Origin of the sequence: Streptosporangium sp. NPDC002544 (genome assembly GCF_040295965.1) — a bacterium.
In the GTDB taxonomy this organism is placed as follows: Bacteria; Actinomycetota; Actinomycetes; order Streptosporangiales; family Streptosporangiaceae; genus Streptosporangium.
In genome coordinates this window covers 1-196,260 of sequence record NZ_JBEOWJ010000017.1, presented here as the reverse complement: position 1 = coordinate 196,260, position 196,260 = coordinate 1, and the positions used below count along the sequence as shown (strand labels likewise).

General features: G+C 68.9%; 203 protein-coding genes, 7 pseudogenes and 3 riboswitches. Of the genes and pseudogenes, 112 read left to right on the top strand and 98 right to left on the bottom strand.

What is annotated here, in order from left to right; translation table 11 throughout:
• Positions 1–230, top strand: a pseudogene (locus ABT061_RS25925) (MFS transporter); the annotation flags it as partial.
• 200 nt (positions 231–430) lie between these two features.
• Here the strand turns inward: ABT061_RS25925 and ABT061_RS25920 are convergent.
• The 3 genes from ABT061_RS25920 to ABT061_RS25910 form a co-directional block, all read right to left on the bottom strand.
• The gene (locus tag ABT061_RS25920) at positions 431–1,582 is read right to left on the bottom strand and encodes an aminotransferase class V-fold PLP-dependent enzyme (protein WP_350922485.1); all 1,152 of its coding nucleotides are present in this window, start codon (positions 1,580–1,582) and stop codon (positions 431–433) included.
• Between the two features lie 481 nt (positions 1,583–2,063).
• A complete protein-coding gene (locus tag ABT061_RS25915) occupies positions 2,064–3,077 on the bottom strand; it encodes a cation diffusion facilitator family transporter (protein ID WP_350922483.1) in 1,014 nt (337 codons plus the stop codon).
• 49 nt (positions 3,078–3,126) lie between these two features.
• The gene (locus tag ABT061_RS25910; RefSeq protein ID WP_350922480.1) at positions 3,127–3,321 is read right to left on the bottom strand and encodes a hypothetical protein; all 195 of its coding nucleotides are present in this window, start codon (positions 3,319–3,321) and stop codon (positions 3,127–3,129) included.
• A 431-nt stretch (positions 3,322–3,752) separates the two neighbouring features.
• On the opposite strand from ABT061_RS25910, the gene ABT061_RS25905 reads away from it, so the two are divergent.
• The 5 genes from ABT061_RS25905 (at position 3,753) to ABT061_RS25885 (ending at position 8,342) form a co-directional block, all read left to right on the top strand.
• A complete protein-coding gene (locus tag ABT061_RS25905) occupies positions 3,753–4,580 on the top strand; it encodes an SH3 domain-containing protein (protein ID WP_350922478.1) in 828 nt (275 codons plus the stop codon).
• 115 nt (positions 4,581–4,695) lie between these two features.
• Positions 4,696–5,463, top strand: a complete 768-nt coding sequence (locus ABT061_RS25900) for a glycerophosphodiester phosphodiesterase (RefSeq protein ID WP_350922477.1) — start codon at positions 4,696–4,698, stop codon at positions 5,461–5,463.
• A gap of 182 nt (positions 5,464–5,645) precedes the next feature.
• Complete coding sequence (locus tag ABT061_RS25895) at positions 5,646–6,344, top strand: DivIVA domain-containing protein (RefSeq protein ID WP_350922474.1); 699 nt, start codon at positions 5,646–5,648, stop codon at positions 6,342–6,344.
• 64 nt (positions 6,345–6,408) lie between these two features.
• Positions 6,409–7,587 carry a hypothetical protein gene (locus ABT061_RS25890; protein WP_350922472.1) on the top strand — a complete coding sequence of 393 codons (1,179 nt, stop codon included), beginning with the start codon at positions 6,409–6,411 and terminating at the stop codon, positions 7,585–7,587.
• Between the two features lie 275 nt (positions 7,588–7,862).
• The gene (locus ABT061_RS25885) at positions 7,863–8,342 is read left to right on the top strand and encodes an arginase family protein (RefSeq protein WP_350922469.1); all 480 of its coding nucleotides are present in this window, start codon (positions 7,863–7,865) and stop codon (positions 8,340–8,342) included.
• A 176-nt stretch (positions 8,343–8,518) separates the two neighbouring features.
• Here the strand turns inward: ABT061_RS25885 and ABT061_RS25880 are convergent.
• The 4 genes and pseudogenes from ABT061_RS25880 to ABT061_RS25865 all read right to left on the bottom strand — a co-directional run.
• Positions 8,519–8,827, bottom strand: a pseudogene (locus ABT061_RS25880) (recombinase family protein); the annotation flags it as partial.
• A 93-nt stretch (positions 8,828–8,920) separates the two neighbouring features.
• Positions 8,921–9,874 (bottom strand): methyltransferase domain-containing protein, encoded by a 954-nt coding sequence (locus tag ABT061_RS25875; RefSeq protein WP_350922467.1) that lies wholly within the window; start codon positions 9,872–9,874, stop codon positions 8,921–8,923.
• Between the two features lie 471 nt (positions 9,875–10,345).
• Positions 10,346–11,128, bottom strand: coding sequence for an IS21-like element helper ATPase IstB (gene istB / locus ABT061_RS25870; RefSeq protein ID WP_350922464.1), 783 nt, complete (start codon positions 11,126–11,128; stop codon positions 10,346–10,348).
• On the bottom strand, positions 11,125–12,165 hold the full coding sequence (locus tag ABT061_RS25865; protein WP_350922462.1) for a Mu transposase domain-containing protein: 1,041 nt from the start codon (positions 12,163–12,165) through the stop codon (positions 11,125–11,127). The genes istB and ABT061_RS25865 overlap by 4 nt, the downstream gene beginning before the upstream one ends.
• 160 nt (positions 12,166–12,325) lie before the next feature.
• Between ABT061_RS25865 and ABT061_RS25860 the strand changes: the two genes are divergently transcribed.
• Positions 12,326–12,607: a hypothetical protein gene (locus tag ABT061_RS25860; RefSeq protein ID WP_350922460.1), complete on the top strand. Its 282-nt coding sequence runs from the start codon at positions 12,326–12,328 to the stop codon at positions 12,605–12,607.
• A gap of 106 nt (positions 12,608–12,713) precedes the next feature.
• On the opposite strand, the gene ABT061_RS25855 is transcribed toward ABT061_RS25860, so the two are convergent.
• The 3 genes from ABT061_RS25855 to ABT061_RS25845 form a co-directional block, all read right to left on the bottom strand.
• Positions 12,714–14,078: a tyrosine-type recombinase/integrase gene (locus tag ABT061_RS25855; RefSeq protein WP_350922457.1), complete on the bottom strand. Its 1,365-nt coding sequence runs from the start codon at positions 14,076–14,078 to the stop codon at positions 12,714–12,716.
• Positions 14,079–14,165: 87 nt separating this feature from the next.
• Positions 14,166–14,537 (bottom strand): hypothetical protein, encoded by a 372-nt coding sequence (locus ABT061_RS25850; protein ID WP_350922455.1) that lies wholly within the window; start codon positions 14,535–14,537, stop codon positions 14,166–14,168.
• On the bottom strand, positions 14,537–15,559 hold the full coding sequence (locus ABT061_RS25845; RefSeq protein WP_350922452.1) for a tyrosine-type recombinase/integrase: 1,023 nt from the start codon (positions 15,557–15,559) through the stop codon (positions 14,537–14,539). Before ABT061_RS25845 ends, ABT061_RS25850 begins: the two co-directional genes overlap by 1 nt.
• A gap of 372 nt (positions 15,560–15,931) precedes the next feature.
• On the opposite strand from ABT061_RS25845, the gene ABT061_RS25840 reads away from it, so the two are divergent.
• Positions 15,932–16,570 carry a nucleotidyltransferase domain-containing protein gene (locus tag ABT061_RS25840; protein ID WP_350922450.1) on the top strand — a complete coding sequence of 213 codons (639 nt, stop codon included), beginning with the start codon at positions 15,932–15,934 and terminating at the stop codon, positions 16,568–16,570.
• A 112-nt stretch (positions 16,571–16,682) separates the two neighbouring features.
• On the opposite strand, the gene ABT061_RS25835 is transcribed toward ABT061_RS25840, so the two are convergent.
• Positions 16,683–17,432, bottom strand: a complete 750-nt coding sequence (locus tag ABT061_RS25835; RefSeq protein ID WP_350922448.1) for a site-specific integrase — start codon at positions 17,430–17,432, stop codon at positions 16,683–16,685.
• A 337-nt stretch (positions 17,433–17,769) separates the two neighbouring features.
• On the opposite strand from ABT061_RS25835, the gene ABT061_RS25830 reads away from it, so the two are divergent.
• Entirely contained in the window at positions 17,770–18,081 is a 312-nt protein-coding gene (locus ABT061_RS25830) for an arginase family protein (RefSeq protein WP_350922445.1), read from the top strand.
• A 587-nt stretch (positions 18,082–18,668) separates the two neighbouring features.
• Here the strand turns inward: ABT061_RS25830 and ABT061_RS48410 are convergent.
• Together ABT061_RS48410 and ABT061_RS25820 are read right to left on the bottom strand one after the other, a co-directional pair.
• Positions 18,669–18,821, bottom strand: a pseudogene (locus ABT061_RS48410) (IS701 family transposase); the annotation flags it as partial.
• 49 nt (positions 18,822–18,870) lie between these two features.
• A complete protein-coding gene (locus tag ABT061_RS25820; protein ID WP_350922441.1) occupies positions 18,871–19,740 on the bottom strand; it encodes a LysR family transcriptional regulator in 870 nt (289 codons plus the stop codon).
• A 69-nt stretch (positions 19,741–19,809) separates the two neighbouring features.
• On the opposite strand from ABT061_RS25820, the gene ABT061_RS25815 reads away from it, so the two are divergent.
• The 4 genes from ABT061_RS25815 (at position 19,810) to ABT061_RS25800 (ending at position 22,702) form a co-directional block, all read left to right on the top strand.
• Complete coding sequence (locus tag ABT061_RS25815; RefSeq protein WP_350922439.1) at positions 19,810–20,484, top strand: type 1 glutamine amidotransferase domain-containing protein; 675 nt, start codon at positions 19,810–19,812, stop codon at positions 20,482–20,484.
• On the top strand, positions 20,471–20,665 hold the full coding sequence (locus ABT061_RS25810; protein WP_350922495.1) for a dienelactone hydrolase family protein: 195 nt from the start codon (positions 20,471–20,473) through the stop codon (positions 20,663–20,665). Before ABT061_RS25815 ends, ABT061_RS25810 begins: the two co-directional genes overlap by 14 nt.
• A gap of 83 nt (positions 20,666–20,748) precedes the next feature.
• Entirely contained in the window at positions 20,749–21,480 is a 732-nt protein-coding gene (locus tag ABT061_RS25805; protein ID WP_350922437.1) for an HAD family hydrolase, read from the top strand.
• A 511-nt stretch (positions 21,481–21,991) separates the two neighbouring features.
• The gene (locus ABT061_RS25800; protein WP_350922434.1) at positions 21,992–22,702 is read left to right on the top strand and encodes a VOC family protein; all 711 of its coding nucleotides are present in this window, start codon (positions 21,992–21,994) and stop codon (positions 22,700–22,702) included.
• Here ABT061_RS25800 and ABT061_RS25795 read toward each other — a convergent pair.
• Both ABT061_RS25795 and ABT061_RS25790 read right to left on the bottom strand, forming a co-directional pair.
• A complete protein-coding gene (locus ABT061_RS25795) occupies positions 22,689–22,937 on the bottom strand; it encodes a glycine cleavage T C-terminal barrel domain-containing protein (protein WP_350922431.1) in 249 nt (82 codons plus the stop codon). The two genes, ABT061_RS25800 and ABT061_RS25795, sit on opposite strands and share 14 nt — an antisense overlap.
• Before the next feature lie 61 nt (positions 22,938–22,998).
• Positions 22,999–23,625, bottom strand: coding sequence for a TetR/AcrR family transcriptional regulator (locus ABT061_RS25790; protein WP_350922428.1), 627 nt, complete (start codon positions 23,623–23,625; stop codon positions 22,999–23,001).
• 107 nt (positions 23,626–23,732) lie between these two features.
• Here ABT061_RS25790 and ABT061_RS25785 point away from each other — a divergent pair, with 107 nt between their 5' ends.
• Positions 23,733–24,473: a CPBP family glutamic-type intramembrane protease gene (locus tag ABT061_RS25785; protein WP_350922425.1), complete on the top strand. Its 741-nt coding sequence runs from the start codon at positions 23,733–23,735 to the stop codon at positions 24,471–24,473.
• A gap of 633 nt (positions 24,474–25,106) precedes the next feature.
• On the opposite strand, the gene ABT061_RS25780 is transcribed toward ABT061_RS25785, so the two are convergent.
• The gene (locus ABT061_RS25780) at positions 25,107–26,321 is read right to left on the bottom strand and encodes an RNA polymerase sigma factor (RefSeq protein ID WP_350922423.1); all 1,215 of its coding nucleotides are present in this window, start codon (positions 26,319–26,321) and stop codon (positions 25,107–25,109) included.
• Positions 26,321–26,707 (bottom strand): YciI family protein, encoded by a 387-nt coding sequence (locus ABT061_RS25775; RefSeq protein WP_350922420.1) that lies wholly within the window; start codon positions 26,705–26,707, stop codon positions 26,321–26,323. Before ABT061_RS25775 ends, ABT061_RS25780 begins: the two co-directional genes overlap by 1 nt.
• A gap of 571 nt (positions 26,708–27,278) precedes the next feature.
• Here ABT061_RS25775 and ABT061_RS25770 point away from each other — a divergent pair.
• Positions 27,279–27,488: a hypothetical protein gene (locus ABT061_RS25770; RefSeq protein ID WP_350922418.1), complete on the top strand. Its 210-nt coding sequence runs from the start codon at positions 27,279–27,281 to the stop codon at positions 27,486–27,488.
• Here the strand turns inward: ABT061_RS25770 and ABT061_RS25765 are convergent.
• From ABT061_RS25765 to ABT061_RS25730, 7 genes are all read right to left on the bottom strand, one after another.
• Positions 27,469–27,714, bottom strand: coding sequence for a hypothetical protein (locus tag ABT061_RS25765; RefSeq protein ID WP_350922416.1), 246 nt, complete (start codon positions 27,712–27,714; stop codon positions 27,469–27,471). The two genes, ABT061_RS25770 and ABT061_RS25765, sit on opposite strands and share 20 nt — an antisense overlap.
• A gap of 48 nt (positions 27,715–27,762) precedes the next feature.
• A complete protein-coding gene (locus ABT061_RS25760) occupies positions 27,763–28,296 on the bottom strand; it encodes a cupin domain-containing protein (RefSeq protein WP_350922413.1) in 534 nt (177 codons plus the stop codon).
• 195 nt (positions 28,297–28,491) lie between these two features.
• Entirely contained in the window at positions 28,492–29,991 is a 1,500-nt protein-coding gene (locus ABT061_RS25755) for a carboxylesterase/lipase family protein (RefSeq protein WP_350922411.1), read from the bottom strand.
• 257 nt (positions 29,992–30,248) lie between these two features.
• Positions 30,249–31,010 (bottom strand): FadR/GntR family transcriptional regulator, encoded by a 762-nt coding sequence (locus tag ABT061_RS25750; RefSeq protein ID WP_350922409.1) that lies wholly within the window; start codon positions 31,008–31,010, stop codon positions 30,249–30,251.
• Positions 31,011–31,356: 346 nt separating this feature from the next.
• Positions 31,357–31,971, bottom strand: coding sequence for a TetR/AcrR family transcriptional regulator (locus ABT061_RS25745; protein WP_350922406.1), 615 nt, complete (start codon positions 31,969–31,971; stop codon positions 31,357–31,359).
• 464 nt (positions 31,972–32,435) lie between these two features.
• Complete coding sequence (locus ABT061_RS25735) at positions 32,436–33,155, bottom strand: GNAT family N-acetyltransferase (protein WP_350922404.1); 720 nt, start codon at positions 33,153–33,155, stop codon at positions 32,436–32,438.
• An 83-nt stretch (positions 33,156–33,238) separates the two neighbouring features.
• Entirely contained in the window at positions 33,239–34,036 is a 798-nt protein-coding gene (locus tag ABT061_RS25730) for a Tn3 family transposase (RefSeq protein ID WP_350922402.1), read from the bottom strand.
• Positions 34,037–34,317: 281 nt separating this feature from the next.
• Between ABT061_RS25730 and ABT061_RS25725 the strand changes: the two genes are divergently transcribed.
• Positions 34,318–34,782: a hypothetical protein gene (locus ABT061_RS25725; RefSeq protein WP_350922399.1), complete on the top strand. Its 465-nt coding sequence runs from the start codon at positions 34,318–34,320 to the stop codon at positions 34,780–34,782.
• Positions 34,783–35,213: 431 nt separating this feature from the next.
• A complete protein-coding gene (locus ABT061_RS25720) occupies positions 35,214–37,559 on the top strand; it encodes a HelD family protein (RefSeq protein WP_350922397.1) in 2,346 nt (781 codons plus the stop codon).
• 673 nt (positions 37,560–38,232) lie between these two features.
• Here ABT061_RS25720 and ABT061_RS25715 read toward each other — a convergent pair.
• Positions 38,233–39,417, bottom strand: coding sequence for an FAD-dependent oxidoreductase (locus ABT061_RS25715; protein WP_350922395.1), 1,185 nt, complete (start codon positions 39,415–39,417; stop codon positions 38,233–38,235).
• A 54-nt stretch (positions 39,418–39,471) separates the two neighbouring features.
• Between ABT061_RS25715 and ABT061_RS25710 the strand changes: the two genes are divergently transcribed.
• A complete protein-coding gene (locus ABT061_RS25710) occupies positions 39,472–40,164 on the top strand; it encodes a TetR/AcrR family transcriptional regulator (protein ID WP_350922392.1) in 693 nt (230 codons plus the stop codon).
• Between the two features lie 57 nt (positions 40,165–40,221).
• Here the strand turns inward: ABT061_RS25710 and ABT061_RS25705 are convergent, their stop codons facing one another.
• The 7 genes and pseudogenes from ABT061_RS25705 to ABT061_RS25675 all read right to left on the bottom strand — a co-directional run bounded on the left by ABT061_RS25705 (position 40,222) and on the right by ABT061_RS25675 (position 43,796).
• A complete protein-coding gene (locus ABT061_RS25705) occupies positions 40,222–40,488 on the bottom strand; it encodes a hypothetical protein (RefSeq protein WP_350922390.1) in 267 nt (88 codons plus the stop codon).
• 32 nt (positions 40,489–40,520) lie between these two features.
• Positions 40,521–40,847 (bottom strand): DUF1048 domain-containing protein, encoded by a 327-nt coding sequence (locus ABT061_RS25700; protein ID WP_350922388.1) that lies wholly within the window; start codon positions 40,845–40,847, stop codon positions 40,521–40,523.
• 1 nt (position 40,848) lies between these two features.
• Positions 40,849–41,205, bottom strand: coding sequence for a DUF1048 domain-containing protein (locus ABT061_RS25695; protein ID WP_350922385.1), 357 nt, complete (start codon positions 41,203–41,205; stop codon positions 40,849–40,851).
• A complete protein-coding gene (locus ABT061_RS25690) occupies positions 41,202–41,528 on the bottom strand; it encodes a PadR family transcriptional regulator (protein ID WP_155350237.1) in 327 nt (108 codons plus the stop codon). Before ABT061_RS25690 ends, ABT061_RS25695 begins: the two co-directional genes overlap by 4 nt.
• 155 nt (positions 41,529–41,683) lie before the next feature.
• Positions 41,684–41,779: pseudogene (locus tag ABT061_RS48405) on the bottom strand (transposase); the annotation flags it as partial.
• A gap of 122 nt (positions 41,780–41,901) precedes the next feature.
• Positions 41,902–42,525, bottom strand: a complete 624-nt coding sequence (locus tag ABT061_RS25680) for a hypothetical protein (protein ID WP_350922383.1) — start codon at positions 42,523–42,525, stop codon at positions 41,902–41,904.
• The gene (locus ABT061_RS25675) at positions 42,522–43,796 is read right to left on the bottom strand and encodes a molybdopterin-dependent oxidoreductase (RefSeq protein ID WP_350922380.1); all 1,275 of its coding nucleotides are present in this window, start codon (positions 43,794–43,796) and stop codon (positions 42,522–42,524) included. The genes ABT061_RS25680 and ABT061_RS25675 overlap by 4 nt, the downstream gene beginning before the upstream one ends.
• A gap of 468 nt (positions 43,797–44,264) precedes the next feature.
• On the opposite strand from ABT061_RS25675, the gene ABT061_RS25670 reads away from it, so the two are divergent.
• Positions 44,265–45,269: an NAD-dependent epimerase/dehydratase family protein gene (locus ABT061_RS25670; protein ID WP_350922378.1), complete on the top strand. Its 1,005-nt coding sequence runs from the start codon at positions 44,265–44,267 to the stop codon at positions 45,267–45,269.
• 115 nt (positions 45,270–45,384) lie between these two features.
• Here ABT061_RS25670 and ABT061_RS25665 read toward each other — a convergent pair whose 3' ends face one another.
• Positions 45,385–46,731, bottom strand: a complete 1,347-nt coding sequence (locus tag ABT061_RS25665; protein WP_350922376.1) for a hypothetical protein — start codon at positions 46,729–46,731, stop codon at positions 45,385–45,387.
• A gap of 91 nt (positions 46,732–46,822) precedes the next feature.
• Between ABT061_RS25665 and ABT061_RS25660 the strand changes: the two genes are divergently transcribed.
• The 5 genes from ABT061_RS25660 (at position 46,823) to ABT061_RS25640 (ending at position 50,292) form a co-directional block, all read left to right on the top strand.
• Positions 46,823–47,488: a glycosyltransferase family 2 protein gene (locus ABT061_RS25660; RefSeq protein ID WP_350922373.1), complete on the top strand. Its 666-nt coding sequence runs from the start codon at positions 46,823–46,825 to the stop codon at positions 47,486–47,488.
• On the top strand, positions 47,485–48,255 hold the full coding sequence (locus tag ABT061_RS25655; protein WP_350922371.1) for a TIGR04282 family arsenosugar biosynthesis glycosyltransferase: 771 nt from the start codon (positions 47,485–47,487) through the stop codon (positions 48,253–48,255). Before ABT061_RS25660 ends, ABT061_RS25655 begins: the two co-directional genes overlap by 4 nt.
• Positions 48,256–48,341: 86 nt before the next feature.
• A complete protein-coding gene (locus ABT061_RS25650) occupies positions 48,342–48,713 on the top strand; it encodes a GNAT family N-acetyltransferase (protein ID WP_350922369.1) in 372 nt (123 codons plus the stop codon).
• Complete coding sequence (locus tag ABT061_RS25645) at positions 48,710–49,666, top strand: RNA polymerase subunit sigma-70 (RefSeq protein WP_350922367.1); 957 nt, start codon at positions 48,710–48,712, stop codon at positions 49,664–49,666. Before ABT061_RS25650 ends, ABT061_RS25645 begins: the two co-directional genes overlap by 4 nt.
• Positions 49,667–49,728: 62 nt before the next feature.
• Entirely contained in the window at positions 49,729–50,292 is a 564-nt protein-coding gene (locus tag ABT061_RS25640) for a dihydrofolate reductase family protein (protein ID WP_350922365.1), read from the top strand.
• Here the strand turns inward: ABT061_RS25640 and ABT061_RS25635 are convergent.
• The 3 genes from ABT061_RS25635 to ABT061_RS25625 all read right to left on the bottom strand — a co-directional run bounded on the left by ABT061_RS25635 (position 50,282) and on the right by ABT061_RS25625 (position 53,043).
• Positions 50,282–50,521, bottom strand: coding sequence for a hypothetical protein (locus ABT061_RS25635; RefSeq protein WP_350922363.1), 240 nt, complete (start codon positions 50,519–50,521; stop codon positions 50,282–50,284). The genes ABT061_RS25640 and ABT061_RS25635 overlap by 11 nt on opposite strands.
• Positions 50,522–50,628: 107 nt before the next feature.
• Entirely contained in the window at positions 50,629–50,757 is a 129-nt protein-coding gene (locus tag ABT061_RS25630) for a hypothetical protein (protein WP_350922360.1), read from the bottom strand.
• A gap of 162 nt (positions 50,758–50,919) precedes the next feature.
• Positions 50,920–53,043 (bottom strand): pectate lyase-like domain-containing protein, encoded by a 2,124-nt coding sequence (locus ABT061_RS25625; protein WP_350922358.1) that lies wholly within the window; start codon positions 53,041–53,043, stop codon positions 50,920–50,922.
• Between the two features lie 457 nt (positions 53,044–53,500).
• On the opposite strand from ABT061_RS25625, the gene ABT061_RS25620 reads away from it, so the two are divergent.
• Entirely contained in the window at positions 53,501–54,124 is a 624-nt protein-coding gene (locus ABT061_RS25620; RefSeq protein ID WP_350922355.1) for a TetR/AcrR family transcriptional regulator, read from the top strand.
• Positions 54,121–55,605 carry an FAD-dependent monooxygenase gene (locus tag ABT061_RS25615; protein WP_350922353.1) on the top strand — a complete coding sequence of 495 codons (1,485 nt, stop codon included), beginning with the start codon at positions 54,121–54,123 and terminating at the stop codon, positions 55,603–55,605. The genes ABT061_RS25620 and ABT061_RS25615 overlap by 4 nt, the downstream gene beginning before the upstream one ends.
• 484 nt (positions 55,606–56,089) lie before the next feature.
• Here ABT061_RS25615 and ABT061_RS25610 read toward each other — a convergent pair whose 3' ends face one another.
• On the bottom strand, positions 56,090–58,069 hold the full coding sequence (locus ABT061_RS25610; protein ID WP_350922351.1) for an AfsR/SARP family transcriptional regulator: 1,980 nt from the start codon (positions 58,067–58,069) through the stop codon (positions 56,090–56,092).
• 94 nt (positions 58,070–58,163) lie between these two features.
• Here ABT061_RS25610 and ABT061_RS25605 point away from each other — a divergent pair, with 94 nt between their 5' ends.
• The gene (locus ABT061_RS25605) at positions 58,164–59,042 is read left to right on the top strand and encodes an alpha/beta fold hydrolase (protein ID WP_350922349.1); all 879 of its coding nucleotides are present in this window, start codon (positions 58,164–58,166) and stop codon (positions 59,040–59,042) included.
• Between the two features lie 368 nt (positions 59,043–59,410).
• Here the strand turns inward: ABT061_RS25605 and ABT061_RS25600 are convergent, their stop codons facing one another.
• Positions 59,411–59,851 carry a hypothetical protein gene (locus ABT061_RS25600; protein WP_350922346.1) on the bottom strand — a complete coding sequence of 147 codons (441 nt, stop codon included), beginning with the start codon at positions 59,849–59,851 and terminating at the stop codon, positions 59,411–59,413.
• A 118-nt stretch (positions 59,852–59,969) separates the two neighbouring features.
• On the opposite strand from ABT061_RS25600, the gene ABT061_RS25595 reads away from it, so the two are divergent.
• The gene (locus ABT061_RS25595; protein WP_350922344.1) at positions 59,970–60,197 is read left to right on the top strand and encodes a hypothetical protein; all 228 of its coding nucleotides are present in this window, start codon (positions 59,970–59,972) and stop codon (positions 60,195–60,197) included.
• A gap of 198 nt (positions 60,198–60,395) precedes the next feature.
• Here ABT061_RS25595 and ABT061_RS25590 read toward each other — a convergent pair whose 3' ends face one another.
• The gene (locus ABT061_RS25590) at positions 60,396–61,403 is read right to left on the bottom strand and encodes a saccharopine dehydrogenase family protein (protein ID WP_350922341.1); all 1,008 of its coding nucleotides are present in this window, start codon (positions 61,401–61,403) and stop codon (positions 60,396–60,398) included.
• Between the two features lie 78 nt (positions 61,404–61,481).
• On the opposite strand from ABT061_RS25590, the gene ABT061_RS25585 reads away from it, so the two are divergent.
• Positions 61,482–62,072: a TetR/AcrR family transcriptional regulator gene (locus ABT061_RS25585; RefSeq protein WP_350922339.1), complete on the top strand. Its 591-nt coding sequence runs from the start codon at positions 61,482–61,484 to the stop codon at positions 62,070–62,072.
• Positions 62,073–62,132: 60 nt separating this feature from the next.
• On the opposite strand, the gene ABT061_RS25580 is transcribed toward ABT061_RS25585, so the two are convergent.
• Positions 62,133–62,675 carry a hypothetical protein gene (locus tag ABT061_RS25580; protein ID WP_350922337.1) on the bottom strand — a complete coding sequence of 181 codons (543 nt, stop codon included), beginning with the start codon at positions 62,673–62,675 and terminating at the stop codon, positions 62,133–62,135.
• A gap of 90 nt (positions 62,676–62,765) precedes the next feature.
• Here ABT061_RS25580 and ABT061_RS25575 point away from each other — a divergent pair, with 90 nt between their 5' ends.
• The 6 genes from ABT061_RS25575 to ABT061_RS25550 all read left to right on the top strand — a co-directional run bounded on the left by ABT061_RS25575 (position 62,766) and on the right by ABT061_RS25550 (position 66,962).
• Positions 62,766–62,948: a hypothetical protein gene (locus tag ABT061_RS25575; protein WP_350922334.1), complete on the top strand. Its 183-nt coding sequence runs from the start codon at positions 62,766–62,768 to the stop codon at positions 62,946–62,948.
• Positions 62,949–63,312: 364 nt separating this feature from the next.
• Positions 63,313–63,888 carry an ABC transporter ATP-binding protein gene (locus tag ABT061_RS25570; protein ID WP_350922332.1) on the top strand — a complete coding sequence of 192 codons (576 nt, stop codon included), beginning with the start codon at positions 63,313–63,315 and terminating at the stop codon, positions 63,886–63,888.
• Positions 63,889–64,163: 275 nt separating this feature from the next.
• Complete coding sequence (locus ABT061_RS25565; protein WP_350922330.1) at positions 64,164–64,514, top strand: ArsR/SmtB family transcription factor; 351 nt, start codon at positions 64,164–64,166, stop codon at positions 64,512–64,514.
• Positions 64,514–64,972 (top strand): SRPBCC family protein, encoded by a 459-nt coding sequence (locus ABT061_RS25560; protein WP_350922327.1) that lies wholly within the window; start codon positions 64,514–64,516, stop codon positions 64,970–64,972. Before ABT061_RS25565 ends, ABT061_RS25560 begins: the two co-directional genes overlap by 1 nt.
• Positions 64,969–66,426 (top strand): MFS transporter, encoded by a 1,458-nt coding sequence (locus tag ABT061_RS25555; protein ID WP_350922325.1) that lies wholly within the window; start codon positions 64,969–64,971, stop codon positions 66,424–66,426. The genes ABT061_RS25560 and ABT061_RS25555 overlap by 4 nt, the downstream gene beginning before the upstream one ends.
• A gap of 17 nt (positions 66,427–66,443) precedes the next feature.
• Complete coding sequence (locus tag ABT061_RS25550) at positions 66,444–66,962, top strand: pyridoxamine 5'-phosphate oxidase family protein (protein WP_350922323.1); 519 nt, start codon at positions 66,444–66,446, stop codon at positions 66,960–66,962.
• Positions 66,963–67,904: 942 nt separating this feature from the next.
• Here ABT061_RS25550 and ABT061_RS25545 read toward each other — a convergent pair.
• The 6 genes from ABT061_RS25545 to ABT061_RS25520 form a co-directional block, all read right to left on the bottom strand.
• Positions 67,905–68,225, bottom strand: coding sequence for an SCO4225 family membrane protein (locus ABT061_RS25545; RefSeq protein ID WP_350922320.1), 321 nt, complete (start codon positions 68,223–68,225; stop codon positions 67,905–67,907).
• A complete protein-coding gene (locus ABT061_RS25540) occupies positions 68,201–68,545 on the bottom strand; it encodes a DUF4158 domain-containing protein (protein ID WP_350922318.1) in 345 nt (114 codons plus the stop codon). Before ABT061_RS25540 ends, ABT061_RS25545 begins: the two co-directional genes overlap by 25 nt.
• Before the next feature lie 312 nt (positions 68,546–68,857).
• Positions 68,858–69,514 (bottom strand): hypothetical protein, encoded by a 657-nt coding sequence (locus tag ABT061_RS25535; RefSeq protein ID WP_350922316.1) that lies wholly within the window; start codon positions 69,512–69,514, stop codon positions 68,858–68,860.
• A 526-nt stretch (positions 69,515–70,040) separates the two neighbouring features.
• Entirely contained in the window at positions 70,041–70,439 is a 399-nt protein-coding gene (locus tag ABT061_RS25530) for a hypothetical protein (protein ID WP_350922313.1), read from the bottom strand.
• Positions 70,436–71,179 (bottom strand): SDR family oxidoreductase, encoded by a 744-nt coding sequence (locus tag ABT061_RS25525; RefSeq protein ID WP_350922311.1) that lies wholly within the window; start codon positions 71,177–71,179, stop codon positions 70,436–70,438. The genes ABT061_RS25530 and ABT061_RS25525 overlap by 4 nt, the downstream gene beginning before the upstream one ends.
• 100 nt (positions 71,180–71,279) lie before the next feature.
• Positions 71,280–72,170 (bottom strand): RNA polymerase sigma-70 factor, encoded by an 891-nt coding sequence (locus ABT061_RS25520; RefSeq protein ID WP_350922309.1) that lies wholly within the window; start codon positions 72,168–72,170, stop codon positions 71,280–71,282.
• A gap of 288 nt (positions 72,171–72,458) precedes the next feature.
• On the opposite strand from ABT061_RS25520, the gene ABT061_RS25515 reads away from it, so the two are divergent.
• Positions 72,459–72,713 carry a hypothetical protein gene (locus ABT061_RS25515; protein ID WP_350922306.1) on the top strand — a complete coding sequence of 85 codons (255 nt, stop codon included), beginning with the start codon at positions 72,459–72,461 and terminating at the stop codon, positions 72,711–72,713.
• A gap of 319 nt (positions 72,714–73,032) precedes the next feature.
• Here the strand turns inward: ABT061_RS25515 and ABT061_RS25510 are convergent, their stop codons facing one another.
• The gene (locus ABT061_RS25510; protein WP_350922304.1) at positions 73,033–74,220 is read right to left on the bottom strand and encodes a WD40 repeat domain-containing protein; all 1,188 of its coding nucleotides are present in this window, start codon (positions 74,218–74,220) and stop codon (positions 73,033–73,035) included.
• A 798-nt stretch (positions 74,221–75,018) separates the two neighbouring features.
• Between ABT061_RS25510 and ABT061_RS25505 the strand changes: the two genes are divergently transcribed.
• Complete coding sequence (locus tag ABT061_RS25505) at positions 75,019–75,279, top strand: acyl-CoA-like ligand-binding transcription factor (RefSeq protein ID WP_350922301.1); 261 nt, start codon at positions 75,019–75,021, stop codon at positions 75,277–75,279.
• 167 nt (positions 75,280–75,446) lie between these two features.
• On the opposite strand, the gene ABT061_RS25500 is transcribed toward ABT061_RS25505, so the two are convergent.
• Complete coding sequence (locus ABT061_RS25500; RefSeq protein WP_350922299.1) at positions 75,447–76,442, bottom strand: helix-turn-helix transcriptional regulator; 996 nt, start codon at positions 76,440–76,442, stop codon at positions 75,447–75,449.
• Between the two features lie 274 nt (positions 76,443–76,716).
• Here ABT061_RS25500 and ABT061_RS25495 point away from each other — a divergent pair, with 274 nt between their 5' ends.
• The 3 genes from ABT061_RS25495 (at position 76,717) to ABT061_RS25485 (ending at position 79,152) form a co-directional block, all read left to right on the top strand.
• The gene (locus tag ABT061_RS25495) at positions 76,717–77,178 is read left to right on the top strand and encodes a VOC family protein (protein WP_350922297.1); all 462 of its coding nucleotides are present in this window, start codon (positions 76,717–76,719) and stop codon (positions 77,176–77,178) included.
• An 84-nt stretch (positions 77,179–77,262) separates the two neighbouring features.
• Positions 77,263–78,300 carry an aldo/keto reductase gene (locus ABT061_RS25490; RefSeq protein ID WP_350922294.1) on the top strand — a complete coding sequence of 346 codons (1,038 nt, stop codon included), beginning with the start codon at positions 77,263–77,265 and terminating at the stop codon, positions 78,298–78,300.
• Between the two features lie 516 nt (positions 78,301–78,816).
• A complete protein-coding gene (locus ABT061_RS25485) occupies positions 78,817–79,152 on the top strand; it encodes a hypothetical protein (protein ID WP_350922292.1) in 336 nt (111 codons plus the stop codon).
• Here the strand turns inward: ABT061_RS25485 and ABT061_RS25480 are convergent.
• Both ABT061_RS25480 and ABT061_RS25475 read right to left on the bottom strand, forming a co-directional pair.
• A complete protein-coding gene (locus ABT061_RS25480) occupies positions 79,101–80,549 on the bottom strand; it encodes an aldehyde dehydrogenase (RefSeq protein ID WP_350922290.1) in 1,449 nt (482 codons plus the stop codon). The genes ABT061_RS25485 and ABT061_RS25480 overlap by 52 nt on opposite strands.
• Before the next feature lie 27 nt (positions 80,550–80,576).
• Positions 80,577–81,605 carry an ABC transporter substrate-binding protein gene (locus tag ABT061_RS25475; protein ID WP_350922287.1) on the bottom strand — a complete coding sequence of 343 codons (1,029 nt, stop codon included), beginning with the start codon at positions 81,603–81,605 and terminating at the stop codon, positions 80,577–80,579.
• A gap of 104 nt (positions 81,606–81,709) precedes the next feature.
• Between ABT061_RS25475 and ABT061_RS25470 the strand changes: the two genes are divergently transcribed.
• From ABT061_RS25470 to ABT061_RS25460, 3 genes are all read left to right on the top strand, one after another.
• Positions 81,710–82,510 carry an SDR family NAD(P)-dependent oxidoreductase gene (locus tag ABT061_RS25470; RefSeq protein ID WP_350922285.1) on the top strand — a complete coding sequence of 267 codons (801 nt, stop codon included), beginning with the start codon at positions 81,710–81,712 and terminating at the stop codon, positions 82,508–82,510.
• A 182-nt stretch (positions 82,511–82,692) separates the two neighbouring features.
• Entirely contained in the window at positions 82,693–82,986 is a 294-nt protein-coding gene (locus ABT061_RS25465; protein WP_350922283.1) for a tyrosine-type recombinase/integrase, read from the top strand.
• Positions 82,987–83,121: 135 nt separating this feature from the next.
• On the top strand, positions 83,122–83,574 hold the full coding sequence (locus tag ABT061_RS25460) for a hypothetical protein (RefSeq protein WP_350922280.1): 453 nt from the start codon (positions 83,122–83,124) through the stop codon (positions 83,572–83,574).
• A gap of 597 nt (positions 83,575–84,171) precedes the next feature.
• On the opposite strand, the gene ABT061_RS25455 is transcribed toward ABT061_RS25460, so the two are convergent.
• Together ABT061_RS25455 and ABT061_RS25450 are read right to left on the bottom strand one after the other, a co-directional pair.
• On the bottom strand, positions 84,172–85,011 hold the full coding sequence (locus ABT061_RS25455) for an aldo/keto reductase (protein WP_350922278.1): 840 nt from the start codon (positions 85,009–85,011) through the stop codon (positions 84,172–84,174).
• A 369-nt stretch (positions 85,012–85,380) separates the two neighbouring features.
• Positions 85,381–86,280 carry an MBL fold metallo-hydrolase gene (locus ABT061_RS25450; RefSeq protein ID WP_350922276.1) on the bottom strand — a complete coding sequence of 300 codons (900 nt, stop codon included), beginning with the start codon at positions 86,278–86,280 and terminating at the stop codon, positions 85,381–85,383.
• Between the two features lie 125 nt (positions 86,281–86,405).
• Here ABT061_RS25450 and ABT061_RS25445 point away from each other — a divergent pair, with 125 nt between their 5' ends.
• The 7 genes from ABT061_RS25445 to ABT061_RS25415 all read left to right on the top strand — a co-directional run bounded on the left by ABT061_RS25445 (position 86,406) and on the right by ABT061_RS25415 (position 91,012).
• Entirely contained in the window at positions 86,406–87,083 is a 678-nt protein-coding gene (locus tag ABT061_RS25445; protein ID WP_350922273.1) for an ArsR/SmtB family transcription factor, read from the top strand.
• Positions 87,080–87,664 carry an aminotransferase class V-fold PLP-dependent enzyme gene (locus ABT061_RS25440; protein ID WP_350922271.1) on the top strand — a complete coding sequence of 195 codons (585 nt, stop codon included), beginning with the start codon at positions 87,080–87,082 and terminating at the stop codon, positions 87,662–87,664. The genes ABT061_RS25445 and ABT061_RS25440 overlap by 4 nt, the downstream gene beginning before the upstream one ends.
• Positions 87,550–87,948 carry a PLP-dependent transferase gene (locus ABT061_RS25435; protein WP_350922268.1) on the top strand — a complete coding sequence of 133 codons (399 nt, stop codon included), beginning with the start codon at positions 87,550–87,552 and terminating at the stop codon, positions 87,946–87,948. Before ABT061_RS25440 ends, ABT061_RS25435 begins: the two co-directional genes overlap by 115 nt.
• 91 nt (positions 87,949–88,039) lie before the next feature.
• Positions 88,040–89,302, top strand: coding sequence for an MFS transporter (locus tag ABT061_RS25430; protein ID WP_350922266.1), 1,263 nt, complete (start codon positions 88,040–88,042; stop codon positions 89,300–89,302).
• Positions 89,299–89,595 carry a sulfurtransferase TusA family protein gene (locus ABT061_RS25425; RefSeq protein ID WP_350922264.1) on the top strand — a complete coding sequence of 99 codons (297 nt, stop codon included), beginning with the start codon at positions 89,299–89,301 and terminating at the stop codon, positions 89,593–89,595. Before ABT061_RS25430 ends, ABT061_RS25425 begins: the two co-directional genes overlap by 4 nt.
• 235 nt (positions 89,596–89,830) lie before the next feature.
• Positions 89,831–89,980: a hypothetical protein gene (locus ABT061_RS25420; RefSeq protein WP_350922261.1), complete on the top strand. Its 150-nt coding sequence runs from the start codon at positions 89,831–89,833 to the stop codon at positions 89,978–89,980.
• 417 nt (positions 89,981–90,397) lie between these two features.
• Complete coding sequence (locus ABT061_RS25415) at positions 90,398–91,012, top strand: hypothetical protein (protein ID WP_350922259.1); 615 nt, start codon at positions 90,398–90,400, stop codon at positions 91,010–91,012.
• Here ABT061_RS25415 and ABT061_RS25410 read toward each other — a convergent pair.
• From ABT061_RS25410 to ABT061_RS25385, 6 genes are all read right to left on the bottom strand, one after another.
• Entirely contained in the window at positions 91,002–92,570 is a 1,569-nt protein-coding gene (locus tag ABT061_RS25410; protein WP_350922257.1) for an FAD-dependent monooxygenase, read from the bottom strand. The genes ABT061_RS25415 and ABT061_RS25410 overlap by 11 nt on opposite strands.
• A 62-nt stretch (positions 92,571–92,632) precedes the next feature.
• Positions 92,633–93,421 carry a metal ABC transporter solute-binding protein, Zn/Mn family gene (locus ABT061_RS25405; RefSeq protein WP_350922254.1) on the bottom strand — a complete coding sequence of 263 codons (789 nt, stop codon included), beginning with the start codon at positions 93,419–93,421 and terminating at the stop codon, positions 92,633–92,635.
• Positions 93,422–93,652: 231 nt separating this feature from the next.
• Positions 93,653–94,321, bottom strand: coding sequence for a metal ABC transporter ATP-binding protein (locus ABT061_RS25400; protein ID WP_350922252.1), 669 nt, complete (start codon positions 94,319–94,321; stop codon positions 93,653–93,655).
• A 118-nt stretch (positions 94,322–94,439) separates the two neighbouring features.
• A complete protein-coding gene (locus ABT061_RS25395; protein ID WP_350922250.1) occupies positions 94,440–94,997 on the bottom strand; it encodes an MFS transporter in 558 nt (185 codons plus the stop codon).
• Between the two features lie 10 nt (positions 94,998–95,007).
• Positions 95,008–95,628: a copper resistance CopC family protein gene (locus ABT061_RS25390; RefSeq protein WP_350922248.1), complete on the bottom strand. Its 621-nt coding sequence runs from the start codon at positions 95,626–95,628 to the stop codon at positions 95,008–95,010.
• A 133-nt stretch (positions 95,629–95,761) separates the two neighbouring features.
• Positions 95,762–96,319: a hypothetical protein gene (locus tag ABT061_RS25385; protein ID WP_350922246.1), complete on the bottom strand. Its 558-nt coding sequence runs from the start codon at positions 96,317–96,319 to the stop codon at positions 95,762–95,764.
• A gap of 290 nt (positions 96,320–96,609) precedes the next feature.
• Positions 96,610–96,796, top strand: a riboswitch (cobalamin riboswitch).
• Positions 96,797–96,974: 178 nt separating this feature from the next.
• A riboswitch (cobalamin riboswitch) is annotated at positions 96,975–97,188 on the top strand.
• A 118-nt stretch (positions 97,189–97,306) separates the two neighbouring features.
• On the opposite strand from ABT061_RS25385, the gene metE reads away from it, so the two are divergent.
• From metE to ABT061_RS25360, 5 genes are all read left to right on the top strand, one after another.
• Positions 97,307–99,541 (top strand): 5-methyltetrahydropteroyltriglutamate--homocysteine S-methyltransferase, encoded by a 2,235-nt coding sequence (metE, locus tag ABT061_RS25380; RefSeq protein ID WP_350922243.1) that lies wholly within the window; start codon positions 97,307–97,309, stop codon positions 99,539–99,541.
• A 130-nt stretch (positions 99,542–99,671) separates the two neighbouring features.
• Positions 99,672–99,871: riboswitch (cobalamin riboswitch) on the top strand.
• Between the two features lie 131 nt (positions 99,872–100,002).
• Positions 100,003–100,998, top strand: a complete 996-nt coding sequence (locus tag ABT061_RS25375; protein WP_350922241.1) for an ABC transporter substrate-binding protein — start codon at positions 100,003–100,005, stop codon at positions 100,996–100,998.
• The gene (locus ABT061_RS25370) at positions 100,995–102,056 is read left to right on the top strand and encodes a FecCD family ABC transporter permease (protein WP_350922240.1); all 1,062 of its coding nucleotides are present in this window, start codon (positions 100,995–100,997) and stop codon (positions 102,054–102,056) included. The genes ABT061_RS25375 and ABT061_RS25370 overlap by 4 nt, the downstream gene beginning before the upstream one ends.
• Positions 102,053–102,835, top strand: a complete 783-nt coding sequence (locus ABT061_RS25365; RefSeq protein ID WP_350922238.1) for an ABC transporter ATP-binding protein — start codon at positions 102,053–102,055, stop codon at positions 102,833–102,835. The genes ABT061_RS25370 and ABT061_RS25365 overlap by 4 nt, the downstream gene beginning before the upstream one ends.
• 78 nt (positions 102,836–102,913) lie before the next feature.
• On the top strand, positions 102,914–103,585 hold the full coding sequence (locus tag ABT061_RS25360) for a (2Fe-2S)-binding protein (protein ID WP_350922235.1): 672 nt from the start codon (positions 102,914–102,916) through the stop codon (positions 103,583–103,585).
• A 280-nt stretch (positions 103,586–103,865) separates the two neighbouring features.
• Here ABT061_RS25360 and ABT061_RS25355 read toward each other — a convergent pair whose 3' ends face one another.
• The 8 genes from ABT061_RS25355 to rpmG form a co-directional block, all read right to left on the bottom strand.
• Positions 103,866–104,048: a hypothetical protein gene (locus ABT061_RS25355; protein WP_350922234.1), complete on the bottom strand. Its 183-nt coding sequence runs from the start codon at positions 104,046–104,048 to the stop codon at positions 103,866–103,868.
• A 256-nt stretch (positions 104,049–104,304) separates the two neighbouring features.
• The gene (rpsR, locus tag ABT061_RS25350; RefSeq protein WP_350922232.1) at positions 104,305–104,535 is read right to left on the bottom strand and encodes a 30S ribosomal protein S18; all 231 of its coding nucleotides are present in this window, start codon (positions 104,533–104,535) and stop codon (positions 104,305–104,307) included.
• Positions 104,532–105,689, bottom strand: a complete 1,158-nt coding sequence (locus ABT061_RS25345) for a CobW family GTP-binding protein (RefSeq protein WP_350922229.1) — start codon at positions 105,687–105,689, stop codon at positions 104,532–104,534. The genes rpsR and ABT061_RS25345 overlap by 4 nt, the downstream gene beginning before the upstream one ends.
• A 70-nt stretch (positions 105,690–105,759) precedes the next feature.
• Positions 105,760–105,924, bottom strand: coding sequence for a 50S ribosomal protein L32 (gene rpmF / locus ABT061_RS25340; protein WP_350922227.1), 165 nt, complete (start codon positions 105,922–105,924; stop codon positions 105,760–105,762).
• Positions 105,925–105,936: 12 nt separating this feature from the next.
• The gene (rpsN, locus tag ABT061_RS25335) at positions 105,937–106,236 is read right to left on the bottom strand and encodes a 30S ribosomal protein S14 (RefSeq protein ID WP_350922225.1); all 300 of its coding nucleotides are present in this window, start codon (positions 106,234–106,236) and stop codon (positions 105,937–105,939) included.
• Positions 106,236–106,472 (bottom strand): 50S ribosomal protein L28, encoded by a 237-nt coding sequence (gene rpmB, locus ABT061_RS25330; RefSeq protein WP_326639958.1) that lies wholly within the window; start codon positions 106,470–106,472, stop codon positions 106,236–106,238. Before rpmB ends, rpsN begins: the two co-directional genes overlap by 1 nt.
• A gap of 27 nt (positions 106,473–106,499) precedes the next feature.
• Positions 106,500–106,745, bottom strand: a complete 246-nt coding sequence (locus ABT061_RS25325; protein ID WP_326639960.1) for a type B 50S ribosomal protein L31 — start codon at positions 106,743–106,745, stop codon at positions 106,500–106,502.
• 4 nt (positions 106,746–106,749) lie between these two features.
• Positions 106,750–106,914, bottom strand: coding sequence for a 50S ribosomal protein L33 (gene rpmG / locus ABT061_RS25320; RefSeq protein ID WP_350922222.1), 165 nt, complete (start codon positions 106,912–106,914; stop codon positions 106,750–106,752).
• Positions 106,915–107,101: 187 nt separating this feature from the next.
• Between rpmG and ABT061_RS25315 the strand changes: the two genes are divergently transcribed.
• A complete protein-coding gene (locus ABT061_RS25315) occupies positions 107,102–107,410 on the top strand; it encodes a hypothetical protein (RefSeq protein ID WP_350922220.1) in 309 nt (102 codons plus the stop codon).
• 556 nt (positions 107,411–107,966) lie between these two features.
• Here ABT061_RS25315 and ABT061_RS25310 read toward each other — a convergent pair.
• From ABT061_RS25310 to ABT061_RS25280, 6 genes are all read right to left on the bottom strand, one after another.
• On the bottom strand, positions 107,967–109,355 hold the full coding sequence (locus tag ABT061_RS25310; protein ID WP_350922218.1) for an MFS transporter: 1,389 nt from the start codon (positions 109,353–109,355) through the stop codon (positions 107,967–107,969).
• Between the two features lie 135 nt (positions 109,356–109,490).
• Positions 109,491–110,126, bottom strand: coding sequence for a TetR/AcrR family transcriptional regulator (locus ABT061_RS25305; RefSeq protein WP_350922215.1), 636 nt, complete (start codon positions 110,124–110,126; stop codon positions 109,491–109,493).
• A gap of 55 nt (positions 110,127–110,181) precedes the next feature.
• Entirely contained in the window at positions 110,182–110,328 is a 147-nt protein-coding gene (locus tag ABT061_RS25300) for a hypothetical protein (protein WP_350922213.1), read from the bottom strand.
• Between the two features lie 746 nt (positions 110,329–111,074).
• Complete coding sequence (locus tag ABT061_RS25295) at positions 111,075–111,368, bottom strand: IclR family transcriptional regulator domain-containing protein (RefSeq protein WP_350922212.1); 294 nt, start codon at positions 111,366–111,368, stop codon at positions 111,075–111,077.
• 363 nt (positions 111,369–111,731) lie between these two features.
• Complete coding sequence (gene trxA / locus ABT061_RS25285; protein ID WP_350922209.1) at positions 111,732–112,070, bottom strand: thioredoxin; 339 nt, start codon at positions 112,068–112,070, stop codon at positions 111,732–111,734.
• A 69-nt stretch (positions 112,071–112,139) separates the two neighbouring features.
• A complete protein-coding gene (locus ABT061_RS25280) occupies positions 112,140–113,150 on the bottom strand; it encodes an NAD(P)/FAD-dependent oxidoreductase (RefSeq protein WP_350922207.1) in 1,011 nt (336 codons plus the stop codon).
• A gap of 91 nt (positions 113,151–113,241) precedes the next feature.
• Here ABT061_RS25280 and ABT061_RS25275 point away from each other — a divergent pair, with 91 nt between their 5' ends.
• The 9 genes from ABT061_RS25275 (at position 113,242) to ABT061_RS25235 (ending at position 122,622) form a co-directional block, all read left to right on the top strand.
• Positions 113,242–113,841 carry a helix-turn-helix domain-containing protein gene (locus ABT061_RS25275; protein ID WP_350922205.1) on the top strand — a complete coding sequence of 200 codons (600 nt, stop codon included), beginning with the start codon at positions 113,242–113,244 and terminating at the stop codon, positions 113,839–113,841.
• A gap of 105 nt (positions 113,842–113,946) precedes the next feature.
• On the top strand, positions 113,947–114,294 hold the full coding sequence (locus ABT061_RS48400) for an IS3 family transposase (RefSeq protein ID WP_502991474.1): 348 nt from the start codon (positions 113,947–113,949) through the stop codon (positions 114,292–114,294).
• A gap of 58 nt (positions 114,295–114,352) precedes the next feature.
• A complete protein-coding gene (locus ABT061_RS25265; protein ID WP_350922202.1) occupies positions 114,353–115,564 on the top strand; it encodes an MFS transporter in 1,212 nt (403 codons plus the stop codon).
• Between the two features lie 231 nt (positions 115,565–115,795).
• A complete protein-coding gene (locus tag ABT061_RS25260; protein ID WP_350922201.1) occupies positions 115,796–116,896 on the top strand; it encodes a GNAT family N-acetyltransferase in 1,101 nt (366 codons plus the stop codon).
• Positions 116,848–118,206 carry a Tn3 family transposase gene (locus ABT061_RS25255; protein WP_350922199.1) on the top strand — a complete coding sequence of 453 codons (1,359 nt, stop codon included), beginning with the start codon at positions 116,848–116,850 and terminating at the stop codon, positions 118,204–118,206. The genes ABT061_RS25260 and ABT061_RS25255 overlap by 49 nt, the downstream gene beginning before the upstream one ends.
• Before the next feature lie 267 nt (positions 118,207–118,473).
• Positions 118,474–119,382: a MerR family transcriptional regulator gene (locus tag ABT061_RS25250; RefSeq protein ID WP_350922196.1), complete on the top strand. Its 909-nt coding sequence runs from the start codon at positions 118,474–118,476 to the stop codon at positions 119,380–119,382.
• Positions 119,383–119,439: 57 nt separating this feature from the next.
• A complete protein-coding gene (locus tag ABT061_RS25245) occupies positions 119,440–120,081 on the top strand; it encodes an FMN-dependent NADH-azoreductase (RefSeq protein ID WP_350922194.1) in 642 nt (213 codons plus the stop codon).
• A gap of 276 nt (positions 120,082–120,357) precedes the next feature.
• A complete protein-coding gene (locus tag ABT061_RS25240; protein WP_350922192.1) occupies positions 120,358–121,251 on the top strand; it encodes a recombinase family protein in 894 nt (297 codons plus the stop codon).
• 315 nt (positions 121,252–121,566) lie between these two features.
• Positions 121,567–122,622 (top strand): WD40 repeat domain-containing protein, encoded by a 1,056-nt coding sequence (locus tag ABT061_RS25235; protein WP_350922189.1) that lies wholly within the window; start codon positions 121,567–121,569, stop codon positions 122,620–122,622.
• 175 nt (positions 122,623–122,797) lie between these two features.
• Here the strand turns inward: ABT061_RS25235 and ABT061_RS25230 are convergent, their stop codons facing one another.
• Complete coding sequence (locus ABT061_RS25230; protein WP_350922188.1) at positions 122,798–123,118, bottom strand: hypothetical protein; 321 nt, start codon at positions 123,116–123,118, stop codon at positions 122,798–122,800.
• Between the two features lie 35 nt (positions 123,119–123,153).
• Here ABT061_RS25230 and ABT061_RS25225 point away from each other — a divergent pair, with 35 nt between their 5' ends.
• Positions 123,154–123,492 (top strand): hypothetical protein, encoded by a 339-nt coding sequence (locus ABT061_RS25225; protein ID WP_350922185.1) that lies wholly within the window; start codon positions 123,154–123,156, stop codon positions 123,490–123,492.
• A gap of 69 nt (positions 123,493–123,561) precedes the next feature.
• Here the strand turns inward: ABT061_RS25225 and ABT061_RS25220 are convergent, their stop codons facing one another.
• Positions 123,562–124,092, bottom strand: coding sequence for a hypothetical protein (locus ABT061_RS25220; protein WP_350922182.1), 531 nt, complete (start codon positions 124,090–124,092; stop codon positions 123,562–123,564).
• Between the two features lie 476 nt (positions 124,093–124,568).
• On the opposite strand from ABT061_RS25220, the gene ABT061_RS25215 reads away from it, so the two are divergent.
• Complete coding sequence (locus tag ABT061_RS25215; RefSeq protein ID WP_350922179.1) at positions 124,569–125,822, top strand: IS110 family RNA-guided transposase; 1,254 nt, start codon at positions 124,569–124,571, stop codon at positions 125,820–125,822.
• On the opposite strand, the gene ABT061_RS25210 is transcribed toward ABT061_RS25215, so the two are convergent.
• Positions 125,786–126,217, bottom strand: coding sequence for an NUDIX hydrolase (locus tag ABT061_RS25210; RefSeq protein WP_350922176.1), 432 nt, complete (start codon positions 126,215–126,217; stop codon positions 125,786–125,788). The two genes, ABT061_RS25215 and ABT061_RS25210, sit on opposite strands and share 37 nt — an antisense overlap.
• 679 nt (positions 126,218–126,896) lie before the next feature.
• On the opposite strand from ABT061_RS25210, the gene ABT061_RS25205 reads away from it, so the two are divergent.
• The 4 genes from ABT061_RS25205 (at position 126,897) to ABT061_RS25190 (ending at position 129,890) form a co-directional block, all read left to right on the top strand.
• On the top strand, positions 126,897–127,475 hold the full coding sequence (locus ABT061_RS25205; protein ID WP_350922174.1) for a GntR family transcriptional regulator: 579 nt from the start codon (positions 126,897–126,899) through the stop codon (positions 127,473–127,475).
• Between the two features lie 281 nt (positions 127,476–127,756).
• Positions 127,757–128,086 carry a hypothetical protein gene (locus tag ABT061_RS25200; RefSeq protein WP_350922172.1) on the top strand — a complete coding sequence of 110 codons (330 nt, stop codon included), beginning with the start codon at positions 127,757–127,759 and terminating at the stop codon, positions 128,084–128,086.
• Positions 128,087–128,321: 235 nt separating this feature from the next.
• Positions 128,322–128,891 carry a dihydrofolate reductase family protein gene (locus tag ABT061_RS25195; RefSeq protein ID WP_350922169.1) on the top strand — a complete coding sequence of 190 codons (570 nt, stop codon included), beginning with the start codon at positions 128,322–128,324 and terminating at the stop codon, positions 128,889–128,891.
• Positions 128,892–129,542: 651 nt separating this feature from the next.
• Entirely contained in the window at positions 129,543–129,890 is a 348-nt protein-coding gene (locus ABT061_RS25190) for a hypothetical protein (RefSeq protein WP_350922168.1), read from the top strand.
• Positions 129,891–130,288: 398 nt separating this feature from the next.
• Here the strand turns inward: ABT061_RS25190 and ABT061_RS25185 are convergent, their stop codons facing one another.
• Positions 130,289–130,807: an RAD23 family protein gene (locus ABT061_RS25185; RefSeq protein WP_350922166.1), complete on the bottom strand. Its 519-nt coding sequence runs from the start codon at positions 130,805–130,807 to the stop codon at positions 130,289–130,291.
• 916 nt (positions 130,808–131,723) lie between these two features.
• Between ABT061_RS25185 and ABT061_RS25180 the strand changes: the two genes are divergently transcribed.
• The 8 genes and pseudogenes from ABT061_RS25180 to ABT061_RS25145 all read left to right on the top strand — a co-directional run.
• Entirely contained in the window at positions 131,724–132,029 is a 306-nt protein-coding gene (locus ABT061_RS25180; RefSeq protein ID WP_350922163.1) for a WD40 repeat domain-containing protein, read from the top strand.
• 204 nt (positions 132,030–132,233) lie between these two features.
• A complete protein-coding gene (locus tag ABT061_RS25175; RefSeq protein ID WP_350922161.1) occupies positions 132,234–132,599 on the top strand; it encodes a DUF6245 family protein in 366 nt (121 codons plus the stop codon).
• Positions 132,506–132,928, top strand: a pseudogene (locus tag ABT061_RS25170) (amidohydrolase family protein); the annotation flags it as partial. The gene ABT061_RS25175 and the pseudogene ABT061_RS25170, both read left to right, overlap by 94 nt.
• A gap of 268 nt (positions 132,929–133,196) precedes the next feature.
• Positions 133,197–134,165 carry a PucR family transcriptional regulator gene (locus tag ABT061_RS25165; protein WP_350922160.1) on the top strand — a complete coding sequence of 323 codons (969 nt, stop codon included), beginning with the start codon at positions 133,197–133,199 and terminating at the stop codon, positions 134,163–134,165.
• Positions 134,149–134,937 carry a GNAT family N-acetyltransferase gene (locus ABT061_RS25160; protein WP_350922157.1) on the top strand — a complete coding sequence of 263 codons (789 nt, stop codon included), beginning with the start codon at positions 134,149–134,151 and terminating at the stop codon, positions 134,935–134,937. The genes ABT061_RS25165 and ABT061_RS25160 overlap by 17 nt, the downstream gene beginning before the upstream one ends.
• Positions 134,934–136,040 carry an o-succinylbenzoate synthase gene (gene menC / locus ABT061_RS25155; protein ID WP_350922155.1) on the top strand — a complete coding sequence of 369 codons (1,107 nt, stop codon included), beginning with the start codon at positions 134,934–134,936 and terminating at the stop codon, positions 136,038–136,040. The genes ABT061_RS25160 and menC overlap by 4 nt, the downstream gene beginning before the upstream one ends.
• A 211-nt stretch (positions 136,041–136,251) precedes the next feature.
• The gene (locus tag ABT061_RS25150) at positions 136,252–137,325 is read left to right on the top strand and encodes a serine hydrolase domain-containing protein (RefSeq protein ID WP_350922152.1); all 1,074 of its coding nucleotides are present in this window, start codon (positions 136,252–136,254) and stop codon (positions 137,323–137,325) included.
• 143 nt (positions 137,326–137,468) lie between these two features.
• A pseudogene (locus tag ABT061_RS25145) lies at positions 137,469–137,651 on the top strand (hypothetical protein); the annotation flags it as partial.
• An 82-nt stretch (positions 137,652–137,733) separates the two neighbouring features.
• On the opposite strand, the gene ABT061_RS25140 reads toward ABT061_RS25145, so the two are convergent.
• The gene (locus ABT061_RS25140) at positions 137,734–139,320 is read right to left on the bottom strand and encodes an MFS transporter (RefSeq protein WP_350922150.1); all 1,587 of its coding nucleotides are present in this window, start codon (positions 139,318–139,320) and stop codon (positions 137,734–137,736) included.
• Positions 139,321–139,527: 207 nt separating this feature from the next.
• Here ABT061_RS25140 and ABT061_RS25135 point away from each other — a divergent pair, with 207 nt between their 5' ends.
• From ABT061_RS25135 to ABT061_RS25120, 4 genes are all read left to right on the top strand, one after another.
• Entirely contained in the window at positions 139,528–140,364 is an 837-nt protein-coding gene (locus ABT061_RS25135) for a TetR/AcrR family transcriptional regulator (RefSeq protein ID WP_350922148.1), read from the top strand.
• A 55-nt stretch (positions 140,365–140,419) separates the two neighbouring features.
• Complete coding sequence (locus ABT061_RS25130) at positions 140,420–140,596, top strand: integrase core domain-containing protein (RefSeq protein ID WP_350922145.1); 177 nt, start codon at positions 140,420–140,422, stop codon at positions 140,594–140,596.
• 170 nt (positions 140,597–140,766) lie between these two features.
• Positions 140,767–141,696, top strand: a complete 930-nt coding sequence (gene lipP1, locus ABT061_RS25125) for a LipP1 family hormone-sensitive lipase (RefSeq protein WP_350922143.1) — start codon at positions 140,767–140,769, stop codon at positions 141,694–141,696.
• Positions 141,689–142,471, top strand: coding sequence for an SDR family NAD(P)-dependent oxidoreductase (locus ABT061_RS25120; RefSeq protein ID WP_350922141.1), 783 nt, complete (start codon positions 141,689–141,691; stop codon positions 142,469–142,471). Before lipP1 ends, ABT061_RS25120 begins: the two co-directional genes overlap by 8 nt.
• A gap of 3 nt (positions 142,472–142,474) precedes the next feature.
• Here ABT061_RS25120 and ABT061_RS25115 read toward each other — a convergent pair whose 3' ends face one another.
• Positions 142,475–143,206 (bottom strand): FadR/GntR family transcriptional regulator, encoded by a 732-nt coding sequence (locus tag ABT061_RS25115; RefSeq protein WP_350922138.1) that lies wholly within the window; start codon positions 143,204–143,206, stop codon positions 142,475–142,477.
• 157 nt (positions 143,207–143,363) lie between these two features.
• On the opposite strand from ABT061_RS25115, the gene ABT061_RS25110 reads away from it, so the two are divergent.
• From ABT061_RS25110 to ABT061_RS25065, 10 genes are all read left to right on the top strand, one after another.
• On the top strand, positions 143,364–144,881 hold the full coding sequence (locus ABT061_RS25110) for an AMP-binding protein (protein WP_350922136.1): 1,518 nt from the start codon (positions 143,364–143,366) through the stop codon (positions 144,879–144,881).
• 125 nt (positions 144,882–145,006) lie between these two features.
• Positions 145,007–145,738 carry an SDR family NAD(P)-dependent oxidoreductase gene (locus ABT061_RS25105; protein ID WP_350922134.1) on the top strand — a complete coding sequence of 244 codons (732 nt, stop codon included), beginning with the start codon at positions 145,007–145,009 and terminating at the stop codon, positions 145,736–145,738.
• Positions 145,732–147,006 carry a YlbE family protein gene (locus tag ABT061_RS25100; protein WP_350922131.1) on the top strand — a complete coding sequence of 425 codons (1,275 nt, stop codon included), beginning with the start codon at positions 145,732–145,734 and terminating at the stop codon, positions 147,004–147,006. Before ABT061_RS25105 ends, ABT061_RS25100 begins: the two co-directional genes overlap by 7 nt.
• A 49-nt stretch (positions 147,007–147,055) precedes the next feature.
• A complete protein-coding gene (locus ABT061_RS25095; RefSeq protein ID WP_350922130.1) occupies positions 147,056–148,543 on the top strand; it encodes a flavin-containing monooxygenase in 1,488 nt (495 codons plus the stop codon).
• The gene (locus tag ABT061_RS25090; protein WP_350922128.1) at positions 148,540–149,289 is read left to right on the top strand and encodes an SDR family oxidoreductase; all 750 of its coding nucleotides are present in this window, start codon (positions 148,540–148,542) and stop codon (positions 149,287–149,289) included. Before ABT061_RS25095 ends, ABT061_RS25090 begins: the two co-directional genes overlap by 4 nt.
• A gap of 194 nt (positions 149,290–149,483) precedes the next feature.
• The gene (locus ABT061_RS25085) at positions 149,484–150,971 is read left to right on the top strand and encodes an APC family permease (RefSeq protein ID WP_350922125.1); all 1,488 of its coding nucleotides are present in this window, start codon (positions 149,484–149,486) and stop codon (positions 150,969–150,971) included.
• A gap of 184 nt (positions 150,972–151,155) precedes the next feature.
• A complete protein-coding gene (locus tag ABT061_RS25080) occupies positions 151,156–151,911 on the top strand; it encodes an SDR family NAD(P)-dependent oxidoreductase (RefSeq protein WP_350922123.1) in 756 nt (251 codons plus the stop codon).
• Between the two features lie 68 nt (positions 151,912–151,979).
• Entirely contained in the window at positions 151,980–154,199 is a 2,220-nt protein-coding gene (locus ABT061_RS25075; RefSeq protein WP_350922121.1) for a N,N-dimethylformamidase beta subunit family domain-containing protein, read from the top strand.
• 73 nt (positions 154,200–154,272) lie between these two features.
• Entirely contained in the window at positions 154,273–155,643 is a 1,371-nt protein-coding gene (locus ABT061_RS25070; protein WP_350922119.1) for a glutamine synthetase family protein, read from the top strand.
• A 2-nt stretch (positions 155,644–155,645) separates the two neighbouring features.
• Positions 155,646–156,665, top strand: a complete 1,020-nt coding sequence (locus tag ABT061_RS25065; protein WP_350922117.1) for a hypothetical protein — start codon at positions 155,646–155,648, stop codon at positions 156,663–156,665.
• Here the strand turns inward: ABT061_RS25065 and ABT061_RS25060 are convergent.
• Positions 156,643–157,428, bottom strand: a complete 786-nt coding sequence (locus ABT061_RS25060; protein WP_350922115.1) for a gamma-glutamyl-gamma-aminobutyrate hydrolase family protein — start codon at positions 157,426–157,428, stop codon at positions 156,643–156,645. The two genes, ABT061_RS25065 and ABT061_RS25060, sit on opposite strands and share 23 nt — an antisense overlap.
• A 62-nt stretch (positions 157,429–157,490) precedes the next feature.
• Here ABT061_RS25060 and ABT061_RS25055 point away from each other — a divergent pair, with 62 nt between their 5' ends.
• The 3 genes from ABT061_RS25055 to ABT061_RS25045 all read left to right on the top strand — a co-directional run bounded on the left by ABT061_RS25055 (position 157,491) and on the right by ABT061_RS25045 (position 161,419).
• Complete coding sequence (locus tag ABT061_RS25055; RefSeq protein WP_350922112.1) at positions 157,491–158,561, top strand: NADP-dependent oxidoreductase; 1,071 nt, start codon at positions 157,491–157,493, stop codon at positions 158,559–158,561.
• Between the two features lie 324 nt (positions 158,562–158,885).
• Positions 158,886–160,772, top strand: coding sequence for a sensor histidine kinase (locus ABT061_RS25050; protein ID WP_350922110.1), 1,887 nt, complete (start codon positions 158,886–158,888; stop codon positions 160,770–160,772).
• Positions 160,769–161,419, top strand: a complete 651-nt coding sequence (locus ABT061_RS25045; RefSeq protein ID WP_350922108.1) for a response regulator — start codon at positions 160,769–160,771, stop codon at positions 161,417–161,419. Before ABT061_RS25050 ends, ABT061_RS25045 begins: the two co-directional genes overlap by 4 nt.
• On the opposite strand, the gene ABT061_RS25040 is transcribed toward ABT061_RS25045, so the two are convergent.
• From ABT061_RS25040 to ABT061_RS25015, 6 genes are all read right to left on the bottom strand, one after another.
• Complete coding sequence (locus ABT061_RS25040; protein ID WP_350922105.1) at positions 161,416–162,519, bottom strand: alpha/beta hydrolase family protein; 1,104 nt, start codon at positions 162,517–162,519, stop codon at positions 161,416–161,418. The two genes, ABT061_RS25045 and ABT061_RS25040, sit on opposite strands and share 4 nt — an antisense overlap.
• Before the next feature lie 286 nt (positions 162,520–162,805).
• Complete coding sequence (locus ABT061_RS25035) at positions 162,806–163,042, bottom strand: hypothetical protein (RefSeq protein ID WP_350922103.1); 237 nt, start codon at positions 163,040–163,042, stop codon at positions 162,806–162,808.
• Between the two features lie 283 nt (positions 163,043–163,325).
• Positions 163,326–164,597 (bottom strand): YibE/F family protein, encoded by a 1,272-nt coding sequence (locus ABT061_RS25030; RefSeq protein WP_350922102.1) that lies wholly within the window; start codon positions 164,595–164,597, stop codon positions 163,326–163,328.
• A 416-nt stretch (positions 164,598–165,013) separates the two neighbouring features.
• Positions 165,014–165,967, bottom strand: coding sequence for an NAD(P)-dependent alcohol dehydrogenase (locus ABT061_RS25025; protein ID WP_350922099.1), 954 nt, complete (start codon positions 165,965–165,967; stop codon positions 165,014–165,016).
• Positions 165,964–166,197, bottom strand: a complete 234-nt coding sequence (locus ABT061_RS25020) for a helix-turn-helix transcriptional regulator (RefSeq protein ID WP_433381358.1) — start codon at positions 166,195–166,197, stop codon at positions 165,964–165,966. Before ABT061_RS25020 ends, ABT061_RS25025 begins: the two co-directional genes overlap by 4 nt.
• A complete protein-coding gene (locus ABT061_RS25015) occupies positions 166,191–166,622 on the bottom strand; it encodes a hypothetical protein (RefSeq protein ID WP_350922097.1) in 432 nt (143 codons plus the stop codon). The genes ABT061_RS25020 and ABT061_RS25015 overlap by 7 nt, the downstream gene beginning before the upstream one ends.
• A gap of 645 nt (positions 166,623–167,267) precedes the next feature.
• Here ABT061_RS25015 and ABT061_RS25010 point away from each other — a divergent pair.
• Positions 167,268–170,039 (top strand): AAA family ATPase, encoded by a 2,772-nt coding sequence (locus ABT061_RS25010; protein ID WP_350922095.1) that lies wholly within the window; start codon positions 167,268–167,270, stop codon positions 170,037–170,039.
• On the opposite strand, the gene ABT061_RS25005 is transcribed toward ABT061_RS25010, so the two are convergent.
• The gene (locus ABT061_RS25005; protein WP_350922092.1) at positions 169,987–170,559 is read right to left on the bottom strand and encodes a ferritin-like domain-containing protein; all 573 of its coding nucleotides are present in this window, start codon (positions 170,557–170,559) and stop codon (positions 169,987–169,989) included. The genes ABT061_RS25010 and ABT061_RS25005 overlap by 53 nt on opposite strands.
• Positions 170,560–170,799: 240 nt before the next feature.
• On the opposite strand from ABT061_RS25005, the gene ABT061_RS25000 reads away from it, so the two are divergent.
• The 5 genes from ABT061_RS25000 to ABT061_RS24980 all read left to right on the top strand — a co-directional run bounded on the left by ABT061_RS25000 (position 170,800) and on the right by ABT061_RS24980 (position 176,303).
• Positions 170,800–171,105 (top strand): putative quinol monooxygenase, encoded by a 306-nt coding sequence (locus tag ABT061_RS25000; protein ID WP_350922090.1) that lies wholly within the window; start codon positions 170,800–170,802, stop codon positions 171,103–171,105.
• A gap of 334 nt (positions 171,106–171,439) precedes the next feature.
• On the top strand, positions 171,440–172,696 hold the full coding sequence (locus ABT061_RS24995) for a low temperature requirement protein A (RefSeq protein WP_350922087.1): 1,257 nt from the start codon (positions 171,440–171,442) through the stop codon (positions 172,694–172,696).
• A complete protein-coding gene (locus tag ABT061_RS24990) occupies positions 172,693–173,217 on the top strand; it encodes a (2Fe-2S)-binding protein (RefSeq protein ID WP_350922085.1) in 525 nt (174 codons plus the stop codon). The genes ABT061_RS24995 and ABT061_RS24990 overlap by 4 nt, the downstream gene beginning before the upstream one ends.
• Positions 173,214–174,203, top strand: a complete 990-nt coding sequence (locus ABT061_RS24985; protein WP_350922083.1) for an FAD binding domain-containing protein — start codon at positions 173,214–173,216, stop codon at positions 174,201–174,203. Before ABT061_RS24990 ends, ABT061_RS24985 begins: the two co-directional genes overlap by 4 nt.
• Positions 174,204–174,215: 12 nt before the next feature.
• Entirely contained in the window at positions 174,216–176,303 is a 2,088-nt protein-coding gene (locus ABT061_RS24980; RefSeq protein ID WP_350922080.1) for a xanthine dehydrogenase family protein molybdopterin-binding subunit, read from the top strand.
• 12 nt (positions 176,304–176,315) lie between these two features.
• Here the strand turns inward: ABT061_RS24980 and ABT061_RS24975 are convergent, their stop codons facing one another.
• Together ABT061_RS24975 and ABT061_RS24970 are read right to left on the bottom strand one after the other, a co-directional pair.
• Entirely contained in the window at positions 176,316–177,197 is an 882-nt protein-coding gene (locus ABT061_RS24975; protein ID WP_350922078.1) for an AraC family transcriptional regulator, read from the bottom strand.
• A 265-nt stretch (positions 177,198–177,462) separates the two neighbouring features.
• Positions 177,463–178,485 (bottom strand): tyrosine-type recombinase/integrase, encoded by a 1,023-nt coding sequence (locus ABT061_RS24970; RefSeq protein WP_350922076.1) that lies wholly within the window; start codon positions 178,483–178,485, stop codon positions 177,463–177,465.
• Positions 178,486–178,695: 210 nt separating this feature from the next.
• Here ABT061_RS24970 and ABT061_RS24965 point away from each other — a divergent pair, with 210 nt between their 5' ends.
• From ABT061_RS24965 to ABT061_RS24950, 4 genes are all read left to right on the top strand, one after another.
• A complete protein-coding gene (locus tag ABT061_RS24965) occupies positions 178,696–179,349 on the top strand; it encodes a hypothetical protein (RefSeq protein WP_350922073.1) in 654 nt (217 codons plus the stop codon).
• 237 nt (positions 179,350–179,586) lie between these two features.
• Complete coding sequence (locus ABT061_RS24960; RefSeq protein WP_350922071.1) at positions 179,587–180,492, top strand: DnaB-like helicase C-terminal domain-containing protein; 906 nt, start codon at positions 179,587–179,589, stop codon at positions 180,490–180,492.
• Positions 180,493–181,197: 705 nt separating this feature from the next.
• A complete protein-coding gene (locus tag ABT061_RS24955; protein ID WP_350922069.1) occupies positions 181,198–181,764 on the top strand; it encodes an I66 family serine proteinase inhibitor in 567 nt (188 codons plus the stop codon).
• A 110-nt stretch (positions 181,765–181,874) separates the two neighbouring features.
• Entirely contained in the window at positions 181,875–182,624 is a 750-nt protein-coding gene (locus ABT061_RS24950; RefSeq protein ID WP_350922066.1) for a DUF6245 family protein, read from the top strand.
• A gap of 387 nt (positions 182,625–183,011) precedes the next feature.
• On the opposite strand, the gene ABT061_RS24945 is transcribed toward ABT061_RS24950, so the two are convergent.
• The 4 genes from ABT061_RS24945 to ABT061_RS24930 all read right to left on the bottom strand — a co-directional run bounded on the left by ABT061_RS24945 (position 183,012) and on the right by ABT061_RS24930 (position 187,106).
• A complete protein-coding gene (locus ABT061_RS24945) occupies positions 183,012–184,967 on the bottom strand; it encodes an aconitate hydratase (protein ID WP_350922064.1) in 1,956 nt (651 codons plus the stop codon).
• An 85-nt stretch (positions 184,968–185,052) separates the two neighbouring features.
• Complete coding sequence (locus tag ABT061_RS24940; RefSeq protein WP_350922062.1) at positions 185,053–185,217, bottom strand: hypothetical protein; 165 nt, start codon at positions 185,215–185,217, stop codon at positions 185,053–185,055.
• A gap of 398 nt (positions 185,218–185,615) precedes the next feature.
• Positions 185,616–186,449, bottom strand: a complete 834-nt coding sequence (locus ABT061_RS24935) for a hypothetical protein (RefSeq protein WP_350922059.1) — start codon at positions 186,447–186,449, stop codon at positions 185,616–185,618.
• A 36-nt stretch (positions 186,450–186,485) separates the two neighbouring features.
• Entirely contained in the window at positions 186,486–187,106 is a 621-nt protein-coding gene (locus tag ABT061_RS24930) for a tyrosine-type recombinase/integrase (protein ID WP_350922490.1), read from the bottom strand.
• Positions 187,107–187,154: 48 nt separating this feature from the next.
• Here ABT061_RS24930 and ABT061_RS24925 point away from each other — a divergent pair, with 48 nt between their 5' ends.
• The 3 genes from ABT061_RS24925 to ABT061_RS24915 all read left to right on the top strand — a co-directional run bounded on the left by ABT061_RS24925 (position 187,155) and on the right by ABT061_RS24915 (position 188,231).
• Positions 187,155–187,562, top strand: coding sequence for a DUF6313 family protein (locus ABT061_RS24925; RefSeq protein ID WP_350922057.1), 408 nt, complete (start codon positions 187,155–187,157; stop codon positions 187,560–187,562).
• On the top strand, positions 187,559–187,813 hold the full coding sequence (locus ABT061_RS24920; RefSeq protein WP_350922055.1) for a DUF6313 family protein: 255 nt from the start codon (positions 187,559–187,561) through the stop codon (positions 187,811–187,813). The genes ABT061_RS24925 and ABT061_RS24920 overlap by 4 nt, the downstream gene beginning before the upstream one ends.
• A 208-nt stretch (positions 187,814–188,021) precedes the next feature.
• Positions 188,022–188,231, top strand: a complete 210-nt coding sequence (locus tag ABT061_RS24915; protein ID WP_350922487.1) for a helix-turn-helix domain-containing protein — start codon at positions 188,022–188,024, stop codon at positions 188,229–188,231.
• 330 nt (positions 188,232–188,561) lie between these two features.
• Here the strand turns inward: ABT061_RS24915 and ABT061_RS24910 are convergent, their stop codons facing one another.
• The 4 genes and pseudogenes from ABT061_RS24910 to ABT061_RS24895 form a co-directional block, all read right to left on the bottom strand.
• The gene (locus ABT061_RS24910; RefSeq protein ID WP_350922052.1) at positions 188,562–188,717 is read right to left on the bottom strand and encodes a hypothetical protein; all 156 of its coding nucleotides are present in this window, start codon (positions 188,715–188,717) and stop codon (positions 188,562–188,564) included.
• Positions 188,718–189,241: 524 nt separating this feature from the next.
• Positions 189,242–189,448: pseudogene (locus ABT061_RS24905) on the bottom strand (sigma factor-like helix-turn-helix DNA-binding protein); the annotation flags it as partial.
• Between the two features lie 74 nt (positions 189,449–189,522).
• The gene (locus ABT061_RS24900; RefSeq protein ID WP_350922050.1) at positions 189,523–189,933 is read right to left on the bottom strand and encodes a hypothetical protein; all 411 of its coding nucleotides are present in this window, start codon (positions 189,931–189,933) and stop codon (positions 189,523–189,525) included.
• 602 nt (positions 189,934–190,535) lie between these two features.
• Entirely contained in the window at positions 190,536–191,369 is an 834-nt protein-coding gene (locus ABT061_RS24895; RefSeq protein ID WP_350922048.1) for a DUF6551 family protein, read from the bottom strand.
• Positions 191,370–192,131: 762 nt separating this feature from the next.
• On the opposite strand from ABT061_RS24895, the gene ABT061_RS24890 reads away from it, so the two are divergent.
• The 3 genes from ABT061_RS24890 to ABT061_RS24880 all read left to right on the top strand — a co-directional run bounded on the left by ABT061_RS24890 (position 192,132) and on the right by ABT061_RS24880 (position 194,474).
• Positions 192,132–192,971: a WD40 repeat domain-containing protein gene (locus ABT061_RS24890; RefSeq protein ID WP_350922045.1), complete on the top strand. Its 840-nt coding sequence runs from the start codon at positions 192,132–192,134 to the stop codon at positions 192,969–192,971.
• 90 nt (positions 192,972–193,061) lie between these two features.
• A complete protein-coding gene (locus tag ABT061_RS24885) occupies positions 193,062–193,922 on the top strand; it encodes an IS701 family transposase (protein ID WP_350922043.1) in 861 nt (286 codons plus the stop codon).
• 207 nt (positions 193,923–194,129) lie between these two features.
• The gene (locus tag ABT061_RS24880) at positions 194,130–194,474 is read left to right on the top strand and encodes a hypothetical protein (protein WP_350922041.1); all 345 of its coding nucleotides are present in this window, start codon (positions 194,130–194,132) and stop codon (positions 194,472–194,474) included.
• On the opposite strand, the gene ABT061_RS24875 is transcribed toward ABT061_RS24880, so the two are convergent.
• Positions 194,475–195,356, bottom strand: coding sequence for an IS5 family transposase (locus ABT061_RS24875; RefSeq protein ID WP_350922038.1), 882 nt, complete (start codon positions 195,354–195,356; stop codon positions 194,475–194,477).
• A gap of 217 nt (positions 195,357–195,573) precedes the next feature.
• Entirely contained in the window at positions 195,574–196,143 is a 570-nt protein-coding gene (locus ABT061_RS24870; RefSeq protein WP_350922036.1) for a dihydrofolate reductase family protein, read from the bottom strand.
• Between the last annotated feature and the right edge of the window lie 117 nt (positions 196,144–196,260).

Genomic DNA, 196,260 nt, shown 5'->3' with positions numbered 1-196,260 from the left:
ACATGGTGGGTACCTACTACGGGCTCTACAGCACCCTGGCCGGCCTCGGCATCGCCGCGGGCAACCTGCTCACCGGATGGGCGCTGGATCTGGGCACCCGGCTGGGCCTGCCGAGCCTGCCCTGGCTGGCCCTGACACTGATCGGCCTCGGCAGCGCCGCCGCCGTGGCCACCCTGGATCGATCAGGACACCTGACGGCATCACCACAGACCACCCCGGCGACGGCATAAAACAGGCGCGGGGTTCCCGGTCACGGCTCAGCCGGACCCCGTGTGAGGTGCTGAGCGCGCCGAAGGACGCCAAGCAGGCGTGTTCGAGCGCGTAGCGGGCCCGCCCGAGGGCGGGCCCGCTACGCGAGGCATCCGTGATCACGACAAGGTGCCGCTGGACCCACTGCGGACCGCCGAGCACTACGCCGACCGGCATGTTTTCAGCGGCGCATCCGCGAGGCCAGTTCGCGCACCGCCACGGCGAGCAGGTCGACCTGGTCGCGGGAGGTGAACAGCGCCGGCGTCACCCGGACGCAGTCGCCTCGCACCGGCCCGCCGCGGCGCACCGTGAAGATCCGATGCCTGTCCATCAGATCCTTGGTGATCGCGACGTTGTCGGCTTCGGAGGTACGTCCGGTGATCCGGAACGCGGTCATGGTCCCGTACATGGCGGGCTCCTCGGGAGTGAGGATCTCCAGGTTGGGAATGTCGATCACCTGGTGCACCCAGCGGTCGCGCAGAAAGCGCAGCCGCGCCTGCTTGACCGCGGCACCCAGGGTGTCGTGGAAGTCCAGGGCGGTGCCCACGGTGAGGATCGGGGCGACGTCCATGGTGCCGGAGTGGACCCGCGAGCGGATGTCGCGGCCGGAGTAGGTCTCGTCGGCGAAAGCAGGGTCGATGTCGGCCAGGCGGTTCTTGCGAATGTAGAGGAACCCCGACCCCAGCGGCGCCCCCATCCACTTGTGCAAGGAGAACACCGCGAAATCCGCTTTGAGGTCACCGATGGTGAAGTCGAGCTGCCCCCAGGAGTGGGCTGCGTCGACGATCACGTCGACGCCTTTGTCACGGGCCATCGAGACGATCTCTGCCACCGGCAGGACGAGTCCGGTGCGGTTGTTCATATGACTCAGCAGCAGCAACTTGACCCGTGGATGGTCGCGTAGCGCCTGGGCGTAGGTGTCCAGTGCGGCCTGGTGGGTCGCCGGCTCGGGGATGGCCATCCGCTCGACGCTCACCCCGCGCCGACCGCGCAGCCAGTTCATGGCGTACCGCGCGCTGTGGTAGTCGAGGTCGGCGTACATCACCGCGTCGCCCGGCCGCAGCCGGTTGTAGCCGCCGATCAGGTTCTGCAGGGCTTCGGTGCCACCACGGGTCAGGGCGATCTCCTCATGGGAGGCACCCAGGACGGTCGCGATGCGTTTCCTGACCTGGGTGGCCCGATCGGTGTAGGAGGTGCGCAGCAGGTGGGAGTTCAGCTCGTTCAGCTGGTCCACGTTGCGGTGATATGCCTGACGCACCGGCTCAGGCATGATCCCGTAGTAGCCGTTCTCCAGGTTGATGAAGTCCGGGCTGACCCGGTACTGCCGTGCCACAGTGCCCCAGAAGCTCTCATCCCTGGCGAGTTGGTCAGGCCTACGATCGGCCGGAACGATCAGCGGCTCGGCCTCCGGCAACCGCGGCGCCGGTGATGGCGGAATCACCGGTGGTGAAACAGCGGAGACGGCCACCGCCCCCAGTCCAGCGACCATCTCACGCCTCGACAAACTCATCGAACCACCCCACATCGATCAGCCAAAGCTCACCGAATAGTGGCTCTGACCTGCTCTAACAGTGAAATTCCAGTGTGTGGCTAATGCGCTTTGCGGGGTGGTTATCCCAGCTTTTCGGGCGTGGCGTGGTGAAGATCGGGCATTGGACGCGACCGGAGATCCTCACCCGGGGAGCGTTCGCCGGGCAGATCCTACCTGCCCTTGACGCAGCGCGCGGGCCGATGAATCCGCCGGGGTCCTGTGGCTCGTCGGGAGAGCGCGAAAACTCGCCTTCGATGATCGCCGCGAAGGTGGACGCCGTGATCTACTCCGGGCTCTGTGACAGGTGGGCCGCATCGCTTTGATCGCCGGGATCGGTGTGGCCGGCCGGGGGTGTGGCGGGGATGGTGCTGTTTTCGTGAGGGGGGCTACGGTGGGTGGGGCCGTGGGGTGCGGCGCAGTGGGTGTCGGTGCCGCCGATGGTCAGCAGTTGCGGTGGGGCGTGGTCGACCTGCAAGGTGGTGTGCTCGATGCCGTAGGTGTCGTGGAATATCCGCTCGGCGGCCAGGCGTACGGTGTGACAGTCGGCGCCGGAGGCGACCAGGATGTGCGCCGACAGCGCGGCGTAGCCGGAGGTGACCTCCCAGATGTGCAGGTCATGCACTTCGACGACGTGTTCCAAAGCGGCGGTTCTGGCGCCGATCTCGGCGGGATTCATGTTCGCGGGAGCGGCTTCCATGAAGACCCGGCTCGCGTCGCGGACCAGTCCCCAGCCCGCCGTGAGCATCAATACGGCGACGACGAGGGCGGCGATCGCGTCGGCACGGGCCCAGCCGGTGAGCCAGATGACGGCTCCGGCGATCGTGGTGGCGATGAAGGCGAACAGGTCATTGAGGATGTGCTGGTAGGCGCCTTCGACGTTGAGACTGGAGCGGTTGGCCCGAGACAGCAGCCAGGTGGCGGCCAGGTTGACGACGATTCCGGCCAGGCCGGTCACCACCACGTACCGGCCTTCAACCTCGGGAGGCACGATCAGGCGGCGGACGCCTTCGTAGGTGAAGTAGGCGGCCAGCAGTAGCAGGGTGATGCCGTTGATCTGCGCGGAGATGATCTCGGCGCGCTTGAGCCCGTAGGTGAAGCCGCCCTGCGGTGGCCGGGCGGCGATCCGCATGGCGATCAGCGCGAAGACGATGGCGACGGCGTCGGTGAGCATATGACCGGCATCGGAGATCAGGGCCAGAGACCGGGCGATGAAGCCGACGACGACCTCGACCGCCATGAATCCGACGATCAGCGCCAGTGCCCCGGTCAGGTAGCGGCGATCGGCCTCAGCGCTCACCGCATGCCCATGCCCGTGTCCGGAGCCATGCCCGCCTCCATGTCCACGCTCAGCCATCGCTTCGCTCCCCTTGGTGGTGGGTTTCTGTGTCGTGCCCGATATGGGTGATCGCCAGGGCGAACAGCGTCCGCATGTGGGAGTCGGCGAGCCGGTAGTGCGCCGGCCGCCCGGCTCGGCGGACCTGCACCACGCGGTGCGCGCGCAGCAGCCGCAGCGCACATGAGGTCGCAGCCAGGTCGCACACACCTCTCTCCCGCCTGCAGCAGCGCGGCCGTCAGCCTCAGCCTCCCGGGATCGGCCGACAGTCCGAAGACCTGCGCAAGCTCCTGCACCGTGTGTCCGGTCGGCAGCGCCCGTCGGACGCCTCTGCACCCGCCCGGCGTCCGCGAGCGAGGAGGAGTGGGCGTCGGGATGCGCAGTCACCCTCGCATGCGAATGGCTGTTCAGGTGCACAGGTGCACAGAGCGTGGTTCGGGGGGCACAGCGTCTACCTCTTTTCCTCGTCGGGGTGCGGGCTGTTCATCGCAATGAATACCTGTTCAGTTGGTCATATGTTTAAGCATTTGGTAATGAGGAAATTACCCTTCGTGAGCATCGCAGGTCAAGTACCCCTAGCTTGACCAGGCTGCCGACCCCGCGCCGGTGAACAGATGCCGATCAAAGGGAGACATCGCAATGATCGCGAAGCGAACCACCACCCTGACCGCGTGCGCCACACTGAGCGGACTCATCCTGGCCGCCCTGCCCGCCCACGCGGCCGCCCGCCTCGCCGGCACGGCCGGCAGTCCTGCCCTGGCCTGCACCTACCAGGTCACCGACGTGCGCTCCGGCGCCGTGCTGAACATCCGCTCCGGTGCCGGCAAGGCCTTCGGCCCGGTCGGCACGCTACGGACGGGCGAGGCGCCGGTCGCCGGTACCTGCACGAGCGTCAACGGCTGGGTGCGGGTCAAAACCGCCACCGGCGTGACCGGCTGGGTTCCGTCCGGCAACCTCCGCAAGCTCGCCTCCCCTCTCGCCGTGACCGGCCAGCCGGCGCTGGCCTGCACCTACCGGGTTAACCGCGTCGACCGCGACCAGTACGTCAACCTCCGCTCCGGCACGGACAAGACCTTCCGCCCGGTCGGCAAGCTACGGGTGGCCGATGGCCGGCTCGCCGGCGCCTGCACGAGCGTCAACGGCTGGGTGCGGATCAAGAGCGCCAGCGGCGTGATCGGCTGGGCCTCGGCGAGTCACCTGCGCAAGGTGCGCAACGCCGGTCCGGTCGGCGTGACCGGCCGGCCGACGCTGGCTTGCACCTATCAGGTCACCCACGTGCGGCGCGTCAGCTTCCTCAACGTCCGCTCCGGCGCCGGGCTGCGCTTTCGCCCGGTCGCCAGGCTGCGGGTGGCCGACGGCCGGTTCGCCGGCGCCTGCAAGCCGACCAGGGGCTGGGTCAAGGTCATGGCCGCCAACGGCAGGCGCGGCTGGGCCTCGGCCGGCTACCTGCGCAAGGTCACCAAGTAGCGGCCGCAGGTAGCCGCTCATGGCTCACACCCCCCGTCCCCGGCGACGTTCGTCGGCCGGGGACGGGAAACCTCAGACGCACGGTGCGCCCCGGATCCTGCGGGGAGAGGCGTTGATGATCTTGTTGCTGACGGTCCTCACCCTTGCCGAGATCACCCGCACGTCCAGCGCCGCGGCGGCAACGAGGTGTTCGGTACCGAGCGTGGTCTCCCACCGAGGGGATCGGAGTGCCGGGTTGGAGAACACCCTCACCGCGTTCGGTCGCACGCTGGATGCGGGCTCGGCCGGTGTTGAATTCGACGTCCGTTTCACCAAGGACCACCATCCAGTGCTGATGCACGACGCCACAGTGGATCGAACCACCACCGGCAGCGGCCGCGTCGCGGCCATGACGCTGACCCGGTTCCGCGCGCTGCGTACCGGCGACGGGCAGCACCCGCCGACGCTAGGCCAGGCATTGGCGCTGCTGCGCGGCCGAGTCAGCGAGGCGCTGGTCGAGCTCAAGCAGATTCCCGACGCCGCGGACCTGCGTGCCCTGCACGACGCCTACCGACGCCAGGACGCCTTTCGGTGGGCGAACCTGACCTCGTTTTCTCCCATGGCGCTACGGGCGGTGGATTCCATCCCGGCCCGCAAGGGCCTGGTGACCAGGTCCGCACCATCGGTCGCGCTGGCCCGCACGTACGCCTTCGTCGCGGTGCGCTACGACCGGCTGACCCGTGCCCGGGTCCGCGCCTACCGCAATGCGGGCGCGGCCGTCTACGCCTGGACCCCCAACAACCGTGACGCCTGGCGACGCCTGGCCGGCTACGGCGTCACCCGCATCCTCACCGACCAGAGCACCGACTACCTGGCCTGGGCCCGAGGAACATGCCGGTCGTGAGACACCCACCCTCACTCAACACCACGCGGCCAGGCCAGGCGCGATGAGCTGACCTTGGCGTGTGCCGCATGGCCAGGCATCTCCCACAGCCCGGGACCGCAACGGTCAGACGACACCAGTTCCCGATCTCGTCAGTCCCGGTCACGCTTCGAAAACCATGGTGAAAGGTTACGTGAAAGGCCATGCACGACGAGCCCGGGCACGCACCCGCCCCCATCGACGAGATCGACCACACCCCTACCTCCCCGCTCGGCACCGGCCTTCCCGCCAGCGTGAGCCGACTGAGCCCCGCCGCCGTGCGCAACCAGGTGTTCACCGTGGTCCGGCTGCGCGAAGGCTACGACCTGGCCGAGGTGGACACCTTCCTCGGCCACATCGAAACCACCTTCACCACGCTCGTGCAAGAAAACGCGGAGCTATACGCCCGAGCGGCCGCCGCTGAGCGCGCCGCCAGGCATGATGGACCGGCGGAGGAGCGCGTGACGCGGATCATGGCGATGGCCCAGGACAGTGCCGACCGGATGCTGGCTGCCGCCGAACAGCAGGTCGAGGTGATCCTGGCGCAAGCCCGCGACCGTGCCGCCGTCCTGCGGCAAGAGGTGCATGCCTCCTGCGGACAGGAGCTGGAACGCCGGACCGAGGAGTTCAACGCTTTCGCCGCCGACTACGGCGACCGCCTCAAGCGCAGCCTGCAAGCGCAGGTCGACCAATTACAGAGCCTGCTCGGTGAACTCGCCGATTTTGGCGAGCTGGGGCTGACACCGCCGCCGTCACCGACAGCCACCGGCCGGCAGCCGGCGTCAAGGCAATCGGCATCGCGCCCGGCCGGCGACACGCCGGCGGGCACGCCTGCAGGTGGCCCCGCCGCCGAAGAGCGCTGAACGACCCGCCGGCCGGTTCGAAAAAACTCTTCTGCGATCCAATCCCGATAAGAGGTGGTGAGACATGTTGATGGCCGAAGGGACGCCGGCGCTGGGACCGGCGCTGCAGGGAGCATCTCCCGGTGCCGGCGCGTGGGTTGCGGTGCTGCTGATGTCGCTGTCCACGCTCGCCGGGGCGTGGCTGGCCCGGCGTAACTCCGCGAAGGTGACGGTGTGGCTGGCGATCGCCTCAGCGATGATGCTGATCACCGCCCTGGTCGACCTGCTGCCCGACGCCTGGCGAGATGCGGCTGAGACGGGAGTACCCCTGTGGGCCGTCGGGCTGTCCATCGTGTTCGGCTTCCTGGTGATCACCCACTTCACCCGCAAAGGCTGCGGGCACGGGCACGGGGGATCCAGGCCGGTCGGTGGCAGGCACGCGCCCGGCCTGCACCGCCGCGTCAAGGAAGCCGTCGACGCCGCCTTGTTCGGCGGCATGGGCACCGCGGCCGCCCTCACCCTGCACCGGGCGATCGAAGGCGCGACGCTGGCACTGACCGCCTCCGCCGTGGTCGTCATCGCCCTCATGGTCCACTCGGCCGGCGAAGGACTGGCCCTGGCCGCCCTGCTGGACATGGCCAGGCAGCGCCTGGCTCCGTGGCTGGTGGTCTCCTGCCTCAGCCCGGCCGCCGGCATTCTGATCGCCACCATCGCCCCGCTGCCCGGCCAGATCGTGCCGCTTCTACTCGGCATGGTCACCGGTGTGCTGCTGCGCACCGCAATCGTCGGCCTCAGACTTGCCGCCGCCGGCCAAGAGGGCGGTCGACTGTCCAAACGCCACCTGACCGTCGCCGCAGGCGTCGCCGTCACCGGGGGCGCCCTCCTGATCGCCACGCACGGCGTACTGGGTGAAGACCACCCGCAAACCGGGCACCGACCCCACGTCGCCGGCCATACGGCACCCGCCTCACCCGCCCCCACGCCTTCTGCCCGGCCGCCGACCCCGCAGGCGCCGACTCCGTTGACCCAGGCTCAGTTGCGCGAAGCGGTGATCACCGGGCGGATGACCCTGACCGAGGTGTTGGCCCGCACCGACGACGCCGTCAAAAACGCCTGGGTCGGATGGCTCCTGTCCATCCTGCCCGGCCACAGCCCTGTCGAGATCGCCAAGCTCCTGACGGTAGGTGGAATCGACGCCAATCGCCGTATCGGTGACCTGACCGAGCAGCAACGCCGCTACCTGCTCGACGCCATCACCAAGTAACCGCCGACACCGGCCTCCCCAAAGACCATGCCGCCGAAGCCTCCGCCCAGGGCGCGTTTCCTGATCCGCCCGGCGATTGAGCCACCACCACCGAGCCGGGAGCACAGGGCGCTTCCAGTTGCCGGCGGATCGGTCCTGCCAGGTCGTCGCAGGCGAGACCAGCGTGGTCGACGGTCCCATGGGTGCCATGGTGGGTTCGCGCCAGCGGTCCATCCCGCGATGAAAGCATGAGAACGACCTGGACCTTTAATCCTGGCGTCTCATACTGTCGCCGCATGACGACCGTGCTGTGCGTACCACAGTGGCAAGGTTCGGCGTCGAGCAAGGCGCCGCGGCTGATGACCGGTGCTCGCCGCGCCGCCGAACTCGTTCCGGCCGACGCCGTGGTGACCGTGCCGGTGCTTGATACCGGTGGGGAAAAAATCGCCGGGATCCGCGCGTTCGACGCGCTCGTGGAGAACCAGCGGCGGACGCAGAAGGCACTGGCCGGTATCGACGACCGGGTGATCACCATCGGCGGCGACTGCGCAGTCGACATCCCGCCTATCGCCGCTGCCCACGCTCGCTACGGGGACGCTTTGACGGTGCTGTGGATCGACGCACATCCGGACGTCTACAGCCCGCAGTCCCCGCCATCGGGTGCCTTCCACGGGATGGTGGTGCGCGCGCTGCTCGGAGACGGGCCGGCAGGCCTCACGCCGGAGCGGCCGCTGGCACCACAACAAGTGATCATCGCCGGAGAGCGGGCGGGATGATTTTGTTCGTGGGAACTGACCGCACCTGCTCGTGAGTTTTGACCGCGCTTGGTCGCCGTAAGCATGATCGATGTTCGCGAGAAGTGACCGCACTTTGGCTGGCGGGCGAACAGCAGCCGGTCGGCCAGCCCAGCGCCGTCGGGGCGGTGCACGCTGGCGCACACCCCGGTTAGGATCTCCAGCACGATGCCGCGGGCGTGCAGCTCGTCCTCGACGAAGACCAGCAGCTCCTTCATCGATCGAGCCACCCGATCCGGTTTGTAGATCACCAACGTGTCGCCGGGCTGCAGCCGGTCCAGGGCGGCGCGCAGCTTCGGCTGCTCGCCGCGGGTGCTCGCCGTCTCCACCACCACCTCGCGGCAGTGCGCTCCGGCGAGGGCGTCGAGCTGGGACTGGTGGTCTTGGCCGCGGGTGGATACCCGGGCGTACCCGACCGGTGTGTCGGCACCGGGGTTGCGGGACGTTTCCGAGACGATGCTCGGCATGACGACCGCCCCCGTAAGGGGCTACTCCTGCGGCCCGAAAATCTCCTCGACGAACAGCGCTGTGGGCAGGTCGGACAACGCCTGGATCCGCACCTAACCGAGTGCCGGCGGGTGCTCGGCTGGACGGCGTCCCCAGGCCGAGATCAGCGGCGCGAGTGTCAGGTCGAGTTCGCCCGCGTGGATGGCGGCCAAGTGCGCGTCGATCTCGGCGTCGTCGGCCAAGCCGGCCGCGAGCAGCTCGCCGCGCACGTGCCGGATGGTCGCCGCCTCCAGCCGGTCGCAGGCCAGCCCGCCGACCGGGAAAGAGCCCGCCGCGGCGACATCTACCAAGCCGGCCTCACGCAATGCCCGCGGCAGTGTCCGGCCATAGCGCAGGTCCGCGCCGCGGCGCGTCAGCAGCTCCCGGACCGCGTCGCGCAGCCGGTTGGCCCGCCGCTGCGCCGGGCCGCTGTCGTCCAGGCATGCCAGTGGCTGCAGAGCGGTATCGGCGTCCTCGACCAGCAGCCAGCCGCCGGGCCGCAGCGCCGCCGCCATCGTGGCCAACGCCCGAGCCCGGTCAGGTACATGGACCAGCACGAGCCGGGCGTGCACCAGATCGAACGTCCCCGGCTCCGGGGGCGGATCAGCGGCGACGTCGTGCCGGCGCACCTCGTACCCGCCTCCTGCCTTCAGCCACGACGGGTCGATGTCCGTGGCCAGCACGTGCCCGGTCGGACCGACGGCCGCCGCGAGCGCCTCCGGGATACTGCGGCCACCGGCCCCCACCTCCCAGCAGCGCGAGCCAACCCTGACCCCCAGTCGATCGAAGTGCCCCCGCGTCACACCGTCGAACAGCTCGGCCAGCCAAACGAATCGCTCGCCCGCCTCGGCGCGCGCGTTGTCCAGCAGGTACCCGCGGGCGGGAGCGGGCTCTCCACCGAGCGCGGTAGTCCCGCCTATCGGATCCAGTCGGCCACCGACGTGCGGCGGGCGGGGCGAGGAGGTCATCACTACATGGTCACCTCCCCAGACCACCAGCGCCACGACGACGGGAGAGGGATATCTCACACAGCCAGCGAACCCCGCACGTCCTACAGCACGGTTCTGCACCGTGACGCGCCGGAAGGGGTACATGCATTCGGCCCCCACAGCCAGCGCACCAGGCGCGGGACAGCGAGCTGACCGGACTGTCGGCTACGGCCGGTTCGACCTCGTACCGGACGCCTTCGATCACGACGTAAAGTCGGGGCCAGCGGATCCAGCAGATGCACGTCCCCGTTCATGACGGGTGGTACCTCTTCTCCAGTTCGGGATCCGGGGCGCGCCACTCGCAGGGCTTGGCGCCGGTGGCGACGTCGCGGTGCTGTTACGCGACGCGCACACCGGTCGATGGGCCTTAGCGTTGTTTTTTCGCTGGAAGCTACGGGTGGCCCCGTAGGCGGGGTGGCCGACGTAGGCCAGGAGCGATGGCGACAGCCTGGCGGGGTCTGTGGCGAGCCGGTCGGCGGTGTCGAGGCTGATGGCGGGCATGGCCGCTGGTCAGGGGTGCTGGGTTGCGCGGGTCTGGGCGAGGCGGTAGGAGTCGGTTCCGGTTTCGATGATGTTGCCGCCGAAGGTGAGGCGGTCGACGATGGCGGCGCAGAGGCGGGGGTCGGTGAAGGTCTTGGTCCAGCCGCCGAAGGACTCGTTGGAGGCGATCGCGACGCTGGCCTTTTCTTCCCTTTCGGTGAGGACCTGGAACAGCAGCTCGGCGCCGCGGCGGTCGAGTTCCATGTAGCCGAGCTCGTCGACGCAGAGCAGGTCGACGCGGCCGTAGCGGGCGATTGTCTTGGTCAGCTGCTTGTCGTCGGCGGCCTCGACGAGCTCGTTGACGAGCTTGGTCGCCAGGGTGTAGCGGACGTGGTAGCCGGCCATCGCGGCCTCGGTGCCGAGCGCGATGAGCAGGTGGGACTTGCCGGTGCCGGAGTCGCCGATCAGGCAGAGCGGCAGGCCCTTTTTGACCCAGTCGCAGGTGGCGAGGGTGTTGATGACGGCGGGGTCGATGCTCGGGTTGGCGTCGAAGTCGAAGGAGCGCAGCGATTTCTCCCGGGGGAACCCGGCGGCCTTGATGCGCCGCTCGGAGCGGCGGCGAGCGCGGTCGTCGCACTCGGCCATGAGCAGTTCGGCGAGGAAGCCACGGTAGGACATCTGCTCGCGGGCGGCGGCCTCGGCCAGCTCGGGGAACTGGGCGCGGATGGTGGGCAGGCGCAGCATCCGGCAGGCCTGGTCGACGGCGGCGTCGGCGGCCTGCTCGGTCAGTCCGCGGCGGGGCTCGGCGGTCATGGGCTGGCGGTTCCTTCCCGTGGGGTGCGGTTGCGGCGGAGCAACTGGTCGTAGGCGGCGACCGATGGCAGCGGGCGGGTGTCGGGCGGCAGCTTCTCCAGGCGGCGGGCGGTCAGGGACGCGACCGCGGACGGGACGGACGGCGTGTCGTCTGCGGCTGGTTGGCCGTCGGCCTCGTCGGCGGCCTTGCGGGCCTCCAGCGCGACGGCGTCGGCGGTCAGCGCACCGGCCTGCAGCACGGCTGCCAGCCCCGCGACGACATGCTCGCTGTCCATGTGGCGGTGCAGCAGCAGCACCTCCACCAGCGCCCTGGTGCCAGCGGCGTCACCGTGGGCCTTGCGGGCGGCGGCCCACCAGGCGTCATGGACTGGCGTGAACTTCCCGGCTGCGCGGGCCTGTTCCAGAGCGGTCGACCCGGGCAGCGCCCCGGGCTTGCGGACCAGCGCCTCCAGGTAGTGGTCCAGGTCGAGGCGGGCCCCGGACTTGCCGGGCAGCCGCTCATGGCGGGCAGCCTCCGCGCGCCCGTCGTAAATAACCAGGTCCGAGGCGTGCAGCAGTACCCGTACCCGGCGTCCGATCAGCCGGACCGGCACCGAGTACTTGTTGGTCCGGACCGTGACCTGGGCGAACCTGTCCACCCGAGGCGTGAGCCAGCGGCCGGTCTCAAAGGGCTCGGTCGGCAGCGGCCGCAACAGCGGCCTCTCAATCTCAAGGAACTCTCCGACGGTCCGCGCCCAGCCGCCGATCCGCCGGGCCTCATCGGCGGCATCCCACTCATCGATCATCGCGTTGAGAGCCTGGAGGGACAGCACGTCCGGGACGGGGACCAGGTGATTGCGGCGGAACCAGCCGATCTGCCCTTCCACCCCGCCTTTCTCAGGGGCGCCCTCGATGCCGGGCCGGCAGTAGCAGGCGTCAAGGCCCCAGTGTGAGCGAAACGCGGTCCACCGGTCGGTCTCCACCCGGGAACGGCTGAACCCGATCACCTGCGCGACCGCGGACTTTAGGTTGTCATAGCGGATCTTCCCAGTCGGCACCCCTCTAATATGCGGGTCTCAATGTCAAGGCCTCGCCTGCTGAAAGGGGCCAGCAGCCATGCACTCATGGACGCCATCGGGCTGACCCTGGATCCGTAACTTCGAAGGCAGTTCCCGTCCGTATCCTGAGCAGGAACTCCTCCCCACTGACTAGTAGATCATGATCGTTCTCGACCAGACATTGGAGCCGAGGAAGGACGGCTTCCAAGACCTCGAACAGGTCGCGCGTTCTGGAGTATTCGATCTCGACAAGGAACGGATCGGACCCGAGCGCCGCGGTGATGTGGTGGAGCTGTTCGGCCTCGAACTCCGGCAAGACATCGGGTGCGGCGCGGATGAAAACATGCCAGTCCCCGACCTCGACGCAGTAGCGGGCCGGAAAACCAGTGTCGGTGATGCTCTTTGCGACCGGACGGCAGGCAACGAGCACATCGGTCAATGATGTGGGAGGAGGAAGCAGGAGAAAGACGCTGTCCACGTCGCCACCTATCGTCGAGCAAGAGAAAAACATGTCTCGATCACTGCATCACATGTCCCGCATCCCAATGTCAGGACGCCTGCCCGTCCAGCCTGCTCAAGAGGCCATCGAAGATCTGCTGGCGGGCGATCTGGCCCTTGGTTGCGGCGTCGGCGCGTTGACGTTCCAGGGTGGGCCGGAACTCGATGGTGGTCACGAAGAAGGTGCAGGACTCGCAGATTGACTCGAAGTGGCAGTCCATTTCCACCGGACGGGCGCAGTAGCCGTTGCCGAGCATCCGGCGGTGCATTTCCCGGCGGAGCTTGGCCATCTCGCTGCCCTCGGCGTCGGCCGGGAGCTGACGCGGGGCGTCGTAGAGAGCTTCGACTTTCTCGGTGACCGCGAAATATTCATCGGCGACGGTCCGGTCGGCGATGCGGGCATAGACGTAGGTCATGGACAGGGATCGGTGTCCGAGTAGCGCGGCGATGGCCTCCAGTGACATGCCCCGGTTGATCGCCTGGGTGGCGAGCGTGTGCCTGAGCTGGTGCGGGGTGACCCGGCCCAGGCCGGCGCGGTCGGCGGCGTTGCGGACGGCGGCTTCGATGCGGGAGGCGTTGACCGGGCGGCCGTGGTCGGTGAACAGCAGGTTCGAGCGCAACCCTTCGGGCCGGTGCTGCAGCCAGTCGTCCAGCAGCGCCTTGAGCTGAGGATGCAGGGGGACGTAGCGGTCGGTGTGCATCTTGCCCACCGGAACCCGCAGCCAGTAAGCCGAGCCGATCTGCACCACGGCGTCGATGGTGAGGCCGAGCATCTCGCTGCGCCGCATCCCGGTGCGGGCCAGGATCTCAATGGCCAGCCGCGCGAACGGGTCGGGATCTTGCCGGGCGGCGGCCAGCAGCTTGGCGGCCGCGGCGTCGTCGAGGAACCGCGGAAGTGGCTCATCAGCGATCGGCATGTCGCTGTCGAACACCAGCTGTCGAGCGGGGCGATCGTCGGCATCCCACTCATCCAGGCGCCGCAGGAAGGTCCGCAGTGTGCCCAGCCGATCGCGGACCGTGTGCCGGTGCAAGGGTCCGCCGCGCGCGACCGGTCGCTCCAGCAGCCAGCCCTTGTAGCGTTCAACGTGTCGACGCTGCAGCCCGGCCACGCAGCTCACCGCTGGGTCCTCGGCCGTGATCAGCAGCGCGAACTCGCGCAGGGTCAGCTCAGCGTTCTTCACGGTGGTCGGCCGCAGGGTCCCGCTGATCTGTCCCAGGTAGTGTTGCATCGTTGCTGCCATCGTGGCCGGGACGGTCGACCACTGCCGCGCCCGGACATCGCCACGGTTGGGCGAGCGCCGACGTGGCAGATCGTCGGTCAGCCCGCAGTGGAAGAGCGTGGCCTCCAGGTTGAACAACGACGTCGACAGCGCCTTCACCCCACGGTTGGGGATGCGGCGTGCGGCTTCCAGCAACAGCCGCCGACCATCGTCCCAGTCAGCCTGCCGGAGCTGATCAGTCGGCTTGCCGGCCAGCGACGCCAGGTGGGCGAGCAGATTGAACTAGGTCATCGCCAGCGGCTCGCGAAAGCCGAGAACCCGAGCGGTCTCCATGAACCGCAGGTGCAGCTCCGGGTCCGTGCGGGCCAGCACGATGCCCAGCCGTGGCCGCCGGGCCACCAGGTAGTCCGCACCGGGCTGCAGGTGCCCGGTGACGGCCAGCCAGCTGATGAACCGGTGACTCTCGTGATGAAAGGCCATCTGCCGCTCCAGCGGCAGGAGACGAAACACCGCCAAGTCGGGGACGGCGGCGAGCAGGGCGCGTGCTCCCCAGCGAACCTTGTGGTCGTTGTTCATGCCCTGCGCGGCCCGGTGAGCAAGGTAGTACTCCACCAGGTCGGGGCGGATGATCGGCAAGGCCGTGGCCCGGGGCATCAGAAGTTGGTCCTGTCGGCGTCGATGGCGGCGCTCGCGTCCAGGTACTGCTTCACCAACCACGCGTTGGCCAGGTGGAGATAGATCCGGGTGGACTCGATGGAGCGATGTCCAGCCTGAGCTTGCACCGCTTCCAAGGCCATCCCGGCCTCCCGCAGCCGGGTCAGGCAGGTGTGACGAAGCTGATGGCAGGTCAGCCGGGGCAGCCCGGTGCGCTTGCGGACGCCGTCGAGGATCTCATCCAGCCCGTCGGCCGACAGCGGCCGGCCCCGCGTCGGGCCGCGCAGCACGACGAACACATGGTCGTGGTCGACGGCAGGCCGCTCCTGGTCCAGGTAGTCGCCAACGGCGGTGAAGAACGTCGCGGAGATGGGGATCAGCCGCTGGTGCCCGCCCTTGCCTTCGCTGATGAACACCCGGTGCTCTCCTGGTGACAGGTCACCCAGCCGCAGGCCCAGGACCTCGCAGCGGCGCAGCCCGCCCAGCAGCATGGCCAACACCATGGCCCGGTCTCGCCTGGTGTTCAGCGCGTCGAGGACCGCTTCGACCTCAGCGGACCCCAGGACACGCGGGAGGGTGCGCGGGGTGCGCAGCAGCGGCGATCCGCGCCGCTCTCCGCGACGGCGGTTGGCCAGGCCGGTGGGCACCGGGTTGCGCTCGATCGTCAGGTCATCCCGGGTGGCGAAGTACCCGAATAGCCCGGAGATGCTGGCCAGCCGGCGCTTGATGGTCCGCGCCGACAGCCCTGCTTCGCCGTCTTCCAGGCGGATCACCTTCGGTCCGCGGCGCGGCGCCTTTTGTGCGGTGATGAACGCGAAGATGTCCGCCGTGACGACGTCGGCCGGTTCCTTAGGTATCGACGAGAAGAAGACCTTCAGGTCGTAGGCGGTGGCGAGCAGGGTGTTAGGGCGACAGCGCGCGGCCACGAACGCCAGATAGTCGTCCACCAGAGTGTGCCCCAATGACAGCACGGGATTGCCCGCAGCGTCGACACTCCGTATCAACTGTGGTTGCCAGGCCATGGCCGCTCCTTGATGGGAACGACCATCTTGGCCCGACCCACGAGATCGTGGAGGTGATGTCACCCACATAACCGCCCAGGACGCGGAACGCATGCTCGTGGCCCTCGAAGAACGCCTCCTGCCCGTTCCCCGTGGGTTCACGATTACTGACGGGTGCATGGCCGGGAACTCGCTGGTCGTCGGAAGCTGGGGCCAGTATGGCGACTTGGGTTCACGAACTGGCGCTTGGGTCCCGCAAATCGGGATGGGCGCGGCTCTTCCAGAGTGACCAAGGCGATCAAGCAATGAAGTCGTATCCGTCCTGGTAGCGGGCCTGCTCCGGTGCCTACAGACAGCCGTACCCGGGTCGGGTTGCGGCAGTAAGCTGTGCCGATGACCGAGTCCCTGCCGCCCGGCGGCGCTGTGCTCGAGGCGGACGAACTGGAAGCCCGCTGGGCGGACGCCTGGCGCCCGAAACAAGTCGCGGAGCGGTTGGATGGGGTCGGTGCGCCCTGGTGCATCGCGGCAGGGTGGGCGCTGGATCTGTTCCGCGGGGAACAGTCGCGGCCGCACGGCGATCTGGAGATCGCGGTGCCCGCGGCGGGATTCCCGGAGATTCGTCACCGCTTCCCCGAGTGCCTGTTTGACGCGGTGGGTTCGGGGCGGGTCTGGCCGGAGGCGGGAGCTGAGGCGCTGGCGGCCACGCACCAGACCTGGCTGCGGGATCCGGCGAGCGGTCAGTTCCTATTTGACGTCTTCCGCGAGCCGCACGAGGGCAGGACGTGGATCTGCCGACGAGACGAGAGGCTGCGGCTGCCGTACGACGCGATCATTGAGCGAACGGCGGACGGGGTCCCATACCTGGTGCCGGAGTTGGTGCTGCTGTTTAAAGCGAAGGCGGCACGGCCCAAGGATCAGGCGGACTTCGACGGGGTGCTGCCGTTGCTGGGCCGAGCGCGGCGGGATGTCCTTAATGGGTGGCTGGAGCTCGTGCACCCCGGGCATCCATGGCTGGCGGAGCTGGCGGGGTGAGTGGCGCGGGCCGCGCCAGTGAATGGCCAACGACCATCCAGCTGGCGAGGACCGGGTGGCCGAGCACGTCCTGATCGTGCTGCGGGGCCGGTCGATCGACGTGGCCGCGCCGTCACAAGTCAGGCCGATGCGTGCGGGCCGGATACGACCTCGCTTGATCGCCTTGGTCACTCTGGAAGAGCCGCACCCAATCGGGATGGTGGAGGGCGTCGATGTAGCGCTGGGCGGCACCGACAGTGAGGCCGAACAAGTCGCAGATGCGGCGAATGTCTCCGTCGCTGGCGTGAGCTTCGTCCAAGATGCGGTCTTCGCGGAGGTCCTGAGCACGGAAGCCGAGGGTGGTGTTCACCCACTTGCGACGGACCTCTGTGGTCTTTCGGGCGGTGACCACGGTGATGAACAGGTAGGGGTTAGCGGTGTTCGGCCATCGTTCGGCGCGATAGCGCAGGTAGGCGGCGAGGCGGGCGCTGACTTGTGGGGCGAGCAGGATGACCTGGTCGTCGATGTACAGACGGCCGTCGCGCAGATCAGTGAGAAGCATCTGGCGGAGCTGCCGGGGCCGAAGTCCATGGAAGATAAGGAGCCCGGCGAGAGCGGATCTGGTGGGGTCGCTGGATTCGAGGGCTTCCCGCAGGTCAGCGGCCCGCTGTTGTACCGGGATCGTAGCTTCTGGCATGCCGGAGAAGATCCGGCTGGTGGGGTCAGTGAAGACCTGCTTGCGGGCCTTGAGGATACGGAAGATCGCCCGGAGTCCTCTCAGGACACTGATGCGCTGGGCTCCGGCCTCAGTCAGAGCGGCCTGAACTTCGGCGCGGGTGATCTCCCTGAGAGAGTCATGCGTCTGGGCCCACTGCCTGAGCACGGGAAACGCGTAGGTGAAGTGGTTACGGATCGTTTTTTCCGAGGCTCAGGCCACGCAGATGACAGGGCCTTGACGATCGTCCGCCGTCCGCCCCGGTACTTCTTCTCGATCGCACGGCCCGACATCCCCGCGCGGGCATCCCGGCGGATCGCGGCGTAGAGCTCGACCTTCGAAGGGGGCATGGGGACGCTCCTTCATCACGAAGCGCATCCAGCAGCTCACCGTAAGCCACACTGTGCGGTCAAAGCTCATGAACAACGACTTCACCGGAACAGGGCCGCGGTCACACCCGGCGAGCAACCGCGGTCAACTCTCGCGAGCAGAACCAGCGGGAGACGTGTCCGAGCACGAGTATCTCGCGAAGACTGGTCTGCGCAAGTACGGCGTCGATGACCTGGAGCGTGTGCTGGACGGTCTGCGCGGTCCCGTGTACGTACACATCGACCTAGACGTCCTGGAGCCCACTGCTTTCGGCGCGACCTGCTACCCGGAGCCGAACGGCGTGCAGCCGCAGCGACTGATCGACCTCGTCTCCCAGGTAAACGACATCGTCGGGGCAGCCATCACAGAGCATGCGCCATCCAGTGACGACGTCAACCCCGGCGAGGCCGAGGTGATCCGGCGGCTGGGGGCTGTGCTGACGCGCTGATGGTCGCGACAGAGCCGAAACGTACAGTCCCGCCCTGATATTGAGGACGGCTGCACGCCACTGCGCCGAGCCGCTCGGCCACGCCGGCGGCGAACGCCTCCTCAAAGCGGCGCACCGCCGAGGCGGCCACCCGCGCCAGCTGACCCGCGGTCGGCGGCTCCACGCCCTCACCGCGGTATCGCTGCCGTACCGCATCAGCAGGCCGGCCGCGATCGATCTCCACCGAGCACACCTCATCGGCCTCACTGGCCGGCCGCGTCCCGTACGTCTTGCGGATCTGCGCTCGGTGGTACTCGATCGTGCTGCCGACCAACGGCGTCGACCTTCACCTGGCCGGCCATGAACTCCACCGTGGCCCTGGGCATGTCCTCGCGCCGGGGGAGGCGCACCTCCAGCTCGAAGAACTTCAGCAGCAGCGCGAACCCGAGCCGAGTCGCCCCGGTCTTGTTGCCCGTCAGCTTCAGCTCGACCTCATCCGGCGTCCAGCACTCGATGAGGTCCTCCAACTCCCGCTCACGCCGCACAAGCTCACCGGCGGCGTCGATCGGCGTGTGCGCCTCATCCACCGGAGCCCAGGAGCCCTGGTACGTCCTGTTCCGATCGCGCGGCAGCAATAGCCCGGCCAGATATTCACGGAACCGTCGGCGCTGCGCGAGCGAGCACCACAGATCATCGAACCGGGTCGCGTAGTCCTCCAACGGACCCGGCGCCGGTGGACACGGACGTCGCGCGGTCGCCATCACGACCACCCCCGAACAGCCACCGGCTCACTGCGATATCAGCCATCCTCTAGGACCAGGTGCGGCCCTGCAGCAGCAGGTGCCCGTGTACGGCTTGCGCCGCCGGATGGCGGGTCCCGGCACGAGAGGCGAGGAAGAGTGTGTTGATGGGCGGCAGTTCCGGCTCCAGGAGGGCCAGGAGCCGCCCATCGGCCAATTCGGCCGCGCACAGGTAGCGCGGCAGCACCGTGACCCCCGCTCCTGCCGCGACGGCGGCCAGCACCCCGCGCAGGTCGGGAACGACCAGCGCGGGGTTTCGCGTGAGCCGGGTGTCGAAGACGGTGCGCCAGTAGCGGCGCAGGATCGGCAGGTTCTCCGCGTAGGCGACGAGCGGGGCGCCGTCCAGCTGCCCGAAACTCCAGCCGGGAGCGGCGACGAGCACGAACTCCTCGTCGCACAGCGGCTCGACCCGCAGGCCGGCCTTGCGCGGCCGCACGCTGGAGATGACCAGATCGAGGCTGCCGTCGGCGAGGGCGGCGAGCAACTGCTCAGGCAGGCCGAGCGTGACGCGCAGCCGCAGGCCCTCGCGCACCATCGCGGCCAGCGACGGCAGCACCCTGGCGCAGACCAGCTCGGCAGGGCCGCCCAGGTGGACGGTGCGGCCGAACACCTCGGCAGGCTCGCCGAGATCGCCCATCACCAGCTCGTCGAGAGCGTCGAGCGGCCCTGCGAGCCGTGCGGCCAGCTCGTCAGCAGCGGGCGTGGGTGCCATGCCGCGCGCCACCCGTTCGAACAGCGGCCTGCGCACAGCCCGCTCCAGCGACCTGATCTGGGCGGTGACAGCGGGCTGGGAGAGCTGGAGCAGCTCGGCGGCGCGGGTCACCGACCTGGCCCGGTAGACGGCCAGGAACGTGCGGAGCAGGTCGTACGACAAACTCATCAGAAAGCTGATGGTACCCAGCGTCTGTGCTATTGGTGGGTGATGGGTCGCCGGAGGCATGCTCGGGGCATGAGAATTCTGATCGTTCTGACCAGCCACGACACCCTGGGCGACACCGGACGCAAGACCGGCTTCTATGTGTCGGAGGCCGCGCATCCGTGGGAGGTCTTCACCGCCGGAGGCCACGAGGTGGACGTGGCGAGCGTCAGAGGCGGAGTGCCGCCGCGCGACGGCGACGACCCTGCCGACCCCGCGCAGCGCCGGTTCCTGTCCGGTCTGGGGGAGACTCCTGCCGTGGACACCCTTGACCCTTTGGCGTACGACGCGGTCTTCTTCGCAGGAGGCCACGGCACAATGTGGGACTTTCCCGACAACCGTGCTCTGTCGCGGCTGACTCGGGAGATCTTCGAGAGCGGCGGAGTGGTGGCGGCCGTCTGCCATGGGCCGTCGGCGCTGGCCGGGGTCACCCTCTCCGACGGCTCGCCCCTGGTGTCCGGAAGGCGGGTGGCCGCCTTCACCAACGAGGAGGAGGAAGCCGTCGGGCTGACGTCCGTGGTGCCGTTCCTACTGGCCGACCGGCTCACCGCAGAAGGCGCCACCCACGTGCCAGGCCCCGGCTTCGCCGCCCAGGTGGTGGTGGACGGCCGCCTGGTCACCGGCCAGAACCCAGCCTCGGCCCGCGACGCCGCCGAGGCGGTCGTCGGGCTGCTGTCCGAGGTCAGGCTGGGCGATATGCGCGCCTAAGTGGCCAGGCCGCGCACGCCTGGCTCGCATCCTGGCGCACCAGCTGTTCGGGGTCACCGCCGACATCCGCGAGGTGGCCGATCGCATCGCGGCGCTCGGCTACGTGGCGGTCGCGTCGGACTTCCCCGGGGCGCGTTCATCAGACGAACACCTCGACACCCCGCGCCGTCAATGTCGCTGAGCACTTCAGGTGGCGTGGTCCGCCAGACCGGGCGCCAAGAACCCCTCTGGCGTCAGGGACAAGCGCCACGAGATGATCATCCTATGGCGGATGTGATTTTCTTCGATCTGGACGGCACCCTGGTCGATCATCGAAGCGCGGTCTTGGAAACGATCGGCCAGATCGTCCAGGCCGCGCCGAACGCGACGGCTCCACCGGAGGAGCTGGTGACCTTGTGGTGGACGCTGGAGGGGCGCCACATGCGGGAATATCTGGCCGGTCAGTGCTCCTTCGCTGAGCACCACCGACGCAGGCTCCGTTCCTTCCTGCCAATGCTCGGCGAGCCGATTCCTGAAAGTCCCGGCCTTCTGGACGCCTGGATCGCCGACCGCTACCTCACCGTGTTCGAGGAGTCCTGGCGGAGCTATCCCGATGTCCAGCCATGCCTGGAGACCCTGAAACGGCTTCCCCGAGGACCGCGTCTGGCCGTTCTCACCAACGGAGACCTCGAGCAGCAGCGCGCCAAGCTCGCCCGCTTCGGCCTCCTCGAATACTTCGAAGCTGTCCTGACCCCGACCGAGCTCGGTGCGGCCAAGCCCGTCGCCTACGCCACCGCCTGCCGGTGGATGCGGACGGACCCCGCGCAGGCGGTCAACGTGGGCGACATGCTGGAAAGCGACGTGAACGCAGCCGCCCTCGCCGGGCTCACCGGCATCTGGCTGGACCGCGGCATCGACTTCATCACCGGTGGGCCATCGCCGACGGCAGACGAGACGGTGCTCCGTATCGAACGCCTCACCGACCTCCCCGACCACCTATCACGCACGAACGCCTGACCGGCTCTCACGAACCTCACCGCTACTTTGGGGCCTGGGTCAGCTTTGGTGGTGTGGCCGTACCGGTGGATCGCCGTCCACCATGGCCCCTCAGCCGGTGGCAACAACCCCTGGCGGTCAACCTGGTGCGCGAGGACTGTAGCCTCGCCGCGCCCGGCCGGGACCGGATCGCCAGTCCTACCGCGAGGACCAGCCGGCCGTGCTCGGCCTGGTCGTCAACGCCGTCGCGCTGTGGAGCACCCGCTACCTGTCAGCGGCCGTCGACCGGCTCCGCGCCGAGGGTGTCCCGGTCAAGAACGAGGATGTCGGCCCGCCTCAGTCCGCTCGGCCACGCCCACATCAACTTCCTGGGCCGCTACGCCATCACCGCCTCCGCACCCGCCCAAGGCCTTCGGCAGCCCGGCGAAGTCCCCGACCTGCCCGCTACCGCCGGTTGAGCCGAACGCGTGCGGTTCCTCATCCACGCGGGCATAGAATCGGCGGAATGGCGACGCGGCTTGTTCAAATTGCGATGAATGCTCGGGATGACTCCGCACTCGGCCGGTTCTGGGCCGAGGCGCTCGGCTGGACCATTTCCAGCGAGGAACCCGGCGTGACCAACCTCGAACCCGAGGGCTTCACCTATCCTGACCCCATCGCCGTCTGCCTGGACATCATCGCCGTCCCGGAACCCAAGACGGTGAAGAACCGCGTGCACATCGACCTCGCCACCACCTCAGCGGCCCATCAGGCGGACCTGATCGCGCGCCTTCAGGCTCTCGGTGCGACGCCCGCCGACGTCGGCCAGGGCGACGTGCCGTGGACGGTCCTCGCCGACCCGGAGGGCAACGAGTTCTGTGTGTTGGAGCCTCGATCGATCTACCGGGACACCGGGCTGATGGCCGTGGTGGTGGTCGACTGCACGGATCCACGGGCCATGGCCCGGTTCTGGGGCGAGGCGATGGACTGGACCCTGCACGAGGTGACCGACGATCATGCGGTGTTGCGCTCCGCCAAAGGTGTCGGCCCGTATCTCGAGTTCCTCCGTACGCCCTACGTGAAGACTGTCAAGAACCGCGTCCATCTCGATCTCCGGCCGTACCCCGGTGACGATCAAGCGGCGGAGGTGGCCCGGCTGCGGGCTCTCGGCGCCACCGACATCGACCTCGGCCAGGGCGACGTCCCGTGGACGTGCCTCGTCGACCCAGAGGGCAACGAGTTCTGCGTCCTCACCCCGCTCTGACGCGGAGCCTCTTCAACCGCGGGTCGTACAACGGCTCCTCGGCGACGACGGCGGCAAGTCGTTCGCCAAAGTACTCGATCTCCAGGCGCTGAGAGGCTACGGCCGGCGCCGGCGGCAACCAGGCGTAGGCGATGGCGGTGCCGATCGTGAAGCCGTAGTCGGCGCTGGTGACGTAGCCGACCGGGGCGCCGTGGGCGAACACCGGTTCCTTCCCCGCCATCACCGGGCGGTCCATCGTCAGGCAGGGGGCCCACCGGAATACGGTAGAAACGGGCCGCAGTCGTTGGGTCGGCTACTCAGTGTCTTTCGGGTTGGCAGGGCTCAGCCAGGGCTTGCTGCCAGAGGCGGATCACCGCGTGCACGTGGTCGGTGGCGTCGCGGTCGGCCGGGGGGTCGAGTAGGGCGCCGTGCAGTTGCGCCTCGATGCCCTGGACGGCCAGCAGGGCGTTCAGTTCGGGATTGGGGCCGCCGGCTCCCAGGCGGCGCAGTTCGCCCGCCAGCGCGTGGGCGATCTGCTGTTCGGCTTGCCGGAAGCGGGTGACCAGGCCGGGGGTACGGGGGGCTTGGTCGAACAGCAGCCGGTGTAGATCAGGCCGGTCGGTATGCAAAGCGGCCACGCACCCCACCAGGTCGGCGAGGAGGTCAGGCAGGGGCGGGCGATGCTCGGCGGCACGGGCGAACACCTGGATGACCTGTTCGGCGCTCTGCGTCAGGTAGTGCTCGGCCAGCGCGACCAGCAGCGCGTCCTTGTTCGGGAAGTACTGATACAGCGATCCGATGGACACCCCGGCGCGTTCGGCGATCTTGTTGGTGGTGGTGTCGGCGTAGCCGTGGCGCTGGAAAAGCTGAGCCGCTGCCTCCAGGATCGCCGCGACCGTCTCACGGGAGCGCTGCTGGCGAGGGTGTTTACGGGGCGTGAGCACGTGCCTCCAATGCGAGTACCGAAAACTGAGAATAGCTCGCATTATTGAACGGCGGGCTGGTCGCCCCACCTGCTCCCTGTTTTCCCTCTCTGAACGGAGACGTCTTCGTGCTGCCCGACCTCCTGGCCTACGGCGCCCGGATCCTGCCCGGCCTGTTGCTGATCGGCGCCTGCTTCGCGCTGGCGCGCGGCGAGCGCGACCCGCTGCTGCGCATCATGGTGCTCATCTTCGGCTTCGTCCTGATCAGGGACGCGATGACACCGCTGGGGTTCTGGCGGTTGGGCGCCGCGGGGGCGATTCCGTGGCTGCGCTTCACCGACCAGGCGGGGATCCTGCTGCTGTTCGGCCTCGGCACGCTGGCACTGACCGCGGGGGTGCTGCGCCTGGACGGCGGGCTTCGCTCTTTGGTGCGCTGGGGCCGGTTCACTCCGGTCACGGTCAGCTGGGGCGTCGGCGGCGGCGTGCTGGCCGCCGGCCCGGTCCTGCTGCTGTCGCTACTGACGCCGATGGCGGAGCGGGGCGGAGCGGTCGCCGTCACGTTGCTGCCGGTGCTGCTGGCCTTCAGCCTGGTGGGCAACCTCGCCGAGGAGGTGCTGTTTCGCGGGTTCCTTCAGGGACGGCTGGAACAGCACACCAGCGCCATCCGCGCGGCGCTGCTGTCGGCTCTGTTGTTCGCCGCCTGCCACGTCTTCCTGGCCTCGACGGTCACTGACGTCGGCTGGCCGCTGCTGGCCTTCACCCTGTACGAGGGGCTGATCTGCGCTTTCCTGCGACTACGCAGTGGCGTGATCGCCGCCGCCCTCGCGCACGGAATCGCGATCTTCCTGCTGGCCGGCGCGCTGGTCTGAGCCGCCGAAGACGCCGAGCCGGGCCCAGGCGGTGAGCGTTCTCAGAAATGAGCGATTGTGTGAGGCCAGGGACGCCCTCGTTCGACGAGGCGTTCGGGGGTCCCGGTAGTATCGGCGAAATTTTCACCGGACATGCAGGTCGGAGCTCCCTTAAGGACCTTCGGGCACAGCTTGGAAGGTGGGCCGCTGACCTGCATATCCGTTGTTTCCTGCGTCGTTACCACTGGGACCCCGGGAGAGTCGAGTCAGGCCACCGCAGCACGCACTGGCCGTCGGCGAATCTGGTCGTTCCAGGCCACCGCAGCCGAGCTGAAAGTGATCGACGAGCTCTGGGACCAGGCAGGGGCTCGATCTCGTAGCGAGCTGCTCTCGTGTGTGCTGGAGGAGCATCTGACGCCTCTCCGCCGCCGTGGCAGAGCGCGGTGAACGTCAAGCCTCTTGAATACAGCGGGGCCCGCCCAGCGGAGATGGGCGGGCCCCGTGTCTGTGAGGTGAAGCGTCAGTGCAGGCCCCCCTTTATGTCGATGACGATCACAGTGATGTTGTCGGGGCCACCGTGGCCGATGGCCAGCGGTTGTCAGGCATGTTCGCATCCGGGCCGCGCTCGAATCCGGGTCGGCCGCGCTGGGGAAGTCAGTCCAGCGCGGCCGCCTTGCGCAGCAGCACTGAGCGTTCGCGCTGGTTGGCGCACAGCCGGGCGGCCAGCTCCAGCTCGGCGCGCGCCTCCGGTCGCCGGCCGAGGCGGGCCAGCAGCTCCCCGCGTACGGTCGGAACCAGATGCGAACCGGGGAGCCGGTCCGAGGCGATCAGCTCGTCCACGATGGCCAGGGCCTGCGCCGGACCCGAGGCCATGGCCACGGCAACGGCCCGGTTGAGCTCGACCACCGGCGAGGGCGCGACCCGGCCGAGCGCCTCGTAGAGCAGCACGATCCGGTCCCAGTCGGTCGCCTCGACCGAGGGTGCCGACGCGTGGGTGGCGGCGATCGCGGCCTGCAGGCCGTAGGGGCCGAGGCCGCGGGCCGATGCCCTGGCCAGCGCGGCCAGCCCCCGGCGGATCGCCGAGAAGTCCCACAGCCGCCGGTCCTGGTCCTCGAGCAGGATCGGCGTGCCGTCCGGGCCGGTCCGGGCCGGGAAGCGCGCGGACGTCAGCTCGCACAACGCGAGCAGGCCGTGCACCTCCGGCTCGTCGGGCTGCAGCGCGGCCAGCGTGCGGGCCAGCCGGATCGCCTCGTACGCGACGTCGGGGCGCAGCAGCCGGTCGCCCGACGTGGCCGTCGACCCCTCGGTGAAGATCACGTAGAGGACTCTGAGCACGCCGCCCAGCCGTTCCCGGCGCTTGCCGGCCGGCGGCAGCTCGAACGGCACCCCGGCCGCCGCGATCGTCTTCTTGCCTCGGGTGATGCGGGCCTGCACGGTCGGTACGGGTACCAGGAACGCGCGGGCGATCTCCTCGCTGGACAGGCCGCCGACCACGCGCAGGGTCAGCGCCACCCGGGCCTCGCGGGAGAGCACCGGGTGGCAGCTGACGAACATCAGCGCCAGGACGTCGTCGTCGATCTTGTCGGGGTCGATTTCCTGGTCGACCGCGGGGTCGGCCGCCAGCAGGGCGTATCGGTCCTGGAGGGCGGTCCGGCGGCGGATCGCGTCGATCGCCCGCCGCCGGGCCGTGGCCATCAGCCAGCCGGCCGGATTGGCCGGAGAGGCACGCGGCCACGACACCAGCGCCTCAGCCACCGCCTCCTGGGCCGCGTCCTCGGCCAGCCCGAAATCGCCGGTGAACCGGGTCAGCGCGGCGACGATCCGGGCCGACTCGATCCGCCAGACGGCCTCGACGTCGGCCCTACCCATCAGATCTGGCCGTTGCTCTCGCTGCCCTGCGGGACCTCGTCGGCCTCGGCCACCCGCCGGACCTCGATCTTGGACCCGCGGACCGCCGGGACCCGCTTGGCCCACTCGACCGCCTCCTGTTTCGTGGCGACATCGAGCAGGAAGTAGCCACCGAACAGTTCCCTGGTCTCGCCGTACGGCCCGTCCGTGACCACCGGCGCCTCGCCGCTGAAGTCGACCACGACGCCTTGGCCCGGATCGTCCAGCCCTTCGGCCGCGACGAGAACCTCGGCCTTCATCATGTCCTCGATGAACTGGCGGGTTGTGACCATCATCTCGTCGAGATCAGCCATCATGGCCGCGTTCGTCTCATCGGTGCCTCGCATGATCAGCAGGTATTTCGACATCGCGTTCTCCTCGTCCGGCGGGGCCGCCCCTCGGCCCTCGCCCCCATACGTCGAACGAGCGGCCCGCTGATCGACACGGCCCCGGAGAAATCTTTCGCCGCGACGCAGCCGATCCCGTCAGACCGGCCTCTGAGCGATGGCTGACGCGGACGCCCTGCTGATGATGATGCTGATCAGCTCAGTAGCGCTGTTGACCAGGATGCCCTCGCACGACGGGTCTTCGGCAGCCCCCTACAAGAACAATTCGGCAACGCGATGGGGTCTACCGCTTCGGCTCGTCGTAGGGGGTTGATCTCGGTGCCGAGAAGGGTCTCCAGCCGCCGCGATCGCAACCTGGCCTGTGAGTAGGAGCGGTACGGCGAGCCGGGGTTACTGTCACATCCGTCGACAGTGTTCATGATGGGGGCCGGCACTCTCGCCGGGCCCATGGCGTGGCAAGGGATGGCTGATGTGCGAGGAGGCCATCCACGGCGGTACCGACGTTGCCCCCTGAGCAGCGGGCTGTGGCCGTGGTTAGGGCCGCCGAGGCGCGGAAGGCCCGCAGCGAGCTGTTGGCGGGGTTCGAGCCGGGATGGTCACGGTGGCGGAGGTGTTCGCCCGGGCGGAGGAAGAGACTCTCGTCAAGAAGGCGAGGGTCGTTCAGGTTCTGCGAGCGGTTCCTGGTTATGGTCCGGCGAAGGTCGCCGCGTTGATGGCGACGTGCAGGGTCGGGGTGAAGCGACAGGTCGGCGGCCTGGGGGAGGCCCAGCGCGAGCGACTGCTCACTGCGCTTGCGCGATAGTTCCGGATCCTGCGCCAGGGGCGGCTCGATGAGCAGGCTGGCGGACCTGGTCCTGCAGACGCTGTTGAAGCTCGGCTTTCTCGGGCGTGAGCGGATCGCCCGGGCGTCGGATGCGGGCTTGGCGGGGGCGGGGGATGTCGTCAGCGTCCTGGAGGCCGGCGAAGTCGGCGTGCGCCTGGGTGACGGCCTCGGGGTAGGCCTCCTGCTTCTCGTGCTCGGCGAGCACGCGGTAGATGCTCGCGACGCTGGATCTGGACGCATGTCCCGCGTGTGGTCAGGCGCGGGGCTGTGCGTCGAGCAGGAAGCCGAACAGCAGGCATGGTTCGGTCCCTCGATTGCTCCAGCCGTGGCTCACTCCCTGGACGACCACTGTGTCGAACGGCTTCAGCAGGACCTCTTCCTCGTCGAGGAGGCAGTAGATCTCGCCGCGCAGGACGATGCCGACGTCGAGCGTGTCGGTGTGGTGCATCGTAGGGTGTCGCCGCTGCTCGGCGTCGGTGATCTCCGTATCGTGCCCGACCATGTGGTTCACCTCGGTGGCCTGCTTGCGGAGGGTCTCCGAGTCCGGATCCGGCCAGATCTCCAGCGCCCGCACCAGCATTCCGTTGGGGAATGGCGCGCGGAGGGCGCCGCCGTCGAGTGACCGGTCCCCAGGGATCGTGTTGTCGACCGGCACTTCCTTGGTCTTCCAGAGCGTGGCTCGCCAGAATGCATCCTCCTTGTCCTGGACGTTGGCGAGCCCGGTCATGACCACGCTGGACTTGCCGTTCTCGTTCAATCCGATGACGTAACGCTGCCCGATCGGCATGGCTGTTCTGCCTTTCTGTTCGTTGTCGATGCGAGAGGCGAGGCCGCTCGGTTGCCGGTGGTGGCCGGGCGCGCGGCCACGGGCTGGTTCGCGGCGGCCATGCTGTGCTCGCCGGATTGGCAGGCGTGCGATGCACGCGGTTGGTTCGCGCGGCGGTGTGGGGATGGGGGGAGCCGGCGGTGGTCAGGTGGACGCTCAGTGGTGGTCGGTGCCCGCTCGCAGGGAGTTGATCAGTTGGGTGACCGGGCCGATGGTCAAGGGGGCGCTGTGGGTCTTGTCGTTGATGAGGGTCAGGTGAGGTGCCGTACTGGTGGCGGCGGGCCAGGGGGTGCCGTCGGGGCTGCTTGGCACGCCGGTGCGTGCGAACTCCGTCCATGCGTGTGTCATGGTGTCGGAGACTTGGGCGTCCGTCTCGTCGTAGTCCTCTGCCGGGGTGAGGTGGCCGAACACGTAGGGGATGTCGGACATGTGGAACGCGAGCTTGCCCGTGCGGCGGTTGCCTGGTGATACGCGTTCGAAGCGGTAGGCGTAGGTGGTGCGGCTCAGTTCGGTGAACCGCCGGTAGGAGGCCAGGGCCGGCTCTGCCCAGATGGCGGTGGTGAACAGCTCCGCCAACTTCTCGTACGGACTGCCTGCGAGCGAGGCCACGATGGGGTCGGCCTGCTGCTGGCCGAAGGCCGCGGCCATCCTCGCCAGCGTTGCGGGCGTGTAGAGCTGGGCCGGGTCCACCGTTCCCGGTGGTGCTCCGTAGGGGCCTTTAGGAGTGATGAAGTAGCGCGCCTCGTCCTCGGTGTGACCGAACAGCACCGGGATATCGGCCGGCCAGCAGGACAGATCGGCACCCACGACCTGACCGTCCTCGGTCGGGCACCAGACCAGGTTCGCCGGCGTATGCACCTGGCCGGGGGACGGTACGGCGCCCGAGAACAGGAAGGAAGCCTGACGGATCTGCTCCACCGGCGCCTGGCGCAGATGCTCGATGTCGCTGCTGCCCAGATGCTCGAACAGCCTGCCGCTGGCCTCGGCGAGGCGCTGGCGGGCCATGTCGGGCAAGGCCGCGGCTTGTTCGAAGCCCGCGCTTTGCATGATGGCGCGGTGGAACAACCCCCGGGCGGACGGGGTGGCCAGCAGGGTGCGCACCGCGGTCGCGCCGGCCGACTGACCGAAGACGGTGACGTTTCCGGGGTCGCCGCCGAAGGCGGCGATGTTGCGGGACACCCAGGTCAATGCGGCGACCCAGTCCTGGACGGCGGCGTTCCCGCCCACCTGCGGGTGGTCCAGGAAACCTAAGGCGCCGAGGCGGTAATTGAAGGACACGTAGGTCACGCCGTGCTGGGCGATCGATGGGCCGTGGTAGTCCAGCATGGACCCGGCGCCGCTGAGGAAGCCGCCGCCGTGAATCCACACCATGACCGGTTGGCGAGCCTGCGGGTCGATGCTTGAGGACCAGACGTTGAGGTAGAGGCAGTCCTCGCTCGGTTGCCCGCCGAGATCCACACCGGTGCCGGCGGTCTGGATCGCCGCGTTGCCGAAGGTGATCGCATCACGTACGCCGTCCCAGGAGGCGGGGGGCCGCGGCGCGGCCCACCGCAGCTTCCCCACGGGCGGGGCCGCATAGGGCACGCCGCAGAACCGGAACACGCCGTACTTCTGATCGCCTTCGAGGATTCCTTGTTCGACAGGGACGTGAGTCACGATGTTCTCCTGATGAGTCGGACCGGCCAGGGACCGATGTCGATATCCCCATCTCCCGAATCCGGCGGGCGCTTAACCCTCGAACGTTCGCGTGGGCATTGAACACCCACCCCGCAGATCACCGGTCGGGTAACCACCGGCCTCGCCGATGTCTGCGGCACGGCCGTTGATCCAGTGCGACAGGGGGCGGTTGTGGGGGGCGCGATCGCCCGGCCGGCGACGACCGGCTCCGATCGGAGTTGCGCCGATTACCGAGGTCAGCTCGCGGCCGAACTGAGTCTGGTATTGAGCATGTCGACCAGTAAACGCGCGTAGCCAGGGTCGGAGAGCTGGATCTTCTTCGCTTGCGGGGTCGAAAGAATCAACTGGGCCGCGCGCGCAGAGTACGCATCGACGGCCGCGGCCGCCCGCTCCGGCGACCGGTTCTCCAGAGCCTCGATGATCGCGAGCCGGTTACCGTGCAGCCCGCCGGCGACCCGCCGCCATTCGGATATACGTCCGCCGCTCAACTCGAATGCCAGTTCAACCTGGACGTCGGCGAGCAGTCGACATAGCGGGATGAGTAGCGCGTTGTGGGAGATCTCCGACAGGCGCCGCATGAACGCCCGGAGGTCCTCGATCGTGCTGTCGGTATCGTCGATCACCGCCAGCCGGTCGGCCATCTCCCGGAGCGATGCGATCTCGGTGTCGGTTGCCTCCTGGGCAGCCAGTTGAACCGCGTACCTGTTCAGGGCCGCGAACACACCGAGCACGTCGAGAGCGCCCGCGCCGGCCAGTCGAACCACCGAAGCGATGGACATCCCGATCATGGTGTCGGGTTCGGCGGTGACAAACGACCCGGCGCCGTGCCGGACGCTCACCAGCCCGACGGTGGACAGCACGCGAACCGCCTCGCGGACGGTCGCGCCGCTGACGCCGTACTGCTCAGCCAACTCCCGTTCCGACGGCAACCGTGAGCCGTTCGGGAGATCCCCGCCGAGGATACGGTCCCGCAGGTCGTCGACGATCTGGTCGGCCACCCTGCTGCGCCCGATCCTGCGGCCAGCCCCGCCGCCTCCCGTTGAGTGCTGCGACATGCCCACCTGCCCGTGCCGATGCCTTGAGATGGGACCTGTCGATTCCATCTATCCGAACGCTAACACAAAGACACTAAGTGTCAATGTTACTGAGACACTAGGTGTCTTGGTGACTGGAGTCCTGGGCCGGTTGGGGAGACTCATCACACCGTTCGGCTGAATGCCCCATCGGGATCGAGTGGTTCAAGGTGATTGCGATCACTGCAGAGTCCGGACCACCCTGCCGAAAGAAGACGAACATGAGCCGACGTGCGGGAATTCTGAGGGTTCCGAACGATCGGCGGCTCACCTAGCTTTGCAGACCTGCATCAAGAGCGAGGCTCAACGGCGCCCGGTAGATCTCGATGACTTCATCAGACGACATGGAGGCGATCGGTTCGAGGCAGAGGACGTAGCGGGTCCCGATCAGACCTGCGATCTGTGCGTAGAACGCCGCGGCGCGTTTGCGGGCGGCCGTGCCGCCGATCCGGTCCGCGATCTTGTCGATCACCGCCTGTTCCATCGTCTCCTTGACGAGGGCGGCGAAGGCCGCGTCGTGCGCGGCGCCGGCAATGAGAGAACGCAGGGGCGCCCCGGTTTCGGGGTCATCCCACAGGGCGAGCACGGCTCGCAGGGCGCGCCCGGGGAAGGTCGCCAGGTCGCCTTGGAGGACGAGATCAACAATGGCTGCGGGGTTGGGCGCCAGGGCGAGGACTGCGTTGAGCAGGCCCTTCTTAGATCCGAAGTAGTGGCTGATCAGGGCGGAGTCCACGTCTGCCTCGGCGGCGATGGCGCGCAGGGTGAAGGCCCGATAGCCCCCATCGAGGAAGCGCCGACGGGCGACGTCGAGGATCTGGGAGCGGGTATCGGGGTTTCCGGGACGGCGTCCTCGCGGACCGGGCGAATTCATCACCGTTGAGATCATAGAGACGACCTGGCCAGCGGGCCGAGAGCCGTTGCCTGGGCTGAGGAGAAGAGACCGACGGCTTCGCCGATGCCCTCGACATCGTGCTGGACGCGATGCGCGGCGGCCCGTCAGGTCCTCCTCTCGCCAGGCTCCGACGAGCGGCTCATCTCCCTGCGGGCCGCACACATCGCCGACCGGATGCTCCGGCCGGCGTAGCCGGACAAGGCCGACCACGTCCGCAACCGCCAGAAACTCGGCTCCCGCGGCGGTCGGCCGCCGAAATTCGACAAGACCGACTACCGCGAGCGCCACGCGGTCGAGTGCGGCATCAATCGTCTCAAGAGGCACCGGGCGGTTGCCACGAGGTATGACAAGCTCGCGGTCCGCTACGAGGCGACACCGTTCTCGTCGCGGCCATCAACGAGTGGCTGTGACCAGGATCGTTGTGAAAGTGGGCAGGTGGCTTGTGGAGTTCGGGGTGTTCAGGGGTTGATGGTGTGTTCGGTGAACTGGCCGCAGGAGCGGAATCCCAGGCGGCGGTAGACGGGCTCGCCGTCGGTGGACGCCTGCAGGACCGCGATGTGGTGGTTTCGGTCGCGGGCCGTGTGGAGTGCGGCGAGTGTGATGGCACCGCCGTAGCCGCGTCGGCGGTGGGCAGCCAGGGTGCAGATGTTGTAGATCCCGGCAACCCCCGCGTGATGAAACACTTCGGCCGAGCAGACCGGACGGCCGTCTACGTAGCCGACCAGGTAACGGGCCGGACAGTGCGCGGCCAGGGCCTGCGGGGCGGCCTGGGTGAAGAAGCGGCGGACGGTGTCAGCGGGCGGGGTCCAGTTCGCGGCGAGAACCGCGGCGTAGTCGGCGAGCTGTTCGGGCGTGGCCACCGTCTGGATGTCCAGTCCTGGGGCGGCGGGCAGCGGCAGGGTGTCGTCCAGCTCGGCCCACATCGCCGTCTCGCGTTCGGATGCCGGCAGACCAGCCGCCGTCAGGCGGGCGGTGAGGTCCGGTGGCCTCGAGGCGGGCCCCACCCACCAGGAGAAGCGGCGGCCGGTGCGAGCCAGTGTCCGGGCGGTCTCGGTGATACGTGCCGTAGCGGTGGTGACGGTGAAGCGGGCCGCGGCAACGATGTTGAAAGTGTCGTCGTCCAGGCCGCTGTCGGCGACTAGGAGGTCATCGGTCTCTGTAACGGTCGCACCGCTCATGCTCCGATGCAGGTGACAGGCATGTTCCGCCAGATTCTGCTCCATCCTGTCCGTCAAGTCGGCGTCATTGAGGAAATGGACATTCATAATGAATGATCCCAGCATGACTGGGCGCAGGTTGCACGTGATTTTGGATCGCTCGCCGACGGTGTCACGTCGGCGACCAGCACATTCGATACCCGCCCTAATTGATCTTCCTGGCCTTCTTTGTACTTCTGCCGCAGCTCGCCTTTCTGCCTGTGGAAGATCTTGCGGGCCAGGGTGTGGCGGGCCTCTTGCCGGTTCAGCTGGGTGTTGACCCGGCGGCGCAGCAGTTCGTCGTTGAAGTAGCAGGCCAGGTAGGTGGAGCGATCGAGCTTGCCCGGCTCCATCGGCGCGCGGCCGATCGGGGTGGGGGTGCCGCCGCCGGTCAGATAGCGAAACAGCTCGGCTGGGTGGACCGCGCCGGTCTGCAGGGAGCCGGCCACCCGTAGCAGGTCGTCCCAGTGATCGTTGATGAGGCCGATGTTCACCCGGGTTTTGATCATGGTGTTGAGGCGGCCGGATCGGCCCGGTACGGGGTGGCGCTGCCGACGTCGGCCAGGCGCGGGGAGAACTGCCAGCCCAGCAGCTGGAAGTGTGACATCCGGATGATCTTCGAGACGTCCGGCCGGAGCGAAGCCGCGATATTGATCATGAAACGTGATCTCCGCCCCCGGTCCTCGCAGGGCGAGGCGTTCATGGTCTCCCCAGCGAGGTTCAGGCGCGCCCCGGAGCGGGCGACGGCCGTTTGTGATCTCGACTCCGGCGGCGATGTCGGCGTAGCTGACCTCGCGCCCGTGGTTGCTGCGCAGCCAGATCATCACGTCGGCGACATCGTTCTCGGCCTGTGTCCAGCCCATCGCGTCGCGCCGTGATGTCTGCCGTGGGCTCACAGCAGCTTGCCGTTCTCGTCCAGGAACGCCGCCAGGGCGGCGTCGTCCAGGGCGGAGCCGGTGGCGAGGTCACGGATGGCGGTGATGGCCTGGGCGCGATCGGCGGTGAAGGTGATCTGCTGCTTGTGCAGCTCGGTTTATCTGGGGCTGTCAAGCGAACCTGCTGGTCAACCGCTTGAAGGTCGTTAAGCCATGTAGGGCGAGTAGGCTGACCGCGATGATCGCCTACGACGGTGAAGGAGCCGCTCATGACCGCCGACCCAACGATGACCCGGATCGGCCAGGGGGTGGAGTTGCATCACCACCAAGGCCAGCGTGAAGCCGCTCGCGAGTTGTTCGCGCAGATCTGGGACGACATCGGCGGCGAGCAAGGCGACCCGCTGCATGTTTGCGTCCTTGCTCACTCGATGGCCGATGTGCAGGACGACGTGCACCAGGAGCTGATGTGGGATCTGCGAGCGCTTGCCGCCGTCGGCCTGATCACTGATGAGCGGGTGGCGCAAGCCGGGGTGCCGCTTTCGGTGGCCGGCTTGTATCCGTCGTTGCACCTGAACTTGAGTGAGTGCTATCGCAAGCTGGGCGATCTCGGCCGCGCCCGTGAGCACCTCCGGCAGGCGCGGGACGGGATCGGCGCGCTTGGCGACGACGAGTATGGGCAGCTCATCAAGGGTGGCCTGGAGCGGGTGGCCGAACAGTTGGATGAGACCGTCTGACTGCGAGCGCGTCAGTGGGGCCGTCGAGAGGTTCATGAGCCGCGTGAAAAGACGTAGAACCCTTCGATGAAGTCGAAGCAGGCGGCCTTGGCCGGTTCTTCCGGCGTCCGGCCGCGCGGACCGACTCCACCATCCGCCGCCGGAACTCTGGCGGGTACGGCGGAGGTGACATCGGCACTTGTGAACTCCTCCCAGGACACATCGTCCCAAGCGATCAGGTGTCCACAAGACCGGGGCAACATCAATTCTCACGCTGGGCTGTCGGGTCGACAGATCGCGATCAAGTATCAGGTGAGCCGGAACACGGTGGCTGCGGCGTTGCGTCAGCCGTGGCCGGTGCATCGGCATACGGGACGGTCTATACTCGTTTCCTTAGCGCTATCGCACAGAAAAGCGCACACACGCCCAGCTAAAAGGAGCGTACCAAGGAAATGTCGAGCCGTCAAGTGTCAAGCCCTCACATCGAAGCCGAGCAGTCCTACATCACCATGCTGTACTGCCACCTCGATGAGGCGCGTGAGCGGGCCGAGACCTCTCTGAAGGAGGCGCACCGCAGTCCCGGTGACGGCACCGCTCGGGGCATGGTCGAGCGGGAGACGTTCTCCGGAGAGTACGCCAGGCGCCTCGCCAGGCTCAATGGGGTGGAGCACGGCCTGTGCTTCGGCCGGATCGACGACTCCGGCGGCGAGACCCTCTACATCGGCAGGATCGGGTTGCGCGACGGCGACGGCGAGCCGGTCCTGATCGACTGGCGGGCCCCTGCCGCCCGCCCGTTCTACACCGCCACGCCCGGCAACCCGGGCTCGCTGGTACGGCGCCGCCACCTGCACACCCGCAACCGGACCGTGGTCGGCGTCGACGACGAGGTGTTCGACCTCGATCGGATGAGCGACGCCGACCGCCGGTCGCTGGTCGGGGAGGCGGCGCTCCTGGCGACGCTGCGCCGGGCGAGAACCGGCAAGATGAGCGAGGTGGTGGCCACCATCCAGACCGAGCAGGACCGCGTGATCCGCTCGGGCCTGCACGGGACCCTCGTGGTCCAGGGCGGTCCTGGCACCGGTAAGACGGTCGCCGCGCTGCACCGCGCCGCTTACCTGCTCTACACGCACAGGGACGTCCTGGAGCGCAGGGGTGTCCTGATCATCGGGCCTAACGACCTGTTCTCCCGCTATATCGAGCAGGTGCTGCCCTCCCTCGGCGAGAGCGACGTGGTGATGACCACGCTCGGGCGGCTCTATCCGGGCATCGCGGCGACGGCAGAGGATGGCCCGTCTCAGGCTGTGATCAAGGGTGACCTGCGGATGGTCGAGGTGATGGCGGGAGCCGTACAAGATCGGCAGCGGGTCCCCGAAGGAGACCTCGAGGTCAAGATCCCCGCTCGGACGTCGGTGCGCGGCGGCAAGGAAGTCGTGGTCGACTGGACGACGCTCCGCGTGGACCACGGCACCTGCGTCATCGCCCGCGACCGCGCCCGTGCACTGCGCAGCCCGCACAACGAGGCCCGGCACGTGTTCGTGCTCGACATGCTGCGGGCGCTGGCCACCGCCGAGGCCGAACAGTACGAGCGGCTGACGGATGAGGAGGAGCTGGGGGTGGTGCTGCCTGACGACGGCGACTCGTGGCTGGAGCTGCCGCCGGACGAGGAGGAGATGCGGGTCGACGAGGAGGAGACGCTGCGGGAGGCGTGCCGGGTGCTGTGGGAGCAGCCGACGGTACGGCAGGCGATGGACGAGCTGTGGCCGATCCTCACCCCGGAGCAACTGGTCGGCGAGCTGCTGGCCGACTGGGAGGCGATGCTCTCGGCGGGTCTGGACGCCGGTGAGGCCGGAGAGCTGCTGCGTCCGCCGGGTGCGCCGTGGACGGTGGGTGACGTGCCGCTGCTCGACGAGGCCGCCGAGCTGCTCGGCTCCGACCTGACCGGCGATCAGGAACGGGATCGGGCCAACGCTGCCGAGCGGCGCGACGAACGGGCCTACGCCCAGGACGTGCTGACCTACAACAACGACTTCGAGATCCTGGACGAGGCCGGGGCGAGGCTCGGTGACCTGCTGGACGTCGGCACCCTGGCCGAACGCCACCACGACCGAGGCCCGGCACTGACCACCGCCCAGCGCGCAGCCGCCGACCGGACGTGGGTCTACGGTCACGTGATCCTCGACGAGGCCCAGGAGCTGTCGGCGATGGCCTGGCGTTCGGTCATGCGGCGCATCCCGACCCGCTCACTGACCGTGGTCGGCGACATTGCCCAGACGGGATCGGCGGCGGGCGCCCGCACCTGGGAAGAGATGCTGGCTCCCTATGCCGAGGACCGCTGGCGCGAGGAGCGACTGATGATCAATTATCGGACCCCGGCCGAGATCATGGACGTGGCCGCCGATGTCCTGCGCGCCGTGGCTCCTGACCAGGTCCCCCCGCAGTCGGTCCGCACCGGCGAGACTCCGCCTCGCGCCATCCGTCAGACGTCACTCGGCTTCGCGGATGTGGTGGAGTCTGAGCTCACCGCGATCGGCGAAGGGCGGCTGGCCGTCATCGTTCCCGACGCGCGTCATACCGGGTTCGCCGAGGTCGATCTCGAGGCGCCGGTGGTGGTGCTCACCGTGACCCAGTCCAAGGGGCTGGAGTTCGACGCCGTCGTGGTCGTGGCTCCTGACGAGATCCTCGCCCAGTCACCCAAGGGGGGTCACGATCTCTACGTGGCGATCACCCGAGCCACCAGGCGCCTTGCCGTGGTGCACGAAGCGGAACTACCTGACATGCTCGCCAAACTCGCCCGGTGACGGTGACGGTGACGGTGACGGCTCTGGGAATGGGGCTGGGCGAAAGGTCTTGCATCGACCGGTAGGTGCTGCGGTGGAAAATCGTTCGCTCGGCGCGATGCTGCTGACGGGTGAGGTGCTGTGGCGGATTGGGCCGCACTTCCTGAATCGGACCGACGCTCACCGACCGCCTCACCTACGCCGGCACCATCATCGAGACCGGCACCGGCTCCTACCGCCTCGCCCAGACCCGAGCACGCACCGAGCAGGCCGGCTGATCCAACTCACCCAACGTCACCGGAGTCATGCCCGCACAACCGCGGGCATGACTCTCACTTTCACCGACACTCCACAGCCTTCGATCATCAAACGGCTCCCGAACCGACCGACACCTGGCCCTCACTCACACCTTCATAGCCAGTCGGTCCAGCGATCGTCCTGAGCGGCTTACGCGAAGACGCGCTCGACGACGGTGGCCTGCTCGGTAGCGCCAGCGCTGTCGAGCGTCGCCAGCGCCTCGTGCAGGCTCAGCGCGAACTGGCCGCCCTCACTGGCGCCGTTCGGTTGCTGCTCACCGCCCCGTGGCGGAGTTCGTATGGCGGGCGGTGGATCTGCCGGAAGGAACCGCGGCGGTGCCGTGCTGTCCCGTGAAGCCGTGGCGAGCTGCTGGTGCTGGTGCTCTCGCGCTTGGCAGTCAGGATGGCTGAACTTCGTCGAAGAGGGCGAGGGCTTCGGTGGGGTCCGGGCTCACGAGGCGTTCCAGACCGGCCATCGTGATCTTCGCCCACCTGCCGGCCCGTGCCCACATCTGTTCCTCGAAGGCGCGGACGGCCTCGTCCAGATCGCCAGGGCCGGGGGCGGCGGCGACGGACTCGGCGAGTTCGGCGCCTTCCAGCATCGCGAGGTTCGCGCCCACCCCCAATGGGGGCATCAGGTGGGCGGCGTCGCCCAGTAGCGTCACCCCGGGGACATGGGCCCAGGTGTGGGACACGGGCAGGACGTAGAGAGGGCGGTGGACGAAAGCGATGCCGTGGCGGAGGAGGTCGAGGACGGGAGCGGCCCAGCCGTCGAACAGAGCCAGCAGGCTTGATCGCACGGCCTCGACGTCGGCCAGGTCCAGGCCCACGTCCATGCCTGCGTCCAGGCCCGCGCGCCGGTTCAGGCCCAGATGCCGGTCCAGGTTCGTGTGCCAGTCCAGCGGCGCGCGGAACTGGGCGTACACCTTGACGTGGCCGCCGCTGTTGCGCTGGGCGACGAGGGCGCGGTTCACGCCGTACACAGCCATGGAACCGTCGCCGATCAGCCGGGCGAGGTCGGGGTGGCGGGTGTCGACGTCGTCCAGGGCGGTCTCGACCAAGGTGACGCCGGTGTAGTGCGGCGTCGCGGGCGAGATTGCCGGGCGGACCCGGGACCAGGCGCCGTCCGCGCCGATCACGAGGTCGAACGTCTCCTGCCGCCCGTCCGTGAAACGGACCAGCACGCCGTCCCGGGTCCCCGGCACTACCTCCGTCACGCCCCGCCCCCACTGAACGTCGAGGGGGCCGAGCAGCAGGTCACGGAGTTGCCGCCGGTCGATCTCGGGATTGGCCCGGTCACCCGGACGGGGTCGCCAGTCGCGGAGGACGGTCCCGTCCGCGTCCAGGATCCGCATGGCCTGCCCCTCGGGACGGGACAGCGCCTGGAACTCCGTCAGCAGCCCCGCCTTGCCCAGCGCGAGCTGGCCCATCCTTTCGTGCAGGTCGAGCGTGCCCCCCGGGGGACGGGCGTCAGGGGCGGGATCGCGTTCGAGGATGGTGACGGGGTGACCGTGGCGGTGCAGGACGCAGGCGAAGGTTAGGCCGGCGGGGCCGCCCCCAATCACGGCGATGCGGTGTCTCATATCGATACACTGTATTTACATATTACGGTGTATCGCAACAGTACGATGTAACCTATGACTGTGTGGGACCGGCCGGAGCCGCCGACTCGCCCCGTGCCGCTCGACCGGGAGCGAATCGTTGCCGCCGCTATCGCGCTGGCCGACGAGGGCGGGCTGGAGGCGGTGTCGTTGCGCAAGGTCGCCGCCCGGCTGGACACCGGCCCGATGCGGCTGTACGGATACATCTCCACCAAGGAGGAGCTGTTCGACCTCATGGTGGACGAGGTCTACGCCGAGATCCTCCCTGAGGAGCAGCCCGGCGACTGGCGGGAGGTGCTGCGCATCCGCGCCCACCGCACCAGGCAGGCCACCCTCCGTCACGAATGGCTGGCCGATCTGCTCGGCGGCCGTCCGACCCTGGGCCCAAACGCCCTCGCCGTGACTGAGGCCACGCTGGCCGCCCTCGACGGCCTCGCCGACCTCGACACCGTCCTGCGCGCCGTGGAGACTGTCAGTGCCTACTTCACTGGCGCGATCAGACGCGAGATCGCGAACCTGCGGGCCGAGCGCGCCACGGGCCTGTCCAAGCGCGAGTGGCAGCGCGCCTCCGGCCCGCATGTGAGGAGGATGCTGGCCACGGGCCGCTTCCCAGCGCTGGCCAAGGCCGTGCACGACGGCACGGAGGTGGACGCCGAGGCGTCCTTCGCGACCGGCCTGGACTGGGTCCTCGACGCCGTGGCCGCCAAACTCGCCCGGCCGCCGGCGTGACGCTCAGGATTTCCAGGTGACATCCGTGGCACTGCATAACGCCGCCAGACTGCGCACCTACCTGCTCGACTGGTTCAGAGGCAAGCTCTGACGCCGGACGACCGAGCGGCGCTGGAAGGGCTGCGCCATCTGCAGCGGTACGTGGGCTCCTACGCTCATGTCCATGGCCAGCAGCCGCACCCCCTCCGATTCGCGCTCACCGACTCGCCGGTCGGCCTGCTCCCCTGGAACAGCCAGGCCACGGGCGGTCTCGACGCCGGCCCGGATCGCGTTCAACCCGCGGATCTCCGTCAGCATCGAATCCAGGCTCACGTTGCCCGGCATCGAAGAACTCTGCCGGCACCGGTCGACGGGTGTTACTTCTCGGCCGTGCCGGGTTTCCCGCTGATGGACTCCTGATAGATGTCCGCGTAGGTGCGCGAGTCCTTGACCAGGTCGTCGCAGAAGGCGGCGACGTCGTTGCCGATGAGTTCCAGGACTCCCTTGCCGGCCGCGACGCCCTCCTCGAAGAAATCGACGATCCCTGAGAGCAGGGGCCCGTCAAGTAAGTCGATCGGTCCAACCTTGAAGAAGTACCTCTGAATCTCCTTGTAGACGATCTGGTAGTCCGGCGGGAGCGCCTTGACCCGCGCCATGTGCGCCCGCCACTGCTTCTTGCCCTCGATGATGTCTTGGATGCCCACGTCAGCCTCCTAGTCGGCCCAATTTCCTTGCGACGTTCCTGTTCAACTGCTCGCGCCACCGGTCGCGAAAGCTCCGAGCCCCTTCTCCGCCGGCCAGTGCCGCGCAGAAGCCCTCGACATCGTCACCCAGCACCTCGTGAATGTTCCGCCCATCGGCCGCTGTCTCTTCGAGCAGCCCCAGAGCACCGTCGAGAATCGGCATCAGGTTTCGACCCGTGAAGTCCGAGTAGGGAGAAAGATGCCCCTTGATCTCTTCCCACGCCGCTCGGTAGTCGGCCGGCAATGCCTCGGCCCGGGCTTCGAACGCCTTCCATTCCCTGGTGAGATCGCTGCCTGTCATGGCCTCCCAGAAGTTCATCTCCCGCCCTCCTTGAGCTTGTCGATCCGTGATGTGATGTACTCCCATTTCGCCCAGAACGTCGCGAGTTCTTCGCGCCCCGCGTCGTTGAGCGCATAGAACTTGCGCGGCGGGCCCAGCCCGGACGGTCGTTTCGTCGCCTGAACGAGCCCGTTCTTCTCCAGTCGCAGCAGGATGGTGTAAACCGTCCCCTCGACGACGTCGGCGAAGCCGAGTTCGTTCAGCCGACGCGTGATGGCGTACCCGTAGGTCTCCTCGCTGCCGATGATTTCAAGCACGCAGCCCTCAAGCGTGCCCTTCAGCATCTCCGTCAGGTCGTCCATCGTGGGTCCTCTTCGGTCTCTTGGTACTTTGTAGTACCGAGTACCACTACACGGTACCACAGAGTAGTGAACCAATGCCTAGCCAGTAGTGCTTTGTTAGGTGGATTGGGGCGGCTGTTGATGACAGGTGGGGCATCGGCCTGTCCAGGTGGCCAATCGGTGAGCGCGTGCACGCTCACGCCGATCTGGCAGTTGCCGACCTTGCCCAGGGGGCCCGAATACCGCCGGGCCACGCCCGGCGACGCGGTGCCGATGCCACCGGCCACGGCTTCCGGATGAGCGTGCAGTTGATGCGTGACGCGGTGCGTGCGTCGCTGGCCGTCGCCAAGGTCGCCGGTGGTGCTTTTGTGCGGGCGGGCGCAGGCCGATGTACTCAATCGGGAGGTGCCGGCCGCGGCCCGGGAGGCTCAGGAGGAGCATGTGGCTCGGATGGTCCAGGCGGGCCGGGGGCGCCTGACGGCCTGGGAGGGCCTGGCGGTCCGGAGGAGATCTTGCCTCGTGATACGGAGGGGGCTCTGTCTCGTCGCAGCCGGACGGCGTAGGCGATCGCCGATCCGGCGAAGAGCACACCGGTCACCAGCAGCCATCGTCCCAGGTACGGGCTCGTGTCCAAGGCCACCGCCCCCCGGTAGGTGCGCGAGGATCCCCCGAGGATGAGGGGGAACCAGACGATCAGCAGCAGTCCGGACAGACCGCCCGGTACGCGCAGGTAGTTGGTCATCGGCGGCCACCGGACGCCGGGCCGTGGTCGGGGACGCCACCGGCGCGACCGCACGGCGACGTCGGCGAGGGAGTAGAGGGGAAACAGTACGAGATCGTGAATGATCGCGGCGCCGACGAACCACACCAGAAATCCCACCCAGATGCCCGCGACGACGACCCGGCTGGCGGCGTAACCGGCCAGCGCGAAGCAGGCGAGCAGCGCGAGCAGGTGCAATGGGTCGGCGCCGTAGCGGGTGGTCGCCCGCCGGCGCAGGTCACGGACTCGGAACCTCATGAATCCGCCGGCAGGAAGTCGAGCTGACGCACCCACTTGGTGTTGTGCACACCGGGGGCGTTCGGGACCATGATCCGGGCCGGGAACCCGTGGTTGAGGGAGAGGTCGGCGCCGTTGACCCGCAGCGCCAGCAGGGAACGGGGATCGGCCACCTGCCGGGCACTCAGCGACGCGTGGCTGAACACGCCCCCCATCTGCAGGGACCGGACGAAGACGTCGACCCCGCCCACCGCCGCTCCGGCCAGCCGCGCCAGATCGGCCAGGCGAACGCCGGTCCATGTCTGCTCGGTCGACCACCCCTCCACGCAGGCGATCGGCAGCCGGTAGGTGTACAGCGGCATCGCCAGCAGGTCGGTGCGGGACAGTCGCACCGGGTGCGGCCCGATCAGCGTGAGCTGCCACTGCGGGCCCATCCCCGCCATGTCGACGCCCACGTCGGCCGCTGTTTTGTTCACCTGGAAGTCATTCGGTCCCGGGCCGTAGACGCGCCCGTGGGGGGCCAGCAGTGCGGTGCGCCGCAGCGGCCCGTCGATGGTCTGGCCGACGGACAGGCCGAACATCAGCATCGAGCCGCCGCCGACGAAGGCGAGCAGGCCGCGCCGGGACATGGTGGGTGCCGCCGGGTCGGGGGCGACCAGAGCGTCGGGGTCGGGCGGTTCGGGATGGGTGTCGGCCAGGCCGGTGCGCAGCTCGCGGCGGAAGCCGCGTGATCGCAGCGCGCTGATCATCCGCGGCAGTTTGAAGGCGACATGGACCACGAACGCCGCCAGGAAGATCCAGGCGCCGTACAGGTGCGCCGGGTAGAAGGAGAATGGGAACACGTAGAAGAGCTGGATGTTGAGGATGCCGGTGACGAACTCGAACACCGCCCCGCCGACCAGGAGCAGCAGGCTGGCCCGTTCCACCGCCTCGGCGGGGGAGCGGGCGGGCGGCCAGGCGAACAGTTTGTGGATGACCGACCACAGCTTGGCCAGCAGCACCGGCACCAGCGTCAGCCCGAGGGTGACGTGCACTCCCTGGGTGAGCCGGTACAGCCACACCGGATGCGTGGGCCAGTCGAAGAGATAGAAACCCAGCAATCCCTTGCCGGGGGTTATGTCGTTGCCCGGCAGCCGGGGATTGTAAGCGGCGTACGACAGCAGCCCTGTGATCGCGAGGATGGGGATGCCGACCAGCAGCACGATGCCGAACACCGAGGTCAGCCACGGGCCGCGTAACGGGCTGCGCCAGAACTCCGGCCGGAACGGGCCAGGCGGCGGATGTTCGCGCAACCACTCGGCGAGGCCTCGGCCTGGGCGCGTGGTTTTCCGGCCGGGGTTCGGAACGGGCTCACCGTCGTGCTGAGCGGGTCCTGGCGATGGTCGATCTGACACGGATCACCCCCGGAGTCAGTACCTGACGCGAAACGGAGGAACGCTCACACAAGCAGCCCGACATGAGGCTCTAAGTCCTGTTTCCGAGAGAAAAGGCCCTTCTGGGTATTATAACTTACTGCTATGAATCTTGATCTGACAGTGATCGAGGCGTGTTCGCCAGGGGGTGCCCGGTCACCGAAGACGACCGGGGCGGCTGGGTGAGTGACGGCGCGGGGAGGGGTGCAGGCGGCCGGCCGGACCGGCGTATGGGGCGCGTAACCGGTCGACACGCGTCCGCCGCGGAGCCGAGGCGAAGTTCTTACGGGCCGTGAACTTTCGCGCCGTTCTCCGGCCGCCGCCGGATCAGGCAATAGCGTCGGCGGGATGAGGGTATTGGTAACCGGCGCGGCCGGGTTCATCGGAAGTCATGTGGCCGAGCTGCTGGAGGCGGCCGGCCACGAGGTCGCCGGTCTCGACCTCCGGCCCCGGGCCGGGCACCTGGTCGGCGACGTGCGCGACACCGAGCTGCTCACCCGGTCGTTGCGCGGAACGGACGCGGTGGTCCACCAGGCGGCGAAGGTTGGCCTCGGAGCCGACGTCTCCGATCTGCCGGACTACGCGTCGGTCAACGTGTACGGCACCGCCGTACTGCTCGCGGCCATGGCGGAACACGATGTGGGACGGCTGGTCCTGGCCTCGTCGATGGTGGTGTACGGCGAGGGCGCCTACGACTGCCCGGGACACGGCCGGGTCCGGCCCGGCCCGCGTTCGCGGGAGGATCTCGCCCGCGGCGGGTTCGAGCCCCGCTGCCCGCGATGCGGAGCGGAGCTGACCCCGGCCGTGATCGACGAGGACGCGCCCCTGGACCCCCGCAACGCCTACGCCACGACCAAGCTCGCCCAGGAGCACCTGGCCGCCAACTGGGCGCGGGAGGTCGGCGGCACGGTGGTCGCGCTGCGCTACCACAACGTCTACGGGCCGAGGATGCCCAGGGACACCCCCTACTCCGGGGTGGCGGCGATCTTCCGATCCGCGCTGGAGGCGGGCAGGGCCCCCCGGGTGTTCGAAGACGGCCGCCAGCGGCGTGACTTCGTGCATGTCGGGGACGTGGCCCGTGCCAATCTCGCGGCCCTCGGAGCGGTCACCCCCCGAGGGGCGCTGACGGCCTGCAACGTGGCCAGCGGCGAACCGCGCACGATCGGGGAGATGGCCTCCGCTCTCGCGGCCGAGCACGGAGGTCCCGAACCGGTCACCACCGGCGAGTATCGCCTCGGCGACGTGCGGCACATCGTCGCCGCCCCCGACCGCGCCGCACGTGATCTCGGATTCCGCGCGGAGATCGGGTTCGCCGAGGGGATACGGGAGTTCGCCGCGGCGCCCCTGGGCTGACCTTTGCCACGGCGACATCGCGTACGCCGGGTCCATGCTCCGGCCCTCGGCGGCCATGACCCGTCCCGGGCGCACCAGGCTGTCGCGGCGGGTACCGGCACACGAGTCCGGTGGATCACCACGGGGAGATGACGAGGCCCTGCAGCAGGAGTCCGGTCAGGGCCTGGACGGCGAGCCACCGGCGGCCCTGCACCCCCTGCGACCTCGGCGACCAGGCGGCGGCCAGGACGATCCAGGTGGCGTAGGGAACCCAGATGCGCTCGACCTCTCCCTTGGTCACCCCGCTGACGTCGAGGGCGAGCACGGCCACGATCGCCGCCGCGACCAGGGCACGCACGCCGCCGGGCGTCATCCGTACCAGGCCCGCGGCGGTCGCCGGGCCGGTCAGCAGGGCCAGCACGGCCAGGTTGGCGACCAGGAAGTAGAGGTAGGGCCGGGCCGCGCCGGGGTCGGCGGCCCACTCCGCGTGGGTGGCGAGCACCCCCGACGGCCACAGGAAGCCGCCCGCGGTGAAGGCGGCCGTGACCGCCGCCGTCCCCGCCAGGCAGGCGAGCGCCGTCGCGCGGGAGATCCGCGCGGCGAAGGCGGCGACCACCGGGATCAGCAGGTAGGGCACCAGGCCGTAGCTGAGATACGGCAGGGCCCCCAGCAACACTCCGGCCGCCACCCCCGGGAGAACGCGAGCCCTGCCCCCGGCGCCCCCGCACACCAGCAGGGCCACCCCCCAGGCGCCGACCCCCGCGAAGAAAGCGTCCATGCTCGTGGCGATCCACACCGCGACCGGACTCAGCGCGAGGTAGGGCAACGCGAGCCGAGCGATCTCCTCTCCCGCGAGCCGCCGGACGGTGAGCGCGACGGCCACGACCGCCGAGCACCCGACCACCACGACCAGCACCGCCGCCCAGAACGGACCGGGCAGCCCCACCCTCGCCAGGGCCCACAGCACCAGCACGGGCAACGGCGGGTGCCCCCGCACATGGGTGGGATAGCCGGGAAGCCGCTCGGTGAAGGAGGCCAGCCAGCCCAGCGGGTCGTCCCCCACCGCGGGCAGCACGGCCAGGTACTCGTACGGGCCGGTGAGGGGCCGGGCCAGCCCCTCGCCGGAGACGGCCAGCAGCACCGTCCACGCCAGAGCCGTGCCGTACGCGACGAGCAGCGCCGCCCCGAAGCGCAGCCGCGCGGTCAGGGCGGGCAGCGCGGCGACCGCGAGGACGGCCAGGAGCAGGGGCGCCGCGAGCGAGGGCGGCGGCGTGCGGAAGTGCCCATGCAGGGGCGGCAGGTGGTCGATGGGCAGCATGCCCAGCGCGTGCAGGACGGCCCCGGCGGCGAACGCCGCGGCGACGAGCGAAGCCCAGACGACGAGCGCCGGCCCGCTCCGGCGGCCGTCGGGACCGGCACCCGCCCGTGACGGGCCGTACTCCGCACGCAGGCTCCTGACCCGCCGCCGGAAGTGTGTGATCACCCTCCTACATTAGGTATGAGCTGGGATTTTTCCGCGACACGTCACCACCGCATAAGGGTTGACAGGCCCTGTCGACCTTAGCGTCTCAAGCATGAAGATCGATGTGGTGCTCCCGTGCCTGGACGAGGAGACGGCCCTGCCGTGGGTGCTGGGGCGGATGCCTGACGGTTACCGGCCGATCGTGGTGGACAACGGTTCCACGGACGGATCGGCGCGTGTCGCGGCCGAACTGGGAGCGCTGGTGGTGAGCGAGCCCAGACGCGGGTTCGGCGCCGCCTGTCATGCGGGACTGCTGGCCTCGACCGGCGAGGTGGTGTGCTTCATGGACGCCGACGCGTCGCTGGACCCGGGTCAGCTTCCACGGGTGACCGGGCCGGTCGTCTCAGGTCACGCCGACCTGATGCTCGGTAGGCGGGTCCCCGTGCCGGGAGCGGCCTGGCCACTGCACGCGCGACTGGGCAACGCCTTCCTCGGCAGGCGGCTGGCCGGCCGTACCGGCACGAGGCTCCGCGACATCGGCCCGATGCGGGCCTGCCGCCGCGCGGACCTCCTGGCCCTGAACCTGACCGACCGGCGCTTCGGCTACCCGCTGGAGATGGTGCTGCGGGCGGCCGACCAGGGCTGGCGGATCGCCGAGACCAGGGTGGACTACCTGCCTCGCGCCGGGCGGTCCAAGGTCACCGGCACCGTACGCGGCACGCTGCGCGCGGTCGGCGACATGCGCAAAGTCCTGAGCGAGCGGGGCGGCACGAGATGACCGGCGATCCGAGCAGGATGTGGCAGGCCGCGCACGCCCGGGACCGCGGGCGGCCCGGCGCGCCCCGCGCGGCGGGAGACCGACGGCGTGACCCGCTCCCATGCCGGGTCGTCGACGACATCGACGGTGGGGGCCAGATCGTCGTCATCGCCAAGGAACCAGTGGCCGGACAGGTCAAGACCAGGCTCACCCCGCCGTTCACCCCCGCCGAGGCCGCGCTCCTGGCCACCGCCGCGCTGGTCGACACCCTGGGCGCGGTGGCCGACGCCCCGGCGCGCCACCGGGTGCTGGCACTGCGCGGCGGCACCGGCCCCTGGCTGCCACCGGGCTTCGCCGTCCTGCCGCAGCGGGGCACCGGGCTGGACGAGCGGCTCGCCGCCGCCTTCGAGGACGCCTACCGGGCCCACCCGCTGCCCGTGGTCCTGATCGGCATGGACACCCCGCAGGTTACCTCCGCACTCCTGGCCGGCGCGCTGGCCACGCTGGCCACCCGCGACGCCGTGTTCGGCCCCGCCGCCGACGGCGGGTTCTGGCTGCTCGGCCTGCGCCGGCCCGACCCCGCGCTCCTGCTCGGCGTGCCGATGTCGCAGCCCACGACCGGCGCCGCCCAGCTGTTACGGCTGCGTACGACGGGCCTGTCGGTGGGGATGCTGCCCCTCCTGCGGGACGTCGACACCGCCGGCGACGCTGCGGCGGTGGCGGCCCAGGCGCCCTCGTCCCGCTTCGCCGCCGCCCTCGCCGCGCTCGGGACGGGAGCGACCCGATGAACCGTCTCCGGCGGCTCGGCGAAAGGATCCAGGAATTGATCTTGGTCTGACTGCCTCGTACCCTGTCGTCCGTTTGGTGATGGTCGATGGCTGGGCGGTGGGTTCGTGGCGACTACGAGGCATGGATGAAGAAGGGCGGCTACGGTCACGCCGCGCACTTCTTCGTCCACGACGACTCGCCCGTCCAGCTGACGGTCTGGGGCGACGGCCCACACGGAGGTCAGCTCAGCGGGCGAGCGCCGGCCGGGCACGTGGGAACCGGCGTGGGCCGGGCGCTGATGGACGACGCGCTGCCGCACCTGGGCCCGCGCGCGGTGCTGTGGGTGCTGGAGGGCAACGAGCGGGCCCGCCGGTTCTACGAGAAGGCCGGCTGGCCGGCGGACGGCGTCACCCGGGACGCCCCGATGGGCGGCGAGCTGACCCACCAGCTGCGGTACGCCCGGACGGCCGCCCGGTGACCGACTTCGCCGAACGTGCCGAGCGGCACCGGGGCGAGCTGCGGGTGCACTGCTACCGGATGCTCGGGTCGTTCGACGAGGCGGAGGACCTGGTCCAGGAGGTGTTCCTGCGGGCGTGGCGCGGCCGGGACGGCTTCGAGGGCCGTTCCTCACTGCGCGCCTGGTTGTACCGGATCGCCACCAACGCCTGCCTGGACTTCCTCGACGGCCGGAGCCGCCGGACGCTGCCCGACCAGGCCGATTCGCCGGCCGGCCCGTGGTTGCAGCCGTTCCCCGGCCACCTGTGGGAGCCGGTGGCGCCGAGCGCCGACGACCCGGAGGCCGCGGTGGTCGCGAAGGAGACGCTGGAGCTGGCGTTCCTGGCCGCCATCCAGCACCTGCCGCCGAGGCAGCGCGCCGCGACGATCCTGTGCGACGTGCTGGGCTGGCCGGTCCGCCAGACGGCCGAGGCCCTCGACGGCAGTGCCGCCTCGGTCAACAGCGCACTGCAGCGGGCCAGGGCCACCCTGCGCACCCACCTGCCGCCCGGCCGGTCGGACTGGGCCCCGTCAGCCCCGCCCACCGACGAGGAGCGCAGGATCCTGCGCCGCTACATGTCCGCGGTGGAGCGCGGCGACCTGACCGAGGTCGCCGAGCTGCCGGCGCGGGACGTGCGGGTGACGATGCCGCCGTACCCGGAGTGGTTCGCCGACCGCGACGGCGTGCTGGCAGCGCTGTCGGCGAGCTGGGACGCCGGCTCACCCGACTACATCGGAACACTGCGCATGCTGCCGGCGAGCGCCAACGGCCAGTTGGCCGCGGCGACGTACCGGTGTCCGCCGGGCGGGCACGCGTACGAGCCGTTCGGCATCGGCGTGCTGCGGGTCCGCGACGGCCGGATAACCGAGATCGTCGCGTTCCACGAGCCGGCCCTGTTCCCATCGTTCAACCTCCCACCCACCCTGGACCGATGAGATTCCGCGGTGGATGCCGTCTCAATACCGCACGAGGCAATCAGCCGGCAGAGGAGACAGCAGTGAACGACATCGAACCGCAGACCGCGAACGGCAAGGTGCTCTGGCACTTCACCATGTCCCTGGACGGGTTCGTGGCCGGGCCGAACCACGAGATGGACTGGATGATGACCGGCATCTCGCCCCAGCCGGGCCTGATCGAGGAGTACGTCGCGACCACCGGCGCGATCCTGGGCGGCCGGCGCGGCTGGGACCACTTCCCGGATCCCCGCATCGTCTACGGCGGCGCCTGGACCGGACCCATCTTTGTGCTCACCCACCATCCGGAGGACGCCAAGCCCGCCGACGGCGTCACATTCCTGGACTGTGACGTGGCCGAGGCGGTACGGATCGCGCTGGCCGCGGCCGGCGGCAGGAACGTCGAGGTGCATTCGCCGACGATCGGTGGCCAGCTTCTCGAACGCGGGCTGCTCGACGAGATCAACCTGCACATCGCGCCCGTGCTGCTCGGCGAGGGCATCCGGCTGCTGGACCTCCCCGGTGGCCGGCCGCACTACCTCCACCGGGTCGGCGTCGGCGACCCCACGGCCGAGCTGAGTGTGCGGTACCGGCCGGTCAGGCCGTGACCGCGAGCGTCACCACGGCGACGGCGAGCGCACCCAGCAGGGTGCCGATCGCCGGACCCCCGGCCCAGGCGCGGGCGGTTCGGTCGAAGGAACGGACGAGGGCGAGCACAAGCACCCCGGGCACCAGGAACACCTCGAGGTAGGCGGGCAGGACACTCGCGCCCCTGGCCTCGGAGGTGTCGGCCGACGCGACGGCGAACAGGATCCAGGCGGCCTGAGCGGGGCGCAAGGCAAGACGAGTCCGGCCCCCGGGGGGAACCTCCCTCGGGGGCCGTTTCCTGTGCTCGACCTGTTCGCCGGGACCGGTGGACTCACCCGGGGCCCCGCCTACGGCCGTCACCGTTCCACGTCGTCAGGACCGAGGTCGGCCCGGATGCGCAGGGCGCGGACGGGATGGCGGTATCGGCCCCGGTCGTACGCCTGGTCGACCACGATCTCGGCGACCGGCAGCGGCTCGACCTGCACGTCGAGCAGCGGCGCCTACGCGGCGGGATTCATCAGCCGCGTCAAGCAACTCCTGGAAGCCGACGATTGGTCGCCGCGACTCCAGCCTTCGACAGTGAAGGCGTCGCGTGAGCACGCCGCCCGAGGATTGCTCGGGCGGCGGGCAGGGTGGTTAAGCGCCGGTCAGGGGTAGTTGACCAGGTTCGCGACGTTGGTTGACGAGTTGGAGGGGCCGCCGGTGGTGTTGATGATGTTGCGGATGGTACCCACGCCGCCGAGTGAGACGGTGACCATGTTATGGAACCGTACGCCCGGAGTGTTGGGCACTTCGAAGGCGCGGGCGGCGACCACGCCGGGGTTGACGTTGAAGTAGCAGTAGCTGCCCAGACCCCACGCCTCGTGGGTGGTGACGGAGGGAGCGACCTTGTAGGCCGCGTAGCCCTGGGTGCTGCCGTTCATCCATGCGGCCTGGTTGGGCGGGTCGTAGGGCATCTCGTTCTGGTAGAAGTACGTCCGCCCGCCGTTACCGTTCCAGACCGTCTGGTGCTGCTGGTAATGCTCGACGAACAGCCCGTACATGGTGACGTCGTTGCCGTTCACGGTCAGCCCGTTGGCCGCGGTGTTGCTGTTCCAGCCGATGCCGGAGCCGTGGTCGCCGCGCCAGATCCAGAGGTGGTCGCCGATCACGTTGTTGCTGTTGACGACCAGGCTCTGGCTGGCCTTGCCGACCGCCGCGCCGCCGACGCGGAAGTACACGTCGTGGAGGGAGGTCGGGTTGGCTGCGTGCCCGGCGGTGGACCCGGCCGGGCCGACCTGGAGGAGCATCTGCGAGTTGACCGGGCCCGCGTCGAAGAGGATCCCGGCGACCTTCACCCCGTCCACGTCGGCGACGGTCATCGCGGTGACGCCGTTGTCGGGGATGAAGGTGGCCAGGCCGAGCCCGAGCACGACGGTGTTGGCCCGGGTGACCCGGATCGTGTCGTTGAGGCGGTAGACGCCCGGGGTGACCAGGAGGTCCTGCCCGGCGGCCAGCGCGGCGTTGATGTTGGCCGCGGTGTGCCCGGGTTTGACGATGAAGAACTGGCTGAGCGGGAGCGAGCTCCCCGAAGGGTTCCCACCCGACCAGGAGGTGCCGGTCGAGTTGGTCCGGAGGGCCGGGACGAAGACCTGGTAGTTCCCGGCCTGGTCGATGTACAGGAAGGGCTTCTCCCGGACCACCGGGGTGGTGGCCACCCGCGTGTACGGCGGGTTGGGGAAGTTCCCGGCGGGGGCGTTGGTGGCCCCGACGAAGACCATGTTCCAATTGGAGCCCGTCCAGCTGCCCATCTCGGTGTTGCGGGTCAGCCACTGCTGCTGCGAGCCCGAGCGGACCTGCCCGTCGATCCGGCTGTCGGCGAAGAGCCCGCCGCTGGACCAGCCGCCGTCGTCCAGCTGGAGGTTCCCGCGCAGGTGCATCCGCCGGTACGGCGCCGCCTGCGACACCGCCCACCGGTCGTTGCCGCCGGGCGGGGTGACGGACAGGTTCTCGGCCCCACGCCAGAAGTTCTGGGTGGCGTTGCCCTGGAACCAGTCGGCCTCGGCGTGGACGGGCCCGTTGACGTTGACCTGGTCGGGCAGCAACCCGAGCCCGAGGACCTGGGTGTAGAAGCCGACGTTCACGTCCACGTTGTACGTACCGGGCTTGAACAGCAACGCGAAGCGGTTGCCGCCGAACTGGTTGCTCTGCTGCTGGTTGAAGACGGTGTTCAGCCGGGACTGGATGGTCGAGGCGGGCATCGTCGGGTCGAAGATGCTCACGTTCGGCCCGAGGTCGGGGTTGGATCCGGTCGGCGGCGGGGTCGGGAGGGTCCAGCGCTGGTTGGCGCCGGCTGAGCAGTCCCAGATCTGGAGCGGGGTGCCGTCGGCGGAGCTGGGCCCGGTGGCGTCCAGGCACTTGCCGAGCGCGCGCAGGGTGCCGTCGGTCTGGGCGGTCCAGACCTGGGCGGCGCTGCTGTTGCAGTCGTAGAGCTGCACCCGGGTTCCGTTGGCGGTGCCGGCGGCGGCCACGTCCATGCACTTGCCGAGGGCCCGGATGGTGCCGTCGGTGCCGGTGGTCCACTGCTGGGCGTTGCTGCCGTTACAGGTGTAGAGCTGGATCTGGGTGCCGTTGGCCGGGTTGGCGCCGGCCACGTCCACGCACTTGCCGCCGTACCCGGTGATCTGGCCGACGGCGGCGGAGGCGGGGGTGACGGTGAGGGTGAGGGCGGTCGCGACGAGCGCGAACCCGGATGTCAGAGCGAGCACTGATCGGGCGCGTTGCAGGCGCATGGGGGGTCCTTCTGGCTCGTTCACTTCTTAAATTAAGACGCATGTAACATGCCCGTACGGCGCCCTGTCAATAGGAAACTTTACTAATGGTTGATCTCATGACGTCGGGTGGAGCACTTTCAAGGCCCTCCGCTCGGGGCGGTGTCATAGGCCGCAGAGTAGGGGCGTATCCCCAAGTCAGGACAGCGCGCCGATACCTGTCGGAGCTGCGCCGCCAAGTCCGGCAGGTGGCGCAGGGATCGTGCGGCGCGCGACAGGCGGGTGATGACGAAGGTGTCGCCGGGGCGGACTCACATAGTGATCGTGGGCGTCGTGCGGATCTCAGCGCAGCGCGCACGCTCTCGCCGTGTCCGGCTGCCGCGAGATCTTCCGCCGAGAGGCCGAGTCCACCACTTCGCTTAGTTTGCGTAATCAGAAAATTTGCGTAGTCGGCAATTTTTTGGATACGGTTGATCGCGTGAGCGGGTTGAGGGAACGCAAGAAGCAGGCCACGCGCGAGGCGCTGATGAGTGCGGCACTGCGGCTGACGCTGGAGCGGGGGCTGGAGAACGTACGGATCGAGGACATCGCCGCCGAGGCCGGCGTGTCCACGCGCACGTTCAGCAACTACTTCTCCAGCAAGTACGAGGCGCTGGCCGCCCGCCACACCGACCGGGCCGCGCACCAGGTTGCGGCGCTGCGCACGCGGCCCGCCCATGAACCGTTGTGGCAGGCGCTGACGGAGGCGACGGTCCAGGCGTGGGAGCGGCACACCGGCCCCGAAGCCACTGCCCCCGAGCCGGAGCGACTGGCGGCCACCCGGTTGCTGGTCGACGAACCCAGCTTGCGGGCCGAGGCGCTGAAGCTGGCCTTCGCCTCCCAGCAGGAGCTGGCGGCCGCGGTGGCCGAGCGCACCGGCAGCGATCCAGGCCGCGACCTCTACCCCCACCTGGTCGCCGTCACCGTTACCGCCGCCGTGCAGGCCGCCGTGGGGCACTGGCTGTACGCCGACCCGCCCGTCCCGATCGTTCCGCTGCTGCGTGACGCGCTACAGCAGCTGGCGGCGGGACTTCCGGACCCATTGACGCAAGGAGACACGTGAGCGAGGAGATCGTCATCGTCGGCGGAGGCCCCAACGGGCTGATGCTGGCCTGCGAGCTTGGCCTGGCCGGCATAAGGCCGCTGGTCATCGAACGCCTGCCGTGCCGCAGTGACCAGCCCAAGGCCAACGCCATCATCGGCCAGGTCGTGCATCTGCTACACCGACGTGGCCTGGGCAGCGAGCGGCCCGGACCCGCGCCCGCCTTCGCCTTCGGCGCGCTGCCGCTGAATCTGGCCGACCTCGAGAACAACCCCCTGACCGGCATGCAGATCAGGCAGCCGGAGCTGGAGGAGCAGCTCGAGCGCCGCGCAGTCGAGCTCGGAGTGCAGATCCGGCGCGGACACGAGCTGACCGACCTCGCGCAAGACGCCCAGAGCGTCACGCTGAGCGTGACCGGTCCTGCTGGCCCGTACACGCTGAGCACCCGCTATCTGGTCGGCTGCGACGGCGGGCACAGCACGGTCAGGAAGCTCGCGGACATCGATTTCCCCGGAGTGATCCAGAGCGACATCGTCAGCCGTGCGGCCCAGGTCACCGTACCCGGCGCGACTCTGCGGCCCGAACATGCCGAGCTGGAGGTGCCGGGTATCGGCACGTTCGGACTGTACACCTGGCACCGGACCGAGCGCGGCGCCTACGCCATGCTTCCAACCGGACCCGGCGTCCTGACCGTGAGCTCGATGGAGTGGGGCGGGTTCGTGCCCGGCGACGAGGTGCCGATGACCATTGCCGAGCTGCGCGCCAGCCTGGCCCGCGTGGCCGGTGCCGACCTGCCCCTGGCCGCCCCCGCCGGCGACGGCCCGCACTTGCTGCGCCGCCTGAACGGGCGCAACACCCGCGTGGCCGACCGCTATCGCCAAGACAGGGTGTTCCTGGCTGGGGACGCCGCCCACGTCCACTCCGCCATGGGCGCCCCTGGGCTCAACCTGGGCCTGCAAGACGCCGCGAACCTGGCCTGGAAACTTGCCGCGACCGTACGCGGCTGGGCCCCGCGCGGCCTGCTCGACACCTACCAGGCCGAACGCCGCCCCGCCGCCCTGCGCGTCGCGATGCACTCCAAGGCCCAGCTCGCCCTGACCACTCCCGGGCCGGAGGTCACTGCACTGCGCGAGCTCTTCGGCGAGCTGCTGTCCGAGGAGGTCAACCGCCGCCGCATCGCCGCCCTCCTGGCCGGCGCAGATCTGCCCTATCCGATGCCCGCCCCGCCGCACCCGCTCCTCGGCCGCTTCCTGACGGACCTGCCCGCCCAGTTCCACGAGCCCGCATCGCAAGCCCTGCCGTTGCTACTCGACCCCACCGGCAGCCTCCGCGTCCAGCACTCCCACGTGAAAGTCATGCCCGCGCAGGCGCCGCAGGCAGTGCTCCTGCGACCCGACGGGTACGTGGCCTGGGCCGGAACCCCCGATGAGAGCCTGGACGAGGCGCTGCGGATCTGGTTCGGCGCCGGACTCACCGAGCCGCTGCCGACCTCGCGCAACTGAGCATCATCGTCGGCCCCTGATCCTTGAAGCGCCCGTGAGCCGGCCGCCTGTCGAAGACGGTGTCCGGGGTTGAGGAATCCAGGAACAGCGGTTATCGCTGAGAATGATCATGGTGTTTTGCGGGTCCCGAGCCGGGCGGGGGTGTGAGGTTTCGGTGTTCATGAAGTTACCTTGGGTGATCTTCCGGAAACACCGCACTTCTACGGTTTCCGGCCATGCCAGTGGAGTTTCTGTACTGGAGGAGCGGCGGCGGGCGTCGACGCGGACCTCGGGCACGGAGCCGGCCAAGGCGCTGCGGCGGGTCGATGACCTGGGCGCTTTCGCGCAAAGTAGCGAGAAAGACCAGGTCACAGCCTCCCGGTAGCATCCTTGATCAGGATGCGAAGCCATAGCGCTCCGCAGTCGTCTGGGATGCCGGTTTTCTCACGGGGCCGATGAACAGCCACGATGCGGTCCGGACTCTCCGTCGGATGATGGGAACCGATCACTCACAGCTACTTTGCCCCTGGTGACGCCGACCCGAGTGGAGGGCCATCTCGGCAAGGATCGCCGAGACCGGGCCGAGGCTGATCAGGCCGCTCGCGGCCCCCGCCAGTTCGCCTGCGGCCGGGAGCAGCGCGGCGTGCGCCCGCCGAAGGGCCGGGAGATCGCCCAGCGACAGCGCGGCTCGGGCGAGGAGGGCCCACAGCGCCTCGGCGAGGAGATCATGGGGCGGATCGGGAACGGCGCGCAACGCCTCGGCCGCCTCGTCCCGCCGTCCGGCCGCCAGCAGCAGCACCGGGAGGGCCCACGGGCGGTACGGTCCGAACCGGTCCGGGTCCTCCGGCTCGGGCGCCCGGTCGTGGCGCACCCGCAGGGCCAGCAGCGCCAGGGGCGGGAGGCCCTCGCTCAGGCCCGGCATGCCGGCCGAGTCCACAGGGACGGCCGCGGCCCGGTAGGCGGCCTCCTTGGCGGCGAAGGGGACCTCGGGGTCTTCGGCGAGGCGGAGCGCGCGGTACCAGGTGGTGAAGACCGACACCAGTGGCAGGCCATGGCGCTCGGCGAGGCCGTCCAGGAGGACGGCGTGCCGGTCCCCCCGGGTGAAGTCGGCGACCGCCGCGGCGGACTGCAGCCCGATCAGGTGGCCCAGCACCTCGTAGGTCGGCAGGCCGTGCCGGACGGACACCGCGGCGATCTCCGCTCCGATCGCGTCCCGGCGTCCGGACAGGCCCGTCGTCTCGAACGTCTGCATGTACACCCCGTTGAGGGCGAAGGCCAGCAGCGCCGGATCGTCCAGATCGCGGGCGAGGCGCTCGGCCTCCAGCGCCGCTGCCCGGGCCCGCGGGGACGCCGTGCCGCGCGATTCCAGTGCGACGGTCGCCAGCAGGCGCGCCCGCACGCCGGGAGCGGTGTCCTCGGGGAGACGGACCAGGGTGCGCTCGGCCGCCGCGACGATCCGGGCCGTCTGCGCGGGATCGTCGGACCGGGTCCAGTTCGCCGGGACGTCGTAGGCGCCGATCACCCGGGCGGTCAGCTCGGTGTCGCCCAGTTCCTCGGCGGCCTCCACCGCGGCGGCGCGGTGCTCCCGGCCCGCGAGGAGACCGTCCGCGCCGGTGACGGCGAGCCCCCGCATGAGCCCGACCGTGGCCTCCAGCCGCAGGCGCGCGCCCGGAGCCGCCCGGTCGTGGGCGGCGGCCGCACTCGCCCAGATCCGGGCCGCCGGGTCGGCGGGCGCGTCCAGCCGGTCGGCCTGCCGCAGGATGTCGGCCTCCAGATCCCGCAGTCCCGGCCCGGGGTCCAGGCCCAGCTGCTCGGCGAGCGCGGAACGGGCTCCGCGCAGGACGGCGAGCGCGTCGGCCTGTCGTCCCGCCCGGTACAGCGCCAGGGCCAGCAGCCGCCGCCCCTCCTCCCGCCAGGGATGGGCGTGGGCGTGCGCGTCGAGATCGGGTACGGCCTCGGCGGCCCGGCCGAGGTCCAGCAGCGCCTGGGCGCGCCGTTCCACCGCGCGCGCCCGCAGCTCCGCCAGCCGGGCCCGTTCCGGTTCCGCCCACAGGGCGTCGGCGAAGTCGGCATAGGCGGGCCCGCGCCAGAGCGCCAGCGCCGTGTCCAGCAGGGAGAGGAGTCTGGCGGGCGGTTCCTTGGCCTCGACGGCCCGTTCGAACCGCCAGGCGTCGACGGCGTCCGGGGCGGTGCGCAGGGAATATCCGGTCCCGACGGTGACGATCAGGCGCGGCGGGGTGCGGGGCGGCCGATCGGGTTCCAGGGCACGGCGCAGCGCCCCGACGAACGTGCGGATCGAGCCGATCGCGCCCTGCGGAGGGTCCTCCCACAGATCGGCGGCCAGCAGATCGACCGGCACCACCTGGCCCCTGGCCGCGACGAGCCGCGCCAGGACCTCCCGATGCCTCGGCCCCTTGAGTGAGATCACCGAACCGGCGGCGTCCCACGCCACCACCGGCCCGAGGACCCCGATGAACACGCCCATCCCCGTTCCCCCCTCGGCCCCACGTTAGCGCTGATCGGACGCTCATCGGGGCCGGGCAGCCTGGGGCATCGGATCAACGAAGGAGAGAAATCCCATGTCGAACGGCATTCCGGGCTTCACCTACCACCGCGTCCCCGTCGCCGACGGCGTCGCGCTGAACACGGCCGTCGGCGGGTCCGGGCAGGCGATCGTGCTGCTGCACGGCTTCCCCCAGACCCACCTCATGTGGCGACACGTCGCCGCCGACCTCGCCGCCGACCACACCGTCATCTGCCCGGACCTGCGCGGTTACGGCGCCAGCGACAAGCCCGCCGAGACCGGCCCCGACGTCTACTCCAAGCGCACCATGGCCGCCGACGTCGTCACCCTCGCCCGCGCCCTCGGCCACGAACGGTTCGCCCTGGCCGGCCACGACCGCGGCGCGCTCGTCGCCTTCCGCGCCGGCCTCGACCACCCCGAGGCCGTCACCCACCTGGCCAGCCTCGACGTGCTCCCCACCCTCGACATGTGGGACGTCATGCACGGGGTCTCGGCCACCGTCGGGTGGCACCTCTACCTCATGGCCCAGCCTCCCGGCCTCCCCGAGAAGATGATCGCCGCCGACCCCGACGCGTTCTTCAGCGCTTTCCTCGACCAGTGGATCAAGAACCCCGCCGCGATCCCCACCGAGGCCCGCGCCGCCTATCTCACCGCCTGCCGCGAGGCGATCCCCTCGATCGTCGCGGACTACCGCGCCTCCGCGGGGATCGACGTCGCCCACGACGCCGCCGACCGCGCCCGCGGCAGCCGCCTGCGCATGCCCGTAACCGTCATCCAGCAGGACTGGGGCGCGGCCCTCGGCTACGACGCCACCGCCCTGTGGCAGGCATGGACCGACGACCTCCACCACCACACCACCACCGCAGGCCACTTCATGGCCGAAGAAGCCCCCACCGAGATCGTCAAGCATCTCCGCGAGCTCCTCACCCGCTGATCACCTCACGAGCCGGAACGCCGCCTCCGTCACCACCCCTTCGGGGCGGCGGCCGCCGTCGAGGGGACGGACGGGCGTGCAGGCCAGACCTACTAATCAGTCTTAACGAGTTCGCCGCTGCGGCAGACTCGAGCCTGACAGTCGCCGGCGGGTGAGCACTCATAGCTACCGGACCGTGAGTCCCGCCCAAAGAAGGTCCGCTGAGGCGCGGGCGGCAGTCCGCCCGCGCCTCGCCGGTCACCGGGTGGCGTCCGACAGAACCCAGCTGGGCACGGGGACGCCGGGTGCGAACCGGTTCACGGTCAGCCGGTCATGCCCCGGGTCGGGAGGGGTGAGGTACAGGCGCTCGGTCGGCGACGTGTGGTTGCTCAGGAACGCCCCGCCCGCGCCGTCGGGCGTCGCGCACCACAGGTAGCCGTCGTCGCCTGTTCCGTGGCCATGTTCTCCAAGGTCCAGGTGCCGTCGCCCTGATAGACCGGGCGCCAGAGCTGATCGACCGCCTCCGCCGGCCACAGCACCATCCGCGCGTCGCGGGCACCGCCCTCCTGTCCCAGATAGCGGCCGGCCCACGGCGTACCCGCGATCAGGCGGTAGTAGCCGGGGAACTCGGCCTCGCGCGACAGGCTGAACCCCTGAGTCGGCAGCTGGGCCTGGTCTTCCGACCATGTCGCACATCCCGTGTCCTCGCACCTGTGACTTCCACGTGTCTGGTGCTCCTGGGGGCTGGGCCAGGGGGTCTCCCTGGTGCGACGACACCGCCGCCGGGCGAGGCTGACGGCACTACCGCAACAGCAGGACGAGGTCCGCAAGGCGCCAGCCGAACTCGGGGCACATCAAAGCCTCCAGCAATCCCGGCGCGGTTCACTGCACGCTGCCCTGCAGGAGCTGGAGAGGACCCTGGCCGGCGCCGCGCCCGACGACACTGGCATGGTCCGGCTGGATGAGGACGAGCATCTGGTGGTGCCGCCGCTGCCGGTCGAGGATGTGCCCGCCGAGGCCAAGGTGCTGAAGGACGAGCTGGCCGCGATGCTGCCGTTCGCGCCGATCGCTTCGCTGCTGATCGAACTGGACGCTCGCACGCACTTCCTGGACTGCTGTTCCCGGTTACGGGCCGGCGCGGGTCGCGGCGCTGATGGCCGTGTCGGGGGTGGTTGAGAAGCGCCGGGTCGGCGGACTGGCCAAGCAACAGCGAGAACGCCTGCTGCAGGCGCTGGCCGGCTGATCGCCGAAGATCACCGGGTGTGGGCCTCATCCACCCCGATGGGGCCCCGGCAGGGCGGCCCGTGCCTGACAAAGCCATCATGAACCAGGTCATCTCACGGGTGCGCCGCCCGCGATTCTCGATCGGCGGAGTCAGTGATCGTCTCGTGCGTCGGCGAAGGTGGCGCCGATCTCTGTCATCCGCTCGGCCGCGTAGGCGGGGTCGATCAACGCCTCGGGGGTGTGGATGCCGGGCGGCACGGGGTCGCCGCGCAGGCCGAGCAGCCGTTCGACGCCGAGGGCGATGCCGAGTGCCGTCAGGGGGCGCTGCCCCTCCGGGTGGAGGAGGTAGCGGCTCGTCCTGAGTGGTGCGCCCGCGCGGTCCACGCCTTCGAGGTCGATCTTGACCTCCGTGGACGCGGGTCCGCCGCGGCGCCGGCCCGCGGATTCGCCGATCGCGAACGCGAAGCGGACGTTGGGCGCGCCCGTCGCGACGGCCAGGCTCGGTACGTCGAGGATGGGGACGATCTGGGCGGGCAGGACGGTGCCGTCGACGCTGGTGACCTCCACCTGCGCGTCGGGGCCGCTGACCCAGCCGAAGACGCCGTCGCGGCGGACGTGTCCCGCCGAGGTGGCGGCCAGCAGGCGTGCCATGTCCACCGTGGCCGCGGGCCCGCCGCTGTCCTGTTCATCCAGTACGCCGCTGACCTCGATGGTGTCGATCCGGTCGAACTCCCTGGCGAGGTCGAGCACCGCGAGGACGACGAGCCCGGCGTACCAGTGGCTGGCCAGCAGGATCGGCGCCGCGCCGGCTCGCAGGCCGGCGGCGACGACCTCGGGGCCGATGCCGACCAGGCCGCTGGAGATGCTGACGTACGGCAGGCCGCGGTCCTGTGCGTAACGCAGTCCGTTCAGGTGGCTGTCCCACACCGTTGCCACGACGGCCGAGTAGCCGTCGGTCCGCTGGAGGCCGAGGTCGCTCCGCCGCAGATCGATGGTCACGGCTGTCGCGGCGCCGAGCTCGTCGGCGACCCGGCGGGCGCGGCCGAGATCGCGGCCCGCGATCGTCAGCGGCAGCTCCGGGTACCACCGGCGCAGGAGGGCTGCGGTCCCCGCGCCCGCCTGGCCGGATCCGCCCATGATCAGTACGGAGTGCTCCACGGTGATGTCCTCTCGCTAACCTGCATTCTGTAACTTACATTTTGTAGCTTACGCTGGGAGGCAACGCAAGGGAGGACGATGACCACGGGATCGACTCGCCTGTCCAAGCCGGCCAGGCGGGAGCAACTGCTCGACACCGCCATGGCGATCGTGCGCGCCCACGGCACCGACAGCCTCACGCTGCTCAGCCTGGCGGAGGCCGCCGGAGTGAGCAGACCGATCGTCTACGACCACTTCGGCACCCGCCCCGGCCTGCTGATCGCGCTCTACCGGCGGCTCGACGAGCGGCACCGGGCCGCCTCGAAGGAGGCCCTGCGAGACGCCCCGGCCGTCCCCCGCGAGATCGCCCGCGTCCTGAGCGCCGCCTACTTCGCCTGCGCCACCGACATGCCGGAGTGGACCGTCGTCTCCGCCGCGCTCAAGGGCAACCCGGAGATGGAGGCGATCGAGCGCGAACTGCTCGACGACTACACGAACCTGATGGCCACCGCCCTGCGGCCGTACTCCGGCCTCACGCCGGAAGCCCTCCGGCTGCGCTGCGCCGGCGCGCTCGGCGCGGCCGAGGCGATCGCCGCGGAGCTGAACCGGGGGCGGGTCACCGTCGCGGACGCGGTCACGGCGCTGACCGATCTGATCGTCGGCGGCACCGGCGCCGGGACCCGGGTCTGAGACGGTCCCGGGTGTGGCGGTGCTGTGGAGGTATCGGGCGGGTACCGTGCAAGGCATCCCCTAACCGCGGGCGGGGCGACGGCGCACGTGGTAGGCGTAGGCCAGGGCGAGCACTATCGGGCCCCACAGCGCGACCGGGGTGATGCACACCCTGGCCAGCGCCTGCCACCAGTCGTTCTCGTACGCTATACCGTCGGAGACGCCGACCCAGGTGAGCGCCATCCAGACCGAGATCGCGGTCAAAAACAGCCCACCGACCACGGCAGGGACGACCGCCGCCATCGGCGGCACACGTCTGCCGCCGATGACCGGGATCCAGCTCGGGACCACCTCGCCCCAGCCGCGCACCAGACCGATGCTGAGCAGCGCCACCAACTCAGTGAGCACACTGAGCCCGAAGACATAGGGGATAGTGATCCACAACGGTGCCACAAGCGCATCGTTGAGCTGGCCCATGTCGAAGTGAAAGGCAAACGGCAACCGCCACAGGCACGAGGGGAGCAGCAGCCAGGGAAGCGCGTAGGCGGCACGGAGCGCCCAGCGTGGGACGGGCTGTTCGGTGTCGCTGGTGGCCGGGGCCGCATGTAGCAGTTTGATCGCCATAGCTGCACTCTCTCGCGGCATTTGAGGACAAATGATCCCCCGTGAGGGTGAACCACCTCCCCCGCGTGAGCTAGTTACGGGGTCGGTACTGTGGCCGCCGCCGACCTGATGGCCACGACCGGCTCCGCCGACCTGACCGCCGCGATCGGCACCAGCGCCGGCGAGCTCGCCGAGCACAGCCTGCGCCGCCTCAACGGCACTCAGGTCACCCGCCGCATGGCGATGCGCGCCCTGGCCGACCTATCTGGGGTCCCGGTAGTAATCGGGGCATGACGAGCATCCGAACGAAAAGTCCCGTTAGCAGAGGAGAGTTGAGTGGCTTACCGTGACTTTTCGTTCAGGTGTGTGTCGCCGGGAGATTTGCACAGGTCATAACTGGAGGCCTGCGGGCACACCCGGTTATGGTCGGCGGTCGTCTGAGCTACCGGCGACAACGAGTCGGCGTTCCTCATCGGCGTGTTGAGCGTTCTACTCCCGGACGCGTCCCCAGTCGCCAAGCCGCGTGGGGTACCTGACGTGTGATGGAGGCATGTCTTTTTCGTTTTCGCATTCGGGTGAGGTTCCGAGTACTGTCGGGCAGCCGCCTGTTGTCCACGCGGTCGATCTGACGCGCACGTTCGGCCGCCAGAGTTCGCTGGTGACGGCTCTGGACCGGGTTTCCGTGGGGTTCGAGGCGGGCCGGTTCACCTCGATCATGGGGCCGTCGGGGTCCGGGAAATCGACGCTGCTGCATTGCCTGGCGGGTCTGGAGCGGCCGACGTCGGGGTCGGTGCTGATCGGGGGAACCGATCTGGCGCGGTTGTCGGACGGGCAGTTGACGACGCTGCGGCGGGATCGGCTGGGGTTCGTCTTCCAGGCGTTCAACCTCATTCCGACGTTGACCGCAGAGGAGAACATCACACTGGGCGAGCGGATCGGCGGCCCTCGGGTGGATCGGCAGTGGATGGCGCATCTGGTGCGGGTGCTGGGGCTGGGCGACCGTCTAGGGTATCGCCCGAGCGAGATGTCCGGCGGCCAGCAGCAGCGGGTGGCGATCGCCCGGGCGCTGGCGCACCGCCCGGCCGTGGTGTTCGGCGACGTGTCGGGCGACCGAGTCGACGCCAGGGCGGGCGTACCGCTCCAGGGAGCGGACGGAGGCGTGACGGGAGCGGGCCAGCAGCATCGGGGTGGAGGTGCCGTCCTCGGCGTCGTGTGTCAGGGCACTGTGACGTAGCCGGTGAAGCGTCCACCCGTTCAGGTCCTCGATGTCCTCGGGTGAGGCGAGCGGGTTGGCCGGCAGCCGGGTGTTCTCCTCGAAGATCTCCTCGGCCCGGCGGTAGGAGAGCCGGGGCCGGCTCCGAGCATCACGCAGTGCTGCATGTCCGTTCGCCGTGGCTGTACGAGAACAGGGCCGAATGCGCGAGCCCGCCAGTAGATCGGGCCACCACGATCGGGTCATTGTTAAGGAAGTACTTGACTATAAATGTGTGCCGACTCATAGTTAAGGACATGCCTAACTATGGCGGATCGCTGGACCGGGTGTTCCAGGCGCTGGCGGATGGAACGCGCCGGGCGATGGTGCAGCGCCTGATCCGCGGGCCGGTGTCGGTCAGCGAACTGGCCAGGCCACTGGAGATGTCGCTACCGGCGGTCATGCAGCACATCCAGGTGCTGGAAGCGTGCGGGCTGGTCAGATCCGAGAAGATCGGCCGCGTCCGCACCTGCCGCATCGAGCCGGACGTACTGCGGACGGCCGAGGACTGGCTTGCCGAGCAGCGCACGTCCTGGGAACGACGCCTGGACCGGCTCGGCGACTACCTGCTCGATGATCCTGGCACACCGGAGCAAGGGAGCTTGTGATGATCGACCGTTCTGTCACACACGCCACGTTCACCCTCGAACGCCTCTACCCGGCCACGGCGGCCCGGGTGTTCGCGGCATGGGCCAACCCGAAGGCGAAGGCCCGCTGGTTCTCCACCCCCGATGCGGACCATGAACTGGACTTCCGGGTCGGGGGCCGGGAGGTCAACCGCAGCCACCCGGACAGCGGCCTGTCGATGACGTTTGAGTCGTTGTACCGCGACATCGTCCCAGACGAGCGCATCGTCTACACCTCCATGTTGCACGTGGGAGACGACCTAGCGACGGTGTCGCTGACGACCGTGGCGTTCTGCCCGGCCGATGGGGGCACGCGGCTGGTCCTCACCGAGCAGGGCGCCTTCCTCGATGGCCGGGAGGAGCCCTCCTGGCGGAAGCACGGCACCGGCGACTGGCTTGACGCGCTGGGCGTCGAGCTGGGTGCGGGAGGGCATGAGTGAGCCCGCGGGCGGCCGCCTTGAGGTGGCGAGTGCTGGTGCTGCTGGGCACGGCGTTCTTCATGACCATCCTGGACGGCACCAGCTTGCTCACCGCCCTGCCGGCCATCGAGCGGGAGTTTCGGGCGCACGGCACCGCCGTCCAGTGGGCGGTCACGGCCTACGCGCTGGCCTTTGCGGGCCTGCTGCTGTTGTGCGGCCGCGCCGCGGATCTGCTCGGCCGCCGCAGGGTCTTCCTGGCCGGAATGTCGCTGCGCGTGGTGGCCTCGTTGGGATGCGGGTTCGCCCCGACGGTCGAAGCCCTGGTCGCAGCCCGCGCTTTGCAGGGTGTGTCGGCCGCCATCATCGCCCCCGCAGCCTTGTCCATGGTGATGAACGCCTTCGCTGAAGGCAGCGAGCGAAACAGGGCACTGGGAATCTGGGGCGGGATCGGAGGGTTCGGTGCCACCGCCGGGCTGCTGCTGGGCGGCCTGATCACCGATACGCTCGGCTGGCAGTGGGTCTTCTGGATCAACGTCCCGGTCGGGGTGGTGGTGCTGATCCTCGCGCCGGTGATGCTGATCGAGAGCCGGAACGAGGTGCGTGTCCGCTCCTTCGACCTGGCCGGGGCGCTGACGGTCACTTCGGCTCTCGTGCTGTTCGTCTACGCCATCACCGGCGTCCCTGACGTCGGATGGTCCAGCCACCAGGTCCTCGGGCCGCTGGCGGGTGCGATGGCGCTGACCGGCTTGTTTGTCGTGATCGAACGGCGGTCCAAGGCGCCGCTGGTGCCGTTCGGGGTCCTGCGGTCGCGTTCCCTGGTCGGTGGCGACCTCCTGCTTCTCGTCACGGGCATGGCGGTCGACGGCATGCTCATCATCCTCACCGCCCACGCGCAGTCGGTGCTCGGCTGGTCGCCCGTGCGGTTCGGCCTCACGGCCGGGGTGATGACCGTGGCGGCCGTCGTCGGCGCTCTGGTCTGCCAGCGGGTTGTGACCAGGATCGGCGTGCGTCCGGTCGCGACTGTCGGCACTGCCCTGCTCGGTGGATCCTGCCTGCTGCTCACCCGGGTGGTGTCCGAGCACAGCTCACCGGAACTGCTGACTTTTGCCCTGTTGGTCTTCGGGGCGGGCATGGGCACCGCCACCGTCTGTGCCCAGATCGCGGCGTTCACCGGTGTCGCCGAACGGCACTCCGGTCTGGCCGCCGGACTCGCCGATACCTGCTTCGCGGTTGGCACTGCCCTCGGCGTAGCCATCGCCGGCAGCGTTGTCGCCGCGCATGCACCCACGCCTGGGATCGCCGCGCCGCAGACGCTGGTTCCCGGTCATCAGGCCGCGTTCGGCGTGGTCGGCCTCGTCGCGGCACTGGGCTTGGTCATCGCTCTGGCCATGCTCGGCAAGCGATCGGCACCGGTCCCCAAAGAGACCGCGGCGCCTCCCGTTGACCAGATCGTGACCGACCGCATTCCCGCCTGACCCATTGAGGAGCTTCCATGTCCGGCTGTGACCCGGTCGCCGAGATCGGCCCCTTCAGCGACTCCGGCGCCGACGTGATCCCCTGGCCGATCGCACTGCGTGAGCTGGAGCAGGCGCGACTGTTCTGGCTGTCTACCGTCCGCCCCGACGGCCGACCCCACGTGACACCGTTGCTGGCCGTCTGGACCGGCGGCGCCCTGTACTTCGCTACCGGCGACCAAGAGCGCAAGACGCGTAACCTCCACACCAACGACCACTGCGTCATGACGACCGGCACGAACGTCCTGGACGGTATCGACATCACCATCGAGGGACGTGCCGAGTTGGTGTGCGGCCCGGCTGAACGCAGCACCACCGCCGACGCCTACGAGGGCAAGTACGGCGACCTCCTGACCAGCTCGGACGGCACCTGGTATGGCCTCGGTGATGCCATCCGCTCCGGCAAGGTTCTGCTGTACCGCATCGATCCGGAGGTCGGATTCGCTTTCGGCAAGGGCGAGACGTACAGCCAGATCCGCTACCGCTTCCAGCGCTGACCGTTGATTCTGCGGCCGCGTGTCAGGCGGCCGAGCACCGGCCACCGTCGCAGAATGAGGATGTCGGGCTCGCTCTCGCGCATCCAGCACGACGTACACAGACCGCTCCGGCGGACCTGGCGGTTGGTCCAGAAGGCGGGTTCGACCCCGGACCGGTGGGCCTCTCGGTCATCGTCCGGCAGGCGCCACCACGCGGGCGAGGTCAGCACGGTGGCCCAGGGCCCGGGGCAGCCACATGCCGGGGTCGCGCCATGCGAGACGGAGCTTGAGCAACAACGGAACGGCCAGTGACGGTAAAGGGTGCCGTCGGAGTTGGTGAACACTCCAACTTCTCAACACGTTTTCCGACACCGGTCGGGCGGTCCGCCATCCGGACCTGCCAGTAGGAGCGGAACGGTGAGCCGGGCTTACTGTCACATCAGTTGACAGTTGGGCCGATCGGCCCAACTCATGCCCCCTGTTGAGAAGAGGAGACCGGGTACCTACTCTCGCAAACGATCCATTCCCGGAGCAAGATCGAAGTCCGAAGGCGAGAGCAGCCGGGCCCTCGATCTGCTCCCACAACTCGTTCTCACGCGAACGCGGAGCTGCTCATTTCTGAACCGGAGGGGACCGGCCACCTGATCCGAGAGAAAGCAGGCAGCGTCCCGGTAGGGGAGGACTGACCGCAGGCCGGAGATGCCCCGAGCCATATACCGGACAGTGCATGAACTCTGTCCGGTTTCCCACCGTGATCGTCGCAGGTCAAAGTCCTGATGACAGCGTGTACGCCAATGCGGCCACGGACCCTGCCTCGCTGCCCCCGGCCGAAACCGAGCTCTGACCGCTCGACACACAAACCCTGTGTGACCTGGGACGACGGCTCCGGAATGTACTTCATTGCAGCACTCTTACCGACAGGCCGACTTGCAATAGTCATGCTCGACCGGCCTGCCAAATCGGTCAACCGGCCACGATCCCGCGCAGCCATCGGATGGCGAAGAACAGCAATATGGCCTGGAGGAGACCCGCTACGGTCATTAAGAGCCAAAGCACCTTGTCGCCGTTGGCGAGCACCCATTCGAGTACGGGTCCTGGGCTGAGGGACAGTCGGAATCTTTCGAACAGCCAGCTGACTAGAAAGCTCGATGGTGCCGCAACGAAGAGGACGATAGCGAACTCCAGTCCTCCACGCTTTCCGAGATGAGGAAGAGCATGGGCCGCTGCGGCAAGGACTAGGATGGCGTAGACGCCAGCGATTATTCCTTCGACCTGGATTCGCATCGTAAGCTCCTGTGGAAGTGCCCTCCCTCGTCCCTTGGTGGGACGAGGTCCGAGTGCGCACGTAGCTCCGGTGCCGCGTGGCCGACCACACTGCGGATGTGCTCGGCGACCACCGCCGGCACCTCGGCCAACTTCGGGAAGTGCCCCAGCCGCTGATAGGCCTTCAACCACACCAGCAAGGCCAACAGAGGCTGATCATCGTGCGTCTTGCCGCGGGCCCACTCCACCTCATCAGCCGACGGGGTGAAAACCTCCGCCAGCTCCCGCGCCGACACCGCACGCGTGAACCTCGGGTACGCCGTCCGGTCGATCGATGCCACCCGAACCCCCGGAAACCGCCACCAACCAGCGCGAACCCCAGGATTCTAACGACCAATGATCAAGCCGTGGCCTGTTTCTGCCGTATTCCGGTGGCACCCCTATGGGGGTTCCGGTAGTAATGGCCGTGAATCCAACGATGTTGCCGCTGATCTGCGGAGACTCCTTGGCAACATGATCATGTGGATGGCGGGCCAAGCTCTATCCATGCAGGTCAGACCCATATCCGTTGTATTTTCCGCGATTACCACGGGGACCTCCTCCGACGGCGGCGACCCCGACCAGGACTCCTCCTGGCCCTGAGCCTCGGCCGCTCAGTAGAAGAGATTGAGGACCAGCATCACGACGAACATCAGCACAGAGGCGGCGGCCACCACGCCGCCGCCGACCGCCGCCGCCTTGAGACCACGCCTGACGCGGAAGCGGTACAGCAGTACGTAGGGTATGAACGACAGGCAGAGCGGGGCCATGGAGAGGAACATCAACGATCTCGTCGCCCCTCGCATGCCGGTGGGCAGAACCCAGTCGCCCTCGGGGGTGAGCGCGGCGCGGAAGGACTCCCCCAGCTCCACACCCGAGACGGTTTTGACGATGACGGGCTCCCGTGCCGGGTCGTCGAACACGAGGCGCGCCTCGCTGTGGTAGCTGTTTCTGCCGACGCGCTCGTGCACCACGACGGTGGCGGTTCCCGGTGTACCCGTCACCCCGAGTGCCACCTTCAGATCGGGCAGGGCGTTGGTGACTATCGCCACGACGAGTATCCATGGCAGGAAGCTGAGGAAGAGTACTTGATTGCGGCCAACGTAATAGTGTCCAGCGTACGGCTTGAAGCTTTCGGCCCGATCTCGTTTCTCCACGAGCCGCCAGTCGGCCTGCTCGCGCCGCTGCCTGGCCAGCGCCCTGGCCTGTCTGCGGGTGGGGGTCTTTCTCGTATGGACGAGTGGCTTGGTCGGCTTCTTGGCCCTGGGCATGTCTCCACGGTGGACCACCGTGCTTGGAAGTCACCTGCGACCGACTAGTAGTACTTGGTTACCTCTCCCTTCCTGAGCCATGGACGGGAGCGGAGACGGCCGGCGCCAACGCGAAGCACCCCAAAGGGGCCGCGTAGTGGTTGGGGCCGGTGGTCGCAGCGGGCGAAACCTCCAGGCTGACCTCGGATACGTCCTGATCACTCTTGGCCGCTGCGTACCGGGACCATCGGCCCGCAGAGCGGACGTCAGAACATGGGAAGCAGTAGCCGTTACTCACGTCGCCATGGTCCTCCGGTGGCAAGTCCCGACGAAGGAGGGGTGCCGTTAAGAAGCGCGTCACCAGCCCCAAACGGTAACGTCTCCGCAGGTCAGACGGAGTGTCTTCCGTCGAAGCATCGGCTCGCTGGAACCGCCACAGCTCTCAAATGCAAGCCGTTGACCTGCATGTTCTCGCTCGTTCGGGGCTGGTGACGCGCTTCTTAACGGCACCCCAACAAAGACGCCTTTCTGTGGAAAGGTGGAGGAATTACGCCTTTTCGAGCCGGCTGGTGAGCGGAAGCAGCACCAGCGGGATCACGACGGCCGCCGTGAGTGCGGCCAGCAACGGCACGCGTTCGCCGGGCGTGAGATGGTGCAGCATCTGGATGTGGATCACTAGGTGCGGCGCGGCGAACACCAGGTACACGGCGAGCGCCGTACGGGCCATGCTCCGCCGTACGATGAAAAAGCTCACGCCCAGCACCACCGACGTGGCCAGGCTCATCGCGCCGTAGTCCATCATCAGATGCGCGTTGTACGGCATGCGCATCCCCACCCACGGAATGTCGAAGAACGAGCGGGGCAACAACAGCGCCCAACCCCCCACGGCGAACTGCGCTACGGCGAGGAAGGCCAGGCCCGCCCGCAGCCAGGTGAGGGCACTCATGCGGCGAGGAACTGCTCGAAGGTGATGCGGCCGTCGGCGTGCTCAGGGGTGAGATGTCCCCCTTCACGGTAGCCGCGGATGCCGGCCCCGGGCATCGGCACCGACACCACCGGCCGGCGGCTGGGGCGCGAGCGGGCGTAAGCGCGGGCCAGATCGGCGGCGGGGCGCACCTCGGGCCCGCCCATGTCCGGCGACCGGCCGGCCGGTGGCGCGCCGGCCAGCGTGACCAGGCGGGCGGCCACCTCGCCGGCGTCGACGGGCTGGAAGCTGACCCCGCTGGGCATCACGATCATCGGCAGCCAGCGCTGGCTCGTGCACATCCAGACGATGAGCTCGTGGAACTGGGTCGTACGCTGGATCGTCCACGGCAGGGCGGAGCGTTCCACGAGCTGCTCGCAGGCCAGCTTCGCCCGGTAGTAGGCCATGTCCACCTGGCCGACGCCGACGATGGACACGTACATCAGATGCGGGCGCCCGGCTCGCACCGCCGTCTGGATGAGGTTGCGCGTGCCAGCGATGTCCGCACGGCCGTTACCGGTCGCGCAGTGGACAATCACACCGACGCCGTCGACCGCCTCCTCCAGGCCCTCACCGGTGAGCAGGTCACCGCACCACGTCTGCTCATCCGATGGCGGCTTGCGGCTCAGCACGCGGACGGCATGACCGTCCGACAGAAGCTGTGGCACGAGCGCGCGGCCGAGCCGGCCGGTACCGCCCGTCACCAGGATCGGGTTCGTCACGGGTAGGAATCCTCCGCGGAGAGCGCGATGCCGGTGTTCCGGCCTCGCGCGGCTGTCAGGTCACCGCCTCACGCCGGGTCCGGCGTGAGGCGGTCACCCGTTAAGAACCGGATAGGCCTCCGGAATGTGACAACCGCAGCTTGTCGGGGTTGGCGATGATGCGAATCCCGCTGATCCGGCCGTTCGACGTCTCCGGTACCAGCACGCCGACCAGCTCCCCGCCGGCCCGGGCCAGCAGCCCCAGTGCGCCGTTCACCTCCGTAGCCGACAGCCGCACCCCCTCACCGGCGATGCTCAACGACCCCACCAAGTAGCGCGCCACCTTGGAGACACCGGAGATGGGCCGCCGAGCGGCGCCGACCCTGCCGCCACCGTCCACCCACACGGTCACGTCCTCGGCCAGCACTTTCTCCAACCCCGGCAGGTCTCCTTGTTCTGCGGCTTTCAGGAAGCTCTCCACCAGGTCGCGGCGGCGGGCCTGGTCCAACCGGCGATCGGAGCGACCACGCGCCTCGGTCAGGCGCCGGCAAGCTCGGGTGTACAGCTGCCGGGAGTTCGCCTCGGAGGAGTTGATGACCTCGGCCACCTCCCGATGGCTGTAGTCGAAGGCTTCGCGCAGGACAAACACCGCGCGCTCCACCGGGTTGAGCCTTTCCAGCAGCACCAGGAAGGCCAGCGAGACGAACTCCCGCTGCTCGGCGCTGTCCAGCGGGCCCAAAGCGCCGCCCGCGGTCAACACCGGCTCCGGCAGCCAAGAACCGACATAGCTCTCCCGGCGCGCACGCGCGGACGTCAACCGGTTCACACACAGGTTGGTGGCGACCTTGGCCAGCCACGCCCACGGCGACGCGACAGCGCTCGCCTGATGCCAACGCAGGAAGGCGTCCTGGACGACGTCCTCGGCCTCCTCAGCCGAACCCAGCATCCGATAGGCCAACCCGAACAGCTTCGAACGATGCCGCTCGAACTCCTCAACCGCATCAACTGTCACGCGCACCAGACTCTCAGCCCCCTTACGGGCCCGGTCGCCTGGAGGCCATGACCGGTGCCGCTCGCCCTGCCGCAGCGATCGGGGACGCGCGGAGCGAGTCGTGCGGTTCATCGAGCTGGAGGATGAAACCCGTCCCAGACGCGGGTCAGCGGGGCGAGCAGGGACGTTCGCTCTGTCGCGTATAATTGATGATCATCTGCGATGGCGTCGATCCCGTCCTGGAGAAATGCCCTCGCGCGGCGGGGGCCAGACTCTATGGTTATCTGCGACAGGGCGCGGAGGCAGGTCGTGGGAGTAGTCCACAGGATCAGAGCCGAACGGCAGGTGCCGGTGCTCAAGGACGCGGTGGAGGAGTTCCTCGCCGGAGTGTCCAATTCCAACACCATCCGCTCCTACGCCACGGCGCTGCGCGCCCTGGCCACGAGATTCGGCTCTTTCGCGCCGGTGATCGCCTTGGAAGGGGAGATGCGGCCGACCTGGTCGCCGCGTGGTTCACCGACCAATGGGGGACGCGCTCGGCGGCCACCGTCAATGCCCGGCTGAACGCGCTGGCCTCGGCGAGTGGCTGGTGGCGGGACCAGGGGTGGATCACCGAGGATCCGTTGCGTCGGCTCAAGCGCCGTACGGTCGAGACTGACCGCACCCGGTGGCTGGATCGTGCCGAGGTGGCCGAGTTGCTCGGCCGGGAGGGGATCGCGCTGCGCGAGCGGACCCTGTGGCGGTTGCTGTATGAATCCGCGGCGCGGACGTCGGAGGTCCTGGGGCTGGACGTGGAAGCTGAATCTTCGGAACCGGAGGGCCCGGGTCCGCCCGAAGGTCAACAGGGTGGGCGGGCGGGAAGGACGGGCAACTCGACGCGGTGTTAGGGAGTCTTGGAGAGGTCCCACAGCCAGAGGCGTTCCCGGCCGGCGCGGATCGCCAAGGTGTGGCCGTTCGCGTAGGCGATCGTGAGTTCTGCCAAGCGTCCGCCCAGGGGTTGGGGGGTGCCGATCTGGCTGCCGTTGAGCAGGTTCCACACGCGTACGTTGCCGTCGTCGGTGGCGGTGACCGCGATGGGGAGGTCGCCGAGGGTGGCGTACTCGACGTCGAGGATGCGGCTGGGGTGGGGTAGGCGGCGGGTGAGGCGGTGGCCGGTGCGCAGGTCCCAGACGTTGAGGGTCTTGTTGCTGACGGCGAGGATGGCGGTGGTGCAGCGGAACTCGGCGATGGCGACGTCGCCCTCGATCGAGTTCACCTTTGGGATGGTGCCCAGCCACCGCCCGCTGGCCAAATCCCAGATCCGGATATTTCGGCTTATGTGAAGAGCGACGCGGCGACCGTCGATCTCGGTGAACCGCATGCGCGGCAACGAGAACCGTCTGTTGACCGGAATCACCGCACCGACTGTCGCCCCGGTCGCGACCGAGCGCAACTGGACATCGTCACCTTCCTCGTACGGCCTGGCCGTACCGTCATAGGCGAGACCGCCGGGAGCGATGTCGGCGGGCGGGTTGCCGGTCTCGATCCGCCGCCGGGTAGCCAGGTCCCAGAGCATGACCACGCCGTCGGCGCTCTGTGTGGCGACCGTTGGGCGACCGTTCCACATGGTCAGCGCAAGACGCCGGATCTGGGCGCGATGCCCCTCGGGCTCGACCGCAGCCAGCAACTTCCGGCTGCTGAGATCCCAGAGCCGCAGCGCGTTGTCACCTCCGCCGACCAGCGCCACCGGCTTCCCGTCGAGCTTGCCCATGGCCAGCCCCACATCGCCGTAGTCATAGTCCGGCACCCCTTCGGCCCGCATCATTCCGAGTTGCCGATGGGTGACCGGATCCCAGAGCGAGAGGCTGCCCGCAGGTGGCCCCTCGGCCTCCTGCGGGCTGCCGTTCGCGGTCACCAGTACGGTCCGGCCGCCCACAACGGCGGCGCGTACGTGGTAGAAGCTGCCCTCCAGGTAGTCCACGTCTTTCCCCGACGCGAGATCGGCATAGGTGGCGGAAAGAGGAGGCGCTATGTATTCATCACCCCCCGTCTCGATGAACACCTTCGTCGCCCGCCCCGCCAGGTTGATCACAGACGGCAATTCCTCCTTCTCCACCGTCAGCCCCTCCGCATGAAACACGTACGTGGATGGATCGGCTTTCACTGGATTCCCGATCGGCGTGAGCGCGGGCAACGACCACATGCGCAAGGTGCCCTCCCTGCCAACGCTGACCGCAACCTGACGCCCCGCGTACCACCCGAAGGCAACCCTGACGACATCCACGTGCCTGATCTCCGGCATACTCACCGGGTCGGCGAACCTTCCCGGAACCCAGCCGGACGACTGCTTACAGGGCTTTTCGGGAACGGGCCAGGCGTTCCAAAAGGCGGCCGAGCCCCGGGGCACGACCGCGACAGTCAGCAGACAGCCCGCGATCAGCAGATTCCTCAACACGCCTGGTGAGATGGCGAAACTCCGCAAGAAGTTCGCAACGCGCCCTAGTCGTGATCTTGTCCCCGCTACGCGCCCTTGGAGCCCCTGACAAGAGGACCGCCCACGCGACCCTTCGTCGCGCTGGTTGCCGTGGTTCTCCCATCTGCCCACCCTGTTGCCCTTCGGGCGGGGGCTTCCGCTGGGCGGACCCGGAGGGGCCTCTTGACAGGATTTTTCGTTCCGATGTTCCTCAACCCCCATGACCCAGAGCAGGACTGACGCTCACCTGCCGCGGGGCCGTCCATAGCCCAGCCCCGCCCGCCGTCCCGTGTGAGCGGTGCCTTCCCTGTCCTGTTCAAGGGAAGGTAGGACCCTTGCTGTCGGGGTGTTCAGTCACCATCAGGTTTCCACTGTGCCGCTGTTCCAGGTTTAGAGATATGCAGGAATGATCGAAGCATGAACACACCGGCGCTGGCGGCATGGCACCGCGAGAAGAACGCCCGCTGGCACGAACTCCTCCGCCCCGAGATAGCCCGCCGCCTCGGAGCCGACCCGGCCGACACCACCGACCCGCGCGCCGACGCCGTGATCGCCGCGGCCCTGGGCTGCGTCGAGGCCGCTCTGACCGCGTGGACCGCCAGCGATCAGCCACGAGCGCTGTCGGAGATCCTGGACCGCGCGATGGGGGTGGTGTTCACCCCGGAGCAACCGAAGTGAGCTTCGCTTTTAACCCGATGACGAGTGTCAGGCCGCCTGGTTGGTCGTTTTGATGGCCGGATGGCGGGGAGCAGGGTCACGGGTGGTGCCGCGCGGGCGGCCCGGGGAGTGTCGATTCCTCCCTTGGCGAGCGCGGCTGGGGACACGTTCGGGAGCGGAGGGCCGGCTCAGGATGTCGGTGATGTGATGCCGTGGCCGGCTGTGGTTCTGGTGAATCGGCGGGCGAGGTGTTCGAAGGCGTCGGTGAGTTCGTCGGGGCCGATGACTTCGATGTCGGCGTCGTAGCGGGCGATGGCGGCGGCGAGGCTGGGCCAGGACCAGGATCCGAGGGTGAGCCGGCAGCGGTAGGGGCTGGTCTCCTCGACGAGTCCGTCGCGGGTGTAGAGGGCCACGGTGGCGGCGGGCAGGTCGAGGATCACTGTGCCTTGGCAGGGCCAGTTGCCCGAGGCGTCGCCGGAGCCGCGGAACGTGCTGGTGACGAAGGTGGCGGCGTCTCCTCCGGGCAGTACGCGTGGAGTGAACCGGGGCCCATTGGGGGTGCGCGGGGTAATCCGGTCGGCGCGGAAGGTGCGCCAGTCGTCGCGGTCGAGGTCCCAGGCGATGAGGTACCAGCGTCCGTCCCAGGCGATGACGTGGTGGGGTTCGACGCGGCGCGGGGGTTTGTCCGTGACCTCGGCACCGTAGTCGAAGCGCAGGATCTCGCGGGCGTGGACGGCGGCGCTGACAGTCAGGAGCACGTCGCCGTCGACCGGGGTGGCCGGCCGGGTGATGGGTCGTTCAACGGCGGTGACGCGCAGCGCGTCGATGCGGTGCCGGAGCCGGGAGGGCATGACCTGCCGGATGGTGTTCAGTGCCCGTTCGGCGGGTTCGGCGAGGCCGTTGCCGGGGGTGGTGGCGGCGATCTGCAGGGCGATGGTGAGGGCGACGGCCTGTTCGTCGTCGAACAGCAGTGGGGGTAGTTCGGTGCCGGCGCTGAGCCGGTAGCCGCCGTCAGGGCCTTTGACGGCGGCGATGGGGTAGCCGAGCTCGCGGAGCCGGTCGACGTCGCGGCGCACGGTGCGCAGACTGACGTCCAGGCGATCGGCCAGCACCGTGCCGGACCAGTCCCGGCGGGTCTGCAGCAGCGACAGCAGGGCCAGCAGTCGGGCAGAAGTTTTCGGCATGAACCTGATTCTGCCCAAAGTAGGTGCCACATCCTGTCACCTACCCCTGCGAATCTTCGTCTCGAGCCGGTCAGCCACCGCGACCCGGACGGCCCTCTTTCAACACTGACGGAGTCAGCACCATGTTTGATGTTCCGGGCCATCTGAGATCAGCAGCGCGGTGGGGATTCACCGATTCGGCCGTCCGACACCCCCTTCCCTGGTTCTCTCAAACGAGACTTACCAGCCCATACCGGGCGTACCGCGCCTGGAAAATCAATAAGGAGTCACCAGCATGGCCATCTCCACCACCACCCACCTGAACTTCCGCGGCGACGCCCGCGCGGCGCTGGAGTTCTACCAGACCGTGTTCGGCGGCCACCTCACCACCATCGCGTACGGCGACTTCGGCATGCCGAAGGAACTGCCCGACGCCGACAAGATCGTCTTCGGCCAGGTAACGGCCGACAACGGTTTCAGCATCATGGCCTACGACGTGCCCAGCCAGGCACCGGCCGCCGCCGCGCCCGCCGCCACCACTCGCGAGCACGGCATGACGCTGACCGGCGAGCGGTTCTTCGTGTCCGTCCGCGGCGAAACCGCCGAGGAAGTCGGCGCGCTGTGGGACAAGCTCGCCGACGGCGCCGACCTCATCGAGAAGTACGGCCCGTCGCAGTGGGCCCCGGGCTTCGGGATGCTGACCGACCGCTTCGGCGTCACCTGGATCCTCGACGTCGCCGCCCCGTACGCCGGCTGACCACCAACGCACTCATCCGGTCCGAGGCGGCCTTCCCAGGCCGCCTCGGACCACCCGGCCCTCCGCCTTTCGAAGGAACAGATCATGCGCACTCGCCCCCTCGGCCGTAGCGGCATCAAGGTCAGTCCCTACTGCCTCGGCACCATGATGTTCGGCCCGTTCGGCAACCCCGACCCCGACGACTGCGTCACCATCATCCACCGGGCCCTCGACGCCGGCATCAACTTCATCGACACCGCCGACGTCTACGGCGGTGACGGCGAAACCGAACGGATCGTGGGCAAGGCGCTGCGCGGCCGACGCGACGACGTGGTGCTCGCCACCAAGTTCAACGGCCCCATGGGCACCGACCCCAACCAGCGCGGCAACTCCCGCCGCTGGATCGTCACCGCGGTCGAGAACTCGCTGCGGCGTCTCGGCGTCGACCACATCGACCTCTACCAGGTCCACCATCCCGAGCCCGGCACCGATATCGAGGAGACCCTCGCCGCCCTGACCGACCTGATGCGGGCGGGTAAGGTACGCGCGATCGGCCATTCCAGCCTGCCGGCCGCGGAGATCGTCGAGGCCCAGTGGGCTTCCGAACGGCGCGGGCTGGCCCGCTTCCGCACCGAACAGCCGCCGTACTCGATCCTGAACCGCGGTATCGAGCGCGACGTCCTCCCGGTCTGCGAGCGTTACGGGCTGGGCACGCTGGTCTGGAGCCCGCTGGCCTCGGGTCTGCTCACCGGCCGCTACCGCAAGGACGGCAACGAACAGGTCTCGAGCGCCCGCATGCACTGGGTGCCGAAGCACATGACCGACAAGCGCAACCACGACGCCGTCGAAGAACTCGTCCCGATCGCCGAGCAGGCCGGTCTGTCGCTCACCCATCTGGCCCTGGCCTTCGTCATCAGCCATCCCGCGGTCACCTCGGCGATCATCGGCCCCCGCACCATGGCGCAGCTCGACGACCTGCTCGCCGGCGCCGGCACCGTCCTCGACGACGACACTCTCGACCAGATCGACAAGGTGGTCCCGCCCGGGGTGAACCCGGGCACGCTCGACATCGCCTACGTACCACCCGCGCTCGAGCAAGCCGACCTGCGCCGCCGCCGCACCGGCGACCGCGCCGCCGCCTGACGCGCCTGTCCACGACCACTGGTAGGAGCGCAAAGTCCCTGAGTGTCGAAGACGACTCCGGTGAAGTCGAAGTTGTGGCCTTGCCAGGATGTGGTGGCCTCCTCGCGGAGGTGGGTGGTGATGACGCGGATGATGGTATGGCGGACCTCACGCAGGCCGGCGAAGGCCAGACGTTCGACTGGATCGCCGTTGTCGGCCCTCCACTCGGGTCCGTGCGACCAGCCGCAAAGTAGCGAGAAAGACCAGGTCACAGCCTCCCGGTAGCATCCTTGATCAGGATGCGAAGCCATAGCGCTCCGCAGTCGTCTGGGATGCCGGTTTTCTCACGGGGCCGATGAACAGCCGCGATGCGGTCCGGACTCTCCGTCGGATGATGGGAGCCGATCACTCACAGCTACTTTGCCCCTGGTGGCGCCGACCCGAGTGGAGGGCCGAATCCGAGGCCGCCGAGCTGTTGTGTGAGCAGGTGGCCAGTGCCGGCGACCTGGCCGGGGTGCTCGCCGGCGGATCGGCAAGGTGCTGGGCCGGACCCGGCGCGCCGCCCGCAACCTGGCCAACCTGGTACTCGACGACGACGGCTCGGCGCACGCGGCCTGGCTGGCCGCCAACGCCGAGCGCAACGCGGTCAACGCCCCGCGCCGGGCGGCCCTGGTCGACCAGGCCCGTCGCCGTGCCCGGGAACTGCGCAGCCGCGGCCACCACGACGCCGCGCCCGCGTTCCTCGGATCCAGCGTGTCAGGGGAGAGGAAGGCCGGGCGGCCGGTGCGCGGCCGGACCGTCGTCGGCCAGGCGCCGCGGCCTCACTGCTCGCCGCGGACCCCGGCGACAGCGATGGACTGCGGTTCAAGGTAGAGGTCCATGGCCTCCGGTCCCGTCTCGCGACCCAGCCCCGACTGCCCGAACCCGCCGAACGGCGCCCTCGTCGCGTGCGTCGCGCCGTTGACGCCGACCCGCCCCGCACGGATCCGCCGCGCGACGGCGTATGCGCGTGCTGCGTCAGCTCCCCACACGGTGGCGGAGAGCCCGTACGGGGTGTCGTTGGCGATGCTGACAGCTCGGGCGTCGTCGCCGTCGTAGGGGAGGATGCAGACGACCGGGCCGAAGATCTCCTCCCGGGCGATCCTCATCCCGTTGTGGACGTCGGCGAAGACGGTGGGTTCGTGGAACCAGCCCCGCGTCTGATGCCGGGGGAGTCCCCCACCGGCGACGACACGGGCACCCTCCGCACGTCCGATCGCGACATAGTGCTCGACCCGCTCGCGCTGCGCGGGCGTGGCGAGGGGACCGAGGTCGGTCGCCGGGTCGCGCGGATCGCCGACGGTGAGTGAGCGGACGTGGGTCGCGAAGGCGTCGACGAACGTCTCGTACCGAGAGCGGGGAACGAGGATCCGGGTCTGTGCGACGCAGGCCTGACCGGTGTTGAGGAACGCCAGCGGCGCGAGCCGGCGCACGGTGTCGTCCAGGGGGGCGTCGTCGAGCACGACCGCGGGTGACTTGCCGCCCAGCTCGAGGCTGACGCGCGCGATCCGCCCCGCGGCCGTGGCGAGGATCCGGCGGCCGACGTCGGAGCTGCCGGTGAAGGACACCTTGTCGACGTCAGGGTGCGCGACGAGCTGCTCCCCGACCTCGGCTCCACCCGGTACCACGTTGAACACCCCGGCAGGCAGCCCGGCCTTGTGGAGCGCCTCCGCGACGACGAACGCGTCCAGGGGCGTCTCCGGCGCGGGCTTGTGGACCACCGAGCAGCCGGCCGCCAGCGCGGGCGCGACCTTGAGCAGCATCGCGCGCTGGGGAGAGTTCCACGGGGTGATCGTGGCGACCACCCCGATGGGTTCCTGCACCACGACGCTCGTGCCGACCGGGTCGGAGCGGTGCTCCTCGGCCAGGTGGGTCAGCGCCAGCTCGGCGTAGTACGGCAGCAGGTCCTGCGCACTGCCCGCCTGTACCCCGTGGGCGAACCGGTGCACGGAGCCGTTCTGGGTGATCACGAGCTCGGTCAGGTCGTCCCGGACGTCCGCCACCAGGCTCGCCGCCGTGCGGAGGACCTCGGCCCGCTCGGTCGGTGTGCGGTCGCGCCAGCGACGGTCCTCGAACGAGGTGCGTGCGGCACGGACGGCGTGGTCGATGTCGGCTGGCCCGGCGACCGGACCGTGGCCGACCACGGTTCCGGTGCTGGGGTCCACGACGGGAACAGTGATGGCGGCGGCGGTCGGGCGTCCGTCGACGAACAACTCGGTACGGTCGAGCATGCGACCCTTTCGCGTCGGGCGGCGCGGTCAGACGCGCGCAGCCTGGATGATCTGGTTGTCGAGGAGCTGCTCGGTCGGGATGTTGGTCTGGTAGCTGAGCGTGCCGAGCCTGCGGAAGTAGGTCTGGGTCTGCTGAGGCACGGAGGGGTTGAAGGGCAGCCCTGGTGCGAACCCGGGCGGTGGGCAGCTGCGAATGACGTCAGCCGGGATCGAGGTGTTCTCCGAGACGATTCGGACGATCTCCGGATCGTCGAAGTAGTTGCCCTGTAGGTCCTTCACGGCACGGTTGAGCGCCCGCAGGAGCCCGACACCGGCGTCGCGGTTGTCGACGGTGAGGCCCGGCCCGACCGCGATCATGTTGCCCATTCCGAGTTCGCCGCCCTTGTCCATTCCGGGCAGGACCACCAGCCGGCCCTCGGTGAGGACCTGGGCCAGCACCGGGTAGAAGGCGAGCGCGGCGTCGACCTGACCGTTGGTCAGCGCGATCGGGGCGTCCGCCGCCGCCATCTCGACGACCTCGATGTCCTCGACCCGGACCGACGCGGTGCTCAGCATGCGATCGAACTGCCAGGCCGACGAGGTCGCACTACCACCAGGAAGTGCGACCTTCTTGCCGCGCAGGTCCGCGACCGCGGTGATCGGACCGTCTTTGCGGACCACGACCTGGATCTGGGGCCTGCCGTCGGCGGAGATCCCGCCGTTGGGTCCGAGCAGCTTCACGTCGAGCCCGCGGGACAGCCCGTTGAAGAACGCCGCGGAGAGGGTGCCGAAGTAGCCGTGGATCTGCCCCGACGCCGCCAGCGGCTGCGCGTCGGTCCCCAGCAGGTTCACCAGCTCGACATCCAGTCCCTCCTCGCGCAGATAGCCCTTGCCCTTGGCGACGTAGATGTGTGCCGAGGTCAGTGAAACCGGTGCGCCCATCCGGAGTTGGGTGAGGCTCCCGCTCGAGACGGCCGGTTCCGAGGGCGATGAGCAGGCCGTCGCGGCCCCGAGCATGGCGGTGCTCAGGAGGAACGTGCGCCGGCTGACAGTGGGGGTGAGCGTCGCTGATCGCATGAGCGGAAGGTAACCGACCTTCTGCAACTCTGTCTACGTAAACGTTGAAAAAATGGGTGCGGCCAGCCTACTCTCTGGTGGGTCGACGACAGAGGGAGACGGAGATGCAGGATCTGCAGGGTCGGGTCGCGGTGGTCACCGGGGCGGGGTCGGGACTGGGCCGGGCCATCGCGCTGCGTCTGGGCCGGGAGGGAATGCGGGTGGTGGCCGCTGACCTGGACGGCGCCAGTGCCGAGGACACCGCGGCACAGCTTGCCGACTCCGGGGTCGAGGCACTCCCGGTCGCCGCCGACATGGCCTCGGTCGCCGCGGTCGAAGGGCTCGCGGACGCGGCCTTCGCGCGGTTCGGGAGAGTCCATCTGCTGTGTAACAACGCCGGTGTGGATGGATACCGCGGTGGGCCCATCTGGGCGGCGGCGCCCGCCGACTGGGAGCGCACGCTGGGGATCAACCTCTACGGGGTGGTCAACGGGGTGCGTACGTTCCTGCCGCGCATGCTCGACGACGAGGACGGGGGATGGCTCGTGACGACCGGCTCGCTCGGGGGCCTGGTGTCCGCCGCGAGCATGTACGGCGTCTCGAAGCACGCGGTCGTCGCCTACATGGAGGCGGTCGACGCGGCGTTGCGCGCGCGGGGGTCCTCGATCCGGACGCTCGTGCTGCTGCCGGGCCCGATCGCGACGGCGTTCGGAGAGCGTGCGCTCGCGGTCGACGCCTCCGCTGTGGCGCGCTCCGAGCGTGAGGCGATCCGCGATCTCGTGGCCTCCGGGAGCGATCCCGCTGTGATCGCCGACGCCCTGCTGGAGGGGCTCCGCAGCGGCGCGGGCTACGTGGTCGCGGGTGGTGATCTCGACGGGTTCCGGGAACGGGTCGCCACCGTCGAGAAGGCGCTCCAGGTTCCCTGAGCGCCGGGGCTGGGCGTGCGTCAACGGATTCTTCGCGAGAGTGCACAGGGCCCCCTGTGCACTCTCGCGATCGTGAACACTCGTGCGTCGTCTGATGCACCGCCACCGCCCGGCTCCTGCCCCGCCTGCTGGCCGGACGCCGGGCCGGACCGGTCTTCCTCACCGCTCGCCGCACCCGGGTCGTGTTGCCGCCTGGCGACCTTGCCCCCGACTCCGGGCGGGCCCGGCTGCCCGGCCGCAGAGCCGCCGAACTGTTCGAGCGGACGACCACCGACTGCCCCGGCGGGCCCTGGACACTCCACCGGCTTCGCCACTCCGCTCTCACCCACGCCGCGGAGGAAGACGTCAACACCAGCACGCTCTTGGCCTGCTCCGGCCACACCTCGGTCGCCTCGCTGGCCCGCTACGCCCGTGTCTCCCCTGAGACCCTGGCCCGTTGGCAGGACAACCGGGACCCGGCGACGCGACGCCGGTAACACCCACAACGCCGCAACCTCTAGCTCCAGGTCAAGGCCATATCCGCCCGATTTTCCGCGAGTACTACGGCGACCCCCGGTTTCGTCGCCCACCGCGGCGCAGACCTTCGCGCGACGCAACCCTGGTGGTGCGCGATGAGCGAGATCCTGCCGGGCCCGGCCTGCCCGGTGTGTGCGAGTCCGATCACCCCGGCCCGGACCGGCCGCCCGGCCCGCTACTGCTCCACCCCGTGCCGCCAGGCCGCGCACCGGGCCCGGCGCCGCGCCGAGGCCACCCTGCAGCAGGCCGCCTGGCAGCGTCGCCAGCTGGCGCGTGACATCGAGCGCCTGGCCGTGGTGGCCGCCGAACTGGTCGAGGCCGAGCACCGCCTGGTCGACGTCGACCAGGCCAACGGTGAGACCTCCGTAGATCCGGCGACCGGGTGGGAGGCGCACCTGGCCGAGCTGGCCACCAACGTCTCCCGCCTGGCCTCCACCATCGCCGGCACCGCCCGGGGCCACGCCGCCAACGCCGCGGACTACCGCCAGGCCGCAGCGGTGACCGGTCGGGTTCGGGTCCTGCCGAGATATGGCCAGAAACGGCCATGAGCCGATGGTGTTCGTAATCTCGGAAGCGGATTGGAGCCTCTCCGAGGCCGGGGAAGGTGGAATCTCGGAAGTCCAGCCGCGAGCTGCCTTCTGCCCAGGTCACCGTCTTCAAGATCCGCCTATGGCCGGTATTACCCGTATCTCGGCCGGACCCGGGGTTCAGCAGCACGGCTAGGACGTCCCTGCAGACGGTCGGGCCGTCCCGGCCGTCTGCCAGGACGTCCCTGCCGGGGAAGACGTACCTGTCGTCGGGCGGGAGTGGGACGACACCGAGCTTTGGCGCTGCTGAACACCCTCGTTGGGTAGACGCTGAACAAGTAGGCGGCGGGGGGTGGACAACGCGACGACGGAACCCGCCCGCCGCCCCCCATCGGAGACGGCGACCGTCTTGGCCCGCGATGGAATCGCGCCAATGGAATCCGGTTATCGGTGACGGGGACGCGCGAATTCCAGCAGGCCATCCAGGTCCACCCGCGTGTTGGTGGCGATCGTAGGACCCAATTCGGTGTCAGCCTTTCACGATGACGAGCGCGTCTTGGTCAGACGGTGACGGAAGCGAGCAGCCTCAAGGGGCGTCGCCGACTGCCCGCACCCGGTTCAGGGCAGGTAGGCGAATGTGTCCGGGTGCGGGCCCACGCGGCCCTCGGCACCCCTGTCGAGGGCATCGATCGCCTTGACCTCGTCGGCGGAGAGCTCGAAGTCGAAGAGCTGGAAGTTCTCCTGCATGCGCTGTCGGCGCATCGACTTGGGAAAGACGATGTCACCTCGCTGAATATGCCACCGCAGGATGATCTGCGCACTGGTCCTGCCCCGCTGGGCGGCAATGCCGGCGATCACCTCGTCGTCGAGCACGTTGCCCTGCCCCAGCGGCCCCCAGGCCTCGACCGCGATACCGTGCCGGGCGGAGGCGGCGCGGGCTTCCTCGTTGCGGAAGTAGGGGTGCACCTCGATCTGGTTGACGGCCGGGACGACCCCCGTCTCGCCGATGATCCGCTCCAGGTGATCCGGCTGGAAGTTCGACACCCCGGCCGTGCGCAGTCGGCCGTCGGCGACCAGGCCTGATACAGCCTTCCAAGTGGAGACGTAGTCGCCGCCGTACAGGGTGGGCAGCGGCCAGTGGATCAGGAACAGGTCCAGCTGTTCCAGGCCGAGCTTGGCCAGCGTCTCGTCGAAGGAACGGCGCACGTTATCGGGGCGGTGGTCGCCGGTGTTGAGCTTGCTGGTGACGTACAGTTCCTCCCGCGCGATGCCGGAGGCGGCAATGGCCGCTCCGACACCCTCCTCGTTACCGTACATCTGCGCGGTGTCGATGTGCCGGTAGCCGATCTGCAGCGCCTGATCGACGATCTCGGCGGTCTGCTCGGGCGGAACGAGATAGGTGCCGAACCCGAGCTGCGGGATCTGGGTCTGGTCGTTGAGCGTGATCGTAGGAACCATGATCCCACCGTAACCACATAACGGCAGGTCCAGGGGATCCCTGACAGTACCCCTCACCTGGTGTCGGCGGTGGCGCCCGGTCATGGCCTGGAGGCGTGGACAATCGAGCAGAGATCCGCGCGTTCCTATATCGGGGGATCGTCCACGGTGACCGGCGAGGGGATTGAGCCGGACACCCTTGGGAGAAAGCCCGGGTGCGATGGCGCGTGTCCTGGATGAAGACGAGCTGGTCGGCAACTGGACCCTGCTCGATGATGGGGATTGCGTCTTTGACGCTTACTTGGTCTGTCCCCCTGGATCCCCCAGAGTTCATGCGAACTGAAGGTGCTTCAGGCTGAACTGAGAGGTCTTCACGCACCATGGATGGTTTCAGCCCTTGGGTTCGCCTGAATGCGCGGGATCTTGTTCTTCTGCGGTCGTGGTGAGCAGCTCGCGGGCGGAGGCGGCGTAACGGATGGCGGTCTTGGTGTCGAGGCCAAAGACCGAGGCGAGGTGGAGCAGGTCGCCGCCGCAGGCGAGGGCTTCTTCGAGGATCCGGTCCATGCGCAGTCGTTCCAGGGTGGCGGCCTGCCTGTGGAGGATGAGCGAGGCGCTCTGGCCGCTGGCTGGCGCCGTGGTCGTAGCTGTTATGTGATTGACGAGCAGGTGCGGGTTGGCGGTGTCAGGCCAGCGGGCGGTGCGGCGGCAGAGCCAGTCGAGGAGCGGCCGGTGGGTGAGGTCGTCGAGCAGGCGGGCTCGTCCGGCGATGATGATGCGGCGGCCGCCGAGGTCGACGTCGTCCAGGCGTAGTGCGAGCATGTCGGCCGCGCGGGCGGCATGGACTCCGGCGAGCGCGACCATGACTCGGGCGCGGGGGTCCTGGCGGCCTGGACGGACTCGTCGATGTCGTCGGAGAGCAGTGGCTGCAGGACGCCGTACTGGTGCTGGCCGACTTTGAGGCCGCGGGTGGGATCTTACGTGCTCATCGGTGTGACCCGGCGTGGCCGGCGCCCGCAGCCGCAGCCCGCCCAGGTCGACCTCGTCGCCGGCCAGGCCCCGGTGCGGGAAGGCCTGGTGCCCGTCGGCGGAGACCAGCACGGCTGTGCCGAACTCGTGGCCGAGTTGCACGGCACCGGACAGGAGATCGGCGTGCAGGTGCGTGTCGGCAGCGTACGCAACCGTCAGGCCGCGCCGCTGCGCGGCGGAGTGCAGGGCGCGCAGGTCGCGGCCGGCGTCCACGGCCAAGCCACGGCCATCGCCCAGGTCGACGAGGTAGGCACTGTTGCCCAAGTCCTTCGTCCACCAGCGGTATCAGCTGCTCGTCGGCAACTCCCACGCGGTGCCAGAGGTGGTGGGACGGTATGCCGTCACCTCCACTTTCATCTACAATAATCCATGGATTAATGGAGGATGTAATGGCGGAGACCACCACAGCACAAGCCAAGGCGCAGCTGTATGAGGCGTTCGCGGCCAGCGGCAAGGCGCTGGCCAGTGGAAAGCGCCTGGAGTTGCTCGACCTGCTCGCCCAGGGAGAGCGCACCGTCGAGGCCCTGGCCAAGGCGGCGGGGCTGAATCTGACCACAGCCTCGGCTCATCTGCAGACGCTCAAGCAGGCGGGGTTCGTCGCCGGCCGCCGCGACGGCGTGCGCATCCACTACCGGCTCGCCGGCGACGACGTCGCCCAGCTGTTCGCGCTGCTGCGTAAGGTCGCCGAGAACCACCAGGCCGCCGTCCCCGCGGCGCGGGACGCCTACCTCGGCCAGGGCGGCGCGGCGGAGATCACCCGCCAGGAGCTGCACGCCCGGGTGGAAGCCGGGGAGGTGGTGATGCTGGACGTGCGGCCGGTGGAGGAGTACCTGGCCGGTCACATTCCCGGCGCCGTCTCCATCCCGGTCACCGAACTGGCCGAGCGGATCAACGAGCTGCCCACCGGTACCGAGATCGTCGTGTACTGCCGCGGTGAGTACTGCGTCATGGCCTACGACGCGGTGCGGCTGCTGACCGACCGCGGACTTCGGGCGATCCGCCTGAGCGACGGCATGCTCGAATGGCGCCTGGCCGACATGCCCATCGACGCGGGAGGCCTGGCGTGACCGGCGACCTTGCAGCGCATCCGGGCCTGGCCGGCGGGCCGGTCTACCTGGACTACAACGCCACTACCCCCGTCGACCCGCGCGTGGCCGAGGCGATGGCGCCGCACCTGAGAGACCTGTTCGGTAATCCCTCCAGCAGCCACCTCTACAGTGCCGCGCCGAGGATGGCCCTGGCGGCCGCCCGGGGCCAGGTCGCCGCCCTGATCGGCGCCCGCCCGCACGAGATCGTCTTCACTGCCTCCGGTTCGGAGGCAGACCTGCTCGCCGTGCGCGGCGCGGCCATCGCTTCCGGTCGCCCGCGCCCGCACGTGATCACCCAGGTCACCGAGCACCCGGCCGTGCTTCAGACCTGCCACGCTCTGGAGCGCCTGCACGGCGCCCGCGTGACGATGCTGCCGGTCGACGGCGAGGGGTTGGTGGACCCGGCCGCGCTGGACGCCGCGCTGACCGATCCCTCCCGGTGCGGGTGCGGGCGCAAAACGCCACGGCCGCCGCCGTCGCCTCCTTCCTGGCCACCCACCCGCGCATTAGCCGGGTCCACTACCCGGGCCTGGCCACCGGTGAGGCCAAACGGGTGGTGAACGCGCAGATGCGCGGGGGCGGCGGCATGCTCAGCGCCATCCTGGACGCCACCGCCGAGCAGACCGCCGCGGTCGTCGACCGGCTGCGCCTGTTCGCCATCGCCCCCAGCCTCGGCGGCGTGGAAAGCCTCATCACCCAGCCGATCACCACTACCCACCACGGCCTCGACACGACGGAGCGCGTCCGGCGCGGCATCGCCGACAGCATGATCCGCCTGTCCGTCGGACTGGAGGACGCCGACGACCTCATCGCCGACCTCGCCCAGGCCCTCGACGCCTCCTGACCCCGAAACCACCGCAGTCCGGCGGGCGCGCCCACTCTCCGGGGCGGTCCGGGCCCGCCGGAATCCGGCCTCTCAGCGAAAGAACCACCCTGTGACCAGCACCACCCCAGCCGCCACCACGACATCCCCGCACCCGCAGGCACAGCGCCGCATCCTGACCGTCCTGGTCATCTCCCAGGTCCTCAGCGGCGCCGGCCTGGCCGCCGGCATCACCGTCGGCGCTCTGCTCGCCCAGGACATGCTCGGCTCCACCGGCCTGGCCGGCGTGCCCAGCGCCCTGTTCACCGCCGGCTCCGCCCTCGCTGCCGTCGCCGTCGGCCGCATCTCCCACACTCGCGGCCGCCGCCCCGGCCTGGCCGCCGGATACCTCACCGGAGCCATCGGCAGCGCCGGCATCATCGCCGCCGCCGTCACTGACAACCCCGTCCTGCTGTTCATCTCCCTGTTCGTCTACGGCGCCGGCTCCGCCACCAACCTCCAGGCCCGCTACGCCGGAGCGGACCTGGCCACCCCGGCCCACCGCGGCCGCGCCGTCTCCACCGTCCTGGTCGCCACCACCCTCGGCGGCGTCGTCGGCCCCAACCTCGCCTCCCCCACCGGCGACCTCGCCCACGCCCTGGGCATCCCGCACCTGGCCGGCCCTTTCCTGCTGGCCGGCGCCGCCTACGCGCTGGCCGCCCTCGTGCTGGCCATCTGGCTGCGCCCTGACCCCCTCCTGCTCGCTCGCATCCTCCACACCCAACAGACGGCCGGCACGGACACCGCAACTGCGGGCAGTCAGCCGCAGAAGGCGACCCAGGGACGTGGCCCGGGCGTGCCGCTGGGCGCGCTGATCATGATCCTGACCCAGCTGGTCATGGTCGCGATCATGACGATGACGCCCGTCCACATGCACGACCACGGCCACGGCACCGCCGCCTCCGGCCTCGTCATCGCCATCCACGTCGCCGCGATGTACCTGCCGTCGCCGCTGACCGGCTGGCTTGTCGACCGCTACGGCCGCCTCAAGGTCGCCGCCGCCTCCGGTATCACCCTCCTGGCCGCCGGCATCGCCGCCGCCGCCGCACCCGGCGACTCCGTCGCTCTGCTGGCCCTCGCCCTCGCCCTGCTCGGCCTGGGCTGGAACTTCGGCCTCGTCTCCGGCACCGCGATCATCACCGATGCCGTGCCCTTGGCCAGCCGCGCCACGACCCAAGGCATGGTCGACGTGTCGATCGCCATCGCAGGTGCCATCGGCGGCCTGGCCTCCGGCATCGTCGTCGCCGCCGCCAGCTACCCCCTGCTCGCCCTGGCCGGTGGCATCCTCGCCCTTGCCGTCCTGCCCGCCATCGCCGCCACCGCCAACAGCCGATGAACCACCACCCGCCCCTCACCGATCCCGACCTGACCATCGACGGCACCGGCCTGCTGTGCGTCACCCTCCTGCGGCGCCTGCGCGCCGCCATCGACGGCGCCAAGCCCGGCACCATCGTGCACGTCATCGCCACCGACCCCGCCGCACCCCTCGACCTGCCCGCCTGGTGCCACATCACCGGGCACGACTACCTCGGGCCCGTCCCAAGCGAGCGGCCGGTGTACGCGCTCAGAATCGCCGCCGGTGCACGCCCCACCCAACCGGGCAAACCCTGGCACACGCAGCAGGAATGAATCCGGCTCCTGGCACCGCGCACTCAAGCCCAACATCATTGCTTGGCGCGGGCCAGGCACGCCCGGTTCCGGCTGTTTCGTGCCCAGGTCACAGGCCCGGTGCGCTGCGGACATCGGCGGAAGGGCCGGCGGGGATGCCGTCGAGTTCCAGATGCCGGTTCATGTCGAGCTCGAAGCGTCCGTACAGGTTCAGGTGGGTCCAGAACAGGGCCGACAGGACCCTCCAGTCGACCGGGTGAGCCGTTTTTACCAGGCGGCGCGGCTGTTCGCGATCCTCGTCGAGCTCATGGGGCACGGGCCGGGCTGGGTGCTGGTGGCCGCCGAGTTCGCCGCCGCTGCCGCCGTCGCGGCACCGCTGCGGTTCCGGGCCGGAGCGCGCCGATGATCTGGGCGCAGAAAGCGCTGGTGGAGCTTTTAGTTCGGGCAGGGACAACCGAAACCGAAGTGGCCGGGCGGTGGCCGCTACACGCAGATCCCGGCTCCGGCCGTTGGACGACCACCGCCCGCGGGTCATGGACCGGTGGTTTCTGGGCGGGCCTGCTCTGGCTGCGGGCGATCATGAGCGGTGGTCCCGCCGACCGGGCCGCCGCGACCGGCCGCACCGCGCTGCTCGGCCCCTGGATCGAGGCCGACACCGCGACCCGGGGCCTGATCTTCTGGTACGGCACCGCGTTCGGCATGGCGGGTGGGAACGCCGCGGCGGCGGCGCTTCGCGACCGCGCGGCCCGCGCCTGCCTGGACGCCTACGACCTCGGGCTCGGGCTGGTGCCCTGGGGGGGAGGCGTTCGGCGGTCCCCGCGAGGTGGCTCGGGTCGATGGGCTGCCCGGCCTCCTGCAACTCCTGCGCCTGCAAGGGCCCGGCGGGATCACAGCCGCCCGGAATCAGCTCGAACTGCAGCTCGGGCTGACGACGGGGGAGCGGGAACCGCGCCCGGCCTGGCGGGCGCGGCCGGATGGTACCTGGGCGCACCATTCGGATCCGGCGCCCGGCTGGAGCCGTACGGCGGCCTGGCTGTCCTTGGCGGTCGCCGGCGTCGGCGACGAGGCAGAGCGACGGAAGTTGCTGAGTCATCCCCGGGTGGCCGCTCGGTTCGCGGCGACCTCGCCCGCCGTCCCCCTGGTACGTCCCGGCGGACCACCCGATACCTCGGCCGCCGCGATCGAGGCCGTGGCCGCTCTCAAGCTGGCCGCGCGAGCCTCCGCGACCTGCCCGCAGACAGCGGCCCGGCTGCGGGAGCGGGCCACCGCCGTGCTGCGCGAACTGGTTACGGCGCACCTGCGCGACGGCCGCCTCCTGAACGGGTGCTACGACATCGACCACGGCGTGGCCACCCGCCACGAACTGGTGTGGGGCGACTTCTTCCCGGCTGTGGGTCTGGCGACCCTCACCGGAGTGATCAGCCCCTTCACCTGCTGAGTACCGTGGCCAGCGCCCGGGCGACGGCCTGTTCCGGACGATCCGGCAGCCAGGGACATCGCCAGGCGACGTGGTCGTCGGGACGGACGAGGACGGCGCCGTCGGCCTCGATCCCACAGGCGGTGGCGATGTCCGCGTCGCCCACATGCACCAGCAGGGGTACGCCCTGGGGCACCGACTCTCGCCAGGGGGCTCCGCCCGGCCCGGTGAGCAGGGTGAAGCCGGTGCCGACGAGGTCGAGCGTGGAGATCTCGCGCCCCTCAGGGCGCGTCCACAGGTGGGGAAGACGATGTCCCGGGCGGGCCGAGGGCCGGTAGGCGCAGACCGGATCCGGCAGGTCGGGAGGCGGTGTGCCGTCGGGGACCACCGCCGCGCCGGGGCCGTCGTAGGCATAGCCCAAGACGAGTCCGTCGCTGGGGCGCGAGCGGGGCTGGGGCCCGTCCACGCCCGGGATGACGGCGGTGGATTCCAGCGTCGCGAGCAGGCTGCGACGGCTCTGGGTGACGGTGTCGGCCCCGACGGGGCGCCGCTCGGCCTCGTAGGAGTCGAGCAGTTCGGGCCCCGCCCAGCCCTGCAGGACGGCGGCGAGTTTCCAGGCAAGGTTGTCGGCGTCCTGGATGCCGCAGTTCATCCCGAATCCGCCGTAGGGAGTCATGGGATGTGCTGCGTCTCCGGCCAGGAACACCCGGCCTGCCCGGTAACGGTCGGCCAGCAACGCGGCGGCGGTCCACTCCTGTGTCGCGATCACGTCGATGTCGAGATCCGGTACGGCCGCCGCCTCGTGGATCAGATCAGCGCAGTCGCGGGGGGTCAGGTCGTCGACCGCGCGGCGCGCGGGGTCGTGGACGAGGTTGAACAGCCACCGGCGCCGGTTGTCCACCGTCATGAACGTGCCGGTCAGTGCGGGATTGACGATGGTGTAGATCAGGCTGAGCCGGTCGGCGACGTGTGGGCGCAGGTCGGCTTCGAACAGGATGTTGAGATTGCGGCTCAGGGCGGGGTCGCCGGACATGGCGATGCCAAGCTCGCGTCGTACGAAACTGCCGGCGCCGTCGGCGGCGATGACATAGGCGGTACGGAGGGTCGATGTCTGTCCGTCGGCGTCGCGCAGCCACGCGGTCACCCCCCGCTCGTCCTGCTCCAACGCGATCAGTTCCTGGCCGAAGTGCACCCAGCCGGGGCCGAGCGACTCGGCGTGCTCACGCAGCAGCGGCTCCAGCACGTCTTGGGAGCAGACCGCGGTGAAGGCAGGGCTGAAGGCCGCCCGCGCCGGGTCGGGCAGGTTGCTGTTACGGATGTGATCGGCGCAAGTCAGGGAGGTGCCGAAGAAGAAGTGCAGGCTCTCCTCGCGGGGCACTCCGGCCGCCAGCACGGCCTCCTCCAGGCCGTAGCGGCGCAGCACCTCCATGGTGCGGACGCTGAGCGCCCGCCCCTTGGGGAAGGCCGAGGTGGCCGCATGCCGCTCGACGAGCAGCGAGGGCACACCGAACCCGGACAGCGCGATCGACGCGCACAGGCCGACCGGTCCGCCGCCGACGATGAGCACGGGAACGTCCACGTGCCTCCTTCCAGAAAAAGGGGTGGCGGGGCGGCTCGTACGGAACCGCCCCGCACGATCGGTCAGCCCAGGGCCGCGGCCAGCGCGTCGGCGTTGGCCCGGTACACGGCGAGCAGATCCAGCCCCTGGTCGGGGAAGTCGTTGATGACCACACGCTTGGCCTCGACACCCGCAAGGGCGTCCCCGCCGGGCATGGCGGAGTTGTCGAGCACCAATTGGGGCTTCTTGCCGGCCAGCTCGGAGATCTGGTCGGCGGTGGGCGGCTGCGGGCCGAACACCCCGGCGGGCTGGGCGCCGGCCAGGTCGGCGGCCCAGGCCACGAACGCCTGCGAGACGATCACCCGCGCGGTGCCCTTGGTGGCAGCGGTGACCTTCTCCTTCAACGCGGTGTACTCGGTGTCGAAGGCCGCGGTCCACGCCTCGGCGGCCTGGGCGGTGCCGAACTCACCGCCCAGGCGCCGCACCTCGGCCTTGACCTTGTCGGGGGCGTTGTCCAGGGAGACCTCGATCAGCTTGGCCTTGGACCCGGCGGCCTCCTTGAGCTTGCCGGCGAAGCCCTCGAAGGCGGCGTACAGCACCACGTCGGCCTCGGCCACTTTCGCCAAATCCGACGGCTTGGGGTCGTAGTCGGCGGCGTGGTGCACGCCGGGTGGGACGATCACCGTGATGTCGGTCGCGCCCGCGGCCTTGGCGAACCCCGCCTCCCAGGTGGAGGCGGCGACCACCTTCAAGCCGCCGGGCGAGGCGGAGGGAGCGGCCGAGGAGGCATCTTCGGTGTTTCCGCAGGCGGCCATGGTCAGAGCGGCGACGGCCGCCAGGGCGGCGAGACGGAATCGGCGCAAGATGATCATTTCGTGAGGATCCTTTCCGGGATCGAATAGAGAAGGACGGTGCAGATCCCGCCGACCAGCACCAGCACCGGGCCTGGTGGGAAGTCGAAGAGCAAGGCGAGGCAGAAGCCGCCCAGGTTGAAAGCAGTCCCACGATGAACACTCCGACGATCGGCAGCGCCACCGAACCGAGCAGCAGCGCCACCAGGGCCAGCCGGACCGAGGGAATCTCCAGCAGCGTCCAGATCGAGTTCACCGGACCTCCCGCAGCCGCCCGGCGGCCATCTCGGCCACCCGCCCGCATGCCTGGGCGACCACCCGGTCATGGGTGACCACCACCACGCTCACCGCCAGCCCGGCCAGCACGCCGGCGACCTGCTCCTGACCGGCGAAGTCCAGGGCCGCGGTCGGCTCGTCGGCCAGCACCAGTCCCGCCCCGGCCGCGACCTGTCCCAGCGCCCGCGCCAGATAGGCGCGCTGCAGCTGGCCACCCGACAGGGTGGCGAGCGGGCGCTCCAGCAGGGCGGCCACCCCCAGGTCCTCGGCCGCGGCGAACGCCCGCTCGGCGTGTCCGCCGCTGGCCAGCAGCTCGCGCACCAGCAGTGGGAAGCGTCCGGCCGCTTGGCGCTGCGGGATCCAGGCGACCTCGGAGCGGCGGCGGGCCCAGTCGGCCGGCGTGCGCGCCCGCCGTCCCGAGACCTCGATCACCCCGGAGACCTCGCGATGCAGTCCGAGCAGCGCGCGCAGCAGCGTGCTCTTGCCCGAGCCGTTGGTGCCGGTGATGGCCAGATGCTCGCCGGGGGCGAGCGCCAGGTCGACGGCGTTCACCGCGAGGAGCCTGCCGTGCCGGCAGCTCACGGCGGACAGGCGTAGACCGGCGGCGCTCGCCGGGGAATCGGAGAGGGGAATGGGGACGGGCATGGGCGTACTCCGGTTGGGGGTAGAGGCACGGCGGCAGCCGGGCGGACCGGTCCGCCCGGGAGGGCATCGTGAGGAGACGGGACCGCCCGTGGGGGGCAGCCCGTGAAGGGGGAGCGGCTCAGCCGCGGATCGGCAGTGGCGGGGCCCGCCCGCTGAGCGCGTACCGCAGTAACGCGGATCGCAGCAGCGGCGGGGCGGGGGAGCTCGTGAGCCATGGACGGGCGGGTGCGGCCGTCTGGCCGCACCGGACCCTCAGCAGCCGGCACAGCCGGACGGCGAGGCGGCGCAGCACCGCCCAGAGCGCGGCCTCGCCACGAGCCAGCCACAGCGCGGCCAGCGCTCCCGCCCAGCCGTGCGTCACCACCATGCCCAGCCCGGGGACCAACCCCGAATGCGCGTGCCCGCCGGCCTCGGCCAGCGGCGCGATGAGGTGAACCGTGGAGAAGAGCAGGTGCAGCGCCACCTGCGTGCCTGCCAGCAACGGCCAGATCACGCCCAGGCCGCGCTCGCCGCCGGTCGCGGGCAGCGCCGCCAGGAACGCCAGCGCCAAGGCGCACGCCGCCGCCGGTGCGGAGACGACGCCCCCGCCGGACACGTGTGCGAGCACGCCGAGCCCCAGGCACACCACGGCGAAGGCCGCGGCGCGGGCGAGACGTAACGTCAGGTGCGCGGGCATGGCCGGCGGATCACTCCGCGCCGCCGGGACGGCCTCGGCGAGAGGCCTGCAACCAGATGCCCGCGCCGATGGCCACGATCGCGGCGAGTGCGACCCAGATCCAGCCCGGCAGGCTCCCGGCGTTCTCCTGCTCGCCGGTGGCGGAAACGGGGCCAGGCGAAACGGGCTGCGCGACCACCGGTGCGGACGCTGAAGCCGTCGGCTCCGGCACCGGTGTGGTCGCGACGGTCGATGCGGCCTTCGCGGGCGGTGTCGCCGGGGCGGTCACGGTGAAGGGAGTCTCCCCCTCGATCGGGTGGCCGTCGGAGGAGACCACCCGCCAGGCGATCACATAGTCACCCGGGGCCAGGGGCGCCGGAACATCGGAGGTGACCGTGTCACCTGCGACCTTCGCTTTGCCGATGTCGATGATCGTGTCGCTCGCCGTGCGCAGCGCGACCGCCGGGAAGCGGACCTGAGAGCTGAACTCCAGCTTGATCCGTTCGACGGCGGAGACCTTGGCATCCTTGGCGGGAGAGCTGCTCTTGAGGCGGTCGTGGGCGAGCGCGGCGGGTGCGCCGAGCAGGACGAATATGGCGCAACACAGGGCGGTGACAACGGTCGTGCGGACAGATCGTGGCAGGGACGCCATCGTGGACTCCAGAAGGAACCTCCGGCCGTGCCCTCGGCACGGACCGGCGAAACGGAAGGAACGCCTCCAGTGAAAAAAGGAGGGCGTCTGGTCACGGGGGCACGCCGCCCTCCGGACCCTTCCTTCAGGTCCTTCAGCCGGCGTGTCGCGGTATGGGCGGGCCGCGCCGCCGCAGCACCGGCAGGATTTCCCAGCCGCCGTACGGCCGGACATCGGCGGCCGGAACGGCCCGCCACACCGGCGGCGTCACCTCGGCGGGGACGGCGAACAACAGCCGGATCAGCGGCCTCGGCCCGCCGTACAGGCGGATCATCAGCCACAGGGCGCTCTCGCCGCGGTGCAGCCACCATCCGGTGCCCAGCGCCACTGCGAGATGGATCACCGTCATGCCCAGGCCGGAATGGCCGTGCTCAGCGGAGAACATCGCCTGCGGTGCGGGCGCGGCGCGATTGAACAGCTCATGCAGCAGGATCTGCGCGCCGGTGGTCGCGCCGAGCACGACCTCCACACCGCGCTCGCGCCCGTTGAGCGCGTACGCCACGCAAAAGGCGATCAGTGCGCCCAGAACGGCCAGGTGCGGCGGGATCAGGCCGCCCCCGGCCAGCGCGTGGCCGCCCGCGGAGACCACGAGGCACATCGTCGCGAAGACGATGGCTCGTGGCACGCGCAGCGCCGACGCCGTAGGGGTCACAAAGGACATCCTGTCAGCCGGGTGGCTCGCCGAGAAGACCGGGACAGCGGATCATGCCTCAGGCCGTCGCGGCCGGGTGCGTGAATCTCATACCCGGGCACACGTGGGAACGGCTCCCGCCGTTCACCCGAAACGCGGGACGGTCATGCGAAGAGCGCCTCGTGTTCCACGGCGGCCGTGCGTGTGGAGCCGGATCGCGTGCCGCCCGGGACCGCACGCACGGTACGCGCGGCGGTCCCGGACGCCGTTGCAACGATCATTGAACGAGCCGGTCGAGGTCTTGTCGTTAATGGTGGTTGTGCGAACATGGTCGGCGTAGGCGACGGCGGAACGAGGAAACCGGTGTGAATCCGGTGCGGTCCCGCCACTGTGATCGGCGAGTGAATCCCGAACAGGCCACTGCCCGCGTGCGGGTGGGAAGGCCGGGAGGAGCATCGACCCGAGAGCCAGGAGACTCACGCTGTCGCCTCCTCACGAAATGGGGCGGATCTCCCCAAGAGTGGTGCTGGGCGTACGGGTGCCCGCAGGGGTGGAGTCACTGGCCCGTCAGCTGTACCCGGACCGTTTCGCGTGACCCGGATCGCTCCATCTCTGAGCGGCGATGAGCCGCGCCGGGTGGCGCCGTTGGGGGAGCGACAGCCGGCGGCCGAGTCGTTAAGATCTCAGACGTGGATGGTTCGCCCGCCTCCTCCGGGAGGCAGGCGTCGTAAGAGGGAACCCGGTGGGAATCCGGGACTGCCCCGCAGCGGTAAGCAGGAACGACCGCCGTCATGAGCACTGGGCCTATGCCTGGGAAGCGACGGCCAGTAGGTCATGCCTCAGGCATGGTGCCCGCGAGTCCGAAGACCTGCCTCCACCCGCGCGCCACTCGGCGCGTGGTGGTCCGCGGCCTCGTGGGAGGGCCTGGGACGCGCTCGCCGGGGGCTCGCTCCGCGTGCGCTTCTTTCTCCTGCCTGGCCGCATGCTGGCGAGACGAGGGAAGTTGCCATGAGGACGACCATTTTGGGCTATCCGCGCATCGGCGCGCATCGGGAGCTCAAATTCGCCACCGAGGATTTCTGGGCCGGCAAGATCGGTGCCGACGAGCTGGAGGCGACCGCCGCATCGCTGCGCGGCTCGGTCTGGACCGAACTGCGTGACGCGGGCCTCGACACGATCCCGTCGAACACGTTCTCGTTCTACGACCAGGTGCTCGACACCACGGTCATGGTCGACGCCGTGCCCGGGCGTTATCGGAGCCTCGCCGGGCTCGACCGGTATTTCGCCATGGCGCGAGGCACCGCCGAGCTTCCGCCGCTGGAGATGACCAAGTGGTTTGACACCAACTACCACTACATCGTCCCCGAGTTGGCGCTGGACACCCGGTTCCAGCTGGCCGGCGGCTCGGCCGCCAAACCCATGGCCGAGTATCTGGAGGCCAGGAAGCTGGGAATCGAGACGCGGCCCGTGCTCGTCGGTCCGCTCACGTATCTCCTGCTGGCCAAGCCCACGCCGAACTCGCCTGAGGAATTCACCCCGCTCGACCTGCTGGACTCCCTGGTGGAAACCTATGCCGAGCTGCTGGAACGGCTGGCGGGCGCGGGCGCGCAGTGGGTGCAGTTCGACGAGCCGGTCCTGGCCCGAGACCTCGGAGCCCGGGAGATCGACGCGCTCGGGCGGGCATACCGGCGGCTTGGCAGCCTGCCCAGCCGTCCGAAGATCCTGCTCGCCACGTACTTCGGCGCCGTCACCGCGGAGTCGCTGCGGGTGATCGCCTCCACCGAGGTCGAGGCGATCGGGCTCGACTTCGTCGCCGGGCCCGGCAACCTGGACGCGGTGGCCTCGGCCAGCGGGCTGGCCCGCAAGACCGTGGTCGCCGGCGTGGTCGACGGCAGGAACGTGTGGCGCGCCGACCTGGCACGGGTGAAGTCGACCTACGCGGTCCTGCTCGGGTTCGCCGACAAGGTGGAGCTGAGCAGTTCCTGTTCGCTGCTGCACGTCCCGGTCGACCTCGACAGCGAGACGGCGCTGGACCCGGCGGTCCGGGCGCGGCTGGCGTTCGCCCGGCAGAAGGTCGCCGAGCTGGTCGGTCTCGCCGCCGACCTGCGGTCGGAGGATCCGTCGGCCGCGCCGCTCCCCGTCGTACCGGCCGACCCCGACGTCCGGGCCCGGCTGGAGGCTCTCGGTGACGCGCAGCGGGCCGATCGGGCGGTCCGGTTCGCGGCACAGCGGGCCAAGCTGGGGCTGCCCGAGCTGGCCACGACGACGATCGGCTCGTTCCCGCAGACCGCGCAGATCCGCAAAGCCCGCGCCGACCACAAGGCGGGACGGACCGACGAGAACGCCTACGTCGAGGCGATGCGCGCCGAGATCGCCCGCGTGATCAAGCTTCAGGAAGAGCTCGGACTGGACGTGCTCGTCCACGGCGAGCCCGAGCGCAACGACATGGTCCAGTACTTCGCCGAGCAGCTCGATGGCTACGCCGCCACCGACTACGGCTGGGTTCAGTCCTACGGCTCCCGCTGCGTGCGCCCGCCGATCCTGCATGGCGACCTCTCCCGCCCCAAGCCGATGACGGTGGAGTGGACCGCCTATGCCCAGTCCCTCACACCCAAGCCGGTCAAGGGCATGCTCACCGGGCCGGTGACGATGCTGGCCTGGTCATTCGTCCGCGACGACCAGCCCTTGGCGCAGACCGCTCGCCAGGTCGCCCTCGCGCTCCGTGACGAGATCACAGATTTGGAGGCCGCCGGGATCGGGATCATCCAGGTGGACGAGCCGGCACTGCGCGAGCTCCTGCCGCTCCGCAAGGCCGACCAGGAGGTCTATCTGGCCTGGGCGGTCCGGGCGTTCCGGCTGGCCACCTCCGGCGCCGCCGACTCCACCCAGATCCACACCCACATGTGCTATTCGGAGTTCGGCGAGATCATCAGCCCGATCGCCGACCTGGACGCCGACGTCACCAGCGTCGAGGCCGCCCGCTCCCACATGGAGCTGTTGCCCTACCTGACCGAGGTCGGCTACGCCAACGGCATCGGTCCCGGCGTCTACGACATCCACTCGCCGCGTGTCCCGACCGCCGAAGAGATCGAGGACAACCTGCGCAACGCCCTCCAGGCCGTCCCGGCTGACCGTTTGTGGGTCAACCCTGACTGCGGGCTGAAGACCCGCGGCTACCCTGAGACGCAAGCTGCCCTGGCCAACATGGTCGCCGCCGCCCGGACAGTCCGGGCGACTGTCTGATCAGTGCCGCCTCCCGGCCCGAAGCCCTGCTTCGGGCCGGCGTTCAGGGAGTTTCCGGGCGACGCACTGGATGATCGCGTCCAGGCTTGGGCTCGGGCCGAGCGCGCCGGGTCTGACGGGTGGTGCGCGCTTTGTCGTTGATGAGTGGTGTGCGAGCATGGTCGGCGTAGGCGAGCGCGGAACGAGGAAGCCGGTGTGAATCCGGCGCGGTCCCGCCACTGTGATCGGCGAGCGAATCCCCACCATGCCACTGCCCCTTCCCGGGGGTGGGAAGGCGGGGACGAGCATCGACCCGAGAGCCAGGAGACTCACGCGGTCGCCTCCTCGATGAACTGGGGCGGATTTCCCCGGAGAGGAGTGGGCTCTCGTGCCCGTCGAGCCGGTGGCCGCGCCGAGAAGCCCTGTGGCATTCCCTCTTTCAGATCCGCCCCGTTGTGCAGATTCCGTGAGAGGAACACTTCATGACGGGCAGACGCCCCACCTCCCTCCTGCTCGCCCTCCTGGTATCCGGAGTGCTGGCCGCCTGTGGCGGCGCCCCGGCTGAGAACGTCCCGGCTCCCGCTCCGGCGGCCTCCGCGCCTGCGGGCTTCCCGGTCACCCTCGACAACTGCGGCGTGACGAGCACGTACGAGCAGCCGCCGCAGCGGGCGATATCCATGAACCAGCACGCCACCGAGGTGATGCTGGCGCTCGGCCTGGAAAAGTCGATGATCGGCACCGCCTACCTCGACGACAAGGTGCTGCCGGAGTATCAGGCGGCCTACGACGCCATCAAGGTCGTCTCGAAGGAGTACCCGGCCTACGAGGCCCTCCTGTCCGAGGAGCCCGACTTCGTCTACGGCGGCTTCGCCAGCACCTTCGACGAGAAGGAGGGCCGCAGCCGGGACGCCCTGCACAAGGCCGGCATCAAGACATACCTGAACGTCGAGGAGTGCGCTGAAGGCGCGGTGTCCATGGGCCTGATGGACACCGAGATCCGCAACGTCGCGAAGATCTTCGGCGTCTCCGACCGGGCCGAACCGTTGATCACCACACTGCGGGCGACCCTCGACGGTGTGAAGACCAAGCTCGGTGACGCCGTCCCGGTCAAGCTGTTCGTCTACGACAGCGGCGACAAGACCGCCTTCACCGCCGGCGGCAAGGGCGTCGGCAACGAGATCATCAAGCTGGCCGGGGCGGAGAACGTGTTCGCCGACGTCGACAAGGTGTGGGGCGATGTGTCGTTCGAGCAGGTCGCCGAGCGCGCGCCCGACTGGATCGTCATCTACGACTACGGCGACCAGCCGGTGGCCGACAAGGAGAAGTTCCTGCTGGCCAACCCGGCACTGAAAGACGTGCCGGCCATCAAGGAGAAGCGGTTCGCGGTGCTGCCGCTGTCGTCGGTGGTACTCGGCGTGCGGGCGCCGGGGGCCGTCGAGGCGCTGGCCCGGCAGCTGCACGCCGACCGGTTCAAGTGAGTGAACTGACCGCGGGCGCCGTGCTCCCGGCGCGGCGCCCGGGACTGCCGTACCCGGTCATGATCGGTCTGCTCGTGCTCCTGCTCGGCGGGGCGGTCACCGTGGCCATCGCGGCCGGGTCGGTGGCCCTGCCGGCCGGGCAGGTGTGGGGCATCCTGCTCCATCACCTCCATCCCGCCCTGGCCGAGCCGACCTGGACACCTGTGCGAGAGACCATCGTGATGGACGTACGGCTGCCGCGGGTCGTCCTGGCGGGGGCGATCGGTGCGGGCCTGTCGGTCTGCGGCATGGCCCTGCAGGCGTTGGTGCGCAACCCGCTGGCCGACCCGATGCTGCTGGGGGTCTCCTCCGGCGCCAGCGTCGGGGCGGTCACCGTGGTGGTGTTCGGCCTGAGCGTGTTCGGCGCGTTCAGCCTGCCGATCGCGGCCTTCCTCGGGGCGCTGGCCGCATTGGTGGCGGTCTACTTCCTGGCTCGCTCGGGCGGGCGCATGACGACGGTGCGGCTGGTGCTGGCCGGGGTGGCCATGGCCGAGGTGCTGTCGGCCGTGGCCAGCTTCCTGGTGGTGACCTCCAACGACCCGCACAAGACGCAGGCGGCGGTGCGCTGGATGCTGGGCGGCCTGGGCGGGACCACCTGGACGGTGGTGTGGATCCCGGCGGTGGCCGTCCTGCTGGGGATCGTCGCGCTGGTCGGGGTGTCTCGGCCGCTGAACCTGCTGCTGGCCGGGGAGGAGGCTGCGGCCTCGCTCGGGCTGGACGTGCATCGCTTCCGGGCGGCGCTGTTCGTGCTGGTCGCCATGATGATCGGCACGATCGTCGCGGTCAGCGGGGCCATCGGTTTTGTGGGACTGATCATGCCGCATGTCGTCCGGCTGCTGATCGGCGCCGACCACCGCCGGGCGCTCCCGGCGACGGCGCTGCTCGGTGCGGCCTTCCTCATCGTGGCCGACCTGACGGCCCGCACCCTGATCGCGCCGGAGGAGATCCCGGTGGGCATCATCACCGCGCTGGTCGGCGGGCCGTTCTTCCTGTGGTTGATGCGGAGGCGCTCCAAGTGACACTGACCGTGGAGGATGTGTCGGTCCGCATCGGCGGCCACGACCTGGTTCGCCAGGTCTCGCTGGAGGTCGCCGAGGGGGAGATGCTCGCCCTGGCCGGGCCCAACGGCGCGGGCAAATCGACGTTGCTGCGCACCCTCTACCGGGCGCGGAGGCCGACCCGCGGCCGGGTGCTGCTTGATGGCGAGGACGTGTGGCGCATGCCGGCGGGCTGGCTGGCCCGTCGGCTGGCCGCAGTCCTCCAGGAGAGCGGCGGCGATTTCGAGCTGTCGGTGTACGACGTCGTCGCCATGGGCCGCACCCCGCACAAACGAGCCTTCGACGGCGACAACGCAGCGGACAAGGCGATCATCGCCGACGCGCTGGGGCGGCTCGGCGTGGCCGGGCTGGCGCACGCGCCCTTCGACCGGCTGTCGGGCGGGGAGAAGCAGCGGGTGCTGATCGCGCGGGCGCTGGCCCAGCGACCGACCGCGATGGTGCTGGACGAGCCGACCAACCACCTGGATCTGCGCCACCAGCTCGACGCGCTGAACCTGGTGCGCGGCCTCGGCGTCACCGCGGTGGTCGCCCTGCACGACCTCAACATGGCCGCCGCGTTCTGCGACCGCATCTGCGTCATGGACGCCGGCCAAATCGTCGCTCTCGGCACCCCCGCCGACGTGCTGACTCCCGCTCTGCTCGCCGAGGTCTACCGGGTCGACGCCGAGGTGGCGATCCACCCGCAGACAGGGGTGCCGCAGGTGAGTCTCCGAACCGGAGGGAGCCGCGTCACGAACTGAACCCCTCCTTTTTTGAAAAGCCGGATCCGCCATCCGGCTTGTTTACCGTGCGACTTTCACGAATGGAGCTTCAGCGTAATGGAATCGGCGTCGACCGAATCGATTCTGACGGCCCTCGGAGCGGTCGCTGGATTCGGCTCGTTCTTTTCTTTGCATATCGGCGGTGACCCGGCCGGGTGGCACGACGTCAAATCCGATTACGAACGCGGTTTCGCCGGCCTGGTGGAGGCGACGGCCGCCAGGTACGGCACCCGCGAACTGCGCATCGGCGCCTCGATCACCCAACTCGGCCACGCCGCGCGGCTCTGGTCACCGCTCCTGGGCACCGTGCTCACCCACGCGGTGGTGCCCGACCTGACCCGCCTGGACCGCGCCGACGACGGCCCGCGCCTCCGCCTGCCCACCCCCGCGGGATGGCACTATGAATCACCGAGTCAGCTCTATGACCTGGTGATTCGCCATCACCTGGAACCGCTGGCGGCCGGCCTGCGGGTGAAGGTCGCCCCCGGCCTGCTGTACGGCAACGCCGCCTCCGCCCTGGCCGAAGCCGGCCGCGCGATAGCGGTCACCCGTCCGGACCTGGCCGAGCCCGCCACCGACCTGGTCGCCGACTTGCTGGCCCGCGGCCACCTGGCGAGGAAGGGGGCGCTCATCTCCCCCGAACTGGCCTTCCGGCGCACCACGTGCTGCCTTTATTACCGGGTGCCGGGCGGCTCCAAATGCGATGACTGCGCATTGGTAGAAAAATGAATTATTGGGGCGCCCCTATGCGGGGAGCGCTCATCGACGTCTTCCTCGGTATGGCACCCACCAAGGCCCGTACCGGCAAGGAGCAACCCCGTGGTACTCCGGAACATACGTTACGCAGAGCCACTATCGAGACGCTTGCCGTCCACGCTGACGCACCGGATCCGTACTGACGGCCACTGGCATTGCCTGCTGACACCCCGTGGCAAAACAGCAAGTCATCTGCGGACTCAACTGGCACCAGGCACACTCGACGCCGGCGGGCAGCAACCACCCCCGATTTTCACCGGCCGCAGGGCGTCACCGCAGGGACATCAGGGACTTTTCCCATGATCTCCAGTGCGGCCTTGGTCTTGGCCGGCTCCCGCTCAGCCTTCTCCGCCCGCGCCCGCAGCCGCTCGTTCTCCTTGTCCGCCTCGCTCCTGCGCGTCTTCGGGCCGGACGGCTTGGCCACCAGCGCGTTCAACGCCTCCGCGAACGGGCACGCTTCAGAAAACGCTCGCGCTGGATGGCGGTTTCGCCCCCTCGCCGTTGTCAACGACGTCTGTTTCCGTCGTCGTCAGCCGTTCTCAGGAAGGACTTGAACGTCACAGCCTTTCACACGGCTTCGAGCTGGGCTGGCCTTCACCTGACCGGGTGTCCGTCGCGGCCTCAGGCTGATCTGCCACGAAGTCCGGCGGACCAGCCTGAGGTGCTGTCTACCCAGCCTGTTCCCGGCTTGATCAGCGGGATCGCGAGGTGGAGGCGTAGGGGAGCAGGGCCATCTCGCGAGCGTTCTTGATCGCGGTGGCCAGCCGGCGTTGTTGCTGGACGGTGACCCCGGTGACGCGGCGGCTGCGGATCTTGCCGCGGTCGGAGATGAATTTGCGGAGCAGGTCGGTGTCCTTGTAGTCGATGTGGCTCACGCCGTGTAGTGGATTGGTCTTCTTGCGGGGCGTGCGGCGAAGTTTCACGCGGAGGCCTCCTTCAGGTCGAGGTCGAGGACGAATGCGAACGGATCGGGGTATCCGGCCCAGACGTCGGAGCCGGCCAGGGTCTCGGCCTCGGTGAGCAGGCAGGAATCCAGAAGCCGGTGGATGCGGTCGCGGTCGAGGTCGGGGCCGGTGAAGACGAGGTGCTGGACACGGTCGCCGAGCTGGGGAGTCCAGTCGAGGGTGGCGGCCATGCGGCGGGCGGGGCTCTCCATCTCCCAGGCGGCCTCGGGCAGGGTGACCAGCCAGGGGCCCGCGTCCTCGACGGTGATGACGCCCGCCACGGCGTCCCAGCCGAGCAGGCGCTCGTGCCGGTTGGCCAGCCAGAACCGGCCGCGGCTGCGGACAGTCTCGGTGACCAGTTCGTCGACGGCGTCGAAGAGCCGCTGGGGGTGCAGGGGGCGCAGCCGGTGCCAGACGACGGTGGAGATCTCCCCGGTCTGCGTGTCGCAGGGCAGCTGGGCGGTCGCCGGGTCGACGCGGGCCCCGAGCATCTCCACGTCGATCCCCGCACCGGTGACGGCGGGCAGAGCGATGTCCGGGGGACCGGCCGGGGTGGTGGGGGCGAGGTGGCTGAGCACGGCCAGGGCCAGCTCGACATCGTCGGCCTGCTCACCGGACACGACGAGGGCGGTGGCGTACTCGATCTGGCGGGTGAGTACCTCGGCCAGGTGACGCTCGTCGCCTCCTGCGGCGTGTTTCCTGCGGGAGGCGAGGGTGTCGTCGCAGCAGATGTCGTCGGTCATCTGCGCCGCCTCCAGCGCGGTCAGCACCCCGGTCAGGCGCAGGCGGTGCACGGTGTCCTCGTGCCAGGCGAGGGCCTCGGCCACGGTCCGGGGTTCGACCGAATCCCACAGCTCCACGACGAACAGCGGCGCCGAGTCCGCCCGCGACAACAGGACAGGAATGAGATCCTCGCGCACGGTGCAGGTGACGCAGCCGTGCGCGAGCCGCACTTCCCGCTCTTCCAGCGTCCCCGACGCGTCGCGCACGATGCGTTCCACGCGCCCGGTGCTCACCTGTCGCAGGTCGTGGTGGATCGCCACCGATCCGGGGTGATCGGCGAGCAGGCGGTCCACCAAGGCCGAGCGCGCTTGGGGATACAGTCCGGAGACGATGACGACGGGGACGGACATGACAGCTCCTCTCGTAGTGCGGGGTTCACCGCGCGAGTTCACGGTGGGGGTTCGGGGTGCGGGCCGGTTCTCAGGGAGTGAGGAGGCCGCGCCGGTAGGCGTGGACGAGTCGGCGCGGCACCAGCAGCTCGCGCCCGTCGATGGTGATCGGGACGAGGTCGGGTGCGATGGCCTTCCACTGTGAGCGGCGGTGGCGGGTGTTGCTGCGGGAGGTCTTGCGTTTGGGGACTGCCATGTCGTGGTGCTCCTACCAGCTGGACTTGGTGACGCCGGGCAGTTCGCCGCGGTGGGCCAGTTCGCGGAAGCGGATCCGGGAGAGCCCGAACTTGCGCAGGTGTCCGCGGGGGCGGCCGTCGGTGCTGTCGCGGTTGCGCACGCGGGTGGCGCTGGCGTCGCGCGGCTGGCGGCTCAGCTCGCGGACGGCCTGGGCTCGCTCGTCGGGGGAGCCGGTGCGGATGCTCTCCTTGAGCTCGGCCCGGCGCTCCGCGTAGCGGATGACAACGAGTTTGCGTCGCTCGTTGGCTGCGATCTTGCTTTTCTTGGCCATCAGATGCGTTCTCCCCGGGCGCGGATGCGGGCCACGGCGGCCTCGATGCCGATCTTGTCGATGGTCTTGACGGCTCTGGCGCTGAGCGTCAGCCGTACGAAGCGACCCTCGGTGGGCAGCCAGTAGCGCCGTGGCTGGATGTTGGGATTCCAGCGGCGGCGGGTGCGCCGGTGGGAGTGGGAGACGTTGTTGCCGAACACCGGCTTGAGGCCGGTGAGCTGGCAGTGGGCGGACATGCGGTTTCCTTCCCGAAGGGAGCGGGGTCAGGTCTTGCCGTAGCGCTGGTTGAACCGCTCGACCCGGCCCGCGGTGTCGAGGACGCGACTGCGGCCGGTGTAGAAGGGGTGGCTGGCCGAGGAGACGTCGACGTCGACGAGCGGGTAGGTGTTGCCGTCCTCCCACTCGATCGTCTTGCCACTCGTGATGGTGGAGCGGGTCAGGAAGGCGAAGCCCGCGCTCGGGTCGCGGAACACCACGGGGTGGTAGTCGGGGTGGATGTCTTTTTTCATCGCTTCAGCGGTCCTCTCGGAACAGCACGTGCTGGCGGATGACCGGGTCGTATTTGCACAGGGTGAGCCGGTCGGGGTCGTTGCGACGGTTCTTGCGGGTCACGTAGGTGTAGCCGGTGCCCGCGGTAGATCGCAGCTTGATCACCGGTCGTACGTCGTTTCTGGCCAAGCGTCTTCACTCCTGGAAGGGGGACGATGGTGTCATGATAGCGATAACCGTTTTCATTTGCGAAACGAGAGGTGGTGGCGATCCGCCATCTCGCCGCACGCTTCCTCGTGACAGTGCTGTCCGGGTTTCTGGACGCGGGCACGACCACGCTGCTCAACCGCCTCCCGGGTAACCCTGCGGGTTGCGCATGGCTGCGATCGTCAACAACGTGAGCGAGATCAGCCTCGACGCCGGTCCGATACGCGACGGGGCCTTCCCGTCGCGCACCGATGAGGGCGTCCCGGTCAAGACGGGCTGCCGCGTCCTGCAGGTCTTGGTCGGTCCCGAGCTGTTATGCCTGGTGCGGCCCGCCCCGGACGATCTGGCACGCCTGCCGGCCGGTCTGATCATCGAGGTCTGCCGGAACCCCATGGCACCTATGGAGATCACCCCGTGCATGCCGGGCCGTGCCTGGGCCAGTGTGTGCCGGTCGGGCACGGGGCAGTGGGAATGTTGATGCGCTGGGTCGGCCGAGGTCAGTGGTCGGCCCGGGTGGCGTCGTTCCACGTCCGACCGGATCGCCACTGACCTGGTCGACCGGGCTTTTTCCCGGACCGGCCCGAATCAGCGGTGGATCACCGGCATCTGTGGATGGTCCGCCAAGACCTGATGACGTCGTATTGCCTGGTGGCCGACCATGCTCGGGAAGGGGAACCTGAGCTTGTACATGCTTTTTGGCGTTACTCGGCCTGTCGGTAAGGCTGGCCCCACCAGCCGCTTTGGCTCATGTGAGTGGCCGGTTCGCTGCTGGTGGCGGCAGGCAGTCCGGGGTTCCGGCTCGTGAGTTCGGCGCTGACTCGGTCGGAGATCATGTGCTTGTCGCCTCAGCTGTGGCGCCCTCCGGGCCGAGAACAGCCGGAGGCGGCACTTCCCTTCCCCGAAACGGCCCCCATCCTGGAGGTACCGGGGCGGTCTCGTCTCGCAAACCAGCGAAGTGCCGATGCCAACCGGCAACTCGGCACTTCGAACTGATACGTACAGCGTAGATATCCGGCTGTGATGATGAGCTGCTGTCAGCTGCCGATGCGTGTGTCACCGGGTGATGTCGAAGCGACCTGTTGCGCTGGCCTTGAGGCTTGGGGCTTGCGCAGGGTGAGGGCCACCGCCGCGCCGACGAGCGTCAGTGCGGCCGCCAGCAAGCCGGCGGTGCGTAGTCCGTCGGTGGTGGCGGCACCAGCAGGCCCGGCGTTGATGACGGCGACCAGGACGGCCAACCCGACCGCGCTGCCGATCTGCTGAGTGGTAGAGGCCATCGCCGAGGCGATGCCTTGACGTTCCGGTGCGACACCGGTGGATGCGGCCACGAACATGGCCGTCCAAGCGATGCCCTGCCCGAGACTGATCATGACGATGCCGGGCAAGAGCACGGCATAGCCGCCCTGCGGGGACATCGCCAGCCCGAATGCGATCATTCCGGCGGCCCCCACCCCCAGGCCAGTGAGCAGTGTGGTACGGGTGCCTGTCCGGATCAGCATCCGTTCGCTCACCTTGGTACCCAGCAGAGCCATGAGGCCCCCCGGCAAGAACGCCAAGCCCGTCGCCAGAGCGTCGAAGCCACGTAGGTCTTGGAGATAGACGGTCAGGATGTAGTACTGCGCACCGAACGTCCCCATGAAGATGAACGTGACCGCCATGGCGGCGGTGAGGCTGCGGTTGGTGAACAGCCGCAGCGGCATCAGCGGCTCAGCGGAGCGAGCCTCGATCGCGACGAACAGTCCAAGCAACGCCACTGACGTGAGCAAGGTACCCACGATGATCGGGCTGCCCCATCCCGCCTCCGGCCCCTGAACCAGCCCGAAAACCAGCAGCGTGGACCCCAGCGTGGCACTGAGCGCGCCAGGAAGATCGAAACCGCCGCGCCGGTCACCACGAGGTTCGCCCGGAAACAGGACAAAAGCCCCGACAACGGCGACCGCGGCGAGCGGAACGTTGACGAAGAACACCGACTCCCAACCGAGGGCATCGGTGAGAACACCGCCCAGCAGAGACCCGAGCGCAAGCCCCACGCCCCCGGCACCGCCCCAGACCGCCAGGGCTCGGCTGCGCGCAGGCCCCTCGGCAAACGTGGTATTGATCAGGGACAGCGTGGCCGGCAACAGCAATGCACCGCCGAGTCCCTGCACGGCCCTGGCCGCAATCAGCAGAGCGGGAGAGGCCGCCAGTCCGCCGACCAGGGACGCGATGCCGTACAGGGCCAGCGCGACAGCGAACATCCGGCGCCGCCCCAGCAGATCGGCGGCCCGCCCGCCCAAGAGCAGGAACCCGCCGAACGCGACGGCATACGCGCTGACCACCCATTGCAGCGTCTGCGTGGAAAACCCGATCTGGCGGCCGATCTCAGGCAGCGCCACGTAGACGATGTTGTAGTCGATGGCGCTGATGAACTGGGCGAAGGCCAGCAACGCCAATATCAGACCGCCCCGCGATCTTCCGGACCCAGGCATGAAATCTCTTCCTCCTAACACGAGAGAGAGTGGTTAATCACTCACTCTTTCGGTAAAAGAAATCGGGCCGCTCACATGCGACCCGATGACGACTCAGCCGAGCAAGGTGCGCGCCCACCGCGCATCCAGAGCGGCCGCGTCGACGCCGACGAGAACATTTGCCAGCAAGCCGTCACCGAAGAACCGGCGGATCTGCTCATCGGAGGCACCCGAGGCCGCACGCACATACTCGACCTGCTTGGCATAACACGCCCGCACCGCCTCCCGGATCGCCGGCTCGCTGCTCGCGCACGTGGCATGCAGAAGCACCATGAGCAGATCGCGATCGGCGATCAGTTCTGTATACGCGGCGGTCATCGCGGCCAGCACCGCAGCCGGCTCGGCCGTGGTGGCGTAGGCCGCACCCTCGGCATGGCATTCGCGGATCCGCGCCGAGCAGTAGTCCACGACCGCGACGAACAGCGCCTCCTTGTCGGGAAAGAGCCGGTACAGATACGCCTGCGAGATGCCGGCGGCCTTGGCAACCTCGGTCGTGGTGGTGCCGTAGTAGCCACGTGCCGCGAAAGCTTTGATCGCCGTGCGCAGGACGGTGTGGCGTCGCTCCTCCGCCGTCGACAGCCGACGCGAACTCGTCATCATCATGTGAGTAATAAACCACTCACTCTTTTCATAGTCAAGCCCCTTCTCGGGACGCCTCGCACCTGCAGCCCGCTTCACTTTGCCGAGCATTCACCCCTGGGGACGTCACAGATGGCGGCTGGTGGGGCCGCCCTTACCGGCAGGCCTACTCGTACGGCTCGTCGGGGGGCTCGATCCTCGTGAGACCCTTGCCGATGAGCTGGGGGTAGACGACCTCGGTGGGCAGTGCCTGCAGCCCCCTGACGGCGACCTTCAGCGGGAACGCGTCCGCGGCGCAGCGGGCGATCTGCATGCGGGTGACGTACCACTGCCCCTTCTTCTTCGCGGGGGAGACGAAGCGGTCAGTTTGACCTCACGGTCGATGAGGGACTTCTTGTCGTCGTCCCAGGCTCGGCCGATGAACTCGCCGATCGGCATGTCCGCTGGCCGTCGCCGGCCAGCGGGGCGAAGGCGCTCAGGGTCTGGTCGCGGGGCGGTGGGGTGTCGTCTCGGGAAGTGGCGAACGAGCCCAGCGCGGGGGGTGCGATCAGGAAGATCGCGAACACCGGCAGGCACAGCAGCCACGCGACCCGGGGGCCGCCGTGCGCGCGGTCGTGCCCATTACCGTCGGACCGGTCGCGATCATGCGCGCGGTCGTCGGCGGATGAGTGATCGTGGCCGTCTGAGACGAGCACGGCAGGGCGCCGCCCGCCGAACCTGTACGCCCCCAGGAGTCGGGGAACTGGACTCTCGTCGTCGACCCAAACGCCGCGCGGACCGGATCGAAGCTCGGGTTGCGCCCCATTGTGGGAGACCGTCCCGGCAGCCCGGGCCGAATCTCCTCTAGAAATCTACATTGTAAAGGCGTTCGGCAGTTTCAAGATCAACAAAAATACAAATCGCCTAAAGACCCCTCTCAACAAACAGAAGCCGCCGATGTACTCGGGCCCCCTCTCGTCGACGCGCCCACGCACGGGGGATGCCCCTCAACCGTCCCGGATACGGCCTCTCAGGCCGGTGCGCCTGTGATCGCGGACGCGGTCCCGCTGAAAGCGTGTACTAGGGCATCGCGACCGCGACGGCGGCGACCGGGGCCTCGCGTTTGAGGTCACGGACGATGACAGCGATCGCGGTGAGACCTGCTTCCGTGCGCTGATCGTTGATCGCGAATCCCCGGTTGCGGACGAGGGTGAGCTCGCGGTGCAGCCGCGGAAGATCCACCCCCGGGTCTCCTTCGTAGAGTGCGGTTATCTCGTCCGTCGGCCTGGCCGCAAGGAGAGCCTTGCCCGCTGAGGTCAGGTGCGCCGGCAAGGTACGACCACCCTGCTGCCCACCCGTAGCACCTGTGTGCACTCCACCGTGTTGCCGGATCGACTGGAAATACTGTTTGGGCCTGGAGCTGACCGATGCCGGGTTCGATCATTCGGTGCTGAGTGAGTTTCGTGATCGGATGGCCGAGGGGGATCGGCTGGCGGCGGCTGGTCTGGTCAACCGCCGTGGGCGGGTGCGTACCGATTCCATGTGCGGGCGGATTCATGAGTTCTCACGTTAGAGGAGCAGATCGAGAGGGCCACGGCAGACCCAGCCGGGGTTTTGGCCAGGTGATCGGGTGACCACGCGAAGGAGCCGGCGGGCGCGGTGACGCGCCCGCCGGTGACGGCCCGTTTCGGTTCCCGACCGAGGCCCCCGGGCGCCGGCCCTTCGAAGCGATTCTTCCTACCGGCGCCCCAGGTAGACGGAGAGCTTCTGCTCCAAGGCATGCTTGGGCTCGGCGCCGACCCACGACCCCTTGGGCTCGCCGTCGGCGTAGACGACGAAGGCGGGAACGGCGGTGATCCCGTGCCGAGCCGCCAGGCCGGGATTCTCTTCGATGTCAACTTTGACCACGTCCAGTGCGTCCGTGTGTTCGGCGGCCAGTTCCTCCACGATCGGGGTGACCATGCGGCACGGGTGGCACCACAGGGCCCAGAACTGGATCAGGACAGGCCGCTTCGCCTGCAGTACGCGGGCGGGGAACGTCTGCTCGGTGACGCTGTCTACGGGTGTTGCGGACATGGTGAAGACCTCCTTGTTCGAGTGCAGTGCTGCGTTCTCGCCGTCATGTCGTGGTGGCGAGGCCGGGTCTCATGCCCGGTGTCCTTCGAGGGAGACGGCGTGGGCGATCGGTCGCAAGAAGACCGTGGACTCAGCCTCCGCCGTGCGGTAGTCCTCGACGTCCCGCGTGACCTCCTCGTCCACGAGATCGTGGTCGATGGCGATCGCGGCCACCGATCCCATGCCTGCCGCGGCGATCACCTGTGCTCGCGGATCTGCGACATTACCCACTGCCCACAATCCCGAGACGCTGGTCCGGCCCGAGGGGTCGGTGGTCACCCAGCCGTTCTCGTTCCGCTCGCAGCCCAGGCCGGTCAGCAGGGCGTCATGGGGCAGCATGCGCGGGAAGATGAACACTGCGCTGCGGGGCACCACGCTGCCCTTGGCCAGTTCGACCCCGCGCAACCGGTCCTTGTCCACTACCAGCCGCTTGATTACGCCCTCGATGACGCGCACCCCGCGTGCGGCCAGCCGCTCGCGCTCGTCTGCGGTCAGGTTCAGGCTGTTCGGGAAGAAGACGATGTCGGCCGACCACTTCTGCAGCAGCAGCGCCTGGGACACCGAACCCGGGTGGGTGCCCAGAACCCCGATCGGCTCGCTGTGGACCTCGTAACCGTGGCAGTACGGGCAGTGCAGCAGGTCTCTGCCCCACCGCTCGCGCACCCCAGGGATCTCGGGCAGCTCGTCGCGCAGCCCGGTGGCCACCAGTACTCGGCGGGCCCGGAGCGCCTGGCCGCCGGCCAGGTGCACGAGGAAGCCGGGGTCGATTTGGTCCACTCGGCCCTCGATCAGCTCCACGCCGTACTCGGCGACCTCGGCCCGGCCGATCTCCAGCAGGGCTGCCGGCGGCATCCCGTCGCGGGACAGGAAACCGTGCATGTGCGCGGCCGGGGCGTTACGCGGGGTCCCGGCGTCCACCACCGCCACTCGGCGGCGGGCCCGGCCCAGCACCAGAGCGGCGCTCAGACCGGCGGCGCCGGCACCGACCACCACCACGTCGTACACCGAATCGTTCATTGCTGCGTTCTTCGTATCGCTCATGGCGACCACCTCCGCTCGCAGCCTGCAATCACTACTCAAGAATGGGCAACGTTTGTTGCTGTTTCTGGGAAACGTGCGGTGGAATGAGGGTATGGAACACCCGTCTGCGGTAGCCGCCGCCCTGGCCGAGGTCGGCCCCCGCCTTAAACGCCTGCGTACCGAGCGCGGTGTCACCTTGACCGCGCTGGCCGAGGCCACGGGAATCTCCAAGAGCACCCTGTCCCGTCTGGAGTCTGGCGAGCGCCGGCCTGGTCTGGAGCTCCTACTCCCGATCTCCCAGGCTCATCAGGTACCGCTGGACGAACTGGTCGGTGCGCCCGAAGTCGGTGATCCCCGGGTGCGCCTCACGCCCAAGCACGTGAACGGCAATGTGGTGCTGCCCCTGACCCGGCAGCCTGGCCCGCTGCAGGCCTTCAAAATGGTTCTTCCGGCGACCAGGGCCGCGCCGGAGCCGTGTACACACGAGGGCTACGAGTGGATATACGTCCTGTCTGGACGCCTGCGGCTGATCCTGGCCGATCATGACCTGGTTCTGGACCCGGGCGAGGTCGCAGAGTTCGACACCCGGCTGCCGCACTGGTTCGGCAGCACCGGCCAGGGGCCCGTTGAGATCCTCAGCCTCTTGGGGCGCCAGGGCGAGCGTATGCACGTACGCGCTCGGCCCCGCCCCCGCGACAAGCCCGCCCACTGACGCTACGGCCACACTGGGGTCAGCCGGGGTCGTTACGGACTCGGTGGGGAACCTCAGGCAGGAGTTCGCTCCTCGACGGGCAGGAGCAGGACGTGCTTCGATAACGTGATCACTGAGAGCTTCTTCGCCTCGCCGGAGTGCGAGCTGATCGACCGGCGAACCTTCCGTACCAGGTCAGAAGTCGAACGAGCGGCCTTCGGCTACATCGAGGGCTTCTACAATCCACGCCGTCGCTACTCCGCGAACAGCCAACTCAGCCCCGCCGAATATGAACGACGACACATACTCGGCGGCGTCGGCCGGCACCCCGGAGGCAATGGGGGAGGGCCGCACCTCGGCCTGCTAGGGTTGCCCGGTGCTCATTGTGATGTTCATCTGACGGTCCTGAGTTTCTCCCGCCCAGGTTCTGATCCGTTGAGGGTGCGGTCTGTCCTGCCCTCCGGACCTCGATAGCCGTCAGACTTTGGCGGCCGCGCATATGACGCCGGTCGCACATCATCGGAGCTTCTTCGTGCTCGCAGTGCTTCTCCTTCCTGGCGCGCTTCGCGTCTTTCTCCCCGCCCTGATCGGTCGGTCCGCTCTCGCGATGGGTGGTCTTGCTCTCCTCCTCGCCGTCCAGGACAGTACGGGTTCGTATACGCAAGCCGGTTTCGCAACAGCGGCGTTTGGAATCGCCAACGTCATCGCCGCCCCATGGCGCGCCCGGGCCGTCGATCGATTCGGTCATCGAATCGCGCTCACCACGATGGCCTCAGGGCAAGCCTCAGGGTTCATCGCCCTCGCGCTCATCGCGGAAGCTGAGGGAGTTGCGGCTATCTGGTTTCTCATTCTCAGCACGGTGGTCGGTCTGACAGCACCACCCCTGGGGGCCGCGATGCGAATGATCTGGGCGTCGCTCACGACGGTCGGTGACCAGCGAACAAAAGCATTCAGCATTGATGCGGTATGCGAAGAGCTCCTCTTCGTCGCTGGCCCCGTCATCATCACCGCGGTCATCGTGGCCAGTTCTCCCAGTATCGGCCTCTGGGGGACCGCGGCAGCAGTTTTCCTCGGCACCGCAGCGATGACGTCCAGCACGTCGTCGGGTGCGCTGCGCGGAACAGGAGGGGGCATCGCGCGAGGCGATCGTCCGCTGCGCCAGCCAGGTTTCGCAAGGGTGTTGATCGTCCTCCTGGGTGTCGGTGGTGTACTCGGCGTCGCGGAGATCGCAGCGCCGGCAGTCGCCGCGCAACGTGGTGCTGTCGCAGCTTCGGGCTGGCTCCTGGCGGCCTTTGCCGGTGGAAGTGCTCTTGGAGGATTTCTCTATGGGCAGCTGAACCTCAAGGCAGGAATTGGCAGGAGACTGTTCGCCCTGTGCGTCAGCATGGGGCTCGCTGCGGTGCTCGTGTCCCAGCTGGACACGCTCGGTCTCTTCGCCGCGGGTCTCGCGCTCGTCGGCCTGTTCCTCGCTCCGGCTCTCATCACCGGATACCTCATCGCCGACACCATCGTTCCGGAAACCAGTCGGACGGAAGCGTCGACATGGATCAACACCTCCGTGAACCTCGGCGCATCGCTGGCGTCCGCAGTAACTGGAATCGTCATCGACAATTCTGGCGCCTGGCTCGCCCTTCTGCTCGCGGGAGCGATCGCTCTCGCGCTTGCCTCAGCTGTGCCGTTCACACGACTGCGCAAGTCCGAGCCGCCTGCGGTCCACGCTCCCGATCATTGCGAGCACAGCTGATCAGCAGCTCTGCGGGCCGGGGTGTCGCGTCGATTAATCAGTTCATTCCGCAGCTTTCAGTCGATACGGTCGGATCAGTAACGAGCGAAATCTGCACAGGCTGAGTGTGGCTGAGAACGGCGACCGCACAGCGCAGTTCCCTGCGGAATGCGAGCCCCCACGCTCGCTCACCTGTTGGCCGCCGCCGAGCAGTCCCGAAGCGGGTTTCGTCAGCGCTGAGAAAGGACCCCCGTGATCGGGACAGCACATCACAGCCCCGAACTCCGCGCACTGCGCGACCGGGTGACCGCTCCGTCGTCGATCGCGCTGCCCACGGCCGGCGATGGGCTCACCTGGAGACCTGTCACCGCCGCCGACATCGGCCTGATCCTCGACCTCAAGCGTGCCGCCGGCAAGATCGATCATCCGCGCTCGCTGGTGATGAGGGACGAGCTGGAGGAGGAGTTCGGGAGCGCGGCCTTCGCCCCCGAGCGCGACGCGGTGATCGCCATCGACGCCGCCGGGCGGGCCGTCGCCTTCGGCTCGGCCGTAGCCCCGGTGAGCCAGGAGACGATCGTCTGGGTCGACCTCGACGGAACGGTGGCCCTGGACCGCCGAGGTGAAGGTATCGGCAGGGCGCTGCTGGCGTGGCAGGAGGCCCGCGGGCTTCAGCATCTCGCGGCCTGTGACAAAGCACCCGACATGTTCCCTTCCCCCATCATCGACTTCTGGCTGACCCCCTCCACGACGAGTCGACTCCTCCACGAGGACGGCGCCTTCAGTGTCACTGCCGACGCCGCCCTCGACGAGGACGAACGGCTCACCATCCTCACGACGACCGATGGGAAGACGCGCGTTCTGCTCACCCCGGCGGTCGCCGAGGCAGTGGGCCTGGAAGACGGACAGCCGGTCGACGAGGCGGGCTTCCGGCAGCGTCTGGAGAAGTCCGGCATCTCTCTGCACGGAGCCGACAACCTGTTCTACTTCACCGACGAGGCCCGGGAGACGTTGTTCGGCGAACCGGACGACCCCTCGATCCGCCCGCTCACCGAGGCCGACGCAGGCGTGTTCGGACAGTTCGAGGAAGCGGCATCGGAACAGGATCTCGACGACGCATCCGTCGAGCTGGACCACTGGGCGGTCTACGGGGCGTTCGAAGACGGGCGGCTGGTGTGCGTGGCGAGCATGTACCCGTGGAATGATGCGCCGCTGGCCGACCTCGGCGTGCTGACGCTTCCGCCGTACCGGGGCAAGGGCCACGCCCGACGCCTCGTGCGCGCGATCTCCCGGCACGCCCTCTGGTGGTGCCGCCGCTGTCGGCCGAGGACGTACCGGCCGAGGCCAAGGCGCTGAAGGACGAGCTGGCCGCGATGCTGCCGTTCGCGCCGATCGCCTCCCTGCTGATCGAGTTGGACGCCCGCACCAAGTTCCTGGACTGCTTCACCCACGCTGGCGGCCGCAAGCTGAGCACGTCGGCCGAGACCAAGCGCAACATCCTGGCGGTGCTCATCGCGATGTCCACCAACCTGGGCCTGGCCCGCATGTCGGAGGCCTGCGGGGTGTCCTACGACGTACTGGCCTGGACGATGGAATGGTACGTGCGGGAGGAGACACTGCGCGAGGCCAACACGGTCATCGTTGACCACCACTACGGCCTGGAGCTGGCCAAGGTGTTCGGCGGTGGCACGATGAGCTCATCGGACGGCCAGCGGTTCCCCGTCCGGGGCAACACTCTGACCGGCAGGACCATGGTCATTCACGGCGGTCAGGTGCTGTCCACCTACACCCACGTCTCCGATCAGTGGTCAACCTACGGCACGAAGATCATCGTGCCGACCGCGCGAGAGGCGCACTACGTCCTGGACGACTTCCTGGGCAACGCCACCGACCTCCCGATCGCCGAGCACGCGACCGACAGTCACGGAGCGACGTTGATCAACTTTGCGCTGTTCGACCTGGTCGGCAAGGCGCTGACCCCGCGGTTGCGGGATCTGACCCGGGTCACCCTGGTACGAGACGAGACCCCGACCGAGATCGCCAAGCGCTACCCGCACGCCGGGCCGCTGCTGGGCGCCCGCTGGAATGAGGACCTGGTCGCCGGCTGCTGGCCCGACCTGCTGCGGATGGCCGGGTCGCTGAAGTACGGGCAGGCCACCGCCTCGCTGATCGTGGGTAAGTGGTCGGCCGCCTCCCGGCAGAACACCCTGGCCGCTGCGCTGAAGGAGTGGGGAATGCTGCGAAGGACCGTGCACCTGGCCAAATACCTGTCGGACCCGGCCTTCCGGCGGAAAATCTCCCGTCAGCTCAACAAGGGAGAGAGCCTGCACGCATTACGCCGCGACCTGCACTACGCCCAGCAGGGGACGATCACGCGCCCGCATCTGGAGCAGCAGACCGAGCAGGCGTGGTGCCTGACCCTGCTGACCAACGCGGTGGTCGCCTGGACGACGGAATATTATTCCAGAGCGGTGCTGGAGCTGCGCTCCCAGGGCAGGGAGGTGAGCGACGAGATCCTGTCGCACATCTCGCCCGGGCACAGCGACAACATCAACTTTTTCGGCGTCATCAACGTCGACGTCGAGGCGGAACTTGCCAAGCTCGACACCAGCGGCTGGCGACCGCTGCGGCCCGCCCAACTGCGGGAGCTGGGGTTGACCCCGTGAACTGAAGTCCCTGAGAAAGGCGAGGGTCCCTTCCTCCCCCAGACAAGCCGGGTGAGGGCGGGACCCAGTGGGTTGGTGGGCTCGGCGCGGGCGGGGCGGGAACGGTGAGTTCGATCTCGATGGCTAGCGCACCGAGGGCTTCCTTCTCGGGGCCGTAGCTGCGGCGGATGTTGTACTCGGTCCGCGCCCCGTCAACGGCTGCTCCACGGCGAGAATTTCTAACAAATCGCTTGAGGTTCCACCAGATGGAAGGTGCAGATTCAAGCCATGAACGACGTGACGGGTCTTTACACGATCGGGCAGTTGGCCCAGCGTACGGGGCTGCAGGCGCGCACGATCCGCTTTTGGTCCGATAGCGGCGTCGTCCCTCCGGTCCAGAGATCGGAGGGCGGGTACCGGCTCTATGACGCGGAGGCGGTCGTGCGGCTGGACCTGGTCCGGACGCTTCGCGATCTCGGGCTCGGTCTTGATGCCATTCAGCAGGTGCTGGAGAAGCGCGCCATGCTGAGCGAAGTGGCGGACCTGCACGTCAAAGCGCTCGATGCCGAGATCCGCACCCTCAAGATTCGCCGGTCCGTCCTGCGCATACTCGCCCACCGTGACAGCTCTACCAAGGAGATCGCCTTGATCAACGCGCTAGCCCGACTCTCGGCACGGGAACGCCAGCAGGTCATCGACGACTTCGTCGACCGTGTGTTCGCCGACGTCGTCGATGACGACGCCACGCTCGTCGCGGGATGGATGCGTGACCTCCCATCCGATCTCCCGGAAGACCCGACCTCCGAACAGATCGACGCGTGGGTGGAACTGGCCGAGTTGGCGGGCGAGGAGAGCTTCCAGCAGACGGTCCGCCGAATGGTCCTCAGTGGCGAGGAGAACAACCGCCTGGAGTACGGCCTCAACCTCCGGCCCCTGGTCTTGGAGCACGCAGGCGACGCTCTGTCGCGCGGCATCGCGCCGGAGTCGGCCGGGGCGAGCCTGATCCTGAAGCGGATCATCCCCGGCGACCTTCCCGCAGAGGAGACCGCCGCCCTGATCACGTGGCTGGACATGGTCGCCGAGCCCCGAGTTGAGCGGTACTGGCAGCTCCTGAGCCTCCTCAAGGGCCAGCAGCCATCCCCACCGGCGGTCCCGGCCTTCGCATGGCTGCTGGCCGCACTGCGCGCCCACCGCTGATCCATCCCCCGCACCTTCCGACCCCGTATCCTTCACCGCACCCATAGAGGGACAACTATGCCGACCTTGCTCCACATCGACTGCAGCATGCGCCAGGACGGCTCGGTGACCAGGGAGATCACCGGGATCTTCGCCGAGGAATGGCGCCAGGCCAACCCCGATCACACGTACGTGTACCGGGATCTCGGCGCCTCGCCGATCCCCCACGTCGACGAGGCTTCGGTGGTCGCCGGCCTGCTGCTCCAGGAGGAGCTGAACGAGGACCAGCGCCGTGCCTGGTCCGTCTCCGAGCCGCTGATCAAGGAGCTCCGCGCGGCCGACACCATCGTGCTCGGTGTGCCCATGTACAACTACTCGATCCCGTCAGTGCTGAAAACGTGGTTCGACCGGGTCACGGTCCAGGAACACATGATTCAGGAGCCGATGAGCGAGGGCCTGCTGACCGGGAAGCGAACGATCGTGGTGATCGCCCGGGGGGGCGCGTACGGCCCGGGCACCCCTCGCGAGCGCTACGACTTTCAGATGCCCTATCTGCGAGCCCTGCTGGAGCAGATCGGTCTGGACCGCAACCTCGAGTTCGTCCATGTCGAGATGACGCTCGCGCACTCTGTCCCCGCGCTGGAGCAGTTCAAGCCGATTGCCGACACCTCCCGTGAGGAGGCCGCCAACAACGTGCGCAAGCTGGTCCTGGCCGGCTGAGGACGCGTTCTCCGGGATCCGACGAAAGCCGTGGCCCGGTCCAGGAGGTCAATCACGTAGGCCCCCGCTCGAGTCGGTCACCAGCCCAAAGTAGCGCTTTGTAATCACTTTCACGGATAGTGATGGCGCGGAGCGGCTCGCGGCCGTTTCGTAAACGGTCGCCTATGAAACAGCGGCCCGGCGTCCGGCCGCCCAGGGCGTTCCCGCCCCGATCATGTTCCATGAGTCGTTTCAAATCCCTGGAGCTTTGAAACGCATCCATGAAACGATCGTGGGGTGAGCGACGACGACTTCTCCCGCGTGGAAGCCTTCGACTGCCCGATGTCCTCCTGCGCCGCCCCGGCCGGATCGCCCTGCCGCACCGGCCGGGGCAAGGTGGCCGCCCAGTACCACACCGCCCGGTTCCGGCTCGTGCCGTCCCTGGCCAAGGTACTCAACGTGCCGACCCCGGCACTGCGCAAACCCGGCACCGCATGGGTGGAACTACCCCGACCCACCGCCGGCCCCCGGACGTCCGGACACGCCAAGATCGGCTACGCCCGCGCCTCAACGATACGCCAGTCGCTGCAGACCCAGCTCGACTCCCTCCAGACCGCCGGAGTCACCCGGATCTTCTCCGAGAAGATCTCTACCCGCGCCACGCGGCGCCCCGAACTCGAGCGGGCCGTCACCCTGGCCCGGGAGATGCGCGCCTCCGGCGTCGCGGTCACCCTGGTCGTCCACGAGCACAAGCGGCTCGGCCGCGGCCTGGCCCTGGCCGAGCTCGCCGAACAGCTGCGCGCCTGCGACGTCGGCCTGGAGTTCCTCACCGGCGAACTGCAAGGCAGCCACGATCCGTCCGGCGTGGTGTTCACCGTGCTCGCTGCCCTGTCCGGGATGGAACGCGAATACATCCGCGACCGCACCCTGGAAGGCCACGAGTCCGCCCGCAAGAACGGCAAGGCCATCGGCGGCGCCGCCGTCACCGATGAGGCCATGCTGTCCATGGCACTGCATCTGCGCGACCAAGACCTCAGCCTCCGCGAGATCGCCGCCCGCCTGGTCATCACCCAGGGCGCCAAGAGGGGCCGGCACCCCTCCCCGGCCACCGTCATGCGCATGCTCCGCGACCACGACTCCAGCATCACCGAGCTGGGCGCCGGAGCCGACGATGCGAAGCAACGGCCGTAGTCCCTGGCCGGTACACGAGCCGCGAACTGTTCTTGGCGTCATAATCCAACACCGTTATCAAACCGAGACGCCAGTCGGAGGCTCCCACGTTATCGCAGGTCAGACGCAACTTCGTTGAAAATTTCTTCGTTGCTACTGGGACCCCAAGTTACCGGCCGGTACGGCCGGGTTTTCCGGGGCGCGCATCGAGGTCCCGGCGGTAATGCCGGGCCCGCCCGGCGCGGCCGCGCTCCGGAGCCGCTCGGCCCGGGCGGGCAGAAGGCGACGCAGAGACCTCCAAGTCGATCTCAAGCCTGATCTTCTACACCTACAGGTGTGAATACGACTCCTCCGCGGCAGCGCCGCTCACTATCTCGCCGGACCCTGCTCCTGGGCGGGCTCGGCGCCCTAGCCGTCATCGGCGTACCGACCACGGCCGCCTGCACCACCGTCATACCGATCACCTTCGACCCCACACAGAGCACCCCCGACCTCACACCGAGCGCCACTCTCACCGGCCATACCAGGCCGGTCGCCGCGGTGGCCTTCAGCCCGGACGGCGAAACCCTCGCCACCACCAGCTTCGACGGCACGGTGCGGTTGTGGGACGTGGCCGGCCGCAAAACCGTTGCCACCCTCACCGGCTACACCGGCTGGGTCCGCTCGGTGGCGTTCAGCCCGGACGGCAAACTCCTCGCCACCGGCAGCGACGACAACAACGTCGAAGGAGTCGTAGGAACGGTGCGGTTGTGGGACGTGGCTGGCCGCGACACCGTCGCCACCCTCACCGGCCACACCCGCGAGGTCCGCTCGGTGGCGTTCAGCCCGGACGGCGAAACCCTCGCCACCGGCAGCACCGACAACAGCGTGAGGTTGTGGGACGTGGCCGGCCGCAAAACCATCGCCACCCTCGACCACCTCGACTGGGTCTTCTCGGTGGCGTTCAGCCCGGACGGCGAAACCCTCGCCACCGCCAGCGCCGACAACAGCGTGAAGTTGTGGGACGTCGCGAGCCGGAAGACCGTCGCCACCCTCGCCGGCCACACCGAAAGCGTCTTCTCGGTGGCGTTCAGCCCAGACGGCAAAACCCTCGCCACCGGCAGCGACGACAACAGCGTGAAGTTGTGGGACGTGGCCGGCCTCAACATCGTTGCCACCCTCACCGACCACACCAACGGCGTCTCCTCGGTGGCGTTCAGCCCGGACGGCGAAACCCTCGCCACCGCCAGCACCGACAACAGCGTGAGGTTGTGGGACGTCGCGAGCCGGAAGACCGTCGCCACCCTCACCGGCCACACCGACGAGGTCTGGTCGGTGGCGTTCAGCCCGGACGGCGAAACCCTCGCCACCGCCAGCGCCGACAACAGCGCGAAGTTGTGGCCGACCCGCTGACCCAGTAGATCATCACCGCTTCAGCCCTACCGCTAAACCCCGGTCCGATCCTCCCCGAAGGCCGGTTGGGGACCGGCTGATCCGCCGGAGGGTCACGGAACTGGACTTCTGCGACCGGTAGACCTCGCGCGCCCGCGCGTAGGACCCCTCTCAAAACTCCTCGGTCGAGTTGGGGCTACTCCGCGGCCAGAAGGTCGTCCAGCCTGCGCTGCATCTTTGGTGAGGCCTCGCGGCCGTAGGTGACCACTCCAGGGGTGAAGGTGTGCTCGCCGGGATGGCCGCGGAACAACAGGCACCCCTCGGGATCGTCGAGGTCGCCGTCACTGGCCGGACAGGGCAGCAGTTCGACCAGCTCCCGGACGCGGTCGGCCCAGCGCAGCCAAACGTTACGGTCGTCGAAGGACTGGGCCAGCGACATATGCGAGCCCGGGTGATCGGCCTGTAGCTCGCATTGGTAGACGGCGCTGCGGTCGTGTGCTGCCGTCTCGTCAGCCACAGGCGGGCCCACTCTGCATCGGTGAGCACGTTGTAGTGCGGGCATTCGCCGTCGTCGGCCTCGCGCTCCAGGCCGACGGTCAGCGAGGTGGCCAGCGCGACCGCGGTGAAGGCGCGGGTGGCCGCGTCGCTGAGGCGTTCGGCGTCGTCGTCGGTCAGCTCCACATCGCGGAGCTGGTCGGCGAGCAGGTTCACGTGGGTGGCGAAGTGAACGCAGGCGTCCAGCAGCGCGGTGAGCGGACCGGTGCTGTCAGGGAACTCGACGGTCATGTTGTTCAGTGCGCGAATTCGGGGGCGCTCTCTCCGGGCGATTCGCCGAACCGGCCCGATCCGGCCGCCTCCTCGGAGGCCACCGACCGCGATCAGGTGACCTGATTGCCTATCTTGCTGCCGGGACCGGGAACGCCGAACGCATTGCGTCCGGGACGTAATGCGTCCGCGGTTTCAGCCTCTGCCCCTGCGTCGGCCCGCGTCGCGCTCCAGGTAGTCCAGGCCGCCCGGGTAGGCCGCGCCGAGGTCGACCAGGGCGCCGATCATCGCGTTGTAGAGCCTGGCGTGATACCAGTGCTGGCGGCCCAGCTCGCCCTCGCGCAGCTGGGCGGCGAGCTCCTCCAGGTGCGCCAGCCACTGCTGTGCCGTCGCCGGGACAGCCGACCCTGCGCCCAGCTCAGCGGGCTCGCAGGGTGCGGGGACGAAGCGGGTCTGCACGACGGTCTCGCGGACCACCTCGCGCACCGGCTCGGTGCGCACGGTGCCGGCGGCGATGTCGCGCTGCAGCCGGGCCTCGGCCGAGCGGACTTCCCAGGCGCGGTTGCGGCACGACTTGGAGCAGTAGATGGCCGGGCGGCCGCGCCCGGAGTAGGCCACGTGCACGCCGCACCAGCCGCACGAGCGGCCCTCCAGTCGCTCATGGACGCGCATCCGCAGACGCCTGCGCAGCGATGCATTCGGTAACCGGTCGGGCTCGGCGGACATCGGCTCTCCCCGTCTTTTTGTCCCGGACGTATCGGCACCGAAGGTGCTGATGCCTAATGACTCCGTACGACCCCGAGTTCGTCGACTCGGGAACTCATCCCGCTGACGTCTCGACTTGAACTGGAGCTTGGACTTCTCATCGCAGGCCGCACGCGGTGAGGATGAGCGACCGGCGGGTGGTCGTCGACGGGGGCCGAGTGAACGCCTGTGCTGATACCGGACCGCGAGTCCTCTGCTAAGACCGTGCGCCTCGGTCCCTGTCGACCGTCACCCGCCGGTCCGTGCGATTCGGCACGATCGTGGCGTGAGCCAGTCGCAGGAGACACCGCTCGTATTCACCGGGGCCGCCGAGCCCTTGCGCAGAGCGCGGGCCTGCGGCCGGCTGGGGCCACGAACCGCTGATCGGATGTCGAGCCGCCGAGCTCTCTCATTAGGGCGTGGCGTGCCCCCGCGCGGCTCACCTGGGCCAATGACCCTTGAAGGAGGCGCCGGTGACGGTGACATGCGGAATCGACTGGAGCGAGAAACACCACGACGTCGCCTTGGTCGACAAGACCGGCACGCTGGTGGCCAAGCGGCGTATCAGCGACGACGCCGAAGGCTGGCGGGTCCTGGTGGAACTGCTGGCCGAGCACGGCGACCACCCCGACGACCCGATCCCGGTGGCGATCGAGACCAGTCGTGGCCTGCTGGTGTCGTGCCTGCGCGCCACCAGCAGGAAGGTGTACGCGATCAACCCGCTGGCCGTGGCCCGCTACCGCGAACGCCACAGCGTCGCCCGGGCCAAGTCCGACCACGCCGACGCCATGACCTTGGCCAACATCTTGCGGGTCGACGCCGCTCACCACCGGCCGTTGCCGGAGGATTCCGAGTTGGTCCAGGCGATCGCCGTGCTGGCCCGCGCCCAGCAGGACGCGGTCTGGAACCGTCAGCAGCTGGCCAACCAGCTGCGTTCGCTGCTGCGCGAGTACTTTCCCGCGGCGCTGAAGGCCTTCCACGTCAAGAACATCGGCCTGACCTCCCGTGAGGCCCGCGCCGTCCTGCAGGCGGCGCCCACCCCGGGCGCGGCCGCCAAGCTCACCTTCCGCCGGCTGCACGCCCTGCTACGCGGCTCAGGTCGCCAGCGCAACATCGAGACCTGGATCGACCGGCTGCAGGCGCTGTTCCGTGTAGAGCAGCTGCGCCAGCTCCCACTCGTCGAAGAAGCGCTCGGCCGCCAGGCCCAGGCGCTGCTGCTGCAGCTGGACGCGGCCTGCCGGGCCGCCGACCAGCTCGCCGAGGCCACCGGCGAGGCCTTCGGCCGGCACCCGGACGCGGCCATCATCACCAGCTTCCCCGGCCTGGCCGACCTGACCGGCGCCCGCGTGCTCGCCGAGCTCGGCGACGATCGCACCCGCTTCGCCGGCGCCCGCGCGCTGAAGGCCTACGCCGGATCCGCGCCCATCACCCGCGCTTCGGGCAAGAGCCTGGTCGTCCACCACCGCAAAGTGAAGAACCAGCGCCTGGCCGCCGTCGGCTACGTGTGGTCCTTCGCCTCCCTACGGGCACCAGGCCCCAGGGCCCACTACGACTACCGGCGCGCCGAGGGCGACCGGCACTCCAGCGCGCTGCGCAACACCTTCAACCGGATGCTCGGCTGCCTGTTCCACTGCCTGCAGAACCGCAAGACCTACGACGAGTCCGCCGCCTTCCCTCATCGTCGATCGATGCGGCTCAGCCACGCGTCCTGAGCGTCGGCCAACCGCTCTACCAGTGGTAGCGGGACGAAGCGGCACGCGAATTCAAGCCCCGCGTCCTCGCCGTCACCGCGAACATGGTGCTGCCAGGCATCAGCGCTGTCTGGGTGGGCCGTGAGCTGGAAGAACGTTGTCCGCCGCGGCTGCCCGTTATCGGCACGCGGCCTGTTGTCCACCGCAATGGGCCCGATGACGGAGAGTCCCGTCAGGCCGGTCTCCTCTGTGACTTCTCGCAGGACAGCCTGTTGCAGGCTTTCATCCGGCCGGACCCCTCCCGCCGGCACTTGAGTACCCGCTTCGGGCATGCCGACGTGATCGAAGACAAGCAACTCCGGCGCGGATCGGTAACGGATGATGTAGGCGGCGACGCGGATTCGCGGGCGAAACATCCCTCCATCATCTCAAAAAGCGATCTTGAAGACATTAGGGCTTGACGCTCTGCGCAGATCGGATGTCTTAGCACTGTCTCTTATGACGGTTCGTTCTTTCTGATGGATCTTCAGTCTGAACTGTCTGGTCTGTCTCTGGGATTTCGTGGTCGCCTTCTCGGTGGTGTTCGTGCTCTGTTCGTCGTGTCGGTCGTCTTCTTCTTCGTGGTGTTGATCTTCTGTGATCACGGTTCGCGCCACTCCCCGGCGACGTCGCCGGACGGGGCTCCTCGTCCTCCTGGCCCTGGCGACCCGAGGCCGGCGACGAAGGGGCCGATCCGCCCTCGGATCGGTAACTCCGGTTTATCTACTAACTTGCTCCGCGAATCCCAGTGGGTTCAGCCCCGGTGAAGGTCTGCGCGAAGGAATCCGGCCGCCGTCGCGGAGCCGGGTGGCGCCGGGCCGGTAAGTCCGACTTGTGTTCTAACTTGCTCCGGGGATCGCGGCCGGTAAGTCCGACTTTTCACACAACTTGCTCCGGGATGATCATGAGCAAAGTGCGGCGCCGCGGTCGGTCTCGGCGTGGTCGACGCGCCGCGCCCCAAGACGTAAGACGGTCTTTTCTACTAACTTGCTCCGCGCGGCGGCGCCCTTTGGATCAGCCCACTTGAAAGCGGCCTAGCCCGCTAGCCTCCCGGTCATGACGAGCGAGCCTTCCTCCCGGCGCCCGGCCGATTCGCTGGCGCCCTACCTCCAGGTGGCCGACGCGGTGCGGTCCCGGATCACTCACGGCGACCTGGCCCCCGGCGACAAGCTGCCCTCCCAGCGGGCCCTGGCCGACCACTACGGGGTGGCGCGGGCCACCGTGCAGGCCGCGCTACGGGTCCTGCTCGCCGAGGAGCTGATCGTCTCGCGCGGCGGCAGCGGCAGCTACGTGGCCACCGCGCCGCCCACCTCCACCGTGGTGTCGGCGCCGAAGATCCGGGTGCATCGCTACGAGTACATCCTGGCGATCAAATGGCCGGAGTTCGAGCAGTGGCTGATGGTCTGGCCCCACCAGTACGCCTCGCCCGGCCAGGCCGCGGCCTCCACCGAATGGCGGCCCCTGCTGTTCGGGGACGCCGACTTCGAGGACCGGCACGAGTGGATCGACCCGGCCGCCGAGCACTGGGCCGATGTGACGCCGTGGACCGCCCGGGTCCGCCGACAGCTGTCAGACGCCGTCGCGGGGGTGAACGGCATCCTCGACCGGCTCGACGAGCATCCCTGGCAACGCTGAACTTGCTGCGCCGGTCCGTAAGGCGGTCTTATCTACTAACTTGCGCCGCGAAAATGGCGCCCTCGAACGGCCCGGTCGCCCGGCCTTCCTGTCCGGTCCATGTGGGCCTGTCGGTGTCCGGATGAACCTGTCGGATGGGATGTCGGAGTTCTGGGGTAACTGTCGGGGCTGGCGGTGCAAAATCCAGTCTTGTGAGTGCTGATGGCCCGGCGGGCCGAGCATTGCCGAGGCTGGCTCGGCGTCGGGCGTACGTCTCGTCGGGCCGCTCGCACAGCTTGAAGGTGAAGTTCAGCGTCGAGGAGTTCCAGGAAGTAGCCGCAGCCGCGGCGGCGGCTGAGTTGGCTGTCGCCGCGTATGTGAGGGAGACGGTGCTGCGCGATGCCCGGGCGGTCACAGACGGCGGTACCGAGGGTGAGGCGGGCAGGGTGGGGCTGGCCCGGATACAGCGGGAATTGTTCGCGGCGCGGACGGCGCTGGTTGCGGCGGCTACGGCCTTGGAAGGTGCCGGCGTGGTGGATGGCCTCGCGGATGCCGAGAAGTGTGTAGAAGCTGGCGTTATCGCAGCTAGTGCCGCGTCAGGCAACGTTTGCGACGTTCGTCGTTGGCCCTGAGCCGACGGTAGGTGACGTGGCACCGTGCATCGAAGTCGAGCGTTATGAGCGCCGTCCCGTTGCGAACCTGAACGCCCCGAGCGCCCGAATCGGTCGCGCGCTCAGTCTGCGGTCTGGTTCGCATCACGACGGTGTTGAGTAGGTGGGATCGGGCGCCGATGAGAAATGGCGCCGACAGTCGTCTAAGTAGACGTCCGGTGAAAACGCGCTGCGCGCATCAAGGGAGAGCAACGAGATGAGACCACTTCGATACTCGATCAACGTCACGCTCGACGGCTGCTGCCATCACGAGGCAGGGCTCCCCCCGGACGAGGAGTCGATGCGTTACTGGACCGCTGAGATGGAGCGAGCCGATGCCCTGCTATTCGGCCGGGTGACCTACGAGATGATGGAGTCGGCGTGGCGGAAGCCGGCCACGGACACGTGGCCTGACTGGATGGATGAGTGGCAGATCCCGTTCGCCGAGACCATCGACCGGGCGAAGAAGTACGTCGTGTCGAGCACGCTGAGCGCGGTCGATTGGAATGCCGAGCTGGTGCGAGGCGACTTCGGGCAAACGGTTCAGCGGCTCAAGCAGGAGTCAGGCGAGGGCCTGTGGGTGGGTGGCGTGACGCTCCCCCTGGCGTTGGCAGATCTGGGACTGATCGACGAGTACGAGTTCCTTGTGCAGCCGGTCCTTGCCGGACACGGGCCGACGTTGCTCGCCGGTCTGCGCGAGCGCATCCAGCTCGAGCCCGTGGACCGCCGTGAGTTCCGGTCGGGGGCGGTCGCCCTGCGATACCGGCCCACGCGAGTTACGGCTTGACGTGATTTATCCTGGCACGTTGGCCGCTCCCTCGCGACGGAACGACGGCTCGGAGTCGCGTTGGCCGCGCTGGCCGTGCCCCCGAACGCGCGGACATATCGACGGGGGACATCGCCCCGAGGTGCCGATAGCGGACAGGGCAAATCTCAAGTATCGCCCCATCGCGTTGTGAGCGCGGGCCAGGAGCTGAAACAGATCATCTGGGAACGGACAGCAGAAACCGACAAGTTAGTCCGGACGACCATGAGCCCCCCGTCCGGACTAACTTGTCGAGCCGCAGGTCACGCCGGATTCCCCCGAAACCATGCAGCGGACCTGACATTTCCTCTCCCCGCCCGGTCCCCGTCTCGTCCCTTACGGCGTGCCGGGCCGGCGCGCGGCCGACTGTCCAGTCCGGAGCCGACGAGCGCAGCGAGGAGGCGCAGGACTTGACCGGCGGCAAGCGTCGGCCACACTGCACGCCCGGGGCGAGACGGCCCCCTCGGGGTGCCACCGGAATACGGCGGAAACGGGCCGCGTCCGCCGGAGACGGCCTGTCGGTAAGTCTGGCCCCACCAGCCGTCGTCTGTGGCATTTCGCAGCGTGGGTGCTGATCGCGCGGGGAAAGATCGATGCGGGTCGGCAGTGTGCCGAACCAGTGAGGAGACGGACATGTCCGAGACCACGCCCGCTGAGACCGGCGACCTGGGCACCGTTCCCAACGGTGAGGTCACGCCCGAAGACGTAGCCGCACTGAGCGTGCGGTACGTGGATGGTCAGCCTGTGATCGTCGCCAGCGATGGAACGGCCGTTCCATCAGCCGTAACGGTCGTCGACGGCACCGGGACGCCAGTCGCAATGTATGTAGCCAGTGGTCTTCCGGAGGCAAGGACATCACGGCGCTACCAGCACCCTGGGGTGTACATCGAGGAATTGCCCGGACCGCAACAAATCGCTGGGGTCGGCACAAGCGTTGTCGCATTCGTGGGATGGAGGGAGGAGCCCCCGCAGGCAGGGTGAAGTCCCAGCTCATAGAACACGGGACCACGGGATATCCCGTGGTCCCGTGCTCGTTCCTCGGCGCGTGGCGCAGGTTCTAGTGCTCCGGCTTGTTGCACTTGCCGCCCCGGGAGCAGGTACAAGCACAGCGACCGGCAGGCGCGGCCGGCCTGCCAGACCGCCGTGGGCCGGACGTAGTCGAGCCGAGGTTTCGGCTGTGGATGGCGGTGCCCGGCGTGGGACCGGATTGGCTCCCGTAGTGGCCCCACTGCGCTGACCTGGTCAAGCGCCGTCCCGGGAACCAGACAGAACCAAGGTTCTGTCCGGTCATCGTCCCGGCGCGGCCCGTTTCCGCCGTATTCCGGTGGCACCCCAAGATCATCCCAATGCGGGTTTTTGGCTTATGTGGGCTGACCCCCCTACGCGCGTGCGCGCGAGGCGGTGAGGGATTGCGGATCGAAGGTCGGCCGGGGATCGAAGGTCACCTTCGGCCTCGCGGTGGGCGTGGGAGTCGCCGTGGGCTGCGGGCCGCAGGTGGGACCGCCCGGTACCGGGGTCGGCAGCGGAGCACACGAAGAGATGAGCGTGGGAGTCGCCGTGGGCTGCGGGCCGCAGGTGGGACCGCCCGGTACCGGGGTCGGCAGCGGAGCACACGAAGAGATGAGCGTGGGAGTCGCCGTGGGCTGCGGGCCGCAGGTGGGACCGCCCGGTACCGGGGTCGGCAGCGGAGCACACGAAGAGGTGAGCGTGGGAGTCGCCGTGGGCTGGCCAGCCGAGGGGGAGGTGATGCCGTCCTGGCTGACGAGGATGAAGTTGGTGTTCTTCGCGATCGAGGCTGCCTGCGCGAGGCCTGCTGCCCCGAGCGGGCCGACTAGGAGGATCAGGGCGGCGGTCAGGGCGAGTACCGCCGCCGACCGGGTGATCTTTCGGGCTTGCATGTCCACAGGATGAGTGCACACCCTTGGAGATCACTTGCAGGGGGCAGATCTGGTGGAGACCCAAAGGAGCAATTGGCTGGTCAGAGTCCCTTTGATCACTCGGCTCGTTTGGCCTGGTCGGTGACGGTTCGTGGCGGGCCTGCCCTCACCGCCGAAGCGAAGGCCTGCCGAGCCGTCCGAGCCGCCGCCTCACCAGCGGTCCCACGTGCGCGTCCACGAGCATCTGCTAGTGTCCCGCGCCAGGAATTCGTTCAAGGCGGCCCGCCCCTGGCGGGCCGCTGGCGTTCGCGGGCCGGGCTGCGGCTCTGCGGCCGGTCCCGGCCCGCGACGCCCAGGCCCTCGACGAGTGGTTGCCGAAAGAATCCGGCGAAGGTGCCGGCAGCCCGCGGCGCCGAGCTGGTCGACGCGATTGCCGAAAGATTCAGCGAGGCTCAGCTGCTCGCGATGGCCTCCTGCGCTTCCGGGGGTCCCGGTAGTCCTGTCGAAGAATCCAACAGATATAGCTCTGACCTGCGACGACGCGGTCAAGTTCCTGTTGTGAGCTCGGCGAACTCTGAGCGGGCCTGGGCGACCGCGTCAGGGTAGGCCTGCGCCTTGTCGTGCTCGGCCAGGGCGCGATAGATGCTGGCCAGGCTCGGATACCCCCCGCATTACCGCAGGCCAGAGCTATATCTGTTGGATTCTTCGACAGGACTACCGGGACCCCAGTAGATCATCACCGCTTCAGCCCTACCGCCAAAACCCGGTCCAATCCCCCCGAAGGCCCATCGGGGTCCCGGCAGTAATGCCGGGCCCGCCCGACGCGGCCGCGCTCCGAAGCCGTTCGCCTCCGGCGAGCTGCTCGGCCCGGGCGGGCAGAAGATGATGCAGAGGCCTTCAAGTCAATCTCAAGCGTGATCTTCTACACCTACGGGGTGTGACTACGACCCCGCCGCGGCAGCGCCGCTCACTATCTCGCCGCACCCTGCTCCTGGGCGGGCTCGGCACCCTGGCCGCCATCGGCGTACCGACCACGGCCGCCTGCACCCCCGCCCCCACACCAAATGCCACCAAACCCACACCAAATGCCCCCGACCCCACACCGAGCGCCACCAACCTCGCACCGAGCGCCACCCTCACCGGCCACGCCAGCAGTGTCTCCTCGGTGGCCTTCAGCCCAGACGGCACAACCCTCGCCACCGGCAGCAGCGACGGCACGGCGCGGTTGTGGCCGACCCGCTGACCCAGTAGATCATCACCGCTTCAGCCCTACCGCCAAAATCCGGTCCGATCCTCCCCGAAGGCCGGTTGGGGACCGGCTGATCCGCCGGAGGGTCACGGAACTGGACTTCTGTGACCGGAAGACCTCGCGCGCCCGCGCGTAGGGGGGTCGCGAAAGTCGCGAAACCCCGGGCGTCCCCACGCGGCGGTCCTACGGTTGGGGGCCATGACCTTCACCCCGCGCTCCGAGCCTGTCTCTGTCGTCCAGCTCGCCGACGCCTTGACCGCCCTGGGCCTGTACGGCGGAGCAGGCACCATCGCCGAGCACACGATGGAGGCCGCGCGGCTCGGCGGGGATGGCCCGTACCGGATGCGCCTGGCCAACGCGCTGCTCGGCGCGGCCCAGGTCGAGGTGATGCTCGCCGAGAGTTGCGCGACCACCGCCGAGGATCTGGCGGCCGCGCACCGCGAGCAGCTGGTGACCGCGGGCGTGGCCGACGACCCCGACAAGCTCACCGGCTTCCTGCGATCGCAGGCAAGAGCCTGGCCGACCTGGGCGGCGATCCGTGGGACGCGCTGTGCGACCTGGTGATCGGCGACCCGGAGGCGGAGGGGGTGTTCCACACGATGCACGCCGATGACGTGGCCCAGATCATGGCCGATCCGCTGGTCGCCATCGGCTCCGATTCCGGCCCGCCGGTCGGGCCCAACCATCCGCGCACCTTCGGCAGCTTCCCCCGCTTCCTCGGCACGTTCGTCAGGGAACGCGGAGCCGTACCGATGGAGGAAGCGATCCGCAAGGTGACCTCCGCGCCGGCGGCGCAGTTCGCGCTCGCGGACCGGGGCTGGCTGGCGCCCGGGGCGATCGCGGACATCACGGTGTTCGACCCGGAGACGATCGGCCACGCAGGCACCTACGAGACACCGGATGTGCGGCCCACCGGTGTCAGGTATGTCCTCCTGAGCGGCCGTCCGGTCGTCGAGGACGGCGAGTTCACCGGGGGAGGCACGGGCGGATCCTGCGCCACAACCGGCCATGAGCGGAAGGGTCGCCCTGGGGATGCTGCTGGACGGGCTCGGGCCCGAGGTAGTGCGGCCCGTCGTGCTGCCCGCCGGACGCGACGTGCCCGTCGGCGCGCCGATGATCTAGGACCCGGCCGAGCCCCTGGCCGAGGGCGCGGTGCTCCTGGTGATCGGCCATCCACCGGCCGATCTGGTCGCCCAGGCGACGAAGGCCGGCGTCGCTGCGATCGTCACCCGGCACCCGATCCCCGGCGAGCCAGGGGTCGCGCTGCTGCTGGCCGCGCCCGAGGTCGCCTGGGGCCGGCTCTACACGCTGATCGAGGCGATGCTCGCGCTGGCGGGTTCTGCGGCTCCTGGTGAGCCGGGCGACCTGTTCGCGCTGGCCAACCAGGTCGCGGCCAGGATCGGCGGAGCCGTGGCGATCGAGGACCTCGCGATGCGGGTGCTCGCCTACTCCACAATCGAGGGCCAGCGGATCGACGACCTGCGACGCGACGGCATCCTGGGGCTCCGGGTGCCCGCGCATCCCAACCACGCCGAGGAGTACGCGGCCGTTCTGCGCGCCAACTCCGCGATCTGGAGTTACGTGCCCGTCGAATGCCTGCCCCGGCTGGGGATAGCCGTACGGGCCAGGGGCGACGCGAAGGGACGCGCCTACGGGGTCGCCGCCACCGGCTCGGGCGCCCCGAAGAGCGCGCGCCAGGCCGAGGCCGCCCTGAGTGTGCTGGACGGCCCGTTCGGCCGCGGCGCCGTCGGCAGGTACGAGGATCTGGCCGCCGTGCTGCTGCTGTCAGAGCTGGGTACGGCGCTGCGGGGCCGTCCAGCGCTGACCGGGGAGCCGCTCTCGCTGGTGGCCGAGCACGACACCGCGCACGGCACCGACTACCTGCAAAGCCTGCGGGTGTGGTTCGCCTCCTACTTCGACGTGCCGCGGGCGGCCGAGGTGTTGTCGCTGCACCCCAACACGCTGCGCTACCGGCTGCGGCGGATCAGTGAGCTGGTCGACCTCGACGACCCCGACATCCGGTTGGCCTTGGTGATCCAGCTGAGGCTGCGCCGTACACCCGACCGAAACCCGACGCCGCGCCCCGACGGCGTGCATGGAGATGTTGAACGACATGGAACTGCGGATTGAGTCCCTCGTGCGGCTGCCCGACCTGCGGGCGGCCGACGAACTGCTGCGTGAGGTGTGGGGCGCGCCCGGTAGCGAGCCACCCATGGCGCTGGACATGATGCGCGCACTGGCCTACACCGGCGGCTACGTCGCGGGCGCCTACGACGGGGATGTCCTGGTCGGCGTGGCCGCCGGGTTCCGCTCCGCCGAGGGCGGCCTGCATTCCCACATCACCGGGGTCGCGCCCGGCCGGCACGGCCAGGGCGTCGGCCTGGCGCTGAAACGGCACCAGCGGACCTGGGCGGCCGAGCACGGCCTTGATGACATCACCTGGACCTTCGACCCGCTGATCCGACGCAACGCCTATTTCAACCTGACCAAGCTGGGTGCCCTCGCCGAGGCTTACCTGCCCGACTTCTACGGGCCGATGACCGACGGCATCAACGACGGCGACGCGTCCGACAGGCTGTTCGTGCGGTGGACCTCTGAGCCGCCCGAGCCGCCCGAGCCGCCCGAGCGGTCTGAGCGGTCTGAGCGGTCTGAGCGGTCTGAGGACGTGAAGCGCGCCGACCTGCTCACCGAGGACCTGGCCGCGTCTTCGCCGACAGGTGAGCCGCTGCGCTGTGCCACCCCCGCCGACATCGAGGGGCTGCGCAAGACCGACCCGGGCCTCGCCCGCGCGTGGCGGGCGGCTCTGCGTGACTCCCTCGGTACGGCTCTCGCCGCCGGCTACCGCGTGGCCGGGTTCACCCGCGGCGGCTGGTACCTCCTCGACCCCCTGGAGATTACGTGAAACTGTGCGGCGCCGAGCTGCGTTTCGTGTCCCTGCCCCTGGTGACCCCGTTCCGGACTTCCCTGGGCACCCAGACAGTGCGCAACGCGCTGGTCCTGCGGCTGGAGACCAGCCAAGGGGAGGGGTGGGCGGAGTGCGTGGCCGATGACGAGCCCGGCTACAGCTCCGAGTACCTCACCGGGGCCGCCGACGTGATCAGGCGGTTCTTCCTGCCCAGGTTGCTGGCGATGGATGAGCTGGATCCGGCCGGGGTCGCGGTGGCACTCGGCGGGTTCAGGGGGCATCCGATGGCCAAGTCGGCCGTGGAGATGGCCGTGCTGGATGCGTCGTTGCGGGCGGCGGGGATGGGGTTGAGCGCCTACCTCGGCGGTGTGCGGCGCCGGGTGCCCGTGGGCGTGTCCGTCGGGATCACCGACACGATCGACGAGTTGCTAGGCCTTGTGGACAAGTACCTCACCGCCGGATATCTGCGGATCAAGCTGAAGATCGAGCCGGGCTGGGACATCGAGCCGGTCCGGGCGGTCAGGGAGACGTTCGGGCCGTCCGTGGCGTTGACCGTCGATGCGAACACGGCCTACCGGCAGAGCGACATCCGGCATCTGCGCGGGCTGGACGAGTTCGGGCTCTTGCTGGTCGAGCAGCCGTTCGCGCCCGAGGACCTGCACTCGCACGCCCGGCTGGCCACCGTAATGGAGACGCCGATCTGTCTGGACGAGAGCATCACTTCCGCACGTGACGCCGCGACCGCCCTGCGGCAGGGAGCCTGCTCGATCATCAACATCAAGCCCGGCAGGGTCGGCGGCTACCTGGAAGCCCGTCGCGTCCACGATGTCGCGCAGGCCCACGGCGTGCCCGTCTGGTGTGGCGGCATGCTCGAGACCGGCCTCGGCCGGGCCGCCAACCTCGCTCTCGCCTCCCTGCCCGGATTCCAGCTGCCCGGTGACATCAGCGCCACCGCGCGCTACTTCACCGAGGACATCACTGCGCCCTTCGCGGTCGCCGAGGGCCACATCGAGGTGCCCGCGGGCCCCGGCATCGGCATCACGCCCAGCGCCGACTTCCTAGACAGGCTGACTACCTCCATCGAGCGACTCAGCCCCTGAGGGCGTTCGGCCATCGCGCCACTCCCGCCGCCGAACTCTTCGCGAGCGGGCCAACGATCAGCGGAGGAAGCGAAATCACAATGGGACCCGCGAAGAAGATCCGCACGTCGCAGCAGGGGCAGTGATGATCTGGCCACTGGTGCCGGCACTCGGCCTGACTGTGAGCAGGCCTGGCGTCTTTCCTGCACCCGCCCGGGCGAGCCTGGTCACGGTGCGAGACACCCTGGACGCCGCGTTCGCCAAGGCGGTCGGGAGGATCGGCGGGCCTGGCACCCAGGCCATAGCGATGCGCGACGGCCAGGTGTTCTGGTCGGCCAACGCCGGTAAGGCGATCGACGATCCGGCCACGCCGGATACCGACTCGACGATGTTCGCCTACGCCAGCTTTGGCAAGCTGGTCCTGGGCGCCTACACTCTGCACCTGGTCGAGAACGGCCTGCTGGCGCTGGACAAGCCGATCTCGATCTACCTCGGCAACGACGCGCCCGGCTCGAACGTCGTCACGCTCCGGATGCTGCTCGCTCACACCGCGGGCTATAACGACCTCTACGAGGCCCCCGAGACCGCCCCGCTGTTCGAGGGAGGCGACCAGTACGACCCGAACAGGCGATACACCTGGGAGATGCTGGCGCCGGGTATCCACGAGCCGGTCTCTCCCGGCACGTCATATGAGTACTCCAACACCGGATTCTGCATCCTGGCGCGCCTGCTGAGTAGGGCATCGGGTGGAGACGCAGCGCTGGAGAACGGCATCAAGCAATTCCTGCAGAACGCGGGAGAGGCGGGCGACCAGCTTACCGCCCAGCGCTCCCAGAGCGTCTACCTCCGCTTCGCCCACGGCTACTACACCCACGCCGGGCCCAGCGAGGGGTCACTCGACTACTTCACCGCCTACGGCGCGACGGGCATCCCCACCGACCTGTACGGCATGCCGTTCGGTGACGGGATGTTCGCCGGAACCGCCTTCGGCGCCGCCCGCTTCCTCGACGCGCTGTTCGTGGGCGGCAAGCTCCTGAAGCCCGCCACGATCATGTCCATGACCACGCCGACCACGCAGGCACTCGCGGCCGATGACACCTACGGCATGGCCACCTACCGCACCGAGGTGTCACAGCGCGTCTGGCAGGGGCATGCGGGCGCCTTCGGCGGTTTCACCTCGATGGGTGGGACCGACCGGACGCGTGGTGTGACCCTGATGGTCGTCACCAACCGGGAGGGGAACGCGTCGATAGCCGAGGTGATCTGGAAGGAGCTGGCCAAGGCATACGCCTCCGTCACCCCATGACGGAGCGGGGTTGGACGGCAGGGATCAGGGTGTGTCGGACGGCCCCTGAAGGTTGTCGTCCGGCACCCCTATCTCTGTGGATCCCCCTCTGTGCCGGCCCTTCGAGGCGATTCTTCCTACCGGAGCTCTAGCGTCCTGCGCCTGAATTGGAAGACGACATCACGGCATGGATCGACACCTGGAACGAAGACCCGAAACCGTTCACCTGGACCAAGACCTCGGACGAGATCCTCAACTCCCTGGCCGACTACCTCGCCAGGATCACTCCATCAGCCATTAAAATCGACAAACAAATCAGACTCGTAATTTCTGGCGCAGGACACTAGGTACCGGCACCCGGCACCGGGCCCGGCTGCGCCGGGTTCGGTGCCGGGTGCCGACGCCGGTACGGCCCCACGAGATCTTTGCTCACGATGAGGTTGCTATGGCCGCCTGGTCCCGGTCGTTGTGTTCTGCTGCGGATTCCGGGGCTTCGGATCCGGGCCGGATGCGTGCGTTGCGAAGCAGGGTGGCGACGAGGATGGCCGCGCCCGCCGTCAGGATGACGCTGACCACCGCGGCGACCCGCGTCTCTCGCGCGAAGGCGTCGAATGCCACGTTCCGCAGGGCTTCGGCGGCGCCCTGCGGGAGGGTCGCGGCGGTGTCGACGGCGCCGCCGAGGGTGTTCCGCGCTGCCTCCAGTTCCTTGGGTGTGAGGGCGTCGGGGGCCTTGGTTGCCAGTTCCGAACGGTAGATGGCGGCGCCGATGCTGCCCAGGACCGCGATGCCCAGCGCCCCGCCGAACTCGGCCGAGGTCTCGGCCATGGCGGAGGCCATCCCGGCTCGCTCCGGTGGTGCGGCGGACAGGATCACGTCGGTGACCACGGCGGAGACTCCGCCGATGCCGATCGCGACGACCGTCATGGCGCTGACGAGGTAGATGACTCCCGAGTCGGCCTGGATCAGGGACAGCATGACGTAGCCGGCGGCCGCCACGAGCAGTCCCGCGGCCATCACGTTGGGTTTGCCGATTCGGGGTGCGATCGCGGTGGCCAGGGCGATGCCCACGGGCATCACGAGGAAGGTGGGCAGCGACCACAGGGCTGACTCGAACGGGCTCATGCCCAGAACGAGCTGCATGAACTGCCAGTTGAACAGGGAGAAGCCGACCAGCGTGAACGTCGCCAGCGCGTCGATCAGCAGGGGCAGGTTGAACCGGCGGGTACGGAACAGCGCGATGTCGATCATCGGGTTCGCGGCCACGCGCTGGCGGCGGATGAATGCCGCCCCCACGGCGAGTCCGGCGACGCAGTACGCCAGGGAAATCCCCCCGAAGCCGTGCTCCGCCATCCGTTTGACGCCGTAGATGACGCCGAGCACGGCCACGAGGGACAGGCCGGCGCCGAGCAGGTCGAAACGGCCCGGCTTGGGGTCGCGGTATTCGGGGAGCAGCAGCGGGCCGAGGACCAGCAGCAGGATCATCACGGGTACGTTGATCAGGAAGACCGATCCCCACCAGAAGTGCTCCAGCAGCAGACCGCCGACGATGGGGCCGAGTACGGCGCCGCCCGCGAAGCCCGCCGTCCACACGCCGACCGCTGTAGCCCGCTGTTTGGCGTCGTGGAACATGTTCCGGATCAGGGCAAGGGTGGACGGCGCCAGCGAGGCTCCGGCGATGCCCAGAAGCACGCGGGCCGCGATGAGCGTCCCGGAGCTGGTCGAGTAGGCCGCCAGAATCGAGGCGGCGCCGAAGGCTGCGGCGCCTACGAGCAGCACCCGCCGCCGTCCGATCCGGTCACCGAGTGTGCCCATCGTGATGAGCAGGCCGGCGAGGAGAAAGCCGTAGGCGTCCATGATCCACAGCAGTTCGGAGCTGCTCGGCTTGAGGTCGGCCGTCAGGGACGGGAGCGCAACGAACATGACGGACATATCCATGGACGCCAGTACGCAGGGCAATACCAGGACAGCGAGCCCGACCCACTCCCTGGCTCCGGCTCTTCTGTCTTCTTCAGTCATTTCCTTTGTTCCTGAGTCGTGTCGATCGGGTCGGAGTCAATCGCCCCGGTGTGTACTTTGTACGCGGTCTGGCGTACATGATACGCATACACGCTAACACGACACAACAGCGTTTTGACCTGCTGCTCCACTCTCTCTATGCACCCGCACCTCCAGTGGGGTAGAGTTTCGTCACAACGTAGAAATGTGACGAAAAGGAGTGCGGTGGTGTCGGTGCAGCTGGCTTGCGGGGCGTGCGGAAAGTCGCTCGTGCCCGGGGAACGGGGCCGACCGAGGCGCTACTGTTCCCGGGCATGCCAGGCGAGGGCGTATCGGGCGCGCAGGGCGGAAACGCTGGCCGATGCCCCGGAGGGCAATGACAGCGCGCCGCATCTCACCGTTGAGCGCATCGTGCGAGCCGGGATCGCCATCGCGGACACGGAGGGGCTCGACGCGCTGTCCATGCGCCGGGTCGCCGTGGACCTCGGAGCGAGCACCATGTCCTTGTACCGGCATGTGGCATCCAAGGACGACCTGGTGACTCTGATGCTGGAGGCCGCGATGGCCGACGTGCCCCTGCCCGACTCGGCACCGCGGAACTGGCGTCACGGCCTCGAACGTGCCGCGTACCGTGATTGGGACCTGTACCACCGCCACCCATGGATCCTGCCGAGGGTCATGGTGACAACCCGCGCGTACTTCAGCCCGGCTCTCGCGGCGGACAGCGAAAGCGCCTTCTCCGCATTCGACGGGCTCGACATCGAACCTGCCGATGCTTTCCGGTACATGTTCATGTTCGCCTCCTACGTGCAAGGCGTGGCGCTGACCTACGTCGGCGATGTGGAGGCGGAACGGCAATCGGCAATCGCCCTGAAACAGGGGACAAAAACCTCGGACCACGCACAGAATCCGCTTTTCGAACCCGGGGCGTATCCCCGGCTCGCCCTCGCGATGCGCGCAGGCGCCGACCCCTGGGACCTCGACACCTTGTTCGCCTCAGGCCTTGCCGGTGTCCTGGACGGCATCGCAGTCGATCTCGCGAGACGAGGCATCGATTCTCAATGAAGTTGTCAAGGGTGATCACGCTATGCGGCGCTGGACGTGACCACACTTGCGCCGAGTGCTCACCCGCTACCTGCAGCACTACAACACAGCCCGACCTCACCGCGGCATCGGACAGCTGTCCCCATCGCAAGCCGAAGCCGGACCGCCAACCCCAATCGACCTGGCCAACCACCGAGTCCATCGCAGAGCGATCCTCGGCGGCCTCATTGGCGAGTATCGGATCGCCGGCTGACACCACCGAGAACCGGCAGGTCAGACCTCGAATCCCATTATTGAGCCCCGCAGGTTCGACGGGCCCACCGCTGTGCTGGTGCTGATGTGCGCACTCGCCGCCGTGTGGTCTATAGTCTCGACCAAAAGCCCATTGTTTGGTCGATGTAGTCGAAGGCGAGGACTTCGGTGATGTCCCTCCACCCGGTAGCTGCGAACCTTCTCAAGGAGGCCGCGAAGAGCGGTCGACCCAACTCCCACCTGCTGCCGATCGAGGAAGCGAGATCCAATTTTGAGGCGACGTTCGCGGCGCTGCCGGTCGAGGACGTCGCTGCCACGGAAGATCTGGTGGTGCCCGGCACGCGGCACGAGATCCCGGTCCGGGTCTACCGGCCGGACGTGGCGAGAGCAATCGCGCCTCTCGTCGTATACCTGCACGGTGGCGGGTGGCAGATGGGTAGCCTCGACTCCCACGATGGCATCTGCCGCGCCATCGCCAACCGGACCGGGTTCGTGATTCTTAGCGTGGAGTACCGGCGGCCGCCGGAGCACCCCTTCCCGGCCGCGCCTGACGACTGCTACGCCGCCTTCGTGTGGGCCGTGGAGAACGCCGAGCAGCTGGGCATCGACCCCGCGCGGGTGGCGCTGGCCGGCGACAGCGCGGGCGGCAACCTCGCCGCCGCGGTGGCACTGCGGGCTCGGGACCAGGACGGGCCGGCGCTGGCAGGTCAGATGCTGTTCTATCCGGCCACGACCTTCGACCTCGAGCTCGGGTTCGACCTGGAGTTCGAGGGGCTAATGCTGTTCCGGGACGAGGTTCAGTGGCACAAGGACGCCTACTTCACGAGCCCGGACGACGCGCTGTCGCCGCAGGCCTCCCCGCTGGGCGCCGACCTGGCCGGCCTGCCGCCGACCCTGGTGATCACGGCCGAGTACGACCCGATCCGGCCGCAGGGCGAGCTGTTCGCCGGGAAGCTCGCCGAGGCGGGCGTCCCGGTCCAGCACCGGCGCTACCCCGGCATGGTCCACGGCTTTGCCCAGTTCCCCACGCTGTTCGACGACGCGAACGAGGCGGTCGATCAGGCCGCCGAGTTCCTGCGCGAGCGGCTCGCCGATGGCTGACCACGCGGGCCGCACAGCCGTGGTGACCGGCGCCGGCGGCGGGATGGGGTTGGCGGTGGCCCAGCACCTGGCCGACCGGGGCGCCCAGGTCGTCGCCGTGGATTTGAAGCCCGAGCCAGCGGGGCTGTCGACCGGGGTGACGTACCTGCGCGGCGACGTGACCGACCCCGGGCTGGCGCCCGCGGCGATGAAGGCCGCGACCGAGCTCTCGAGCGAGGGCCGGCTCGACTACCTCGTCAACGCCGCCGGCGTGGCCTGGTTCGACGAGCCCGGACTGCCCACGCCGCAGTACGTCGACGGCTCGATCGCCGACATCGAGCCCGACGTGTGGAAGCGGGTGCTGGAGATCAACCTCACCGGCCCGATGCTCTTCGCCCGCGCCGCGCTGCAGGTGATGGTGCCGGCCCGGTTCGGCGTCATGGCCCACATCGCCAGCATCGCCGGGCTGCGCCGGGCGGACGGTGCGCTGGACGCCTACCAAGTCTCCAAGGCCGGCCTCATCAGCCTCTCGAGGGCGATCGCGGCCGAGCAAGGACGCCACGGCGTCCGCTCCAACACCGTGTGCCCCGGCGCGATCCTGACGCCCATGATCAGCGGGATCTACGAGGCGGACCCGTCCCGAAAGGCGTCGATGGCGCGGCGGGTACCGCTCCGGCGCGTCGGCACCACCGACGACGTGTGCGGGGCCGTCGACTATCTCCTGTCTGACGACTCCTCGTTCGTGACCGGCACCGACCTCGTCGTGGACGGCGGCTGGCTCACGACCATGGGCTGAGCCTCAGCGCTTCAGCCAGGACTCGATCGTGTGCCGCGTCTCGTCGATGTGGGCCGCCATGGTGGCCGCCGCCAGGTCGGGGTCCTTGATGCGGATCGCCTCAAGGATGTCGGCGTGGTGGTCGTTGGCGTTGTCCTCGATGCGGCCGAAGATCGCGCCGACCGGCAGCCACATCGCGCTGCGCGCCAACTCGACGGAGCGGACTAGCTGCTCGTTCCCGGTGGCCCGCGCGATCCCGAGGTGAAACGCCGAGTCGAGCAGCTGGAAGTCAGTGATCTGCGCGGTCGACGGTGAGTCCCGGGCCGCGTCGATGGTCTCGCTCATCCGGCGCACCAGGTCCCTGAGTCGAGGGATGTCGGCCGCCTTGCGGCGCTCGGCCGCCAGCCGGGCCGCCCCGGTTTCGACGATGACGCGGTAGTCGAAGGCATCGCGGACCGCCACCTTGTTCCGCTTGAGCTCGCGCCTGGCCTCGGCGGCGTCGTACGTCGGCTCGAGGACCAGGAACCCGCCGCCGCGGCCGCGCCGGACCGCGATCCGGCCCTCGCGCTCCAGGACGGACACGGCGGTACGCACCGTTGTGCGGGAGACGTCGAGCATCTCCGCCAGCTCACGCTCGGCCGGCAGCCGGTCCCCGGGACGGAACTGGCCCAGGTCCATCGACCGCCGGATCTGGTCCAGTACCAGCTCGTGCGCGGCTATCTGCCTGATCGGCCCGAGGCTGTTGTTCTCGGTCACGGCACCTCCCTGCTCGGATAAGGCTAACCGAACGCGACCCTCGCAGCGGGAGGATCGCGCCCTAAAGGTCCAAAGGCCTAAAGGCCTTGTTTTTAGGCCTTAAGTCCCCTAGCCTCATCGTACACGAGGCAAAGCACGGGTGCTGAGGAGGACGTCCATGCTCTACCCGCTCACCGTCAACGACTTCCTGTACCGCGCCGAGCAGGTGTTCCCGGCCCGTACGGGAGTCGTCGACGAGCCGTCCGCCGACTACTCGTGGGGGTCGCTCACTTACGCGGAGTTCGCCGGCCGCGCCCGGTCGCTCGCCGCCGCTCTCGACGAGCTCGAGGTCCCCGTGGGCGGGCGAGTCGCGATCGTGTCGCAGAACTCCAGCCGCATGCTCGCCTCCTTCTACGGGGTGAGCGGCTACGGCCGCATGCTCGTGCCGATCAACTTCCGCCTGGGGCGAGCCGAGATCGAGTACATCGTCGAGCATAGCGGGGCGGATGTCCTGCTGGCCGACTCCACGCTCCACGACGTTGTGAAGGACCTGCCCGCGCGGCACACCTTCCTGTTCGGGGAGGACGACCGGCTCTGGGACCGCCAGGCAGCGCCCGCGTCCTGGGAGCCGGACGAGAACGCGACGGCGACGATCAACTACACCTCGGGCACGACCGCCCGCCCCAAGGGCGTCGAGCTGACGCACCGCAACCTGTGGCTCAACGCCACCGTCTTCGGGTGGCACCTCAAGGTCGACGAGGACGACGTTTACCTGCACACGCTTCCGATGTTCCACGCCAACGGGTGGGGGATGCCCTACGCGCTCACCGGCATGGGCGGAACCCACGTGGTCCTGCGCCGGGTCGACGGAGCCGAGATCCTGCGCCGGGTCGAGCAGCACGGCGTCACGGTGATGTGCGCCGCCCCGGCCGTGCTCGCCGCCGTCCTCGAGGCGGCCGGGTCGTGGTCGGGCGAGATCCCGGGCCGGGACCGGGTCCGGGTCGTCGTCGCGGGCGCGCCGCCGCCCACCCGGCTGATCGAGCGGATCCGCGACGAGCTGGGCTGGGAGTTCATCCAGATCTACGGCCTGACCGAGACCTCGCCGTTCCTGACCATGTCGCGGATGCGGCGCGAGTGGCGCGACCTTCCGGGCGCCGACCAGGCCCGGCTCCTGGGGCGCGCGGGGGCGCCGGGCATCGGAGTCCGGATCTCGGTCGCCCCGGACGGGGAGGTACTGGCCGCCGGCAACCACAACCTCGACGGCTATTGGCGCAACCCGGAGGCGACCGCTTCCGCCCAGGAAGGCGGCGTGTTCCACACCGGCGACGGCGGCCGCATCGAGGACGGGTACCTGTCCATTCTCGACCGCAAGAAGGACGTCATCGTCTCGGGCGGTGAGAACGTCTCGTCCATCGAGGTGGAGGACGTCCTCGCCGGCCATCCCGCCGTCCGGGAGGTCGCGGTGATCGGCATCCCCGACGAGAAGTGGGGCGAGCTGGTCACGGCGCTGGTCGTGACCTCCGAGACGGTGACCCCGGACGAGCTCATCTCCTACTGCCGCGAGCGGCTGGCCGGCTACAAGTGCCCGAAGCGGATCGAGTTCCGCGACGAGCTGGCTCGCACGGCGACCGGGAAGCTCCAGAAGTTCAAGCTCCGCCAGACCTACTGGGGCGCCAGGGAGCGCCGGGTCAACTAGCGGTCCCCGCCCCACGTACTTCCCGACGGGACAGGTCCGAGCCTGCTCGGACCTGTCCGCTCGGGTCCTCGGCGTGCGCCCGAACAGCGCACCCAACGACCGACAACACACCGAGAGGTGGAGAGGTGAATCGTAAAGTCATCGTCACCGGAGGCGCCGGCGTGATCGGGCTGGCCATCTGCCGGCGCCTGGTCGAGGGCGGGTTCGATCCCGTGGCCGCCGACCTGAAGGACGCGGTCCAGGCCGTCGACCCGACCGACGCCTCGCTCGCCGGCGTGGACATGGTGGTCATGGACGTCTCCGACCGCGGCAGCATCGAGAACGCCGTCGCGACGGTCCTCGAGCCGGGGGAGCAGCTGGCCGGTCTCGTCAACTGCGCCGGGGTCCTGCGGGACTCCTTCCTGGGCGAGCTCGACGAGGCGAAGCTCGAGCTGATGTTCCAGGTGAACATCGCCGGCATGGCGCGGGTCACCGACGTCTGCGCACCTCGCCTGGCCCACGGCACCGCCATCGTCAACGTGGGCAGCCTGACCGGCCACTTCAGCCGATTCACCGGCGCCTCCGTGTACGGCGCCACGAAGGCCGGCATCGCGGCCTACACGCGCTACCTGGCCGACGAGCTCGCGCCGCGGGGGATCCGCGTGAACAACATCGCCCCGGGAGTGATCCGGGCCCCGATGAGCCCGTCGATGGCCCGGGTCTCGGGCGGCGAGGAGGTCGCCGCCTCGTACGCGATGCTCAAGCGGATCGGGGAGCCGCGCGAGGTTGCCGAGGTGGTCGAGTTCATGCTCTCGGACCGGGCGTCGTTCATCACCGCCCAGACGCTCCTGGTGGACGGCGGGGTCGTCGCATGGTGACCACGCCCGCCGTCACGTGCCCCCTCGACATCGACGTGGCGAATGCCGAGGCCTTCGAGCGGCTCACCACGGCCGACCCTTGGGTGGTCGACGTCGGCATCGCCCGCGACGTCATTCCCGGGTACGCGGACAACCTGGTCCTCACCTCCGGGGCCCCGATGCCCTGGTCCGAGTACGTCGGCGGGCAGCGCGAGGCGCTGATCGGGGGCGCGCTCTTCGAGGGGCTCGCCGCGACGCGCGCGGAGGCGATCGCCGGGTTCGAAAGCGGCGAGATCGTCGTCGGCGCCTGCCACGACTACGGCGCGGTCGGGTCTCTGGCCGGCATCTACACCGCGTCCATGCCGGTGTTCGTCGTGGAGAACCGCACGCACGGGAACGTTGGCTTCTGCAACTTCTACGAGGGTAAGGAGCCGCGCCGGCTCAACTACGGCTGCTACGACCAGGGCGTCCACGACCGGCTGGTGTACGTCAATGAGGTGCTCGCGCCGGTGGTGGGGGAGGCGATCCGCCGGCGGGGTGGCATCGCGCTCAAGCCGCTCATCGCCCGGGCCCTGCGGATGGGCGACGAGGTCCACAGCCGCAACGCGGCGGCGTCGGTGCTGTTCAGCCGGGAGATCCTGCCCGCCGTCTTGGACATGGTCGCCGAGGACGTGCCGAACGTGCGCGAGACGATGCTCCACCTCGCCGAGAACGACTACTTCTTCCTCCGCCTGTCCATGGCCGCGGCCAAGGCGAGCGCGGACGCGATGGCGGGCGTCGCCGGCTCGACCCTGGTTTCGGCCATGGCGTTCAGCTGCAAGGGCTTCGCGATCAAGGTCGCCGGGACGGGGGACCAGTGGTTCGAGGGGCCGCCGCCGATCCACCAGGGCAAGCTCTTCCCCGGTCACGCCGAGGGCGAGATCACCTGGATGGGCGGCGAGTCGCCGATCACCGAGACCGTCGGCCTCGGTGGCTTCGCCCAGGCCTGCGCCCTGTCCCTGCAGGCATACCAGGGCGGCTCTCCCGAAGTGATGATCGAGCGCAACCGCGAGATGTACCAGATCACCCACGGGGAGAACCCCGACTACCGGATCCCGCTCTTCGGGTTCCGCGGTACGCCGACCGCCGTCGACGTGCGGAAGGTGCTCGAGACCGGCGTGCTGCCCGTCATGGACGTCGGTCTCGCCGGCCGCGACGGCGGCCAGATCGGTGCCGGAGTGATCCGCGCGCCCCGCGAGTGCTTCGAGAAAGCGGCCGCCGTGCACGCGCAGGCTCGACACCATCGATAATGGTCTAAAAGTTGGACCATATGACCAGTAAGTACGGATCGAGGTTCCCGTGAATGCTCCTGAAGGCAAGCAGTCACCCGCGAACGGCGCCCATGACGTCGCCATCATCGGTGCCGGCTTCAGCGGGATCGCCGCCGCCATCGCCCTGATCAAGCAGCGCGTCGACGACTTCGTCATGTTCGAACGGTCCGAGGAGATCGGCGGCACCTGGTGGGTCAACCGCTACCCGGGTGCCGAGGTCGACCTCGAGTCGCACATCTACTCGTTCTCCTTCGAGCCCTACGACTGGACCCGCACGCACGCGGACTGGCACGAGCTGCTCGGCTACCTCCAGCACGTCGCACGCAAGTGGCGGCTGTACGAGCGCACCCTGCTCGGCACGAGCGTTGCCACCGTCCGCTGGTCGGAGTCCACCCGGACCTACTCCATCGAGACGGCCGACGGCGAGACGCATGGGCCGTTCAAAGCGGTGATCTCAGCGGTGGGGTTCCTCAACACCCCGCTGATCCCGCCGTTCATGCGCGGCGAGACCCCCTTCGAGGGCGACATCTGCCACACCTCGACCTGGCGGGACGAGCTGTCCCTGGAGGGCAAGACGGTCGGCGTCCTCGGGACCGGTTCGTCGGCGGTGCAGATCGTGACCGAGGCCGAGCGTCAGGGCAAGGCGGTCAAGGTCTTCCAGATCGAGCCGAACTGGCTGCTGCCGAAGCAGGCGCGGGACTTCAGCTCGCGGGAGCGGCGGTGGAACCGGTTCAAACCGGTCTACTACTGGCGCCGCTACCGCCTCTATCTCGACTACGACCTCCGCCAGTACCACGCGAGCCACGCCCGCACCGGCGGCCGGGTCAACCAGAAGCGCCAGAAGATGGTCGAGGCCTACCTCGAGCAGGAGATGTCGTCGCGACCGGACCTGATGAAGCTGCTGCGGCCGCCGTTCTCGGTCGAGGCCCGGCGCACGGTCGTGAGCGACACCTACTACCACGCCCTCCGGAGCCCCAAGGTCGAGCTGGTCCCCCATGCCGTGGCCAACGTGACGCCCACGGGAGTGGTCGACGCCCAGGGTAAGAAACACGACCTGGACATGATCGTCCTGGCGACCGGCTTCGACGCGGCGAACTTCCTCAGCACCTTCCGGGTCCTCGGCGAGAACGGCGTCGACCTGCGCGACCAGTGGAAGGAGGGTGCGGAAGCGCTCTACGGGCTGATGACGCCGAACTTCCCGAACTTTTTCATGATCTTCGGTCCGAACACCAGCGGCATCCCGCTGGTGACCTTCTACGAGGCCCAAGCGCGGTTCGCCGCGAAGCTGGCCGGAAAGCTCGTGCGCGGACAGGCCACTAAGATCTCCGTGCGCCGCTCCGTCCACGACCTGTACAACCGCCGCCTCCAGCGCCGCCTGGCCCAGACGGTGTGGACCGAGGTGCCTAGCTACTTCCACGCCAACAGCGGCAAAATCATCAGCCAGTGGGCGTTCAGCCCCACGACCTACCTGATCGGCACCCGGCTCGCGCGCTGGTTCGGGGTCAAGGTCTCGTGACCGGAGCGCTCGATGGCAAGGTCGTCGTGGTGACCGGGGCCGCCGGCGCCATCGGACGGGCCGCAGTCGCCGTCTTCAAGCGGGAGGGGGCCACCGTCGTCGGAGTCGACCTCGTCGGGGCCGACGACACAGGGGCGGATGACTTCGTCGCCTGCGACCTCACCGCCGAGGCCCAGGTGGCCGAGCTCTACGTCGGCGCGTCCCGCCGCCATGGGCGGATCGACGCCCTGTTCAACAACGCCGGCGTGGCGCTCGCCGAGGACGCATCGGTGCTGCGCGAGGAGCTCGAAACCTTCGAACGCACCCTGCGCGTCAACGTCAGCAGCGTGATGCTGTGCTGCAAGCACGGCATCCCGCACCTGGTGGCGGGTGGCGGCGGCGCGGTGGTCAACACGGCGTCGCTGGTCGCCAGCATGGGCTCCGCGGTGTCCCAGATCGCCTACACCGCCTCGAAGGGTGCCGTCGTGGCGATGTCGCGGGAGATGGCCGTCGAGCTGGCCCGCAAGAACGTCAGGGTCAACGTGCTGAGTCCCGGACCGGTCCAGTCACCGATGCTGAGCGCACTTTTCTCCGAGGATGAGGTGGCGCGGCGAATGGTGCACGTGCCCACGGGCCGGTTCGGCACCGCGGAGGAGATGGCCGAGGCGGCCCTCTACCTGCTCAGCGACGCCTCCAGCTACGTGACCGGTCACGAGTTGAGGGTCGACGGCGGCATCTCCGCAGCGTACGTGACCCCCGAGGACTGACCTCCCGCGGACGGAATTCCGCCGTCTGCTCCGAGGGTCTTGACACCCGGCCCCTAAAGGTCTGAATATCGAGCCAATAGACAATTGGGTATGGGGTGCGTCACTGTCGGCTCCCTGAACGCTCTGGTGGCTCGGGCCACGAGCCACACCCACCTTCGGCTCCCGGTAGGGAAGCACGAGCAAGGAGTCAGCGTATGACGGCGTACAGCGACCCCCAGACAGCAGAGCCTGCGGGCCCCGGCGAGAAGACCGCCCTGCTGCACCGAGGCCTCGGCGTCGGATCCATCGTTTTCATGGTCATCGCGGCCGTGGCGCCGCTCGGTGCCGCCTGTGCGGTCCTCCCCTTGGTGTTCGCCCTCAGCGGCAACGCGGCGGCACCCCTGTACTTTCTCAGTGCCGTCGTGGTGCTCTGCATTTTCGCCGTCGGCTTCACGCTGATGAGCCGACGCGTGCAGAACGCCGGCGCGTTCTACTCTTACGTCCAGGCCGGGCTCGGCAAGATCTCCGGCGCCGGCACCGCCTCGCTGGCGCTGGTTTCCTACTACCTGCTTCTCATCGGCCTCTATGCCCTGCTGGGCGTCTCGGCCGCGGCCGTCGTCGACCAGTACCTCGGGCTCACCGTCGACTGGTGGGTGCCGGCCTTCGCGTTCCTGATCGTTGTTGCCCTGCTCGGCTACCGGGACATCGAGGTCAGCGCCAAGGTCCTCGGCGTGGCGCTGGTGCTCGAGGCCTTGGTCGTCCTCGTGATCGACATCGCCATCCTCGCCCAGGGCGGCGTCTCCGGCTTCTCGGCGCAGCCGCTCGACCCCAGCCATGCCTTCGACGGCACCCCGGGCCTCGGGCTGATGTTCGCCTTCTTCGCGTTCATCGGGTTCGAGGCCACCGCGGTCTTCCGCAGCGAGGCCACCAACCCGACCCGGACGATCCCGCGGGCGACGTACATCGCGGTGGCGCTGATCGGAACGATGTATGCGTTCACGTCCTACTCGATTGCCATCGGAATCGGCGCGGACGGCGCCGCCGCCGTTTCCGGCGCGGACCCTTCGAACGTGGTCCAGAACCTTGCCACGCAGTACGTCGGCACGGCCATGGAGGACGCCGTCCGCATCCTCCTCGTCACCAGCGTGTTCGCCTGCGTGCTCTCCTTCCACAACGTGGTGGCGCGCTACCAGTTCAACCTCGCCAACGGAAAGCTCCTGCCAGGCTTCCTCGGCGAGGTGCACCCCAAGCACCGGGCCCCGTCTCACTCGTCGGTCGTGGTGACCGTCATGTCGGTCGTGGTGCTGGTCCTCATGCTCCTGCTCGGCCTCGACCCCATCACCGAGGTCTACACCTGGTTCTCCGGCGCGGCCACGCTCGGCGTCATCGCCCTGATGGCGCTGACCTCGATCTCGGTCATCGCCTTCCACCGCCGGTACCACGCGGACACCCCGCTGTGGGGCTCCGTACTCGCCCCGGTCCTGTCCCTGATCGGCCTCGGCTTCGTGCTCTACATGATCGTGCGCAACTTCGACCTCCTCGTCGGGACCAACGCTGCGGCCACCGCGATCCTGGTGGCCCTCGCCGCGTCGTTCGTGATCGGTGCCGTGGTCACGGCCGTCACGCGGGCGCGGCGACCCGATCGGTACGCGGAGCTCCTCGAGAACCGCCGTACGACTGAGGGCAGACCGTCTCAGGACTGACCGGAAACACCTACAACCGACGCAGAACCGACGCGCGGGCCGGGCTCCTCGGCGATCTGCGCAGATCGACCGAGGGAGCCCGGCCCGCGCGGCACCCAGTCTCGACCTCCAAGCTGCGGAGGAACGCGCAGCATCACACGGACGGCCGTCCCGGTCGGCTCCGTCGTCGGAAAGGACCTCAAGGATGCGGTCGATCGATCTCCAGGGCAAGCGAGCCGTCGTGGTCGGCGGCGCCACCGGCATCGGGTGGGCCTCAGCCGTCGCCCTGGCCGAGGCGGGAGCGTGCGTGGTCACGCTCTCGCGCCGCGATCGGCTGACCGCCCTCCCGCCGGCGCCCGAGGTGGCAGAGCGGATCACCCACCGCCGGCTCGACGTCGCGGACGCCGACGCGGTCACCACGGTGTTCGCGGACCTCTGCGCCGACGGCGGCATCGACATCGTCGTGCTGAGCGCGGCGGTGATCGAGCCATCGAGCGCCGAGGAGACCGACGACGAGCTGTGGCGCCGGCACATGGACGTGAACGTCGACGGCATCTTTCGGTGCGCCCGGGCCTCGATCCGACACATGAAGGAGACCGGCCGCCGTGGCAAGGTCGTCGTGGTCGGCTCCGTCTCAGGGATGGTCGGCAACCCCGGCTTCGCGGCCTACTGCGCGAGCAAGGGCCTCTGGGTCAATCTCACCCGGCAGATGGCCCTGGACTGCGCGCCGGTCGGCATCAACGTGAACTCGATCCTGCCCGGGTTCACCAGTACCGAGCTGACCGACATCTACGACGCCGAGACCAAGGCGACCATCGCGGCCGCCGTCCCGACAAAGGTCTGGGCGCGGCCGGAGCAGATCGCCGACGCCATCTTGTTCCTCAGCTCCCCGCTGGCCGACTACGTCCACGGGGCCAACCTGCCCGTCGACGGCGGCTACCTGGCCGCGGGACCGATCTGATCGGAGGTCGCCCACGCGCGACCACGCCGAGCATCACAACGACCACGACGACCTGACCGAGGAGTCACATGCCCAGCCTGCCCGTCCGCGCCTACACCGACCGCCTCTCCTACGAGCGCGGCGACCAGGTCTCCGTCCATGTCAGTGCCGCGGACCCGGTCGACGTCCGCCTGGTGCGGCTGATCAGTGCGAGCGCCGACGAGCCCTCGCTCGACCGCCCCGTCGGCTGGCAGGCCGCCGCGCGGTACGACGCGAGCCTGGCGCCGACCTGCGTCGGCTCGTTCCTCCACGGCGACCCGGGTCCCGCCGCCACGGCGTCCCACACCCGTGCCACCCTGGGTGCCTTCGTCTACTCCGGCGACGTCGGGTCCGCCCCCGTGCAGTCCCTCGTCTCCCTGGCCTCCGGGCCTGCGCTGCAGTTGCGGGACGGTCGCCCGGGGCTCGCCGACCCGGGCAGCGGCGACGTGCTCGTCACGGCCGCCGAGCGCTTGGTCGACCACCAGTGGCACCTGGTGGTCGGAATGCTCGGACCGGACGGCGTCCGGGTCCTGGCGCTGCCGGTGGACCCCCTGCGCGGCGTGCGGCTCGACGCGGCCGCGTCGACGCCCGTCGGTCCGGTCGACCTCACAGGTCCGGTGACCGTCGCGGCGCACCGCGGCCGCGCCGTCGAGCCCGTCGAGGGCGCCACCCGTGGGCAGGCGGACGACCACTTCACCGGCAAGGTCGAGCTGCCGTTCGTCCTCGGCTCGCACCCCGACGACGCGCAGCTCGAGGCGCTGGCGCGGGCCGAGGCGAACGTCCGCGCCCTGGAGCCGGTGGCCGCCTGGGACCTGGCCTTCTCCTACGGCGACGATCCCACGGTCGCCAGGGCCGTGGTGCCCGGCCAGCCGGACGGCACGCTGGTCAACGGACCGGCGCGGGCCGTGACCGGGCGGACCTTCACCGGCCGGTGCCTAGACTTCACCCTCGCCACGGACCAGTACGCCGCGGCGCACTTTCACGCCACCGACCTGGTCGACGCGGGCTGGCCGGTCCTCATCACCGCACCACTCCCCGAGGAGCTCGAGAGCGGCGTCTACGGCATCGTCGTCGAGAACGCCGACGGGTCCGACGTGGTGCCGATCTCCGTGGTGCCGAGATCCTCCGACGAGCGCCGCAAGGTCGCGGTCGTTCTGCCCACGTTCACCTACCTGGCCTATGCCAACGAGGCCCTCTTCAACGGGCTGGACACCTCGGCGATGACCGACCAGGAGGTGGTGGTCGCCCCGGAGAGCCTGGCGCACATAGGGGACCACTCCTTCGGGCTGTCGATGTACGACCACCACCCCGACGGAAGCGGGGTCATGCTCTCGGCCGCGCGCCGCCAGATCGTGAACATGCGCCGCGGCTACCGCATGTGGGTCGTCGGGGGAGCGGGCCGCGCCTTCTCCTCGGACATGTACCTGATCGAGTGGCTCGCGCGGCGCGGCATCGAGGCCGATGTGCTCACCGACCACGAGGTGCACCAGCGGGGCGCCGACTACCTGCGCCCGTATGCAGCCGTGGTGTCGGGCTCGCACCCGGAGTACACCTCCGAGGAGATGCTCGACGCGCTGACGGCGTACCGCGACGGCGGTGGCGGGCTGCTCTACCTCGGCGGTAACGGCTGGTACTGGGTCACCGGCGTCCTGAGTGACGACCCCCTCGTCATCGAGATCCGGCGCGGCCAGGCCGGCGTCCGCTGCTGGGAGTCGCTCCCGGGTGAGGTGACGCTGATGTCGACCGGCCTGCCCGGCGGGCTCTGGCGCCACCGCGGCCGGGCGCCACAGGCCCTGGCCGGGGTCGGCTTCGCCGCCCAGGGGTGGGGTCACTCCGAGCCGTACTTCCGGACCGAGGCGGCCGCGGACCCCGAGCACGCCTGGATCTTCGAGGGCGTCGACGAGGAGCCGATCGGGGCGTACGGGCTGGTGATGGACGGCGCCGCCGGCGACGAGATCGACCGGGCCGACGCGGCCCTCGGCACGCCGCGGCACGCCGTGGTGCTCGCCACTTCCCGCGGTCACTCGAACTTCTACCAGCGCGCCATCGAGGAGATCCCGATGAACCTGCCCAAGCACGGCGGAGGCGAGCAGGACCCCGAGGTGCACGCCGACATCGTCTACTTCGCGACGCCCGGCGGCGGCGAGGTCTTCTCCACCGGCTCGATCGCCTGGACCGGCTCGCTGCTGCAGGCGGACACCGAGAACGGCGTGTCCCGCATGACCGAGAACGTCATCCGCGCCTTCGTCACGCGTCGTCGTGATCGTTGACACAGAAAGCCAGGACAAATATGGTTCAGAAAATAGACCTTAACCCTTCGCTTGCACGCACGAGGAGTGCCGAATGAAGACGGAGACGATTCGAAGCGGGCTCCTCTCGGTGAACGAGCTCATCAAGCAGATCGACGCCGGTCTCGTCGACGGCATGCTGCTGGTGACGCCGGACAACGCCGGTCGCTGCCTTTCGGAGCGAGTCGCCGCTGCCGGGTTCGTCGAGAACCTGGGCCGCACCGACGCCTACAAGATCCCGCTGATGCTGTGGGGCGTCGACATCGAGCAGGACGTACGTCCGGGGCTCGACCACATCGGTGGCATGGGCGCCGGCGTCCCGGACGTGTTCCTGGTCCCGGACCTCACGACCATCCGTCGGGTCCCGTGGATGCCCGGCCTGCCCGTGGTCATCTGCGACCCGGTCGACGAGAACGGTGTCCCGATCCCGTTCGCGCCGCGGCAGATCCTCAAGGACCAGCTTGTACGGCTCGACGCTCTCGGCGTCACCCTGCAGGCGGCCACCGAGGTGGAGTTCCATCTCTTCGACGAGAGCTACGAAACGGCCTGGCACGACGGCTACCGGACCCTCACGCCCTCCAGCCGCTACCACGCGGCATACGACGCGCTGGCCTGCCTGCGGTCCGAGGGGTTCATCGAGCAGGTCATCCGGCAGATGGACCAGGCCGGCGTCGAGATCGAGGCGTACGCCGGCGAGTACGGGCTCGGGCAGCACGAGATCAACCTCAAGCACACCACCTGCCTGGAGATGGCGGACCGGCACTTCCTCTACAAGTTCGGCGTCAAGACGATCGCCGCCCGGATGGGGAAGTCGGCGACGTTCATGGCCAAGTGGAACATCGACGCGGACGGCAGCTCCTGCCACGTGCACGTCAGCCTCTGGGACCGTGAGACGTCCACGCCGCTGGGTGCGGACCCGCGCTTCGACGGCTTCGTGGCCGGGCTCGCGGCCCGCGCCGAGGCGGCGACGCTGATGTACGCGCCGATGGTCAACTCCTACCGCCGGTTCCAGCCGCACTCGTTCGCGCCCACCGTGATCGCGGTCGGGGACAACAACCGCACCTGCTCGCTGCGCGTGGTCGGCTCGGGCGATACCCGCCGCATCGAGAACCGGATCCCCGGTGCCGACGTGAACCCGTACGTCGCCCTCGGCGCGATCGCGCTGTCCGGCGCCGACGGCATCGAGGCCGGGATGCCCATGCCGACCATCGAGTGCGGCGACATGTACACCCGTGAGGACGTCCCGCTCATCCCCGGCTCCCTGCACGACGCGCTCGACCTGTTCGAGCAGAGCGAGGAGATGCGGGCCGCCCTGGGCCCCGCCACACACACCCACCTGCTGGCCATGGGCCGCGAGGAGGAGAAGGCGTTCCTCATGGAGACGGTCACCGACTGGGAGAAACGGCGCCTGTTCGAGCGGGCCTGACGGTGCGGCCGCCGACCGCGGTCGGGCACAACGAGCTGCTCGGCCACGCGGTCCGGCTGGAGGACTGGGCACAGCAGGGGGAGTCGACCTACGTCCGGGCCCGCGAGGCGCTGGCCGCGGACGACGCCGAGGCGGCGGTGAGTCTCGCCGAGCTCACCGCCCAGGAGGCCCAGGAGGCCTTCGACCTCTACCTGCTCTGGCTCGGGCAGCTGCCCGCCCTGCTCGTCGAGCTGGGCGTGCCTGACGGGAATCTGGCACCGACCCGCGACCTGGCCGCTCGGACCGCCGAGACGCTGGAGGCGGGCTGGGCGACCTACCGCGAGCACCTCGCCGCCTTCGGCGTACGGGCGCGCGCACGGGACACCCCGGGCGCGGAGGCGCAGCTCGAGGCAGGCCGGATGGTATGGCAGACCGCCCACGATCCCGCGACCGACGCCCTGTGCGCCCTGATCGCCGTCGGTGTCGACGTGCTCGGCGAGGACTGTGTCGGTCCGCTCTGGGATCGGCTCCTGGCGCACTACTACGCGGCGCTGGGGGAAAAGTACGACCCCGCGACAAGGCCGTGGCGGCAGTCCCTGGAGCGGCTGGTGCTCGACATCTTCGAGGCCACCCGCGGCCACCTCAGCGGGCCGGAGCGGGACGGCAACTTCGAGGTCTGGGAGGAGCCGGACCGGTGGGTGGTCCGGTTCGAGCCCTGTGGCTCGGGCGGGCGCACGTACGTCGACCCGGAGTCCACGCCGGGCCGGACTTTCACCCAGAGCGAGCACGACTGGGCGTGGCGGACCACCGGCGTGTGCCACTACTGCGTGCACTGCTGCCAGCTGCAGCAGCGCGCCCCCATCGAGCACCTCGGGATGCCGCTGCGGGTGGTCGAACCGCCGGTGCGCCCCGACGGCGAAGGGCCGGGCCGGGACCAGTGCACGTGGTCCCTCTACAAGGACCCCACACTCCTGCCGGACGAGGCGTTCACCAGCGTCGGGGCGCCCGTGCCGTCCTGGCTCAGTCGGTCACGACGGTCGTGACCCCCGCGCCGGCGGACACCGACTGACCCGCCGCCGGGTCGGTCCGGCACGCGTCGACGAAGCCGCTCAGGAGCTGGAGCGCGTGCTCCTCGTTCGGCCACAGGATCTCGGGGTGCCACTGCACGGCGACCAGCGGATGGTCCCTCAGCTCTGCGCCCTCGACCAGGCCGTCGTCGGCGACCGCCGTCGCGACCAGCCCGTCGGCCAGCCGGCGGACGCCCTGGTGGTGCTCGCTGTTGACGGCCAGCCGCCCGCTCGTCCCGCCCAGCCACTGCGAGAGGCGCGATCCGGGGGTGACGTCCACCATATGGAGCGGCCACGCGAGCGCCTCCTCGCGCAGCTCGTGGGCGACCTCGCCCGCGAGGTCGCGATTCAGGTCGGCATAGAGGGTCCCGCCGAGCGTGACGTTCACCAGCTGCAGGCCACGGCAGATCGCCAGCACCGGGAGGCCGGCGTCGAGCGCGGCGCGCAGCGCGGCCTGCTCGTTGCGGTCCCGGATCGGGTCGATGTCGCGGATCGCCGGGTCGCCGGGGTCCGCGCCGTACGCGGCCGGGTCGACGTCGGCGCCCCCGCTGACCACCAGGCCGTCGAGGCGGCGTACGACCGCCGCGATGTCGTCGTGAGGCTGGTGGCAGTCGATGGTCAGCGTCACCGCACCTGCCTCGGCGAACCCGTGCAGCATGTTGCGCCACAGGGAGAACCGTTCGAGATCCGTCGAGGAGTAGGTGAGACCGATGACCGGCCGCGAGGGGTGAGCCACCATTCGACGCCTCCTGTGCGTGCTATTGGTAGAGCGTTTAGACCTTTTCAGGTATCTTGGCCCGTATGACTCGACTCGTCAATCGACAGCTGCGGCTCGCCCACAGGCCGACCTGGACCGCGACCCTCGACGACTTCGTGCTGGACGAGGTGGCCGTCCCCGAGCCCGGCGCCGGCCAGGTCCTGGTCCGCGTCGACTGGCTGGCCTTCGACCCGGCGATGCGCGGCTGGATGAACGACGGCCCGTCGTACGCGCCGCCGGTACCGCTGGGCGAGGTCATGCGGGGTCACGCGGTGGGAGAGGTCGTCGTCAGCAAGACCGACGAGCTCCCGGTCGGCGCCGTCGTGACCGGCAACTTCGGTTGGCAGACCCACGTGGTGGCCCAGCCGGGGTCGCACTCGGCGGCGCTGCTGGAGCACATCCACGCGGCCGCGGTGGGTACGCCCGTCGCGCGGCCGGTCCCCGAGGGCGTGCCGGTGACGGCGGCGCTGGGCGTGCTGGGCACCACGGGCCTCACAGCGTACTTCGGGATGCTCCAGCTCGCCTCTCCTCGCCCGGGTGACGTGGTCCTGGTCTCCGGCGCTGCCGGTGCCACCGGGTCGGTGGCCGGGCAACTGGCCCGGTTCGCGGGCGCTCGCACGATCGGCATCGCCGGTGGCGCCGAGAAGGTGCGCTGGCTCTCCGAGGTCGGCGGCTTCGACGACGTCATCGACTACAAGGCCGAAGACGTCAGAGCGCGGACCCACGAGCTTGCCCCCGACGGCGTCGACGTCTTCTACGACAATGTGGGAGGCCGGATCCTGGAGGCCGGGATCGCGAACATCGCGCAGCGCGGCACGGTCGTCATGTGCGGCGGGATCTCGAGCGGGTACTCCGACGAGGCGGTGGCCTACGGGCCCACCAACCTGTCGACTATCACCGTGCGCAGCGCGGACATGAAAGGGTTCATCGTCACCGACTTCGTCGACCGGTTCGACGAGGCGACGCGTCGGCTCGTGGACTGGATCCGGCAGGGTCGCCTGGTGTGGGCCGAGGACGTCCACGAGGGCGGCGTCGAGGACGCGGTGGACACGATGAACCGGCTCTTCGACGGCAAGAACTTGGGCAAGCAACTGCTGCGGCTGCAGCACAAGTAGGCACGAGGAGGGCTGACAGACCCCGCCAGTGGTCGCGCCCGTTAATTCGTCGGGGTTCATCCGGCCACCGGCATCACCATCCGCTACCACGGCGAGTTCGCCTACGAGGAGTGCGCGACCCGCCGGGCGGATGATGACCGGTGTACCTTTGGCCGATCACCTGACGAGGCCGTTACCGGTGACGATGAACACATGCGAACCATCGTCGCTGAGGCCGCTGCCTTCGGGCTCCTGGCAGCGGCCTCACCCGCCGGTCACACCAACTGTGCCCGCGTGGGACGAGTCTTCATATGAGCTGCGAGGGTGGCTATGTGGTGGATCAGCTTGCTCGCAGCCGTCGTTCTCCTGTCGTACGTGGCCTACCGGTGCACGGCGAGCGTGACGGCGTGGAGTGCCGCGGCCGCGATCGTCGCGGCCACGGGTGTCGTCGCCGTCCTCGGCCGGACTCCGCTGGAGATCGTCGGCACGGCGCTACTGGCCGTGGGGCTGGGCGCGACGAGCTGGGCCCTGGGCAGGTCGGCCCGGCTGCGCGGGGCGCGACGCCGGGCGCTGGCGGCCTACCGCTCGGGAGAGTGGGCAGTGCCCGGCCTGGCAGCGGCCTCCGAACGGCACAGGCTCGCCGCCGACCTCCATGACACCGCGGCGCATCGGCTGACCGGCATCATGATCGGCGCTTCGTCCGCGCTGCACGTCGCCGATCCCCGGCTGAAGGCCGAAGCGAGCGCGCACGCGGCGACGGAGGGGAGGTTGGCCGTGGCCGAGCTCACCCGGCTGACCGCCCTCGATCAGCGGGCGGCGCGAACCGACCTGGCAGAGGTCGACGCGCTGGTCGCGGAATGGCCGGGGCGGCCACCGGTCTATCGCAGGAGCGTGGAGTCCGCGCCGCCGCTCATCGCCGCGCTGGCCTTCCGCGTGGTGCGCGAGGCACTGACCAATTGTCGGCGCTACGCCCACGGAGCGCGCGTCGAGGTGGGCCTGGCACGGCGGAGTGACCGGCTAGTGGTCACGGTCGACGACTGGGGACGTGCGGAGGCGGGCGAGCCGTTCGCCGGGGGATGCGGTAGCGGCCTTTCGGTGCTGCGGGCCGACCTGGCGGCGGCGGGCGGCTCACTGTCGGCCGGCCGGTCGGCACGAGGCTGGTCGGTGCGTGCGGAACTCCCTCTGACCATCAATCAGACCGCCACCGAGAGGCCGGGCGGCAGGCTGCACACGTGGGCACTGGTGGGGTTGGCCGCTGGGATTCCGGTGGGCGGGCTGCTGATACCTGGGGCGGGTCCTCCGCTGTCCGCGCGAACGCTGGTTCCACTCCTGCCGCTGCTCGTCGTGCACGCCCTGGCACTGCGTTTCCACACACACCGGCCGGTCGTGGCCGTGCCCCTGGCCTTGTCCATATATCCGCTCCTGGTGGCGGCGCGATGGGCGGGCTGGCCGGTGCCGTCAGGCGGGGGCTTCTTGTGGAGCGGCTGGGTGGAGTTGATCATGATGTATGGCATTGGCGCGGCGAGGCGGCTGCGAAGCTGGCCGGCACCGGCGGCGGTGGCGGTGACGACCGGGGCGGCGCTGGCCTGGAGCCCGGAGATCACCGGTAACCGCGTGGGCGTCTGGGCGGTGCTGAGCGTCTGCCTGTTGATGCCGATGGCGGGGGTGTGGGCGGCAGGCGTGGCGATCACGACCAGGCGGGCCGGTCGTCATGCCGCCGCCGTCGTGCGCCATCACCGATTGAGCGAGGAAGCGGCACAAGCGGAGCGGGCCAGGATCGCCGCCAGGCTGCGTTCGACGGCGTTGCTGCGCGCGCAGGCGGTGGTGGCCGCCGTGGACCTGGAGACCGTGATGGTCGAGGCGCGCGCAGGGCTGGACGCCCTGCGGGACCTGCTCGATGAGCTACGTAGCCCGATGGGCGAAAATGCCCCGCCCCCGTGCCTGGCCGGGATCACCGCACTGGCGGCCCGCCACGAAGCGGTCGTGCGCTTTCTCGGCGAGCCGCGCCAACTGCAGGGAGCTGTGGAGGCGACAGCGTTCTGGGTCGCCCGCGAGCTTCTTAGTCACGATGGGATGCTCGTGGTGAGCTGCCTTCCCACTGGGGTTATGCTCTCGGGCATGGCGGATGCGGGGGCCAGACGACGGCTGCGGGCGGTGGTCGACGCGGCCGACGGCGGCATGGTCCGCCGTGGCAGGTGGGTGCGGATCTGGCTGCCCGAGGTGGGCGTGTGATCCGGGTGCTGGTGGCCGATGACCAGGCGATGGTCCGGGCCGGGATCTCCGCGATGTTGTCGGTCGAACCCGATATCGAGGTGGTGGGCCAGGCCGCCGATGGGGCGGCGGCGACCGCGCAGGCCATCACCGAGGTTCCGGACGTCGTGCTGATGGACATCCGGATGCCCGGCACCGATGGCTTGTCGGCCGCCGCCACGATCACCCGCCGGCTGCCGGCGGTCCGCGTGGTGATGCTGACCACGTTCGGGCTGGAGGAATATGTCCACACCGCGCTACGCGCGGGCGCCTGCGGTTTCCTGCTCAAGGACGCCGAGCCGAGGCGGGTGATCGAGGTGGTCAGGCTGACCGCGGCGGGCCAGTCGTTCCTCGACCCGGCGATCACCTCCAGGCTGATCAAGCGCTTGGTCCCACACCTGCCATCACCCGCCCCCGCGCTGAACACGTTGACCCCGCGCGAAGATGACGTGCTGTGGCACCTCACCCGCGGCCTGACCAATGCCGAGATCGGCGCGGCCTTGGGCATCAGCGCCACGACCGTCAAGGAGCACGTCGCCTCCATCTTGGCTAAGCTCCAGGTCCGCGACAGGCTGCATGCCACCATTTACGCCTACGAGAGCGGCTTCATCTGGTCGCGTGAGCCCTAACGAGCGATCACCTGCACCTCGGGAAACCGTGAGGAACGCCTGTCGAGCAGGTCGCCTTTGCGCCGTAGATGCAGATCGAAGAAGGCCATGGTGTAGGCGCGGGTGACGGCCACGGAACGCGCCGCCGACAGTGTGCCGTTTACCGCTCGCAACTGCTCCCTTGACAGGCCGATCACCGGCGCCGCCTGCTCGTACAGCAGCGGCAGGTCGGTATAGGAATTGTGCTTGACGCCCTTGGTCTTCACGTGCAGCCGCCAGCCCTTCAGCCGGGACCAGAAGGCCTTCTGCCCGCGGATGGGCTTGTCGAAGATCTCGGCCTCCATGAGCATGTACGGCTTGGCCAATCCTTTGGCGGCCACCTTGCCGAGGGCGGGTCCGTCCAGGTTCAAAACCGCCTTGACCCGCCGATCCTCCAGCATCGTCGCGGCGGCCGTCGCTCCTCCTGCGGAATGGCCGAACATGCCGACCTTGCTCAGGTCGAACGCGCCACGCAGCCCCTCCGGCAGCTTCCGGCCTTCAACATCGGGGTTCTGCCCCTTGTTCAGCTCCTTGAGCCGGTCCAGCACGAATCGCGTGTCGGCCACCCGCACCTTGATCTCTTTGGCCTTCTCGTCCAGCCGGCTCACCGGGACCGGCTTCAGGACACGGCCGGTGACCGTGCCGTTGGGGAACTCCACCTCGCCGGCATCGCCCGGATGATCGATCGTGACCACCATGTAGCCCCAGCTGGCCAGTTCTTCGACCGTGGCGGTGTTCATGGAACGGTCGGCGCCGTTGCCGGGTGAGAACAGTACGACGGGCAGCCCTCGGCCCGCCACAGGGGCCCCTTCGCGGCCATGGGTCAAAGGCAGGCTGACAGCCGCAGGCGAGAGGCTGCTGTTGCGATAGAAGGCCTCGGCGGCGCGAGGCGGCAGCCAAGGCGCAGCGGGGTGGCCGTCCGGACGACGGGTGGGATACCACAGGCTGATCATCAGCTCACGCCGGTCATGTGCCTTGATCCACGGGTCGGCCCTGGAGCCGTCACGCAGGTGCAGCGCGACAGTGCCGATCTCGCGTGGACCTGTCGGCTGGGGCAGGGCCACAGTGACGGGCTTTGACATGGCCTGTACGGCGGGCCCGGTGAGCAGAAGGCCGACCGCCACCGCAGAGGCCACGCCCCGTCTGAGCAATGCGCAATTCATAACGGCCACGCTAGGGAGGCTCGCTGTCCGGAAACTCCCCACCAGAGATGATTTTGGCACTCATACGAATGAAGGAAGCACCCCTCCGCCCGGGGGGGATAGACAAGGTCCGCGGGACGCTCGGGGGCTGGGACCGGCCCAAAAGCCGTAGCCCGGCCCAAGAACGCCCGGCGAACCTCAGCGGTCGTCACCGACCCGCTGCTCATCAGTATTCGAAGCGGCTGAGGGAGGAGCCGAGCGTCCACATCTGATTGAGCCAGGTGGCGGTGGCCTGGTAGACGGCCTCCTGCTCGGTGGTCAAGACGACGTCGGCGACCGGGCCGACGGCGGCCAGGCGCTCGCGCAGCACGAGGACCTCAGGGGTGTCGACCAGGTCCAGCAGCCCGGTCCCTGCGGGGCGTTGGCTTTTGAAGGGCGCGTATTCTCGCGAAGTGAAGATCATTCGCAGTGCGGTCGGCGTTCTTACGCTTGGTGCGGGATTTGGCGCGGCCCTCTCCCTCGTCAAGGACGTGTCCTCTCCGGGCGGGATGATCGGACGCCGGTCGGGGGTGCGCAGCCCCATGCCGCCTTTGGATGCCCCACCCAAGAGAACCTTGCGGAGCCTGCTACCTGTCCAACCAGACGACAGGTGGTGCCGTCTGGTTGGACACGAGTACATGAGGCCGGCGCGCGGGCCATCGTCGAGGCACGACCGATGAGGAGAACCTGCCCGTGCCGGCCGTTGTTCAGTCAGTCACCCCGGAGTCGATCAGGAGGTTCCTCGGCCGTCGGTGGCGTGCTGTGGGGGGTGGTTGGTGGTCGGATGTGGTGCGCCGGGTGCCGGCCAGGGCGGCCAGGGCGGTGGTGATGGGAACCGCGGCGATGAGTCCGATGGTGCCCACCACACTGCGGACGATCTCCTGGGCGATGACCGGGTTGGTCAATACCTCGCCGATGGGTTGGTCGCCGACGCTGATGAGCAGCAGTAGCGGCAGGGAGGCGCCCGCGTAGGCGAGGATGATGGTGTTGATCACTGAGGCGATGTGGGCGCGGCCGACTCGGGCGGCGGCCCGATACAGCTGGGCGAAGGTATAGCCAGGGTTGGCATGGGCCAGTTCGGTGACGGTGACCGCCTGGGTGACGGTGACGTCGTCGAGCACGCCCAGGGAGCCGATGATGATGCTGGCCAGTAGCAGGCCCTGAGTGTTGATCCGATAGTTCATGTCCAGGTAGAAGGAGCTTTCGTCAGTGATGCCGTTAAGGTCGGCCAAGCCGATGGCGGCCACCGACAGCGCGCCGGTGAGGCTGAGGCTGACCAAGGTGCCGACCACAGCCATCGAGGTGGGGATGGTGAAGCCGTGGGTCAGATACAGCACGGTGAGCATGATGGCCGCCGAGCCGACGATGGCGACCAGCAGCGGTGGCTGTCCGGCGAGGATGGCCGGGATGACGAACATCAGCAGCAGCACGAAGGTGATGGCCAGCCCGATGAGCGCGGTCACACCGCGCCAGCGGCCGAAGGCGATCACGGCCAGAGCGAAGGCGGCGCCGAGCAGTCCTAGGGGTGAGGACCGGTCGTGGTCGGAGATCTGGTAGGGCGGCACATCGAGGATGCCTTTCGGCGTGTAGATCAGCACCACGTCGTCGCCCGCGGTGAAGATCTGCGCGCCGGGGCCGCTGGGTAGCTGGGTGGCGATACGTTGGCCGGCCTGCGGCCCGCTGGTCAGGTCGACTTTGGCTTCGCCGCAGGTGGCGGGGTCAGCCGGTGGCTGTTGGCCGCGGGGTTGGCCGTCTGCGGGCGGCTCCTCGATGCAGGGGGTGAGGGTGATGGAGGTGATCGTTCCCGTCATCTGCTGCAGGCTGGCCGATGGCTGGCCGGTGGAGGTGCGCTCAGTGGGCCACAGCCAGATCAGGGCGGTCAGCGTGGCCAGCGCCAGGGGAACGATGACGGCCAGCGTTGCCCACACCGTGCCGCGGGAGCTGGGAGCGGCCGGGCCGTGTGAATGGTTGGTGCCCATGGTCGAGAAGGGTCTCCTTAGCGGCGTGGAAAGGGGAAAGTACCGCACCGCGAAGGTGACCGTGTTGCCCTATGCCGGCGTGATGGAGGCCGCCGGGTCCCCGGTTCATGAGAACCACCCAGGTTTTTGAAGGCTCTGCGGCGTCCGCGCAGCCCCTCCGGGCGACCTTCAGAAAAGGAAGGTTTGTTGAAGCTGGTCGGACTTCTGGTTCACCCGCGCCCACGACTGAGGCCCCCGCCCGCGTCTGGCTGGCCGCGGTGCGGGGGCTGATGACGTGTCTTCCGATCGTTACCGCACAACGACACGTTCGGCAGGAGATCACCGGCCTGCGAGGGCATCAGCTTCGTGGCGTCAGTGACGGCGCTGCAGCCGGAACCAACGACTGCGTGTTAGCAATTGATCCCGGCGCCCCGGGGTCATTCAACCGTGATGACGAGCTTTCCGGGCGCGTTGCCCGCCGCCAGGTCACCCACCGCGGTGGAGGCCTCCGCCAGGGAGTACGTGCGCCCGACGGCCGGTCGCACGGTCCCGGCCTCGATGAGGTCGCGCAGCGCGTCCAGGTCGGCGGTGCGGGTCAGCGCGATCCGCGCCTCCAGGCGCTGGCGCGTGAACGGGGTGATCAGCCGGACGGCCAGCGGCCGGCCGAGCCCGCCGAACCACCGACCGCCGCCCTCGCCGCCGACGATGGCGAGCCGGCCGCGCTCGGTGAGCAGCCCGCGCAGCATGGCCAGCGGCCGGATGCCCGCGATGTCGATGATCAGATCGTATGTCCCGGTGAGCGGCTCGCGCGTGTAGTCGATGACGGCCTGGGCGCCCAGTGACCGGACAAGGTCGGCCTTGGCTGTGCTGCACACGGCGGTGACGTGGGCGCCGCCGGCGACCGCGAGTTGCGTCGCGAAGCTGCCCACCCCGCCGCCGGCGCCGATGACCAGCACCTTCTCGCCGGCGGTGACCTGGCCGACGGCCCGCAACGCGGTCACTCCTGACACGGGTACGGCCGCCGCTTCGGTGAAGCTCAGGTTGGCGGGCTTGCGGGCGAGCTTGCCCGGGCGGGCGAGCGCGAACTGCGCGTACGCGCCGGTCGCCGCGCCGTACACCTCGTCGCCGGGGCGGAACGCGGTCACGTTGGCGCCGACGGACTCCACGACGCCGGCCACGTCCATGCCCGGCACGCGGTTGCGGGGCCGGCGCAGGCCGAAGCCGAGGCGGCCGATGAGCGGCAGCCCGGTCATGATGTGCCACACGCCGTAGTCGACGCCGGCCGCGTGTACCCGGATCAGCACATCGTCGGCGCCGGGCGTCGGGATCGGGACCTCGCCGAGGCTCAGCATGTGCGGCGGGCCGTACTTGTCCTGGACAATCGCCCTCATGAGGGGTCTCCTTCGGTGTCGGGGTACTGGAAGACGTCGTCGAGTCCGACCCGGAACACCCGGGCGATGCGGAACGCCATCTCCAGCGAGGGGGAGTAGCGACCCTGTTCGATCGCGATGATGGTCTGGCGGGTGACGCCGACCCGGTCGGCCAGCTCGGCCTGGGTCATCTCGTCGTGCGCGAACCGCAGGGCCCGGATCGCGTTGGTGACCTGCGTCGGCTTCACCACGTCTGGAAGCCGCCCTTGCGGTACGCCATGATCTTGGCAAACGAGCTGAGCACCGAGGACAGCACGAACGCCAGGTAGACGGCGTTGGCGATCCAGAAGTGGCGTAGCTCGGCGATGGCCATGACCAGTGCGGCGAGCGCGCCGATGACGAGGATCGACTGCCCGATGCGCTCACTGACCTGGTTGATCTCACGGTCGCGCTCGTCAGTGCGGTCGGCGCCGTGGCCGCCCGCGATAGCCATCGCGATGTGGGCCACGATCGCGGCGACGATGGCGCCACCGATGGTCCACAGCAGAGTTCCCGCGTAGGCGACGTCGGCGAGCGGGCCTTCGCCGGCCCGGCCCAGGATGGTCACCAGGTAGATCGTGTACGCGCCGACGGAGACCACGATCATCACCCAGGCGCGCTTTTCCTCGAAGGCCATGCCTGCTCCTCATGTAAAACAAAGCTGACATCAACCAATGTAAAGCACCCCGGACACCATGTCAAAGTTTATTTACATGCACGACCGGTGACGCCATGGCGCCCGGCGCGGTGTTGCTGCAAAACGTCCACAGTCGGCCGGACGGCGCAGGTCGCACCGGCCCGCCCTCGTCGGAAGAGCCGCAGGATCTGGGCTACTCCGGTTCGCGCCGCTGGGCGGCACCCTCGCCGCCGCCCAGTGGCAGACGCTTAGCGGGTGACCTCCAGCATGGCCTGGTAGGCCGGGTGGGAGGCGGACTCGGTGAACCGGCGCAGGATGGCCTCGATCGCGTGCACCTCCGAGGCGAGGCGCGCAGGGGCTGGGAGTGCCGCATGACTCGCCTCGCGGGTAAGTACGCGCGCCGCCCCAGCCGAGGTCAGCGCCGCCTGCGGGATCGATCGACACCAGAGATCGGCGCTTCCAGGTCTCTGGCTTGTTCGATTCTCGCTAACTGTTGCCCGATCCTGCCTTCTCGGCCGAAGGAGGCCAATGACGCCGCCATGTCCGCCGCATCGCGGGATATGCTCTCGACGCCTTATGCGACAGCCGTCGTGGTGCGGCGAGTCGCGTCGGGCAGGTGGACATGGCCGACGCTGTGAGGTGCCTGTGGGCGGCGGTGAACTCTTCGGACGCGGTGCCGAGCTCGACCGGCTCGCCGGTTTTCTCGATGCCTCCCGGCAACGCGGCGACGCGCGGTTGCTCTGGGGCGAGCCCGGGGTGGGCAAATCCGCTCTCATGGCCGCCGTGGCAGAGCTCGCCATCACGGCGGACATGCGGGTTCTGCGAGCGTCAGGGTCGGAGTTCGAGGCGGAAGTCAGTTACTCCTGCCTCAACCAGCTGCTTCTGCCGCTGAACGCCGACATCGAGCGCCTCCCGCCCGGTCTGCGGGAGGCGTTGTCGGTGGCGCTCGGTTTCGGTGTGGGGGCGCCCACGGACGCGCTCCTGGTCTGCAACGCGACGCTCTTGCTCGTCAAGGCGGTAGCCGCCGATGCGCCGCTCGCTCTTCTGGTGGACGATGTGCACTGGATCGACCGGGCCAGCGCCGTCGTCTTGAGCTTCGTCGCCCGCCGCCTGGAGGGTACCCAGGCCGGGCTGCTGGTCTCCGCCAGAACGGGCGCGGCGAGCTTCCTGGATCCGCGGGGACTGACCGAGATGACGGTCCGGCCGCTGGACCATGAGGCGTCCGGGCAGTTGGTCGACGCTGGTTTCCCGGAGATGCCGCCGCGCGTCCGGCGACGGCTGCTCGACCTCGCCCAAGGCAATCCGCTGGCGCTGACTGAGCTGCCGTCCACGCTGCTGGGTGCTGCGCATCACCCGGTGACCCACCTTGAGGTGGTTCCGCTCAGCGACAGGCTCCAGGCGATGTTCGCCACGCGGATGGCTGATCTGCCGGAGCCGACCCGCAGGCTGCTACTGCTGGCCACGTTCGAGGGCAACGGCGACATCAGGGTGCTCAGGGCCGCCGTGGGGGCCGGGAACGGCCTGGCCGGCCTCGCCCCGGCCGAGCGGGCGCAGTTGGTACGCGTGGACGACGCCACGGCGCGGATCGCGTTCCGGCACCCGCTGATCCGGTCGGCGATCGTGGCGGTGTCCACCCACGAGGAGCGACGCAGCGCGCACCTCGCTCTCGCCGGAGCGTTGGACATCGACCAGGAACGCCGCGCGTGGCACCTCGCGGCGGCTGCCACCGGACCGGATGAGACGGTGGCGCAACTGCTGGAGGACTCGGCGCACCGCGTCATGCTCCGCGGAGACGCCTTCGCCGCGGTCGCGGCTCTGATCCGCGCCGCCGAACTCAGCTCGACCAGCGCGAGCCGTGGCCGGCGGCTCGCCGAGGCCGCCTACATCGGTGCCGAAGCCGGCGGCGCCGTCGAGGACGCCCAGTCGCTCCTGACGGATGCGCGCCGGTCGGACCCGGACTCGGCGGGTTCCCTGCTGGCCGCCAACGCGGCCGCCTTCCTGATGCTCAACGGAGACGGCGATGTGAACACCGCGCACCGCCTCCTGGTGGGAGCCATCGAGACCGGCGACCACGGATTCCGCGCCGACAACCCCGCCCTGATCGAAGCCATGCACACCTTGCTGCTGCTGTGCTGGTACAGCAGCGATCCGGAGTACTGGGAACCGTTCTACCGGGCGCTGCGCAGGCTGAAGCCATCGCCGCCCGACGTGCTCGCACTGGCGAGCAAGACGTTCCCCGACCCCGTACGCACCGCGGCTTCGGCCCGGCCGGCGATCGATGAAATCCTCCGCACCCTCCCCGACGAGGGGGATCCCACGCGCATCATGCGGATCGGTACGGCATCGGTCTACCTGGACCGCCTGGCCGACTGCCGCGAGTCCTCATGGCGCCTGGTCCAGCAGGGGCGGGACGGCGGAGCACCCCGCCGGCACCTCGGCGCCCTGATGCACCTGTGCCTGGACGACTACCTCGTCGGCCGGTGGGACGAGGCCGAGGAACTCGCTCTGGAGGGGCATCGGGTCTGTGACGCCAGCGGCTTCTCGTTCTTCGAGTGGTATTTCCTGTACAACAGGGCGATCGTCGCCGCCGGCCGGGGCCGTTTCGACGAGGCGTACACACTGGCCGACGAGATCACGCACTGGGCGCTGCCGCGCGGTGTGTCGGCTGCGGCCCTGTTCGCGCACCATCCGCGCGCCCTGGCTGCGCTGGGCCGGGGCGACTACGACGCCGCCTTCCGGCACGCCGCCGCGATGAGCCCGCCCGGCGTCCTGGCCTCGCATGCGCCGCACTGCACCTGGGTCATGTTCGACCTGGTCGAGGCGGCGGTGCGAGTCGGACGCACGGTCGAGGCCAGGGCGCACGTAGAGGCGATGCGGGCTGCCGACGTGGCCTCGCTGTCGAGCAGGATGGCGCTGATCCAGGCCGGCGCGGAGGCTCTCGTTCTCGATGACGACGCGGCGATGTCGCGGCTGGAGGCTCTGCTGGCCAGTCCCGCGAGCGAGCGGTGGTTGTTCGACGCGTCGCGGGTACGGCTCGCGTTCGGCGAGAGGCTCCGCCGTGGCCGATCGGCGTCGGAGGCTCGTCGGCAGCTGCTCCTCGCCTGTGACGGGTTCGCCGCCATGGGCGCGGAGCCGTGGCTGGCGCGCACCCGGAGCGAGCTGAGCGCGGCCGGCCACCGGCAGGTTGACGTGCCGTCGGGTGGTCCGACCGCCCTGACTGCGCAGGAGGCTCAGATCGCGCAGCTGGCGGCGAGCGGGCTGAGCAACAAGCAGATCGCCGAGCGCCTGTACCTGTCGCATCGAACGGTCGGCGCGCATCTGTACCGGATCTTCCCCAAGCTCGGCGTCACCTCCCGCGCGGGGCTCAGGGATGCGCTGTCGTCGCATCCCGACGAGTCGCAGCCGCCTGCGCGCTGAGCGCGTCAGCCTGGCTCTCCTTCTCTTCGAGCAGCCGCTCCAGCAGTTGCCGGGTGGTCGGATCGCTGTTCCCGACCCAGCGCACCGCCTCCTGCAGGGTCTGGACGAGGATCCGCGCCGTGAGGAGATCCTGCGTAACGATGCCCGTGAGGTCCCCGTCGGGGAAGGTCTGGAAGGTGACGCACGACCGGGCGGACAGGTGCTGCGGGTCGTAGTCGGCGGCGAAGCCGAGCTGCCAGATCCGCGCCGCGAGCAGCCTGGCCCCACCACGGTCCTGGTCCGCGCAGGCGTGGAGAAACTCGGAGATCGGCCGGTATGACGGCGCACGGACGAGGTGCGCATGCTGCTCGTACTGTAACGAGGACACGACCAGGCTCACCAGCAGCACGTTGAGCAGACGCGCGACAGCCGTCAGCTCAGCATGGTTCGACGGGGTCACCGGCCCGTCCTCCAGATCGAACAGGGCACGGTCCCGGACCTCGCGCTTGGACAGCTGCTCTGGACTTGGAAGCCTCGTCACACCCTCGATGGTGAGACACAGAGTCGCACCGAGGCATCTGTCATATGACCTAATCGCCCAGGGGCGGTGGTCCCTGGACAGGCCGTTTTCCAGAGGCGTGACTCCACACGCAAGTAGGTCGCCTGCCCCTGGAAAGGCCGTGAACCCGGAGTCGAACGACTGATGTGGGGCCACCTGAGCGGCGCCGAAAGTGGGGCGTGAGACAAGCGAACAGCGCACCACAGTGAGGAGGTCGTCCCCATGTCTGTCGGCCATGGATTTCACGCGACGATGACGGCGCAGCCGGGTAAGGGCGACGAACTGGTCCGGCTTCTGCTCAACGCACCGTCACTACCGAACAAGGACTGCGTCGTGTTCCTGGTCAGCCGTTCGTCCGGCAACCGGGACGTCGTGCACGTCACGGAAGGGTGGGTCAGCCGGGAGGCGCACGCAATGTTCTTCGCCACCCAGCAGGCGCAGGCGTTGGTCGCACGCCTCCAGTCGCTGCTCGCCGGCGAGTCCGAATACGCCGACGCGGTGCCGGTCGGCGGCAAAGCCGCTTTCTGAACCTGAACCAGGAGGAGCTCATCGTGACATTGGCCAGACCCGACCTCGATCCCGAACTGCGGGAGCTTCTTGCGGACATGCCCCTGGTATCCCGGCTCGACCCCGAGATGCTCGCCCAGATGCGCCACCTGTCCGTGACATCGGTGGAACCGTACCTCGCCGGCTACGGCAGTCCTTGGGCGAGCGGTTCGATGAGGTCGTGGTCAGCCGCACGGTGTGGGCCAACGCGCCGTCCGCATTCGTTTACTTCTGCCGAAGGCCCCGCGTCCCGGCGCAGACGCGCCCACTGGTCCCCGATGGACGCGCACGCGTCGCATGACCTGGAGGGGTGACCATGGGTGTGAGACGTGGACACGGCAACGTTCGCTCCACCGGTGAGGACCATCGTGCGACGCCCTTCGAGTTGTTCTTCGACCTGGTCTACGTCTTCGCGATAACGCAGCTCAACGGCTACATGGCCCAGCAGCACAGCGCTCCCGGCGTGCTCCGGGGGCTGCTGATGCTCGCACTGTTGTGGGGCACCTGGTCCGGCTACACCTGGCTGGGCAACCACTCACGAGCCGACCAGGGTCTGCCGCGGGCGGGAATGGTCGTCGCGATGACGGCGATGTTCGTCGTCGGCCTGACCATCCCCGAAGCATGGGACGACGAGCCGGGCGGCCTGAACGGCCCTGTGGTGCTGGTGAGCGCCTGCCTGCTGGTCCGCTGGGTGCACCTCGCGGTCTTCGCGGTGGCCGCGACCGGTGACGCCGGGCTGCGACGGCAGATCGCGATCACCTGGCTGCCCATGCTGACGAGCGCGGTTCTGCTGGTGTCCGGGGCGCTGCTCGGGGGCTGGACACAGGTGCTTCTGTTCTCCGTCGCCCTCCTGGTGGACTGGGTCGGCATCTACCTCACGGCTAGGCACGGCCAGTGGCGGCTGCACAGCCCGGCCCACCTGAGCGAGCGTCATGGCCTGTTCGTCATCCTGGCCATCGGCGAGTCGTTCCTGGCCATCGGCGTCGGCGCCGCCGACCGGCCCATGAGCGGGGCCCTGCTGCTCGCCGCCGTCCTCGGCGTCGCCGTCGCGGTGTGCCTGTGGTGGCTGTACTTCGAGGTGGTGGCACGTGCGGCCGAGCACCGGCTCGGACGGGCACGGGGCGAAACGAGGCTGCGCCTGGCTGTCGAGGCCTACACCTACGGGCACCTGCCTCTCATCGCCGGCATCCTGCTCACCGCCCTGGGTGTGGAGGGCGTGCTCGCACACGCCGGGGACAGCCGGCCACTGGGCGTGTTCTCCGCGCTCGCTCTCTTCGGTGGCTTCACGCTGTACCTCGTCGGGCATCTGTTGTTCGAACGCCGCATGCACCACACGCTGAGCCGCCCCCGGCTGCTGGCGGCCTGCGCCATCCTTGCGGCCACGCCGGCCGCCGTCGTCCTGCCGCCGCTGGCTGGGCTGGCGGGACTGGTGACCCTCCTGATCACTCTGATCGTCGTCGAGACCACCCGGTACGCGCGCGAGCGGGCCGGCCGCGACGCATGCGCCGCCAGCCCCCTGCCATCCGGCCTCACGCGCCCGGGCATGCCACGCCTGAAGGAAGGAAGACCATGACCAACGACACCCGCAGTGTGATCTCGCTGCGCGTCAACGACGCGATACATCGCTTGTGCCTCGACAATCGCAGGACGCTGCTCGACGCGTTGCGCGAGGACACCGGCCACACCGGGCCGAAGAAGGGCTGCGACCACGGCCAGTGCGGCGCCTGCACCGTGCTGCTGGACGGCAGGCGGGTGCTGTCCTGCCTGACGCTTGCGGTCGCCGCCGAAGGCGCCGAGGTCACAACCGTCGAAGGCCTCGCCGGTGACGGCGAGCTGCGGCCGATCCAGCAGGCTTTCGTACGGCTCGACGGGTTCCAATGCGGTTACTGCACGTCCGGGCAGCTCTGCTCGGCCATCGGGATGCTGGCCGAGCACGCGGCGGGCTGGCCCAGCGCGGTCACCGCCGATCTCTGCCCGGACGGCCCGGCGCCGGCGTTGGACACGGCAGAGGTGCGCGAGCGGATGAGCGGCAACCTGTGCCGCTGCGGCGCGTACCCGTCGATCGTGCGCGCGATCCTGGAGGAGGCCCGATGAAGGAGTTCGCCTATCAGCGCGCCTCGGGGATCAGTGAGGCGCTCAGACTGGTCGCCGGGAACGACGGCGTCCGCTACCTCGGCGGCGGCACGAACCTCGTCGACCTGATGAAAGCCGGTGTCGAGTCCCCCACCCGGCTGGTGGACGTTCGTTTCCTTCCGCTGGACGGCATCCGGCAGGTACCCGGCGGTGGGCTGGAGATCGGTGCGACGACGACCAACAGCGATCTCGCCGCCCACCCCGAGGTGCGGCGCCGGTATCCGGCGCTGAGCCAGGCAGTGCTGGCGGGCGCGTCAGGCCAGCTGCGCAACATGGCCACGATGGCAGGGAACCTGTTGCAGCGGACCCGGTGCTCCTACTTCGCCGACCCTTCGCAGCCGTGCAACAAACGCGCCCCCAGCAGCGGATGCTCAGCGATCGCCGGCGCGCACCACAACCACGCCGTCCTCAGCTGGTCGCCGCACTGCGTGGCCACGAACCCGTCGGACATGGCGGTCGCGCTGGCCGCGTTCGACGCGGTCGTGCGCTACGAGACCCTCGACAGCGCCGGGGACATCCCACTGGAGGAGTTCTACCTGCCCGTCGGCGACACGCCAGAGCGGGAGACGGCGTTGCCGTCCGGAGCCCTGATCACCGCGGTGTGTCTCCCGGAGTCCGCCATCTCGCCGCTCTCGCGGTATCGGAAGGTCCGCGAGCGCGCGTCGTACGCCTTCGCGACCGTGTCCATCGCCGCCGACCTGGACATCCGCGACGGGGTGGTGCGCAGCTCGCGGATCGCCCTCGGCGGGGTCGCGTCGCGGCCCTGGCGCGCCAGGACCGCCGAGAGCCTGCTGCTGGACGGCCCCGCCACCGCCGACCGGTTCCGGACGGCCGCCGAAGCCGAGCTGGCCGCCGCCGAGCCGCTGCCCGGCAACGCCTACAAGGTGACGCTGGCGCGCAATCTCATCGTGGCCGTCTTGACCGACCTGGCGGCTTCGCCGTACTGAAAGAGATCACCCATGAACGCTGAATCCTCGGCCCCGACGGCCGCGGGAGCCGTCGGGGCCGCGCGGCCCCGCGTCGAGGGCCGAGCCAAGGTCACCGGCGGCGCCCGCTACTCCGCCGACGAGCCGGTGCCGGGCCTGGCCTTCGGCGCAGTCGTCGTATCCACCATCACCCGCGGGCGCGTCCTCGACATCGACGTCGCGGCCGTTCAGGACATGCCCGGTGTGCTGGGCGTGATCGATCACAGGAATGCGCCCCGGCTCAACCCGGAAGCAGGGCACTTCTTCGGTCCGGACGGAGGGCTGCGACTCCTGCAGGATGACGTGATCCCGCACCCGGGCCGCCCCATCGCCCTCGTGGTGGGCGAGACACCCGAACAGGCCCGTGCCGCCGCCCAGGCGCTGCCGGTGGTCTATGACGTGCAACCGCATGACACGGAGTTCTTCTTCGGCCACCCGGCGGGCCGTCCGGCATCGGCCCTCTTCGACGGGCCCGTGGACGTCGGCGATGTGGACGCCGGGCTGGCCGCCTCCGCAGTAGTGGTCGACGAGAGGTACGGCACGCCCGAGGAGCACTGCAGCGCCATGGAGCCGCACTCGGCGACCGCCTGGTGGGAGGGAGAACGCCTGCAGGCCGTCGACTCCAACCAGGGGCCGTACCAGATCGCCGTCACCCTGGCCACGCTCTTCTGCCTGCCTCCGGAGCGGGTGCGTATCCGTGTCGAGCATGTCGGCGGAGGCTTCGGGTCCAAGGGCATGTGCGGGCCGCAGCTGATCCTGGCCGTGATGGCCGCGACGCGGTTCGGGCGGCCTGTGCGGGTCACGCTCACCCGCGACCAGGTGTTCCTGGCCACCGCGCAGAGGCCGGCCACGGACCAGGTGATCCGGATCGGAGCCGATGCCGATGGGCGCCTGCGGGCGATCGACCACGTGGCCGCGTTCGAGCTGTCCCCGCTCGCGGAGTACATCGAGGGGTGCACCGAGCTCACCAAGACGCTCTATGCGGCGCCCGCGATCCGCACCCGGCTCACGGCGGTTCCGCTCGACATCCTGCCGCCGTACTCCATGCGTGCCCCCGGCGCGGCGCCCGGCTCGTTCGCGCTCGAATCGGCCATGGACGAGCTGGCGGAGCGCCTGGAGATGGACCCGCTCAAGCTCAGGCTGCGCAACGAGCCCGTCGTCGGTCCCGTGTCCGGACTGCCGTTCAGCAGCCGGAATCTGGTCGCGTGCCTGCGTCAAGGCGCACGCCGGTTCGGCTGGGCAGATCGCGACCACCGGCCACGGATGCGGCGGGAGGGATCCCTGCTCGTCGGCACCGGGCTGGCCGCCACGTCCTTCAGCACCGGGGCGTTCCCCTCGACGGCGTCCATCACGGCCGAGCCGGACGGCACCTTCACCGTGGTCGTCGCCGCCACCGACCTGGGCACGGGCGCCCGCACCGCGCTGACCGCGATCGCCGCCGATGCGCTGGAGGTCGGCGTGGAGAAGATCGGGCTTCGGATCTCCGACAGCGACCTCGGCCCCGCGTGGAGCGCGGGCGGGTCCCGCGGGACCGCGTCCTGGGCGTGGGCGATCACCGAGGCCGCGGCGAAGATGCGCGGCCCGGAACGGCCGGCGACGGTCACGGTCGACACGACGCACCTGCTCGGCGAGCTGCCATCCAGGGAACGACACGCCTACAGTGCCGTCTTCGCCGAGGTCACCGTCGACCCGGCGACCGGTGAGGTGCGCGTGCGGCGGCTGCTCGGGCTGTTCGCCGTAGGCCGGGTGATCAACCCGCTCATGGCCCGCAGCCAGGTCATCGGGGGAATGGTCGGCGGGCTGTCCATGGCTCTGCACGAAGAGGGCGTCCGTGACCCGGTCTCGGGGCGGCACGTCAACCCTGACTTCGCCGGCTATCACATCGCCGCACACGCCGACGTTCCCGACATCGAAGCCGAATTCGTGCCTGACCACGAACCCGGCCTCCCCATGGGAGTCAAAGGTGCCGGTGAGATCGGGAACGTCGGCACCGCGGCTGCGATCGCCAACGCTGTCTGGCATGCCACCGGGGTCCGGCAGCGGCAGCTGCCGATCCGTCTCGACCGCGTCCTGGAGGACTGACCACCACGGAACTCAGCTCGTGGCGCGCAGGCGCATGGCGTCCTGGCTGGGGGATGCCCCGAACTGGCGAAGGTACTCGCGGCTGAACTGCGACGGACTGCCGTAGCCCACGCGGCGGCCGACAGCGGCGATGTCGGCGGGAGCCGCCGCAAGCTGGAGTCGCGCCTGCTGGAGCCGGATCTGTTTCTGGAACTGGATCGGGCTCATCGCGGTGATTGCATGGAAGCTCCGGTGGAAAGCGGAGACGCTCATCCCCGCCAGCTTGGCCACGTCCTCGACCCGGAACGACTGCGCGTAGTGGTCACGGATCCACTGAACAGCGCGCGCGATGTGGCTGAGGCTGCTGTCAGGCAGGCCGAGCTGGCGGATGACGGGGCCCTGGTCGCCGGTGATGAGCCGCCAGAGAATCTCTCGTTTGATGAGGGGCGCGAGGACGGCGATGTCTTGGGGGCGGTCGAGCAGGCGCACCAGGCGGACGACGGCGTCGAGGAGTTCGGCCGAAGCGGTGCTGACGGCCAGGCCCGGCGGAGCGTCGTCGCCGAGCTCCGGGAGGTCGCCGGGAGCCGCCTGCAGCAGTACCTCGGCGACGGTGGCCGGATGCAGGGTCAGCCCGACCCCAAGCCCCGGCAGCTCCGGGCTGGCCTTGGCGAAGTGGGCGGTCACCGGCAGGTCGACCGAGGCGACGAGGTACTGCCCCTCCCGGTACTCGTAGACCGTGTCGCCCAACGCGAACCGTTTCACTCCTTGCGCGACCACAGCCAGCACCTTGCCGTAGGTCGTCGGCGTCGGCGGCTGGGGGTGTTCGGCCTTGAAGATCAGCACGTCCTCGATGGAAGTCCTCAGATCAGGCCGAGCATGGCGGTTGAGAAGATCGCGTAATTCGTCGAGGACCATGATCCCGATTCAAGCAGCACCCGCGGACCGCGACAATCATTCGCGATGAGCACGGACATCGCGCGCAGGGGTGGGTCCGCCAGGCCGTTCCAGCCGCCGACCGGGCACGAGGCAGGGGCGTTGCTAGGCCACGCGGCGCCTGTATGTGGACGTCGTCTTCCCCCACACCTGTCTCTTAACAGGATCTACGCGAGGCGCCCTGGCCGATTCACCGCATCGGCCTGGCACGGTAGTGGTCCAGTGGCCGGCAACAGTCCACGGAGCATCAGTAGTCGAGGGCGCGGTCGACCAGATCGGCGACTTCGGTGGCCGAGGCGCGGAAGTAGCGGGCGGTGGTCTCGATGGAGGCGTGTCCGAGCAGGGCTTGGATCTGGGCGTGGTCGGCGCCGGCTTCGCGTAGCCGGGTGGCGTAGGCGTGGCGTAGCCGATGCGGGCGCAAGGTCGGCAGGCCCGCAGTCTTGCCGACGACGCGCACCACGTCGGTGACGCCGTCGACCGTCAGCCGTCCGCGCTGGCCGACCCACAGCCCTTCGCCGACCGTCCCGGCCAGCTCGGGGCGGGCCTCCAGCAGCTCGGCTCGGGCCGGCAGCCAGGCCGCGAGGCGTTCGCGAGCCGGGACCGGCAGCGGGACGGTACGGGCCTCGTCCCCCTTACCGTGCAGGCGGGCGGTGCCGCTGCTGGGAGTGATCGGCACGTCGCCGACGCACAGGCGCTGGGCCTCTTCGGCGCGGGCTCCGGCGCCGAGCAGGACGGCGATGAGGGCGGCGTCACGGGGGCCGCGCCGGTCGGCGGCGCGGCGCACCGCGTTCTCCTGCGCCCGGGTCAAGGCATCAGGGGCGCCGGGCTTGGGCACCCGGGCGCGTTTGACAGCCAGGCGCAGCGCGGGTCCGTGTTCATACAGCAGCGTCACCGCGGCCAGCGCCTGGTTCACCGTCGCCGGCGACGCACCGGCGGCCAGTAGGTGTCGGCGCCCGGCGGTGACGGCGGCTTCGGCGCCGACCAGGTCGACGAACGCGTCCGCGTGCTCGGCCGCCCGCCCGAGCAACCAGTCGCGGTAGGCGAAAGCTTGGCGACGGTAGGCGGTCACTGTGTTCGCCGCCAGCGCGCAGCGGTCGAGATGTGTGCCGAACGCGGCCAGTGCCGTCTGCGCGGCCGCGGTCACCGATCCCGGCTCAAGGCCGGGCCGGATCGCCACCACCTTGCCCCCGCCGCCGCTCCAACCATCAACGTGGTTGTCGGTTTCGGTCGCACCACCCTTGTTGATCTTGTTGCCGGTGCTCGCGGTCACCCTCCGGACTCCTCTCCTTATTATCCGGGGAGTTTTTCCGGCGTTAGCTCCGGGCCCGGCTGGATGTTATCCGGGGAGATCACATCGGCCCTCCCCGGATAATCAGACTTATCCGGGGAGACTCGGCACCATCGGCGGACGGCTTCTTTTAGTCCGTAGCTGACCACACGTGATCCCCAGCGTCACTTCCCCTGAGGCGAAAATGGCGTTATGACAGCATCCTGCGGGCCACGCTCCTTTACCGAGATTCGCGACTACCTCGTTGGCCAGCTCAACTCAGCACTTCGTCGTCCTGGAATGTTCGGCGGAGAGATGGCTTTGCGGCTGCTACTCGACCACCTCGTTTATGCCGAACACCAGGATGAGGCGTGGGCGCAGGAGCGTCGAGCGATGGAGTCACGTGGGGCCTTCACCTCGATCGGCGTGAAGGGAGCGTTCAAAACCCTGGTGCCAGGTGACTACGAAGGGGGCGTGGCCTCGGTCTATGCAGAGTTCGCCCATGTTCGCGGGTGGCTGGAAGCAGACAGAGTCCTTACGGCCGAGGAACATGAATCCATGCTGAGGACCTGGGCCGCTCAGGACCGCGTGCTCAGCGAGGTACTTGAGACCTTCGGCCCGCCTTCCGTGCTCTTCGGCGGCAGCAACCCCCTCTATGGGAAGACTCTCAGCTACCTGGCCGAGCAGGCGAAAGAGCCGATGATCTTCTTCCATCTCTGGAACGGGACCGATCCCGACGCCGAGTCGACCTGGCCGCCGATCTACGGCGAGCCCGTCCTCCTCGCCGTTCGCTGCGGGACGGGACCGTTCAGGGACACTTTCACCTTCACTCCGGAAGGCAGGAAGCGTCGCCCCGACACGGAATGACTCACGGGCAGAAGCCCATCGACGGCTACATTCGGTGATGTCGGCAGGCCTCACGGCATCGAGTACGCGACGGTTGATTACGCGAGGTCGCCAGTGTGGCACCCGTAAGGATCCTGGCGAAACTGGCCTTATCCCTGAACGATCCCTGAACGCGGACGGCGCGTGAATCGCTGGATCGCCGCCCCTCGGAGTTTCCGGATTTTTCGGACGCGCCTCCATCCGTCTTCGACTGACAGGATGGCCGCCATGCCCTACGACCCCGCTCCCGCCCCGGCTCGCGAGGAGTTCCTTGGTCTCCTGGACCACCTCGACTTCACAGACCGCCCCGGTGCCGGACACCTCCACAGCCGGCCTCCCGGTCACATCCTCACCGGCGTCACCGACCTCGACGCCCTCCTCATCAGCCTGCCCCCTGGCACCCTGACCGTCGTGGCCTCCCGCCCCGGCGTGGGAAGCACGACCCTGCTGCTCGCCTTCTGCCGGGGCGCCGCCCTCGTCCGTAACATCCCCACCCTGCTGGTCAGCTACGAGTCCTCCCGCCGCGACCTGCTCACCCGCATCACCTCGGCCGAGGCCCGCGTCGTCGGGCACGCGCTGCGCTCCGGCGTCCTGCGCGACGAGGACCGGGCCACGCTCGCCCGCGTGATACCCCGCCTTGCCGAAGCCCCCCTGCACTTGGCCACCCCGGCCGACTGGACCCTGGGCGAGCTGAGCGCCTGCATCACCCGCGCCTGCACCGCCGACGAGCCCGCGGCCCGCCTGGTCGCCGTCGACGGCCTGCGCCACATCCGCCCCGACGTGCGCGGCGGCACCCGCGAACGCGAAGTCACCGAAACCGTCCACACCCTCAAGGCGCTCGCCGTGCGGCTGGAGGTCCCCGTCGTCGTCTCCGCCGACCTCGACCGCCTGCCCGAGGTGGGTTCCGGCCGGCTGCCGGACCTGCACACCGATCTGTGCGACGCCGTCGCCCGCACCGCCGACCTCGTCGTCCTGGTGCACCGCGAGGACGCCGCCGAGCGCGAGTCCCCCCGCGCGGGGGAGGCCGACCTGATCGTGGCCAAGCACCGCAACGGCCCCACGGCCACGATCACCGTGGCCTTCCAGGGCCACTACAGCCGCTTCGTCGACATGCCACCCGGCTGAGAATCTACGTCGTAAGCAGCCGGGGCCGCCCATCCCGCCCGCCGCCCCGCAGGCCCCCGCTGAGGTTTCCGGACGTCCCTACGCGCGCCTGCGCGCGAGGCCGGGGTGCCGCCGCCCCGGCCCGACGTCCCGTCAAGGGCGCGGTTCGGCGGGCAGGTCTGTCCCCGGCAGCGGCGCGGAGCAGCAACTGCTGATCGAGTGGCTCGACCGCCTCGCCACCAACGGCTGAGCCGGCAGAATCCCGTGTTTCCCTGGAGGCTTACCCCCTCATCTCGCCCCAGTCCGCCGCTGTTGCGGGGTGTACGGACTGAAGAAGTTCGGGGTTGAGGGGGCCCAGTAGTATCGGGGAAATTTTCAACGGATATGCAGGTCAGCGGCCCCTTGCCAGGATGTTGCCGCAGCACTCCGAGAGTGCCCTGACCTGCATATTCGTTGTTTTCACGGCGATTGCTACCGGGACTCCCTGCTGACCGCTCCCGCAGCCGCTCTGGATACACGCGACAGAACCGCAGTTCTGTCCCTAAGCCCAGTCCGCTGAGCTGGACCAATGCGACCGCGTGTACCTCATGACAGCTTCGTTACCGACACCCCGATTCCGCCATTGTTACTTAGAGTAGCTAGTCAAGTATTTTCTGTGATACATGCCTGATGGGGCCGGAATGATCAATCACACCGGCCCCCATCCCCGAGGAGAAAGCAGAACACATGCGCTCGATCCGCACCCGCCTGGCCGTCCTAGCCACGATCTTGGCCGTTGCCCTGGTCCCCGGGCTCGCCGGTTCCGCCACCGCCACCGCCACCAGCCGCCCGGCCGAGCCGGTCATCCGCGGCACGGTGACCCTCAAGATCGGCGGGGCGAACGTGGTGAACATTGACGGCAAACTCTACGCCGCCCTGCTGCCCAGCCCCCGCCCCGCCAAATTTGACGTCGTCGAGGCCCCCGACGGTATCCAGTTCCGCTACCAGAACACTGGCGGCCTGGTATACGCCGACCCCTCTCTGGAGCCCTTCTCCCAGCTCTCCGTGGGCCGGCCCGGCGAGGTGCCCCCCCACTCGACCTGGACTGTCGCATCGCCGCCGGCCGATGCCGACGAAGACCTCGAGGCAGACGACCTCCCCGACAGACATTGGGTCGTCACCATCAAACTGGCGGGCACCGACCAGTACATCGGACGGCACTTCGTCGAGAACCGCAGCCTGCTGCCCAAGCGGGTCCTGCTCCTGCCTCCCGGGGTTCGAGCCCCGCTGTTCGTCGTCGAGCCCGTCAGCTAGCCCCAATCCGATCCTGCAGCCCGGCGGCGGCCACCAGTTCGGCGCCCACGACCTTGCGCCAGTACGCGCGGCTGCGCCGGGCTGCAGGAGGGGAGGTAAGGGGTGTGAGCGTGTCTGGTACGCGCTCAGAGGCACACGCGAGTGAGGCGGCCCGGCTCGGCGGGCCTGAGCCGTACCGGATGCAGCTGGCCAACGCGCTGCTCGGCGCGGTCCAGGTCGAGGCGATGCTCGCCGAGAGCGCCGTGACCGGCACCGAGGATCTGGCGGCCGCGCACCGCGAGCAGCTGGTGACCGCGGGCGTGGCCGACGACCCGGACAAGCTGGTGGGCTTCCTGCGATGGCAGGCGCTGCGGGTGGCCGGCCCCCTGCGGCTGGTGGCCCAGGACCCGGCGACCGGGCCGATCCCGCTGGCGGCCGCGCACGCCGCCGAGGGCCTGCAAAAGCTGCTGGGCGTCGTCGGCGCCGGGCAGGTGCCCGACGTCGAGACGGTCACAGAGCACGTCGCCGAGATGGCCGCTGACCAGGGCATTGCCCCTTTGACGCCTTATCTTGCCCGCCCCCGGGTAGGAGTCGGCTACACCGCCCGGCGGTGCCGCCAGGCAAGCATGCGAGGGGGAGCGCCGATGGATCCGGCCCGCCAGGAGACCGGTGAGGTCACCGGAACCAAGGACGCCAACTACAACCTGATCTGGTTCGTCGAGCAGTGCCTGAGCAATGTGCTACGGCTGGAGACCTATATCGCCGATGCCGAACGGGCCGGCGATCCGGAATTGGCCGATCTGTTCCGCCGCGCTCAGGCTGAGAGCCGTAAAGGGGCCGAGCAGGGCAAACAGTATCTACGCCAGCGGCTGACCGGCTGACTCTTCCTCGGGCGCCGTACCTGCCCTGCCCTCACCGTCACGGGCCGCCCCTGCTAGGGCGTGTTCTGGGTTTAGATCATGAGGTTGCGGATTTGCCTGCGCGGCGCCGTCCTGCCCTGGTAGGTAGTCGCCGTGGTCACAGGGCGAGCACCGCCGTGGGCCGCAGTCGCGCATGTTCGGCGCTGATCCCGCGGCGACAATCATCCGGGCCCTGCAGACGTGTGGTTATGCGGTCGACAGGCAGCCCTGGGGTACCGCGCTGCGGATCCTCGACAAGATCAGCGCGAGAGGAGGGCCGCTCCGACCCACACAGTGTGATGGTCAATGAGCCGACATCACAGGCGCTCGCCGTCCGTTCCTCCTCGCCTGAGGAGACGCTGCGCGTCCTCACGTCGTGGTCTGCGCCTTGATCAAGGGAATCTGCCCACCGGCGAGCACCATCGCGATCTGGCGGGGGGAGAGCCGGTGGCGGACGACGACGTCGGCGCCCGTGGTCGTGTCGCGTACGACGATGTCTCCGCCCCTCTCCAACGCGGCCCGCAGGTCCCGCAGGGACAGCTCGTCGCCCTGGCCGATGCGGTCGTAGTCCGCCGGGTCGGTGAACTCCAGGGCCAATACGCCGAAGTTGGCGAGGTTCTGCCAGTGGATGCGGGCGTAGGATTTCGCGATCACCGCGCGCAGGCCGAGGTAACGGGGTGCTATCACGGCGTGTTCGCGAGAGGACCCTTGACCATAGTTGGCGCCCGCGACGATGACATGCGGTCCGGCTCGATGTGCTCGGGCGGGATAGCTCTCGTCGATCTGGCCGAAGGTGAACTCGGCGAGCCGTGCGATGTCGCTGCGGAAGGGCAGGACACGGGCCCCGGCGGGCAGGATCTCGTCGGTGGAGATGTCATCGCCCAGTTTGATCAGGACAGGGCCGCGCAGCCGGTCCGGCAACGGATCGAAGTCGGGCAGTCTCCCGATGCTGGACGCCTTGACCAACTCGACCCGCCGCGCCTCGGCAGGGGCGAGAGGCGGCTCGAACATGCCCTCGGGCGCACCGGCCCGCGCGGGCAACGTCAGGGCGGGATACTCGATCCCCAGCAGGTCGGGCAGCGTCCTGGGGTCCGTGATGCGCCCGGTCAGCGCGGCGGCCGCCGCCGTCTCCGGAGAGCACAGCCACACCGAGTCCTCCTTCGTTCCCGACCGGCCCGGGAAGTTACGCGGTACGGTGCGCAGGCTGTTGCGGCCGACCGCGGGCGCCTGCCCCATGCCGATGCAGCCCATGCATCCGGCCTGGTGCAGCCGCGCGCCGGCCCTGATCAGGTCGAGGGTGGCCCCCATGCGGGTGAGGTCGGCGAGGATCTCCCGCGAGGTCGGATTGACGTCCACCGACACCTGAGGATGCGCCTGGCGACCCGCCAGGATGGCGGCGACGATCGCGAAATCCCGCAACCCCGGATTGGCCGAGGAGCCGATCACGACCTGGTGAACGTCCTCACCGGCGACCTGGCGTACCGGGACGACGTTACCCGGCGAGGTGGGCGCGGCGATCAGTGGTTCGAGGACCGACAGGTCGATCTCCTCGCGAACGTTGTAGCGGGCGTCGAGATCGGGAAGGATCTCGGCGAAGTCGCCGGCTCGCCCCTCGGCGGCGAGGAACGCGCGCACCTGCTCGTCGGCGGGGAACACGGACGTTGTCGCGCCGAGCTCCGCGCCCATGTTCGCGATGACGTGCCGGTCCATCGCCGATAGCGTGGCCAGCCCCGGTCCGTGATACTCGATGATCCGGCCCACCCCGCCTTCGACGCCGTGACGGCGCAGCATCTCCAGGATCACATCCTTGGCCGACACCCACGGCGGGAGCGTGCCGGTCAGGCGCACTCCCCAGATCTCTGGCATCGTCAGGTACAGCGGTTGCCCCGCCATCGCCATGGCGACTTCCAGACCGCCCACGCCGACGGCGAGCATGCCCAGCGATCCGGCGGCACAGGTGTGGGAATCAGAGCCGACCATCGACGCGCCCGGAACTCCGAAGCGCTGCATGTGCGTCGGATGCGACACGCCGTTACCGGGCCTGGAGTACCACACCCCGAAGCGGTGGCAGGCCGAACGCAGGAACAGGTGATCGGCCATGTTCCGTTCATCGGTCTGCAACAGGTTGTGGTCGACGTACTGCACCGATGTCCGGGTGCGAACCCGGTCCAGGCCGAGCGCCTCCAGCTCCAGCATCACCATCGTCCCCGTCGCGTCCTGCGTCAGGGTCTGGTCGATGCGCAGCCCGATCTCTTCCCCGGGTGTCATCACGCCGTCCACGAGGTGGGCGCCGATCAATTTCTGGGTGACGTTGAGTCCGGTCATGGCTAACCTCTGTGAGCGCAAACCTCCGGTGCGATCGAGTGGCTCGTCGATCCCGACGTGCCCGCACAGCACGCCGCCGTTGCCCTCACAGCCCACTGTACGGCGACGCCGGAAACGGACGGGTCGAGGGGGCCGCCATGGTCAGCTCCTCCCAGGTCGGGCAGAGGGCTCCTTCGTGGGCGAGCTGCTGGCGGGCCTTGGCCAGGGCCAGGACGCGCGGGTCGTCGAGCGGGATCTGAGGCAGCGGCATGGCGCTCTCCTTCAAGGGGTTGGTAACGTCACTGGCTGTTCGGTTGCTGCTCAAGGGTCGTCACAGGCCGATTCCGCGCATGGGGTTGTCGCGCCATTTGTCGGCGGTGCGGATGTAGCCGTGCACGACTGGCGACTTCTCCGACCATCGGCCGTGACGGGCGATCGGGCTTTACCCCTCCCCACGGGGGTGAGGAGTTCGCGCTGAAGTTGGCGTCGGGAATCTGAAAAGTTTTTGATCTTGTGGGGGGTGGCGGTTGCGTGCTGCGCACTCGCGGACCAGCGAGGAGCGGTCACCTGCCAGGCGGCCCAGGAGTCGGATGCCGGTCCTTAGTTCTTGGACATGGCACCGGCTCGTCCCCGAGCAAACGGGAAACGAGCCGGTGATCCACGGTGAAGTCACTTCTTGTCTTGCTGTTCTTCCGGGCTGCGGTCTTTCCACGGGTCCACATTGCCGTGATCTTCCCGATGCCCCTTCCCAGCTAGCTGTCCATCCCCGCGGAAGGACCTGAGCCCTGCAACGGGGCGCTCCGTATCGAAGCGCGTCCGCTCGCGGGAGGGGAAGCGCATCTGATCAGGATCAAGAAGGCCGACCAACTCGATCAGTTGGTGCTGGAGCCTGATCAGCGGTTCGGTCGCACCGTCGGGATCGTGTGCGGTCGTATCGACCTGGTCAAGAAGGGGCTGCATCCACTCCCGGAACTCCCCGCCCTCCAGGACCTTGCGGGTGAACTCGGCGTAGCCGCGGCACCAGCGTTGTCCGGGTTCGCTGTCATCGGCGATCATCAGTTCGCCGATGGCTCGCTGGTCGGCTCGAAAGAGCATGAACCCTGTTCCGCCGACACGAACCGAGCTGAGCGTGCGGCTGATGTTCGCCAAGCAGAGCATCACCTTGTGGTTACTACCGCTCCTGCCCAGATCCAGGAACTGGATGTCGCGCCGGAAGATCTCAGCCCATCCAAGATATTCGGCGAAGAGGAATGCCGTGCTGAAGCGGACGTACGCTGCCTCCCGTTCGCTTCCCTCAAGCAAGAACGCCTGCATGAAGCCACGTCCCGTGCCCTCTCGGGCGACCTGATGGCCGAAGAGAATGTTGTAGATCCGGCTCTGAAGATCAAAGGCCGCCCACAGCAGGGAATCGCGGTATCGGCCCATGTAGTCCTGTCGTTCGACGTTCTTCAGCCGAGCCTGCCACCAGTAGCCGATGCCTGCTGTGGAGATCGCCCCCAACACGGCTATAACCGCAGATATCACCGCAACCATGCGCCATCAGCCTCCGTACTGCCAGAACCGGGACGTCCTTCGGACAGTCGACGCCACGTTCGCAGCATTCCTTCGATGTGGCGAGTTCGGCCATACCGGAGGAATGCTCACCTGGGACGCCATCGCCATGATCATTTCTTTGGATGTCGTACTCCTCTTCCGGCATCCACGGCGAACGAAAGCCGTCACCGTCGTCTCATCGGCCACTATTTCAGTTCTGATCACGGCTTGAGCACTCACCACCACCGCATCCTGAGCGTCCAGCAGCGCGCTAAGCCACCGCAGGAGAGCGACCCGGGCGGCCCGCACGGTGGAGCCGTCGGCCCAGCCACCGGGGCGGTCGATGCGCTCCAGGCCAGCTCCAGCGCGGCGGGCGGCGGTGGCGAATCCCCGGCGCAGGGAGTGACCTCTCCAGCGGCCCTCCAGACCGGCGACGGTCGCGATCCGGGTCACGACGTCAGCCAAGGCGTCGGCACTCAGGCGCCTAGCCCGATCCCCCTCGGGCTGAATCGGACACCGTTGAAGCGCAGTGGTCGCCCCCATCGATGTCCACTTGCGGACAACAGGCAGCGAGATCAGGGAAAGTGCCAGCCCCTGAAACCACGGGCGAGTCCCGAAGGCTTTCAATGCTTCGGCCGCTCTTGAAAGACCTGGGCCGACGATTACCTTCAAAGCATGATGTCAGCGCCGCCGCCGCAGATGCCCCTGCGCGCCCGATGTCGACGGCGGTTGCGCTCATTGGCCGCGCTCAGCAAGACCCGCTACTGGCTGCTGACGCGGGCGATCTGGCTGGCACTGGCGTTCTTTCTCATCTTCGCCATCGATGCCGTACTGATCGGCTGGTCGACCGCGTACGAAGTGATGATCGGCATCAAGTCACCCGCCGAGGTCTCAGCACCCGTGGTGAGCTGGGCGGTCTCGCTCATCGGCTGGTTGATGATCCCCGCGTTCGTGGGCGGCACCGCCGGCTATCTGGTGACCCGCCAGATCGACGCCCGGCGCACACAGTCCGAGGCCGACGTCGCCCAAGCCCTGCGCAGGCGGGCCCAGCCTCCAAGCAGCCGACGGGGAGGAAAGCGGTGAGGTCCCTGAGGGCACTTCACGACGGTGACAAGGACGAGCCTCGCTTCGTTGAGGCCTTCGTGGAGAAAGTCCATCAGGGCAAATGGGACTCGGCCGAGGACCACTGGGAACGTACCGTGATGGCTTTCCTCAACACCCGAGAGATGGAAAAGCTATCGGCGGCCCAAGCCACCGAGAAAGCCGAGAGACTGGCGATAACGACACTGTGGTACCCGGCGAAACGATGGGGGCGATGCCCCTGGTGTTCCTGACCGATCGCCCCTTGCCCAACACGCCACCTGGAAGGTCGACGCCATGGTGACCAAGCAGAGCCAGCACGAAGTTGTGACGGACTTGATCAGCCGCGCCTGCCCTCCAGATCAGGTCCCGTCGGCTTTCACTGTAGAGGCGATCGTCCGGATCGCCAGCAATGCTCACCCGATCCGCGAAGCGGAGATCGACCACCTGGTCGACGGCGGCCTGTATGGCCTCCCCGGAGAGCGCCCTCTCAGCGAGATCAATTTTCTGACAGTAGCCGAGACCGCAACCATCATGAGGGTATCGAAGATGACTATCTACCGGCTCGTACACGCCGGTGAGCTGCCAGCTATCCGCGTCCAACGCAGCTTCCGCATCCCCGAGCAGGCCGTCCACGAATACCTTCGCCAGCACCATGACATCGCCCATTGACGATCAGCCGTACAGCAGTCCAGCGCACCGAAATAGGCCAGCTCCTCACGCCCGCGCCGCTGACACCTCCCGACAAACCTCCTCTTCCGATCCAATCATTTCGCCGGCGAGGGCCTCCTGGTCGACGGCCAGCCCGTCGCCCTGGGCCGCTACCGGCTGCAGCTGGGCGACGCGACCGGACAGATGCCGGTGCTGGCCGTGGCCGGCGACGATGAACAGCTCACCGTGATCAGCGTGGCCGATCTGAACTGATCCTGCTGAGGCCGCGGGGTGGTGCGGGCCGGGACCGGCCGAAGAGCCGCAGCCCGGCCCGCGGCCGCCCGGCGGATGTCAGCGGTTATCGTCCTGGTCCTCGTTCTCGTTCTTGTCCGCCTGTGATTGGGCTTCTCGATCCAACTTGTCTTGAGCGCTGGCGCTGTCAGGGTTCCTCGCCGCAGCCGACTGAACCCGGGCGGCGGCTTCCTTGTCCCACGGAGTTTTGCTCATGTCCCTGGGCTTACCCCGATCACCCAGCGTCTTTCAGCAACTGCTCGGGACGAAGTTGCGTCGCTCGCCAGCACCTGGCGGCCGCGGCGACGTAACCGCCGATGCGCTCGGCAATGCAGAAGGCGCCCGCCGTGGCGGGCGCCCTGGAAACCGTGAAGAAAAGTCTCATCCGGCACGTTGACCAACGTGCCCTCTAGGCGCTAGAGCGCAGGTCAGGGCACGAATCAGGCTCTAGGGGATCCTCTAGGTCTAGAGGGGCCGGCCTCTAGACCTAGAGCCAGTGAAGCGAGCTATGGAGAGCTCGCCCGAGATCGGCGGACCCGGTAGGCCGCTTGACGGCATTTGTTGGAGCAGTACTTCCGCGGTCGTCCACCGAAGTCACTGCGGGAAGCGAAGTCAGGTTGATCGCAGTGGGCACACGAAATGATGTTGGAGCGCCACGCCTCGAATATGCGCCGGTCCCAGGCCGTAGAACGATGCTGCCCAGCGACGTTGACGAAACCGATCGCTGCGCCAGCTTCGTCGTATAAACGTAGGAGGCCGCTTCTGGAGGGGTGACGAAGCTTCCAGAGGGTTTTTTCCTCAATCTGGCGGATCCGCGCCCGGGTGACGCCGTACTTCTCGCCAAGCTCATCCAGCGTCATCGGATCATTTGAGTCCAGGCCAAACCGCATCGAAATCACTGCGGCCTCCTGCGGTGAGAGGCTTTTGATGACCTCTGCAAGGATCTCGGCTCCTTCCATAGCTACGAGTCGAGCCCCTACGAGCTGGGCGATGGGGTCCTTCGCGGTGCCGCGTCGCCTAGTCACTGTGCCGCCCCTGTTTCGCCGGTGCCCTGTCCACCAGTCTGCTCGAGCGTGCCAACGCCCTGCGCCGACATCGGGGCGCCGGCATTCGAAGGGAGCTGCGCCGCGTGCAAGGCGCGGTGGAGGGGGCGGATGATGCTGCGGATCATCTGGCCGATTTCGGCCAGGACGTTGGGCAGGTCGCGGGCGTCGGCCTTGTTGATGGCCGCTCTGGCGATGGCGTACAGCAGGAGGGCAATCACTAGGATGGTCGCCAGGAAGGTACCGACCACCAGGACGGGCCAGGGCAGTGAGACGAGTGGGGATGGGCTGGGGGGCATGTTCTTCTCCTGAGAAACACGAAAGCGGCCCCGCAAGGCGGTGCCGCTTTCTGATGAGCAGAGGGTGGAAAACGAAAAAAGCCCAGGCATCCTGTTAAGGCTGCAAGGGCTTTCTGTGATCGGCACTCGGGTACACGTATGGCCGAGTAGGAGGTACTTTAACGCCTTCTGCAGTCTTGCGCAAGGCGCTTGTTTATGCAGGTCAGATGGGGTGACTACCGTCCCTGTTTTTTGTCGCAGGTTTCGTAACGCAGGATTCCTCTACCCGAAGTTGCCGACCAGCCGCGGGCTCCAGATCGGGCTCACGGATGCGCGATCCAACTCACGGGAATGGGTCTTCCCGAGTCTGCGGCTGCCCCGGTCCGGCGGCCGTTGCTCGATCCGGGTCATCGCGCCGACCGCGTTAGTAGGGGTCCCGGTAGTAATGAAGAAATTTCCAACGGATATGCCCCTGACCTGTGCCGAAGTGGAGACCCGGGCAAGGTCAGCGGCATCTTCGGCTCGGCCCGCCGTATCTACCAACCGGCACACCAGTCCTGCGGCGCCCTCACATCGGAGCAGGTCAGGGGCACATCCGTTGGATCTCCGCGATTACTACTAGGACCCCTGGCAGTCGGAGCAGGCGAGGCTGCCAACGCAGCAGGGGGATACCGCGGGCGTCGGCGGTAGCCCCTGCTGGTGGATGCCGCGTCCTACGCTGCCGCGGCCGTTGCCTTCCCCGGCTTCCGCTTCGGCAGGCCGTAGGCCGGCCCGTGCTTCTCGCCGAACGCGACCGTGTACTCGTACGCGATGTTGTTCGCGAGGGGGATCGAACGGGACTGCGAACCGCCGCCGCTGACCGTGTCGCGGATCGCTGCGTCCTTCCACTTCCCGACCGGCTCCTGCTTGAGGGTCAGGGAGAGCGCGTCCAGGTTGATGGTGTCCCAGTTCTTGTTGATGACGATGGCGACAGCGCGGAGCATCATGCCGTCCCACGACGTCGGGTCATGGCCCCAGGCGCCCAGGACCGTGGTCAGCGTCTTGGGGAGGAGGCCGTCCTGCGCCTCGCGCATCCCGTGCACGACCTTGAGGGCCTGGATCGCCGAGATGCCTTCCTTTGACGTGCCGCCCGACACGTGCAGGCCACAACTCCGGACGGCTTCGTTGATCTGTACCGCCTCAGCCTCCCCAGCGGTCACCGCTACCGTGAAGTTCTCGTACGGCTTGACCGCGCGTCGGTCGCGGTTGGCGGCCAGGAAGAGCTTGGCCTCCTGCTGCCTGGTGAGCCCCTCGAACACGAGGCAGTCGCGCTCGAAGTCCGCGCCCTCCTTGTTCAGGGCGACGCCAGTGGAGTGCTGCCCGTCGAGCAGGAAGTCACCGTCCGCGCGACGCGAGACGATCGCCGGCAGCAGCACCTCGGGGTCCCAAATACTCTCCAGCTTCTTCGCCCACTTGGGCTGGAACATGCGCTGCGCGTCGAGCTTGGTGTCGACCTTCAGCTGGCTGACGGGAATCGCCTCGTAGTACTTCTTCCGGGCCTTGGGCATGCGGGTATCCCCCTTGCTAGCAACCGTGGCTGATACCCCGTCAGCATGCGCGGAGAATTTTCCGCGCGTTTGGAATTTTCGCGGGCTGAAAATGTCCGCGACCCAAGGATTCTCGCGAGCACCTGCGCGACGGGGGTCGGGGTCCCGGTAGTAATCGCGGAGATCCAACGGATGTGCCCCTGACCTGCTCCGATGTGAGGGCGCCGCAGGACTGGTGTGCCGGTTGGTAGATACGGCGGGCCGAGCCGAAGATGCCGCTGACCTTGCCCGGGTCTCCACTTCGGCACAGGTCAGGGGCATATCCGTTGGAAATTTCTTCATTACTACCGGGACCCCTACAGGCGGCGGCCATGGCGGCGCCGAGCTGGACGGCGCCGGCGCGTACCTTGTCGGCGCGGACTTCACCGGCGTCGTCGGCCTGCCCGCGGATCTGCGGCCCGAATCGGGGTCGCCGACGCGTCCCGAGGGCGGGGCGGCGTCTCCAGAGCAGGACGGCCCCGGGTTCGGCGGAGGGCGAGGATTCCCGTTTTGCCCGGTGTCCGGTAACTCACGGGAATGGGGATTCCCACAAGTTGACCCCGGCGAAATCGGGGCAAAACGGATAGTTTCCGCTCGGGTCGGCGACCGGGCCTGGCGCGCCTCCCGACCGCGGCCGCACTCCGGAACCATTCACCTCCGGCGAGCCGCTCGACCTGGGCGGGCAGAAGGTGATTGCAGAAGCCCTCAAGTCAATCTCAAGCGTGATCTTCTACACCTAGGGGTGTGAATACGATCTCTCCGCGGCAGCGCCGCTCACTATCTCGCCGCACCCTACTCCTGGGCGGGCTCGGCGCTCTGGCCGCGGTCGGCGTACCGACCATGGTCGCCTGCACCCCCGACCCCACACCAAACGCCACCAAACCCACGCCGAGCACCACCAACCTCGCACCGAGCACCACCGACCCCACACCGAGCACCATCAATCTCGCACCGAGCACCACCCTCACCGGCCACACCCATTGGGTCACCTCGGTGGCCTTCAGCCCGGACGGCAAAACCCTCGCCACCGGCAGCAACGACAAGAGCGTGAAGTTGTGGGACGTGGCCGGCCACAACACCATCGCCACCCTCACCGGCCACACCGACGAGGTCACCTCGGTGGCGTTCAGCCCGGACGGCAAAACCCTCGCCACCGGCAGCCTCGACAAGAGCGTGAAGTTGTGGGACGTGGCCGGCCACAACACCATCGCCACCCTCACCGGCCACACCGGCGAGGTCTTCTCGGTGGCGTTCAGCCCGGACGGCAAAACCCTCGCCACCGGCAGCTTCGACAAGAGCGTGAAGTTGTGGGACGTGGCCGGCCGCAACATCGTCGCCATCCTCACCGGCCTCACCGGCCACACCGGCGTGGTCTTCTCGGTGGCGTTCAGCCCGGACGGCAAAACCCTCGCCAGTGGCAGCCTCGACAAGAGCGTGAAGTTGTGGGACGTGGCCGGCCGCAACATCGTCGCCACCCTCACCAGCCACACCGGCAATGTCTCCTCGGTGGCGTTCAGCCCGGACGGCGAAACCCTCGCCACCGGCAGCGCCGACAAGAGCGTGAAGTTGTGGCCGACCCGCTGACCCAGTAAGGCCATCGCCGCTTCAGCCCTACTAGGACTTGGTTACCTCGGGTAGGGGACGGTATGTCACCTGCTTTGGGGGTGAGGGAAGATGTCCCCTCAAGAACTGGACGCCGTGCAGGAGCGGTTGGAGACGTTCGCCGCTGAGGTGTTCTCCGGTTTTGCCCGCGCTGATCAGCGGCGGTGGGGCGAACGGTATGTGCGGGGCCTGCTGACCGACGGGGCCCGCAAATCGATGGAGCCGATGGCGGCCCGGCTGGGCGTGGACCGCCAAGGGCTGCAGCAGTTCCTCACCGACGCCCCCTGGTCGCATCAGCTGGTGCTGGCCGAGCCGGCCTGGCGGATGGAGGCGGCGATCGACCCGGTGGCATGGGTGATCGATGATGTGTCCTTTCCCAAGGACGGCCAGGAGTCGCCGGGCGTGGCCGCGCAGTACTGCGGGGCTCTGGGCAAGAGGGCCAACTGCCAGGTCGCCCCCAGCGTGCATCTGGTCACCGACGCCGCCTCCTGTCCGGTGAGTCGGCGGCTGTTCGTTCCCGAGGGCTGGGATCCGTCCTCACCGCGGGTGCCGGACGCCGAAGCGGTGACGGCGCGCCGCCGCCGGGCTCGGATCCCTGAGGAGGTGGCGCATGTGCCCAAATGGCGGCTGGCCGTGGACATGCCGGATGAGCCGGCATGTTGGGGGCTGGATGCGCCGCTGGTGGTCGCCGATGAAGGGTACGGCCAAGACGGGGCCTTCCGGCTGGCCTTGACCGAGCGGAACATCGCCTACGTGGTGGGGGTTCGCTCCGATACCGCGCTTTTGGCGGCCGATGTCTGCCGCACCAAGACGCCGTATCGGGGCACCGGGCGGCGAGCGGCGCCCCGATATCGGCAGCGGCGACACAGTGCCCTGGGGATGGTCACCCCCATCGAGTACGAGATGCTTTACCCGAACGCCCAGCTGGCATGAGAGTCAACCAAGCCGACTCCACCGAACTCGGGGCACATCAAAGCCTCCAGCAATCCCGGCGCGGTTCAATATCTTGGACGAGCAAGCGGACCGCTGCCAGGTGGAACGCGAATGAGCACGGCGATCAGCCTTAACCCGAGACGAAGCCCGCCGAATCGGCGGGCCTAGGTTCTGTCCGGCGGATCAAGGCGTCGTACGCTCCAGAACATGCACAGCACTCTGACGGAGCACGCCCGGTGTCTCTACGGAGACGAGTACCGACCTACGCCAGAGTGCGACCTCGACCATCAGGAGCACTACTTCCTCGAGGAGTTGACCTTTGCTGACGCGGATTCGATCCTGGCCATGCTGCGTGAGCTCTGCCCGCACGCGGTCGACGGCCACCTGCCGGTCTGGGTCCGCAACTTGTCCTATCGGCTGGTGCTTTTGCAGCGACCGGACGAGCCGGCGCTGATGCGAGAGGCCGCCGAGAACCTGTGGTTGCACGGACCGGACTGGGACGACATCGCAGCAGACCTGACGCGGCGGGCAGCCGCTCTAGAAGCGGGCTGATCATAGCTTGAGCCAGAGGCGGATCGAGGCCACGGTGACGGTGCCATGGAAGACGTACGCACGTTTGTCATACCGCGTGGCCACGGCCCTCGAATGTTTGAGCCGGTTGATCGTGCGCTCGACTTCGTTCCGGCGCTTGTACAACTCCTTGTCGAAACCGACGGGCCGTCCGCCTCGGCTGCCCCGGCGTCGGCGGTTGGCCCGCTGATCCCTCGGCTCGGGGATGGTGTGCTTAATCTGCCGTCTGCGCAGGTAGCGACGGTTGCGGCGGGAGCTGTAAGCCTTATCGCCACCCAGGTGATCGGGGCGCGTGCGCGGATGGCCACCGCCCGGCCGCTTGACCCGGATGCGTTCAAGCACTGGGATCAGCTGCGGGCTGTCGCCCCACTGGCCAGGCGTGACCAGCAGGGCCAGCGGCCGACAACCGCCCTCCCCGGCAAGGTGGATCTTGCAGGTCAGGCCACCCCGGGAGCGTCCGAGTCCTTCGTCGGAGCGGTGCTGCCGAGGTGTCGATCTCCTCTTCGGGAGCCGCGGTGCTCTGCGCGGCGCCCCGGCCGCATGCTGGTGGGCCCGGCACAAGGTGGAGTCGACGCTCACCATGCCCCAGTCCACCCGCCCCTGGGCATCGGCATCGGCTTGGACCGCCCGGAGGATCCTGTCCCAGGTGCCGTCCGCGAACCACCGACGGTGGCGCTCATAGACGGTCTTCCATCTCCCGAACCGCTCCGGCAGATCCCGCCACGGGATGCCCGTGCGGATCCGGAACAGAATCCCGTTGACCACCTTGCGGTGGTCGCTCCAACGACCACCCCGGCGCCCGGACTTCGGCAGATGCGGCGCAAGTCGCGCCCACTCGTCATGTGTCAGATCGCCCCGCCCCACGACCGGAATAATGACCTCAAGACAAGACGGTCACATGATCCGCCGGACAGAACCTAGGCCGCTGTCTGTTCCGACCGAACCTTGCAGGGCTGAGTGCGCCGACCTGCGGGTTGCAAAGTAGGCCCGAACAGCGACCGCCGATCTTGTTCGGACTTACTTTGCACTTCGGGGGGCGTCGGCCGAGTGTCCGCTCCCGCATACTCCGTGCCGTAGGCCGTTACTTCACGACCCGGAACCGCAGGTGCGTGACCGCGTCCGAGGCGACCACCTGCGTGCGCATCAACTCGATGTGGCCAATGTCTTCCAGCAGCCGGCTTCCAGAGCCCAGCACGACCGGCACCAGGTTGATCAGCAACTCATCCAGCAGTCCGCCACGCAGGAACTGCCGTCCTGTCTGGGCACCCATCACGATCACGTCCTTGTCGCCGGCCGCGTCCTGCGCGGCTTTCAGGGCAGCCTCTATGCCGTCGGCGATGAAGGTGAACGTCGCGCTCTTCATGACGAGTTCGTCGCGGATCTCGTGGGTGAGCACGACGGTCGGTGCCGGATAAGGGGTGTCCTGCCAGTGCGGCAGGCCGACGTCGAACGTGCGCCTGCCGACCACGACCGCGCCGACCGAAGCGGACATCGTAGCGAGGACCTCCTTGTCTCGCGGGTCGGGCTGGTCGGTGAACATCCACTCGTGCAGCCGCATGCCGCCCTTACCCATGGGATGCTCCGCACCGATGTCCGGACCGGCGACGAAGCCGTCCAACGACATGCTCTTGTACAGCACCACGGCACCCATTGAGACCTCCTGAACGTTGTCCTTAGTCTCCAATCTCCCCTGGCGGAGGAGGCCGTTCGGGCCTGAAAATCGGGGTGGTTGCTCGCTGACGTCGTATCTCCTTGGTCGTTCAGGCCG

Excerpts from the sequence above, each read along its gene's own strand:
- ABT061_RS25625 (WP_350922358.1), bottom strand. The coding sequence starts at position 53,043 with ATGCGCCTGCAACGCGCCCGATCAGTGCTCGCTCTGACATCCGGGTTC.
- istB (WP_350922464.1), bottom strand. The coding sequence starts at position 11,128 with ATGACCGCCGAGCCCCGCCGCGGACTGACCGAGCAGGCCGCCGACGCC.
- ABT061_RS25250 (WP_350922196.1), top strand. The coding sequence starts at position 118,474 with ATGAACGACGTGACGGGTCTTTACACGATCGGGCAGTTGGCCCAGCGT.
- ABT061_RS25900 (WP_350922477.1), top strand. The coding sequence starts at position 4,696 with ATGATCTTGTTGCTGACGGTCCTCACCCTTGCCGAGATCACCCGCACG.
- ABT061_RS25805 (WP_350922437.1), top strand. The coding sequence starts at position 20,749 with ATGGCGGATGTGATTTTCTTCGATCTGGACGGCACCCTGGTCGATCAT.
- ABT061_RS25710 (WP_350922392.1), top strand. The coding sequence starts at position 39,472 with ATGACTGTGTGGGACCGGCCGGAGCCGCCGACTCGCCCCGTGCCGCTC.
- ABT061_RS25800 (WP_350922434.1), top strand. The coding sequence starts at position 21,992 with ATGAATGCTCGGGATGACTCCGCACTCGGCCGGTTCTGGGCCGAGGCG.
- ABT061_RS25850 (WP_350922455.1), bottom strand. The coding sequence starts at position 14,537 with ATGCCCCGGGCCACGGCCTTGCCGATCATCCGCCCCGACCTGGTGGAG.
- ABT061_RS25360 (WP_350922235.1), top strand. The coding sequence starts at position 102,914 with ATGGAATCGGCGTCGACCGAATCGATTCTGACGGCCCTCGGAGCGGTC.
- ABT061_RS25770 (WP_350922418.1), top strand. The coding sequence starts at position 27,279 with ATGGTCACGGTGGCGGAGGTGTTCGCCCGGGCGGAGGAAGAGACTCTC.
- ABT061_RS25680 (WP_350922383.1), bottom strand. The coding sequence starts at position 42,525 with ATGAGGTTCCGAGTCCGTGACCTGCGCCGGCGGGCGACCACCCGCTAC.
- ABT061_RS25565 (WP_350922330.1), top strand. The coding sequence starts at position 64,164 with ATGCCTAACTATGGCGGATCGCTGGACCGGGTGTTCCAGGCGCTGGCG.
- trxA (WP_350922209.1), bottom strand. The coding sequence starts at position 112,070 with ATGTCCGCAACACCCGTAGACAGCGTCACCGAGCAGACGTTCCCCGCC.
- ABT061_RS25015 (WP_350922097.1), bottom strand. The coding sequence starts at position 166,622 with ATGGCCTTCGAGGAAAAGCGCGCCTGGGTGATGATCGTGGTCTCCGTC.
- rpmF (WP_350922227.1), bottom strand. The coding sequence starts at position 105,924 with ATGGCAGTCCCCAAACGCAAGACCTCCCGCAGCAACACCCGCCACCGC.
- ABT061_RS25030 (WP_350922102.1), bottom strand. The coding sequence starts at position 164,597 with ATGGGCACCAACCATTCACACGGCCCGGCCGCTCCCAGCTCCCGCGGC.
- ABT061_RS25760 (WP_350922413.1), bottom strand. The coding sequence starts at position 28,296 with ATGCCGATCGGGCAGCGTTACGTCATCGGATTGAACGAGAACGGCAAG.
- ABT061_RS25545 (WP_350922320.1), bottom strand. The coding sequence starts at position 68,225 with ATGCGAATCCAGGTCGAAGGAATAATCGCTGGCGTCTACGCCATCCTA.
- ABT061_RS25390 (WP_350922248.1), bottom strand. The coding sequence starts at position 95,628 with ATGGCGTCCCTGCCACGATCTGTCCGCACGACCGTTGTCACCGCCCTG.
- ABT061_RS25490 (WP_350922294.1), top strand. The coding sequence starts at position 77,263 with ATGCGCACTCGCCCCCTCGGCCGTAGCGGCATCAAGGTCAGTCCCTAC.
- ABT061_RS25505 (WP_350922301.1), top strand. The coding sequence starts at position 75,019 with ATGAACACACCGGCGCTGGCGGCATGGCACCGCGAGAAGAACGCCCGC.
- ABT061_RS25080 (WP_350922123.1), top strand. The coding sequence starts at position 151,156 with ATGCGGTCGATCGATCTCCAGGGCAAGCGAGCCGTCGTGGTCGGCGGC.
- ABT061_RS24995 (WP_350922087.1), top strand. The coding sequence starts at position 171,440 with ATGGGTGTGAGACGTGGACACGGCAACGTTCGCTCCACCGGTGAGGAC.
- ABT061_RS25535 (WP_350922316.1), bottom strand. The coding sequence starts at position 69,514 with ATGCCCAGGGCCAAGAAGCCGACCAAGCCACTCGTCCATACGAGAAAG.
- ABT061_RS24990 (WP_350922085.1), top strand. The coding sequence starts at position 172,693 with ATGACCAACGACACCCGCAGTGTGATCTCGCTGCGCGTCAACGACGCG.
- rpmB (WP_326639958.1), bottom strand. The coding sequence starts at position 106,472 with ATGTCCGCCCACTGCCAGCTCACCGGCCTCAAGCCGGTGTTCGGCAAC.
- ABT061_RS25475 (WP_350922287.1), bottom strand. The coding sequence starts at position 81,605 with ATGCGATCAGCGACGCTCACCCCCACTGTCAGCCGGCGCACGTTCCTC.
- ABT061_RS24980 (WP_350922080.1), top strand. The coding sequence starts at position 174,216 with ATGAACGCTGAATCCTCGGCCCCGACGGCCGCGGGAGCCGTCGGGGCC.
- ABT061_RS24900 (WP_350922050.1), bottom strand. The coding sequence starts at position 189,933 with ATGCCTGGGCTTTTTTCGTTTTCCACCCTCTGCTCATCAGAAAGCGGC.
- ABT061_RS24960 (WP_350922071.1), top strand. The coding sequence starts at position 179,587 with ATGGCCGCCATGCCCTACGACCCCGCTCCCGCCCCGGCTCGCGAGGAG.
- ABT061_RS25705 (WP_350922390.1), bottom strand. The coding sequence starts at position 40,488 with ATGCCGGGCAACGTGAGCCTGGATTCGATGCTGACGGAGATCCGCGGG.
- ABT061_RS25820 (WP_350922441.1), bottom strand. The coding sequence starts at position 19,740 with ATGAGTTTGTCGTACGACCTGCTCCGCACGTTCCTGGCCGTCTACCGG.
- ABT061_RS25495 (WP_350922297.1), top strand. The coding sequence starts at position 76,717 with ATGGCCATCTCCACCACCACCCACCTGAACTTCCGCGGCGACGCCCGC.
- ABT061_RS25400 (WP_350922252.1), bottom strand. The coding sequence starts at position 94,321 with ATGCCCGTCCCCATTCCCCTCTCCGATTCCCCGGCGAGCGCCGCCGGT.
- ABT061_RS25405 (WP_350922254.1), bottom strand. The coding sequence starts at position 93,421 with ATGATCATCTTGCGCCGATTCCGTCTCGCCGCCCTGGCGGCCGTCGCC.
- ABT061_RS25720 (WP_350922397.1), top strand. The coding sequence starts at position 35,214 with ATGTCGAGCCGTCAAGTGTCAAGCCCTCACATCGAAGCCGAGCAGTCC.
- ABT061_RS24885 (WP_350922043.1), top strand. The coding sequence starts at position 193,062 with ATGTCCCCTCAAGAACTGGACGCCGTGCAGGAGCGGTTGGAGACGTTC.
- ABT061_RS25140 (WP_350922150.1), bottom strand. The coding sequence starts at position 139,320 with ATGACTGAAGAAGACAGAAGAGCCGGAGCCAGGGAGTGGGTCGGGCTC.
- ABT061_RS25455 (WP_350922278.1), bottom strand. The coding sequence starts at position 85,011 with ATGGTTCCTACGATCACGCTCAACGACCAGACCCAGATCCCGCAGCTC.
- ABT061_RS25695 (WP_350922385.1), bottom strand. The coding sequence starts at position 41,205 with ATGAACTTCTGGGAGGCCATGACAGGCAGCGATCTCACCAGGGAATGG.
- ABT061_RS25305 (WP_350922215.1), bottom strand. The coding sequence starts at position 110,126 with ATGCTCGGCAAAGTGAAGCGGGCTGCAGGTGCGAGGCGTCCCGAGAAG.
- ABT061_RS25745 (WP_350922406.1), bottom strand. The coding sequence starts at position 31,971 with ATGATCTCAACGGTGATGAATTCGCCCGGTCCGCGAGGACGCCGTCCC.
- ABT061_RS25160 (WP_350922157.1), top strand. The coding sequence starts at position 134,149 with ATGGAACTGCGGATTGAGTCCCTCGTGCGGCTGCCCGACCTGCGGGCG.
- ABT061_RS25345 (WP_350922229.1), bottom strand. The coding sequence starts at position 105,689 with ATGTCCGTCCCCGTCGTCATCGTCTCCGGACTGTATCCCCAAGCGCGC.
- ABT061_RS25610 (WP_350922351.1), bottom strand. The coding sequence starts at position 58,069 with ATGGGCGTGTTCATCGGGGTCCTCGGGCCGGTGGTGGCGTGGGACGCC.
- ABT061_RS25895 (WP_350922474.1), top strand. The coding sequence starts at position 5,646 with ATGCACGACGAGCCCGGGCACGCACCCGCCCCCATCGACGAGATCGAC.
- ABT061_RS24955 (WP_350922069.1), top strand. The coding sequence starts at position 181,198 with ATGCGCTCGATCCGCACCCGCCTGGCCGTCCTAGCCACGATCTTGGCC.
- ABT061_RS25375 (WP_350922241.1), top strand. The coding sequence starts at position 100,003 with ATGACGGGCAGACGCCCCACCTCCCTCCTGCTCGCCCTCCTGGTATCC.
- ABT061_RS24925 (WP_350922057.1), top strand. The coding sequence starts at position 187,155 with ATGATGTCAGCGCCGCCGCCGCAGATGCCCCTGCGCGCCCGATGTCGA.
- ABT061_RS25690 (WP_155350237.1), bottom strand. The coding sequence starts at position 41,528 with ATGGACGACCTGACGGAGATGCTGAAGGGCACGCTTGAGGGCTGCGTG.
- ABT061_RS24895 (WP_350922048.1), bottom strand. The coding sequence starts at position 191,369 with ATGCCCAAGGCCCGGAAGAAGTACTACGAGGCGATTCCCGTCAGCCAG.
- ABT061_RS25275 (WP_350922205.1), top strand. The coding sequence starts at position 113,242 with ATGGAACACCCGTCTGCGGTAGCCGCCGCCCTGGCCGAGGTCGGCCCC.
- ABT061_RS24945 (WP_350922064.1), bottom strand. The coding sequence starts at position 184,967 with ATGACCGGACTCAACGTCACCCAGAAATTGATCGGCGCCCACCTCGTG.
- ABT061_RS25085 (WP_350922125.1), top strand. The coding sequence starts at position 149,484 with ATGACGGCGTACAGCGACCCCCAGACAGCAGAGCCTGCGGGCCCCGGC.
- ABT061_RS25650 (WP_350922369.1), top strand. The coding sequence starts at position 48,342 with ATGGCTGGGCGGTGGGTTCGTGGCGACTACGAGGCATGGATGAAGAAG.
- ABT061_RS25315 (WP_350922220.1), top strand. The coding sequence starts at position 107,102 with ATGGCTGCGATCGTCAACAACGTGAGCGAGATCAGCCTCGACGCCGGT.
- ABT061_RS25605 (WP_350922349.1), top strand. The coding sequence starts at position 58,164 with ATGTCGAACGGCATTCCGGGCTTCACCTACCACCGCGTCCCCGTCGCC.
- ABT061_RS25500 (WP_350922299.1), bottom strand. The coding sequence starts at position 76,442 with ATGCCGAAAACTTCTGCCCGACTGCTGGCCCTGCTGTCGCTGCTGCAG.
- ABT061_RS25245 (WP_350922194.1), top strand. The coding sequence starts at position 119,440 with ATGCCGACCTTGCTCCACATCGACTGCAGCATGCGCCAGGACGGCTCG.
- ABT061_RS24940 (WP_350922062.1), bottom strand. The coding sequence starts at position 185,217 with ATGCCGCTGCCTCAGATCCCGCTCGACGACCCGCGCGTCCTGGCCCTG.
- ABT061_RS25905 (WP_350922478.1), top strand. The coding sequence starts at position 3,753 with ATGATCGCGAAGCGAACCACCACCCTGACCGCGTGCGCCACACTGAGC.
- ABT061_RS25060 (WP_350922115.1), bottom strand. The coding sequence starts at position 157,428 with ATGGTGGCTCACCCCTCGCGGCCGGTCATCGGTCTCACCTACTCCTCG.
- ABT061_RS25460 (WP_350922280.1), top strand. The coding sequence starts at position 83,122 with ATGAGCGAGATCCTGCCGGGCCCGGCCTGCCCGGTGTGTGCGAGTCCG.
- ABT061_RS25660 (WP_350922373.1), top strand. The coding sequence starts at position 46,823 with ATGAAGATCGATGTGGTGCTCCCGTGCCTGGACGAGGAGACGGCCCTG.
- ABT061_RS25425 (WP_350922264.1), top strand. The coding sequence starts at position 89,299 with ATGAACCACCACCCGCCCCTCACCGATCCCGACCTGACCATCGACGGC.
- ABT061_RS25280 (WP_350922207.1), bottom strand. The coding sequence starts at position 113,150 with ATGAGCGATACGAAGAACGCAGCAATGAACGATTCGGTGTACGACGTG.
- ABT061_RS24965 (WP_350922073.1), top strand. The coding sequence starts at position 178,696 with ATGACAGCATCCTGCGGGCCACGCTCCTTTACCGAGATTCGCGACTAC.
- ABT061_RS25445 (WP_350922273.1), top strand. The coding sequence starts at position 86,406 with ATGGCGGAGACCACCACAGCACAAGCCAAGGCGCAGCTGTATGAGGCG.
- ABT061_RS24985 (WP_350922083.1), top strand. The coding sequence starts at position 173,214 with ATGAAGGAGTTCGCCTATCAGCGCGCCTCGGGGATCAGTGAGGCGCTC.
- ABT061_RS25120 (WP_350922141.1), top strand. The coding sequence starts at position 141,689 with ATGGCTGACCACGCGGGCCGCACAGCCGTGGTGACCGGCGCCGGCGGC.
- ABT061_RS25780 (WP_350922423.1), bottom strand. The coding sequence starts at position 26,321 with ATGGGTAGGGCCGACGTCGAGGCCGTCTGGCGGATCGAGTCGGCCCGG.
- ABT061_RS25795 (WP_350922431.1), bottom strand. The coding sequence starts at position 22,937 with ATGGACCGCCCGGTGATGGCGGGGAAGGAACCGGTGTTCGCCCACGGC.
- ABT061_RS25470 (WP_350922285.1), top strand. The coding sequence starts at position 81,710 with ATGCAGGATCTGCAGGGTCGGGTCGCGGTGGTCACCGGGGCGGGGTCG.
- ABT061_RS25025 (WP_350922099.1), bottom strand. The coding sequence starts at position 165,967 with ATGAGGGCGATTGTCCAGGACAAGTACGGCCCGCCGCACATGCTGAGC.
- ABT061_RS25070 (WP_350922119.1), top strand. The coding sequence starts at position 154,273 with ATGAAGACGGAGACGATTCGAAGCGGGCTCCTCTCGGTGAACGAGCTC.
- ABT061_RS25000 (WP_350922090.1), top strand. The coding sequence starts at position 170,800 with ATGTCTGTCGGCCATGGATTTCACGCGACGATGACGGCGCAGCCGGGT.
- ABT061_RS25190 (WP_350922168.1), top strand. The coding sequence starts at position 129,543 with ATGTCCGAGACCACGCCCGCTGAGACCGGCGACCTGGGCACCGTTCCC.
- lipP1 (WP_350922143.1), top strand. The coding sequence starts at position 140,767 with ATGTCCCTCCACCCGGTAGCTGCGAACCTTCTCAAGGAGGCCGCGAAG.
- ABT061_RS25595 (WP_350922344.1), top strand. The coding sequence starts at position 59,970 with ATGGTCCGGCTGGATGAGGACGAGCATCTGGTGGTGCCGCCGCTGCCG.
- ABT061_RS24975 (WP_350922078.1), bottom strand. The coding sequence starts at position 177,197 with ATGGTCCTCGACGAATTACGCGATCTTCTCAACCGCCATGCTCGGCCT.
- ABT061_RS25845 (WP_350922452.1), bottom strand. The coding sequence starts at position 15,559 with ATGGCCTGGCAACCACAGTTGATACGGAGTGTCGACGCTGCGGGCAAT.
- ABT061_RS25560 (WP_350922327.1), top strand. The coding sequence starts at position 64,514 with ATGATCGACCGTTCTGTCACACACGCCACGTTCACCCTCGAACGCCTC.
- ABT061_RS25715 (WP_350922395.1), bottom strand. The coding sequence starts at position 39,417 with ATGAGACACCGCATCGCCGTGATTGGGGGCGGCCCCGCCGGCCTAACC.
- ABT061_RS24870 (WP_350922036.1), bottom strand. The coding sequence starts at position 196,143 with ATGGGTGCCGTGGTGCTGTACAAGAGCATGTCGTTGGACGGCTTCGTC.
- ABT061_RS25860 (WP_350922460.1), top strand. The coding sequence starts at position 12,326 with ATGATCGTTCTCGACCAGACATTGGAGCCGAGGAAGGACGGCTTCCAA.
- ABT061_RS25890 (WP_350922472.1), top strand. The coding sequence starts at position 6,409 with ATGTTGATGGCCGAAGGGACGCCGGCGCTGGGACCGGCGCTGCAGGGA.
- ABT061_RS25300 (WP_350922213.1), bottom strand. The coding sequence starts at position 110,328 with ATGCAGATCGCCCGCTGCGCCGCGGACGCGTTCCCGCTGAAGGTCGCC.
- ABT061_RS25480 (WP_350922290.1), bottom strand. The coding sequence starts at position 80,549 with ATGCTCGACCGTACCGAGTTGTTCGTCGACGGACGCCCGACCGCCGCC.
- ABT061_RS25735 (WP_350922404.1), bottom strand. The coding sequence starts at position 33,155 with ATGAGCGGTGCGACCGTTACAGAGACCGATGACCTCCTAGTCGCCGAC.
- ABT061_RS25815 (WP_350922439.1), top strand. The coding sequence starts at position 19,810 with ATGAGAATTCTGATCGTTCTGACCAGCCACGACACCCTGGGCGACACC.
- ABT061_RS25220 (WP_350922182.1), bottom strand. The coding sequence starts at position 124,092 with ATGTCCGCCGAGCCCGACCGGTTACCGAATGCATCGCTGCGCAGGCGT.
- ABT061_RS25325 (WP_326639960.1), bottom strand. The coding sequence starts at position 106,745 with ATGAAAAAAGACATCCACCCCGACTACCACCCCGTGGTGTTCCGCGAC.
- ABT061_RS25585 (WP_350922339.1), top strand. The coding sequence starts at position 61,482 with ATGACCACGGGATCGACTCGCCTGTCCAAGCCGGCCAGGCGGGAGCAA.
- ABT061_RS24910 (WP_350922052.1), bottom strand. The coding sequence starts at position 188,717 with ATGAGCAAAACTCCGTGGGACAAGGAAGCCGCCGCCCGGGTTCAGTCG.
- rpsN (WP_350922225.1), bottom strand. The coding sequence starts at position 106,236 with ATGGCCAAGAAAAGCAAGATCGCAGCCAACGAGCGACGCAAACTCGTT.
- ABT061_RS25185 (WP_350922166.1), bottom strand. The coding sequence starts at position 130,807 with ATGCAAGCCCGAAAGATCACCCGGTCGGCGGCGGTACTCGCCCTGACC.
- ABT061_RS24880 (WP_350922041.1), top strand. The coding sequence starts at position 194,130 with ATGCACAGCACTCTGACGGAGCACGCCCGGTGTCTCTACGGAGACGAG.
- ABT061_RS25550 (WP_350922323.1), top strand. The coding sequence starts at position 66,444 with ATGTCCGGCTGTGACCCGGTCGCCGAGATCGGCCCCTTCAGCGACTCC.
- ABT061_RS25100 (WP_350922131.1), top strand. The coding sequence starts at position 145,732 with ATGGTGACCACGCCCGCCGTCACGTGCCCCCTCGACATCGACGTGGCG.
- ABT061_RS25395 (WP_350922250.1), bottom strand. The coding sequence starts at position 94,997 with ATGCCCGCGCACCTGACGTTACGTCTCGCCCGCGCCGCGGCCTTCGCC.
- metE (WP_350922243.1), top strand. The coding sequence starts at position 97,307 with ATGAGGACGACCATTTTGGGCTATCCGCGCATCGGCGCGCATCGGGAG.
- ABT061_RS25110 (WP_350922136.1), top strand. The coding sequence starts at position 143,364 with ATGCTCTACCCGCTCACCGTCAACGACTTCCTGTACCGCGCCGAGCAG.
- ABT061_RS25075 (WP_350922121.1), top strand. The coding sequence starts at position 151,980 with ATGCCCAGCCTGCCCGTCCGCGCCTACACCGACCGCCTCTCCTACGAG.
- ABT061_RS25530 (WP_350922313.1), bottom strand. The coding sequence starts at position 70,439 with ATGAGTGCCCTCACCTGGCTGCGGGCGGGCCTGGCCTTCCTCGCCGTA.
- ABT061_RS25670 (WP_350922378.1), top strand. The coding sequence starts at position 44,265 with ATGAGGGTATTGGTAACCGGCGCGGCCGGGTTCATCGGAAGTCATGTG.
- ABT061_RS25040 (WP_350922105.1), bottom strand. The coding sequence starts at position 162,519 with ATGTCAAAGCCCGTCACTGTGGCCCTGCCCCAGCCGACAGGTCCACGC.
- ABT061_RS25725 (WP_350922399.1), top strand. The coding sequence starts at position 34,318 with ATGACCGCCGACCCAACGATGACCCGGATCGGCCAGGGGGTGGAGTTG.
- ABT061_RS25210 (WP_350922176.1), bottom strand. The coding sequence starts at position 126,217 with ATGTTTCGCCCGCGAATCCGCGTCGCCGCCTACATCATCCGTTACCGA.
- ABT061_RS25885 (WP_350922469.1), top strand. The coding sequence starts at position 7,863 with ATGACGACCGTGCTGTGCGTACCACAGTGGCAAGGTTCGGCGTCGAGC.
- ABT061_RS25205 (WP_350922174.1), top strand. The coding sequence starts at position 126,897 with ATGACGAGCGAGCCTTCCTCCCGGCGCCCGGCCGATTCGCTGGCGCCC.
- ABT061_RS25840 (WP_350922450.1), top strand. The coding sequence starts at position 15,932 with ATGACCGAGTCCCTGCCGCCCGGCGGCGCTGTGCTCGAGGCGGACGAA.
- ABT061_RS25175 (WP_350922161.1), top strand. The coding sequence starts at position 132,234 with ATGACCTTCACCCCGCGCTCCGAGCCTGTCTCTGTCGTCCAGCTCGCC.
- ABT061_RS25730 (WP_350922402.1), bottom strand. The coding sequence starts at position 34,036 with ATGGGCTGGACACAGGCCGAGAACGATGTCGCCGACGTGATGATCTGG.
- ABT061_RS25195 (WP_350922169.1), top strand. The coding sequence starts at position 128,322 with ATGAGACCACTTCGATACTCGATCAACGTCACGCTCGACGGCTGCTGC.
- ABT061_RS25580 (WP_350922337.1), bottom strand. The coding sequence starts at position 62,675 with ATGGCGATCAAACTGCTACATGCGGCCCCGGCCACCAGCGACACCGAA.
- ABT061_RS25055 (WP_350922112.1), top strand. The coding sequence starts at position 157,491 with ATGACTCGACTCGTCAATCGACAGCTGCGGCTCGCCCACAGGCCGACC.
- ABT061_RS25775 (WP_350922420.1), bottom strand. The coding sequence starts at position 26,707 with ATGTCGAAATACCTGCTGATCATGCGAGGCACCGATGAGACGAACGCG.
- ABT061_RS25035 (WP_350922103.1), bottom strand. The coding sequence starts at position 163,042 with ATGATCTTCACTTCGCGAGAATACGCGCCCTTCAAAAGCCAACGCCCC.
- ABT061_RS25655 (WP_350922371.1), top strand. The coding sequence starts at position 47,485 with ATGACCGGCGATCCGAGCAGGATGTGGCAGGCCGCGCACGCCCGGGAC.